The organism is Bradyrhizobium sp. U531, from assembly GCF_051710265.1.
In the GTDB taxonomy this organism is placed as follows: domain Bacteria; phylum Pseudomonadota; class Alphaproteobacteria; order Rhizobiales; family Xanthobacteraceae; genus Bradyrhizobium.
Window position 1 is genome coordinate 227577 of sequence record NZ_JASVEN010000006.1, and the last position, 230686, is coordinate 458262.

The 230686-nt window shown below is 61.2% G+C and carries 189 protein-coding genes, 1 tRNA gene, 31 pseudogenes and 1 other annotated feature (2 of these 222 only partly in view); of the genes and pseudogenes, 92 read left to right on the top strand and 129 right to left on the bottom strand.

The window, feature by feature from the left end:
• The 3 genes from QRQ56_RS26110 to QRQ56_RS26120 form a co-directional block, all read right to left on the bottom strand.
• Positions 1 to 913 carry the 5' portion of a DUF6492 family protein gene (locus QRQ56_RS26110; RefSeq protein ID WP_438744003.1) on the bottom strand. Its footprint begins 38 nt before the window's first position, so 913 of the gene's 951 nt are visible here — the first part of the coding sequence; the start codon lies at positions 911 to 913; its stop codon lies off the left edge, out of view.
• A 95-nt stretch (positions 914 to 1008) separates the two neighbouring features.
• Positions 1009 to 1815: a protein-L-isoaspartate O-methyltransferase family protein gene (locus QRQ56_RS26115; protein ID WP_438744004.1), complete on the bottom strand. Its 807-nt coding sequence runs from the start codon at positions 1813 to 1815 to the stop codon at positions 1009 to 1011.
• The gene (locus QRQ56_RS26120; RefSeq protein ID WP_438744006.1) at positions 1812 to 5282 is read right to left on the bottom strand and encodes an ATP-binding protein; all 3471 of its coding nucleotides are present in this window, start codon (positions 5280 to 5282) and stop codon (positions 1812 to 1814) included. The genes QRQ56_RS26115 and QRQ56_RS26120 overlap by 4 nt, the downstream gene beginning before the upstream one ends.
• Before the next feature lie 137 nt (positions 5283 to 5419).
• Here QRQ56_RS26120 and QRQ56_RS26125 point away from each other — a divergent pair, with 137 nt between their 5' ends.
• From QRQ56_RS26125 to QRQ56_RS26140, 4 genes are all read left to right on the top strand, one after another.
• Positions 5420 to 11878, top strand: coding sequence for an amino acid adenylation domain-containing protein (locus tag QRQ56_RS26125; RefSeq protein WP_438744007.1), 6459 nt, complete (start codon positions 5420 to 5422; stop codon positions 11876 to 11878).
• 141 nt (positions 11879 to 12019) lie between these two features.
• Positions 12020 to 12187 (top strand): hypothetical protein, encoded by a 168-nt coding sequence (locus QRQ56_RS26130; RefSeq protein ID WP_198172667.1) that lies wholly within the window; start codon positions 12020 to 12022, stop codon positions 12185 to 12187.
• A 231-nt stretch (positions 12188 to 12418) separates the two neighbouring features.
• Positions 12419 to 13150, top strand: coding sequence for a 4'-phosphopantetheinyl transferase family protein (locus QRQ56_RS26135; RefSeq protein ID WP_438744009.1), 732 nt, complete (start codon positions 12419 to 12421; stop codon positions 13148 to 13150).
• Positions 13147 to 14127 (top strand): LLM class flavin-dependent oxidoreductase, encoded by a 981-nt coding sequence (locus QRQ56_RS26140; protein ID WP_438744011.1) that lies wholly within the window; start codon positions 13147 to 13149, stop codon positions 14125 to 14127. Before QRQ56_RS26135 ends, QRQ56_RS26140 begins: the two co-directional genes overlap by 4 nt.
• A gap of 135 nt (positions 14128 to 14262) precedes the next feature.
• On the opposite strand, the gene QRQ56_RS26145 is transcribed toward QRQ56_RS26140, so the two are convergent.
• From QRQ56_RS26145 to QRQ56_RS26155, 3 genes are all read right to left on the bottom strand, one after another.
• On the bottom strand, positions 14263 to 15288 hold the full coding sequence (locus QRQ56_RS26145; RefSeq protein ID WP_438744012.1) for a histone deacetylase family protein: 1026 nt from the start codon (positions 15286 to 15288) through the stop codon (positions 14263 to 14265).
• Positions 15289 to 15416: 128 nt separating this feature from the next.
• Complete coding sequence (locus QRQ56_RS26150; RefSeq protein WP_438744013.1) at positions 15417 to 16358, bottom strand: SMP-30/gluconolactonase/LRE family protein; 942 nt, start codon at positions 16356 to 16358, stop codon at positions 15417 to 15419.
• Positions 16315 to 18309 carry a PQQ-dependent sugar dehydrogenase gene (locus QRQ56_RS26155; RefSeq protein ID WP_438744278.1) on the bottom strand — a complete coding sequence of 665 codons (1995 nt, stop codon included), beginning with the start codon at positions 18307 to 18309 and terminating at the stop codon, positions 16315 to 16317. The genes QRQ56_RS26150 and QRQ56_RS26155 overlap by 44 nt, the downstream gene beginning before the upstream one ends.
• Before the next feature lie 285 nt (positions 18310 to 18594).
• Here QRQ56_RS26155 and QRQ56_RS26160 point away from each other — a divergent pair, with 285 nt between their 5' ends.
• Together QRQ56_RS26160 and QRQ56_RS26165 are read left to right on the top strand one after the other, a co-directional pair.
• Positions 18595 to 18828 carry a DUF6894 family protein gene (locus QRQ56_RS26160; protein ID WP_438744015.1) on the top strand — a complete coding sequence of 78 codons (234 nt, stop codon included), beginning with the start codon at positions 18595 to 18597 and terminating at the stop codon, positions 18826 to 18828.
• Between the two features lie 9 nt (positions 18829 to 18837).
• Complete coding sequence (locus QRQ56_RS26165) at positions 18838 to 19014, top strand: hypothetical protein (protein ID WP_438744017.1); 177 nt, start codon at positions 18838 to 18840, stop codon at positions 19012 to 19014.
• 80 nt (positions 19015 to 19094) lie between these two features.
• Here QRQ56_RS26165 and QRQ56_RS26170 read toward each other — a convergent pair whose 3' ends face one another.
• Positions 19095 to 19868: an enoyl-CoA hydratase-related protein gene (locus tag QRQ56_RS26170; RefSeq protein WP_438744019.1), complete on the bottom strand. Its 774-nt coding sequence runs from the start codon at positions 19866 to 19868 to the stop codon at positions 19095 to 19097.
• Positions 19869 to 20037: 169 nt separating this feature from the next.
• Between QRQ56_RS26170 and QRQ56_RS26175 the strand changes: the two genes are divergently transcribed.
• A complete protein-coding gene (locus QRQ56_RS26175; protein ID WP_438744021.1) occupies positions 20038 to 21627 on the top strand; it encodes a gamma-glutamyltransferase family protein in 1590 nt (529 codons plus the stop codon).
• Positions 21628 to 21780: 153 nt separating this feature from the next.
• The gene (locus tag QRQ56_RS26180; protein WP_438744023.1) at positions 21781 to 22014 is read left to right on the top strand and encodes a hypothetical protein; all 234 of its coding nucleotides are present in this window, start codon (positions 21781 to 21783) and stop codon (positions 22012 to 22014) included.
• Positions 22015 to 22070: 56 nt separating this feature from the next.
• Here the strand turns inward: QRQ56_RS26180 and QRQ56_RS26185 are convergent, their stop codons facing one another.
• The 4 genes from QRQ56_RS26185 to QRQ56_RS26200 are packed head-to-tail and all read right to left on the bottom strand — an operon-like array spanning position 22071 to position 25534.
• The gene (locus tag QRQ56_RS26185) at positions 22071 to 23354 is read right to left on the bottom strand and encodes an FAD-dependent oxidoreductase (protein ID WP_438744025.1); all 1284 of its coding nucleotides are present in this window, start codon (positions 23352 to 23354) and stop codon (positions 22071 to 22073) included.
• Between the two features lie 12 nt (positions 23355 to 23366).
• Positions 23367 to 24098 carry an amino acid ABC transporter ATP-binding protein gene (locus QRQ56_RS26190; protein WP_438744027.1) on the bottom strand — a complete coding sequence of 244 codons (732 nt, stop codon included), beginning with the start codon at positions 24096 to 24098 and terminating at the stop codon, positions 23367 to 23369.
• Complete coding sequence (locus tag QRQ56_RS26195; RefSeq protein ID WP_438744028.1) at positions 24095 to 24748, bottom strand: amino acid ABC transporter permease; 654 nt, start codon at positions 24746 to 24748, stop codon at positions 24095 to 24097. The genes QRQ56_RS26190 and QRQ56_RS26195 overlap by 4 nt, the downstream gene beginning before the upstream one ends.
• Positions 24749 to 24775: 27 nt before the next feature.
• The gene (locus QRQ56_RS26200; protein ID WP_438744029.1) at positions 24776 to 25534 is read right to left on the bottom strand and encodes an ABC transporter substrate-binding protein; all 759 of its coding nucleotides are present in this window, start codon (positions 25532 to 25534) and stop codon (positions 24776 to 24778) included.
• 193 nt (positions 25535 to 25727) lie between these two features.
• Between QRQ56_RS26200 and QRQ56_RS26205 the strand changes: the two genes are divergently transcribed.
• Entirely contained in the window at positions 25728 to 26384 is a 657-nt protein-coding gene (locus QRQ56_RS26205; protein ID WP_438744031.1) for a helix-turn-helix domain-containing protein, read from the top strand.
• Between the two features lie 98 nt (positions 26385 to 26482).
• Here QRQ56_RS26205 and QRQ56_RS26210 read toward each other — a convergent pair whose 3' ends face one another.
• The gene (locus QRQ56_RS26210; protein ID WP_438744033.1) at positions 26483 to 27748 is read right to left on the bottom strand and encodes a D-amino acid dehydrogenase; all 1266 of its coding nucleotides are present in this window, start codon (positions 27746 to 27748) and stop codon (positions 26483 to 26485) included.
• A gap of 71 nt (positions 27749 to 27819) precedes the next feature.
• Positions 27820 to 29148 carry an aspartate aminotransferase family protein gene (locus tag QRQ56_RS26215; protein ID WP_438744035.1) on the bottom strand — a complete coding sequence of 443 codons (1329 nt, stop codon included), beginning with the start codon at positions 29146 to 29148 and terminating at the stop codon, positions 27820 to 27822.
• A 148-nt stretch (positions 29149 to 29296) separates the two neighbouring features.
• Here QRQ56_RS26215 and QRQ56_RS26220 point away from each other — a divergent pair, with 148 nt between their 5' ends.
• The 3 genes from QRQ56_RS26220 to QRQ56_RS26230 all read left to right on the top strand — a co-directional run bounded on the left by QRQ56_RS26220 (position 29297) and on the right by QRQ56_RS26230 (position 31815).
• On the top strand, positions 29297 to 29845 hold the full coding sequence (locus tag QRQ56_RS26220; protein WP_438744036.1) for a cupin domain-containing protein: 549 nt from the start codon (positions 29297 to 29299) through the stop codon (positions 29843 to 29845).
• Positions 29846 to 30036: 191 nt separating this feature from the next.
• Positions 30037 to 30195: a hypothetical protein gene (locus QRQ56_RS26225; protein WP_438744038.1), complete on the top strand. Its 159-nt coding sequence runs from the start codon at positions 30037 to 30039 to the stop codon at positions 30193 to 30195.
• 105 nt (positions 30196 to 30300) lie between these two features.
• Positions 30301 to 31815, top strand: a complete 1515-nt coding sequence (locus tag QRQ56_RS26230; protein WP_438744039.1) for a lysozyme inhibitor LprI family protein — start codon at positions 30301 to 30303, stop codon at positions 31813 to 31815.
• A 229-nt stretch (positions 31816 to 32044) separates the two neighbouring features.
• On the opposite strand, the gene QRQ56_RS26235 is transcribed toward QRQ56_RS26230, so the two are convergent.
• From QRQ56_RS26235 to QRQ56_RS26245, 3 genes are read right to left on the bottom strand one after another with little or no spacing between them, the layout of a single operon-like run.
• Positions 32045 to 34306 carry a xanthine dehydrogenase family protein molybdopterin-binding subunit gene (locus QRQ56_RS26235; RefSeq protein WP_438744041.1) on the bottom strand — a complete coding sequence of 754 codons (2262 nt, stop codon included), beginning with the start codon at positions 34304 to 34306 and terminating at the stop codon, positions 32045 to 32047.
• Entirely contained in the window at positions 34299 to 35354 is a 1056-nt protein-coding gene (locus tag QRQ56_RS26240; protein ID WP_438744042.1) for an FAD binding domain-containing protein, read from the bottom strand. The genes QRQ56_RS26235 and QRQ56_RS26240 overlap by 8 nt, the downstream gene beginning before the upstream one ends.
• The gene (locus QRQ56_RS26245; protein WP_438744044.1) at positions 35351 to 35848 is read right to left on the bottom strand and encodes a (2Fe-2S)-binding protein; all 498 of its coding nucleotides are present in this window, start codon (positions 35846 to 35848) and stop codon (positions 35351 to 35353) included. Before QRQ56_RS26245 ends, QRQ56_RS26240 begins: the two co-directional genes overlap by 4 nt.
• 253 nt (positions 35849 to 36101) lie before the next feature.
• Between QRQ56_RS26245 and QRQ56_RS26250 the strand changes: the two genes are divergently transcribed.
• Both QRQ56_RS26250 and QRQ56_RS26255 read left to right on the top strand, forming a co-directional pair.
• Positions 36102 to 36740 (top strand): TetR/AcrR family transcriptional regulator, encoded by a 639-nt coding sequence (locus QRQ56_RS26250; protein ID WP_438744046.1) that lies wholly within the window; start codon positions 36102 to 36104, stop codon positions 36738 to 36740.
• Positions 36741 to 36806: 66 nt separating this feature from the next.
• Positions 36807 to 37214 carry a DUF4864 domain-containing protein gene (locus tag QRQ56_RS26255; RefSeq protein WP_438744047.1) on the top strand — a complete coding sequence of 136 codons (408 nt, stop codon included), beginning with the start codon at positions 36807 to 36809 and terminating at the stop codon, positions 37212 to 37214.
• 3 nt (positions 37215 to 37217) lie between these two features.
• Here QRQ56_RS26255 and QRQ56_RS26260 read toward each other — a convergent pair whose 3' ends face one another.
• On the bottom strand, positions 37218 to 38108 hold the full coding sequence (locus tag QRQ56_RS26260) for a LysR family transcriptional regulator (RefSeq protein ID WP_438744048.1): 891 nt from the start codon (positions 38106 to 38108) through the stop codon (positions 37218 to 37220).
• 104 nt (positions 38109 to 38212) lie between these two features.
• On the opposite strand from QRQ56_RS26260, the gene QRQ56_RS26265 reads away from it, so the two are divergent.
• Complete coding sequence (locus QRQ56_RS26265) at positions 38213 to 38629, top strand: cupin domain-containing protein (protein WP_438744050.1); 417 nt, start codon at positions 38213 to 38215, stop codon at positions 38627 to 38629.
• Between the two features lie 6 nt (positions 38630 to 38635).
• Here QRQ56_RS26265 and QRQ56_RS26270 read toward each other — a convergent pair whose 3' ends face one another.
• Positions 38636 to 39901, bottom strand: coding sequence for an MFS transporter (locus QRQ56_RS26270; protein WP_438744052.1), 1266 nt, complete (start codon positions 39899 to 39901; stop codon positions 38636 to 38638).
• Positions 39902 to 40041: 140 nt separating this feature from the next.
• Between QRQ56_RS26270 and QRQ56_RS26275 the strand changes: the two genes are divergently transcribed.
• From QRQ56_RS26275 to QRQ56_RS26310, 8 genes are all read left to right on the top strand, one after another.
• Complete coding sequence (locus QRQ56_RS26275) at positions 40042 to 40494, top strand: hypothetical protein (RefSeq protein WP_438744054.1); 453 nt, start codon at positions 40042 to 40044, stop codon at positions 40492 to 40494.
• Between the two features lie 74 nt (positions 40495 to 40568).
• On the top strand, positions 40569 to 40859 hold the full coding sequence (locus QRQ56_RS26280; RefSeq protein WP_438744055.1) for a hypothetical protein: 291 nt from the start codon (positions 40569 to 40571) through the stop codon (positions 40857 to 40859).
• A gap of 9 nt (positions 40860 to 40868) precedes the next feature.
• The gene (locus tag QRQ56_RS26285) at positions 40869 to 42293 is read left to right on the top strand and encodes a TolC family protein (RefSeq protein ID WP_438744056.1); all 1425 of its coding nucleotides are present in this window, start codon (positions 40869 to 40871) and stop codon (positions 42291 to 42293) included.
• 13 nt (positions 42294 to 42306) lie between these two features.
• Positions 42307 to 43638 carry a multicopper oxidase family protein gene (locus tag QRQ56_RS26290; RefSeq protein WP_438744058.1) on the top strand — a complete coding sequence of 444 codons (1332 nt, stop codon included), beginning with the start codon at positions 42307 to 42309 and terminating at the stop codon, positions 43636 to 43638.
• A gap of 8 nt (positions 43639 to 43646) precedes the next feature.
• On the top strand, positions 43647 to 44123 hold the full coding sequence (locus tag QRQ56_RS26295; RefSeq protein ID WP_438744059.1) for a cupredoxin domain-containing protein: 477 nt from the start codon (positions 43647 to 43649) through the stop codon (positions 44121 to 44123).
• An 11-nt stretch (positions 44124 to 44134) separates the two neighbouring features.
• On the top strand, positions 44135 to 44434 hold the full coding sequence (locus QRQ56_RS26300; protein ID WP_438744060.1) for a copper-binding protein: 300 nt from the start codon (positions 44135 to 44137) through the stop codon (positions 44432 to 44434).
• 344 nt (positions 44435 to 44778) lie between these two features.
• Positions 44779 to 46920, top strand: coding sequence for a flagellar biosynthesis protein FlhA (gene flhA / locus QRQ56_RS26305; RefSeq protein WP_438744061.1), 2142 nt, complete (start codon positions 44779 to 44781; stop codon positions 46918 to 46920).
• A 294-nt stretch (positions 46921 to 47214) separates the two neighbouring features.
• Complete coding sequence (locus QRQ56_RS26310; protein ID WP_438744062.1) at positions 47215 to 47418, top strand: hypothetical protein; 204 nt, start codon at positions 47215 to 47217, stop codon at positions 47416 to 47418.
• 598 nt (positions 47419 to 48016) lie between these two features.
• On the opposite strand, the gene QRQ56_RS26315 is transcribed toward QRQ56_RS26310, so the two are convergent.
• From QRQ56_RS26315 to fliI, 6 genes are all read right to left on the bottom strand, one after another.
• Complete coding sequence (locus QRQ56_RS26315) at positions 48017 to 49234, bottom strand: NAD(P)/FAD-dependent oxidoreductase (protein ID WP_438744064.1); 1218 nt, start codon at positions 49232 to 49234, stop codon at positions 48017 to 48019.
• Positions 49235 to 49361: 127 nt separating this feature from the next.
• On the bottom strand, positions 49362 to 50321 hold the full coding sequence (locus tag QRQ56_RS26320) for an AraC family transcriptional regulator (protein ID WP_438744065.1): 960 nt from the start codon (positions 50319 to 50321) through the stop codon (positions 49362 to 49364).
• Between the two features lie 388 nt (positions 50322 to 50709).
• Positions 50710 to 51759, bottom strand: coding sequence for an anti-sigma factor domain-containing protein (locus QRQ56_RS26325; RefSeq protein ID WP_438744066.1), 1050 nt, complete (start codon positions 51757 to 51759; stop codon positions 50710 to 50712).
• Between the two features lie 37 nt (positions 51760 to 51796).
• On the bottom strand, positions 51797 to 52342 hold the full coding sequence (locus tag QRQ56_RS26330; RefSeq protein ID WP_438744067.1) for a sigma-70 family RNA polymerase sigma factor: 546 nt from the start codon (positions 52340 to 52342) through the stop codon (positions 51797 to 51799).
• 179 nt (positions 52343 to 52521) lie between these two features.
• Positions 52522 to 52941 carry a flagellar export protein FliJ gene (gene fliJ / locus QRQ56_RS26335; RefSeq protein ID WP_008138882.1) on the bottom strand — a complete coding sequence of 140 codons (420 nt, stop codon included), beginning with the start codon at positions 52939 to 52941 and terminating at the stop codon, positions 52522 to 52524.
• 121 nt (positions 52942 to 53062) lie between these two features.
• Positions 53063 to 54388 (bottom strand): flagellar protein export ATPase FliI, encoded by a 1326-nt coding sequence (gene fliI / locus QRQ56_RS26340; protein ID WP_438744068.1) that lies wholly within the window; start codon positions 54386 to 54388, stop codon positions 53063 to 53065.
• 437 nt (positions 54389 to 54825) lie between these two features.
• Between fliI and ctrA the strand changes: the two genes are divergently transcribed.
• The 4 genes from ctrA to QRQ56_RS26360 all read left to right on the top strand — a co-directional run bounded on the left by ctrA (position 54826) and on the right by QRQ56_RS26360 (position 57668).
• Positions 54826 to 55527 carry a response regulator transcription factor CtrA gene (ctrA, locus tag QRQ56_RS26345; RefSeq protein WP_008138878.1) on the top strand — a complete coding sequence of 234 codons (702 nt, stop codon included), beginning with the start codon at positions 54826 to 54828 and terminating at the stop codon, positions 55525 to 55527.
• Positions 55528 to 55705: 178 nt separating this feature from the next.
• Entirely contained in the window at positions 55706 to 56110 is a 405-nt protein-coding gene (locus QRQ56_RS26350; protein WP_438744069.1) for a DUF350 domain-containing protein, read from the top strand.
• Between the two features lies 1 nt (position 56111).
• Positions 56112 to 56501, top strand: a complete 390-nt coding sequence (locus QRQ56_RS26355; protein WP_438744070.1) for a hypothetical protein — start codon at positions 56112 to 56114, stop codon at positions 56499 to 56501.
• A gap of 6 nt (positions 56502 to 56507) precedes the next feature.
• The gene (locus QRQ56_RS26360) at positions 56508 to 57668 is read left to right on the top strand and encodes a glutathionylspermidine synthase family protein (RefSeq protein ID WP_438744072.1); all 1161 of its coding nucleotides are present in this window, start codon (positions 56508 to 56510) and stop codon (positions 57666 to 57668) included.
• A gap of 169 nt (positions 57669 to 57837) precedes the next feature.
• Here the strand turns inward: QRQ56_RS26360 and QRQ56_RS26365 are convergent, their stop codons facing one another.
• The 6 genes from QRQ56_RS26365 to chpT form a co-directional block, all read right to left on the bottom strand.
• Positions 57838 to 58710 (bottom strand): CheR family methyltransferase, encoded by an 873-nt coding sequence (locus QRQ56_RS26365; RefSeq protein WP_438744073.1) that lies wholly within the window; start codon positions 58708 to 58710, stop codon positions 57838 to 57840.
• Complete coding sequence (locus QRQ56_RS26370) at positions 58707 to 59903, bottom strand: protein-glutamate methylesterase/protein-glutamine glutaminase (protein ID WP_438744075.1); 1197 nt, start codon at positions 59901 to 59903, stop codon at positions 58707 to 58709. Before QRQ56_RS26370 ends, QRQ56_RS26365 begins: the two co-directional genes overlap by 4 nt.
• Before the next feature lie 63 nt (positions 59904 to 59966).
• The gene (locus QRQ56_RS26375) at positions 59967 to 60332 is read right to left on the bottom strand and encodes a response regulator (RefSeq protein WP_007600538.1); all 366 of its coding nucleotides are present in this window, start codon (positions 60330 to 60332) and stop codon (positions 59967 to 59969) included.
• A 73-nt stretch (positions 60333 to 60405) separates the two neighbouring features.
• Positions 60406 to 60879 carry a chemotaxis protein CheW gene (locus tag QRQ56_RS26380; RefSeq protein ID WP_438744076.1) on the bottom strand — a complete coding sequence of 158 codons (474 nt, stop codon included), beginning with the start codon at positions 60877 to 60879 and terminating at the stop codon, positions 60406 to 60408.
• Between the two features lie 27 nt (positions 60880 to 60906).
• Positions 60907 to 63675 carry a hybrid sensor histidine kinase/response regulator gene (locus tag QRQ56_RS26385; protein ID WP_438744077.1) on the bottom strand — a complete coding sequence of 923 codons (2769 nt, stop codon included), beginning with the start codon at positions 63673 to 63675 and terminating at the stop codon, positions 60907 to 60909.
• Positions 63676 to 63871: 196 nt separating this feature from the next.
• Positions 63872 to 64525, bottom strand: coding sequence for a histidine phosphotransferase ChpT (gene chpT / locus QRQ56_RS26390; RefSeq protein WP_438744079.1), 654 nt, complete (start codon positions 64523 to 64525; stop codon positions 63872 to 63874).
• A gap of 228 nt (positions 64526 to 64753) precedes the next feature.
• On the opposite strand from chpT, the gene QRQ56_RS26395 reads away from it, so the two are divergent.
• A complete protein-coding gene (locus QRQ56_RS26395; RefSeq protein WP_438744279.1) occupies positions 64754 to 65536 on the top strand; it encodes a 3'(2'),5'-bisphosphate nucleotidase CysQ family protein in 783 nt (260 codons plus the stop codon).
• A 12-nt stretch (positions 65537 to 65548) separates the two neighbouring features.
• Here QRQ56_RS26395 and QRQ56_RS26400 read toward each other — a convergent pair whose 3' ends face one another.
• Positions 65549 to 66034 carry a YHS domain-containing (seleno)protein gene (locus QRQ56_RS26400; RefSeq protein ID WP_438744080.1) on the bottom strand — a complete coding sequence of 162 codons (486 nt, stop codon included), beginning with the start codon at positions 66032 to 66034 and terminating at the stop codon, positions 65549 to 65551.
• 139 nt (positions 66035 to 66173) lie between these two features.
• Between QRQ56_RS26400 and QRQ56_RS26405 the strand changes: the two genes are divergently transcribed.
• The 3 genes from QRQ56_RS26405 to QRQ56_RS26415 all read left to right on the top strand — a co-directional run bounded on the left by QRQ56_RS26405 (position 66174) and on the right by QRQ56_RS26415 (position 68451).
• Positions 66174 to 66779 carry a DUF1134 domain-containing protein gene (locus tag QRQ56_RS26405; RefSeq protein WP_438744081.1) on the top strand — a complete coding sequence of 202 codons (606 nt, stop codon included), beginning with the start codon at positions 66174 to 66176 and terminating at the stop codon, positions 66777 to 66779.
• A gap of 143 nt (positions 66780 to 66922) precedes the next feature.
• Positions 66923 to 68215, top strand: a complete 1293-nt coding sequence (locus QRQ56_RS26410; RefSeq protein WP_438744082.1) for a hypothetical protein — start codon at positions 66923 to 66925, stop codon at positions 68213 to 68215.
• A gap of 161 nt (positions 68216 to 68376) precedes the next feature.
• Positions 68377 to 68451: transfer RNA gene (locus QRQ56_RS26415), tRNA-Val, on the top strand.
• A 1001-nt stretch (positions 68452 to 69452) separates the two neighbouring features.
• On the opposite strand, the gene QRQ56_RS26420 is transcribed toward QRQ56_RS26415, so the two are convergent.
• Positions 69453 to 69686 (bottom strand): hypothetical protein, encoded by a 234-nt coding sequence (locus tag QRQ56_RS26420; protein ID WP_438744083.1) that lies wholly within the window; start codon positions 69684 to 69686, stop codon positions 69453 to 69455.
• A 436-nt stretch (positions 69687 to 70122) separates the two neighbouring features.
• Between QRQ56_RS26420 and QRQ56_RS26425 the strand changes: the two genes are divergently transcribed.
• The 5 genes from QRQ56_RS26425 (at position 70123) to QRQ56_RS26445 (ending at position 74370) form a co-directional block, all read left to right on the top strand.
• Positions 70123 to 70353: a hypothetical protein gene (locus QRQ56_RS26425; RefSeq protein ID WP_438744084.1), complete on the top strand. Its 231-nt coding sequence runs from the start codon at positions 70123 to 70125 to the stop codon at positions 70351 to 70353.
• Between the two features lie 199 nt (positions 70354 to 70552).
• Complete coding sequence (locus QRQ56_RS26430) at positions 70553 to 71623, top strand: ComEC/Rec2 family competence protein (RefSeq protein ID WP_085394464.1); 1071 nt, start codon at positions 70553 to 70555, stop codon at positions 71621 to 71623.
• A gap of 3 nt (positions 71624 to 71626) precedes the next feature.
• The gene (locus QRQ56_RS26435; RefSeq protein ID WP_085394463.1) at positions 71627 to 72385 is read left to right on the top strand and encodes a hypothetical protein; all 759 of its coding nucleotides are present in this window, start codon (positions 71627 to 71629) and stop codon (positions 72383 to 72385) included.
• Positions 72386 to 72411: 26 nt separating this feature from the next.
• Positions 72412 to 73356 (top strand): ComEC/Rec2 family competence protein, encoded by a 945-nt coding sequence (locus QRQ56_RS26440; protein WP_438744086.1) that lies wholly within the window; start codon positions 72412 to 72414, stop codon positions 73354 to 73356.
• A 3-nt stretch (positions 73357 to 73359) separates the two neighbouring features.
• The gene (locus QRQ56_RS26445; RefSeq protein WP_438744087.1) at positions 73360 to 74370 is read left to right on the top strand and encodes a hypothetical protein; all 1011 of its coding nucleotides are present in this window, start codon (positions 73360 to 73362) and stop codon (positions 74368 to 74370) included.
• Between the two features lie 434 nt (positions 74371 to 74804).
• Here QRQ56_RS26445 and QRQ56_RS26450 read toward each other — a convergent pair whose 3' ends face one another.
• Positions 74805 to 75113 (bottom strand): PilZ domain-containing protein, encoded by a 309-nt coding sequence (locus QRQ56_RS26450; protein WP_438744088.1) that lies wholly within the window; start codon positions 75111 to 75113, stop codon positions 74805 to 74807.
• Between the two features lie 190 nt (positions 75114 to 75303).
• Between QRQ56_RS26450 and QRQ56_RS26455 the strand changes: the two genes are divergently transcribed.
• Complete coding sequence (locus QRQ56_RS26455) at positions 75304 to 75612, top strand: hypothetical protein (protein ID WP_438744090.1); 309 nt, start codon at positions 75304 to 75306, stop codon at positions 75610 to 75612.
• Positions 75605 to 75832, top strand: coding sequence for a hypothetical protein (locus QRQ56_RS26460; RefSeq protein ID WP_438744091.1), 228 nt, complete (start codon positions 75605 to 75607; stop codon positions 75830 to 75832). Before QRQ56_RS26455 ends, QRQ56_RS26460 begins: the two co-directional genes overlap by 8 nt.
• On the opposite strand, the gene QRQ56_RS26465 is transcribed toward QRQ56_RS26460, so the two are convergent.
• A complete protein-coding gene (locus tag QRQ56_RS26465; RefSeq protein WP_438744093.1) occupies positions 75829 to 76023 on the bottom strand; it encodes a hypothetical protein in 195 nt (64 codons plus the stop codon). The genes QRQ56_RS26460 and QRQ56_RS26465 overlap by 4 nt on opposite strands.
• Before the next feature lie 84 nt (positions 76024 to 76107).
• Here QRQ56_RS26465 and QRQ56_RS26470 point away from each other — a divergent pair, with 84 nt between their 5' ends.
• Positions 76108 to 76722, top strand: a complete 615-nt coding sequence (locus tag QRQ56_RS26470; RefSeq protein WP_438744094.1) for a hypothetical protein — start codon at positions 76108 to 76110, stop codon at positions 76720 to 76722.
• 903 nt (positions 76723 to 77625) lie between these two features.
• Here the strand turns inward: QRQ56_RS26470 and QRQ56_RS26475 are convergent.
• Entirely contained in the window at positions 77626 to 77997 is a 372-nt protein-coding gene (locus QRQ56_RS26475; RefSeq protein WP_438744095.1) for a hypothetical protein, read from the bottom strand.
• Between the two features lie 188 nt (positions 77998 to 78185).
• Complete coding sequence (locus QRQ56_RS26480) at positions 78186 to 78380, bottom strand: hypothetical protein (RefSeq protein WP_438744097.1); 195 nt, start codon at positions 78378 to 78380, stop codon at positions 78186 to 78188.
• A 648-nt stretch (positions 78381 to 79028) separates the two neighbouring features.
• Here QRQ56_RS26480 and QRQ56_RS26485 point away from each other — a divergent pair.
• The 4 genes and pseudogenes from QRQ56_RS26485 (at position 79029) to QRQ56_RS26500 (ending at position 81163) form a co-directional block, all read left to right on the top strand.
• The gene (locus QRQ56_RS26485) at positions 79029 to 79226 is read left to right on the top strand and encodes a type II toxin-antitoxin system HicB family antitoxin (RefSeq protein WP_438744098.1); all 198 of its coding nucleotides are present in this window, start codon (positions 79029 to 79031) and stop codon (positions 79224 to 79226) included.
• Between the two features lie 203 nt (positions 79227 to 79429).
• Positions 79430 to 79701: pseudogene (locus QRQ56_RS26490) on the top strand (hypothetical protein).
• 11 nt (positions 79702 to 79712) lie between these two features.
• The gene (locus tag QRQ56_RS26495; RefSeq protein ID WP_438744100.1) at positions 79713 to 79928 is read left to right on the top strand and encodes a hypothetical protein; all 216 of its coding nucleotides are present in this window, start codon (positions 79713 to 79715) and stop codon (positions 79926 to 79928) included.
• Positions 79929 to 80710: 782 nt separating this feature from the next.
• Positions 80711 to 81163: a hypothetical protein gene (locus QRQ56_RS26500; protein WP_438744101.1), complete on the top strand. Its 453-nt coding sequence runs from the start codon at positions 80711 to 80713 to the stop codon at positions 81161 to 81163.
• Between the two features lie 64 nt (positions 81164 to 81227).
• Here QRQ56_RS26500 and QRQ56_RS26505 read toward each other — a convergent pair whose 3' ends face one another.
• Both QRQ56_RS26505 and QRQ56_RS26510 read right to left on the bottom strand, forming a co-directional pair.
• Positions 81228 to 81635: a hypothetical protein gene (locus QRQ56_RS26505; protein WP_438744102.1), complete on the bottom strand. Its 408-nt coding sequence runs from the start codon at positions 81633 to 81635 to the stop codon at positions 81228 to 81230.
• Between the two features lie 742 nt (positions 81636 to 82377).
• Positions 82378 to 82731 carry a hypothetical protein gene (locus QRQ56_RS26510; RefSeq protein WP_438744104.1) on the bottom strand — a complete coding sequence of 118 codons (354 nt, stop codon included), beginning with the start codon at positions 82729 to 82731 and terminating at the stop codon, positions 82378 to 82380.
• 1538 nt (positions 82732 to 84269) lie between these two features.
• On the opposite strand from QRQ56_RS26510, the gene QRQ56_RS26515 reads away from it, so the two are divergent.
• Complete coding sequence (locus QRQ56_RS26515) at positions 84270 to 84485, top strand: hypothetical protein (RefSeq protein WP_438744105.1); 216 nt, start codon at positions 84270 to 84272, stop codon at positions 84483 to 84485.
• A 59-nt stretch (positions 84486 to 84544) separates the two neighbouring features.
• Here the strand turns inward: QRQ56_RS26515 and QRQ56_RS26520 are convergent, their stop codons facing one another.
• The 5 genes from QRQ56_RS26520 to QRQ56_RS26540 form a co-directional block, all read right to left on the bottom strand.
• Positions 84545 to 84886 (bottom strand): hypothetical protein, encoded by a 342-nt coding sequence (locus QRQ56_RS26520; protein WP_438744106.1) that lies wholly within the window; start codon positions 84884 to 84886, stop codon positions 84545 to 84547.
• The gene (locus QRQ56_RS26525; protein ID WP_438744107.1) at positions 84883 to 85470 is read right to left on the bottom strand and encodes a hypothetical protein; all 588 of its coding nucleotides are present in this window, start codon (positions 85468 to 85470) and stop codon (positions 84883 to 84885) included. Before QRQ56_RS26525 ends, QRQ56_RS26520 begins: the two co-directional genes overlap by 4 nt.
• Positions 85471 to 85544: 74 nt before the next feature.
• Positions 85545 to 86048, bottom strand: coding sequence for a hypothetical protein (locus QRQ56_RS26530; RefSeq protein ID WP_438744108.1), 504 nt, complete (start codon positions 86046 to 86048; stop codon positions 85545 to 85547).
• Positions 86049 to 86303: 255 nt separating this feature from the next.
• Entirely contained in the window at positions 86304 to 86900 is a 597-nt protein-coding gene (locus QRQ56_RS26535; RefSeq protein WP_438744109.1) for a hypothetical protein, read from the bottom strand.
• Between the two features lie 11 nt (positions 86901 to 86911).
• The gene (locus QRQ56_RS26540) at positions 86912 to 87283 is read right to left on the bottom strand and encodes a hypothetical protein (RefSeq protein ID WP_438744110.1); all 372 of its coding nucleotides are present in this window, start codon (positions 87281 to 87283) and stop codon (positions 86912 to 86914) included.
• A gap of 73 nt (positions 87284 to 87356) precedes the next feature.
• Between QRQ56_RS26540 and QRQ56_RS26545 the strand changes: the two genes are divergently transcribed.
• Positions 87357 to 87593: a helix-turn-helix domain-containing protein gene (locus QRQ56_RS26545; RefSeq protein WP_438744280.1), complete on the top strand. Its 237-nt coding sequence runs from the start codon at positions 87357 to 87359 to the stop codon at positions 87591 to 87593.
• A gap of 69 nt (positions 87594 to 87662) precedes the next feature.
• The gene (locus tag QRQ56_RS26550; RefSeq protein ID WP_438744111.1) at positions 87663 to 88385 is read left to right on the top strand and encodes a hypothetical protein; all 723 of its coding nucleotides are present in this window, start codon (positions 87663 to 87665) and stop codon (positions 88383 to 88385) included.
• Between the two features lie 497 nt (positions 88386 to 88882).
• On the opposite strand, the gene QRQ56_RS26555 is transcribed toward QRQ56_RS26550, so the two are convergent.
• Both QRQ56_RS26555 and QRQ56_RS26560 read right to left on the bottom strand, forming a co-directional pair.
• Positions 88883 to 90439, bottom strand: coding sequence for an ISL3 family transposase (locus QRQ56_RS26555; RefSeq protein ID WP_438744112.1), 1557 nt, complete (start codon positions 90437 to 90439; stop codon positions 88883 to 88885).
• Positions 90440 to 90820: 381 nt separating this feature from the next.
• Entirely contained in the window at positions 90821 to 91852 is a 1032-nt protein-coding gene (locus tag QRQ56_RS26560; protein WP_231188901.1) for an IS110 family transposase, read from the bottom strand.
• Between the two features lie 141 nt (positions 91853 to 91993).
• Here QRQ56_RS26560 and QRQ56_RS26565 point away from each other — a divergent pair.
• Positions 91994 to 93549, top strand: a pseudogene (locus QRQ56_RS26565) (ISL3 family transposase).
• A gap of 267 nt (positions 93550 to 93816) precedes the next feature.
• Here the strand turns inward: QRQ56_RS26565 and QRQ56_RS26570 are convergent.
• Positions 93817 to 94113: a hypothetical protein gene (locus QRQ56_RS26570; RefSeq protein ID WP_438744114.1), complete on the bottom strand. Its 297-nt coding sequence runs from the start codon at positions 94111 to 94113 to the stop codon at positions 93817 to 93819.
• A 36-nt stretch (positions 94114 to 94149) separates the two neighbouring features.
• Entirely contained in the window at positions 94150 to 96522 is a 2373-nt protein-coding gene (locus QRQ56_RS26575; RefSeq protein WP_438744116.1) for a DUF2235 domain-containing protein, read from the bottom strand.
• A gap of 681 nt (positions 96523 to 97203) precedes the next feature.
• Here QRQ56_RS26575 and QRQ56_RS26580 point away from each other — a divergent pair.
• From QRQ56_RS26580 to QRQ56_RS26590, 3 genes and pseudogenes are all read left to right on the top strand, one after another.
• Complete coding sequence (locus QRQ56_RS26580; protein ID WP_438744117.1) at positions 97204 to 97398, top strand: hypothetical protein; 195 nt, start codon at positions 97204 to 97206, stop codon at positions 97396 to 97398.
• Positions 97399 to 97918: 520 nt separating this feature from the next.
• The gene (locus tag QRQ56_RS26585; protein WP_231188907.1) at positions 97919 to 98083 is read left to right on the top strand and encodes a hypothetical protein; all 165 of its coding nucleotides are present in this window, start codon (positions 97919 to 97921) and stop codon (positions 98081 to 98083) included.
• 281 nt (positions 98084 to 98364) lie between these two features.
• Positions 98365 to 99144 (top strand): annotated as a pseudogene (locus QRQ56_RS26590) (MobA/MobL family protein); the annotation flags it as partial.
• Here QRQ56_RS26590 and QRQ56_RS26595 read toward each other — a convergent pair.
• The 10 genes and pseudogenes from QRQ56_RS26595 to QRQ56_RS26640 form a co-directional block, all read right to left on the bottom strand.
• A complete protein-coding gene (locus QRQ56_RS26595; protein ID WP_438744119.1) occupies positions 99119 to 100231 on the bottom strand; it encodes a hypothetical protein in 1113 nt (370 codons plus the stop codon). The pseudogene QRQ56_RS26590 and the gene QRQ56_RS26595 overlap by 26 nt on opposite strands.
• Before the next feature lie 35 nt (positions 100232 to 100266).
• A pseudogene (locus QRQ56_RS26600) lies at positions 100267 to 101868 on the bottom strand (type IV secretory system conjugative DNA transfer family protein).
• Between the two features lie 350 nt (positions 101869 to 102218).
• Complete coding sequence (locus QRQ56_RS26605; protein WP_438744281.1) at positions 102219 to 102803, bottom strand: AAA family ATPase; 585 nt, start codon at positions 102801 to 102803, stop codon at positions 102219 to 102221.
• The gene (locus QRQ56_RS26610) at positions 102767 to 103165 is read right to left on the bottom strand and encodes a hypothetical protein (protein WP_438744120.1); all 399 of its coding nucleotides are present in this window, start codon (positions 103163 to 103165) and stop codon (positions 102767 to 102769) included. Before QRQ56_RS26610 ends, QRQ56_RS26605 begins: the two co-directional genes overlap by 37 nt.
• Positions 103162 to 103437, bottom strand: coding sequence for a hypothetical protein (locus QRQ56_RS26615; protein ID WP_438744122.1), 276 nt, complete (start codon positions 103435 to 103437; stop codon positions 103162 to 103164). Before QRQ56_RS26615 ends, QRQ56_RS26610 begins: the two co-directional genes overlap by 4 nt.
• Positions 103438 to 103486: 49 nt before the next feature.
• Entirely contained in the window at positions 103487 to 103666 is a 180-nt protein-coding gene (locus tag QRQ56_RS26620) for a hypothetical protein (RefSeq protein WP_268738918.1), read from the bottom strand.
• Positions 103663 to 104034, bottom strand: a complete 372-nt coding sequence (locus tag QRQ56_RS26625) for a hypothetical protein (RefSeq protein WP_438744125.1) — start codon at positions 104032 to 104034, stop codon at positions 103663 to 103665. Before QRQ56_RS26625 ends, QRQ56_RS26620 begins: the two co-directional genes overlap by 4 nt.
• A gap of 728 nt (positions 104035 to 104762) precedes the next feature.
• Positions 104763 to 106090: pseudogene (locus QRQ56_RS26630) on the bottom strand (tyrosine-type recombinase/integrase).
• Positions 106091 to 106413: 323 nt separating this feature from the next.
• A pseudogene (locus QRQ56_RS26635) lies at positions 106414 to 106707 on the bottom strand (transposase); the annotation flags it as partial.
• A 228-nt stretch (positions 106708 to 106935) separates the two neighbouring features.
• Positions 106936 to 107208, bottom strand: coding sequence for a hypothetical protein (locus QRQ56_RS26640; RefSeq protein WP_231188926.1), 273 nt, complete (start codon positions 107206 to 107208; stop codon positions 106936 to 106938).
• Here QRQ56_RS26640 and QRQ56_RS26645 point away from each other — a divergent pair.
• Positions 107191 to 109947, top strand: coding sequence for a caspase family protein (locus tag QRQ56_RS26645; RefSeq protein ID WP_438744127.1), 2757 nt, complete (start codon positions 107191 to 107193; stop codon positions 109945 to 109947). The genes QRQ56_RS26640 and QRQ56_RS26645 overlap by 18 nt on opposite strands.
• A 112-nt stretch (positions 109948 to 110059) precedes the next feature.
• On the top strand, positions 110060 to 110335 hold the full coding sequence (locus QRQ56_RS26650; RefSeq protein ID WP_438744128.1) for a hypothetical protein: 276 nt from the start codon (positions 110060 to 110062) through the stop codon (positions 110333 to 110335).
• On the opposite strand, the gene tnpC is transcribed toward QRQ56_RS26650, so the two are convergent.
• From tnpC to tnpA, 3 genes are all read right to left on the bottom strand, one after another.
• Positions 110311 to 111789 carry an IS66 family transposase gene (gene tnpC, locus QRQ56_RS26655; RefSeq protein WP_438744282.1) on the bottom strand — a complete coding sequence of 493 codons (1479 nt, stop codon included), beginning with the start codon at positions 111787 to 111789 and terminating at the stop codon, positions 110311 to 110313. The genes QRQ56_RS26650 and tnpC overlap by 25 nt on opposite strands.
• Before the next feature lie 123 nt (positions 111790 to 111912).
• On the bottom strand, positions 111913 to 112269 hold the full coding sequence (tnpB, locus tag QRQ56_RS26660; RefSeq protein ID WP_438744130.1) for an IS66 family insertion sequence element accessory protein TnpB: 357 nt from the start codon (positions 112267 to 112269) through the stop codon (positions 111913 to 111915).
• A complete protein-coding gene (tnpA, locus tag QRQ56_RS26665; protein WP_438744132.1) occupies positions 112266 to 112697 on the bottom strand; it encodes an IS66-like element accessory protein TnpA in 432 nt (143 codons plus the stop codon). Before tnpA ends, tnpB begins: the two co-directional genes overlap by 4 nt.
• A gap of 356 nt (positions 112698 to 113053) precedes the next feature.
• Between tnpA and QRQ56_RS26670 the strand changes: the two genes are divergently transcribed.
• Both QRQ56_RS26670 and QRQ56_RS26675 read left to right on the top strand, forming a co-directional pair.
• A complete protein-coding gene (locus QRQ56_RS26670; RefSeq protein WP_438744133.1) occupies positions 113054 to 113686 on the top strand; it encodes a hypothetical protein in 633 nt (210 codons plus the stop codon).
• 412 nt (positions 113687 to 114098) lie between these two features.
• A complete protein-coding gene (locus tag QRQ56_RS26675) occupies positions 114099 to 114272 on the top strand; it encodes a hypothetical protein (RefSeq protein WP_438744135.1) in 174 nt (57 codons plus the stop codon).
• A 406-nt stretch (positions 114273 to 114678) separates the two neighbouring features.
• Here the strand turns inward: QRQ56_RS26675 and QRQ56_RS26680 are convergent, their stop codons facing one another.
• The 6 genes and pseudogenes from QRQ56_RS26680 to QRQ56_RS26705 all read right to left on the bottom strand — a co-directional run bounded on the left by QRQ56_RS26680 (position 114679) and on the right by QRQ56_RS26705 (position 118003).
• The gene (locus QRQ56_RS26680) at positions 114679 to 115077 is read right to left on the bottom strand and encodes a helix-turn-helix domain-containing protein (RefSeq protein WP_438744137.1); all 399 of its coding nucleotides are present in this window, start codon (positions 115075 to 115077) and stop codon (positions 114679 to 114681) included.
• 15 nt (positions 115078 to 115092) lie between these two features.
• Positions 115093 to 115458: a hypothetical protein gene (locus QRQ56_RS26685; protein ID WP_354112417.1), complete on the bottom strand. Its 366-nt coding sequence runs from the start codon at positions 115456 to 115458 to the stop codon at positions 115093 to 115095.
• 510 nt (positions 115459 to 115968) lie between these two features.
• Positions 115969 to 116252: pseudogene (locus tag QRQ56_RS26690) on the bottom strand (IS30 family transposase); the annotation flags it as partial.
• A 114-nt stretch (positions 116253 to 116366) separates the two neighbouring features.
• Positions 116367 to 116657, bottom strand: a pseudogene (locus QRQ56_RS26695) (FAD-binding protein); the annotation flags it as partial.
• Between the two features lie 58 nt (positions 116658 to 116715).
• Positions 116716 to 117412, bottom strand: a pseudogene (locus QRQ56_RS26700) (ISAzo13-like element transposase-related protein); the annotation flags it as partial.
• Between the two features lie 306 nt (positions 117413 to 117718).
• Positions 117719 to 118003, bottom strand: coding sequence for a HipA N-terminal domain-containing protein (locus QRQ56_RS26705; RefSeq protein ID WP_438744139.1), 285 nt, complete (start codon positions 118001 to 118003; stop codon positions 117719 to 117721).
• Between the two features lie 99 nt (positions 118004 to 118102).
• Here QRQ56_RS26705 and QRQ56_RS26710 point away from each other — a divergent pair, with 99 nt between their 5' ends.
• The gene (locus QRQ56_RS26710; RefSeq protein WP_438744141.1) at positions 118103 to 118291 is read left to right on the top strand and encodes a hypothetical protein; all 189 of its coding nucleotides are present in this window, start codon (positions 118103 to 118105) and stop codon (positions 118289 to 118291) included.
• Positions 118292 to 118863: 572 nt separating this feature from the next.
• Here QRQ56_RS26710 and QRQ56_RS26715 read toward each other — a convergent pair.
• The 5 genes from QRQ56_RS26715 to QRQ56_RS26735 form a co-directional block, all read right to left on the bottom strand.
• Positions 118864 to 119196 (bottom strand): HipA N-terminal domain-containing protein, encoded by a 333-nt coding sequence (locus tag QRQ56_RS26715; RefSeq protein ID WP_438744143.1) that lies wholly within the window; start codon positions 119194 to 119196, stop codon positions 118864 to 118866.
• On the bottom strand, positions 119193 to 119480 hold the full coding sequence (locus QRQ56_RS26720) for a helix-turn-helix domain-containing protein (RefSeq protein WP_231188961.1): 288 nt from the start codon (positions 119478 to 119480) through the stop codon (positions 119193 to 119195). The genes QRQ56_RS26715 and QRQ56_RS26720 overlap by 4 nt, the downstream gene beginning before the upstream one ends.
• Before the next feature lie 404 nt (positions 119481 to 119884).
• A complete protein-coding gene (locus QRQ56_RS26725) occupies positions 119885 to 120226 on the bottom strand; it encodes a PilZ domain-containing protein (RefSeq protein ID WP_438744146.1) in 342 nt (113 codons plus the stop codon).
• A 1382-nt stretch (positions 120227 to 121608) separates the two neighbouring features.
• Positions 121609 to 122412 carry a phospholipase effector Tle1 domain-containing protein gene (locus QRQ56_RS26730; RefSeq protein ID WP_438744148.1) on the bottom strand — a complete coding sequence of 268 codons (804 nt, stop codon included), beginning with the start codon at positions 122410 to 122412 and terminating at the stop codon, positions 121609 to 121611.
• Positions 122336 to 122932, bottom strand: coding sequence for a phospholipase effector Tle1 domain-containing protein (locus tag QRQ56_RS26735; RefSeq protein WP_438744150.1), 597 nt, complete (start codon positions 122930 to 122932; stop codon positions 122336 to 122338). The genes QRQ56_RS26730 and QRQ56_RS26735 overlap by 77 nt, the downstream gene beginning before the upstream one ends.
• A 55-nt stretch (positions 122933 to 122987) precedes the next feature.
• Here QRQ56_RS26735 and QRQ56_RS26740 point away from each other — a divergent pair, with 55 nt between their 5' ends.
• The 3 genes and pseudogenes from QRQ56_RS26740 to QRQ56_RS26750 form a co-directional block, all read left to right on the top strand.
• The gene (locus QRQ56_RS26740) at positions 122988 to 123314 is read left to right on the top strand and encodes a MarR family transcriptional regulator (RefSeq protein ID WP_438744152.1); all 327 of its coding nucleotides are present in this window, start codon (positions 122988 to 122990) and stop codon (positions 123312 to 123314) included.
• Positions 123315 to 123760: 446 nt separating this feature from the next.
• A pseudogene (locus tag QRQ56_RS26745) lies at positions 123761 to 124963 on the top strand (diaminopropionate ammonia-lyase).
• 178 nt (positions 124964 to 125141) lie between these two features.
• Positions 125142 to 125267: pseudogene (locus QRQ56_RS26750) on the top strand (ATP-binding cassette domain-containing protein); the annotation flags it as partial.
• On the opposite strand, the gene QRQ56_RS26755 reads toward QRQ56_RS26750, so the two are convergent.
• From QRQ56_RS26755 to QRQ56_RS26790, 8 genes and pseudogenes are all read right to left on the bottom strand, one after another.
• Positions 125212 to 125784 (bottom strand): GNAT family N-acetyltransferase, encoded by a 573-nt coding sequence (locus tag QRQ56_RS26755; RefSeq protein ID WP_438744154.1) that lies wholly within the window; start codon positions 125782 to 125784, stop codon positions 125212 to 125214. The pseudogene QRQ56_RS26750 and the gene QRQ56_RS26755 sit on opposite strands and share 56 nt — an antisense overlap.
• Before the next feature lie 611 nt (positions 125785 to 126395).
• A complete protein-coding gene (locus QRQ56_RS26760; protein WP_317245078.1) occupies positions 126396 to 126581 on the bottom strand; it encodes a hypothetical protein in 186 nt (61 codons plus the stop codon).
• A gap of 576 nt (positions 126582 to 127157) precedes the next feature.
• Positions 127158 to 127438: pseudogene (locus QRQ56_RS26765) on the bottom strand (aminotransferase class III-fold pyridoxal phosphate-dependent enzyme); the annotation flags it as partial.
• Positions 127435 to 128067, bottom strand: coding sequence for a dethiobiotin synthase (gene bioD, locus QRQ56_RS26770; RefSeq protein WP_438744156.1), 633 nt, complete (start codon positions 128065 to 128067; stop codon positions 127435 to 127437). The gene bioD (QRQ56_RS26770) and the pseudogene QRQ56_RS26765, both read right to left, overlap by 4 nt.
• A gap of 396 nt (positions 128068 to 128463) precedes the next feature.
• Positions 128464 to 129587: pseudogene (locus tag QRQ56_RS26775) on the bottom strand (8-amino-7-oxononanoate synthase); the annotation flags it as partial.
• A gap of 3 nt (positions 129588 to 129590) precedes the next feature.
• Positions 129591 to 130015, bottom strand: a pseudogene (locus QRQ56_RS26780) (aspartate 1-decarboxylase).
• 44 nt (positions 130016 to 130059) lie between these two features.
• Positions 130060 to 130197 (bottom strand): annotated as a pseudogene (locus tag QRQ56_RS26785) (biotin synthase BioB); the annotation flags it as partial.
• A pseudogene (locus QRQ56_RS26790) lies at positions 130196 to 130461 on the bottom strand (chorismate-binding protein); the annotation flags it as partial. The pseudogenes QRQ56_RS26785 and QRQ56_RS26790, both read right to left, overlap by 2 nt.
• A gap of 257 nt (positions 130462 to 130718) precedes the next feature.
• On the opposite strand from QRQ56_RS26790, the pseudogene QRQ56_RS26795 reads away from it, so the two are divergent.
• The 4 genes and pseudogenes from QRQ56_RS26795 to QRQ56_RS26810 form a co-directional block, all read left to right on the top strand.
• Positions 130719 to 131075 (top strand): annotated as a pseudogene (locus tag QRQ56_RS26795) (chorismate-binding protein); the annotation flags it as partial.
• A 41-nt stretch (positions 131076 to 131116) separates the two neighbouring features.
• Positions 131117 to 131682 (top strand): annotated as a pseudogene (locus QRQ56_RS26800) (anthranilate synthase component II).
• Between the two features lie 319 nt (positions 131683 to 132001).
• Positions 132002 to 132202, top strand: a complete 201-nt coding sequence (locus tag QRQ56_RS26805; protein ID WP_438744157.1) for a hypothetical protein — start codon at positions 132002 to 132004, stop codon at positions 132200 to 132202.
• 20 nt (positions 132203 to 132222) lie between these two features.
• A pseudogene (locus QRQ56_RS26810) lies at positions 132223 to 132632 on the top strand (hypothetical protein).
• 2875 nt (positions 132633 to 135507) lie between these two features.
• Here the strand turns inward: QRQ56_RS26810 and QRQ56_RS26815 are convergent.
• The 5 genes and pseudogenes from QRQ56_RS26815 to QRQ56_RS26835 form a co-directional block, all read right to left on the bottom strand.
• Positions 135508 to 136290: a YggS family pyridoxal phosphate-dependent enzyme gene (locus QRQ56_RS26815; protein WP_438744159.1), complete on the bottom strand. Its 783-nt coding sequence runs from the start codon at positions 136288 to 136290 to the stop codon at positions 135508 to 135510.
• Positions 136291 to 136860: 570 nt separating this feature from the next.
• Positions 136861 to 137717: pseudogene (gene panC / locus QRQ56_RS26820) on the bottom strand (pantoate--beta-alanine ligase).
• A 14-nt stretch (positions 137718 to 137731) separates the two neighbouring features.
• Positions 137732 to 138604 carry a 3-methyl-2-oxobutanoate hydroxymethyltransferase gene (gene panB / locus QRQ56_RS26825; RefSeq protein ID WP_438744161.1) on the bottom strand — a complete coding sequence of 291 codons (873 nt, stop codon included), beginning with the start codon at positions 138602 to 138604 and terminating at the stop codon, positions 137732 to 137734.
• A gap of 449 nt (positions 138605 to 139053) precedes the next feature.
• Positions 139054 to 139203, bottom strand: coding sequence for a hypothetical protein (locus QRQ56_RS26830; protein ID WP_438744163.1), 150 nt, complete (start codon positions 139201 to 139203; stop codon positions 139054 to 139056).
• A gap of 36 nt (positions 139204 to 139239) precedes the next feature.
• A complete protein-coding gene (locus QRQ56_RS26835) occupies positions 139240 to 139377 on the bottom strand; it encodes a hypothetical protein (protein ID WP_438744164.1) in 138 nt (45 codons plus the stop codon).
• A 434-nt stretch (positions 139378 to 139811) separates the two neighbouring features.
• Here QRQ56_RS26835 and QRQ56_RS26840 point away from each other — a divergent pair.
• A pseudogene (locus tag QRQ56_RS26840) lies at positions 139812 to 140402 on the top strand (IS5 family transposase); the annotation flags it as partial.
• A 207-nt stretch (positions 140403 to 140609) separates the two neighbouring features.
• On the opposite strand, the gene QRQ56_RS26845 reads toward QRQ56_RS26840, so the two are convergent.
• On the bottom strand, positions 140610 to 140951 hold the full coding sequence (locus tag QRQ56_RS26845) for a transposase DNA-binding-containing protein (RefSeq protein ID WP_438744166.1): 342 nt from the start codon (positions 140949 to 140951) through the stop codon (positions 140610 to 140612).
• Between the two features lie 837 nt (positions 140952 to 141788).
• Here QRQ56_RS26845 and sbmA point away from each other — a divergent pair.
• Positions 141789 to 143025, top strand: a pseudogene (gene sbmA, locus QRQ56_RS26850) (peptide antibiotic transporter SbmA).
• A gap of 443 nt (positions 143026 to 143468) precedes the next feature.
• On the opposite strand, the gene QRQ56_RS26855 reads toward sbmA, so the two are convergent.
• Entirely contained in the window at positions 143469 to 144056 is a 588-nt protein-coding gene (locus QRQ56_RS26855; RefSeq protein WP_094183269.1) for a GNAT family N-acetyltransferase, read from the bottom strand.
• Between the two features lie 437 nt (positions 144057 to 144493).
• On the opposite strand from QRQ56_RS26855, the gene QRQ56_RS26860 reads away from it, so the two are divergent.
• Complete coding sequence (locus tag QRQ56_RS26860) at positions 144494 to 144880, top strand: aldehyde dehydrogenase family protein (RefSeq protein WP_438744168.1); 387 nt, start codon at positions 144494 to 144496, stop codon at positions 144878 to 144880.
• A gap of 30 nt (positions 144881 to 144910) precedes the next feature.
• On the opposite strand, the gene QRQ56_RS26865 is transcribed toward QRQ56_RS26860, so the two are convergent.
• Together QRQ56_RS26865 and QRQ56_RS26870 are read right to left on the bottom strand one after the other, a co-directional pair.
• A complete protein-coding gene (locus QRQ56_RS26865; protein ID WP_438744170.1) occupies positions 144911 to 146413 on the bottom strand; it encodes an SGNH/GDSL hydrolase family protein in 1503 nt (500 codons plus the stop codon).
• Positions 146414 to 146467: 54 nt separating this feature from the next.
• Positions 146468 to 147226 (bottom strand): annotated as a pseudogene (locus tag QRQ56_RS26870) (IS5 family transposase).
• 135 nt (positions 147227 to 147361) lie between these two features.
• Here QRQ56_RS26870 and QRQ56_RS26875 point away from each other — a divergent pair.
• A pseudogene (locus QRQ56_RS26875) lies at positions 147362 to 147599 on the top strand (MFS transporter); the annotation flags it as partial.
• Positions 147600 to 147603: 4 nt separating this feature from the next.
• On the opposite strand, the pseudogene QRQ56_RS26880 reads toward QRQ56_RS26875, so the two are convergent.
• The 9 genes and pseudogenes from QRQ56_RS26880 to QRQ56_RS26920 form a co-directional block, all read right to left on the bottom strand.
• Positions 147604 to 147870 (bottom strand): annotated as a pseudogene (locus QRQ56_RS26880) (type 2 isopentenyl-diphosphate Delta-isomerase); the annotation flags it as partial.
• Positions 147857 to 148759, bottom strand: coding sequence for a terpene synthase family protein (locus QRQ56_RS26885; RefSeq protein WP_438744172.1), 903 nt, complete (start codon positions 148757 to 148759; stop codon positions 147857 to 147859). The pseudogene QRQ56_RS26880 and the gene QRQ56_RS26885, both read right to left, overlap by 14 nt.
• Complete coding sequence (locus tag QRQ56_RS26890; protein WP_438744174.1) at positions 148756 to 150306, bottom strand: hypothetical protein; 1551 nt, start codon at positions 150304 to 150306, stop codon at positions 148756 to 148758. Before QRQ56_RS26890 ends, QRQ56_RS26885 begins: the two co-directional genes overlap by 4 nt.
• Before the next feature lie 299 nt (positions 150307 to 150605).
• Positions 150606 to 151604, bottom strand: a complete 999-nt coding sequence (locus QRQ56_RS26895) for a polyprenyl synthetase family protein (protein ID WP_438744283.1) — start codon at positions 151602 to 151604, stop codon at positions 150606 to 150608.
• A gap of 99 nt (positions 151605 to 151703) precedes the next feature.
• Positions 151704 to 153047 carry a cytochrome P450 gene (locus QRQ56_RS26900; RefSeq protein WP_438744176.1) on the bottom strand — a complete coding sequence of 448 codons (1344 nt, stop codon included), beginning with the start codon at positions 153045 to 153047 and terminating at the stop codon, positions 151704 to 151706.
• A complete protein-coding gene (locus tag QRQ56_RS26905) occupies positions 153047 to 153892 on the bottom strand; it encodes an SDR family oxidoreductase (protein WP_438744284.1) in 846 nt (281 codons plus the stop codon). Before QRQ56_RS26905 ends, QRQ56_RS26900 begins: the two co-directional genes overlap by 1 nt.
• Positions 153879 to 154187, bottom strand: coding sequence for a ferredoxin (locus tag QRQ56_RS26910; RefSeq protein WP_438744178.1), 309 nt, complete (start codon positions 154185 to 154187; stop codon positions 153879 to 153881). Before QRQ56_RS26910 ends, QRQ56_RS26905 begins: the two co-directional genes overlap by 14 nt.
• Position 154188: 1 nt before the next feature.
• Positions 154189 to 155478 carry a cytochrome P450 gene (locus QRQ56_RS26915; protein ID WP_438744180.1) on the bottom strand — a complete coding sequence of 430 codons (1290 nt, stop codon included), beginning with the start codon at positions 155476 to 155478 and terminating at the stop codon, positions 154189 to 154191.
• 94 nt (positions 155479 to 155572) lie between these two features.
• Complete coding sequence (locus QRQ56_RS26920) at positions 155573 to 156775, bottom strand: cytochrome P450 (RefSeq protein WP_317245096.1); 1203 nt, start codon at positions 156773 to 156775, stop codon at positions 155573 to 155575.
• A gap of 288 nt (positions 156776 to 157063) precedes the next feature.
• Here QRQ56_RS26920 and QRQ56_RS26925 point away from each other — a divergent pair, with 288 nt between their 5' ends.
• Positions 157064 to 157204 carry a hypothetical protein gene (locus QRQ56_RS26925; RefSeq protein ID WP_231189001.1) on the top strand — a complete coding sequence of 47 codons (141 nt, stop codon included), beginning with the start codon at positions 157064 to 157066 and terminating at the stop codon, positions 157202 to 157204.
• A 249-nt stretch (positions 157205 to 157453) separates the two neighbouring features.
• Here QRQ56_RS26925 and QRQ56_RS26930 read toward each other — a convergent pair whose 3' ends face one another.
• On the bottom strand, positions 157454 to 158653 hold the full coding sequence (locus QRQ56_RS26930) for a cytochrome P450 (protein WP_007600177.1): 1200 nt from the start codon (positions 158651 to 158653) through the stop codon (positions 157454 to 157456).
• Between the two features lie 147 nt (positions 158654 to 158800).
• Between QRQ56_RS26930 and QRQ56_RS26935 the strand changes: the two genes are divergently transcribed.
• Positions 158801 to 159529: a TetR/AcrR family transcriptional regulator gene (locus QRQ56_RS26935; RefSeq protein ID WP_007600176.1), complete on the top strand. Its 729-nt coding sequence runs from the start codon at positions 158801 to 158803 to the stop codon at positions 159527 to 159529.
• Between the two features lie 811 nt (positions 159530 to 160340).
• Here the strand turns inward: QRQ56_RS26935 and QRQ56_RS26940 are convergent.
• Together QRQ56_RS26940 and QRQ56_RS26945 are read right to left on the bottom strand one after the other, a co-directional pair.
• Positions 160341 to 160697, bottom strand: a complete 357-nt coding sequence (locus QRQ56_RS26940) for an aminotransferase class I/II-fold pyridoxal phosphate-dependent enzyme (protein ID WP_245285983.1) — start codon at positions 160695 to 160697, stop codon at positions 160341 to 160343.
• 8 nt (positions 160698 to 160705) lie between these two features.
• Positions 160706 to 160942 carry a GntR family transcriptional regulator gene (locus QRQ56_RS26945; RefSeq protein ID WP_438744286.1) on the bottom strand — a complete coding sequence of 79 codons (237 nt, stop codon included), beginning with the start codon at positions 160940 to 160942 and terminating at the stop codon, positions 160706 to 160708.
• Between the two features lie 482 nt (positions 160943 to 161424).
• Here QRQ56_RS26945 and QRQ56_RS26950 point away from each other — a divergent pair, with 482 nt between their 5' ends.
• The 3 genes from QRQ56_RS26950 to QRQ56_RS26960 all read left to right on the top strand — a co-directional run bounded on the left by QRQ56_RS26950 (position 161425) and on the right by QRQ56_RS26960 (position 162389).
• On the top strand, positions 161425 to 161604 hold the full coding sequence (locus QRQ56_RS26950) for a hypothetical protein (protein ID WP_438744287.1): 180 nt from the start codon (positions 161425 to 161427) through the stop codon (positions 161602 to 161604).
• A 139-nt stretch (positions 161605 to 161743) separates the two neighbouring features.
• On the top strand, positions 161744 to 161944 hold the full coding sequence (locus QRQ56_RS26955; RefSeq protein ID WP_317245100.1) for a hypothetical protein: 201 nt from the start codon (positions 161744 to 161746) through the stop codon (positions 161942 to 161944).
• A gap of 16 nt (positions 161945 to 161960) precedes the next feature.
• Positions 161961 to 162389, top strand: coding sequence for a hypothetical protein (locus tag QRQ56_RS26960; protein WP_007600175.1), 429 nt, complete (start codon positions 161961 to 161963; stop codon positions 162387 to 162389).
• Positions 162390 to 163159: 770 nt separating this feature from the next.
• Here QRQ56_RS26960 and QRQ56_RS26965 read toward each other — a convergent pair.
• From QRQ56_RS26965 to QRQ56_RS26975, 3 genes are read right to left on the bottom strand one after another with little or no spacing between them, the layout of a single operon-like run.
• Positions 163160 to 164206 (bottom strand): transketolase family protein, encoded by a 1047-nt coding sequence (locus tag QRQ56_RS26965; protein WP_317245101.1) that lies wholly within the window; start codon positions 164204 to 164206, stop codon positions 163160 to 163162.
• Positions 164203 to 165054, bottom strand: a complete 852-nt coding sequence (locus QRQ56_RS26970; protein WP_317245102.1) for a transketolase — start codon at positions 165052 to 165054, stop codon at positions 164203 to 164205. Before QRQ56_RS26970 ends, QRQ56_RS26965 begins: the two co-directional genes overlap by 4 nt.
• Positions 165055 to 165078: 24 nt before the next feature.
• Positions 165079 to 165828, bottom strand: coding sequence for an SDR family NAD(P)-dependent oxidoreductase (locus QRQ56_RS26975; RefSeq protein ID WP_317246468.1), 750 nt, complete (start codon positions 165826 to 165828; stop codon positions 165079 to 165081).
• Positions 165829 to 165938: 110 nt separating this feature from the next.
• On the opposite strand from QRQ56_RS26975, the gene QRQ56_RS26980 reads away from it, so the two are divergent.
• Both QRQ56_RS26980 and QRQ56_RS26985 read left to right on the top strand, forming a co-directional pair.
• A complete protein-coding gene (locus QRQ56_RS26980) occupies positions 165939 to 166835 on the top strand; it encodes a LysR substrate-binding domain-containing protein (protein WP_007600164.1) in 897 nt (298 codons plus the stop codon).
• An 809-nt stretch (positions 166836 to 167644) separates the two neighbouring features.
• Positions 167645 to 169177, top strand: coding sequence for a PLP-dependent aminotransferase family protein (locus tag QRQ56_RS26985; RefSeq protein WP_438744186.1), 1533 nt, complete (start codon positions 167645 to 167647; stop codon positions 169175 to 169177).
• Positions 169178 to 169458: 281 nt separating this feature from the next.
• Here the strand turns inward: QRQ56_RS26985 and QRQ56_RS26990 are convergent, their stop codons facing one another.
• Positions 169459 to 170103: an FMN-binding negative transcriptional regulator gene (locus tag QRQ56_RS26990; protein ID WP_007600163.1), complete on the bottom strand. Its 645-nt coding sequence runs from the start codon at positions 170101 to 170103 to the stop codon at positions 169459 to 169461.
• 62 nt (positions 170104 to 170165) lie between these two features.
• Positions 170166 to 170384: a rubredoxin gene (locus QRQ56_RS26995; protein ID WP_085357752.1), complete on the bottom strand. Its 219-nt coding sequence runs from the start codon at positions 170382 to 170384 to the stop codon at positions 170166 to 170168.
• 492 nt (positions 170385 to 170876) lie between these two features.
• On the opposite strand from QRQ56_RS26995, the gene QRQ56_RS27000 reads away from it, so the two are divergent.
• Complete coding sequence (locus QRQ56_RS27000; protein ID WP_317245104.1) at positions 170877 to 171356, top strand: LysE family translocator; 480 nt, start codon at positions 170877 to 170879, stop codon at positions 171354 to 171356.
• Positions 171357 to 172035: 679 nt separating this feature from the next.
• Positions 172036 to 173228: pseudogene (locus QRQ56_RS27005) on the top strand (diaminopropionate ammonia-lyase).
• A 524-nt stretch (positions 173229 to 173752) separates the two neighbouring features.
• On the opposite strand, the gene QRQ56_RS27010 reads toward QRQ56_RS27005, so the two are convergent.
• The 4 genes and pseudogenes from QRQ56_RS27010 to QRQ56_RS27025 form a co-directional block, all read right to left on the bottom strand.
• Positions 173753 to 173968: a hypothetical protein gene (locus QRQ56_RS27010; RefSeq protein WP_085348737.1), complete on the bottom strand. Its 216-nt coding sequence runs from the start codon at positions 173966 to 173968 to the stop codon at positions 173753 to 173755.
• A gap of 318 nt (positions 173969 to 174286) precedes the next feature.
• A pseudogene (locus QRQ56_RS27015) lies at positions 174287 to 174499 on the bottom strand (helix-turn-helix domain-containing protein); the annotation flags it as partial.
• A gap of 3 nt (positions 174500 to 174502) precedes the next feature.
• Positions 174503 to 174921: pseudogene (locus QRQ56_RS27020) on the bottom strand (IS3 family transposase); the annotation flags it as partial.
• Positions 174512 to 174624: a sequence feature (AL1L pseudoknot), on the bottom strand. It overlaps the preceding pseudogene by 113 nt.
• A gap of 725 nt (positions 174922 to 175646) precedes the next feature.
• A complete protein-coding gene (locus QRQ56_RS27025; RefSeq protein WP_438744189.1) occupies positions 175647 to 176885 on the bottom strand; it encodes a cytochrome P450 in 1239 nt (412 codons plus the stop codon).
• Between the two features lie 408 nt (positions 176886 to 177293).
• Here QRQ56_RS27025 and QRQ56_RS27030 point away from each other — a divergent pair, with 408 nt between their 5' ends.
• From QRQ56_RS27030 to QRQ56_RS27045, 4 genes are all read left to right on the top strand, one after another.
• The gene (locus QRQ56_RS27030) at positions 177294 to 177542 is read left to right on the top strand and encodes a GcrA family cell cycle regulator (RefSeq protein ID WP_231190940.1); all 249 of its coding nucleotides are present in this window, start codon (positions 177294 to 177296) and stop codon (positions 177540 to 177542) included.
• Between the two features lie 1508 nt (positions 177543 to 179050).
• Entirely contained in the window at positions 179051 to 180406 is a 1356-nt protein-coding gene (gene hemN, locus QRQ56_RS27035) for an oxygen-independent coproporphyrinogen III oxidase (protein ID WP_317245106.1), read from the top strand.
• Between the two features lie 100 nt (positions 180407 to 180506).
• Positions 180507 to 180737 carry a hypothetical protein gene (locus QRQ56_RS27040; RefSeq protein WP_157158633.1) on the top strand — a complete coding sequence of 77 codons (231 nt, stop codon included), beginning with the start codon at positions 180507 to 180509 and terminating at the stop codon, positions 180735 to 180737.
• Positions 180738 to 182127: 1390 nt separating this feature from the next.
• Entirely contained in the window at positions 182128 to 183387 is a 1260-nt protein-coding gene (locus QRQ56_RS27045) for a carbohydrate porin (RefSeq protein WP_317245107.1), read from the top strand.
• Between the two features lie 663 nt (positions 183388 to 184050).
• Here QRQ56_RS27045 and QRQ56_RS27050 read toward each other — a convergent pair.
• A complete protein-coding gene (locus QRQ56_RS27050; RefSeq protein WP_438744192.1) occupies positions 184051 to 184980 on the bottom strand; it encodes a TauD/TfdA dioxygenase family protein in 930 nt (309 codons plus the stop codon).
• A 530-nt stretch (positions 184981 to 185510) separates the two neighbouring features.
• Between QRQ56_RS27050 and QRQ56_RS27055 the strand changes: the two genes are divergently transcribed.
• Both QRQ56_RS27055 and QRQ56_RS27060 read left to right on the top strand, forming a co-directional pair.
• Positions 185511 to 186110: a hypothetical protein gene (locus QRQ56_RS27055; RefSeq protein ID WP_317245109.1), complete on the top strand. Its 600-nt coding sequence runs from the start codon at positions 185511 to 185513 to the stop codon at positions 186108 to 186110.
• Positions 186111 to 187087: 977 nt separating this feature from the next.
• Positions 187088 to 187714: an FMN-binding negative transcriptional regulator gene (locus tag QRQ56_RS27060; protein ID WP_438744195.1), complete on the top strand. Its 627-nt coding sequence runs from the start codon at positions 187088 to 187090 to the stop codon at positions 187712 to 187714.
• 430 nt (positions 187715 to 188144) lie between these two features.
• Here the strand turns inward: QRQ56_RS27060 and QRQ56_RS27065 are convergent, their stop codons facing one another.
• The 4 genes from QRQ56_RS27065 to QRQ56_RS27080 form a co-directional block, all read right to left on the bottom strand.
• On the bottom strand, positions 188145 to 193700 hold the full coding sequence (locus QRQ56_RS27065; protein WP_438744197.1) for a trifunctional serine/threonine-protein kinase/ATP-binding protein/sensor histidine kinase: 5556 nt from the start codon (positions 193698 to 193700) through the stop codon (positions 188145 to 188147).
• Between the two features lie 146 nt (positions 193701 to 193846).
• Positions 193847 to 194212: a hypothetical protein gene (locus QRQ56_RS27070; RefSeq protein WP_438744199.1), complete on the bottom strand. Its 366-nt coding sequence runs from the start codon at positions 194210 to 194212 to the stop codon at positions 193847 to 193849.
• A complete protein-coding gene (locus tag QRQ56_RS27075) occupies positions 194209 to 194511 on the bottom strand; it encodes a HipA domain-containing protein (protein ID WP_438744201.1) in 303 nt (100 codons plus the stop codon). The genes QRQ56_RS27070 and QRQ56_RS27075 overlap by 4 nt, the downstream gene beginning before the upstream one ends.
• Before the next feature lie 60 nt (positions 194512 to 194571).
• The gene (locus QRQ56_RS27080) at positions 194572 to 194877 is read right to left on the bottom strand and encodes a HipA N-terminal domain-containing protein (RefSeq protein WP_438744203.1); all 306 of its coding nucleotides are present in this window, start codon (positions 194875 to 194877) and stop codon (positions 194572 to 194574) included.
• A 1694-nt stretch (positions 194878 to 196571) separates the two neighbouring features.
• Between QRQ56_RS27080 and QRQ56_RS27085 the strand changes: the two genes are divergently transcribed.
• The 6 genes from QRQ56_RS27085 to nolL all read left to right on the top strand — a co-directional run bounded on the left by QRQ56_RS27085 (position 196572) and on the right by nolL (position 202452).
• Positions 196572 to 197252 carry a response regulator transcription factor gene (locus QRQ56_RS27085; protein ID WP_438744205.1) on the top strand — a complete coding sequence of 227 codons (681 nt, stop codon included), beginning with the start codon at positions 196572 to 196574 and terminating at the stop codon, positions 197250 to 197252.
• A gap of 84 nt (positions 197253 to 197336) precedes the next feature.
• Entirely contained in the window at positions 197337 to 197726 is a 390-nt protein-coding gene (locus QRQ56_RS27090; protein ID WP_438744207.1) for a response regulator transcription factor, read from the top strand.
• Positions 197727 to 197984: 258 nt separating this feature from the next.
• The gene (locus QRQ56_RS27095) at positions 197985 to 198188 is read left to right on the top strand and encodes a hypothetical protein (RefSeq protein ID WP_438744209.1); all 204 of its coding nucleotides are present in this window, start codon (positions 197985 to 197987) and stop codon (positions 198186 to 198188) included.
• 61 nt (positions 198189 to 198249) lie between these two features.
• On the top strand, positions 198250 to 198390 hold the full coding sequence (locus tag QRQ56_RS27100) for a hypothetical protein (RefSeq protein ID WP_231189053.1): 141 nt from the start codon (positions 198250 to 198252) through the stop codon (positions 198388 to 198390).
• A 366-nt stretch (positions 198391 to 198756) separates the two neighbouring features.
• Positions 198757 to 200019: a diaminobutyrate--2-oxoglutarate transaminase gene (gene ectB, locus QRQ56_RS27105; protein WP_438744211.1), complete on the top strand. Its 1263-nt coding sequence runs from the start codon at positions 198757 to 198759 to the stop codon at positions 200017 to 200019.
• A 1311-nt stretch (positions 200020 to 201330) separates the two neighbouring features.
• On the top strand, positions 201331 to 202452 hold the full coding sequence (nolL, locus tag QRQ56_RS27110) for a nodulation factor fucose acetyltransferase NolL (protein ID WP_438744213.1): 1122 nt from the start codon (positions 201331 to 201333) through the stop codon (positions 202450 to 202452).
• Positions 202453 to 202699: 247 nt separating this feature from the next.
• On the opposite strand, the pseudogene QRQ56_RS27115 reads toward nolL, so the two are convergent.
• The 6 genes and pseudogenes from QRQ56_RS27115 to QRQ56_RS27140 all read right to left on the bottom strand — a co-directional run bounded on the left by QRQ56_RS27115 (position 202700) and on the right by QRQ56_RS27140 (position 207310).
• A pseudogene (locus tag QRQ56_RS27115) lies at positions 202700 to 203955 on the bottom strand (adenosylmethionine--8-amino-7-oxononanoate transaminase).
• A pseudogene (gene bioD, locus QRQ56_RS27120) lies at positions 203952 to 204468 on the bottom strand (ATP-dependent dethiobiotin synthetase BioD); the annotation flags it as partial. The pseudogenes QRQ56_RS27115 and bioD (QRQ56_RS27120), both read right to left, overlap by 4 nt.
• On the bottom strand, positions 204467 to 205048 hold the full coding sequence (locus QRQ56_RS27125) for an aminotransferase class I/II-fold pyridoxal phosphate-dependent enzyme (protein WP_438744215.1): 582 nt from the start codon (positions 205046 to 205048) through the stop codon (positions 204467 to 204469). The pseudogene bioD (QRQ56_RS27120) and the gene QRQ56_RS27125, both read right to left, overlap by 2 nt.
• Positions 205049 to 205223: 175 nt before the next feature.
• Positions 205224 to 205561, bottom strand: a pseudogene (locus tag QRQ56_RS27130) (aspartate 1-decarboxylase).
• 20 nt (positions 205562 to 205581) lie between these two features.
• On the bottom strand, positions 205582 to 206400 hold the full coding sequence (bioB, locus tag QRQ56_RS27135; RefSeq protein ID WP_438744217.1) for a biotin synthase BioB: 819 nt from the start codon (positions 206398 to 206400) through the stop codon (positions 205582 to 205584).
• Between the two features lie 490 nt (positions 206401 to 206890).
• On the bottom strand, positions 206891 to 207310 hold the full coding sequence (locus QRQ56_RS27140) for a DUF7694 domain-containing protein (RefSeq protein WP_438744218.1): 420 nt from the start codon (positions 207308 to 207310) through the stop codon (positions 206891 to 206893).
• A 1572-nt stretch (positions 207311 to 208882) separates the two neighbouring features.
• Here QRQ56_RS27140 and QRQ56_RS27145 point away from each other — a divergent pair.
• The 4 genes from QRQ56_RS27145 (at position 208883) to glmS (ending at position 218000) form a co-directional block, all read left to right on the top strand.
• Positions 208883 to 210769, top strand: coding sequence for a hypothetical protein (locus tag QRQ56_RS27145; protein WP_438744220.1), 1887 nt, complete (start codon positions 208883 to 208885; stop codon positions 210767 to 210769).
• 3146 nt (positions 210770 to 213915) lie between these two features.
• A complete protein-coding gene (gene gmd / locus QRQ56_RS27150) occupies positions 213916 to 215001 on the top strand; it encodes a GDP-mannose 4,6-dehydratase (protein WP_438744221.1) in 1086 nt (361 codons plus the stop codon).
• Entirely contained in the window at positions 214982 to 215965 is a 984-nt protein-coding gene (gene fcl / locus QRQ56_RS27155; RefSeq protein WP_438744223.1) for a GDP-L-fucose synthase, read from the top strand. The genes gmd and fcl overlap by 20 nt, the downstream gene beginning before the upstream one ends.
• 208 nt (positions 215966 to 216173) lie before the next feature.
• Positions 216174 to 218000, top strand: coding sequence for a glutamine--fructose-6-phosphate transaminase (isomerizing) (gene glmS, locus QRQ56_RS27160; RefSeq protein ID WP_438744224.1), 1827 nt, complete (start codon positions 216174 to 216176; stop codon positions 217998 to 218000).
• 436 nt (positions 218001 to 218436) lie between these two features.
• Here the strand turns inward: glmS and QRQ56_RS27165 are convergent, their stop codons facing one another.
• Positions 218437 to 218718: a hypothetical protein gene (locus tag QRQ56_RS27165; RefSeq protein WP_438744226.1), complete on the bottom strand. Its 282-nt coding sequence runs from the start codon at positions 218716 to 218718 to the stop codon at positions 218437 to 218439.
• Between the two features lie 24 nt (positions 218719 to 218742).
• Between QRQ56_RS27165 and QRQ56_RS27170 the strand changes: the two genes are divergently transcribed.
• Positions 218743 to 220059 (top strand): MFS transporter, encoded by a 1317-nt coding sequence (locus tag QRQ56_RS27170; RefSeq protein ID WP_438744228.1) that lies wholly within the window; start codon positions 218743 to 218745, stop codon positions 220057 to 220059.
• A gap of 618 nt (positions 220060 to 220677) precedes the next feature.
• Here QRQ56_RS27170 and QRQ56_RS27175 read toward each other — a convergent pair.
• The 8 genes from QRQ56_RS27175 to nodU all read right to left on the bottom strand — a co-directional run.
• Positions 220678 to 221535, bottom strand: coding sequence for an electron transfer flavoprotein subunit beta/FixA family protein (locus QRQ56_RS27175; RefSeq protein WP_438744230.1), 858 nt, complete (start codon positions 221533 to 221535; stop codon positions 220678 to 220680).
• 416 nt (positions 221536 to 221951) lie between these two features.
• Positions 221952 to 223706 carry a nif-specific transcriptional activator NifA gene (gene nifA, locus QRQ56_RS27180; protein WP_438744232.1) on the bottom strand — a complete coding sequence of 585 codons (1755 nt, stop codon included), beginning with the start codon at positions 223704 to 223706 and terminating at the stop codon, positions 221952 to 221954.
• A gap of 246 nt (positions 223707 to 223952) precedes the next feature.
• On the bottom strand, positions 223953 to 224789 hold the full coding sequence (locus QRQ56_RS27185) for an SDR family oxidoreductase (RefSeq protein ID WP_198959219.1): 837 nt from the start codon (positions 224787 to 224789) through the stop codon (positions 223953 to 223955).
• A gap of 820 nt (positions 224790 to 225609) precedes the next feature.
• The gene (locus QRQ56_RS27190; RefSeq protein WP_438744288.1) at positions 225610 to 226629 is read right to left on the bottom strand and encodes a nodulation protein NodZ; all 1020 of its coding nucleotides are present in this window, start codon (positions 226627 to 226629) and stop codon (positions 225610 to 225612) included.
• 120 nt (positions 226630 to 226749) lie between these two features.
• Positions 226750 to 228762: a carbamoyltransferase family protein gene (locus QRQ56_RS27195; RefSeq protein ID WP_438744234.1), complete on the bottom strand. Its 2013-nt coding sequence runs from the start codon at positions 228760 to 228762 to the stop codon at positions 226750 to 226752.
• Positions 228763 to 228959: 197 nt separating this feature from the next.
• Positions 228960 to 229748, bottom strand: a complete 789-nt coding sequence (locus tag QRQ56_RS27200) for an ABC transporter permease (protein WP_438744235.1) — start codon at positions 229746 to 229748, stop codon at positions 228960 to 228962.
• 3 nt (positions 229749 to 229751) lie between these two features.
• A complete protein-coding gene (gene nodI / locus QRQ56_RS27205; protein WP_231189077.1) occupies positions 229752 to 230666 on the bottom strand; it encodes a nodulation factor ABC transporter ATP-binding protein NodI in 915 nt (304 codons plus the stop codon).
• Positions 230667 to 230670: 4 nt separating this feature from the next.
• Positions 230671 to 230686 carry the 3' portion of a nodulation protein NodU gene (gene nodU, locus QRQ56_RS27210; protein ID WP_438744236.1) on the bottom strand. Its footprint extends 1697 nt past the window's final position, so only the last 16 of its 1713 coding nucleotides appear in the window; its start codon lies off the right edge, out of view — the gene reads right to left on this strand; it ends in the stop codon at positions 230671 to 230673.

Genomic DNA, 230686 nt, shown 5'->3' on the forward strand with positions numbered 1-230686 from the left:
CCGCATGGTCGGGGACAAGGCCCGGCGCCCGGCGATCGCGCGACGAGAGGCGGAACACGTCGCGGATGTCGTCGACCGAGGTCGAGGAATAGGACTGGATGCAGAGCGCGACCTGCTCGGGCGAGGCGGCGCGCATCATCGCTTCGATGGCCGGACGATCGAGCGGCGTGTCATCCCAATGCGAGACCGCGATGCTGTCTTCCGTGATCCGGTGGGTGGCCAGATGCGCGGGCGAGTTCGCGACGAAATGGCCGTACATCAGATATTCCGAGAACTTCCTCTTCCGGCACAGCGCCAGGACCCAGTTCAATCCCGTCGCCGACCTGATGGCATCGGTCATCGCACGCGCGGTGTCCTTGTCCCAGACCAGCGCATTGCCGACATAATCGTCGGCGGGAAAGGTGCGGTCCTTGATACCGAGCAGCTGATCGACGGTGCGCAGCCAGAGCCCGTGCAGCGGGTGGTCGGCGCCGATGTCCTTCGGCGTGACGAACAGGGGCGTCTTCTCGGCGCCTGCATATTGGCCGACGTCGAATTCGCGGAAGAACAGATTGTCCGAATCCAGAATGCAGACGCGCTGCTCGGGCGCGTTGAGCACGCCGGCGATCTTCAGGATCTGCTGGATGTGCCAGCCGTGGACGGGCGACGACAGCAGCGACAGCCAGACACGCCGCTTGCTGATGAACTGAAGCGCCGGCGGCAGCGCAAACAGCCATTTCGGCAGGTACCGCGAGGCCGGAACGATGACGCGCTTGTCGGACGCGAAGCGCTCGAACAGCGGCACGTCCTCATCGTTAACGAGAACATAATGCCGCGTGTATCCCGTCAGCCACGTGTCGATGCTCTCGCTGAGCAGCGAAAAGCGTTCGATATCCTTGGCGTAGCTGGCAGTCAGCAGGGCAACGGAATGCATGGAGCGCGCTCGAATGGCCATCAGGCCGCACTCATAGCCGCGCTGCGAGACCGGGGAAACTCACAAACGGAATCAAGGTAAAATGAAACGAAGCGTTAGCCATCCGACGGCAGCCCCTGCTCGATCCCGCGGAAGCGCAGCGGCGCGAGCGCGGAGGCGCGTTGCCACCAGTCGGCGACGCGGTCGTCGAGCGCGGTCGTGCCGCGCCCCTGGCCGGGATAGATGCGGATTTGCTGCACCGCCTCGGCTTCAAACGCCTTGCGCTTGTCCTTGCCTTTGCGCGTGATCTTGAGCGCGGCGCCTTCGCGGTCCCGCTGCGTGAGCGGCACCAGGAGGCGGCCGCGCGGGCGCAGTGCCTCGAGCCAGAGCGGGTGCGGATGCGGGAAGCCGGCATGGACGATGATCACGTCGGCGGGACCGCCGAGCTTTTCGCACCCGTCGCCGTGGACGATTTCGACGTTGCCATAGGCGCGAAGATAATTCGCGGCGCGCGCAGCCAGGCGCTCGTCGCACTCGATGGCATGCACCCTGCCCTTCGGTCCCACCATCTTCGACAGCACCGCGGAGAAATAGCCGAGCCCGCAGCCGATCTGGACCACGCGCTCTCCCGGCTTGATACCGAGCACGTCGATGAAGTGCACCCACAGGCTCGGCAGGCCGGTGTCGAGCTTGCGGCGCGCGTCGATCGCGACCAGCACATTGTCATAGAGATGGACGGGATCGCCATTCGGCGTCCGCCGGTAGCTGCGCGCCGCTTCGCTCTTGATGCGCCAGGGCCCCCTCGGCAAGAAGTCCTCGCGCGGGACGGCGGCGAGCGCTTCGAGCAGGCGCGGCGAGGAAATCCGCTCGCGCTTTGCAATCCGCTCGACGTAACGCGCACGCGCGGCGGCCAGATCGCTCATCTCACGGCATCGGCCTGCTCGCGGACCGGTGCGTCCGCGCCGAGCTCGTCGACGAGCTGCATCGCCTGCTTCAAGTCCGGCGTAGAAAAGCCCTCGCTGAACTTGCCGACCACAGGCACCAGCAGCAGACTAGCCTGATCCCGCCTGCCCGTCTTGTGCAACAGGCGGGCCAGGCTGACGGCGGTGCGAAGCTCCCAGGACAGCGCGCCCTGCTTGTGCGCGGTCTCCAGCGACAGGGCGAACAGGTCCTCGGCTTCCTGCACCGACGCAGGGTCGTCGTCCGACATCATGATCTCGCCCTGCAGGCGATAGACTTCAGCGAGATAAGAGTGATCGCCAGTGCGCCTCGCGGTCGCGAGCGCACCGTCGAGTGCGCGCAGAGCGGCCTCGCGCATGCCGACCTTGGCATAGGCTTCCGCGAGCAGACAGCGGAACCAGCAGCCGGCGAGCCAGGAATCCATCGCCTCGTACTCGTCGAGGCCGAAGCGCATCTGGCTGAGACCCTCATCCGCCTCGCCGAGCTGGGCGAGCGCCCAGCCGCGCAGGATCGCCGCCTGCTGCTTCCAGTGCAGGAAATTGTGCTCGGTGGCGATGATCATGGCCCGGTTGGCGTGATCGCGCGTGCCCTCGACGTCGCGCAAATGCTGGCAGAGATAGGCGCCGAACACGAGGGCGAAGGCGAGCGTGAAGGGATGGCGCATCTTCTCGGCATTCGCGATCGCCTGCTCGCTGTGCTGGCGCGCGGCGTCAGGCCGGCCGAGGAACCAGAGCAAATAGCCGAGATAGGACAGCGAGACGACACCGGGGTCGGTGCCGTGCCGCTCCATCAGATCGGAATGCAGATCGGGACTGTAGAGATTGATGCAGCGGTGCAGATGGTGCTGGGAAGCGGCAAAGCGTCCGCGATAGAGCATCGTCATCGCGATCGAGCGGTGTGCCTCGATCAGATAACCAGTCTGCTGCGCCGGCTGCGTCCGCTCGTTGAGCCGCTCGCGCTTGGCAAATTTCAGCAGCTCGACGCTGAGATCGTGCGCGCGGGTGAGATCGGCGCGGATGAAATGGCAGACCCAGAGGCCGCGCGTGGCGGCAAAGGCCTTTTCGTCGTCGTCGAGCTGCCGGCCGAGCTCGAGCGCCCTTGTGTAGTTTTCCTCGACCTCCTGGACCGCGTAACCCTTGGCGGCGATCAGCGCATTGCCGAGCGCGATGCGGAGCTCGAGCTCGATCTCGTCGGCGCCCTGCATGCGCGCATTGGCCTGCACGACGCTGAGGCCCCGGCGCAGATGACCGATCGCCTCCAAATTGGCACCGCTCTTGGCCGCCTGCTTGCCCGCCTTGAGCCAAAAGCTGGCGGCGCCTTCGCTCTGGCCGGACTCGGTCAGATGATGGGCGAGCAGCTCCGGTTCGCGCTCGGTCTTCTCCGGATACATCTCCGCCAGCACCTGGGCGATCCGCGAATGCAGCTTGCGCCGCTCGCTGTGCAAGAGGCTCGCATGCGCGGCGTTCTGGATCATCACGTGCTTGAAGGAGTAGAGCGCATCAGGCGGATGGCCGCGGCGTATGATCAGTCCGGCCTGCTCCAGATGATTGAGCGCGGCTTCGATCTGCTCCGCCGGCGTGTTGGCGACGGCGTGCAGCGTCTCGTAGGAGAACTCGCGGCCGATGGTGGCACCGATCTGGGCGATCCGCTTGAACGGACCCATCCGGTCCAGCCGCGCCATCAGCGAGTCGGTCAGGGTTGCCGGAATTGCGAGCTGCCGCCACGGGCCCGACAGCACGTAGCGCCCGTGCCGCTCGGTCAGGAGGTTGGATTCGAGGACCGTCTTCGTGAGCTCCTCCAGGAACAGCGGCACGCCATCGGTCTTGACGATGATCTCCTCGACGACCTCCTTGGGGAGCTCGCGTCCGGCGACGCGCTCGACCAGCGTCGTGCGCAGCTGCCGGCTCAGGCGGTTCAGCACCAGCGTCGTGATGTGCGAATGCGCGTTCCAGCTCGGCTGGAATTCGGACCGCGCGGTGATGATGACGAGGACCGGCCGGTTCTGCACCCGGTCGACCAGAAGGTCGATCACCTCGCGGGAGGTCGGATCGATCCAGTGCAGATCCTCGAACGCGATGACGAGCGGCATCTCGCGCGCAAGGCCCAGGAAATGATTGACCAATGCCGCGACGGTCGCATCCTTCTGCTGCTGTGGCGACAATTCGAGCGGCGGATAGCGGTCGCCGGTCGGTATCGACAGCAGCGCGGCGAACAGCGGCGTAATCTGCTCGATGTCGCCATGAGCGGCGGCGATCGCGGTCTCGAGGCTCGCCAACGACAGCGCGGACGAGTCCTCGCGGTCGAGGCCGAGGGAGAATTTGAGCTGCTCGGCGAACGGATAGAATGCCGTGGACGTGTAATAAGGCGAGCACTGAAACGAGACCTGGCCGTGGCGGTCGCCCGAGATGCGCTCGAAGATCTCCTGGATGATGCGCGACTTGCCGATGCCGGGTTCGCCGAACTTGACCACGACCTGGCCGTCGCCTTCCTTGGTCTGCTGCCAGCGGCCCATCAACAGTGCGATTTCCTCCTCGCGGTTGACGAGCGGGGTCAGGCGCGAGCCCATGGCGGCGGCGAACCGTGTCTCCACGCGCGAGGCACGCATGACGTGCCAGGCCTGCGTCTTCTCGGAGATGCCCTTCAGGGCGTGCGTCCCGAGATCGCGATAGTCGAACTTCCCCTTCAGCAGGGACTGCGTCGAGGTGGAGATCACGACGCCGTTCGGCGGCGAGAGGGCTTGCAGGCGGGCAGCGAGATTGACGGTTTCGCCGACCGCGGAGTCGCGCTCTTCGGTGCCCTGCCCGACGAGGTCACCGACCACGACGAGGCCGGTCGCGATCCCGATCCGGACCGCGGGCGAGTGGCTGAGCGCACCGCGCGGCTCGATCGCGCGTGCGGTCGACAGGACCCGCACGATCTCGAGCCCGGCGCGCACCGCGCGCTCGGCATCGTCCTCATGCGCGGTCGGATAGCCGAAATAGACGAGGATGCCGTCGCCGACGAAACGGGCGGCAAAGCCCTCGTAGTGCTTGACGACGCGGACGCAGGTCTCGCGAAAGCTCGCGATCATGTCGCGGACGTCTTCCGGATCGAACTGCACGGAGAGCGAGGTGGAATCCACCATGTCGCAGAACATGGTGGTGAGCTGGCGGCGCTCGGCCCCGACCTCGGTCCGCGGTTGCGGAGGCGTCACTGTGGCCGGCGCCACGGTCGTTTCGGCCTGGAACAGGGCGGTCATGGCACGCTGGAGCCGTTTGCGATCGCCGAGCGGCAATCCAAGCTCGACCAGATCGGACTCCGTCAGGTCACCCATGACATCGAGATCGAGGCGGTGCTGGGCAAACAGATCGGCGTAATGACCAAGGCCGGCGCCTTCAAGCCAGCGCTTCAGCCCGCCTTCCGCCTCCGTGCCCGGCTCGTTCTCCAGCATGGTGATTCTGCCCGACCATTATTCCGTCGAAGGGCTTTTAGGCCCCCTCAACCACAGATTTTGGGGCCCGAACTTCACCTCAGACTGGACGCGTTCCCAAACTCTTGGGAAGAATAGCCCAATTAGATCAAAAGGGAATGGCATTGTCGGACATTGCATCCGGAGCGGGAGAGGGATCGGGCGGCTCGAGCGCCGAAACCAGGGTCTTTGCCTCCATCGGCGGCCTTCTCGATTTTTACGCGCGCAAGACGCCGTCGGCCCCCGCGCTGCTCGCTCCCGGCCGGCCGATCCTCAACTACGGCGCGCTCGGCGAGCTGACCGTCGGGCTCGTCCGCACGCTCCGGGGGCTCGGCATCACCCCTGCCGACCGGATTGCTGTGGCGCTGCCGCGCGGCGCCGACAGCGCGCTGGCGCTGATCGCGGTCGCCGCGAGCGGCGCCTGCGTCCCGGTCAACCCCGACCTGACGGCTGACGAGCTGCAACGCTATTTCAGCGAACTCGAGCTGACCGCCCTCGTGACGCGGGCCGACATGAATTCGGCCAGCCGCGACGTCGCCAGGACGCTCGGCATCGCGGTGATCGATTTCGTGCCGGGGCCGAAGGACAATCTCGGCGGCTGCGCATTCGTCGGGCCTGCGGTTGGACCGGCAGCCAGCGGCGGTGCATCCGGCGGCGACGACGATGCGTTCATCCTGCTGACGTCGGGCACGGCGGCGCGGCCGAAAATGGTGCCGCTCACGCACCGCAATGTGGGCCTGTCCGCCTATAACGCGGGCCGCGTGCTACAGCTTTCGTCGCACGATCGCCTGCTCAACGTCCTGCCGCTGTTTCACGCCCATGGCCTGATCTCGGGATTGCTGACGGCGCTCGCCGCCGGCTCCAGCGTGATCTGCACCGACGGCTTCGATGCCGCGTCCTTCTTCGGCTGGATGCGGGAGCTGCAACCGACCTGGTACACGGCGGTGCCGACCATTCACCGCGCGCTGCTGACAGCGGCGGAGGCCGATCCGGACCGCGCCCGATCGTCGTCGCTGCGCGTGATCCGCTCGGCCTCCGCCTCGCTCGCGCCCACGATCCTCCAGGGGCTGGAGGCGACGTTCGGCGTTCCCGTGCTCGAGACCTATGGCATGACGGAGGCGGCCTCGCAGATCGCGGCCAACCCGTTCGAGCTGCGCAAGGTCGGATCGGTCGGACGCGCCGCCGGTCCCGAGATCGCGATCATGGACGAGACGGGCCGCGCGCTTGCGAGCGGCGAGAACGGCGAGATCATGCTGCGCGGGCCGAACATGGCGCGCGGCTATTACAATGACGAGGCGGCAACAGAGGCCGCCTTCCGCGACGGCTGGTTCCGGACCGGGGATCTCGGCTATCTCGATGCCGACGGCTATCTCTTCATCGTCGGGCGCATCAAGGACGTCATCAACCGCGGCGGTCAGAAGATCTCGCCGCTCGAAGTCGAAGAGGTCCTGCTCAGCCATCCGGCCGTGCTGGAGGCCGGCGTCTTCGCCGTCCCGCACCCAAAGCTCGGCGAGAACGTCGCCGCCGTCGTGGTGCTGCGGCCGAACGCCGAGGCGAACTCGGACGAGCTGCGCCAGTTCGCGCGCAAGCGCCTTGCCGCCTACAAGGTGCCGAGCCTGATCCGCGGCGTGACCAGCTTGCCGAAAGGCGCCAGCGGCAAGGTCAAGCGCAACGCGCTGGCCGGGCTGATCGTCAAGGTGGGCGATGGTGATGACGCCCAACTGCCGCGCAATGCGCTGGAGACCCAGCTTGCCGAGATCTGGGCCGCGCTGCTGGAGCTGCCGCTGATCGGCGTCGACCAGGACGTCTTCGCGCTCGGCGCGGACTCGCTCTCGGTGACGCAGATGCGCTCGCGCCTGCGCGAACGCTTCAACGTCGACTTCTCGTTCGAGGACATCTTCGATTGCGCCACAGTGTCAGCGCTCGCGGCCCGGATCGAGGGCGCCGCGGGCCGCCGGGAGGCAGCACTGCCGGTCTGGCGGCAAGCGCCGGAAGCAGCAGCGCCGCTCTCGTTCCAGCAGCAGCGGATGTATGTGCTCTCGCGGCTCGATCCGACGCGCTATAATTACAATGTCGTCGAAGTCGCCGTGCTCAAAGGCCAGATCGACGTCACCGCGCTTCAGGCCAGTCTTGCCGCTATCTGCGCGCGTCACGAGGTGCTGCTCTCGGCCGCCGTCGAACGCCAGGGCGAGCCGGCGCTGACCGTACTGCAAGCGCCGCCGCGGTTCGCGCGGGTCAAGCTCAAGCCCTGCCCTTCGGACAAGCGGACCGCGATGATCAGGCGCGAAGCGCTCAAGCTGGCGCAATATCCCTTCGACCTCGCGCGCGAGGCGCCGCTGCAGGTCACGCTGCTGTCGTTCGACAAGACGAACCACGCGCTTGTGGTCAACGTTCATCACCTCGTCACCGACGGCTGGTCGCAACGGCTGTTCTGGGAGGAGCTCGCCGCCCATTACGCCGCCGCACGGAAGAAGAGCGTGGCGGCACTGCCCTCGCCGGCTTTCCAGTATCGCGACTTCGCGCTCTGGCAGCAGGGCTGGGCACAGACGCCGGCGGCGAAGGAGCAGCTCGATTACTGGCGAAGCCAGCTCGATGGCGTCACCACGCTGCCGCTGCGGACCGATCGGCCGAGGCCGGAGCTTTGGAGAGGTCACGGCGCCCGCCATTATATCGAATTCTCCAAGCCGCTGTCGGCCGAGCTGCGCGCACTGAGCCAGAACCAGGGCGTCACGCCCTTCATGACGCTGCTCGCGGCGTTCCAATGCCTGCTGTTTCGCCACACCGGGCATGAGGACGTCGCAACGGGATCGCTGATCGCCAACCGCAACCAGATCGAGAGCGAGCGCCTGATCGGGCTGTTCGCCAACACGCTGATCCTGCGCAACGATTTTGGCGGCGACCCCGGCTTCAGCGAGATGCTGCGGCGGGTCCGGCAGGTCACGCTCGATGCCTACCGCAACCAGGACCTTGCGATCGAGGAGGTGTTGCGCGCCTTGCAGATCGCACGAAGGGCGGACGGAAATCCGCTGTTCCGGATCATGTTCATCCTCCAGAACGCCTCGATCGAGGCGGCGCGCTTTCCCGGCCTCACCACGCGGCGGCTTGAGATCGACCCGAAAGTGGCGCGCTTCGACATCACGCTCGAGCTGGTCGAGGCCGACGGGCGCTTCACGGGCTTCTTCGAATACGCCACGGATCTGTTCGACGCCGCGACGATCGAAGGCATGGCCGCGCAGTTCAAGACCCTGCTCAGGGCCGTCATCGCCAATCCGGAGCAGCGCATCTCGCGCCTGCCGCTGCTGACCGAGGCCGAACGCCGGCAGTTGCTGGCGACGGGCCGGGGCATGCCGGCCAACTTCACCACCAACGGCAATGTCAGCGAACGCTTCGATCGCCAGGCCCGGACGACACCGAACGCCATTGCAGTCACGGATGGATGCATCTCCTTGAGCTATCGCGAGCTGGCACACCGGAGCCAGGCTATCGCGCGCTGGCTGGCGCGGGAGGGTGTCGGCGCCGAGAGCGTGGTCGCCCTGCTGGCCGATCGCGGCCCCGACCTGCTTGCCGCGATGATCGGCGTGCAGCGCGCCGGCGCGGCCTTCCTCAATCTCGATCCCGATCAGCCGCCGGCGCGGCTCACGACCATTCTCGGGTCGAGCTGCGCCCGCATGCTGCTGACGACCCGCGCGCGCTCACCCCAGGTCGGCGCGCTGCTCGAACCGCTGGTCGAGCCCATGGCGGTGGCCGAGCTCGAGGACGCGCTCGCGTCTGGCTCGAACGAGCCGGCCCGCGCCGTCAGGCGCGCGGCCGAAAGCCTCGCCTATCTCATCTACACGTCCGGCTCATCCGGCGCGCCGAAAGGGGTCATGATCGAGCAGCGTGGCCTTGCAAACCACCTGGCCTCGCTCATCTCCGAGCTTGGCCTCTCCGCCAGGGACGTGATCGCGCAAACCGCGCCGCAGAGCTTTGTCATATCGGTCTGGCAGTTCCTGGCCGGGCCGATGGTCGGCGCGCGCGTCCATGTCTGCAGCAATGCAATCGTTCAGGACCCGATCCTGCTCGCGCAGGAGATCACGCGCGAAGGCATCACGGTGCTCGAGATCGTGCCGTCGCTGCTCCGTGTGATCCTCGATCGCATGGACGAGCCCGTGATCCAGCGCGCCTTCTCGAAACTGCGCCTGCTGATCTCGACGGGCGAGCCGCTGCCCGTCGACCTCTGTCGCGCCTGGTTCGCCCGCTGCCCGAAAGCGCCGCTGATCAACGCCTATGGCGCGTCGGAATGTTCCGACGACGTCTCGCTGCATCGCCTGACCAAGGCGCCGGCGACCGCGACCAGCAACGTCCCGGTCGGCGCGCCACTGCCGAACACCCAACTCTACGTGCTCGACCCCCAGCTTCAGCCGCAGCCCGTCGGCGTCACCGGCGAGCTCTGCATCGGCGGCGCCGGCGTCGGCCGTGGCTATGTCAACGATCCCGCGCAGAGCCGGCAGCGCTTCCTGCCCGATCCGTTCTCGCGCCATGCCGACGCCCGGCTTTACCGCACCGGCGACCTTGCCCGCCGCCGCGCCGACGGCACCATCGAATGCCTCGGCCGTGCCGACCAGCAGGTCAAGGTCCGCGGCTACCGCATCGAGCTCAAGGAGATCGAGACCGCGCTCGCGAGCCATCCCGGCGTGCGGACCGGCATCGTCGAGGCGCGCAGCGAGGCCGGCGGCGATGTCAGGCTGATCGCCCATATCGTCGCGACGCCCGACAGCCGGAGCAGCGCCAGCGAGCTGCGCGAATTCCTCAAGAGCCGGCTGCCCGGCCACGCCATCCCCTCCGCATTCCTGTTCCTGGATCACGTTCCGCTCAACGCCCATGGCAAGATCGACCGCTCCGCGCTGCTCATCCCGCCGCAGCAGGAAACGCTCGGGCCGGACGCAACCGTGCCGGCGCGGCGCTTCACCGAAAAGGTGCTGTCCGACATCTGGACCGACCTGCTCAGGGTCGAGAGCATTGGCGTGACCGACAATTTCTTCGACCTCGGCGGCCATTCGCTGCTGGCAGGACAGGCGATGGCGCGCATCGCGCGCGCGCTCGGCGTGTCGCTGCCGATCAAGACCATCTTCGAGGCACCGACGATCGACGAGCTCGCCCGGCGGGTCGACGAGGCCATGGCGACGAAGCCGCGCAAGCCTGCCGCAAGCCAGCCGAAGCTGGCAGAAGTGCGGCTCGCCAGCGCCGGACCTCCGCCGCTCGCGATGGCGCAGGACCAGATGCTGCGGATCGAGCAGAACCTGCCGGACCTGCCACTGTTCAACCTGCCCTTCGCCTTCCGTCTCCACGGCCCGCTCGATACGGCGGCGCTCGCCCGGGCGATCGACGACGCCGTGAACCGGCACGAATCGCTGCGGACCGCGTTCGGCTGGAGCGATGGCGAGCCCGTCAGCCGCATCCTCGCGCCCCGCTCCCTCAGGCAGGTCCTGACCGTCGAGACGATCGGCGACGGTCAGCCCCACGGCAACAAGCGGCGCAAGGCGCTGGAGGCCCGGAAGATCGATCTCCTGATCCAGCAGGAGACTTACGCCCCGATCGACGTCACGCACGCGCCGCTGCTGCGCGCCCGGCTGCTGCGGCTCCACGACGAGGATCACGTGCTGCTGCTGACGCTGCATCACGGTGTTGTCGACGGCTGGTCGATCGGCGTGCTGTTCGAGGAATTGTCGAGCCGCTATGCCGCGCTGGCGGGATATCCGTCGGCCCCGCTGCCAAGCCCGCCGCCGGCCTTCTCGGGCGTCGCGCGCTGGCAGCGCTGGTGGTGCGGCACGGACGCCGCGCGGCGCCAGGCCGCCGACTGGACGGAGACGCTGCGCGGCGCGATGCCCCTCTTCGCCGGCGAATCAAGCCCGGGCCCGTCCAGCGGACATCATCCGGTCAATCTCGAAGGCAAGTTGATCGGCCCGCTCAGGACGCTCGCCGGCCAGCACAATTGTACGCTGTTCATGGGCCTGCTCACCGGCCTGAAGGCACTGCTGCTGGCGCGGACCGGCCGCACCGACATCGTGGTCGCCACCGCGATGGCCAATCGCGCCCAGCCCGACACCGAGCGAATCGTCGGCCCGTTCGAGAACACGGTGATCGTGCGGACCAGGATCACGCCGGAGCTGTCATTCGCGCAAGCCATGGCGCGGGTCCGCCAGAGCGTGCTCGACGCGCATGCGCGGCAGGAGCTGCCGTTCAACATCCTGGCCGACCATCTGGAGCACGAGGGAATCGATCCGGCCTCGCTCCTTCAGGTCTATTTCACGCTGCAAAATCCGCTGCGCCAGCCGCTCGATCTGCCTGACATCACCACCGAATCGATCGGTAACGTCGCGCGCGAAGGGCAGCCGGTGCTGCCGATCGACCAGACCTTCTTGTCGCTGATGCTGAAAGAGCGCCCGACCGGGATCACCGGCTCGTGCAATTACAAGCGCGAGATGCTCGACGGCCGTCTGGTCGGCGCGTGGATGGAGGATCTGGTCGCGTTGCTGCGGGCAGCCATCGCCCGGCCCGGTGCGCCCCTCGGCCGGTTGCTCGGTCGCAGGGCGGCATGACCGGCTGCCGGGACGGGACGACTACGGGTTCACCCGCCAAAGCTGTGAATGAGCAAGTTGCAGCTTGATTATTTGGCGCCGCCGCGCAAGATTATTCCTGCGTTTTGATTTGGACGATTAATTTTCAACCGGGGGAGTGTTATGGGTTTCATCAAATTTACCAAGGGTACCTCGTTGAGCGACAAGGACCGCAAGGCCCTTCAGAAGCTGCTGGGTGCCGAGAAGAAGAAGCTCCAGTCCGCGCTGAAGGACGTCGACGCCAGCCTTTCGGTGTTGGGCGGCGGGAAGAAAGCCAAGAAGAAGAAGTAAGATTCGTCGGTCGGGGACGCCGTACGAATCTCAGGCTTCACTTTTCGGAGATGGGCCGCTCGCATGTCGAGCTGGGGTCTCGCACAAGCTTGCGTCTGTAAACCGGCCTGCAAATCGACAAGAATTCGCCCGGGTGGATCGCTATGAGCGGTCTGCTTGGCTGATTCTTGCTCAGTTGTTTCTTCCGTCGGGACCGGGATTTGCCCGTTCCTGACGCAAAAGGCCCAATTGATGCCGCACGACAGAATTGAACTCTTTGTCGGACTGATCGAGTCCATTGACGCGCCGGGTACGGTCGAAGCGTGCCGCCGGCTGCTTTCGGTCGACGAACGGGTGCGAGCCGACCGCTTCATGTTCGAGCGGCATCGGCGGCAGTATATTTTCGCGCACGCCATGCTGCGCCTCGCACTGTCGCGCGCCGCGCCCAACGTCGCACCGTCCGACTGGTCCTTTGGAGCCGGCCGCTACGGTCGGCCGTTCGTGGCGGCACCCACGACTTCGACCGCGCTGCATTTCAGCCTGTCCCACGCCGACGGCTGCGTCGCCTGCGTCGTGTCGAAGCACGAGACGGTCGGCATCGACGTCGAGGTGGTGTCGCGACGGGTCGCGCCGCTCTCCACCGCGCTTCGCTTCTTTGCGCCGGAGGAGGTCGAAACGCTGCGCGGACTGCCGGAGCCCGCCGCGATCGAACGCTTCTTCGACTATTGGACGCTCAAGGAGGCCTATCTGAAGGCCAGGGGCTTTGGGCTCAATCTGCCGCTCGACGCGTTTGCGATGCAGGTGTCGCGCGAGGCTATCGAGATCAGCTTCAAGCCCGATATCGCCGACGATCCCGACGGCTGGCGATTCTCGCTGTGTTCGCCGTCGCCCTCGCACCGCCTCGCGATCGCCGACGGCTCCCGCGCGAACGGCGGCCTTCCGATCAGCCGCAATGCCTGGCCGCTCCAGGAAGCGGCTGAATGACGCTCCCGCGGCTGCGCGTCTTTCCGGCGATTTCGCGCAACCGCGACCCCAGGACATACGTCGGCGAGCTGATGCGGGTGGCGCAGTTCGCCGACGGCAACGGTTTCGAAGGCATCCTGCTGTTCGAAGGCAACGACGTGTTCGTCGAGCCGTGGGCGATGGCCCAGCACATCATGGCGGAAACGACGCGATCCTCGCCGCTGATCGCCGTCAATCCGGTCTACATGCATCCGTTCACGGCGGCGAAATTCGTCTCGTCCTTCGCTCAGCTCTACGGCCGCAAGGTCTATCTCAACATGATCACGGGGACCGCGGTCAGCGACCTGCAGGGCCTCGGCGACGACCAGTCGCATGCCGACCGCTACGTCAGGCTCGGCGAATTCGTGGCGCTGATGCGCCAATTGCTGACGAGCCCGCGGCCGGTGAACTTCGAGGGCCGGTTCTATCGCGCGCATCATCTGCAGCTTCGCCCGCGCCTGCCCGCGGAGCTGATGCCCGAATTCCTGATCGCGGGACAATCCGAGGCGGCCCAGCGCGTGGCAAAGGAAACGGGCTGCATCAAGATGCAGATGCTGCCGCCCGATCTCGATCGCGGGCTCGATGCGCCAGGCGTCAACTTCGGCATCTTCGCACGCGCTACCCGCGACGAGGCGCGGCAGGCGGCGAAGCTGCGTTTCCGCGACAATCCCGACGATCGCGAGCTTCTCGTGCTCACCATGGAGAACACCGATTCCGTGTGGAAGCGGCATCTCTATGCCGGCCAGAGCGGCGAGCTCGGCGACAACGGCTATTGGCTGCTGCCGTTCCTGACCTTCCAGGCCGACTGCCCCTATCTCGTCGGCAGCTATGACGAGATCGGCGCGAAGCTGAAGGCGTTCGCAGCCAAGGGCCTCACCACCGTCATGCTCGACATGGTCGCGGACGAGACCGAGATGCAGCACGTCTGCAAGGCGCTGTCGGCAAGCGGGACGTTCTAGCTGGCAACCCGTGCTCTCTCCACGTCATGGCCGGGCTTGTCCCGGCCATCCACGATCACCGTGCAGCACAAAGAACGTGGATGCCCGGGACAAGCCCGGGCATGACGAGCTACGCAAGGTGAGGCGCAGACGAAATCACCGCGCCTCTTCGAACCCTGCCAGCACCGAGGTCAGGTTCGCACCCAGAATATCCGAGAGATAGCCGCCCTCCTGCACGAGCACGGTCGGCAGGCCGAGTCTCGCGAGGGCCTGGCCGATGCGGCGGAAGCCGGGCGTGGTGACGGCGAGCCCCTTCAGCGGATCATGTTCTGACGCATCGAGGCCGAGCGCGATGACGAGCGCGCCGGGGGCGAAGGATTCGATGGCCTTGCGCGCGATCTCCATCGCCTGCATGTAGCCGTCGTCGCCCGTGCCGATCGCCAAGGGAATGTTGAGATTGGTGCCGAGGCCCGGACCTTCGCCCCGCTCATGCGCATAGCCCCACACATAGGGATAGTATGCGACGGGATCGGCGTGGATCGAGATCGTATAGACGTCGGGCCGCGCGTAGAAGATGCCCTGCGTGCCGTTGCCGTGATGGACGTCGACGTCGAGGATGACGACGCGCTCGTGCTTCTGCCGCAGATGCGCCGCCGCGATCGCGCTGTTGTTGAGGAAGCAGAAGCCGCCGGCCATGTCGCGATAGGCGTGATGCCCCGGCGGACGGCAGAGCGCATAAACCGCATCCTCGCCGTCCATCACCATCTGCGCGGCGGTGGCCGCGACATCGGTGGCGGCACAAGCCGCGGCCCAGGTGCCGGGACCGATCGGTGCCGCAGTGTCGGCGGTGTGCCAACCGAGCTTGCCGACGATGTGGGTCGGATAGGTCGCGGCATGACGAACGGGGTGGATGTTGCCGATCATCTCCGGACCGGAATCGCCGAGCGCGGTCCAGGCGTCCCAGGCCTCGCTCAGGAACGACAGATATTCCGGACTGTGGATGCGGGCGCGAGGCCCCTGCCCGAACCCGGTCGGCTCGACCAGCTGGTGCTTGCCGTCCTTCAACCCCTTGAGCAGGCGATCGGCGCGCTCCGGCTGCTCGGTGGTGCGCTTGACGACGCCGCGCACCAGGAAGAATTGCGGATCGTGGCCGCGATGCAGTTCGGTATGGACGGCTTTCACTCAAACACTCCGTGCTCGCATGCTCTTGAGGCTTCGCCGCAGAGTCTTGATCGCTGCGGCGACCCGATGCAAGCAAGAAGAATGCCGTCCCGACTGCCCTGCGCCGGAAGCAGAGCGCCTGCGGCCGTTCAGCAGCGGCCGCGCTGGAGGCAATGCTCGCGACCAGGCTGGTCGGTGCGGAAGGACTCGATGAAGCCGCCCTGACGCTGGGTGACGAAGACGGTCTTGCCGTCGCTGCCGCCGAAGGCGAGGTTGGTCGGCTCCTTGGCCTTCAACGCGATCTCGCGCTCGACCGCGCCATTGGGCTTCATCAGCGCGACCGTGCCCTTGAGAATGCGTGCGACGTAGAGGCGGCCGGCAATGTCGGTGCGCAGCCCGTCGACGGTGTCGGGCTGGAATGTCTTGACCAGCTTTGCAGCCGTCAGCTCGTTGCCGTTGATCGCGTAGGACCAGATCTGGCCGCTGCTGGATTCACCGACATAGAGCGTCTTGCCGTCGGGGCTGAGATCGATGCCGTTGGTGGTGCCCATCGCGCGCGGCGACGCCATCACCTGCCCCTGCACCGATCCGTCGGCAGCCTTCGCAATGCGCCAGATGTAACCCTGCCTGCCCTTCCAGTTCGGATCGCTCGCATAGATCGTGCCGTCCTGGGCGATCGTGATGTCGTTGGGCTGGTTCATCTCGTCGGAGTGAAACCAGAGGTCCGGCTCGGTCGCCCCCTTCGGTATCGCGAAGATGTTGTGCTTCTTGTAGTCGGCGACGAACATGGTGCCGCTCCGATCGAAGCGGATGGCGTTGCCGACACTGCCCTCGGGCAGCGCGGTGAATGGCTCCGACGCCGCCCCGCCCGCAGGCAGCCTGCCGATGGTGCCGGGCTTGCCGAGATTGACCACGAACAGATTGCCGTCGAGGTCGGCTGCGGGGCCTTCGATGCCGAACGTGTATTCGCCGGCGGGCGTCACCTGCGCGCTTTCGAACAGCTTCGTCTCCGCGTGCGCGGACGCCGTCGAAACGACGAGGAGGACGCTACTGCACAGGCACCAGAAATTCCTGCCGGATGTAATAGCCATCGCCGTCGCTGCACTCGCCATTCAGAAAGGGATCGGCCGGCCGAAAGAATCGGCTGAAGCCGGGTTTGTCTACAGCGCTCCTTTGTGTCACGACAACGACCTTCGCAGCCGGTATTTCGCCGCATTCCTTGTTGGTCTTGCCGAAGAACTTGCGCTGTGGCGGCCCAGGCTTGATCCGCATCCGCGTGCCCGGCACCATTTTCGCAACGAGCAGATCCGCGGTGTCGAGCAGGCGTGCATAGCCGGGCTCGGTCTTTGCCAGGTTTTCGTTGCCCGGCGGCATCGACCTCTCGGCGCCAATGCCGCGCAGGCGCGTGCGCAGCTTTCCGGAAAAGGGATCGCCCGGATAGGCCCAGCCGTCCTGCGCGAGCATGAAGCGGAGCACCGCCTTGTCTTTCTCCGCGTCCGATTGTCCGCTCTTCAGGCCGAAATCGGAATGGCAACCGACGCAGTGCGGCTCGACGAGGCCCTTGCGCAGCACGGTCAGCCGGGCGCTGCTTTGCGCCTCCGCAGCGACGAAGGCCGCGAGCTGGTCGATCATCGCCTGGCTGCGCGTGTCGCAGGGCAGCGGCGGCGGCGGATCGCCCGCGGCGCGATCGATGCGGATCACCGTCTGGTTCTTGTCCTCGACCAGCCAGATCGCGCCATCCTCCGCCACCGTCATGCCGACCGGCGAGCCTTGCGGCCGCGCGCCGTTGACGCGATGCCAGCCCGCAATCAGCTCGTCGAACGGCGCGGCCGCGACCTCGCCGGCATCGGTCTGAAAGCTGCGCGTCGGCTCGGCCGCGCAGCTGACGTGATAGCGCACCGGCGCCGGGCTCGGCTTCGGGAAGCCGTGGTCATCGACGTCGTAGACGAGTAGGCGGCTGCCGGTCGGACGGTAGCCGTGCAAGCCGACCAGCAGCTTGCCTTCCAGCTCCGGGAATTTGTCGCCGTGATAATACAGCATCGCCAGCGGCGCGCCGTGCGGCGGCATCAGCGACAGCGGCGGCTTGTAGAGCGCGCTCCCCGAGCACAGCGACTTGTAGACCCCGCTCTGCAGCACGGTCCTGAATTCGGGGCTCGGCGTCGACAGATCGTAGCAATAGGGCCAGCCGTAATGCCGGCCCTGCAGAATCGCGTTGATCTCTTCGTTCGGCTTGAAGATGTCGGGCAGGTCGCGGCCGTTCTCGCCCTGCAGGAAGGCGTAGCCGGCTTCGGGAAACTTCGGGTGCAGCGCCAGCGCCATCGAGTTGCGCAAGCCCCGCGCATAGACTGTGTGCGGCGGATCGGTATCGCCGGGCTTCAGCGCCGGAAAGACGCCGCCCGCAGGCGGCGTGAACAGCCAGATCGCTGCCATGGCGGATGCGCCTTCCGCCGCCGCGCAGGGCTTCGTGATCGGCGGCGGCGTTATGCAGTCGTCGCTGTGCGAGCCGATATTGACGAGCAGCCGACCGTTCCGGTCGAAGACGAACGGCTTGAACGGGTGCGCGCTTTCGTCGAGCCTTGTGCCATCCGGCAGCGTGATCCGGCGGCCCGGCATGTGGCGGATGATGGTCTCGACCGTGGCGCGCGGATCAGTGGCGAGCGGATCGAACCGGAAGACCGTCTCGGCGGTCGAGGCGTAGAGCTTCCTGTCCGGACCGATCGCAAGGCCGAACGGATATTCGACGCCGGTCAAAACCTCCTTGAGCCGCCCGCCCTGCGGCGCGCGCGGATCGAGCAGCAGCAGCCGACCGTCGGCGTGCCCCCAGCCGCCCATGTCGGCCACCACGAACAATTCGCGCCCCGGCAACTGGACGATCGACCGCGGAAATTTGAGGTGATCCTCTTCGCTGGCGACGAGCCCGGCGCAAAATCCCGCCTTCATGTCTATCTGCAGCCTGGGAAAGGACAGGTCCCCGCTGCCGCAGCCGTCCGCGTCGATCGCATAGCCGCTGCGGCGAAGCGGCTCCGATGACGCGACCGACATCAGCCCGAGCACGACCGCCAAAGCCCCCGCACATGCGCGCAGCCTTCGGCGTTCGCGCCCGGATGTGAAGTAGCTCACAGCGGCCTCCCCGACTTCCCACGAAAAAGGTGTTCCACGCCGCCTAAACGCAGTCCAGTTCAACATCACCCGCCTGTGATTAAACCTGTAACGACCTTCGCTCCGACCAATCTCCGTAGATTCCCTTACCGGGATCGACCCGAATGTTTCACGAATGCTTCGGGTGGTATCGGTTTGCCATCCAAGTTGCTCCGCCAGGAGGCGCATATGGTCCAGGTCTATTTTCACTGCTCGAACACCGAGGGCACGCTGATCGACCGTTACGGTGCCGCCGTCTCCAATCTCACCGAGGCGCGCGACCGTGCGGCCGGGATCATGCGGTCGATGATCCTGACGCCCAGCAGCGAAGACTGGCGCGACTGGGTGATCCATGTCAGCGACGACGATGGCGAGGAGATTTTCGACCTCCCCTTCACCGCCATGCTCGGCAAGCCGCATTGAGGTGATGTCATGTTGATCGCGTCCCTGAGCCTCCTCCGCCAACCCCTCAGCTTCGTCGCCAGCAGATGGCAGACGCTGATCCGGGTCGCCGGCAACCCCTACCGGCCCGAGTTGCATTACATGCGCGGCCCCGGGCCGAAATGGCGCGCCAAGTATCAGGCCAGCCGGCTCGACCGCTCGCTCTGAGAGAGGCAGTCCCGCTCCGCAAGTCGCTCCCCCAAGACCTCGGCCCGGGTTCGTCCCGGGCCTTTTTTCGTCCTCCGACGCTACCGCCCGGTGAACCTCGCCTTGCGCTTCTCGACGAAGGCATTGCGGCCCTCGGTGGCGTCGGCGCTCTTGCGGATCGTGGCCTGAAGCTCGATCTCGCGGCGGAATTGCGCCTCGTAGGTGGCGTGCTCGCTCTCCTCGACCAGCAGGCGCGTCGCCACCAGTGCGCGCGTCGGGCCGTCGGCAAGGCGCCGCGCCAGCGTCAGCGCCTCCTCCATCAGCTTGGCGTCGTCGACGACTTGCCGCACCAGGCCGATCTCCTGGGCGCGTTCCGCCGTCAGCGGCTCGTTCAGCAGCATCAGCTCAAGCGCACGCTGCCGGCCGATCAGCCGCGGCAGCAGCCAGGTCGAGCCGAGATCCGGCACCAGCGCGATGCGGCTGAACACCTGGATGAAGCTTGCCGACCGCGCCGCGACGATCATGTCGCCGGCCATGGCGAGGCTGAAACCGCCGCCGGCCGCGACCCCGTTCACGGCGACGACCACCGGCACGCGGCATGCGCGCAATGCCTCGAAGGCTGGCCAGTAGAAGCGCATCACGCCGGCCGCGATGTCCTCGCCGAGCGCTTCCGACGCCTTCAAATTCTGTCCTGAGCAAAATCCGCGCCCGGCGCCGGTGAGGATCAGCGCGCGGATACCATCGTCGCTCGTCATCTCGGCGATGGCGACGGCAAGGGCACCGAGCAGGTCCGGCGTCATCGCGTTGAGGCTTGCGGGCTCGTCCAGCGTCAGGATCCCGACCGCGCCATCCCGCGCCTGTTTCACACCAGCCATGCCGCGCCTCCCTTTCGATGTTCTCGTTGGCCGCAATGTGCCATTGTCCGCGCGTACCGCCAATCGCGCAGCCGCGCATTCAACGCTGCCAGGCAAGACGCCTGACGCAAGACAGCTGGCATAAGGCGGCTGTCACAAGACAATAGAATCCAGAGATCAAGACGACATCATGCCTCATCAGTTCAGCCTCAACCAAACCGTCCGCAAACCCGCCGTCACGTCCAAGGGCGGCATCGTCGCCTCGCAATCGCGGCGGGCGGCCGAAGTGGGGGCGGAGGTGCTGGCCGCGGGAGGCGACTGCGTCGACGCGATCGTCGCGACCACGTTTGCGCTGAATGTGCTGGAGCCCTGGAATAGCGGCATCGGCGGCGGCGGCGCGATGGTGCTGTACCGCGCCAAGGAAAATCGCACCGAAGTGATCGACTACGGCATGTGCGCCCCGCAGAGCCTGCGTACTGCCGACTATCCGCTCAGCGGCGAAGGCGCCGCCTCCGACCTGTTTCCCTGGCCGCGCGTGAAGGATGATCGCAACATCCATGGCCCCGGCTCGATTGCCGTGCCCGGCGTCGTCGCCGGAATGGAAGAGGCGCATCGCCGCTACGCCAGGATGCCCTGGAAGGACCTGGTCGCGCCGGCGGCGAAACTCGCGGGCGAAGGCCTGCTGGTCGATTGGTGGACGACGGGGACGATCGCGGGCTCCGCCGCCGATCTCCGGCGCTATCCCGCGAGCGCGGCAGCGTACCTGAAGGACGGCCTGCCGCCGAGCGCGCCGTGGGGCATCAAGGCCGAGACGCGGATGCCGCAGGACGGCCTGAAGGCGACGCTGTCGCATCTTGCCGAGGCCGGACCGCGCGACTTCTACCAGGGCGATCTCGCCAGGAGCATTGCTTCCGACATCAAGGCCGACGGCGGTACGCTGTCAGTGGAGGATCTCGCCGCCTTCCGCGCCCATCTGCGCGCGCCGCTGGCGATCCCCTATCGCGGGGGCAAGGTGTATGCGACGCCGGAGCTCACGGCGGGGCCGACGATGGCGCACGCGCTGCGCCTGTTGCAGGAGAGCTGGGCGCCCGCAGGCGCGCCCGATGCCGGCGCTTATGTCGAATATGCGCTCGCCTTGCAGGCAGCCTTCCGCGAGCGGCTCAAGGATATGGGCGATGCCGACGGCAAGCGCTCGCTCGGCGCCGAATATCTCGCGCCCGCCTGCACGACGCATTTCTCGGTGGTCGACCGTCACGGCAACATCGCGGCGGTGACGCAGACGCTGCTCTCGTCGTTCGGTTCGCGCTACGTGACGCCGCACACCGGCATCACCATGAACAACGGCATCATGTGGTTCGACCCGACACCGGGCACCACCAACTCGCTGGCACCCGGCAAGCGCTGCCTCTGCAACTACACGCCTGTGATCGCCGAGACGAAGGACGGCAAGCGCCTCGCCGTCGGCGCATCCGGCGGACGGCGCATCCTGCCCTCCGTCATGCAGCTCGTCTCCTTCGCGATGGATTTCGGCATGGATCTCGATGCCGCCATCCATCAGCCGCGCATCGACGCCAGCGAAGGCGCGGTGGTGATCGGCGACGCCCGCCTGCCGGAGGACGTGCGTAAGGTCCTGGCCGCACGCTTCGACTTTGAAGAGAGCCGGTTGCAGACCTTGCCGCAGAAGTTCGCCTGTCCGAGCGTCGTCATGCGCGAGGGCGACGTCAATTCCGGCGCAGTCGAGATCTTCCAGCCCTGGGCCGACGCGGTGGCGGAAGGCTGAACACAGCGATCCCTACGCGTTTCTGCCAGCGCGCGTTGTACTTGCGCGCGACTGCGCATCAACGCGAGCATCACGACTCCTCCACATTCGCGGAACTTAGCTGCGCACAGTTCGTTCGCTAAACGGACAAATGCGCTCGCTCCCGTGGAGGACATGATGAAGAAACTTGCGCTCGCCGCGTCGCTGATCATTGCGGCCGGCTTCACGTTGACCGGCCCTGCACTGGCCAAGGGTGGCCATGGCGGTGGTCACGGCCATGGCCATGGTCACGGCCATTCGATGGGCCACCATCACCATGGCACGCCGCACGGATGGTCGCGGGGACGCAAGGTCGGCTGGCGCCATCACGGCTGCCCGCCCGGCCTGTGGAAGCAAGGCCGCTGCTGACACGCAATTTCTGCCGACGATGCAAGGCGTCGCTACCGACCGGAGCGGCGCCTTCTTCAAATGCCGAGCCGGTCCCGGACGCGGCCCGCGATCACGGCCGTCGTCACGCCGACCGGCCAGAACGCGTGCATCGGGATCGGCTTGATGCCCGTGATGGGCATGTCGATCTCGGCCTTGGCGCCGCCGATCAGCCGGCGCGCGAGCTGGGCTCCCATCGCGGTCGCGAGCGCAACGCCGCGACCATTGCAGCCGAGCGAGATCAGGACGCTGTCCGCGGGCTCGTGCACATGTGGGTAGTGGTCGCTCGTGATGGCGAGGCGGCTGTTCCAGCCATGGGTCCAGGCGACGCCCTTGAGCTGCGGCCACAGCCGCTCGGCATAGCGAATGAGATAGGCGACGTCGTCGGGCGACTTGATCCAGCGCATCGGCCCGCGTCCGCCCATCAACAGACGGTTGTTCTGGTCGATACGGTAATAGACCGTGATGTGGCCGCTCTCGTAGAGCACCGGCCGCGTCGGCATGATCGAACGCGCGACCGCATCCGACAGCGGCGCGGTGGCGGCGATCGACGAGAACACCGGCACGATGGTGCGGCGGAGCGCCGGCCAGAGATCCCCGGTAAAGCCGTTGGTGGCGAGCAGGACCTTGTCGGCATGCACCACCGCGCGCGGCGTCTCGATGCGCCAGCGGTTGCCGTCGCGGCGCAGCGACAGCGCAGGCGTCTCGCCATGGACCTTCGCGCCTGCCGAGATCGCGGCGCGCGCGAGGCCGCGGGCGTAGCTGAGCGGGTGCAGATCGCCGCCGCGCGTGTCCAGCATGGCGCCGATGTAGCGATCGGTGCCAGTCATCTGGCGGAGCTGGTCGCGGTTCAGGTACGACACCGGCATGCCGCGGCGAATGCATTGCTGCGCCGTCTTCTCGATCGCGGCGGCGCTGGCCTCGTGATAGGCCGCGCGCAGCGTGCCGTTCTGCCGTGCCTCGCAGGGGATCTGGTAGCGGCGGATCAGGTTGTGCGTGAAGTCAGTCGTGCCGTAGGCGAAGTCGATCATGCGGCGGCCGAGTTCGGCGCCGAAATCCGCTTCGATCTGATCAGGGTCGTGCTTCAGACCGGGATTGGTGTGGCCGCCATTGTTGCCCGAAGCGCCCCAGCCCGGTTCCTGCGCTTCCAGCACCAACGCCTCGACGCCCTGCTCCGCCAGATGCAGCGCCGTGGAGAGGCCCGTATAGCCGCCACCGATGATCGCGACGGACACGTTCTTGTCCGTATCGAGCGGCGGCGTCGCCGCCGGCGCGACGGCGGTGTCGGCATAGAGGGAGGGCGGCAGAGGCAGACGCGTCATGTCGAAGTCCGGTCAGAGCGGATGCAGCACACGGCGCAGGAAGTCCTGCGTGCGCGGATGCTGGGGTTGGTTGAGCAGTGCCTTGGCCGGCCCCTGCTCGACGATCACACCGCCGTCGATGAACAGCACGCGGTCGGCGACATCGCGCGCGAAGCCCATCTCGTGGGTGACGACGACCATGGTCATGCCGTCGTCGGCGAGCTTGCGCATCACGCCGAGCACGTCGCCGACCAGTTCAGGATCGAGCGCCGAGGTCGGCTCGTCGAACAGGATCGCCTTGGGCTGCATCGCCAGCGCCCGCGCGATGGCGACGCGCTGCTGCTGGCCGCCGGAGAGCTGCGGCGGATGCACGTCGGCCTTCTCCGCGAGCCCGACACGCGCAAGCAGCGTGCGGCCGCGCTCATACGCCTGGGCTCGCGGCTCCTTCTTCACATAGAGCGGCCCTTCGATCACGTTCTCCAGCGCCGTGCGATGCGGGAACAGGTTGAAGCGCTGGAACACCATCGAGACCTGGGTGCGGATGTTGACGATCGACGGGGCGTCGCGATCGACCTTCAGGCCCTCGATGCTGATCTCGCCGCGGTCGTAGCTTTCCAGCCCGTTGATACAGCGCAGGATGGTGGATTTTCCGGAGCCGGAGGGGCCGACGATGCAGACCACCTCGCCCTTCTGCACGGAGGCCGTGATGCCCTTGAGCACCTCGACCTTGCCAAAGCTCTTGTGGACGTCGCTCAGCTCGATCATCGTTTGCCGGCCCGCTTCTCGAAGTGACGGACCAGCAGGATCAGCGGGATGCTCATGGTGAGATACATCAGCGCAACCAGCGTGAACACGTTGGTGTTCTTGAAGGTCGAGGACGCGATCAGCTTGCCCTGCAGCGCGAGCTCGGCGACCGTGATGGTCGAGGCCTGCGAGGAATCCTTCAGCATCATGATCATGACGTTGCCGTAGGGCGGCAGCACGATGCGAACCGCCTGCGGCAGCACCACGCGGCGCATGGTCAGCCACCAGCCCATGCCGATCGACTGCGCCGCCTCGATCTGGCCCTTGTCGATCGCCTCGATTCCGGCGCGGAAGTTCTCGGCCTGATAGGCCGAATAGGCAATGCCGAGCCCGAGGATCGCTGCCTGCAGAGCACTGAGCGTGACGCCGAGATCGGGCATCACGAAGTAGAGATAGAACAGCAGCACGATGATCGGGATGCCGCGGATCACATTGATCAGGCTGGCGCTGAGCATCGACAGGGCCTTGATGCCGGAGACCCGCATCATCGCCCAGATCAGGCCGAGCACCGTCGAGAGCAGCAGCGAGCCGATGGTGACAACGATCGTCAGCGCGACGCCGCTCATCAGTATCGGGAAGAACTCGGCGGCGTCGTGCCAGAAGCCTTTCATCGGGCAGCCTGCATCGATCAGACCTTATCAGCCCTGGGCCTTCAGGCCCCATTTGTCGAGGATCTTGGCGATGGTGCCGTTGGCCTTCAGCTTGGTCAGCGAGGCGTTGATCTTGCCGAGCAGCGCGGTCTCGCCCTTGCGCACGCCGATGCCGACCGAGCCGACGGTGACGGGCTTGTAGCCTTCGACGAGGCGCACTTCGGGGAAGCCGCCCTGCTTCAGATTGTAGGCGAGGATCGGATAGTCGGCATAGCCGGCCTTGAGGCGGCCGGTGTTCACGTCGCGCAGGATGTCCGGAATGGTGTCGTAGGCCTTCACGTCGGCGAACAGGCCGGTCTTCTTCAGCGCGTCGACGAAGGCGGTGCCTACTTGCGCGCCGACGGTCTCACCCTTCAGATCGTCCTGGGTGGCATAGGCCTTGGTGTCGCCCTTCGGCACGACGAGGCCCTCACCATAGGTGTAGATCGGATCGGAGAAGTCGACGACCTCCTTGCGCGGCGGCGTGATGAACATCGCGGCGGCAATGATGTCGATCTTGCTTGAGGTCAGCGAGGGGATCAGCGCCGAGAACTGCATCGGCTCGATCTGGACATTGAAGCCGGCGTCCTTGCCGACCTCGGTGATGAGATCGACCATGATACCCTGGATGGTGTTGGTCTTGGTGTCGAGGAAAGTGAAGGGAATGCCCGTCGGCGTCGATCCCACCTTCAGCACCTGTTGCGCCGAGGCCGGCATCGCTGCCGCAATCGCGAGCGCCGCCATTGCGGCCTGAACAATACGCTTCATCGCATCCCCCTTTGGGTCTGCCGATGTCGGCGCTTGCGCTGTCTTGATCAGACGTTGTTCTGATCAGACGTTGCGGGACGCGCCGTTTCGGCCTATTTTCACCAATATGAAAATTTGGTCACACTTTCGCGGACGATGCAAGCGGTTTTCATGCACATGAAGGAAGCGGTTTGACGTGAGCGGTGGCAAAAGAATGCGCAAACCGGCCGCCGCAAAGCCGGCGAAGCGAGCGAAATCCAAAGCGGGCACGAGGGCAAGTGCCAAGCCGGCGGAGCCCGCGATGGACGTCGCGGTCGGCCGCCGCATTCGCGATCTCCGGCGCGTCAGGCAATTTTCGCTGGAGACGGTCGCTTCGCGCACGGAATTGTCGATCGGCTTCCTCAGCCAGATCGAGCGCGGCCTGTCCTCCCCCTCGCTGCGCGTGCTGGCCACGCTCGCCGACGTGCTCGGCGTCGGCATCGCCGCATTGTTCGGCGCAAGCCCGAGCGCTGACGGCGCCTCGGATCAGGTGGTGACGCGCGGACTGCAGCGCCCGGAGTTGAAGCTCTGGCGCACCGGTGTGTCGAAACAATTGCTGAGCCCGGCCAGCGCCGACAACAAGCTCAATTTGTTCCTGGTGCATCTGGAGCCCGGCGGCTCCACCGGCGACGAGCTCTACACCCATGACGGCGAGGAAGCCGGCCTCGTGCTCGAAGGCGAGATGATGCTGACGGTGGACAGCGAGACCTGGTCGCTGAAAACCGGCGACAGTTTTAGGTTTGCGAGCCGCAGGCCGCACCGGTTCTCGAACCCGGCGAATGATGCGAAGGCCGTCGTGCTGTGGGTGAATTGCGTGACGGGAGCGGACTGACTTCGCTGCCGTCATTCCGGGGCGCCTCGAAGAGGCGAACCCGGAATCTCGAGATTCCGGGTTCGATGCTTCGCATCGCCCCGGAATGACGACATCAATCAACCAAACCGGTGATTATACCGGTCCACCGTCAGCGCGCTGACGTCGATGTCCGGCTTCTTGCCCGACAGCATGTCGGCGAGGACGCGCCCCGAGCCGCAGGACATGGTCCACCCGAGCGTGCCGTGGCCGGTGTTGAGGTGGAGGTTGGCGTATTGCGTCGGGCCAATCACGGGCGGACCGTCCGGCGTCATCGGACGCAGGCCGCTCCAGAACGTCGCCCTGGACAGATCGCCGCCGCGCGGGAACAGGTCGGTCAGCGAATGATCGAGCGTGGCGCGGCGCGCGTCGTAGAGCTTGTCCGAATAGCCGGAGATTTCCGCGGTGCCGCCGACGCGGATGCGATCGCCGAGACGGGTGATCGCGACCTTGTAACTCTCGTCCATCACGGTGGATTCCGGCGCGCCGGAGGCGTCCTTGATCGGCACCGTGATCGAATAGCCCTTCACCGGATATACCGGCAGCGAGATGCCGAGCGGCGCGGCCAACCGAGACGAATAGCTGCCGAGCGCGAGCACGTAGGCGTCCGCCTGCAGCATACCGGCACTGGTGGCGACACCGCTGACGCGCGCGCCGTCGGTGACGATGCGATCGATCGAGGTGTTGAACATGAAGCGCACGCCGAGCGCCTCGGCATGCCTGGCCAGCGCCTGCGTGAACATGTGGCAGTCGCCGGTCTCGTCCTGCGGCAGGCGAAGCCCGCCGACGAACTTCTCCTTCACGCCCGACAGCGCCGGCTCGACCGCGATGCAGCCCTCGCGGCTCAGCACCTCGAACGGCACGCCATATTGCTTGAGCACGGCGATGTCTTCGCCGGTGCCGTCGAGCTGCGCCTGGTAGCGAAACAGCTGCAGCGTACCTTGCGCGCGCTCGTCATACTGGATGCCGATGTCGCGGCGCAGATCGCGCAAGGAATCGCGGCTGTACTCCGCGATCGGAATCATCCGGCTCTTGTTGACCGCGTAGCGCGCGCTGGTGCAGTTGCGCAGCATCTTGAGCAGCCAGACCCACATCACGGGATCGAGCTTCGGCCGGACCACCAGCGGGCCATGCTTCATCAGAAGCCACTTCACCGCCTTCACCGGCACGCCGGGGCCGGCCCAGGGCGAGGAATAGCCGGGCGACACCTCGCCGGCATTGGCGAACGAAGTCTCGAGCGCAGGTTCGGGCTGACGGTCGACGACCGTCACCTCGTGGCCCGCACGGGCGAGGTAGTAGGCAGAGGTGACACCGATGACACCGCTGCCGAGGATCAGGACTTTCACGCTTCGTCAAACTCCCGCGGCATCGCTTCTCGCCGCTGCAAGGACACAACTCGCAACGGCGAGAGCAATTATCAAGCCACCTTCTTGATGGCGTCGCCGAGGATCGAGACCATCTGGTCGATCTGGCTCTTCTCGACGATGAGCGGAGGCGACATCGCGAAGCTGTCGCCGCTCATGCGCAAATAAAGCCCGGTGTTGAAGCAGTCGACCATCACGTCATAGCCGCGCGCACCGACGACGCCATCGCGCGGCGCCAGCTCGACCGCACCCATCAGGCCGCAATTGCGGATGTCGACGACGTTCGGCAGACCCTTGAGCGAATGCAGCGCATCGCGCCAATATTCGGCGATTGACGCACCGCGCGTCAGCAGGCCTTCGTCCTTGTAGATGTCGAGCGTCGCGATGCCGGCGGCGCAGGCGGTCGGATGCGCGGAGTAGGTGTAGCCGTGGAACAGCTCCATCGCGTTCTCCGGGCCGACCATCATGCCGTCATGCACCTTGCGGCTCGCGAACACCGCGCCGCAGGGAATGGTGCCGTTGGTGATGCCCTTGGCCGTCGTCATCAGGTCCGGCGTGACGCCGAAGAACTGGGCGGCGAACGGGGTGCCGAGGCGGCCGAAGCCGGTGATGACCTCGTCGAAGATCAGGAGGATGCCGTGCTTGTCGCAGATCGCGCGCAGGCGTTGCAGATAGCCCTTCGGCGGCGGCAGCACCGCGGTCGAACCGGGCACCGGCTCGACGATGACGGCCGCGATGGTCTCGGCGCCGTGCAGGGCAACCAGACGCTCGAGATCGTCGGCGAGCTCGGCGCCATGCTCGGGCTGGTCCTTGGCGAAGGCATTGCGGGAGAGATCGTGGGTGTGGCGGATGTGATCGACGCCCGGCAGCAGCGTGGTGAAGGCGCGGCGGTTCGCGACCATGCCACCGACCGAGGTGCCGCCGAAGCCGACGCCGTGATAGCCGCGCTCACGGCCGATCAGCCGGGTGCGGCTGGCCTGGCCGGTGGCGCGGTGATAGGCGAGCGCGATCTTCAGCGCGGTGTCGACCGACTCCGAGCCGGAATTGGTGAAGAAGATGCGGTCGAGGCCATCAGGCGCGATCGCGGCGAGGCGCTCGGCGAAGTCGAAGGCCAGCGGATGGCCCATCTGGAACGACGGCGCGAAATCCAGCGTCATCAGCTGGCGCTCGACGGCAGCGGCGATCTGCTTGCGGCCGTGGCCGGCGTTGACGCACCAAAGGCCGGCGGAGCCGTCGATCACCTTGCGACCGTCGACGGTGGTGTAGTGCATGCCCTCGGCCGAGGAGAACAGGCGCGGCGCCTTCTTGAACTGCCGGTTGGCCGTGAACGGCATCCAGAACGAGTCGGTCTTGATAGTGTTCGGAATCTGATGAAGGGTCACGGCCGCGCTCCTTTGCTGACCTCCTAGCTGAGCCACGGCTTGGAATGCGCAACAAGTCCTTTTCTGCTCTGCCGCAACCCATTGATTTGTCTGGGGCTGCCGGTCCATATTTGCGCGATCCGCAACACCTGCAACACGGGACCTGGACATGAGCGTCGACATCGGTGGACGGCTGCGATTCATCCGGGCGCGCCACAAGCTGTCGCAGCGCGAGCTCGCCAAGCGGGCCGGGGTCACCAATTCGACGATCTCGCTGATCGAATCCAACCAGATGAACCCTTCGGTGGGCGCGCTCAAGCGCATCCTCGACGGCATCCCGATGGGGCTCGCCGAGTTCTTCGCGCTGGAGCCTGAGACCCGGCGCAAGATCTTCTACCGCGCCGAGGAGCTGACCGAGGTCGGCAAGAAGCCGATCTCGTACCGGCAGATCGGCGACAATCTGTTCGGCCGCAGCCTGCAGATCCTGAAGGAGCGCTACGAGCCTGGCAGCGACACCGGCCGCGTCCACCTCGTCCATGAGGGCGAGGAAGGCGGTATCGTGATCTCCGGCAAGTTGGAGGTCACCGTCGAGGACGAGCGCCGCATCCTCAATCCCGGCGATGCCTATTATTTCGAAAGCCGCCGTCCACACCGCTTCCGCTGCGTCGGCGGCAAGCCGTGCGAGGTGATTTCCGCCTGCACGCCGCCGACGTTCTGAGACCCGGTTGGTCAAATCCCGCAAGGTTACGGAACCGGCCTTTATCTTGCGCGGCTTGAGCCATCTCAATTTTTGAGGGTCAAACCGCCCTATATTACGAGACGTAGCCGAGCAGCCTGGCTTAGAGGTGCTGAGGTTACGGCCCCGGACTCCTAGGCACTCCGGGGCCGCTTCGTAACGGAGCCCTGCGGATGAAGACCACCATCGCCAAGACCGAAGCCAAAATTGTACCCGACATCGCCTTGTGCGATGCCGACAAGCTTCATTCGCACGAGTTGCGCAAGGCGATCGCCGAATACATCGAACTGCAGAAAGAGGCGGTGAAGGTTCTCCGCGGGAAGCTGAACTGACCCGATCGGTGTGGCCGTCGGTATCGCCGGCACTTGCCTGAACCTCGGCGAGGCCGCCCACGACCAACGTGGCAGGCACGATTCCGCTCCAGCCAAGGGCCGCCAATGTTCGCCCCCTTCCGCCTCGCGCTCGTCACCGCGACGGCCCTGCTCGCTCCCCTCAGTTGCTACGCCATGGACGACTACCTCCGCGCCGCCAGCAGCGCGCCGGTGAAGATCACGCTGTGCGGCGAGACCAACAGCAACGGCACGGGAATCAAGACCGCCATCTGCGAGGAAAAGGGTTACGACAAGCTCGTCGCCGCGATCGATAAATCGTTCGACGCGGCACTCCAGAAAGGCCCCGCCAACGTCCGGCCTATTCTCAAGCGCGACGAAGCCTGGTTCAACGAGATGATCGGGCTGGCCGCTGATACCGTGCAGGAGGTCAATGAGGCCGAGCTTAACGACAATTTCGTCGCGACGTTGCGCCGGCGCCAGGCCGCGCTCGACGAGATCGCCGGTGGCTTCGGCCGCAGCGGGCTCTCCGGCAAATGGGCTAACGCGTTCGGAAGCCTCACCGTCTCACCGGATGCGAACGGCGCGCGACAACTGACCATCGACATGAACGCCTATTACGGCAGCGACAAGCATCGGCAATGCAAGCTGAGCACGTCCGTGACGAAGGCCGGCAGCTGGCTGAGCGGGTCGATCCAGCTGCCGCCGAATGCCGCTCCGCCGGCAGGCGAGCAACGCGCGAAGCCGGCGAAACTCCCGACCATCAAGCTCCGCCGTCAGGGCGAGACCCTTCGCGTCGTCATGACCGATGGCGACGATACGATCGGGGATCGTGATGATTGCGATGATCGCTCGCAGATCACCGGCACGTATTTCGCGAGCGGCAGCTCCGACGGCGCCGACAAGGCCGAGACGTCTTTCGTCGCACCGACCTTCGACTGCACGCGTCCAGAGACCGCGACCGACGAGGAGATTTGCTCCGACCCCGATCTTGCCGAGAACGACCAGCGCCTGAACCGCGCCTGGAAGGCGCTGCTGCCGCGGCTCGACGATGCGACGCGGCGCGCGCTGACGGAGGACCAGCGCAACTGGGTGCGCACGCAGACCGAAGAATTCCCGGAATTTCTCCATCCGGCCTGGAATAAGCGGACCTCGGAGATGCACTTCACGGCCGACGCGCGCGATCACGTCGATGCCCTCCAGCGCGAGCGGATCGCACTTCTCGAAGGCTTCGACGACAAGCGCGCAGGCCTCGCCGGCATCTGGCTCGCCTATAACGCGATTCTGAAGGTCACCATCGACAAGGACAACAAGCTGAGCGCGCAGGGCTGGAAATGGGAACAGGGCGACTGGAAGGCCGGCTGCGACTACGAGATGACGGGCAAGATCGTCGGTGGCACCTTCCGCGCCGACGAAAGGCGCAAGAATCCCGACACGCTGGAGCGCGACCACGCCATGCTGATCGTCAACCGTCTCGACGATTCGTTTGCAACCAAGCGCACCGGCGAGGAGACCAACGACGAGGCGAAGTGCAAGCGCAGGCTCGACAACTCCTCGACCGCACGGCTGTTTCCGGCGCGCGCCTCGCCCGACATCGACAATTTCTCCGGCTCGATCCGGTAAGCAGAGGCAATCGCTTATGCTTCGCCGCGACATCGGAGCAAGCGCCTCGCCCTTCGAGACGACCGCTTCGCGGTCTCCTCAGGGTGAGGCTAAACGTGATCGGCGTGCCCTAAAACTGCAGCCGCGCACTCCGCCCTCATCCTGAGGGCCCGCCAACGGCGGGCGTCCCGAAGGATGCGCTGCGGGGAAGCTGCTGCCAAATGCGACCACCCTGCCCGCGCACCGCGCCTCAAAGCCGCGTCAGCAGCTCCTCGATCCGGATCGGGAAACTGCGGACACGTACGCCGGTCGCATGCCAGACCGCGTTCGCGACCGCGCCGGCACTGCCGGTGATGCCGATCTCGCCGACGCCCTTGATACCGAGCGCGTTGACGTGAGGGTCGTACTCGTCGACCGTGATCACGTCGAGCGGCGGCACGTCGGCATTCACGGGGACGTGGTACTCGCCGAGATTGGCGTTCATGATCCGCCCGGTGCGGCGGTCGGTGATGGCCTCCTCGTGCAGCGCAAAGGACATGCCCCAGATCATGCCGCCGAACAGCTGGCTCTTCACCAGGTGCGGATTGACGATCCGTCCCGCTGCAAACGCGCCGACCATGCGGCTGACGCGGACCTGGCCGAGCTCGGGATCGACCTTCACTTCCGCGAACACCGCGCCGTGGGCATGCATGGCATACTCTTCCATCGCAGCCGGGTTCGGCGCGCCGGTGCCGCGCGCCTCGACCTCGGCGACGCCGGCCCGCGCGAGGATCTCGGCATAGCTCTCGCCGCGGCTCTCGTCGTCGCGACGGACCAGCCGTCCCTCGCGCGCGATCACGCCGGTATTGCCGGCGCCGAACAGCGGCGAGCGCTCGTCGCCCGTGGCGAGATCGGCGAGCTTGGCGATCACGGCAGCACCCGCGCTGTGGATCGCAGCACCCGCCGTTGCCGTGTGCGCCGAGCCGCCGGCAATGCCCGCATCCGGCAAGTCGGACGAGCCGGCCTTGAACTCGACGCGGTCGATATCGAGACCGAGTTCGTCGGCCGCGATCTGCGCCAGCGCCGTCCATGCGCCCTGCCCCATATCGTGCGCGCCGATCTCCATCGCGCCGGAACCGTCACGGCGGATCACGGCGCGCGCTTCGGCCTGAAACATCAGCGCGGGGAACGTCGCGGTGCCCATCCCCCAGCCGACCAGAAGTCCGGCATCATCGCGCATCTGTCGCGGCTGGAGCGAGCGCTTCGCCCAGCCGAAACGCGCCGCGCCCTGATCGTAACAGGCGCGCAGCGCTTTCGAGGAAAACGGTTTTCCGGTGATCGGCTCGACCTCGGCATAGTTCTTCAGGCGGAAGGCCAGCGGATCCATGCCGCAGGCCCACGCCATCTCGTCGATCGCGCTCTCCAGCGCGATCGAGCCGGTCGCCTCGCCGGGCGCGCGCATGAACAGCGGCGTTCCCGTGTTGACGCGCACGGCATCATGCGTGGTGCGGATCGCGGGCGCCGCATAGAGCGTGTGCGAGGCGTCGGCCGCCGGCTCGTAGAAATCGTCGAACGTACTCGACACCGTCCGCGCATGATGATCGAGCGCGGTCAGACGTCCCTCAGCGTCGGCACCGAGGCGCAGGCGCTGGCGGGTCGGCGCGCGATGGCCGACCGGGCCGTACATCTGCTCACGGCGGAGGACGAGCTTGATCGGCCTTCCCGCCAGCTTGGCGGCCATGATGCCGAGGACCGGCGGGCCGCCCATGAGGCCCTTGGAGCCGAAGCCGCCGCCGAGGAAGGGACTGCGGATGTGAATCTTGTCGTGCGCGATGCCGAACAGCTCGGCGATGCGCGCCAGCGACAGCTTCAAACCCTGGGTCGGCATGTCCACGGAGAGGCTGTCGCCGTCCCATTGAACCACGATCGCATGCGGCTCCATCGCGTTGTGATATTGCGGCGGCGTCTCGTAAGTCGCGTCAATCTGCTTTTCGGCCGAGGCAAGACCCGCCTCGACATCACCGCGATGATTTTCGGTGGGATTGCCGACGCCAACGACGGGCGGCACGAAGCTCTCGCCGGCGTCGAGGCCGACCAGCGGGGGCAACGTCTCGTAGCGCGGCGCCAGCAGCACCGCGCCTTCCGTCGCCGCTTCAAGCGTTTCCGCGATCACGACCGCGATGGGCTGGTTGGCATAACGCACTTCGTTGCTCTGCAACGCCTCCATCCGGAACACGAACGGATTGGTCTTGATCTCCGGGTCGATCGCGAGCTGCGGCTTGTGCTCCGGCGTCATGACGTCGACGACGCCGGGATGCCGCTTGGCGGCGCCGACATCGAGGAAGGTCACGCGGCCATGCGCGATGGTGGACACGGCGATCACCGCGAACAGCATACCGGGCGGATGATTGTCGGCGGCGTAGGTCGCCCGCCCCGTGACTTTGAGCACGCCGTCACGGCGGGTCAGGGGCTGGCCGATATTCGAGCCGTGCCGCAGATGGGCGGGGGCGCTGGTGGGGTTGAGCTCAGGCATGAATGGCTCCGGACGTCGAGGCAAAGGGAGACGCGGGCAGCGCGGGGATGCGTGCGGGCGTCCCGGCGGCAGCGAGGGTCAGCGCGCGCACGACGATGCGGCGCGCGAGCTCGATCTTGAAGGCGTTGTCACCGGACGGCTTTGCGTCGGTAAGGGCTCGCCAGGCGGCTTCCTGGAACGCGTCCGCCGTGGGCGCGACACCCCTCAATACGTCCTCGGCAGCGCGGGCGCGCCACGGCTTTGCGGCGACGCCGCCGAGCGCGATCCGCGCCTCCGAGACCTTGCCGTTCTCGATCCGCAACGCCGCGGCGGCCGAGACGATCGCGAAAGCATAGGAGGTGCGTTCGCGGACCTTCAGGTAGCGCGCATGCGTGGCAAAGCCGCGCGCCGCGGGCGGCAGGCGCACCGCGACGACGAGATCGCCGGGCTCGAGCACCGATTCACGCTCGGGCGCATCACCCGGCAGGCGATGCAGCTCGTCGAGCGCGATCTCGCGACGCCCGCCCTTGCCTTCGATCTCGACCACGGCGTCGAGCGCGACCAGGGGCACGCAGAAGTCGGAGGGATGCGTGGCGATGCAGCTCTCGCTCCAGCCGAGCACGGCATGGCCGCGGTTCTCGCCGTCCCTGGCATCGCATCCACTGCCGGCCTCGCGCTTGTTGCAACGGCTGGCGGGGTCGTAAAAATATGCGCAACGTGTCCGTTGCAGCAGATTGCCGCCGACCGTCGCGGCATTGCGCAATTGCGCGGACGCACCTGACAGCAGCGCCTCGGCGACGGCCGGATAGGACTTTGCGAAGCTTGCGTCATGCGCGAGATCGGCGTTGCTGACCAACGCGCCGATGCGCAGCGATCCGTCGGCAAGGGTTTCGATTCCGTCGAGCCCGTCGAGATGGGTGACGTCAACCAGACGATCCGGCCGGCTGACGCCGCCTTTCATGAGATCGAGCAGATTGGTTCCTGCGGCGAGATACACCGCGCCCGGTTGTGCGGCTGCGGCGACGGCTTCGGTGACCGTGGCCGGCCTGACATAATCAAACTGTTTCATGCCGAGCGCCTCTGGTTGGTCTCATCCATCTGTCCCTGCGCATCGAGCACGGCATCGACGATGCCGGCATAGGCGCCACAGCGGCACAGATTGCCGCTCATGCACTCGCGGATACGCTCGGGATCGTTGCCGGCCTGCGCTTCCTGCATCATGCCGATCGCGCTCATGATCTGGCCGGGCGTGCAGAAGCCGCACTGAAAACCGTCATGGGCGATGAAGGCCGCCTGCACGGGATGAAGCTGGTCGCCGCGCGCCACGCCCTCGATGGTGAGGATTTCTGCGCCGTCATGGCTGATGGCGAGTGCAAGGCAGGAGTTGATGCGCTTGCCGTCGACCAGAATGGTGCAGGCTCCGCACTGGCCGCGGTCGCATCCCTTCTTGGTTCCGGTGAGATGGAGGCGCTCACGCAGGAGATCGAGCAGCGTGACGCGCGGATCGTCGAGGACGAAGTCGCGCCGCGCACCGTTCACGGTGAGGCTGATGGAGTGGTTCATACAAGGCTCCGATCAGAAATGGACATGGCTCATCGCTCGGCGCGCCACCGCCGTGGCCGCCGTCGATACGCGCCGCCCGGACACAATCCGGGCGGGCACATGGACGAAGATACGGAGGCACCCTCCGCTTAACAAGGGCTACCGGAAAATATTTGGAATTCGTCGAAAGCCCGTGGGCGTACAACGCGATGCAGCCCTGCAAAGGTTCTCGCGAGGGTTCAATCTAACCAATTCGTGATCTACATTGTCTGACATGGACGACCATACCGACCCCATTCGAAAGCCTCGTGCCGACGCCGTGCGCAATCGCGAGCGCGTGCTCGAGGCTGCCAAGGTCGTGTTCAACGCAGGCGGCCCGGAGGCAAGTCTCGAAGCCGTCGCCAAGCGCGCCGGCGTCGGGATCGGCACGCTCTATCGGCATTTTCCGACGCGCGAGGATCTGTTCGAGGCGGTGTACCGGCGCGAGGTCGAGCAGCTCAGCGAGCTGGCCGAACAGTTGAAGAACGCCAAGGACCCGGTCGACGCCCTGCGGCGCTGGCTGCAATCCGCCGTGGAATTCGTGGCCACGAAAAAAGGCATGCTGGCCGCGCTGGCGCTGGCGTATCAAAGCTCGTCGGAACTCGCCGCTTACTCAATGGACCGGCTGACCAAGGCAATCGGTTCGCTGCATGGGCGCGCGGTCGCGGCGGGCCAGATGCGCGGCGATATCAGCCCGGAGGACCTACTGCGGGCGTTTTTCGGGATGTGCTACATGCACGATCAACGGGGATGGCAATCCTCGGTGCTTCGCCTGCTCGACGTGTTCGTCGACGGATTGCGGGTGCAGCCCCCCGCCAAGGCCAAGGCGCGCACGGCCGAGCCCGCGAAGCCCCCGGTGAAACGGAAGCGATAGCCCACCCGTATTTCCCTGAGGTCATGCTAGAATTGGCATCGCCGGGATTTCAACGCGGAGCCTGTCATGCGCATTGCCGCCTTGCTCGTCGCCATCAGCCTCGTCTTCAGCTCCTCTGCAGCCCAAGCCGACGATGTTGGCGCGGCCCAGGACGTCATCCGCGCCCAGGAGCAGGCCTTTGCGCGTGACGATGCAGCCACGGCCTATTCCCACGCCGCACCGGCGATCAAGGAGATCTTCCCCGCGCCCGGCGCCTTCATGTCGATGGTGCAAAGCGGTTACCCGCCGGTCTACCGCCACAAGAGCTTCGAGTTCGGCGAGGGCAAGATCGAGGGCAACTGGATCGCGCAGCGCGTCCACATCATCGACGCCAATGGCGAAGCGTGGGAAGCCCTCTACACGCTCGAGCAGCAGCCGGACGGCAGCTACAAGATCACGGGTTGTTCGTTGCTGAAGGCGGGACAGGCGGTTTAGGTATCATCCCGTCAGGATGGGCTTCAGCGCCTCGCGCTGGAGCACGATGAAGTCGAAGAATGCAGCAATCCGCGGCACGCGCCTGAGATCAGGATGCGTCAAGATGCGCCAGTTCCGCGTCAATTCCGGTATGGGGCCGAGCACACGCACGAGGTCGGGCTCGGCGTCGCCGAGCGCAACCGGGAGCGGCCCGATGCCGACGCCTGACTTGATTGCAGAGACGAGGCCGAGCACGCTGTTGATACGCGCCGACATCCGGGCATCCGGCGCGACCTCCTTGAGCCATTTGACGGCGCGATGATTGGCCAGCGAGTCGTCCAGGCCGACGAGGAGATGGCGGGCGAGATCCTCGATACGCTCCGGCTTGCCTTGCCGTTCGACGTAGTCGCGGCTGGCGTACACGGCCCAGATCGACTCGGCAATCTTGCGTCCCAAGAGTTCATCATCGGTGTCACCGGAGCGAAAGGCGACGTCGACCTCGCCCTTGGAGAGGTCGAGATAGCGGTCGCTCATCACGAACTCGACGCGGAGCGAGGGATGCTGCATGTGAAAAACGTCGATCAGGCCGGATCGGATCAGCCGGGCAACGATCGGCTCCGGGCAGGTGACACGGATCACGCCCATCATATCCTGCTCGACGTCGTTGGCTCGCCGCGTGAAGTCCACGATCGTAGCTTCGACACGCTCGGCATACGGCAAGATGGCCTGGCCGAATTCAGTCAGGCGGTAACCGCTCTGTTGACGCGTCACCAATGTGCGGCCGAGCCGCCGTTCTAGTTCGTCCAGCCGGCGATGCACGGTCGACTGGCTGAGACCGAGCGCCTTGCCGGCGGCAATGGTGCTGCCGTGGCGCGCCACCGCCAGGAAATATTTGAGATCGTTCCAGTCGAACATGGGCGGATTATGCACTTGTGCGGCCGCCACCCGCAATGTTGCGGCTCCCACGCCGGAACGACCGCTCCTAGGCTGCATCCGCGACCTTGCAATGGAGGTTCAAGATGCGCCCTCACCTCGCCCTCGGCACCGCGATCATGCTGGGCTGCACTGCCCCGGCCGTAGCCCAGAGCCACGATGCGCATGGCATCGCCAAACCAAATCTGGTGCTGCAGCAAATAGTTGAGGGACTGCCGAAGGACGACAAGCAATCAGTGCGGGTGATGACCGCGTCATTCAGCCCCGGCGACAAGACCGTCTATCATACTCACCGCTACCCCGTGACCGTGTACGTGCTCGAAGGCGCCTTCACGCTGGAGCTGGCTGGCAAGCCGCCTCTCACAGTCAAGGCCGGCGAGGCGCTGATCGAACCGCCGGGCGTGCCGATGACGGGTTACAATCGCACGAACGGAGAGACCAGGGTCGTCATCTTCTATGTCAGCGCGGTCGATACGCCCTTCCTCGATCCACTCTCGCATTGAGACGCGCTAGGTCGCAAAACCCGGCCCGGTCTTGACCGAGCCCATCCGCGAGCGGATGAGCAGCAGCACGACGATGCTGATGTTGAGCGCGTTCCAGGCGACGCCGTTGGCGAACGCCGCCCCGTAGGAGCCGGTGGCGTCGAAGATCAGGCCCGACACCCAGCCGCCGAACGACATGCCGAACACCGAGGCGAAGATCACGATGCCGACGCGCGTTGCGGCTTCGCTCGCCGGCATCGCCTCGCGCACGATGATGGCGTAGCTCGGCACGATACCGCCTTGGAACAGGCCGAACATCGCGGAGATGAAATAGAGCGAGGCGAGGCTGTCGAAGAACAAATAGAACACCAGCGCAAAGCCCTGCGCCAGCGATCCCACCAGCAGCGTGCGGATGCCGCCGATCTTGTCGGCGAGATAGCCCGAGCCGATCCGGCTGACGATGCCGCAGGCCATCATCAAAGACAGCATCTCTGCGCCGCGCGCCACGCCGTAGCCGAGATCGCCGCAATAGGCGACGATATGCACCTGCGGCATCGCCATGGCGACGCAGCAGGCGATGCTGGCGATCGAGAGCAGTACCGTCAGCGTGTTGGTCGAGAGCTTGAGATCGACGCGCGGCGGCGGTGCATTGGCATGATCGCGGATATGGTCGTCGCCCATCTGCCCGCGCAGCACGAGGACGAGCACCGCCATCGAGCTGGCACAGACGATGCCGATGCCGATATGGGTGTAGCGCCAGCCGATCGTCTCGGTGCCCCAGCTCACGATCGGCGGCCACATCGTTCCCGCCACGTAATTGCCGCTGGCGACGATGGTCACCGCAAGGCCGCGATAGCGTTCGAACCAGTGCGAAGCCTCCGCCATCAGCGGCGCGAAGGTCGCGGACGTGCCGAGGCCGATCAGGAAATAGGCCGCCACGAATTGCCAGAGCTGGGTCGACATCCCCGCGAGCACATTGGCGACGCCGAGGAAGGCGATGCTGATCGCCATCGCCGACACGATGCCGAACCGGTCGGTGATCTTGCCCGCGATCACGCCGCCAAGCCCGAAGCCGAACATCATCAACGTGAAGGCCAGCGACACCGCGCCGCGCGTGGCGCCGAATTCGACCTGCACGACGGGAATCACGACCACGACCGCCCACATGCCGACGGCGCCGATCGAGCCGATCACGAGCGCAAGCACGAGGCGCACCCAGGCCTGACGCGAATCAGGGGTGAAGGCAGCGGGTGTTTGTCCTGGATGACTGGGTGCGTGCACGGGCCGGACCATGGCCCGCGGATCGTCGCACGGTCAAGCATTGTGGCGCGATATTGGGCATGCGCGGTGCACTGCGGTAAGAAGGTGCTTGGCGATCCCGCGATTTGCCACTAATTTGCAATCAGCGTGTGCACCCTGGCCGCGCGAACAGCATGTCGGCGGGAATGTTGCTGCAATTGACACGATCGATGCGGATCAAGGTGGGGCGATTGATCGCGCTCGCCTATCTGTTCTGCGTGCTCGCGCCGGCGGCAAGCCTCGCATGGGGCGGTCCCGCGCCATGCTTTGAAGAGCCGGCGCTCGCGGCTGCCATGCCTATGCATCACCAGATGGCGGCGGGTCACGCGCATGACGGCGCCATGCACGACCATGCGGCCGCACACGCCCATCACCAGATCGCCGCGCAGGACGCGCCCGCGCCGCATCATCATGATGGCAAGGGAACCGTCGGTCCCTGCTGCGCGATGATGTGTGTGAGCGCATTGCCGGCCGATCTTCCCAACGTCGCCAAGCCGCTCCTGCCCGTCTCCACCTGCGCGCCCGAGAGCGTGACCAGCCTGCTCAGCACGGCCGCGCCCCTGCACTACCGCCCTCCCATCGCCTGATCTGACACGACGATTTCGGGCCGTTGCGCGCTTTTGCGCGCGCGGACCTGTGGTCTTGAGATCAGGGATGAATCATGCCGACGCTTTCCAGGGCGACGTTCGCCGCCGCATCCGCGGTGCGTGGACGACACATCTACATTTCACGTCATTGGGCCTTGCTGGCCGTGCTTGCGCTGGCGCTGTCCGGCTGCATGCCGGCCACCACGCAGATCGCGGCCGCCGACCCCGCCGATCCCGCGGCGAAGGTCGCGCCGGTCCGTTATCGGTCGACCATCGCGCCCTACAGCAGTCTGCGGCCTGCAACGCCTGAGCCATGGCGCGACCGCAACGGCGCTGTCACACCGCAACCGAAGCAGGAACGGTAGGAGCGCGCCATGACACGCCATTTCGCGCGAGGCTTGCTCCTGCTCACCGCGTTGAGCGTCTCCGGCTGTGCCGCGTTTTCGCCGGACAGCGGCATGAATACGGTCTCCGAGCTGACCAGCCAGACCATCAACAAGGACGTCGCCTTCGTGAGGACGGCCGACGGCGCGGACGCGGTCGATGCGCGCGTTCGACAGTTGCTGGCTCGGACGCTCAGTGTGGACGCCGCCGTGCAGATCGCACTGCTCAACAACAGGGGACTGCAGGCCGCCTATAACGAGCTGGCGCTGGCCGAGACCGACCTGGTCGAGCAGAGCCTGCCGCCCAACCCGGTGTTCTCGATCTCGCGAATCACAGGCAATGGCGCCAGCGAGATCGAGCGTCAGGTGGTCGGCGACATCCTGGCGCTCGCCACCCTGCCGTTCCGCTCCGACATCGCCCGCGAACGCTTTCGTCAGGCGCAGCTGCGCGCGGCATTGGCGACCTTGCGGCTCGCCGCCGACGTCCGCCGCGCCTATGTGCGCGCCGTCTCCGGCAACGAGACGGTGGTGCTGCTGACGGAGGCGAAGGCGACCGCGGAATCGACCGCGCAGCTCGCCGTTAAGCTCGGCGAGACCGGCTCCCTCAACAAGCTCGACCAGGCCCGCGAGCAGGTGTTTTACGCGGAGACCACCGCCGATCTCGCCACCGCACGGCAGGCCGCAACGAGCGCGCGCGAAAGGCTGGCGCGCCTGATGGGCCTGTGGGACGGCGGCCTCGACTTCCGTCTGCCCAACCAGTTGCCGCCGCTGCCGCGCCGGCCGCAGGCCCTGCCTGGAATCGAAGCCGATGCGGTCGCTCATCGTATCGACCTGCAGATCGCGCGGCTGGAGCTCAATGCGCTCGCGAAATCGCTGAACCTCACGGAAGCAACGCGCTTCGTGACGCTGCTCGATCTCGCCGGCATCTCCCGCCGCACCCAGGACCCGGAGGGCACGCCGTTCCGCGAGCGCGGCTTCGACGTCCAGTTCCAGATCCCGATCTTCGACGGCGGCGAGGTGCGGGTGCGGCAGGCGGCGGAGACCTACAACCTCGCCTTCAACCGCCTGACCGAGCGCGCCGTCAATGTGCGCTCCGAAGCGCGCGATGCCTACCGCACCTACCGATCCGCTTACGATATCGCGAGCCACTATCAGCGCGAGATCATCCCGCTGCGAAAGATCATCACCGAGGAGATGCAGTTGCGCTTCTCCAGCATGCAGGTCGACATCTTCGCGCTGCTCACCGAGGCACGGCAGCGCCTCGCCTCCCTGCGCGGCGCGATCGACGCCCGGCAGAGATTCTTCCTCGCCCAGTCGGACTTGCAGACCGCCGTCAATGGCGGCGGCACGCCTGCTTCCGGCGGCGACAATTCAACCACCATCGCCGCGGCAGCGCCTGCCGATGCCGGCCACTGAGATGGAGACCAGCATGTATTCCCGTCGAGGATTTTTGGGCACCGCCGCGCTCGCCAGCGCCTCAGCCATCAGCGGCCGCGTGCAGGCCGCGTCGATCCCGGAAGCTCCGCACATGGACAAGGTGGTGATGCAGCCGCCGCTGCATCCCGTCGGCGGGCCCGACTATCGTCCCGTGGTCACGCTGAACGGCTGGTCGCTGCCGTTCCGCATGAACGGCGACTGGAAGGAATTCCATCTCGTCGCCGAGCCCGTCGTGCGCGAGTTCGCCGAGGGCATGAAGGTGAATCTGTGGGGCTATAACGGCCAGTCTCCGGGGCCGACGATCGAGGCCGTCGAGGGCGACAAGGTCCGCATCTTCGTCACCAACAGACTGCCCGAATACACCACCGTGCACTGGCACGGCATGATCATCCCGAGCGGCATGGACGGCGTCGGCGGGCTGACGCAGCCGCACATCCAGCCCGGCAAGACCTTCGTCTACGAGTTCGAGATGAGGAAGAGCGGGACCTTCATGTACCACCCGCATTCCGACGAGATGGTGCAGATGGCGATGGGCATGATGGGCATGGTCGTCGTGCATCCGCGCGACCAGGGCTTCCGTCCCGTCGATCGCGACTTCGTCTTCGTGATGAGCACCTATCGCGTCGATCCCGGCACCTATTTGCCGCGGGTCAACGAGATGACCGACTTCAACATGTGGACCTGGAATGCGCGGGTGTTTCCCGGCATCGATCCCCTGGCCGTGCGGCTCGGCGACAGGGTGCGCGTGCGCATCGGCAATCTCACCATGACCAACCACCCGATCCATCTGCACGGCCACAGTTTTGCGGTGACCTGCACCGACGGCGGCTGGGTGCCGGAGAGCGCGCAATATCCGGAGACGACGACCGACGTGCCGGTCGGCGCGGTGCGCGTGTTCGACGTGCTCGCCGACAATCCCGGCGACTGGGCGTTCCACTGCCACAAATCGCATCACACCATGAATGCGATGGGCCACGACGTGCGCAACCTGATCGGCGTGTCGCGCAAGGATCTCGCCAAGGCGGTCGGCAAGCTCGCGCCGGACGCGATGGCGATGGGCTCGACCGGCATGGCGATGGGCAACATGGAGATGCCCGCGCCCGACAACACGCTGCCGATGATGACCGGCACCGGCCAGTTCGGCCCGATCGAGATGGGCGGCATGTTCACCGTGATGAAGATCCGCGAGGACCTCGCGCGCGACGACTACCGCGATCCCGGCCCCTACAAATTCCCGCAAGGCACCGTCGCCTACGAGGTCGAGGCGCCCGATGCGGCACCTGTGCGGCAACCCGGCAAGCCGCCCCACAAGATGAAGATGTGAAGGTTTCGATGACCCACCAACTGGAGATGACGATGAAGACCATCAAGCTCGGCCTCGCGCTGGCCGCGCTGTCGCTCGCGCCGGCGCTTGCGCACGACAAGCATGCTCACACGACTTTTTCGGCCGGCGAGCCCGGCGATCCCAACAAGCCCGCGCGCACGATCGAGATCCTTCTCAACGAGATGGACTACGCGCCGTCGAAAATCGAGGTCAAGCGCGGCGAGCAGATCCGCTTCGTACTGCGCAACGTCGGCAAGGAGGACCACGAATTCCTGCTCGCCACACCTAAGGAGAATCTCGCCCATGCGGTGGAGATGAAGAAGCATCCGCATATGGAGCACGACGATCCCAACGGCGTGCGCCTCGCACCCAGCAAGACCGCCGAGATCCTCTGGAAGTTCAGCAAGCCCGGCACGTTCGAGTTTTCCTGCCTGATCCCCGATCACCGCGACTACGGCATGGTCGGCCACGTCACCGTCAAATGAAGGAGCTTCCCATGAACCGCATCATCCGCATCGCCGCCGCGCTGGCACTGACGCTGGGCGCTGCCACCGCGACCCTTGCGGCCGGGGCCTCGATCAGCGGCGAGGTCAAAAAGATCGACGAGGGCGCCGGCAAGATCACCCTCAAGCACGGACCGGCCAAGAGCCTCGGCATGGACGACCCCATGACCATGGTCTACCGGGTCAAGGACCCCGCCATGCTCAAGCAGGTCAAGGTCGGCGACAAGGTCACCTTCGAGGCCGAGGAGGCGGCATCGGGGTACACGGTGACGAGGATGGAGAGGGCGAAATAGCCTCCCCTGTCATTCCGGGGCGCGCCCCTTGGCGCGAGCCCGGAATCCACCTCTCCACCAACTCTGCCGCCCCATGGATTCCGGGCTCGCCCTTCGGGCGCCCCGGAATGACGGCCAGAGGGCCCCGAAACACCCCGGTCCGCCCCCTTCCCACCCCTTCGTTAACCCTTTGCTAACCATACACCCGGCAAGAATTGCCGGGTGAAGTCGAGTGTCGTCAGCCGCGTAAAACGGGAGCTCCCGTGGACGCCAGTGCGGTGCCTCACTTTCGGAATGGCGGCCCCTCGGCCGCCGCGCAGACATTTGGGGCGCGCGGACGGCAGTCGCGCGGGGAGGCAGCTACCATGGTCGACGTCACCGCGGGACAGGGCGTAGGCAGCGCAAGGCCAGGCATCCCCTCGCTCAACGAGATCATCACCATCCTCAAGCGCGGCGACATCGCGCTGGCGCTGGGCATCCTCACCATCCTCGTGGTGCTGATCCTGCCGCTGCCCGCGATCGTGCTGGACCTGTTCCTGGCGATCTCGATCACGCTCTCGATCCTGATCCTGATGACGTCGCTGTTCATCCAGACGCCGCTGGAATTCTCCGCTTTCCCGACCGTGCTGCTGATCTCGACCATGCTGCGCCTGTCGCTCAACATGGCCTCGACCCGCCTGATCCTGTCGCATGGGCACGAGGGCACGGCTGCCGCCGGTCACGTCATCGAAGCCTTCGGCAACTTCGTGATGGGCGGCAATTTCGTCATCGGCATCATCGTCTTCGCCATCCTGATCATCGTCAACTTCGTCGTCATCACCAAGGGTTCGGGCCGCATCGCCGAAGTCGCCGCGCGCTTCCACCTCGACGCCATGCCTGGCAAGCAGATGGCGATCGACGCCGATTTGTCCGCTGGCCTGATCGACGAGAAGGTCGCCAAGCACCGGCGCAAGGAGCTGGAGGACGAAAGCGGCTTCTTCGGCGCCATGGACGGTGCCTCCAAATTCGTCCGCGGCGACGCCATCGCCGGCCTTTTGATCGTCTTCATCAACGTCGTCGGCGGCATGATCATCGGCGTGGCGCAGCAGGGCCTGTCCTTCGCCGACGCCGGCCGCAGCTACACGCTGCTGACGGTCGGCGACGGCCTCGTCACCCAGGTGCCGGCGCTGATCGTCTCGACCGCGGCCGGCCTGCTGGTCTCCAAGGCCGGCGTCTCCGGCGCTGCCGACAAGGCACTGATGAAGCAGTTCTCCGGCTATCCGCAGGCGCTGGCGATGTCCGCGGCGGTGATGCTGGTGCTGGCGGCGCTGCCGGGCATTCCGACCATCCCGTTCCTCGCGCTCGGCGCCGGCGCCGGCGCGCTCGCCTGGAACGCCCGCAACCGCAACCGCGTCACCGCCAAGGCCGAGGAAGCCGCTATGGCCGCGCCTGCCGCCGGTCAGCCCGGCGCGCCGGGCGCTGCGGCCGCCGAGGAGCCGATCTCGGCCGCGCTCAAGATCGACGACCTCAAGATCGAGCTCGGCTATGCCTTGCTGCCGCTCGTCAACGGCCCCGACGGCACCGACCGCCTCACCGAGCAGATCAAGGCGCTGCGCCGTTCGCTCGCGATCGAGATGGGCTTCGTGATGCCGGCGGTGCGCATCCTCGACAACGTCCAGCTCGAGGCCAACACCTACATCATCAAGATCAAGGAGGTCGACGCCGGCACCGGCAAGATCTGGCCGAACCAGTTCATGGTCATGGACCCCGGCGGCAGCCAGGTGCAGGTGCCCGGCATCCACACCACCGAGCCGACCTTCGGCCTGCCCGCGACTTGGGTCGACGCCAGCCTCAAGGAGGAGGCTTCGCTCAAGGGCTACACTGTCGTCGACGCCGCCACCGTGCTCTCGACCCACCTCACCGAGCTGCTCAAGGCCAACATGTCGGACCTGCTCTCCTATGGCGAGGTGCAGAAACTGCTCAAGGAGCTGCCGAAGGAGCAGAGCGAGCTGGTCAAGGACATCGTCCCCGGCCAGGTCACGGTCTCCGGCATCCAGCGCGTGCTGCAGCTGTTGCTGGCCGAGCGCATCTCGATCCGCGACCTCTCGACCATCCTCGAGGGCATCGCGGACTCGCTCGCCTTCTCGCGCAATCCCGCGACCATGGTCGAGCACGTCCGCGCCCGCCTCGCCCGGCAGATCTGTGCGCAGAACACCTCCTATGCCGGCTACCTGCCGCTGATCGCGCTGTCGGCGAAATGGGAGCAGGCCTTTGCCGAATCCATCATCGGCCAGGGCGAGGAGCGCAGCCTTGCGATGCAGCCCTCGAAACTGTCGGAGTTCATGACCGCCGTGCGCGAGGCCTTCGAGCGCGCCGCCCGCGAGGGCGAGGCGCCGGTGCTGGTCACCTCTGCGGCAATTCGTCCCTTCGTCCGCTCCCTGGTGGAGCGGTTCCGGGCCCAGACCACCGTGCTGTCGCAGGCGGAGATCCACCCCAGGGCGAGGCTGAAGACGGTCGGAAGCATCTGATTTGCCTTAAGAAGCCGTGTGTTTTTCGGCCACAGGCAAATGGTTTTTGAGTTCCTGGCGCCTTGTCGACCAAATGCGGATAAGGCGCCAGAGAAGCACATTACGACATTGAAATAATTGCAAAATTGCACGATCAGGCCTCGCTATTGATCGCGACTTTTCACGACCATTCACGCTCTTGTGATGGCCTCTTGGGAACGAATCCCCCCAATACTAGGTTGTTGGGCACCGGAAGCATGAACCTGCCCAAACAAGCAGGCGACTACTTCGGGTAGATGGCGGCAGGAGCCTTCCATGAACCACTCGATTTACAGCGCAGATCGCTCGACCCATTTGAAAGTCGTGGTCGTTGCCCTCGTCGCAGGGATCACAGTTGCGGGCTTCGGCATCACGGCACGCACCACAGGTTCGGATGAAGGCCTGACCCAGACCGCGCGCGTGCTCAAGGCCGGCAAGCCGGTCACCATCACCAGCTCGAACGCGTCCCTGGTTCGCTGAGTTCCTGGTTCGCTAAGGAGATCACACGAGTTTTTTGAATTCACGCGGCTCTTTACCAGCCCCCCAAAGTCGCCACGTGGATATGTAGACGACCCCAACCCCAAGTCGACTACAGAAAGCGCCCGCCCCCCACGGGCGCTTTCTCATGTCTGGGGTGTGCCTCGTTGCGAGCGTGGCGAGTTGTCCGCCGAGGCCTTTGGCGAAGGCAGAAGCAATCCAGAATCCCTCCTCTGAGACAACCTGGATTGCCTCGTCGCAAGGGCTCCTCGCAATGACGGAGAGTGTAGGAGCAGCGGACGTCTCTCTCGTGTCCCGGACGCGCTGCAACGCCCTTCGCGTTGCTGCGCAGAGCCGGGACCCAGAGGCTACGACACTCGCTGCATGGGCCCCGGCTCTGCAGCGCACCGCTGAAGAAGCGCTGCGCTGCGTCCGGGGCACGAGACCGTCGTTTGACGCGCGCCGTCCCAACATCGTCATTGCGAACGCAGCGAAGCAATCCAGGCTGTCACCGCGGAAAGACTTCTGGATTGCTTCGCTGCGCTCGCAATGACGGGAGCAAGACGCAGCACCGCCCCCCCCCGACCAATCATCCAGATCGCTACCGCGCCCCATAGCTCGGCGGCGGTGCCTGCACCGTCGGTGCGGCTGCGGCAAACAACTCTTCCTTGCTGCCAGTGAGCGGCGGATAGATGCGCTTGCGGTTGATGGTCTGCTTGGTGGCCTTCGCGGCCTGGCCGGTGGTCCTGACCTCGCGGTCCCAGCCTTCGGTATAGAGCGCGCCCCAGCCGCCGAGATCGAGCACCGTGACGTACCAGTCGACCCGCAGCGGCAGCATCGGCAGGCCGACGAGATCCGCAACGACGTTGTGACCGGCAAAGCGGCCCATGGGGCGCGCGAACTGGCACGACATCACCGTCGGATGCAGCCCGTCGACCACGCTCGAGGCAACGTCGCCGGCCGCGAACACGCCGCCGACATCCGCAACGCGCATGAAGGGATCGACCAGGAGGCGCCCGAGCCGGTCGCGCGCGTCCGGAAAGCTCGCCGCCAGAGGGCTCGCGCGCATCCCGGCACACCAGATCACCGTCTGCGTCGCGACGAATTCGCCCGAGCTCAGGTGCACGCCGGCCGCCTCGACGGAGGCGACACGCACGCCAAGCCGTGTCTCGACCTCCAGTGACGCCAATGCCGTCTCGATGACGGGACGCGCCTGCGCACCGATGGTCGCGCCCACCGCCGGATTGGAATCCACCAGAACGACGCGCCGGCTGCCGGTGATGCCGGCCCGCGCCAGCCTGTCCGCCATCTCGGCCGCGACCTCGATGCCGGTAAAGCCGGCGCCGACCACCACGACCGTCGAACGCCCCGCCGACGGCGCGCTGCGTCCGAGCGAGGCGAGATGGTCCTCGAGCCGAAGCGCCGCAGCATAGGTATCGACGTCGAAAGCGTGCGCGGCAAGACCGGGAATGTCGGGACGCATCACCTCGCTGCCGAGCGCGAGCACGAGGCGGTCATAGGCCAGCGTCTCCTCGCCGCCGCTCGTGACGAGCGATATCCGGCGATGCAAGGGATCGATCGCCTCGACCTCGCCGAGGCCGTGGCTGACACCGATCGGATCGAGCAATCGACCCAGCGGAAGCGCGACCTCGCCGAGGTCGGCCTCGTAATTGCGCACGCGGATGTTGTGATAGGGATTGCGGTCGAGAACGTGGATCTCGATCTCGCCGTTCGCGCCGATCTCGTCGCGCTTGCGCGCCGCGCCGATGGCCGCCCACAGACCTGCAAACCCTGCGCCGAGCACGACGATACGCGCCATGTCCGTGACTGCATTTCCCAAGACTGAAACAGGCGATCGATCGGCCTGCCCGCATCAGGGAATATAGCCGATCCGCGCGGCCAGACCAACCGCGACGGCTATGACGGCCGGGCGAATTCGCACACGCTCACGCCTCGCGCAGTTCCGACGGAGTCGCGCCAAAGCGCTTGCGGAAGGCGCGGTTGAAATAGGACAGATCGGAAAAGCCCGAGGAATGCGCGATGTCGCTGATCTTGCGCGCCCTGGCGCGGGGATCGCCGAGCAGTTTTCGCGCGTTGAGCAGGCGCTGCTCGAGCACGAATTCTGTGAACGTCGTGCCGGCCTGCTCGAACAGGCGTTGTGCCTGGCGCGGGCTGAGGCCCGAGCGCGTCGCGATCTCGGACAGGCAGAGATCGTTGCGGCCGAGCGCGGCCATCACGTCGGCGCGCATGAGGTCGAGGCGCGCCGCCGCATGGCCGCGGCCGCGTGCAAGGCTCGCATGCTCGGCATCGGTGCCGAGCAGAAGGCCGACGAGATCGACCATGTGCTGCGCGGTGAGACGCTGGCCGACCGCATCGAGATGCGGCGCATGATTGGCGGCGAGCCCGTGGTAGCGGAAGATGGTCTCGGCGACCGCGCCGTCGGAGAGCACTTGCGACAGCTTGTCCTCGGCGCGCGGATTGATGTCGAGCAGCGCCCGGCGCGGCATGCGGATGGTGGTGAAACGATCGTCGTCGGTGTGGCCGACGGTGCCGGTGACGGCCATGTCGACCAGCACCATCTGCGCGGGCGCGAGCTCCATGGTATGGCCGTTCTGCCCGACGCGGACGAGGCCTGCGCGCCCCGCGATCAGGACGAGGTCGTCGCTGCCGTCGGCGAGATGGCTCTGAGTGCGGGAATATTGCGCGGAGGCGCCTTCGGGAATGGCGAGCGTGATGTTGTCGACCACGCTGATCTGGAGGCGGCAATCGATGCTGTCGCCACGGCTCGGGGCGATATCGAGGCCGCAGGCCCCGAAGGCCCGCTCGCGCCAATGCTCGAAGGCCGGACCTTGCGGTAGTCCCGTATATTGGTGGACGAAGATGCCCGGCGTTTTCGCTGCATCCATCTGATGTCTAGCCCCTCTTTCGGCTCCGCGATCGGCGGCGCCGACTGCAATTTCCGGGAATTTGACGCCCGGGATTGCGGCGAGGTTCAAATCCGGGGCGGATTCAGGGAGACTTGTCGGGAGGCGACGGCGAAACGGACCCAGGCGACAATTGGGGGCCCGTAGCCCGGATGGTGCGCAGCGCAATCCGGGGCTCCTGCCTAACGGCGCGAAGGTCCCGGATTACGCTTGCGCTCCATCCGGGCTACGGCGCCTGTTTCTTCGCAGGCGCCTGGGGCTGGTACGACGGAACGGTCGCGGTCGGTGCGGTCCTGTAGCCCGCATGAGCGCAGCGACATGCGGGAACGGACGTCCCCGGATATCGCTAACGCTCATCCGGGCTACGGCCCTACTTCTTGGCGGGTGTCTGGGGCTGGGAGGGCGGAACGGTCTCGATCAACTTGCCGGAGAACACCGGGGCCGAGGTCGGCTGGCCGTTGGGCGAGCCGCCGGGCTGCTCGACGGTGACGGCGTAGGTCGCGCCGTTGACGACTTCGGAATCGTAGGAGGCGAGCAGCGGACGCGCGGTGAAATCGCCCGTGCCGATCACGCCGAGCGAGCGCGGACGCGGCAGCTTGTCGGAGATCAGCCAGAGCTCGAAACTCTTGCCGGCCTCCGGCGTCGCACCGACCTTGCGCAGCGTGAAGTTCTTGGTCGCGCCGTCGACCGTGAGGATGAAGGCCGGGCCGCCCGCCTGGCCCTGCAGCAGAGCGACATATTGCGCGGCTGCCGTCAGCGGCGCGGCCGGCAACTTCACCTCGACCGTCTGGATACGCGGCGCGGGACGCAAGGCGCCCGGCAACGCGTCGGGCAGGAAGATCTGCAGCGACAACGTAACGAGCAGCGCCGCGGCGAGCGCACCGGCAACGGATGCGATTCCGCGCCAGCGCTTCACGCGCCCCTCGAGACGAATGACATTGCCGTCGTCGGCAATCGGCACTTGCGGCGCCCGCACGACCTGAGGATCGGGCGCGTGGACCTGCGGCATGAAGACCGGCGCGATGTCGGGAATCGCATCGGATCCTGCACGCACCGGCTCGGGCTGTTCTGCCTCGGCGGGCTGCGGCTCCGATGGCGGCATCAGTTCCGGCGGTACCTCGGGCGGCGCAGCTTCGAGCGGCGGGACCGGCGGCGGTGCGATGTCAGTCAGCACGGGCGGCTGCTGCGCCAGTGCCGTGCGCGCGATCTCCGCTTTGATGTTCTCCCACACGATCGGACGCGGCTCGACCGAGCCGACCATCTGGTTGAGGACGCCGAGCCGGTAGGCCCAGGCCTGCACGATCGCGGCGAACGCCTCGTCCACCGCCATCATGGTCTCGACCTGCGCGCGCTCGTCGGCGCTCAGCGTACCGAGCGCATATTCCGCGGCGAGCGCGATATGGTCCTCCGTATAGGCCATCACATGCAGTCCAGAACTATCCTCACAAGAGACGCCCTCATAATCCCAGGCATTCGCGAATATCCAACATGCTGCGCCGGAGCCACGTCTTCACCGTGTTGACGGGCGCGGCGAATTTCTCCGCCAATTGCTCGCGGCTCCAGCCGTTGTAATAGGCGAGAAGCACGAGCCGCTGACGGTCCGGCTCGAGCCGGCCGACGCATTCGAGCAGCCGCTTCAATTCCTCGGTCATCTCCCGGCGCGCCAGCGGATCGGGGCTGTCGGCCGCCACCTCCATCGCCTGGGGCTCCTCCTCGATCGAGACCTCCGACTTCTTGCGCACGATGTCGATCGCGCGGTTGCGCGCAATCGAGGCCATCCACGTGATCGGCGAGGACAGTGCCGGATTGAACTGGCCCGCGCTGTTCCAGATCTTGACGTAGGCCTCCTGAATGACCTCCTCTGCGAGATCCTGTCGGCGCAAGATACGGAGCACGACGCCAAAGAGTTTCGCGCGCGTGGCGGCGTAGAGGCGCTCGAAAGCGGCCTGATCGCCCTTCGCCACCGCCTCAATCAACCCGACCAGCTCGGCTGGCGTCAGCATTCAGCCCCCCAACGCGGGCTCAAGCGCGTTCCGCGCAGGCCCTGGACTCCGCCACCATAGCGCGCGGCAAAGCCGACCACCAAGGGGCGCGGCGCGACACTGTGGACAGCACATGCGAAAAACCCGGACCTTGCGGTCCGGGTTTGACAAATTCCGACGCGATATGGCGGCTAGCCGCTTTAGGCGACGGCGCCGATGCGGGCGCGCATCAGGCCGATGCTGTCGAGGTCGGCCTGCTCGCGGGCGTTCTCTTCGGCGCGCTCGCGGGCCTGGTCGCGCTCGTCGAGCAGCTCGACCTTCTTCAGCTCCTCGAAGGCCTCGGCCAGAGCGGCCTTGGCTTCGTCGAGCTGGCCCTTGAGCTCGTCGGCCGAGCGGGTCAGGTTCTCACGGCGCTGGATCGCGGCCTTGGCATAGGTCGGGTAGGCGAAGTGCGAGGGATCGTTGATCCCGGCGCGCTCCTGCTCGGTCGTGATCTCGCGCTCAAGATCGGTCGACATCCGCTGGAAGTCGGCGATCATGGTCTCGATCTGGGTGACCCGGCGGCGCTTCTCGTCGACCTGAAACTTCTTCAGGCGAATGAGGGTATCTCGTGACTTCATCGACTCATACTCCCCAGAAGTCCCCCCGCTGCACGTGGGACGATACCGGTCACCCCAAGGGCCCGATGGGGGCCCAGACCGGCTCTGCTACTCTGTGGGGTGGGATGATGACCGGACAAAGTTAGCGTTCCGTTTCCAAATTACCGAGGATTTGCGCCAACTGGTGGTAGCCGTCCGCGAGTGATGCATTTTCGTCCTTGCGCTGGCGCAGGAAGGCCTCCAGCGGCTCGTGCAGGCGGATCGCCTCGTCGACCTCGGGGCTGGAGCCGGCCCGGTAGGCGCCAAGACGGATCAATTCCTCCATGTCGGCATAGGTCGCCATCACCGCCCGCGCCTTCTGGATCACGGGCCAGAACTGCGGGTCGGCCGATTTCGGCATGGTGCGGGAAACGGATTTGAGGATGTTGATCGCGGGATAGCGGCCGCGCTCGGCGATCGAACGCTGCATCACGATGTGACCGTCCAGGATGCCGCGGACCGCGTCCGCGATCGGCTCGTTATGATCGTCGCCGTCGACCAGCACCGTGAAGATCGCGGTGATGGCGCCCTCCCCGAGGCCCGGTCCGGCGCGCTCCAGAAGTTTCGGCAGCTCGGTGAAGACGGTCGGCGTGTAGCCCTTGGCGGTCGGCGGCTCGCCGGCGGACAGGCCGATCTCGCGCTGGGCCATGGCAAAGCGCGTGACGGAGTCCATCAGGCAGAGCACGTCCTGGTTCTCGTCGCGGAAATACTCGGCGACCGCGAGCGTCAGATACGCCGCCTGGCGGCGCATCAGCGCCGGCTCGTCGGAGGTGGCGACCACGACGACCGAGCGCGCCAGGCCCTCCTCGCCGAGATCGTCCTGCAGGAATTCCTGAACCTCGCGGCCGCGTTCGCCGATCAGCCCGATGACGCTGACGGCGGCATCGACGTTGCGCGCGAGCATCGACAGCAGCACCGACTTGCCAACGCCGGAGCCTGCGAAGATGCCCATGCGCTGGCCGCGGCAGCAGGTGAGGAAGGTGTTCATCGCGCGCACGCCGAGATCCAGCGGCGCGCCGACGCGCTTGCGCGAATGCGCCGGCGGCGGCGTATTGCGGAACGGCATCGGCGAGGAACCTTGCGGCAACGGCCCCTTGCCGTCGATCGGCTCGCCCAGGGCGTTGACGACGCGGCCGAGCCAGGCCGACGACGGACGCACCTGGTTGGCGGCATTGGCGATCACGGCCTTGCAGCCGCGGCGCACGCCATCGAGTCCGGCGAACGGCATCACGACGGCATTGTTGCCGGAGAAGCCGATCACCTCGCAGGGGATCGAACGGCTCGCGCCGGTCTCGATCACCAGCCGCGCGCCGACCGACATCGCATGGATGGGACCAGCCACCTCGACCATCAGACCGCGCACGCCGACCACACGGCCGTAAATATTGACGCCGTCGATGTCGCCGATCTGTTCGGCAAGTGCCTTCATGGGAGGGCTCTCATGGCTGGCCGCCTCAGTAAACCGAAGGGCTCGCCGCCGCGATCCCGGGACATCACGGTGAAAACCTTAAGTTTCGCCATATTTCTGAACGGCGCTTAACTTCGTGTTTACCCGCATCGTTAATCATTGCGTCACTGTCTTTGTGACTGAGCGTGACTCCCCTTCAGAAGAAGGCTGAGTCGCGGGAGTCGGTTAGGCCCGTCTCTTAAAGTGGAACTTGAACGGAGCTGGATAACGAAAGCTGCTTCACGCGCAAGACCTTAGGGCGATTCGAGAAAAATTGCACCGGGGGGACTTGCGTTCCAGAATCAGGATTTGTTAACCATCTGTTGTCAGGATCCGAATCAGTTGTTCAAAGGCGTTTTGTTGAGTGCCGCGAATGCGGCCGACCTGACGCCCAGGAGCGGCGACTATGGGGAACTGGCATGCGCGTTTTGCTGATTGAAGATGACAGCGCCGTCGCGCAGTCGATCGAGCTGATGCTGAAGTCTGAGAGCTTCAACGTCTACACGACCGATTTGGGGGAAGAGGGCGTCGATCTCGGTAAATTATACGATTACGACATCATTCTTCTCGACCTCAACCTGCCCGACATGTCCGGTTACGACGTGCTCAAGCAGCTCCGGGTCTCCAAGATCAAGACACCGATTCTGATCCTCTCCGGCCTCGCCGGCATCGAGGACAAGGTCAAGGGTCTCGGCGTCGGCGCCGACGACTACATGACCAAGCCCTTCCACAAGGACGAGCTGGTTGCCCGCATCCACGCGATCGTGCGCCGCTCCAAGGGTCACGCCCAGTCGGTCATCCAGACCGGCGACCTCGTCGTCAACCTCGACACCAAGACGGTGGAAGTCGGCGGCCAGCGCGTGCATCTGACCGGCAAGGAATACCAGATGCTGGAGCTGCTCTCGCTCCGCAAGGGCACGACCCTCACCAAGGAAATGTTCCTCAACCACCTCTATGGCGGCATGGACGAGCCCGAGCTGAAGATCATCGACGTCTTCATCTGCAAGCTCCGCAAGAAGCTGGCCAACGCTTCCGAGGGACGCAACTTCATCGAGACCGTGTGGGGCCGTGGCTACGTGCTGCGCGAGCCGCACGAGCACGAAGAGCGCATCCCCGCCTGATCTCTGGGTTTACGTCGCGAGCCTTCGTGGGCTCGCTCCTCCCAGCCTGGACCCCGCCGCAAATGGCGGGGTTTTGTTTTTTGGGGCGTATTCTCTCCCGCTTGCGGCTCCTCTCTCTTAACGTTTGAACCGCTAACCTCCCCCCGCCGACGAATGGTCGCTGCACGATGGGGGAACGATGATCCTGCAATCACTGGCCGGCCTGCCCGCCTTCCTGGTCTATTTCTGCACCGGGCTGATCGCGATCGTGGCCTATCTGCTGGTCTACACCCGCATCACCGCGCATAACGAGTTCCAGCTGATCCGCGACAACGAGCCGGCCGCGGCGATCGCGCTCGGCCTCAGCCTGCTCGGCTTCGTGGCACCGCTGGTCAGCGCCATCGCGCATTCGGCCAACGTGCTGGACTGCCTGATCTGGGCGATCATCGCTCTGATCGTGCAAATCATCGTGTTCTTCCTCGTCAAGGTCCCGGTGCCGAACCTGTCGGGGCGGATCTCCGCCGGCGAGCTCGCCCCCGCCATCTGGCTCGGCCTGGCCTCGCTCGCCGCGGGCCTCCTCAACGCCGCCTGCATGATCTACTGACATGGCCGACAAACCCTCCAAGAAGGAGTTCGGCAAGCGCCGGCCGGTAAGTGAGCCGACACCTCCGCGCTCGCCGATGAAACGCTCCGGCCATGTCGCCCTGCTGGTGATGGGCACCCTCGCCGTCGGCACCACCGCCTACACGTTGATGCCGCGAAGTTGCGAGCCGCCTCCTCCGGGCGCGGAAGGCTCGGCTCTGACCAGCACCGCCTGCAGCAGCAGGAGCAGCTCCTCGAGCAGCGGCAGCTCGCGCTGGTCGTCGCGATCGAGCTTCTTCAGCAGCGATTCCTCCAGCCATTCCGGATCCGGCACGTCGTCCGATTCCGGCCACAGCAGCGTCAGCCGCGGCGGCTTCGGCTCGTTCGGCCACGGCTTTTCGGGCGGCGGCTGAAATAACATGCAGCGCATCACCTGCCTGGAGCGCGATGACTGGCGAGAGACGGCGGCGCAATGCGGCTTCGTCTTCCACACCATCGACGGCGAACGCTATTGGGACGAGCGCGCCTATTACGGCTTCACGCTCGACGAGATCGAGCGCGGCATCGAGACGCCGACGGGCGAGATCGAGGCGATGTGCCTGGAGCTGGCCGGCCGCGTGATCGACGACGAGCAACGCCTGCGGCGCCTGCAGATCCCGGAAGCGGTCTGGGGCCTGATCGCCGAAAGCTGGGAGCGCGACGACCGCAGCCTCTACGGCCGGCTCGACCTGAAATACGACGGCAAGTCGCCGGCGAAGCTGCTCGAATACAATGCGGACACGCCGACCTCGATCTTCGAGGCCGCGGTGTTTCAATGGACCTGGCTCGAGCAGGCGATCGAGCGCCGCATCGTCCCGGTGCGCGCCGATCAGTTCAACTCCATCCACGAGCGACTGATCGCGGCGTGGAAGGAGATTGGCGCAGGCCGGCATCTCCATCTCACCGGCACGCTGGACAATGCCGAAGACGCCGGCACGCTGGCCTATCTCGAAGACACCGCGCGCCAGGCCGGGCTGTCGACTAGGCTGCTCGACATCGCGGAGATCGGCTGGCGCGACGAGAGCGGCGGCTTCGTCGACCTCGACGAGACCGACATTGCGCTCGCCTTCAAGCTCTATCCCTGGGAATGGATGTTCCACGACGCCTTCGGCGCAAAGCTGAAGGACGCGCCGACGCGCTGGCTCGAGCCGCCGTGGAAGGCCGTGCTCTCCAACAAGGGCATATTGCCGCTGCTCTGGGAGATGTTTCCGAACCATCCCCATCTGCTGCCGGCGTTCTTCGAGGACGATCCGCGCGCCGCCGAGCTCGGCACGTTCTATGTGCGCAAGCCGCTGCTGTCACGCGAAGGCGCCAACGTCACGATCGTGTCCGGCGGCATGGCGCTCGACGAGCAGGCGGGCCCTTACGGCGCTGAGGGATTCGTGCGGCAGGCGCTGGCACCGCTGCCGAATTTCTCCGGCTTCTACCCGGTGATCGGAAGCTGGCTGGTGAACCACGAGCCGTGCGGACTATCGATCCGCGAAGACGAGAGCCCGATCACGGGCAACCATTCGCGATTCCTGCCGCATGCGATTTTGTGAGCAATGAGTTCTTCCCTTCTCCCCTTGTGGGAGAAGGTGGCGCGAAGCGCCGGATGAGGGGTTCTCTCCACTCGCAGGACTGATCGTGAGGAGAGGACCCCTCACCCGTCTCGCCGCTATCGCGGCGAGCCACCCTCTCCCACAAGGGGAGAGGGGAAGAAGAAGCATCTCACTTCGCCGCGGCGAGCTTCAGCGGCTGCGGCATCAATCCGCCCATGGGACGGCCGGAGCGCGCCGGGTTGAGCTGGTAGAGACCGCGGCGCTCGGTGATGGGACGGAACGCATCGGTGATGCCGACGACGGATTCGGCGGCGCCGAGCAGCAAGGTGCCGTCGGCCTCCATCGTCTTCGCCATCCGCTCGAAGATCACCGCCTTGGTGTCCTGATCGAAATAGATCAGCACGTTGCGGCAGAAGATCACGTCGAACGTGCCGAGATGCGAGAAGTCCTGCAGCAGGTTGAGCTGGCGGAACTGCACCATGGCGCGGATGTCGGCATTGAGCTGCCACAGCTCGCCGTTCTGCGTGAAATACTTCATCAGATGCTGGATCGGCAGGCCGCGCTGCACCTCGAACTGGCTGTAGACGCCGGCCTTGGATTTCTCCAGCACCTCCTGCGACAGGTCGGTGGCAACGATCTCGATGCGCCAGCCGGCCAGCGCCGCGCCCATCTCCTTCACGCACATCGCGATCGAATAGGGCTCCTGCCCGGTCGACGACGCCGCCGACCAGATCCGCAGGCTCTTGCGCGCCGCGCGCGCCTTGACGAGACTCGGCAGGATGGTTTCGCGTAAGTGATCGAACGGGATCTTGTCGCGATAGAAGAAGGTCTCGTTGGTGGTCATCGCCTCGACCACGTCGGTGGCAAGCCGGCCGTCGCCGTTCCGGATCTTCAGCACGAGATCGGGAATGCCGGGAAGGCTCGCCTTGCGCGCCAGCGGCAGCAGCCTGCTCTCGACCAGGTACTGCTTGTCGGGCGACAGATCGAGGCCGGAGCGCTCTTTCAGGAACTTGCGCAGATAATCGTAATCGGTGGGCGTCACGAGCGGTCTCCCGCGAACAGGCGGTTGACCTTGGCGCCGATCTGGTTGAGCGGCAGGATCGCCGAGCAGATGCCGGCATTGGCCGCCGCGCCCGGCATGCCCCAGACCACGCTGGTGGCTTCGTCCTGCGCGATCACGCTGCCGCCGGCGGCGACGATGTCCTTGCCGCCGCGCATGCCGTCCGAGCCCATGCCCGTCAGGATCACGGAGAGGATGTTGCCGTGCCAGATGTCGATGGCCGAGGTGAAGAGCGGATCGACCGCGGGCTTGCAGAAATTGACGGCGGGGCCGTCGTCGAGCGCGATCACGATGTCGGCGCCGTTGCGGGCGACGCGCATGTGCTTGCCGCCGGGCGCGAGATAGATCCGTCCCGGCTTCACCGGCTCGCCGTCGACCGCCTCGGCGGCCGGCTTGCGGCTCGAGCGCGCCAGATGCTCGGCAAGAATGGTCGTGAAGGTCGGCGGCATGTGCTGGGTGATCAGCACGGGGAAGCGGTCGATGACGGGGCCGAGCTCGGTGACCAGCGCCATCAGCGCCTGTGGTCCGCCGGTCGAGGAGCCGATCAGCAGCACCTTCGGGGCCTGCGACGAGAACGGACGCGTGCTCATCCCCGCCGCCGATTGCGGGTAGAGCGATGCGGCCGGCGCGGGCGCGGCAGGCCGCGCAACGGGACTGCGCGGGGCCGGAGCCGGGGTCGCGGGCGCCAGGGGCGGGCTCGCAACCGCGGGCTTGCGCCGCAGCCGCGCGCCGAGATGGCGGATCTTCTGGATCAGGTCGTGGTGAAAGACGTCCGCAGCCGACGCCTCGCGCGTCGATTCCGGCTTCGGAATGTAATCGGCCGCGCCGAGCGACAGCGCCTTGAAGCTGATCTCCGCGTTGCGGCGGGTCAGCGTCGAGGCCATGATGATGACGAGGTCGCGCTTCTTCGCCAGCAGTTGCGGCAGCGCCGAGATGCCGTCGAGCTCGGGCATTTCGATGTCGAGCACGGCGACATCGGGATTGATGCGTTCGATCTGGTTGACCGCCTCGAGCCCGGTGCGCAGGGAGGCGGCGACCTCCATGTCGTGTTCCGCACCGACCCAGCGCGAGATCAGACCGCGGATGACGACGGAGTCGTCGACGATCATCACGCGCAGCGGCCCCGCTTCGCGCGACGCCGTCGTAGCCGAATTCCCTGCGAACGCAACACTCATTACTCACCAACTCAGACTGAAAGGGAACGGTTGAAAACAGCGCCGAACGATCCGGCGGGTCGCTCAGATAAGGCCGACTTCCTGGAATTTCGCCGTCACGATGTCCTTGTCGAACGGCTTCATGATGTATTCGTTGGCGCCGGCGTGCAGCGCCCGTGCGATATGCGCGACGTCGTTCTCGGTGGTGCAGAACACGACCTTGGGCTGATCGCCTCCGGGCATGCGGCGGAGATGGCCGAGAAATTCGTAGCCGTCCATCACGGGCATGTTCCAGTCGAGCAGCACCGCGTCGGGCAGGCCGCGCTTGCAGGCTTCCAGCGCCTTCTCACCATCCTCTGCTTCGAGGATCTGGAAGTCGAGACCTTCCAGGATCCGGCGCGCAACCTTGCGGATGACGCTGGAATCATCAACGACGAGACAAGTTCGCATGTGAACCTCTGCTTCCTCCCCCTTTGCGGGGGGTACTTCCAATTGCAAGTCCGGCGGCGGCGAAGCCGCCGTATCAGGCCGCCATCATCTCGGGCGCGAGCTCGAGCACGCGATCGACGTCGAGGACGACCATGAGCTGTCCGTCGAGGCGATGGACACCGCCGGCGAGCTTGGCCATGCGGGGATCGAGGTTGACGGGATTCTCTTCCATGCCGGCTTCGGGCAGACGCAGCACTTCGCCGATCTGGTCGATCAGAAGGCCATAGGATTCACCGCGCAGGTCGACGCCGACCGCCATCGGCACCTTGCCGTCCTCGGGCTGCGGCAGGCCGAGACGGGCGCGCATGTCGACCACGGTGACGATGCGGCCGCGCAGGTTCAGCACGCCCGCGATCTCGCGCGAGGACAAGGGCACGCGGGTGACGCGCTCGGGCATGAACACGTCCTGGACGCGGGAGATCGGCAGGCCGAACAGCTGGCCGCCGATCATCGCGGTGACGTATTCGACCATGGCGCCTTCGCCTACTTGCGTCTTCTTGTTGCTCATATCGGTATCTCCTGATCCCTGTCCTGCTTACGCCGCTGCCCGGTTCAGCTCGGAGGCGCCGGCGGCACCCGCGGTCTGTTCCTTCAGCGCCGCGATCAGACCGGGACGGTCGAACTTGGCGACATAGTCGTGGAAGCCGGCCTGGCGGCCGCGCTCGATCGCCGCCGGCGACACCAGGGCGGAGAGGCCGATGATCGGCATCGAGCCCAGATTGTTGTCGGAGCGGATGGTCTCGGCGAACTCGAACCCGTTCATGTCGGGCATCTCGATGTCGGTCAGGACCACGTCGAAGGTCTGCGCACGGAGCGCAGCGAGGCCCTCCTGCGCGGTCGGCGCGGTGCGGACGCGGTAGCCGGCGGCCTTGAGCACGGGCGCGAGCATGTTCCGGAAGAACGCGGAGTCGTCGACCAGCAGCACCGACTGCGAGTGCAGCGAGGGCTTCATCTCCTTGCGGGTGAACCAGTCGGAGAACGCCATGGGGAGGAAGTGGCCGACGTCGATCACTTCGGTGGCCTGGCCCTTGATCACGGCCGAGCCGAGGATGCCGCTGGCGGAGCCGCCGACCTCGATGTTGAGGCGTTCCTCGACGATGTCGATGATCTCGTCGACGACGAGGCCCATGGAGCGGCCGTCGTCGGCGAACACCAGGATCGGCTGGGCGCCCTGGCTGGCGATGGTGACGCCTTCCATGGCCACGAGCGGCATCAGCTGCTCGCGGTACTGCACCATGTAGCGGCCGTTGGAGAACTCGATCTTGTCGGCGGGCAGCTCTTCCAGGCGCGTGACGAGCCCGAGCGGAACTGCCTTGGGCTGGCTGGAGCCGGCGCGGAACACCAGCAGCGAGGTGGTCTGCTCGCCCGAGCCGATATGGTGCGCGCCGTTCTCGTCGCCCATGTCGTGGGCCGAGGAGCCGGCGGCGCCGAGCGCCTTGGCAATGCCGTTGGGGTCGATGATCATGATGACCGCGCCATCGCCCAGAATGGTGTTGCCGGAGAACATGTCGATGTGACGAAGCTTCGTCGACATCGGCTTGACCACGATTTCTTCGGTGTGGAAGACGCCGTCGACGACGATGCCGAAGGTCTGGCTGCCCACTTGAGTGACCACGATGAAGCCGTTCTCGGGATCGCTAGCCGCGCCGTCGTCGATCTTCAGGAGCTTCTTCAGGTGGATCAGCGGCAGGAGCTTGTTGCGCAACCTGAGGACCGCGGTGTCCTTGATGCGCTCAATGCGGTGCTCGCTGTTGGCGCGGGCGCGGACCAGCTCGACGACCGAGAGCTGCGGGATCGCAAAGCGGTCACCTGCGGCTTCGACGATCAGCGCCGAGACGATCGCGAGCGTCAGCGGGATCTTGATGGTGACCGAGGAGCCTTCGCCGGCCACCGACTTGATGTCGATGGTGCCGCCGATCTGGTCGATATTGGTGCGCACCACGTCCATGCCGACGCCGCGGCCGGAGACCGAGGTGATGGCGGCGGCGGTCGAGAAGCCCGGCGCGAAGATGAACTTGTGGATCTGGGCTTCCGACATCTTCTCCAGCTCAGCCTCGGTGGCGAGCCCGCTAGAGATGGCCTTGGCCTTGATCTTGTCGGTGTTGAGGCCGCGGCCGTTGTCGGCGATGCAGATGATGATGTGGCCGCCCTCGTGATAGGCGGACAGGCGAATGGTGCCCTGCTCGCCCTTGCCCGAGGCGAGGCGCTCGGCGGGGGTCTCGAGGCCGTGATCGGCGGAGTTGCGCACCATGTGGGTGAGCGGGTCCTTGATCAAATCGAGCACCTGGCGGTCGAGCTCGGTGTCGGCACCGTGCATCTCCAGCTCGATCTGCTTGCCGAGTTCGCCCGAGAGATCGCGGACGATGCGGGGCAGCTTCTGCCAGGCATTGCCGATCGGCTGCATGCGCGTCTTCATGACGCCTTCCTGCAGCTCGGCGGTGACGTTGGAGAGGCGCTGCAACGGCACCTTGAACTCGGTGTCCTCGTTGCGGCGGGAGATCTCCAGGAGCTGGTTGCGGGTCAGCACCAGCTCGGAGACCATGGTCATCAGATGCTCCAGCGTATCCACGTTGACGCGGATCGACTGGTTGGCGATGCGGTCGCCGTCGGATGCGCCCTCGTCGGCCATCGACTTCTTCGGCGCGGCCTTTTCCTTGGCGGGCTTGGCTTCCTTGGCAACAGGCGCGGGCGCTTCAGCGGCCGGCGCGGGCTCGGCTTTGGCAACAGGCGCGGGCGCCGGCGCTTCGATCGAGGTCTCGCGGAAGGCGCGCTCGAGCTCGTCGAGCGAGACCTCGCCCGGACGCAAGGGGCGCTCCAGGGTCTGGTCGATCAGCGTGCCGGAGGTCGCGGGTGCGGCAGCCGGGGCTTCCGGCACGAGCGGCGGCGCTTCGGCAACGGGAGCAGCGCTACCTGCCGCCATAGCGGCCATGCCCTGCTCGACCATCGCTTCCAGCTTGTCGATGAGATCGCGGTCGTTGCCCTCGGGCTCGGCTTCGGTGGCCTCGAGGCCGGCCAGGATTTCCTTGATGCGGTCGATCGACGCCAGAATCAGCGACACCGCGTCGGCCGTTACCGGCATGCCGTCGCGGAATTTGCTCATCAGCGTCTCGCCGGCATGGGCCAGCGCTTCGAGCCGGGGCAAGCCGAGGAAGCCGCAAGTGCCCTTGATGGTGTGAACGAGGCGGAAGATGTTGTCCAAAATCTTGGCGTTGTTCGGCTCCTGCTCGAACTTCACCAATTGATTGTCGACGGTGTCCAGGCTCTCGCTGGTCTCCGTCAGAAACTCCCGCAACAGATCATCCATGAAAACAGGCCTTCATACAGGAAGGGCGCGCACGATTTGTGATGCGCCTATTCGGAATGGGGCCAGCTTCACCGCAAAGCGTTTAATATTGGTTGAGTATGTGCAAAAGAACGGAACCAACAAAGAGATAAGGCGCTCCGGACAAGCCGAAGCGCCCCGTAAAGATTGGATTAACGAGCTAAGCGCGCCGCGCCGTTTACGAAGCGGTAACGATGATGGCCTCGCCTTCCGGCGCGAGCGTCACGGTGAGACCGCAGGCCTGCGCCAGCAGACGCGTATAATAGGGCTGGATCGCGTGTGCGTCCGCAGCGGGTCCCCGCTCGCCGCTGAGCAGCTCGGAGATGTTCTGCGGCAGGCGCGCGTTGTGTCCGGTCGCGGTGATGCGGAAGCTCATCGTCTCGCCCTCGCCGATCGGATCGATCTTCAACATGCCGCCGCGCGGGATCGTGTGCTGCGCGACGACCAGCATGTTGAGCAGCAGCTTGACGCGGTTCTTCGGCAACAGCAGCCGCGGCAGATTCCAGGTGATCGAGCACTTGCCGTCCTCGATGTGGCCCTTCGCCATGGTCTGGGCATCGCCGAGATCGATCTGCGCGCCGGAGGAGCCGGCCGCGCCGAAGGCGAGACGGCAGAACTGGAGGCGGGCGGAGGCGGTCTTGGCGCTCTTGCGAATCAGGTCGAGCGCGAACTCGCGGTCTTCGGGCTTGGGATCGTCGTCGAGCACTTCGAGCCCGTTGACGATGGCGCCGACAGGGCTGATGAGATCGTGGCAGACCCGCGAGCACAACAGTGCTGCGAGTTCGAGCATATCGGGAGCAGTAGCGGTCGCGGGCGACGAGGCGTCAGACATATAATGGGGTCCTGGAGGGTTCCTGGAATTGCACGGCGCTGACGCCGCGAATCACGCATGCTTGACGGATGCTGCGGGTTCTAACATTCGCCAGCCCGTGGCAGCTAGCTTGCGATAGGTTCGAAGCAGCCATAAAGGCCTGCGGGCGAATCAATTGAGGGGGCGAGACTTGCTGACGAATGAGGCACACAGGTGAGGATCATCGACGCCGAGGCCGCGTCCCGATTGATGGAGCCGCTCACCGCCCTGGTCGTGAAGGCCGGCGAGGCGATCCTTGCCGTCAACCGCGCCGCGATGCGGGTCGACGGCAAGCAGGATGGCTCGCCGGTGACCGAGGCCGACCTCGCCGCCGACGGCATCATCGCTGAAGGCCTGGCAGCGCTCGCAGGCGATGTCCCGACACTCTCGGAAGAGCGGGCCCAGCTCGCCTCCCCGCGGTTCGAGGGCAGCTTCTTCCTGATCGATCCGCTCGACGGCACCAAGGAGTTCGTCGCCGGCCGCGACGAGTTCACCGTCAACCTCGCCCTCGTGACATCGGGCGTGCCGTTGCTCGGCATCGTCAGTGCGCCCGCGCTCGGCCTGCTCTGGCGCGGCATCGTCGGCCGCGGCGCCGAGCGCGTGACATTTGACGGCGCAACCATCGGCGCTGCAGAGCCGATCCACACCCGCAAGCTTCCGGCGCAGGGCGAGCCCTGGATCGCCGCCGTGAGCCGCTCGCATGGCGATGCCAGGAGCGAGGCGTTCATCGATGACAGGCCCAATGCCGTGCGAAAGACCTGCGGCTCGGCGGTGAAGTTCGGCCGGATCGCCGAAGGCAGCGCCGACATCTACCCCCGCTTCGGGCCCACCTGCGAATGGGACGTCGGCGCCGGCTCGGCGGTGGTGACCGCGGCCGGCGGCAAGGTGACCGACGGCAAAGGCGGCGAGATTCGCTTCGGGGAGCGGCACGCCAGCGGCTTCATCATTCCGGAGTTCGTCGCCTGGGGCGACCCGCAGGCGGCCCGCCTGTAAGACGGTAGGCCGTTACTGACCGAGCTGCTCCAGAAGCGCCGGCCAGCGCTTGCCGACCTCATAGAGGAACTTGTCGGGATCGGCCGCGAAGGCATCACGGTTGGCTTCCCGGCTGAACAGATAGAGCCGCTGTGCCACGATCGCGAAGAAACGAGGATTGCCAGCGACGGTGACGCCGCGGGCGATATCGGCGGGATCGTAGCCGCCGTACTGCGGACCGTAGACCTCGGGATGGGCCAGGAAGGAGGCCCGGTTGCCCTCGTTGCGGAAGCGCCAGACCGCGCCCCAGAGGTTCGCCTCGAACTCCGACGTGCCCAGCATCGGCCCGCCATCGACGAAATAGGCGACGGGGTCGAACCCTTCGATGGCGACGCCGCTGAAGCGATTGATGACGATCCGCTCGGTGGTGGCAGCCTCCGCCGGCCGCCCCGCACCGCCCAGCCATATGCCCGAGAGCAGGCACAGAACGAGGCCGATCAAGGCAATTCCGGGGCGCAAAGGGCTATCTTCCTGCCGTTGTGCCGTCATAGTTGCTACGGATAACATCCGAGTCGAGGGGACATCCGGCGCAACCTAGAGCCATGCCTGTTGGCGTCAGGTTAAGGAAGCGACCGGATTTGGTACCAGGGGTTCTTTGATGACTTTCGCAACACGCCTTGCTGCGCTCGCGCTTGCCGCGATGATCGGCTGGATCGTGCCGGCTTCGGCCCAGACGGCGCCGCCGCCGGACCTGCCGCCGCCGCAGCGGACCCCGACACCCAGCACCTACGGGCCGGATGAACTCGTCGGCGCCGGGCACCGTTTCTTCGGCAACGTCTCGCGCGGGCTCGCCTCGATCATCGAGAAGGCGATCAGCCAATGGGGCCTGCCCAACGGCTACATCCTGGGTGAAGAAGGTTCCGGCGCGTTCGTCGCCGGCCTGCGCTATGGCGAAGGCACGCTCTACACCAAGAACGCCGGCGACCTCAGGGTCTACTGGCAGGGCCCCTCGCTCGGCTTCGACTGGGGCGGCGACGGCGCGCGCACCATGACGCTGGTCTACAACCTGCCCGCCACCAACGCGATCTACCAGCGCTTCGCCGGTCTCGACGGCTCGGCCTACATCATCGGCGGCTTCGGCATGACCGCGCTCACCGCCAACAACATCGTGCTGGTGCCGATCCGCTCGGGCTTGGGCTTACGGCTGGGCGCCAATATCGGCTATCTCAAATACACGCCGCGAGCGACCTGGAACCCGTTCTAGAGCGCCGCCTGATCCAGACCCACGTCAGGGTTTTCCTCTCCCGTTACGGATCAAGGTTAACGACAGGCCGGGGCTGGCTTTTTGCCGGCACGCCATGGCATGGTCGTTGGTGAATTTTTCCTTAAGCTTGGGAGTTCTGGCCCATGGTCGAACCGATCATGTACCTGGCGATCGGTTTCCTGATTTCGATGCTGTGCGGGCTCGCGATCGTGCCGCTGGTACATAGCCGCGCCGTGCGCCTGACCACGCGCCGGCTGGAGGCCGCAACGCCGCTGTCGATGGCGGAGATCCAGGCCGACAAGGACCAGCTCCGCGCCGAGTTCGCGATGTCGGCACGGCGGCTCGAGATGAGCGTCGACCAGCTCAAGAACAAGACCACGAGCCAGCTCGCCGAGCTCGGCAAGAAGAGCGACGCCATCAACCGCATGAAGATCGAGCTCGGCGAGAAGAACGCCACGATCTTCGCGCTCGAAGCGCGCGAGAAGGCGGTGAAGGAGCAGCTCCGCGCCACCGAAGAGGAATTCAACACCAAGACGGAAGCCCTGCGCGCCGCCGAGAACGCGCTGACCGACAAGCAGAACGAGCTCGCCAAGATCAACACCGAGCTGTCCGACCGCTCGATGATGGCGGAGAGCCGCCAGGTCGAGCTGGTCGCCGTGCGCGCGCAGATCGATGAATTGAAGAACCGCGTCGGCGACGCCGAGAAGGAATTCACGGCGACCCAGGCGCGCCTCGCGCAGGAGCGCACCGAATCCGAAACCGCCTCGCGCGAGCTCGGCGATGCCCGCGGCCGTGTCGAGAATCTCAGCCAGCGCGTCACCGATCTCGATCGCCAGCTGCTGCTGCAGGTCAAGGAAGCCGAGATGCTGTCCGGCCGTGTCGTCGATCTCGAGGGACGGCTCGCGACGCAGGGCAAGCTGCTCGCCGAACGTGACTACGAGAACAACCAGCTGCGCCAAGCCAATGAAGGAGCCGAGCGCACCGTCAAGGAGCTGCGCGTCGAGATCGCAGGCCTCAGCGGCGGCAAATCGTCGGCCGCGATGGAGCAGCTGCGCGCGGAAAAGACCGCGCTGGAGGAGCAGCTCCGCACCGCCCGCGACGAGCGCGCCAAGCTGCAACGCGACATCAACGCGATCCAGCAGCAGGCCGAAAGCTCCTGGGCGACCGAGCGCATGGAGAACGCGCTCTTGCGCGAGCGCATCAACGACATCGCTGCCGAAGTGGCCAAGCTCGCGATGCAGCTCGAAGGCCCGAACTCGCCGATCGAGGCGCTGCTCGCGGCCGAAGCCGGCCAACCGCCGAAACCGGCGCCGCGCCCCGCCAACGACGCCGCGACCACGGCCACGCCGAGCCTGCCGGAAGGCGGCGGAACGCTGGCCGAGCGGATCCGGGCGCTGCAGGCCCACGCCTCCCGCGCCCGCCAGCAGGGCGCGTAAGCGGCCCAAAACCGGCCTTTCCGTCGCGTGCGGCGTGGTTGCCGCAAGCTTTTCCAGCTTCGAGCCACCTGGAAACTTGACACCTCAAGCCCGCACTTCTAAATCGCGGGCTCCAATGCACCGGCCGGCCGAACAGGTCCGGCCGTCTGCATGATGGTCCCGGGCGCATAGCTCAGCGGGAGAGCGTTCCCTTCACACGGGAGAGGTCCAAGGTTCGATCCCTTGTGCGCCCACCATTTGTCCAGCATTTTTAGTGACTTAGCGACTTGCTTCCCCTACATTGTGCCCCGAAAAGTCTGGGGCACAACCCGGGCACGCTGCAAAAAAGATCATCCCTCTACCTTCGCCCGCCGCTCCCGGCCCGACGACAAACAAGAAAGCTCGTCGATCTTTCACCACGAGACGCGTCGTCGCGCGACCTTTGGGCACGGGTTTCGTTGGCGCTCGATAGGCGCGAGCACGTTGTGCTCGAGGCAACCTTCGCCGAGGTACCACGGAGGAAGGTATAGTGGTCCCGCCGAGTCCTTTGAGGCTCCGCTCTTGCCGCTCATTGGCTGGGTTGTCCACTAACGCCATGAGTTGCCGCCGCGTCGGCTCGGCAATGTCGCTCGAAGTGGTTCTCGAGACCACGTCGCCAGAGCAGATAGTGCTGGTTTCCAGTGACGACCTGCCGTCCGGTGAGGGACACCACATAGGGCCGCCTTCAATCATCAGGTTGCCAGCTCATGCACTGCTTCTCCGCCAGCTGATGCCGTAAGCCTCGCGCCCGACTTAGTTCGGACGGCTGGCGCTGGTGACGACTACGACGAGAGCCCTGTGGCAATATTGTAAGCGATAAGGACCAACGGAGCCGGGAGTTCGCTTTCGGCATCCCCTACCTCGGGGCCGGCTTATGGTCATCGCTCTTCCAGATCGTGGTGCTACTCGGGCGTATTGACCGGTTGCCGTGCCGTAGTGCTCGCATGGCTCGCAACGAAGGGCCCAGTTCGCCCCTTCCTGGATCACGACCGATTATCAAGCCTGCATCGAGCATTGGCGGATCGGGTCTCACCAGCTCCGTGGTGCTCACACCCGCATTCAGATCAACTGCCGTGTCGGAGTCTGGTTCAAGCAGTTCTCGCAGGCGCTCGATGCGTGCGAACCGGAATGGATGGACTGGTTTGATCATCGGGCTAGGCCCCTCGGGTCGAATGCGAGCAATCGGATGATGAAAACGATGAGCCGCGACAGGTGATGCTCATGAGTCGAGCTGTCGGTTCTCCGCCGAATGCCAGTCCGCGCCATGGAGGCGGATCATCTCCCGACGGGACCGCTCGATGAAGATGCGCTCAACGCAAAAGCCGGCTGCAACTGAAGCCGCCAGCGCAAGGCCATAGGCCATATAGTCGTTCATGAAATTCCAAAACATGTTGCAGCCGGCAACTCCCACAAAAGTAAGTGCCATGATCAAATTCCGAAATGCCTTAACCATCCTGCCCCCAGTAAGTCGGCGAAGGAACTTTTACCATTGCAACCACGGCGATTGGCAGCGTTTGACCCTTGTGATGAGCCGTCTTTCTGCTCGATCAGCCTGGGTCCGGCCGCGCTGCCGACCGGCGTGGGGCTCGCTCCTATTACTTAAGAGGGCACCCGGGAACGGAGCAGTGATAGCGACGCCGGCATACTTCATCACGGCGGGCCCTTTCTCGAGTGCCCCCGGTGAGGAGCTCCGAATCCCTTCCCGCGAGGGTCTACGCCGCATGGCGTGCGCCGTTGTGGCGTGGAGAAGAAGGGCGCATTCGAACTATGGAGCCTGCTGGTTACACGATAGCCCGTACGTCTTCCCGTCCACTCGGGGCAAGGGCGACAAGCCGATTGACCGACATGCCCTGTCGCAAGCTGTGCGCCGTCTCCGGCTGAAGTTGAAAATGGCCGAATGGTCTCCGCATGACGCGCGCCGGTCAGCCACGACCTGGGCGCGGACGATGGGAATCCCGCGCGACACGACGGAGGCGCTCACGCATCATGCCATTGTCGGCAGCGGAAAGACCTATGACCGTTACGACATGCAGGCTGAGAAGCGGCAAGCAGTGGATGCCATTGCGGACTATATTTCGCGCACACGACGCAGCGATGCAGCCACCAAAGAAGCGGCTTAGTGCAGCATGCGTCAGGTCTGCTGACGTATATAAACCAAGTGTCAGTGGAAAACTGCGCGATTCCTCCTTTCTTACTATTGCTTCAAAAGGCAGACGCACCACATAGCTGCACCTAGGGGCCTACACAACTTTCCGATTTTTGCCCAGATCGCCTCAGCTCACGACCGTCCGAGACGACGGCCGTGCATAGGAGCGTGCATTGCCGTACGAAATCGATTTCCTCCGGGCTGGTGACAGCAATGGCGACGCTATTGTCGTCCGATGGGGCGATACCAAAGACAGCGCATTTTACATCAACATTGTGGATGGCGGCTTTACCGACACTGGCGAGCAGATCATTTCCCACGTCGAGCGGTACTACGCGAAGCCCGCCAACATCGCCAATGTCGTCTTGTCCCACGCAGACAATGATCACGCGTGCGGCCTGATAAAGGTGCTCCAACATGAGGGCTTTACCATCCACACGCTCTGGATGAACCGCCCCTGGGACTACGTGGACGAAGTGCTCGATAAGTTTCACGGCGCCTACACTCGTGAGGGCCTCGTCAAGCGAATGCGGGAAATGCATCCCTATCTGGTGGAGATGGAAACAATTGCGGCCGAGCGAGGCATCCAAATCCGTGCACCTCTGCAAGGTGCTCAGATAGGTGCTTTCAAAGTCTTGGCTCCTAGTCGTGAACGCTACGTTCGTCTCATTCCTGATCTCGACAAGACCCCCACAGCTTACCGGAGTGACACGGCCGGACTCGGATCGGTCTTCGGAAGCGCTTTGCGCAACGTGGTCGAAAAAATAAAGGAGCGTCTCGACCTCGAAACGCTGGACAACAACCCTCCAAGCACCTCCGCTTCGAACGAGACTTCGGTAGTTCAGATGGGGACATTCGGTACTAAGAGCATCCTGCTGACCGCCGATGTTGGTCCAGACGGGCTTAACGAAGCAGCCGACTACGCTGAGAACAATTTTCCCAGTCTTCAGCCAACTCTCGTTCAGATTCCTCATCATGGCAGCCGACGCAACGTCACCCCGGCAGTCCTCAACCGGTGGCTCGGCGCGTTCCCAGCTCAAGGTCGCGGCAACGCAATCGCATCTGTAGGCAAAAACGAAGATATCTACCCGCGCAAGAAGGTAGCGAATGCGTTCACCCGTCGCGGATACATCGTGCACTCAACACATGATTCGTGGATCAACTTCCGTAGTGACTACGACCGTAGAGCTGGCACGGTCGATGCCAGCACAATCGCCTTTTCATCTGACGTTGAGGACGACTAACCCTTGCCCAAGTTCGATAAGTACACCTTTTTCGCTCGACTCGTCCCGGCCATCATCGCCGCAGCACCGGCCCTCACTTTGGCGTGGGTGCTTATCTCGTGGAAGTCACTAGGCGTGACACATGCAATTGCCGGAACCGCACTCACGGTTCTGTTGATGGTGTTTGCTGATGTCGCAAGGCGCCGAGGCAAACACATCGAGCCAGGGATCAATGAGCGCATGGGAGGTCTCCCCAGCACAACAATACTGCGCCATCGCGATCCTACTTTCGATGAGCCGACCAGGATGCGGATGCACGCGGCGCTAGCTACTAGACTTAACGAACAGGCTCCCACCGCAGCCCAAGAGGCTGCTGATCCTGCGGCCGCGGACAGCTTCTATACGCGCGCAGCGACATGGCTACGCGAAAACACCCGCGACAAAAAGCACTTCGAAATCCTATTCAATGAAAACGTGACATACGGCTACCGACGCAATCTATATGCGCTGAAGTGGCCCGCTCTTGCTTTGAATGTCGCCATCGTTTTCGGCTGCATAACTGCCTATCGGTATAAATTGATTCCGCACGACCTTACGGGACTGGCGCCGGTTTTTGTCATTGCCTTCCTGCACGCCTCCTATCTTGCACTTTTTTCATCGGAAGAGGCGGTGCGAGAGGCATCCCGGACCTATGCCCGGCAACTTTTGCTTAGTACCGAGTCCCCTCATCTCCCAAAGACGGGCACGGCTCCCAGATCGCGAACAAAAAAGGCAAGCGGTTGAAGCTTGTCGTCCGGTGATAGGTAATCATGCTGAAGGTCCATTTTCTCAATGTAGGTCACGGCGATGCGACTCTAATAGAGCATCCGTCCGGCAACCTCACCCTGATCGATATCAACAATTCGCAGGACCCGGACAAAGAGACGGTCGAGGAATATGCTCAAGCACGAGCAGCTTCACAGAGCAACGCACTTGGCAGCACGGCGCTTTTAGTGGAGGCACGCGCCGATGCTGTCAGCGATCTGACTGATCCCATTGCCTATATCAAGCAGAACTATCCAAAGAGGTCGCTTTTCCGGTTCATTTTAACCCACCCCGACCTAGATCACATGCGGGGAATAAAGCGTCTGCACGAAGAGATCGGTTTCACGAACTTTTGGGACATTGCTCATACGAAACCCACACCCAGCTTCCAAAGCGATGCCGACAAAGAAGATTGGGAATACTACCAAGCTCTTCGCAGCGGCAAGCTGGGACTGACCGCAAAGAACTATCATCGCGGTGACCGCCATTACGCCTTTGGCTGCGACGAGGCAGGGAACGGCACAGGCGACGCGATTCAACTGCTGTCACCAACTTCCGACTTAGTTAATTGGTGCAACAGCACAGAGAAATCGAACGACCTTAGCTATGCTATTCGGGTAACACACCGCGGCACATCGATCTTGCTCCCCGGTGATGCGGAGCAGACCGCTTGGGATGGCATGTTGAAATATTACGGGACCGCGCTCGGCGCGGCCGTATTGAAGGCGGCCCATCATGGCCGGGATAGCGGCTTCCACCTTGACGCCCTGAAGGCGATCAAACCCTCTGTGGTGATCGTTTCCGTGGGCAAGAAGCCGCCGACAGATGCAAGCCCCCAGTATCGCACTCACGCAAATTCAGTTTTCTCAACGCGCTACTACGGAAACATTGAACTACAAGTAGACGACAATGGCACGCGCAAATGGTTGGTCCAAAGGAATGGCGACTGACTAATGGTAAGTGAAACAACGGACAACGCTTCCGAGATTCCGTCTAGTCTTCCCGCTCCTCTCCCTATGACTCTTGGCGGCTTCGAAAGCCCGGAAGCAGCACGCAAATTTGCCGATACTCTGCATTTTTATTTGCAGGTGCTCGGGCAATATTTGAACCTAGAACGGCTGGACGCAGTGAGTGTTGCGTATGATTACGCAGGCGCATTAGCGAGCGTTGATAGGGGGATCGAAGGAACTACGCCACTTACGGCAACAGCGGAAACTTACGGTCAGGGCGTTGCAATGACACCGGCCGTATTACGGGATGGAGTGGTCAAAGCTCATATGGTCTACGATGCCACCATTCTACGAGGAATTGAGGGCGTCGAATTCAATCGTGAGCTTCTCTATCTCATCGCGCATGAGTGCGGCCACGTTCACGATTTGAAAGCTCGCGATGAAGCGTTCCCGAACGTCTTGATGCAGGCTCGATATTCAAACCTTCGACGGAATGTGCTCGGCGGCACTTCTGTTTCATGTTGGGAAGAATACGCAGCCTGTTACTTTAGCGCGCAATTCTCTACGAACGGAACGGCAGACAATCTAGCGCAAATCTTTATGGGTGCAGCTAGCAATGCGCGCGGGCGCGCGAACGAATCCATAAAACGGTATCGGCTGCACGGTGATATTCCCACGGTTGTCCGCGAAGTCGGAGCAGAATACGGAAACACCTTGAAATTCGCAGCGTACCTTTTGGGTCAGCTTCACGGCCTTGGAATGACACTCGCTGACCACAGAGCAGCTAGCGAATTCATCTCGGATCACTGGTGCGCTGAATCTATCCATCGTTTGGACTCTGCACTCGCAACCCTTATGGCTCGCTATAGTCACTGGTCCGACATCGCGGAATTTTCAATTTTGGACACCGTTGTCGACAATCTTTTGCAAGACGGTGGGATAACCATCACGGAAGTATCGGAGGAGGAAGTCTTCGTCCGGATACCGTTCACGCCAGACACAACGCCTGCATAGCGCTCACCGGCAACCCCAGACGCTCTGGCCGTCATCGATTGACATCACGGCCGTGCAGTCCTTGGTGATTTCCCCAAGGTCGTCGACCTTGAGCTTCACGAACCCGAGTAGCGATTGCTCGACTAACCGATTTCTGGCTGCGCGCCACGTCATGCGCGAATGGCCGGACATGCCCGTGCCTACGCTCTCTTTGTTCTTCTCGCAATGGGAGGGGGCAGGCGAGCATAGCGACGATAAACCGCGGTCCGGTCAATACGATGATCGCCAAGTAGCGCGAGAATGGATCAAAAATCAGGGACTGACGCGTCAATCGAAGCCTTCTGATAGTTCGGCCTTCGAACCGGTGCATGACGAACAGGACGAAGAAGCCGAATTGTCTGCGCGGCAGACGGCGAAGGCCGATACCCACCAGAGGGCTTGCCCGACCAAAGGCGTTATTCAACCGCCAGGATTGCGAGTGGTTCACTGGAGTCGTTTGCGAATTCCGACGAGCGGCGATGCAGAAGGAATGAAACGCCGCAGAGCGTTCCTTTTCGCCACATGACGCGGCAGATGAAGATCGCAGAATGTCCGTCGAACGACAGCACAAGCTCGTTCGCAAACACGTAGTATGGCGTGGAGATGCAGGCGCCCAGGGCATTGATGTCGCGCACCATACACGGATGGGTCCCGCGAATTTCACCAAATGACAACCGCGCCGCCCGGTTCACCGGCGTGCGCGCCATTGCCCGACGTTCGATCATGGCGAGATGCTCCAAAATGCAGAGGTGACTTTGCGAAGTCAATTTCCCGGTCCCGCCGATAGCCGGAAAATGGCAATGCCCCGCATGTTGAGCCGCGCGGGCTCGCACCACAAGCAGCGTTGTTGTCTTATTAAAATTGGATCGAAGTTAGTGGTTAACTTCAAACCCGGTAACCCGAAAGAAAGACCGAATGACCAATCAACCTGAGCAGACCATCGGACTGACCGATCTACTCGCGCTGTCGGAAGACGCGCGGCTGGGACGGGCCGCCGACGCGCTCGAAAAGATCGCTGCCGCTGCGCCCCAGCTCGAACGGGTGGCCGATGCCGTGGAGACGCTGACCGCATTGCTCGCAAGCTGCATCGGTGTGGGCTCTGCTCGGTGCTATGCCGAAGGCGAGCGGCTTGGCAAAGAAGTGCCGCTCAACTATCTGCGCACTGGCAACGGCGCCAAGCCGTTTGCGTGCGACGCGGACAATGCGGAGAGCGGCGATGAATGATCGCGCCATGATAATAGCGCTGAACGAGCTTGCCGATACGCTCAATGAAGCAGCGGCGAAACTGGATGCAATCAGCCGCAGCGCTATCGCGAAGAGGCTTGTGCCGAGCATCACGCCGGGTTCGCAGCTCGCTCGCATGGTCGAGCAGTGCGACCGCGCGGCCGCCATGATGCCAGAGCCGCGCGAGCCGACGAAGTGGGACCCGACTGAAAGCTGTTAGCGCTGATGTCCCAAGCCGATGCCCAAGACAAGCGCTTTCTGACGAAGGGCACCAACAGTGCGCTTCATCTGCTTCGAAATCTTCACCACGGGTGTCCGTTGCTTGGAATGGCTCTTAAGCGCTTTCAGATCAACCGCAGTCCATTCGCGACGAGCGGGCGTCTTGGTCTTCTTCGTCTTCGCTGTTCTCACTGATCGCTTCCATGATTGTGGTTGGAGCGGCGCAAAAAGCACACCGCGTGGACCCGTCCAACTAACTAAAAGGCAAGCGATACGATGCAGATCAATGTGACCGTTGACGCGAGCAAGCTGGAACAGTGGGCTCGCGAGTTATCTGTTCGCGGAATGCGCAATGCAATTAGAAGAGCAGTCGACAAGAGCGCGACGGCGGCGCGAAAGATCGCTCTCGAGATCATCGCCAAAGACATTGGCGTGTCTAAGGCACGTATCAAAGACGGCGTGACGAAGGTAAAGCGGACGACGCAGACCAGCCTCTCAGCATCGTTCACAGCGAATAAAATGCGCATCAACCTGCTCGCGACTGGCGCGAGTGTTAGCCGTCCTGGCGGCATGACGGGAAGCACGTACCGGCTTACGGCCGGGGGCTCGGCGAACCTCAACATCCGCGACGCCTTCCTAGTATCGGCAAACGGCGGCACGTTCATTGCGATCAGGCGCAGCAAGTCGAGACTTCCCATCAAAGGCGTGTTTGCGGAGACACCCAGCACAGCGCTAGGACAGGATGGCGCATCCGCCCGCAAGGCGTGGGACAAGGCAGCCAACAGCGAGCTGGCGACGCGCCTGCCGCACGAGATACAGAAGCAGCTCTTGGCCGAAGGGCTCGCGAAGAGCGCCGGTCACGTTAGCCGTGCGCCGTCGTTCGGCCGTTAGGCAGAAGGTCTCACAGCTCGGTTCTGGCGGTCAATTAAAGGGGCATGCAGCCTGAGACAGACCCGAACGGCTCAAGCCGTCCCCGGCCTTCGAAGGACCCTAAGTAGGCTGCGCGCGCGTTTCGTAAAGAAAAAATTTTCTCAGAGGCCTCCCCCTCCCGTTCTGCCGTCCCGTGGCTCCGCATCGAACGAAACGGTTTCCCGACGGTTTCCCGCGCCAGAAAATGCCGAGGGTAAAGGGCTCCTAAGTCATTGATTTTGTTGGCGCGCTCGGAGAGATTTGAACTCCCGACCCTCGGAATTGAAATCCGACCGCGCCTTAGTCATTGCAATGAGGTAGCGTGACTGTGTTGCGGTGGTGTTGCGGCAATGCCTGCTCGAGCAGACGGCGATCTTCATTCAGCGTCGGCCAAGGTGACGCGTCATATTGATGACGAAGCCGATCGGGGCGCCGAGCAGAGCTCCAATCAGGCCGTAGCAGGCCGCGCTATTGCGCGGGCTGTCGTCGCGCCCATATTGACACTGCTGATTTGCCGCTTCAGAGAGGCTAATTCGATGTCGAATTCGAAGATATGCGTTTATTCAGCCACCGCCCTAACGATTACCGTCGCCGGGGCGCTTGGCACCGGTCACGGCGCCCTTGCCGGTCGGAGCAGCCAACACTCTGCACGCTGTTGCGACCCGAGTTGGCCGACGCCCCAGAACGCGGTGTAAGCGCGAGCCAGCGCCCCACGACCAAGGCAGCCGTCTCAGGTGGGTCCGCCGTTAGTCTTCGTGCCAGTAATTTTACCCCGGGCTCGCCGGACATTGGTAGTTCGAGTTTGACCCTAAACCTGCGGTGAATGCGCTGTCCTCTAAGCGATGAAGAAGGGCTCGCGGCTCAGTTCAGAATTTCAGGCGAGGTTTATTCTTGAGGGTGCGGATTTGTTTTTCGCCATATGCCCCCGTAGCCGTAGACGGTTTCCCAAAGCAGAAGCCGCTCGCCCGCAAGAGAATTTATTTCGGCCTCAAGCTCGCGTAATCGCGCCGTGGCGGAAATCGTGTTCTTCTCGTTCCACGCAAATAGCGCTACGAAGTAAACAAGCGTCAACATTCCGAGGATGATCGTCAATGCGAGATAGTCCTTGCCCGCAGAATATCCAAACGCAATGTTGGCCATGAGGGCGGCGGCAAATATGCCAGCGCCTTGGCCCATATAGCTTCGCGCCGCCAAAACCTCGGCTCTAAGCGTGTTGTATTCGGCCAAGAGAATCCAAATCTTGTCCATGGGATTCATTGATATTCCCTCCCTTGCGAAGCTTACCGCTAAGCATTCGGATGCGCAGCATTCCATGACTCTCGACGGGTACGCCGATGCCGGCCAGAGCGCCCGCCTTCGCCTTCGCTTTGTACCTCCCAGCCCACCCAGGGGTCATCCCTTGCTTTGCAGCAAGGGAAGGCCCACCGGGTGAACCGGCCTTTGCTTCAGTTTCCGGTTTTGAGCGAAACGACCGTCGCGGAAGGATCGGTGCGTATCGATCCGTTCGCCTGCGGCTCCATCAGGTAGCCCCTGACGAGACGCTCAGCCGCTCGCAAGACGATCAGCGCGTCTTCCTGATCGTCAGGGAGTGCGCAGACCATCTGAATGGCGTGCTGCCTGTGCCATGGCTGCTCGCTCATGCCATCAACCGAAGCGTCAGGTCGATGCATTGAACAATGGCCAAGTCGGAAACTGCGCGGCAAGCGGTCAAGCTGCACTCGTTGTAAACGGCAACAAACTCGATTTGATAAATGCATATGGGATCACTGAGAGCGGTGACCTGACGATTGCCTGCACTCCCGAGCTCTATAGTGGTGTTTCGATGCGGTCCCTCACGCCGACGTCGGGGCAGTTCGCAGCATTCGGAATCGACTATGGAGCCGGTGTGACGCGACGGTATTGCTTTAGCCGCACGGGACAATGGACGCGCTCGCAGGAAGGTCACAGCGCGCTTTATCCAGCATGCTCCGAGTCAGTCCTCACACGCAAGCCGGCTGCTGGATCGACAGAATGCAACGTCATCGTGATCACCAAACAACGATCAAAGCGGCATTGAGAAGGGTTGCCGAACCGCGCGAGCCGAACCGCGCGAGCGGAGCGACCGATTTGCCCTGAATTTGTTATGTAGGCCTTGGTTAATCCGCACACGGCGCAACCCTTAGCCCTCCTCGTGGAGGCAGTTCCCGTCAAATCATCAAGCGGGAAAAGAAATCCCGACGATCCCTTTCAGGCGCTCCATTAAGCCGATATATCAAGAAGCCTGGTAGCCTTCCTGCGAGACTGAGAGCATGGGCGAGAAACCGGAATATGCCATCAAGCTAGCGCCGCTTTCCGAACAGGATGGCGGTGGCTTTCTTGCGACCGTTCCTGATCTGCCGGGCTGTATGTCGGATGGCGAGACCGAGGCCGAGGCAATCGAGAATGCTCAAGACGCCATCCAGTGTTGGCTTGAAGCAGCGCGGGAGCATAAGAAGGTTATTCCGTGAGCCTCGGACGTCGGTGCCTTGCATCCGGTGGCTTGCTTCCGGCCTAGCCCCGCGGAATCGGCTGCGACACCCACCAAACGGTTGCCCTCGACATCGTCGGTCCAAAGATTACGCTGATCCACAACGCGCAGTAGCCTGCGCGCTCTCCGGGGACCGAGGGATTGATAATCTGACTCCTGCCGGCGCCGCGCTTGGATGGAGGCATGCCCCGCCCTGCCCGACACCACTCGCCCACGCACCCCGACGGCCGACCGCTCAAGATCACCTTCGGCGAGATGCGGCAGATGGGTGTGCGCGGCGTCCTCGTCTATTGCCCTTGCGGTCATCACATTGCTCTGGACGCCGACCCTGGCCTGACAGTGTAAGGCTCTCCGATCTCGAGCCGCGGTTCGTCTGCCATGGTTGCGGTGGGCGCGGCGCCGATATTCGGCCTGACTTTGAGCGGGGTAACTTGCGACTTGCAATCAGGGGGTAGCGAAGCACGAAATGATCAACGGCTGGGGGCGGCCTTTCGAGGAGCCGATCGAGGTCAACGGCCGCAAGCTGGTGACGCTGATGGATGCCGGCGAGTACATTGCCGCGCTGCCGAAGAAGGAGCATAGCGCGCAAGAATTGGCAAGCTGCCATGGAGGCGCTGATCCTCGTGGCGGAAGGCGGCGGCCGGACGATCTTTGCCCGTATCGGCATCATGCGGGGCTCTGAACCGACACTACGTTCCCGAGTTAAACCCGAAAGGGAAAGAACCACATTGGGGTCCGTCTGCAGGCGGCTCGGCGTTTATTCCGATCTAATGCTTGAATGAGCACACGTGGTCACGAGCAGTATGGTCCGGCTGCATTGCCAATCGGATCCCAACATCGGTTCATAGACTCCACGAGGAGTACCGATGGCCATCGTAGTACCAGCCGCCACCAAGACGACGGCGATCAGCGCGAGCATTCGAGAGGTTGTCAACTTCCACTTCATTGCGCTTCCCTCCAGTGGAAGCGCGCACGCTAAGCTGGCGGTACCTGCCGCTTATGAACTACTTCACACAATGCGTGTCACACTCACGTGCAGGAGGCCCGCCAGCGTAGACCCGCGGGCCTTGTCGTCCGCGTCTCAGGGCGCCCCCTCATTGAGGCGCCGACGGAGCTTCCTGATGATCTCCCGCAGATCGTTCAGGTACTCCTCGATGACGCGTCGAGCCTCCTCCGATCGCGTGGGCTTGGGCTCAGGTGGCTCTTGAGCCGGGCGAGGCTCGTGAGGCAGGTTCATGGCCGGATGGTTCGGGGAACACAAAGGCGTCGCTTGACCTAGATCAACGTGCGCGGGCTACCCGCATCTTTTTCTGCGGCTGCGACTTCTCACGGCCACGACACGCACTTTGCTCTCGCGCGCCGCAGCTTTCGGGTGCATACTCCACATTCAGCGCTCCTCGCGAGCGATGAAGACTTTATGAACGCAGCCTCGATTTGGCCGGGGCGTGCCGCGAGGTCATTCCCATGATCGCGGATTCATTCTCCAATCCCTTCGTTCAATTCGACGCGACGGTTGCTATGCTGGTTTTCTTTCGGACCACAGCACTCGTGATCGGCGCGTTTCTTTTGTACCTTGGTTACAGCCTATTCAAGCTTGGATACTTTGAGAAAGCGGGTGAACTGCAGGCAGCATGGGGTCAGCGACGGCTCGTGTTGAAGCAGGTTGCTCCGGGTATATTTTTTGCACTGTTCGGGACCGCTATTGTATGTCTCGGAATCTGGAAGCCAATCGCGATCCAATCGGCCGATCCCACACCAGAACCAATTGTACAGGTGATGGAAAAGATCGCCTCTAATCAGCAGGTCTCCGAGGCCGATCGCACAGCTATAGGCGTGTGGCTCCAGCGCCGACGAGGAGAAACGCGGTTTTTAGCGCTTGATCCATTCGGCTTCCGTAGACCCGAGGGAAACATCTGAGAACAGCGTTTGTAAGAGGAGCCCGCCGGCGTGAACCGGCGGGCCTGCCCTCCGACGGTTGAGTTCACAACCAGAGGCTCTCCGAAACAATCTCGGCGCGCGACATGGTCCCGTCAAGATAGGCTGGCGCGTCGAGAGGCAGCGGCGTGCGAATGTCGCCGTAAGTCTTCATCGGATTTTCTTTGTTGTAGGCCGCGATTATACGCTTCGCACAGGCCGGGACACCGGCACGATCCACCCGGCGCTCGGAAAGTTCGATCCAAAGATCACCTACGATATCTTCGCGAGCGCTTTTTTGGAGATAGCGCGGCGTAAGGCTGAACAACCACTCGTAATCACCATCTTGCGGCACATAGAGCGGAATATCATTGCGCATGAAGTCAGATGGGATTTCGACCGGCAACCCACGGATAGGCGCTATTGAATGGACGCTACTGAAGCTTCGGACGGTGCCTGGATTGCGTGCCGCCATGGCCCAGCGCCTATTAATGTCTGGCCGTGTCAACCTAAGTGTCCGCACTTGCAAGAAAGAGAGCGTCGACCGATGACCAGCAGCCGGAGTTGTGAGTTGCTTAAAGCTCATTCCGGTTAAGAGACCGCACTCGACGGTTCTAATGGCCTCCTCCGTCACTGGGGCTCCGATAAAGGCTCGCGGCAAGTAATACAGGCACGTGTACCATTCCTCGAGTCGACTTTGACATTGTCGTCTGTGAGGGCGTGTCCGTATTTGCAACGGGATTGATATCCTCGAGATCCCGCCGCCGTTGCGAGCCTAGAATTTCTCGTGATGACCGGTTTGAACTTTGCCTCCCATGCTGGATTGCTCTTTCGATACAGCCTCAACCTAATCGTGTCATACTCACTGAGCAGTTTTCTCAACGAGGCACCCAGGTTGAGCCACTTTTCGATCAGGGCCAAGTCATCGGGCGTTAGGTGCACTGCCCCCTTGGAGAGTTTTAGACGCGCCTCGATTTTGGGACGCTCGGTGATAGTCGTATCCTCCGCCAGATATCGGCCGACGCCGTTCCAGCTGCGTACGCATGTATCGCACCATTTATGATCCCATTTCCGCTCAGTATGCATTCTTGCGGCGACTTCGACGGACAATGGGTGCCCTCGATTGCAGGCGGTGCGGCTCGCCACGGTGCGATTGTACACTCCTTCAAGAATCCGAGACTTGCCATTCGTCTTCACAAGAGCGCAGGCTTCTCACCCTATTCAGGATGCAATTCGCAATGCCTGCGAAATGCATCCGCCGAGCAAATCGGCGGTTCGTCGGCGCCGCCTGTAAGCATCCGAAGCGAGTGGCCGGCTTCTAGCCTCACCATGAACGTGCCAGCTTCTGTCGAGTTCATGGTGAACACTTCACCATTCACTATTGCAGAAAAGCAGCCGTGACAAAACTTGCGAGCACGAGAGCGTCCTCCATAACCGAAGCTCGACAGCGGTAGGTTCTGCTCGCATCGACGACACTGCTGCATCATGACTCTCTCCTTTGAGGAAGCGCGGAAATGCGCAGCACAGAGCCGAATCCTGAATCGCGGCAGCGCGTAGACGCGCTCAGCCATCAGGATTTCTCATTCAACGTGGACAGCATTTGAGTCGGTCTTACGCCAATCCAGGCCGGATCGTTGCCCTAGATGCGATGCAGCAATGGTCGCGAGATGCCAGATCAACACCTATCGCTGGCCGAACGATGTTCGCTTGTCTGATGTAAGAGTCGCGGTTGGTGTGCGCCGGATGCCGGAACCGAGGGGCTCAGGTCAGGCCGGACTTCAGCAGCGGCAAGCCGCCGCAATTTGGGAGCTCGAGCCGCGCCTTAGAGGAGTGAACGCGCGGAGAAAGGCTTGGAGGCTTGCTGGCGCGCTCTGAGCCAGCGGAGCGGCCCGGCCCATCCTCCAGCCCCACTGAAGCCGGGGCCGCCAATCGCTGTTCCTCCGCAGAATGTCGGCCCGTGCATGGAGGTCCGCACCTATCCGAGCACGGGGTCGGGCGTCGGCGCCCGCCGCCCACAGCGAGCTTACAAAGCACCCGCCTTGGCGCGCGAAGCGATTAAATACGTGAAGCGAGCCGTTTCGTTTGGCATGAGATCTAAAGGGAGATCGGATATCTGCGGGATCTTCAGCATGAGCCAGTGAAAGATGCCGCCCCTGAGGCGGGCCTTACTTTGCGGCCACAGGTTCAGCCGCCTCGCGTTTCGCCAGAGCCTCAGCGGCCACAGCCTGCTTTAGCCACTCGTCAGCGAACAGAAGCCACTGCGCTTGGGAGCACGGGTTTTTCGTTATGCCGGCTTGCTTTCGGCATTCCTCATACTCTTGCCAGAACTTAGCAGCATCGTCGAACATGACGCCCAGCCGGGATCGCTAGACCGAGTAGACATAATCCAAGTTACAATCATAGCGAGAGAAAGCATGATGTCTAGTACTGCTAGATCAAATCAGGCCACCTCGCTCGGAGCGGCTAGAAACGGAAACGGAGCCGCCTCTGTGGGGCGGTGACGTAGTTGCTTCATGATGCGCTGATCTTCGGCGTATTGCTGGCCCTCGGACGCGAAACTGCGGGGACACCTGTTTGTCAGGCGGGACGCGTATCGCCTTGAACTTTGTATCGCTGCGCTGAGCCCGTTTGCAGTTTGGGCAGACGAAAAGGTGCGCGATGATCCGTTCCGGGGTATCTCGCACCTGCTCCGAGCGGACCCAGCTCATAGTGATGCGGCAATTCGGAAATTCCGGGGGCTCTAGTTGCCTCAGTGCTTTCTTTAGCTGATCCATGTGCCCCTACCGTTGGGAAACCGTAGCAAACCACAACCGGGCGGAAAGTATCAACAGATACACAAGGGCTATCAGGACACCGAAAACTTCCGACTCCAGCATAACAATTGTTTTGGCTGGAACATTAGGTGACCGGGAAAACTGGCAATTGTGAAATAGATCATATTGCGAGCCAGAGAGGCTGCGATACGATAATCACGCCGGGGCTGGCTGAATATTTAACTTAGACCTTTTCACCCGGCTTTTTTGACAACAAGGCCGCAGCAGTCCCCTGCTGCGGCCTTCGTCTACGGCGGTTAGCGCTATCATTCTGGCCGGCCATTGGAGAAGGTATTATGTCCAAAGAGAGGAATTGCTTGATCGTTCGTGCTGCGGGAAGACAACTGGACCTGTTACGCGGCGAAGCATCCCGCATTGCGAAAGGCAGTAACGTCGATTGGTGGATCGATCAGGCGGAGGTCGGCACTCGCTTCTGCTTCGAGGATGTAAAAGCAAAAGAGTCATTCGCTCTCGCTTGTGACAACTTCGGTATTCCCTGCCAAGACGCCTAGCCCGCGCTTTGGAATCAGACGAGCAGACCCGCCAGTGTGAACCGGCGGGCCGAGCGACATCAACGGCAATTCCGTGCAGCCTCTACCGCTTCGTTGAACAGCCGGTACCACTCTTGTTCAAGCTCTCGCACTTTTTCGGTCAAGAGAGAGACCGCGAACATGGCAAGACCAACGCTCTCCGTGTCCGGAACTTCGACACAGGTCCCGTCTTCATATTTTAGCTCGCCAATTGCTTCGTGCACCTGCAGCTGAGCAAGCCTGGCCATCCGGGTGAGGTCGCAGACGTTCGATTCAAGGTTGCAGAACGCCCGCGCAAACCCTGGCCGTTCATGTGTTTTCAGACTTTCCAGTTGATCACTCTCGTATGGGGCCGGCGGCTTGAGGGTTGCCGGATGACTCACTTGAAAAAGCTATTGGCCTTCGCCAGCACGGCAACTTCCCACGCTTCTAGGCTTTTGAACTCTTCGACGTTTTCCCGGATGACATCCAACAAGGATAGTGCCACTTCTGCGGTGGACGGTGACAACGCCTTGAGTGCATCTTGAGAGGCGGCAAGCTCTTTGCGGGCATCCTCTGCTCGCCGATTGAGCAGCTCTAGCCCGGCTCGCTTATCCCACTCCTTGCCTGCCTGCACGGCAGCGCGATAGCGCCTGCGCGCCGCCTTGTATTCCTTCTCCACGGTCTGGGCGTCATCGCCTGCCGCCAGAAGCCGCTCACGCATCGCCTGAATCTCGCCGCAGCCTATCGCCGAGTAGTCCCGCCAAGCGATCAGCGCGAACGGTCTGTGACCATGCGCCGCCTCCGCTCTCTCTTGCGCGTCGTCAAGCTCAGTAGCCACTTGCTCCACCGCTGCTTTGGCGCGTCGATAGCGTTCAACAATGTTCATCCCCGCGGTTGCGGAGGTCGACAGAGACGGCGCGGCGGTTGGCGCGGCAGTCGCGGTCGAAATAGCGGTCATCATGTTCATGGTCGCGTTCTCCTTCATTGAGGATTCCTGGCAATCACAGGCTTGGCTTGAGGTCGTTTGGCGGACGGCGAGAGCCGTCGCCCGCTCCAAGATCACGATAAAGCGGGTTCATCGAATCCCATTGTCAGGGCAACCGTGACGTTTTCGATCAGGAAGTGGTGCCAGCTCCTGGTGATATTTCGGGTGTCGCCGCTTTCCAACGCACTGGGCCAGCTGTGCCCGTCCTTGTCGTGTGTGAGCGCATAGTTGAGGAGTGTGAGGAGCCCTTGCCGCGTGGTGGGACGGACATCGCAGAGAGCGCACGCTGCATCCTTCTCCGCATCAAAAGCCGTGAATAGCGCACGTTCACTCGCGATCCAGCGGGGATCATCGGTCTCGACAATGAACTCGTCTTCCCAAGGGTTAACTTCCGACTGGCGCTTCTCAAGTGGAATTTCTGACTCCAGCGCAGAGTGGCGATCAACTTCCTTGGCGAGCTGTTCGTAAACTTGCCTATGGGTCTCGATCGCAGCGAGGATGGGATCCGGTCCCGCAGCACTGACAACCGCCTGCGGGATTGCTGTGCCGACAACCGCGGCGCTAACTAACATGTTCATGACTGATCTCCTGCTGAGCTGGGCCCCGGGCTCAGGAATGTTTGAGCAGGCGGATTGTTCTGGTCCTGCCAGTCCGGGCTTGCATGCACCGCGCCGGCTTTCCTGCTTGGGGGAAGATGATGAAAATAGTCCGGCGCCCGTGGCGCCCTTAGCTACCGCGCTGCTCATGTTGTTCTCTCAAGTTTGGGATTTGATGATTGACCGAGCGTTGGTCCGCCCTTGCTCAGTCGGCCGCGAATGCAGGTTGGCCCGCGGTTACTTCACCTCCTTTCGCGCTTGCCAGCCAAACAGCTGGGGCCAAAGGGGGTCAAAGTGTTCGCAGAGCGCTTCAAATGCGGCGCGCGCTGCGCTTTCGACCAGATCGATTTGCAGGCGCGGCCACACCGCTGTGGCTTGAACCTGTGGCGTCCAATGGCTCGAAGAAAAACCTTCGCGGACGCCTTCAATGGTCTCGTGAAAATAGCCCTCGCACTGGCCGACCGTACCGAACCTGAGAGCGAGCACACCGATTGCGCGCCGCTGCTCGGGTGAGAGCCGGTCCCAAGCCTTACCGGCATCAAACGCGGCGAGCTCGTGAAATGTCGGCAGGCGATCCGAGAGGGGGATTTCCGTGGGCCCTGCGACTTCGACCGGAGGCGTGCCGCCGCGGCGAACACCGATGATTGTGCGCGCGTTCCAGATGGCCGCGCGCTTTCGCTCGCCCTTCTGCAAAAGGACGTCGACCATGCCGCGGTGCGTCTTGGCGCCCGTGCTTACGCTGAGCACGACTTCCCAGGAGCCGGTCACGTCACCACGCAAAAGGTGGCGCGCAGGGACCTTGACGAAGGTGCCTTGATTGGACGGTGCGAGCATGTGTGCGCCCCTTATGCCCAACGCTGCGCAGGCAGCTCAAATGCGGGCGCCATGCCAGTGCGCGCGACGCGGGCCTCGGCGAAGCCGCTGCGCATCTGGAGCCCGAGGTAATAGCTGTAAGAGCGGTTGACGTGGTGAGCGCGAGCGCGGCACGAAAGCTCGTTGGCATAATCCGCCTTCGCGCGGGCATGAGCCTCAATCATGATTTTCGAGAGGAGAGCGGCCCGCGGGTGGCGCGGCTTACCGTTGGCCGAGGTGCGCAAGACCCCATGGCAGACCAAGGCCGTGTCGCGGTTTAGCTGCCCGAAGTCGGTGAAGTTCACATTGGTGATGATGGTTGCGGGCATGGCTCCGCCGTTCACCGGGAAAGTGGTCTTGCTCATCGGGGTTGCTTTCGAAATTCAGCCTTGATACAAAAGGATCACACACGATGATCTAAAAGGATCAATAGCCTTGGTGGATTTTTCTCAATTGAGAGCCGCGCGTGCGCTGACCGGCCTCTCTCAGCCCGAGGTCGCGGAGGCTGCAGGCGTATCTGTGGCTACATTGAAACGTGCAGAAGCTGGCGGCCCGATCAAGGTCGCAGACGAGACTATCGACGTGATAGCCAAAGCCCTGGAAAGAGCTGGCGTCGAGTTTATCCCCGAGAACGGGGGCGGAGCGGGGGTGAGGATGAAGAAGCGAAAACGCTGACTCTTATCTGACTAGCGTCCCACCACTTAGGGCACTCAGGGAGAGTGCAGCCAGAACTAGGATACCGGAATGGTCTCGCAGACAGCCGCAGAATGGATTATTCGAGCAGCTCAATTAGTCTGGTTGCTGCTTGCTCTGTGGACTGTCTGGCTATGCATAAAAACAATGAACCGGAGAGGTCACCAAACTCAGATCAATGTCATTTGGTACGCGTTTTCCTTGGTTTTCGTGATCCGCATTACGATATCGGTCGCGGCCTACCTTGATGGCTATTCATCTCTAAGTCTGTTCCTCGAACAGGAGATGCACATCCCGAGCGCATATACTTTGTGGCTTCATGACTGGCTGACTAATATTCGTGATGAACTCGTTTTGGTCATCTCGATCATAGTCGTTGCGGTTGTGCCACAGCTGCTCACCTACGGATTGGCGGGGATATTCGGATGCGCCAAGCCGCCCGCTCTTGTTTGGTATTTCGAAGAGCTTGCGGCTTGGATCTTGATCAAGTTTCTAGCCGCGCTCAGCGCCATCGTGTTCGAAGAAGCTGTATCGCCGATCGGCTTCCAGGCAGAAGCGATAGGTGCCACTCCAGTAAGTCAAATAGTACAAGCCGCGCTCATCCTGATGACTGCGTTTGGACTGGGGGTCTTACAAACGCAGCTAGTAGACATCGTGGAAGGTCGCTCCAAGGCGTCATTTTCATTCGCCTGGGCAGCTTGGGTCCGTGACCAAGCAACCAGGAACCTTCCAAAGCTTCCTGAGCCGGTAAGCAACGATCCCGGCCAGCACTAGGGACAAGTCACCAGAAGCTCCGTTCGGCCGGGAATGGAAGCTGACCCCGGAACCTGAGCGCCGTCCAGGAGCGGCCCCATCTCTTTGGAGACATCGGTCCCCGTGGCCGCAGCCGGGGTCAAGTCGGGATTTTGCTCGCCGTCCTTTTTTAAAGTGACTGATGGATTCCCTCGTGGCTACATCTAGACCGCGCACATCGCCAAACAACACCATTCCCAGTTGTTGGTTAGCAATGCACACGTTGTGCCGAATGAAAGCGGCCCGATCGTTCCTGCGATCATTGGCCCGTCGCTGCCGTTGACTCAACAGCCTGTGAGGAGCAATCTTTGAAAACCAGTTCACCTCGCCGGAGGAGGTGATGATGAGAGTAGCGTTCTGCTTGGCTGCGGCAGTGGTTTCGACCGCAGCCGCTGATGCGAAAACAATATGCGAGATACCTGCATGTCAATCGGCGTTCGACTGGGGCTCTGACGCATATTCGATGATCGTGTTTGTTTTTATGGCGCGCCAATCAGCCTAGCCTGAAGGAGATCGAGCTTAGCGCGCCCGTACATCTGCCGCTTGACCAGCTTGAGCTTGGTGATCTGAGCTTCCACTTGGCCATTGGACCACGGTTGCGTGATAGCCGCGTGCACCGCGCCCTTGTCGTTGGCGATCCCATTCGCGAACGAGCCAATGAGGCTCCGCTTGGATTCATCTATCCAAGGTTCGAGCTCGATCTCGGCCCTCTTTCGGATCATCGCGTGGAAGCGGCCAACGAGAGCGTTGGCATCGGCCAGCATAGGGACGCTTTGTTCAATAGCGGCAACCGTGACGGTCTCGGCCTTGGTTAGGTGGTCCCGCTTCATCGTCATCAACTGCGCTATCGTCCGGGCGGCGGGGACCCTCTGCAATTGTTGACGGCTGATGGTCTCGGCGCGTCGCCGTCGCGTGGCCCATTCCGCCACCACGCGCAGCGATCCCTTAAAGCCTTGCCCTCTCAAACGGCGCCAGAGTTCGGCACCGTTACGACAGCCGCCTGACCACTGCGCGTCCAGGAACGGCAGGTGCCCATCCAGGGTGCTTTGACGGGTGCGGAAGATATCCGTACCGCCGCCGCGACTAATCTGGCGAACCAGATTGCGACTATGTCCTGTGCGGCGGACGATCTCCTTGAGCGGCACACCGTCGCCGACAAGAGCCGCGATTGCGGCATGGCTGTCCTGGCGCCGCAGATAACCCTGATAGCGAAGCTTTTCCGCGCAGGTCAGCAGTTTAAGATCGATCGTCGTCGCCCCGATTGCGGCTCGGATTTTGCTCATCGAGCGGCGCACCGCTTCAAGGAAGGCCGCGCTCGCGTTTTCCATCAGATGCCAGCGATCGGCGACCTGGATGGCGTTCGGCAGCGCCTTGGCTGCTGCCTCGCCATATCCACCACCGCGATCTCGCGACACCATGTTGATGCCCGGGTGCTTCGACAGCCACGCCTGAACGGTCGCCATTTCCCGGTCGGGTAGCAAGGCAACGATCCGCCGACGCTCCAAATCGCACACGATGGTCCCGTACCGACGATTTCTCCGGAACGCCCAGTCATCAATACCCACAACAAGCAAGGGATCCATCGGCATCGCCGCCCGCCGGCGGACCACCCGCAGCAAGGTATCGTTGCTGACAGGCAGCATGAGCCGCTTGGCGAAGCTTGCTGCCGGCCGGCCGCCGAGCGCCAACCCCAGGTGATGGACGATGTGTTCGAGCCGTGCCGTCCGACGCCGTCGAAGCGGAACGACGTCTTCTCCGAACCGCTCCGCGAAGATCCGCCGGCGGCAATGCGGCACCTCGCATGTGAAGCGCCGCGTGAGTAATCGGAGGCGCACCTTTCTGCCCGCTGATGGCAAATCGGCCACGTGCCGGATGTAGCGGCTATGGACTCGGCGCGATAGTGTCGCGCACAAAGGGCACTGGGCCTCCGCAGCCTCTGACCGAACAGCCAGAATAACCGAATCCTCTGAATCACTTACGCCATCAAAGACCAAACCACTCGGTACTAGCGATGAAATTCGAAAGCCTGTCCGCATGGCGCCGATTCTCCGTTGAAGAACCACAGTCGCCGGCGAACTTCATCAGAAATGAGTCAGAGCCCCGATTGGATGCCGATCACCCCGAAAACGGGGTCCTTATTCGGCTCTGACTCATATGTGGAACGGCCCGGGCTGCAAGATCTTTCTCTGGTTGAACAAGGGATGACGGTGCGGTCATATGTTCGGCCTGTGAACGCGGCGCCTGGCCGCTGGCCACGATGATATCCGCGGAAGCAATCGCCCAATCAATTTCTCGCGCTCGAAGCGCAGTGAGTCAGGCGGTCTGATTGCTACCGGGAATGACGTCATTCGGGGTTCATCCAGATTTGCACCTTGCCTCCTCGGCAGCGTTCTTCTTCCGCCGGAGAGCTCTTGAGATTAGGATTTCAGCATTGCGGCCGGCGCCTGATAGTTGCCGCCTCTGACCAGCAAGGCCCAGATCGTGCGCGCAATCTTATTAGCGAGCGCGACCGATACGACCTTGACCGGCCGTCTTTGCAGCATGGTCCGAATCCAGAGTGGGACTTTCAAGCCTCGTTTAGCAAGCTTGATGATAGAGGTCGCACCAACGATCAGGAGCGTCCGTAGTTGCCGATTTCCGCGCTTTGATATCGCGCCGAGCCTTTCTTTCCCGCCGCTCGACTGTGCCCTCGGTGTGAGCCCCGTCCAAGCCGCAAAATCTCGTGCAGTCGCAAAATCGCGAGCATCCACGACGGATGTCCGAACGGTAGCGGCGATGAGAGGACCGACACCCGGAATGCTCATCAGACGCCTTGCATCAGGGTCCTTTCTGACGGCAACCAAAATCTCTCTGTCGAGCTTCTCTATGCGGGTTGTAAGCAGCTCAATCTGTTCAGCGAATAGGATCAGGGCAAAGCGGGCGGCGCCGGGAATCCTATTGTCTTTTTCGTCCCGGAGAAGCACCAGGAGTTTTGCGATGCTTGCCATGCCTGTGCCAGCGATAATGCCCAATTCGGCCATATGGGCACGCAGGGCATTTGCAGTCTGGCTGCGCTGCTTCATCAGCATCTCTCGCGTTCGCAAAATCATGCTGGCTGCTTGTTGTTCGGCAGTCTTCACGGGCACGAACCGCATTGTCGGGCGGTTGACCGCCTCACAAATGGCTTCAGCATCCGCCGCGTCGGTCTTGTTTCGTTTGACGTAAGGCTTCACGTAGGCTGGCGGCATCATGCGGACAGAGTGGCCCAACGCCGCTATCTCGCGTGCCCAGTGATGGGCACTCGCACAGGCCTCCATACCTACCACGCAAGCTGGAAGGCTCCGAAAGAAGGGCAGAACCTGCGATCGCCGCAATGTGCGACGAACCAAGACTTTCCCGTTTTCGGCGATGCCGTGAACTTGAAAGATCGACTTGGCCAAATCCAAACCCACTGTGATAATCTTCTCCATGGAACGGTCCTTCGTTTGTGGCGCCTCTCTACGCGACCACGTTAGGCACTTTTGATGCCGGTTCGAAGGGCCGTTCCACACCATCACTTTTGATGAAGTTCAAGCGTCGGCTCGCGTTGGTTTCACAAAGGAATCAATATGATGCAGCGAGCCCTACGTCCGTCGGCCTTGGTCCCTCGCGGATTTGACGTGGAAAGCGCCTTTTGTGATGGCGCTACGACCGTGATCACCATACGCGCCACGAGGGGGACGAGTCTCTGTCCCAGCTGCGGGACCAGTTCTGGGCGGATCCATAGCCGATATCAGAGGCGCCTAAATGATCTGCCGCTGGCGGGGCGGCAGGTTCGCCTGGTGGTCGTGGCGCGCCGCTTCCGCTGCGTTACTGTTCTGTGCGGTCGGCGTATTTTCACTGAGCGCTTCGACGACGGCGCTCTGGCACCGTGGGCGCGGCGAACGACCCGGCTCGATCTGATCGTCCATCACCTTGGCCTTGCCTTGGGTGGCCGCCCGGCGGCGAGTTTTGCCCGTCGACTTATGCTGCCCGTGAGCAACGACACATTGCTTCGGGTGGTTAGAAAGCGCGGGTGTCCGCCCTTTGCTGCGCCGAGCGTTATCGGCATCGACGATTGGGCCTGGCGGCGCAATCAGCGGTACGGAACGATTATCTGTGACCTCGAGCGGCGACGACCGATCACTCTCTTACCCGACAGAGAGCCAGCCACTGCGCAGGCCTGGCTCGCGGGCAGCCACAAATCGCTGTGGTCGCGCGCGACCGCGGCGGTGGCTATGCCCTTGCTGTGGCCAAGGCACTCCCGCACGCCACCCGGGTGGCCGACCGTTGGCACCTCATGGAGAACGCCAGCCACGCCTTCCTCGATGCGGTTCGCAAATCCATGCGCCAGGTCCGGATCGCGGTCGGCTCCGCCACCATAAATCCCAACTTGTTGACCGCCGCCGAGCGCATTCAATATGAGGGCTATCTTCGGCGAGAAGACACCAACGCGGCAATTCTCAAACAGGCTGAGACGGGCGTCTCCATAAAGGAGATCGTACGGCTCACCGGCCATAGCCGGGGCCTCATCCGCAGGGTATTGCGAGGTCAGCGATCCGACGTGTTCAGGGTGCGCGAGAGCTCGCTCGAGCACTACCTGCCATGGCTCGAAGTTCAGTGGGCCGCTGGCCATTGTAATGGCGCCGACCTTTGGCGTCGCCTCAAGGCGCAGGGATTTAGAGGCTCGGTGCGAGTCGTTGCCGAATGGGCGACACGCCGTCGGCGTGCCGAAACGCCCGATGCTCAGAGCCTGCAGCGGGTACCATCCGCGAGAACGATCGCCCGCCTGATGACCAATGGCCGCGATACGCTATCAAAGTCAGAGACCGTCACCATTGCGGCGATTGAGCAAGGCGTTCCTCTCCTGGTGGAAGCTCGAGAGATCATAGCCACTTTCCATGCGATGATCCGCAAGAAGGCGCACGGAGAGCTTGAACCATGGTTGAAACGAGCATGCGCAAGCCTCGTCATGTCTTTCGCCAATGGCGTCATCAAGGACAAGGCCGCCGTCAGCGCAGCGATCACGACGTCCTGGTCCAACGGCCAGACCGAAGGCCAGATCACCAAGCTCAAACTGGTCAAGCGCCAAATGTACGGACGCGCTAAGCTCGACTTGCTGCAGGCTCGGCTAATCGGCGCCACATGACCAGTGCTGCACCAAAATTGCGTCAGAGCCCTTATTCCATGCCGAAACACAGCAAACCGCCGATATGCGGACCTGCACGAAGGCCGCAATCCGGTCGCAGAGGCCCAGCGCGAGGCAGCCGAGGCCTCGGTGGGAGCCGACGAGCTGACCTTCAATCGGCTGGCTGACCGCTACATCAACGAATACGCGAAGCCCCGCAAGAAATCGTGGAAGGATGACGAGTGGGTCCTAAAGCGGGCCAAGACGGAGTTCGGTCCCCGAATCGTATCAACGATCACCCGCAAAGAGCTGGTCGTCTTTCTTCGGGGTCTCGCCGCAACCTCCGTGCGCAATGCCAATAAGACCCAGGCGTCCATCTGCACCATGTACAATTGGGCCAACCTCGAAGACGAAACGATCATTACCCCCCTCGCCCGTATCCCTAAAGTCGGTGGAAAGGAGCGTGAGGAAGACCGCGTTCTGAGCGACGACGAACTGAGGGCCCTTTGGCCTGCCTTCGAAGAAGACGATTGTCGCTACGCCAGACACGACCAGCCCGGCAATATAGGTCCCATTGAAATCCATCAGATCCCCATACGCTCACGTCGGCCCACGCCATCGTTATTTGGACGGCTTGATGAAGAACGAAACGCACCCCCCGTTATCGCCATAAAGCCACTGGTATTTGCGTGGGAGAACAAGAACGGCATCGTTCAAGTAAAAGAACAACTCGCCCGCCACCTTCGGCGTCACATATTCAGATATTTTCTTCACCCGTCGGTCGGGGTCAGGTTCGAGGAAGTCCACTTCACTACCTAGCGCGCCATAGCGCGCCACCGGTTGGAACCAGGGCTGGAAGTAGTAACGCCGCAAAGGTGATGCGAGCATATGGACAACGGTCTCGGTCCAGGACAGCTGTGTTCCGTCATCCGGATTATGGAAAGTCGAATAGCCACGTGCATCCGTGACGACGCTGCCATTGTGCAAGTCTCCCGCCCCTACCTGACATGTTGCGCGGCTGGTAGTGTAGTCCTTGTACTGCCTGGCCAGGGCAATCGGGTCCGGGTTGGTCCAGACGAGGTATCGCTCTAGGCGTCCCACTTTATAACCGGTCGAAAAGCAAAGGTCGGACGCATCGAACGAGACCAGCGCGCCGGCGTCGGGGACAAATTCAAGCCTGTCCGTTGGCTTGCAAACCAGCCCCGCTTGATCAACCGCGGTGAACGCAAGTCGATTACCGACCGTGACTGCCAGATAGACGATGACAACCGCGGAAAGTACCGGAGCGAGATAGTAGCGCCATGCCTTGCGCACACCGACAAGAAATAGCTCGCGCCCATGAGGGCTGGCGCTGGGAGCCGCTGATGGCGCGATAAGCTCGCCTGCGAACGCATCTCGCCAAAGTGCGGTCATCCGGTCGTCGATCGCAGATGCGACCCGTTTGCCGCCGAAGAGCAAAGCGACGATGACACCCCCCAGGATCAGGAACGTCACCGGATATTGGGCGTAGGACACCAACCACTGCGAGACCCAGGACGGCAGGAAGCCGGACAGGGTTCGGATGATGTCTGACACCCACTTGAGCGCATTGACCCGCTCGCCCAGAGGATCGCTGCGCCCCGTGAAGGGAAACAGCACGAAGACGATGGTCGCCGCCAGCGTGAGGAAATACAGCCCCGCGCGCAGGTAGACCAATGGCCAGATGAACTGCCGCTCCGCGACGACGCGGCCTTGGGCCTGATCGGAGGTTTCAGGGGTGCTGATTGTCGGCCCCGATGCCCTCTCTGGAAGGCTGTCAATTCGGAAGCGGACGCAGCCGTCTGGAGCGATCTCAGGCGACACGACATCATAGTTGTGTGGGATTCCGATGGGCGCATAGACGTGTGCGTTGTTCTTAATGCGCCGCAAAACCGTCTCGTGAATCTTGGGCCTCTCGACGTAGACCTCATCTCCTGTGGTCCACGAGAAGCTTTGGCGGGTCAGTCGGGAGATCCGACTGGGGCCGTATCGGTAGTAGCTGCCCGAGCCAGCGCGAGAGTCGTACAGTCGACCATCCTTGTCCTGCGCTTGTTTGGTTTCGCCCAGGGCCGCAGGATCGGACGTTTTGAAGGAGAGGCCGCAGGCCCGCGCCTCTTCCATAATCCAGTAAAGCGGAATGTGCGCCAGTGAATCGTCCGGGTAGCCGCCCCCGACATTGGCATGGACGCCGGCAAACCAGACCTGCGTAAGCCTTTCATTGGATGTGTACCGGGTGGCTCCCGTCGGCTGCGGCGGCTCGCGACGCTCATTCCAGAGAACCGGGTGGAAGGTCGTTCGCTCATCATCCAAAGACAAAGCGTGGCAAGCACGTTTCACGTCGGGATGAAGCGTGTGGCCTGGGAGTTCAAGCGGCCATATCCATTGGCTCACTCCCTGGGTCATCTCGTCAACCGGAAGTCCGTACGCGGCGACGGTGTCCCAAAGCCCCAGAAAGCGAATGATTGGCGTGTGCCTTCCTGCGGTGGCTCCCGCAGAGGGCGCAGACATCTCCCGTCCCAGCAGCTTCTTGAGCCCCTGAATCATCAGGTACCAGTTCGTATGGAAATGTCTTTTATGGTAGGCGCGATAAGTCGCCTTGGCCTGCCGGTCGAGTTCGCTATCCGAAATGTCCTTCGCAGGAATCAGACCCTGATCCAGGATCAAACCTATGGTCACGCGAATTGTGAATGCGCCGCGGCTGAATCCGAATGCGTATATCTCATCTCCCGCAGCTCGGTAGTTGCGGCAGGCAAACTTGTAGAGCGTGATGACGTTGCGGCGAAGGCCTATGCCGAAGGCTCCGCCAAGCATCGCCAATGGCTTGAACGACGACGTCCCCACGCCATCGTCGTAACAGGCAACCTGGTCGTCCTTGGTGAGATCGAGCGCACTGAACATGCGCCAAACATTGGTCCGCCAAACCTTTGCCGATGAATTGCCAGTGCCATCGGAGAGGAGCACGATCCGTCTTGGCATGGTCTTCCCTCAATCAAAAATGAGATCAGCGTTTGCGCCGAAAGCGCGGAAATCGCCCACAACAAACGGTTGCAATATCCGTTAGTTGAACGTCCCGCCCCGCACTAGTCAAGGCTGATCTGCCGTGGCTCACAGCAATTGCAGCGCGGCAAGACGTGCTTAGCCCGACGTCCCGAAAGATTCGGAGCGCTCCTCCCTTAGTCCGCATGTTCAGCCTTTCTCTCACCCACAGCCAGAAACCCCTGCAGGCGCGGTCCTATTACGTCTCAAGCCCCTCCCATGGTGCGTCTAACCCCAATGCATCGGCCAGCAGGACGGGGAAACTGGCGCCGAGGCGTGTCGGCGCAACGCATCCAACCGTATCCCGCAAGCGGGTCCCTCGGCCGGACCCTCCGTTGCGCCGCCGCTAAATCCTCGTCTCCCAAAAATCTCCCGTCCGGCCGCGATTGGCGCAGCCGGCAAAAACCAAACGGGAGATCGTCAAATGAAACGCAACGAAAAGAACCAGCGCCCACATGGAGTTTATGTGGTCGAAGGACAGGGCGACAACGCCTTCTGAACCAAGATCGGCGCCGCATGGCCGCACGAGGACGGCAAGGGCTTCAACCTCCAGCTCAGCTGCCTGCCTCTGGATGGCCGCCTGGTCGTCCGCGAACCGAAGGCCGACAAGGAGACGGGGCGATGAGCCCCGTTTCCCTTCCCCGCTTGCTGGTCAAATGCTTTGACTACGAAGAATGGGCGATCGTCGTCGAGGCTGCCAGCCGCGAGGACGCGATCCGCAAGGCCGAGGCCATCTATCTCACCGACAGTCTCGGCACCATGGACGGCTTCGAGCTGGTCCGCAGCGACTTCGGCTGGGACGCAAGGCCCCCCTAGGGAGGTGCATTCATGAGCGCCCTACCCGTCCAGGATATCTGCAACACCGTGCTTGCCGGTGATTGCGTCAAGGTCATGCCGCGTGGGCACCGCGTGTGTGGATTTCATTCTCACTGACCCACCATATCTCTGCCACTACCGGTCGCGCACCGGTCAGACCATCGCGATGACTGGCTGGAGCCGGCGTTTGCCGAGATGTACCGATGATTGAAGACGGACTTCTTCTGCAGCCTTCTACAGCTGAACGCATTCTCAGGGCCGGCGACCTGTTGCCTCAGGGAACGCCGCTGCTCGAAGCCAGGCGCCAATTTGCAGTTGGCATCTTGCATGAGCTTGGAGTTGGGACACGCGCGGCTGCTCGGGCTGAGCATCCGGATGATAGCGAGCTACACAAAGTGATTGATCATCTCACAAGGGACGGCGCTCTGACAAAATCATCGAACGTTTTTCGGATGTGCACGACCCCGTCTCCAGACTGATAGCGCGGCTGAAGGCCCCCACATCCAAAGAGATTGAGACTATGAGCGACTTTCTTGAAAATTTTTTCAAGAAAGTAAGCAAGCCAGTCGAGGCTTTTGTGCGCGACACCGGCTACGGCCCGCCGAGGATAACGCTTTCATTTCTCCGGATCGCCGCTCTGATAGCGCAGCGCAATTACATCAATAAGCCCAAGACGCGCCACTAGGCCAAAGCCAATCTGAACAATCTAGTCGTCTCTTCCCGTGAATTGGCTCAATTCTCTGCGCAGGTCGTGCCGCGCGAGAATCGGGGCTTTGTCTCACGCGGATTAATATTACCACCGACATCGGGCAGCCCCGCGAAATAAAACGCAATTTCGCGCCTGAGTGCGACGTTTTCTTGCAACTGTTCTAGCTAGGAAACCAAGAAGCTAGGCTAAGTGAATGGCGCACTTACACTGCGCAGCTTGCCCCCGTCCGCGAGAAGGGGGACGACCCGCGCAATTTCCATGCTCATCTGCTGCTGACGCTCAGGCAGGCCACGCCCTTGGGCTTAAGGCGCGTCAAGACGCGGGCATGGAATAGCGAAGCCATGCTCATCAAATGGCGGGAGGCCTGGGCCCGCCGCCAGAACAACGCCCTGCGGGGAAGGGGTCACAATGCGCGCGGTGACCACCGCAGCCTTGCCGCCCAAAAAGTGTCGGCGTTGTCGCGGGGCGACCACGTGCGGGCGGTTGCGCTTGAACGTCTTCCGGAGTTGCACGTCGGCCCCAAAGTCAGAAAGGCCGTGCGCGAACGCCCGCCCCTCAGTAAGGACAAGATCGCCGGGCCGGTTCGGCGCAGGCCCGCCGGCAACAAGGAACGCCGCAAGGTCGTCTACACCGAGCTCGATGAGGGCAGCCGCGCCGACTTCAACGTCAGCCGTATTCAGCAGAACGCTGGGAGGTTTGGCTTCGCCGCGGCGAAGGCGCAACGACACATCACGCGCTTGAAGACGCGGCAGGTCTACTACGCAAGCCGCATCCGCGACTCGGAAGCGATTGGTGCGGCACGAGAGGATCGTGCCTCGGCATGGGAGCGTACCCTGCATGCCCGCAAGCGGGCGGCACAAGTCCAGTGGCTCATCGCGCAGCTCGACCGGTTGTTCTTTGAGTTGCTGAGTTTGCGTGAGAACCAGCTTGTTCGTTTCACGGTCTGGTCGAACCGCCCGCGGTCACTCCGCAAGGGTACCTCTCGCCAGCACGGCAGAAGCCGCCTGGCTTTCAGTGCTTTTGATGATCAAGGATGAACTTCGCAACCGCAGTCGCCGGTCCGATCACCGGGATGAGCAGGCTGAAGCCAATCGCAAGCGCACTTTTGTAACCCCCTGACGTTGCCAGTCTGCTGTAGATCGCCGACAAACCATTCACGCGCATCAGGTCCGCCTCGCCTAGGTCCTTATATCTGGCAAAGAGGGGCCCGACCTGTTGCTCGACCGACAACTTTGTCGTTCGAAGCGTCCTCGTTACGACCTTGCGAATTGCCTTCTCGCTGTTCAGATAGACAAGAGTCCCGAACGGGATTGAAAACAGGCTCGTGACCGGCACCACGAGCCATACAAAGGCGGAGTGCAGGTGCGCATACCATTGTGGAGATGTGAGTTCCTGGTCCCCAAGGCTCGCAAATGGAATAAGCAGCGTGATGGACAGCAAGATGCCAAACCAAAACACAAGCATCGCCTGACCAAGCGCGGCTACGCCTTGCACCAGTATGGACTGTGCCGGATCGAGAGCGTATATCTCTTCTTCATCCAGCTGCTTCGCGAAGCAGGAGTAGAACCTTCCTACGAAGGTGGTCCGTGCGGCCGTGAGAAACAGCATCAGCCAGCCCAAAGACCACCAGAAGATCTGCAGCGGAAAGAAACCGACATCGCGGTAAATCGCCCATGCAGCGGCACCCGTTCCCAAGAGCGCCCATGCCCAGGAGACGGTGCCGATGCGCCACTCATTGAAGCGCTCTTCGAGTTCGGTATGGACTTGCGTCGCTCCTTTCGGTGAAAGAGTCGGAACGATCTGGTTTCTGACAATTTCAAGCAGTCGGATCGACGTAAGTCGCGCGATGATCGTGGCCCAGGCGAAGTACAAGCTTCCGTAGACTGAGAATAAGAACAGGTGACGCTCGGGCCGAGCTTCAAAGAACTGCAAGCACACGACCGGTATCAGACAGAAAAGGAACGCGTAGCTTAAACCCGCAATAAGACCTTGCGCCAACGGAGAGTCGGGTAGCAGACTTCGATCGGGTCTTCCCGGCAGCGGATTTGCGCCGATGCATCCGTTCAAAAGGCTCTCGACACGCTTTTCGAGATTGCCGCCAACACTCGCGTCAGATCTAGCCATACTGGAAACCCCATCATGAGCGAGGCTTGCCGAGATTAACTTGTCATGGTTTGGTTCGCAACTTCACGTTGCCGCGAGTTAACCGCAGCTGGCCACCGGTCGTAAACGCCCCACCAGAGCCAGTGGCGCCATGAACGGTAGTTGACCTTGGAGGCGAGCACCGGATACCGCACGATGTCGCTGCGATAAAGGACCAGGGAGCGCCTGCCCGGCAGGCGCAGCACCTCGGACGGGTCCAGCAGCCAGCGGCCGGTCTCCGAGAGACCCATGGACTGCTGCTCGCGCACCATGTCCATGTTGGACCGCGAGGTGCCCTGGTTTTTTGAAAATGAAGTCGCCTGGCCGATGATCTCGGAGACGAACCTTGCGGCTTCCAGGTCGGCGACGTTGAAGAAGCCCTTACAGGTCGCGTTCGCCAGGAATGAGCCGGAGCGGCGATAGAGCTCGCGCAGCTGGCTCATGTCCTGGAAGACGAGAAGGGGCGTGCAGTAGGCGCGCAAGTACCCTACTCCACGCTCGAGCGGCTCAAGGCTGCCGAGGGCAGCCGCCTCATCAAGCAGCAGCAGAACCTTTTTCTTGGGCCGCGGCAGGTTCTTACCGCGCGTCAGCGCGTTGATGACGCAGCCCACCATCACGCGCAGGAATCCCGCGTAAACCGAGAGCTTCTCCTCGTCGACGACGAGGTAGATGGTGGATACCTCGCTCACCAGCTCGCTGAGCTGGAAGGTGGATGAAGTGCTGATTTCGCCGGCAGGGCTTGCGGAAGACTAGACCCGGGTGGCCCTCTCCGCGTTGGACAGCACGCTGCGGTACTCCTCGCTCCCTTCCATCGCGAGGAAGCTTCCTGCCAATTCGCGGGCCGCCCGCGTACCCTCGCTGGCGATCGCGTGCAGCAGTTCCTTGAGACTTTCCGGGGGAAGTGTTGAGAGCGTGCGCAGTTGAGCCATGGTGCGCAGATGCGGCTCAAGCCGCACCACGTGCAGGATAAGGCAGGTCAGCAGGCCTTCGGCCTTGCTGTCCCAGTGCGACTCCTTGGCGTCGGGGATCACCATCAGTCGCGCCAACGCCTCGGCGTCGTCCTTCTCGTGGAGCCCATCCGTGCGGATCATGTCCAGCGGGTTGAAACGATCGGACGCGTGGGGATTGGTGGTATCGAGAATCCGCACCTTGCCGAATTTCATGCGGCGACGGCGCGTGATGGCGCTGTTCTCGCCCTTGATATCGGTGCAGACGATGAGCCGCGGTAGTCGAGAAGATTTGGGATGACCACCCCAACACCTTTGCCGGCACCCATCGGCGCGAACACCGCAATCATCCCGTCCCTGTTGAAGCGCAAAAAAGAGCGGCCTCTTCGGCCGACAACGGCCTTGCCCGCGTCGCACGCCGGACCAGAACAGTTCCCGTCGGTTGGCGAACCGTGCCGAGCCGAGGGCGCGGCCCGGATTAAGGCCGCCCCAGCGCCGGAGCGCGATGGCAATGGATGTGAGCAGGATGAGTATGCGGACGCCAAGCCGGATGGCGAGTGAGGTTATCCGCAGCAGCACCCAAACGACTTGCATCGCCGGTAAGGTGACATGTTCTTGCCAGGAGAACCAAGCCGTTGCAGGCGATGTGCGAGAATAAGCGCGTGCAAGCATCTGTTTCTGCGAAGCTCGGCTACGGCTTTGTCATACGTGAACAAACGAGTGTATGCGGTGCCGCCGCGGCCGCGCGGACATCAAGGGTTGCACGAGCGGAAAAGAGCCCGCCCTTGACGCCGCTTGCCGCGACTGCGGAGGGCTCGCCGTTGCCGACGCTCCGGAATGGGCGTCTGCCCGTCGTTCAACGGGTCATATTCCGCAAGACTGCACCGCCCCATTCTCTTACGACTGGAGGCACATTCCGAAGGCCATTAGGAACGGCTGGCCGCTGGGCTACCTCGGCTTGCGCGCCTTTATGGCCGAGACTTGCAGCCCTGTCGTAGAGCTGGAAGTCCTCACCCGGCCATTTAGCGGCTAACTTGGCGCCTCGAATTGCATCCGCGAGAGAAATCATGGAGTCGGGGTCGTCCATGGCCACGCCCCCTACGAAACAGCTGCTCCGCCTCCTGCCATCTTCCTTTCCGCGCGTAATACTGCCCCGCATTGTCATATACATCCGGATAAAGGCGGGTGCGAATATCCGAGTACGTCCAGGACGGCTGCCCATTCTTTGCTTCAGTCGTGGCTACCCGTTGCGCGATTTGACTTTCTGGTAGGCCAAGGGCTGCCAAATCGAGCTTGAATAGCTGCCTGCGTTCTTCAGCCGTCGGCCTCTTGAACTCCTCGACGATGGCCGCGCGCCTCTGCAGAGCGGGATCAAGGATCGAAAGCCTGTTTGTGCAAAGGAAGGTGACGACACGGCCACCAAACCTGCGCAGATCGTCGATACCTTCTATCAGCGTGTTGACGGCTACTTTATCTTCGTGGTGGCTATGGTCCTGAGACCGAGAAGTCGCCAGCGAATCGCCCTCATCGATAATAAGGATGGCACGCCGCCCGCGGCCCGTGGAGTGGGTCACGCGATGGAACGCCTCCGAAAGGTGCGTGCCCATCTCTCCGACCTTGCCGCTACCGCGAACGCGGTTGCTGAGCTTGAACAAGATCGAATCGTCCGCACGAGCCTCTGCAACAATGCGGTTGGCCAGGCATTCGGCGTTGGCCGTGCTGTGCCGATGTCGCCGTGAAAGATGGCGAGGGGATACTGTTCGGCGACCAGTCCGGACAGCCGCAACTTACCGCCGTGGTGCTTCTTGTTCCAGACGCCGATTTCATCGAGGCTCAAAAGGAGGCGAAGCTGATTGTGAACGCGCTTGTACCGCTCCTCAAATCCGAGCAGCGTCTTCGCCTTGGCGGTTTGCGCAGGGTCCGGAAGCGGAGTTTCGCTGTCGAAGACTTTGGGAGCCGGCTGGTTCATGAGGCAAAGTCCTTTCGCTGCATACCGAATGCGTTGCTGGCATAGTCGCGGTTGCCCGCCGACTTCAGCGTCGCATGGCTGGTGTCGTCGCTTGTTGGACTCCAGTTGATCTTCAGCTTGGAGCTCATCGCGGCGCGCTCGGGGAACGTGTAATCGTCGGTGTGGAACAGAACGATACGCAAGTACGGATTGGCGACCTTGGGCCGCCACATGACCCCGCCGGGGCGGCTCATGGTGAGATCGCCCGAGGCAGTGTTGACGGTGTATTGCACCGCGCACACCTCCTCCGTGAAGTCGCGGGGCAAGGTGATGTCAACCTTTTCAGGAACCCCTTCTTGGCGAGGGCCTCGCATCGTGGGCATACTCGCGCGCCTTGGCTTCGGTGATGGCGCCGGAGCTCTGGGCGATCATGACGAGATCGGCCGTAAACCTCCGCGCCACCGCCTCGACGTCGGCGTTGGTGTAAGAATACGTCTGACTGGCAGTTGCAGAGTGGGTCATGCAGGTTCCTCGATCTTGAAGCGGGGTCCAAAGATTTCCTTCCACAACTCGGTGTCATCCTCTGCCGAAGCAAAGTTCAGGCTGTAGACCGGATCGATAATCACGACAGGGTCGTTGAACGTGCCGAACGGCGGCGTGTTCTCGGCGAACTGGATGCGCTCCGTCAGCCCGGATTGCGCGATGTAGAGAAGGATGCGCCGGAACCGCTGCTCAATCAATCCGGTGTTGCCCTCCGTGTCGAGCAGGTTCGCGACGAGCAGCTCGATGATGAACGATTTGAGCGGTTTCAGCTCGGCGTGATTGCGCCACTTCTTCGTCAAGCGGACCAACGTGCGAAAGTCCTTGTCCTTGTTCTTCCGGTCGCGCACGAACTTGATCCGCAGGGAGCGCAGGTCTGGAGCTTCGAGCCGTCCTGCAAATCGAACTGCCAGCCGTAACCTGCGCGCTGCGAGTCTTCAATGACGGGGACGATGTCCACGCTCAGGCCCGTGCCGACGAACGAGACCGTGTGGAAATCCCTTACCCCACATGAAAAAACCCGCCGAAGGCGGGATAATCCATTGATTTTATTCAGAAGAAACTTCGTTTCAGGGGAGGATTTTGAACCTATGCGCTCGGGATGAAGCGAAGGGGCTCCCGGGCGCGTCCCAGACGAATCGAAGCGGTTCGTCCTATTTGTACGCCAGAGCGACCCAGCAGCCGCACCTGCGAACTTGATTTCTTTCCTGTTAGAGCAGCGTACGATCTTATCGGCTCGGACCGATCGCGGTTCGGGACTGAGGCATGAGCGGCAAGGACGCAAAGGTTCCGAACGAGGCGTTAGAGCTACTAAATAGTCGGAAGATGCCACACGCCACGAAGCGCCGTCGTAAGAACCGTGGCATGCCGCCGCCCGCGACCTTCGATATCGATACGCTGCCGGGCAGCTCTAATTTAACGGCATTAGAGGCGGCCGCGGTCATCCGGCGCACGCCCGGAGCGCTGGAGCAGTGGCGGCGCGATCCGAACCACCCGCTGAAATGGCGCTACGTCGATGGCCGACCCCTTTATCGTGTCGATGCGGTGCGGGACTATCTGGCCAAGTGCGATAAGACGACTAGGTCGCCTCGGCCGCATAGTGCTCACGGAGACGGCCGAGTAGCTCGGCCTTGATCGGGTCAAGCGGATTCGTCCGCTGCAGGCGCACGATCTTCCCGATGCGTTTCGCGCCAACCAGCTCTGCAATGTAGTCGTGAGCCGCCTCGAACGCCATCTTGCGGATGATCCACTGTTCGTCGTGATTGTAGACTTGATCGATTCCGCTTGGCTTCTGCCCAACACACAACCGCTGGATTTCGTTGTCGTAGCCACAGCGCGACATGATGGTGCGCAAGCTGCGCCTGAAGTCATGCATGGTGAACTTGGCAACGCCCGCTTCCTTGACCAGGCGGTTGACCATCTTGGTGAAGCCCGACATCTGCCCACCGGTCTTCGGTGACGGGAAGACATAGTCGGACGTCGCGCGCTGGAAATGTTTCGCGGCCGTGAGCACCTCGTCAACCAGATGAGTGCGCGGCACGTCGTGGTGCAGCCCCATCTTGGTCCACGCCGCATCGAACGTGATCCGGTCGTCCATGATGTGCTTTCGCCACTCGATCATGGTAGGCTCACTGCGCCGCGGGCCGCCGAGCAGGCACATGCGTGCCAGGAAACCGAAAGCCCCGAGCTTGCCGGACGCATCCCAGACCTTGATGATTTCCTCATCCGTCAGCGCGCGACCCTTCGTTCGGCGTCCGACCCTTTGCGCGCGGGTTTCCTTGGGCGCGCGATAGCCGGCGAGCACGTTGTGCTCAACATAGCCCTCGCCGACGCACCATTCGAGCAAGGTATGCACGTGCTTGCGCAGGTCCTTGGCTGCACCGCGTTTGCCGGTCTTGGCAATCTTGTCGACCGCGGCCATGATCTGCCGCCGCGTCAGGTCCCCCACGCCGCTCTCGGCGTGATCCTTGAGCCCGCGCCGCAGGGCCGACATTGCTGGCTTCCAGTTGACGACTTGGCGTTCGGTCAAGGACGTCTGGTAGGGACCATCTTCAATGAGGGCCGCGAGCGTGGTGCGCTGCTTATCGGCTGCCTGTTGCCGCCTCGCCTCGCGCTTCGCATCGTTCGGGTCAAGCCCTTGACGACCTCGCCTGCCGCGATAGTGGCGGCCTTGCGCGCGGCCTTTTCATTATATTTGGGCCACGCGCCGAGGGTCTTGCGCTGGGTCCCCCTCACCCCCGGCTTAGTGAAGAGGTAGACCCAGGTTCGGCCGCCGGTGGCGCGCATGCGCAAGGCAAGGCCGGGCAGCTTGTCGTCGTGGAGATAATGCTGCGCCTTACCCGGCGGCAGCGTTGCGTCGCGGATCACCGCATCGGTGAGTGTCAGCTGGTTGGCCGGCTCCGTCATGATCCATTCCCTCTCTCAGTGCCCTGATGTGCCCCGCAAGAAGAGCGGTCAGCCCTCGAACAGAACCGGGCCTCAGACCTTCCCCTTGCTGTGTGCCCGCGCAGGGAGGATCCACAGACCCAAACAGAACGGGGTCTCAGACCTCCCCCCGTTTTTGTGCCCGAAGGGAAAATCCACGGCGGGCACAACGGGGGCATACAAAATGTTGCAAGGTCAGCTATGGGCGCTTATGGGCAAATAAGGTCATAACCCTCGTCAATCACAGATATTTTTACATCTAACTACGGCCGGATTTGGTTGGCTCGGGTCTACGGATTGTGGTTCAAGGCGATGGCTTCTCGACGAAGATCCTTCACCTCGCCGGAGGTCGCGGCACGGGCCGTGTTGCTTGCCAAGCGGCGCTTGCCGGCCTCGAGGAACTCCTTCGACCAGCCGTAGTACATCGAAGCCGCGATGCCCTCGCGGCGGCACAGCTCGGAGATGTTCTCCTCACCGCGCATGCCCTCCAGTACGATGCGGATATTCTCCTCCGCCGAATACTGCCGGCGCGTCTGACGCCGAATGTCCTTCAGCACTTGCTCTGCCGGCGCTTTGCTCGGTCCGGATTTCTGTTTCATCTTCGCTCCTTGCGGCTACGATGAACCAGAAATCCTCCCTCCGTGAAGACCCTCAATTTGTCTCATGGGTGCTGACGGGGGGACAGCTGGTAGTAGCTTCGACAACCATCCCCTGCGTGGCCTTATTCGGCATGGACCCTATAACCTGACGCTTGGAATCCCGGCGCGCGTCCGTCTGGCCTTGCTGGCGGGGCTGGGTCGTGGCGATGGGGAGAAGTGCGGCGAAGCTCACCCGCGCAGGAAGTCGGTGACATTCGCACGCGGTGATCGTGCGGTCTCGCCTCCGGCGGCGCTCGCGATTGCTTTTTGAAGAATTAGCGGTGTAAGCAATCCAATCTGAAATGCCGTGAGGGCCTGTGCTTGGCTCCCGAAATTCAGCCAGGTGAAAATACCGGCGACAAGGATCATCGCGACGGTGATGGTCCAGTACTTAATGCTGCTCCAGTACTCGGGAAATCGTGGATTGGTGCGCAAACCGTACCAATGAACGAGCTCTGCCACGGCACCACCGAACAAGCCAACCAGAAAAACGGCCAAAGCGCTAGCCAAGACAACCCCGCCGGTCATATGTCCCTCCCTCCCGATTGCGCATCAATCCTGATCATTCTCGCAGCCGATCGCTTCTCCGATCCCCTCTACATGGGATCACGTGTGCGACTTCAGTTTGCAGTCGAAGGCGCACTCGGCCTTGGCTCTGCGCTCGTAAAACTCGCCTCCTGCGACCGACGGACCGACGTTACAGATGAAGCACTTACGCGCGAGAACCTTGCGCAAGTGTTTGCCGATATCGCCGCCACAAGAGACTCCAAGCAAGACGCCGCCCTCAACCTGTGCTTGATCTTGTCAGGTCACGGTGACGAAGCCAATGGCCAATCATGGTTTTGCACCTTCCAGGCCCGCCCGGGGGCCGTCGACCTCACAGGTGCAGATCTCGCCGATCTGATCCGGATGGCCGGCGCGCGCCGCGTGACGGCCATCCTGGATTTCTGTCACGCCGGCGGGGTCGCGGCAGACCTGCATCGCGCTCTTGAGGCCGATCTCGATGCAGGCGCCGTGCTGGTGATGGCCGGTGCAGCAGCCGCGGAGCTTGCCTACGAGCACCCCGCGCTTGGACGCGGGCTGTTCACGATCGCGCTGCACGAAGCGGTCACCGAGCGTGCATTCTACACGCTCGCTGCCGCACCGTCCGAAGCGGGAGGGCCACGTACGGACCTCGCCAGCCTGTTCGTGTTCGCTCGCGAGCGAACCGAGCAACTGGCGTATGTCTATGCCGGGGGAAAGCGCCAGGCCCCAGAGATTTACGGAGCAGGAAGGGTCGGATTGACATGGACCGCGGACGCAATCGCGCCACCCAAGGCACCGGAGCCGCGCCGGGCGTTTGCGTCTCGGCTGCGCCGAATCGTAGGATGGAGCGCGACCCTCGCGCTGCTGACCGGCGGCCTGCTATTTTTGCTGCAATATCATCTGACCGTCGGCCCCGAAGGGTGGGTCGAGATGCGGGCCGGGCCGCCCTGGATGGCCTCGCTCGTGCCGCAAGGGATCAACGTCGGCGTGCAATTCCCGCTCGCGGTGACGGATCTCGCCACCCCCTCCCCCCGCTGGGACGAACGGCGCATCGCGCAACGCGCCGAGTTGCTCGCCGGTCAGATCGGTGGACTTGCGACGCACACGATCGAGGGAAGAGAGAACTGGGAGTTCAAGCTGTGGCCGGAGCTGTCGCGGGAAGCGCAGCGCAGAGTAGATTTCGCGCTTGCGCGCGACGGGCTGGGCTCGGTATGCGCCGCGAACGAGCCGCGTCGCGACCGTGCACGTGACTATCAGTTCGCGGTCGAGGCCGCACTCATCGATCGCAAGCGCGCCTGCGCGCCCGTCTTCTTCCTTGAGCAGGGGCCAGAGGTCGAGGCGCTCTATACGGTGACGAATCCAGCCACCCATCTCGACTTTGGTTTGAGCGAGCTCTCCGATCAGGCAATCCGTATATATCTCGTCGGCCTCGCGTTCGCTTATCGCGAGCTCACTGACCCGGATCTGCGGCGACGTGCGCTAGAGGCGGCTATACTTTTGGTCTCGATCCGCGCCGAGAAAGGTGTGGTGCGCGAGGCGGACTGGCTCGCGTATATGCGCTTTCTCGAGGATGTGGCGAAGGGCCCGCGCCTCGACGTCGCGGCAGATACCGCGACGTTTCCGCGGCTGAACGCCTGCGCGCGGAGTTGGTGTGAGCTTGCCGAAAAGCTCGCGGCCTTTTTTGCCGCCGGGGCCGGTGCCGCGGGCGTCGGCAACGGCCCCGGAATGCTGACGTGGCTGATCGCGCGCGTAACCGATCGACGTGATGCCGAGGGCGACGGTGCGCGCAGCTGGGCGCTCCCGGCCCTGTTGTTGCTCGCGCGCCACGGCGATCTCGGCCAGGCCGAGTTCGATTGGATCATCCGCTTTTTCCGATTCATCGCTATAGGGGAGCCGATCTGGATCGATCCGATCTGGCTGCCACGCTTTGCCCGCGTGCTCAAGTTTCGATCATCGTGGAAGGGTGGGCTCGAACGCTGCGCGTTTCACATTACTGGTAGTCACGTTGCCTGCTCAGACCTGGATGCGGACATGGCCGCCAATATCCTGAGCGCGCAGGGGGGCTTTCTCGAGCCGTCGGAGCAATCGATGCTGCTGAAACGGCTCGATGAGCGCATGCAGCAGGACCGCATCGCGCTCTACGGCTCGCAGATCAGGGACGTTGGATGCTGGAGTAAGCTGCCGGACCGCTGGGTCAAGGCGTTGGAGAGCAGTCTTGACTACCAGCTGCGCATTATGCCGGCGCGCGCGACCGATCCGCTGACCGGAGTGAGCGTGATCGAGGTCACGGATATCGCGGCCGCGCATGCACTAGCGGCGTCGATTTTGGGCCGCGCGGATGAGAAGACTAGATCGACGGTTGTGCTTGCGCGCTATGCGGCAAACCATTGGTCGTACGAAGGGCTGCAGCCGCTGTTCCGCGCGCTCGCGGTCGCATTGGCGGCCCAGGATGCATTCACGGTGGATCGTCTGCTCGCATCGCAACAGAACGATGCGTTGGTACGCAGCGCTGTGTTGGAAGCGTTGACCCTTCGGGCGAGCGAGGGGCTGCTGCACGATCCTGTTTTTTCAAGCGCGCCATCCTATCTGCGGCTGGACGCTATGCTGGTCGCGAAGCATCTGATTGCCCAATACACATTCGAGCTCGACAATTTATGTGAAGGACCGACGCGCTGAAGCGCGTCAGTGGCCCCCGTAATCCCCGGCTCGGGTGCGCCGGCGAAGTTACCAAATACTGGCACACCCTTACGATCGCAATCGATGCGAGAAAGACGCCGGGGGGAAGTCCATGGCAGAACCAACGTTGGTCGGGCTGATCGGATACGTCGATCGGGATCGAAAGACCAAAGAGCAGACCCACATCATCACGATGGCGGGTCGCAGACTTTCCATTCCAAACGCGTCGCTTACATCGCAACATCCAATCGAGCCAGGCGCTGGCGGCACGGTGCGCTTCTTTCTCGCAAACGACGCCATCGTTTTGGCGGAGATGCTCGCCAACGACTTGCCCGAGGGCGAGACGCACGGTAAGCGTCGTTCTCAGGCCACGGCTTTGAGGGCTTGATCGCGGTAGGCCCAGGGCAGTAGCAGGTCGATGTCTCGGTTTGGATGTCCGTTGACGATCCTGGTCAGGACGTCGGTGAGGTAGGCGAGCGGATCGACGTCGTTGATCTTGCAGGTCTCGACCAGGGACGCGACGACGGCCCAATGCTCGGCGCCGCCGTCGGATCCTGCAAATAGTGCATTCTTACGGCAAAGTTTGATACCGCGGATCGATCGTTCGACGGTGTTGTTGTCGAGCTCGATCCGGCCGTCGTCAATGAAGCGCGTCAGTCCTTGCCAGCGCGAGAGGGCGTAGCGGATGGCATCGGCGAGCTTGATCTTCTGGCTGATGAGAGCCAGCTTGGCGCGCAACCAGGCCTCGAAGGCGTCGGCCAGAGGCCGGCTCTTCTGCTGCCGCACGAGGCGACGTTCCTCGGCGCTGCAGCCGCGGATCTCCTTCTCGATCGCATAGAATGCGGCGATGTGCTTGAGCGCCTCGCTCGCGATCGGAGCGGGGCCGGCTGTCGCGAGTTCGTAGAAGTTGCGCCGCATGTGCACCCAGCAGAAGGCGAGCTCCACCTCGCCACGTTCGGCAAGCTTTGGGTAGGCGTTGTAGCCATCGACCTGCAGGACGCCCTTGAAGCCGGCGAGATGGCTGAACAGCCGCTCGGCTTTGCGGTCGAGTGCATAGACGTAGGCGATGCCGGGCGGACCGAGGCCGCCCCAGGGCCTGTCGTCGGCGGCATAAGCCCAGAGCTGGCCGGTCTTGGTGCGCCCTCGACCGGGATCGAGCACCGGCACCGTCGTCTCGTCGGCGAACAGCTTGGATCTCGCGCGAAGCACAGTGAGAAGGCGCTCATGCAGCGGGCGCAGATGGAAGGCGGCATGCCCAACCCAGTCCGCCAGTGTCGATCGATCGAGAGCGATGCCCTGGCGGGCATAGATCTGGGTCTGCCGGTACAGCGGCAGGTGATCGGCATATTTGGACACCAGAACCTGGGCGACGGTTGCCTCCGTCGGCAGGCCGCCCTCGATCAGCCGGGCCGGAGCCTCGGCCTGCAGGACGCCATCTTCGCAGGCTCGACAGGCGTATTTGGGACGTCGGGTGACGACAACGCGGAACTGCGCCGGCACCATGTCCAGCCGCTCGCTCTTGTCTTCGCCGATCTGGTGCAGGTCGCCCTTGCAGCAGGGACAGGTTTTGGCGTCGAGGTCGACCACGACCTCGATCCGCGGCAGATGCGCCGGTAGTGCTCCGCGATTGACGCGGCGCTTGCGCGCCCGTTCGGTGCGACCTTCCGGAGCTGTCTCGTCCTGGCTGGCTTCCGTACAGGCTGCGACCTGTTGGACGTCCTCGAGGCCCAGCAGCATCTGCTCTTCCGGAAGCGACTCTGCCTTCCGGCCAAAGCGATGACGCTGCAGCTCCTTGATGATCTGGCGCAGCCGCTCGCTCTCATGCCGCTCGGCAAGCAGCATCGCCTTCAGCGTCTCTGGATCATCAGGAAGATTATCGCTCACAGGCAAATCACAGCATATTCGCGCCCGCCTGACGACGTGCTCGATGCCCCCTGATTCACTTCGCCGCAGCGCGGGCCACAATTATCCAGCTTGCGTCGGGACGATCGTTTCCCGTGCCGCGTGGACACGCCGCCAATCAAGCCCTTCGATCAGCGCCGAGAATTCCGCCGCCGACAAACGCATCACGCCATCCTCGATCTTCGGCCAGCGGAAGACGCCTTCCTCGAGCCGCTTGGCGAACAGGCACAAGCCCGTACCATCCCAGAAGATCAGCTTGATCCGGTCTGCCCGCTTGGCACGGAACACATAAACAGCACCCGAGAACGGATCGGCTTTCATGTGCTCGCGTACCAACATGGCAAGCCCCTCCATTCCCTTGCGGAAGTCGACCGGCTTGGTTGCCACCATCACCCGGACATTGCCGGACGGGCCGATCATCGGCTTGCCTTCAGCGCATGGACGATGGCCGCAATCAGCGCCACGTCCGCGCCTCGGCCGACCCGGATAGTGACGCCTTTGGCTTCGATCTCGATGCCCCCGACACCAGGCTTGGCCTTACGTCGCGCTGTCTTGCGCTCACGGCTAACAGCCGCGGCCGGTACCATGGCCTCTACCACCGCCGGTACAAACGGCGGATCGTCAGCCATCGACGTCGGCAACCGGCGTGCTTGCCGACGCCAGGTGAACACTTGTTGTGGGGCAAGCCCGTGTCGCCGGGCAACATCGGAAACGACGGCGCCTGGTACCAGCGTCTCCTCGACGATCCGCGCCTTGTCGTCCTTGGAGAACCAACGACGGCGTCCCGTCTCCGTGATCACTTCCAGCCGGCGCGCCGTCGCGTCCGACTTAAGCGTATGGTCAAGCATAGACACAAGCCGATCCCTTCAAAGAGATCGTGAAACTCACCTATCCAATGCGCCGCGAGAAGGTGGGAGCAGAACGACGCTTACGACGCACGGGTCATCCGATACGGCGCACGCGGCGGCTTGAGCTGCGTTCGGAGGTGGCGGCACTTGACGGCAACACGAGCGTCTCGACCGATACCGCATAGTTGGGCCGCTGTTGCGTCCGACCGTTGCCATTGTCGGGAGCATGGCCGACCCCCACGTTGGGACGGCGTGCGCAGCTTGTGGCCGCGTCGCGACCGGTTGTCATCGACTACTCTGCCTATCTGACAAGATACGCGGCGAGCATTAGACTTGAGCCTTCGGGCAATGTGCGCTTGGCGCTTGATGATCCGAACATCGACGCTTTGGATCAGGTTTGGACAGTCTGGTGCGACGGCCGCTGGCATTTGCGCACCGCGAGACGGAAGACCACGAGCGTCGACGGTATCTCGACATTCCAATGCGAATTCTTCTGGACGGGCTTCCTGGCGCTCTTACCGCCGAACACAGTCTGGTACAACGACTGGCGCGCCGACGATGCGGCCGACCACAATCTGTTGCAGCTGCGCGTCGCAACCGAGCTGGGGTTCGCCATTCTCGACACGCTGGTCTCCTCCTCGGCCGAGGAGGTCGCCGCCTTCGCGCCACTGCACGGCAAGTTGCCTTCAAGAGCTTCGGCGGCTCGCGCCGATACTGGCGTCCGACTGCCATCTACTCCTCGAATGCGATCGCGGCGCTATGGAAAGACGGCAGCTATGCTGGCAGGTACGCAGACCCTGGTCACCATCAACGATGACAATTTCTCGCTGCAGGGCAAAGGGTTTCACGAGTTGCTCCGTCGAATGGGCGATGAAGGATATGAGGCGATCTCGTTCACGGAGATGCGGATGGAGATGCCCGCAAGCCGCGACACATCGCAGGTGGTCATGCGACCGATACGCCGAGGCGTACCATGTCCACGCGACTAAGTTTTGGCGTGTTCGGGCGACGCGCATGCCGCCGCGTGTCGAAAAACAAAGCTCAGGTCGCCTCGATCTTGGGCGCTGACCTGCGGACGGCAGGCCCTGGCTAGATTGCGTGAAGAGCGTCCACAAACAGGCGGACATTAGTTTTAAATACATTGTCGAGGACGCGTTTGAGGCGCCTTGCAAAGCCTTGGTGGACCATCATGGCCTGATGGAAGCGTATGAGCGTATGTTTCGCGGAATTTCGTGCAGTGCAGGTACGACGCACCGCAACGATCACGGTCATGAGTTTGAGGAAGAGATGGGATGTCACAACCACCTATCATTTTGATAACGTCGCGATCCAGCGAGGCCGTTTCGACCGTAAGGCACCAACGAGCATGACATCGTAGCCGCAATTGATGCTGCGGTCGCCGTGCTGTTGAAACGCCCCTCCCCGTCGGCCTTCAATGTCGCCACCAAAGCTGAAGCGCTGTTGTTGCTGGCGCATCTGATTGGCGATCTACACCACGCGGCCTTCTGGTTGCAGGTTCGCGTCAGCCTGGCCCGCGGAGCTATCATCGGCTTAGCGCAGTTCTGGCTTTGGTGAGAAACATGCCGCAACAACTACCGCGCGCAGATGCCGACCAGTGTTCTGAACGCACGCTTCATTGGGGGAACGCTGCATTAAGTTCCGCCCAAGAGATCAGCGAGGCCTCGAATGATGGCAATCAAGAAGCTTATGAACATTAGCACTAGCCCAAGTGTGGTCCACACTATGTCGGCCAGCTTGGGGGACTCAATTTTCTGACGGATTGAACCTTCGACAGACGCCTTCAGCCTGCCAAGCCGTCCTGTTGCCTCGACTCGCTCGAGTTTCGATCTGTGAGCGCGCAGCCAAAAATCTCTGAACCACGGCACGGCGATACATACTGGACTCGCGGCGCCGAGCACGTCTTTGAAAGCGTCCCACCAAGAGTACGCCATGTATCTCAGGCTCTCATCGACGGATCAGACTAAACAGCCATTGGCATGTGCGCCGCGAGTTCTAGGTCATCGCTAGAGGCAGCAACGCCAAGCGTCTTGCCGCATGCAACCGAAATTCGTTCCATCAGATCCCAAGTTGGCCCCTGGGTCCCGACTCCCGATTCGATTTCGCTAATTCGAGCCTGGCTAATACCCAACTTATCCGCCAATTGTGACTGAGAGAATCTGGCATCCTTGCGCATGGCCCGAACTAGTTGCCCAGCACGCATTGCCGCACTCGACAGTTCCTTTTCAGCTGCAAGGCTTGCATCAGCTCTTTCGATTCTTTCGACCAGATCAGCAAGCGAACGACCACGCCCCTTACTGCTAACCTCAGCAACGGCTCGCACTCTACGTTTGTGACTTTTGTCGATTTTGAGTTTGACCATTGCGGCCTCCACTCTTCATACGAACCAAACTGAAGCTCGCGCATTCAGTATTCCGGTCTTCAAAGCGTTATAATCGCCGCCATTCCAGGAAGACCCTCCAGCGTACATCGGCACGCCATGCTCAGCCGCGAGCATTAGCGTTACCGTCACATCGCCATCATCATCAATTTCGACAGCAAAGATCGCAAACTTAGCCGCCGCGGAAGCATGGAACATCTCCACGCCTCTATACGTATAGAAGGGCAGCAGATCCCTGCTATCCACCGATCCGCTGTGGACTTTCTGAAGGTAGAGCAGGATCTCGCAAGCGAAATTGTGCCCAAGTTGCTCCAACTCATCGGCCGCGTCTCCCAATCCGGGATCCTCGAACGAAACAAGCATATAGGGAATTCCTTATATTCTGTCAACCCCGAATCAACGGTGAATGTTGGAAAAAAGAAGCTATAGATGCAGTCGACGCCATGATGCAACTATAACGCGCAAACTGGAACTGTGAAGACCGGGAAGCCTCAGAAATAAGGGATTTTACCGGGCGAACGAAGACACTTCCGGCGCTCATGACCGTTGGGTCGCAGTCCTGCCGGGACTTTACCAATGGTCATATATTTACAGCAGAATCGGAACCCTAACGTTCGCTTCGCTTCTAACACCAGACCTTCAACAGCCGGCGCGGCATGATCGAAAGACCAAGAACGGGCAAAAGAGAGCCCATGAATTGAGAAGACCCGTAGAAGAAGAGCATGAGTCGCTTCTCGGCACTGCAGACACAATCGGCGGAGCCAATAACGACTCGCACGCCCTGGCGGGCGCGGCGGCCTGGCTTGATCGGATGCATTTTTGCTGCCCAGAAGATTCGCCGAGGCGGCCGATGACGGCCGAACCGTTAGGCGGGATACCCGCATCGATCATGAGACGATCGTGCTGAGCCATTTCGGCTCCCTGATCCCAGGTTACCGAGCGACGCAGCTCTTGGGGCAAGGTGATGACGGTGCGCCGTGATAGCGTCGCGCACGGCTTCGGCCCCGTGTCCAGCGAGCGCAGGTCCGTTTTCACCCGCGGAGCTTCGCCATGCGCGCCAACCGGGGAAGGTGCAATAGCATCGTGAAGCGCGTCGTGCGCTCGACTAGCATGGTACAGCCCTCCGCGGTCGGGATGTAGGTGATATCAGCGAGCCAGACGCGGTTCGGAGCATCCGCCGTGACGTCGCGTGCGATCAGGTTTCGGTGCGATCACCGGCGCGGCGGCGCCATCGTGGCGCGGATACCGTGTCATTGCATCATCCGCTCGACCTGCGCTGCCATCAGATAGCCATCGCCGGTCAGAACATTCGATCCCAGGATCTTGCTAAGGAGCGCACAGCCGCCGGTCGCAATTACGACCGCCTCGGCGCGCACGGTCCAGCAATCATGCTTCTGCCGGCGCAGGCCGCTGGCGCCAGCAACGGCGCCATTGTCGTCCACGAGCAGTTCGAGCGCAGGACTATGATCTAAAATGGTGACGCTAGCCTGCTTGGTCCTCTTGCGCATCAGGCGCATGTATTCCGGCCCTTGCAGCGACCTACGCCGCGACTTGCCCAGGTCATCGTGAGAGACCCCCAATCGGCGAGATATCTCCTTTTGTCCAGCTCGGCGCACACCTGAGGCCGGCATCTGTTGTCGTCGAGGCGATCAGCTGGACGATCGTGCGATAGCTACGCGGTGGCTTTCCCCGCCAGTGATGGTGATGAAGGAGAAGAGACGATGCTCGATCTTGTTCCACTTGATGGTGCCGCGCGGCAGGTGGCAAACCGTGATCGGCAACTTGAGCTCTCCGCCAGTTTGAAGCTCGACCTGCCACAGGCGCACACAAGATCCCGTTGCTGCCGCCGGCCTCAGCCGTGATCATCGGGCGTTTGACTGTCGGATGACACTTCTATCGTTCGCCACCATCGGCGGATCGCATTGACCGCGAAGCTGGCGGTGTCGTGGTCCGTGCCGACTCTGACCCAGCCGACATTATTGATAATGCCGTACATGCGGTACGGCACGGCGCGGTTTAGCTTGGGACCGATAAAGTCTTGAATGTTGACGAGCTCAGGCCTGCCCTGGCGACGCCATTCCCGGCCGTTGTTCTTGAAATTGCGTACCAGTTCCTTCTTCTTCGTGTCGACCCATATGACCGGTTCGTTCGCCGCAAGGAACGTCCTGGCCTGCGTGTTGATGAATTGAAACTGCGCGTCGCGATCGATGTGTTGGCCGCCTTCTCGGGTCTTGTTGTTCGCTTGCAGGCTGTAGCCGATGCCGCGCAGAAGCTCGCTGACAACAGTCGGGCGAACCTTATGACCCTCCTTCGCCAGCTCGTCACGAGGTTACGCAGGCTGCGGGTCGTCGACGATAATGGCTGCATTGTATTGCCCCGCGTCACCGTTCGACCAGACGCTTGAGATTGGCCGCGAGGGTTGGATCCCGGGATGACTTCTTCTTGTGCCCGCCGCCCGCCTTACGGACGCGTCCAGCCGGAACCGCCACGTTGTCGCGAATGTCAGAAAGTCCATGATAAATCGCTCGACCGCGCCAATCCGCTGATCCGGAGATCAAGCTGACCCCGCCGTGTCCCAGCGCTTTCGCCTCCAGGGCGACAAAGCGCCGGAGGCTCTGTTCATTCAGAACAGGGACCATCTCCCGATAGCGCTTCCGCGCGGCGCGCGCCTGAACGGCTCGACGTGGGTTTGCTTGTCGCGAAGCCAGCCCTCGGGGCCGAGATGCTGAAAGATGGGGTGCAACCCTTGCTTCCATTCATGCTCGCGGCGACTGACGGGAAAGCAGCAGGCGATGTCGGTGTTCCAGTCGGCCTTATAGGTGAAGCGCGAACCTCCGGTGGCGGTTTCTCCACGGCCGGCGACCTGATTGTAAGGATCTTGTCCTCGGCGGAGAAGGTTTTGATCCATTTGCCGATAGGGCTGTGTCGATATTTTCAACGATCTTGGGTTGCAATTGGATGAGGTCCGGTTAGGGTTGAGAAGGTCAGGCGACCCCGGAGATGCGAAATGTCCGATGCCCCTCAGCAGACCATGCCGGGCCACGAACAGGTCCTTCAGTTCGCGCGCTGCGAGCTCGAGTACCGCCGCAAGAAGCAGTGGGACATCTTTTCCTGGGTGGTCACGATCCTGGTGTCGGTAATCGGCGGGATTGCCGCCTTGACCTGGAAAGGGGAAATCAAGCCTAATCCTATCTAGCGCTACATGATGGCTGCCGCGCTCGCCGTCCTCACGGTGTACGCGATTGTCTGGATACGCGAGAACCATGAAGCAGAGAAGCACGCGGACAAAGCCGTCAGAGCATTGCTTCGTGACAAAGGGATTGAGGTGGATGTGTTCAGAAAGTCCAGCTCATTTCCCTTGGGTTACGTTGGGGTCGTATTGCTAATCGGCAGCGCAGCAGTGATTACGGTTCTGTTTGTAAGCAAGTCAGCGTAGTCAGCCGCGACAGGTTATCTTTGTCCAGCCTTAGACGAGCCGTCAGCGCGGGAGGCAGACCTACATGTGGCCGGGGGCGTGTGTGCCGGCCGAACTTGAGTGGCTGCGAACGAAGACACCGCTACGGCCGCTCCCCATGAGGGCATACGCGACAAGCCGGGCCATTCGTCCGTGCAAGGCAAAGCTTACCGCGCAAAGCTGTATTCAGCAGCTGCGTGCGTTTTGTGACGCCAGCGGCGTGGCGGTGCGGCCACGTGTTTAGGGGCGTTGTAGGAAAGATACCGGTGGCGCCGGGGTGGAGCTAGTCTTTCTTCTCGGACTGCTTTTCTTTTTCAGGCTGCTTCTTGAGCTTTTCCCGGAACGGCACCCGCGCAGTCCTCGCTGACATGGGAAATAAGGGCAAACACGTTGCGCGCGGACACCTGAAATCTTCGGGCCCACCGTTCCAGCACGCGCTCGTTGTCGGGCAGTAGTCCCCAGAGGAAGGCCTGCACGGCGGAAGGACCGTGCTCTTCGGCCGCGAGCGGCATGGACAGCGATAGCGGATAGGCTCCCTCGGCCCGGCGCCAGTCCTTGTCATAGACAAGGCTGAGCCGGCCGCGGGCGTCATTGCGCACGCGGCCGATTTTCCGATCATCGAGCAGAGCAACAGGTTCGCCCGTCATGCCCTTTTTTTCCTGGCCTTGGCCACGATGGCGTTGATATCGACGGCTGGCCTGGTGGTCCCGCGGGCTGGCGTTTGTTCGGTGCCCGCATCCAGGCGGATGTCCAGGGCGTCGAGAGCGCGAAGGATCAGCCCGAGCTCAGCGCGCGGGTGACCGTGCTCAACCTCGATCACCCATTGGCGGCTGACGCCAATGCTCTTGGCAAACGTCGATTGATCGAGTTTGAGCTTCTTGCGCCGGTCGCGAAGGATGGCGCCGAGTTCGGCCGGTGTGCGTATGAGCATGGGACATCCAAATGTCTACGTTCGCTTACTTTAGCATAAGTCGGCGTTCGTTGACAATTTGTGAATGTCAGCGATCGATGACAAAGTTAAATGTCATCAAATGCTGACTCAGTGCCCAACTGTTCGAAGCAGGTAGTCCGCATTTGCGGCGATGTGGCGTGTTCCGGAACGATTATACCGCTGCAGCGCTACGGGGAGCACTACGTCCTGAGACCGCTGCACGGCATGTTCTCGGGCGCCGTTCAGGCAATCGCATAAGGGTTCGATACCCGGGATGGACCGCCCTACAATGAGAACGCAGATGAGGGGCATCGCTGCTGCCAGGTAGCGTCGATTCAGGAGTGAGTTGGGAGGACGACCCTCCTCATTGAATCAATTCGAACCGGATTTGGTTTCTCTGGCAATTAGCCCGGGCGAATATTCCGGTTGGTTACAAATTGGACCCCGATTTCCGAGCCGTCCAGTCGAATCAACTTGCATCGCCGTAATCCGACGGTTGAAAGCAGCAGGAAGAACTGGCGAGCTTTGAGCACGTCTGTCGATCCATGCATTCGAAGGCGTGCTCCGGTGTCGGAAACGTCGATGAGAATGCAATCGCGCCGCCACGTGCCGTCTAGACCTAAAAGGGTTGCCCGGTACTCGTGCTCGAAGTGAACGCGCTTTGATTTTCGCTTATCCCACATCCAATGGCTTTCAGTCCAGACCGGGCGAAGCGGAGTCAAATTGCTCCTCATCTGGCCTCGCATCTGCAATCAAATGAAAATGACAACTACCAAGAGGCAAAATATCTGTCGGCTTGAAAGGATAGCAAAGATACTGAAAGCGGACGCAGCTCTCGCCACCACTTTCCGAAGATGGTTCGTGCGGGTTTGAGCGACGTAGTTGGAGAAGCTCCGGGACAACAGCGATTGACGTCTACAAAGATGGCAACACGACCGACCAACTCACTTTACGTGAAGACGAGCGGAAGCAGAGTTGCGCAACTCCAGGTGCCGTCGGCACCAGAAGCTGCTGCTGACAAGATCAACAATGCCCATGACCGAGCTCAATTTTGGCGAGGAGTAGAGATCAGGTAATCCTCGGTTCGCCGGCTCATCATGAAAGATTATTCAAATACGGCGCATAATTCCTGCTGGTCTCCCAATGGGCCGCTGGTTTCCAGCACGATCAGCGAGCAGTGCGCCGCATTCCCGCACCGTTCAACCCTGTGGCGCGTACGGGGAAGCGATCGCTATCGGCAGTAGAGTAGAGCACCTGCGTTCAGATGCAGAGCAGGACTGTCGAACGCGGCGACGTCTTGGGCGCGGCACAATCGCGACGCGAAGCCCATCTGGCTTCGTAAACAACTAGGCTGATGCCGTCCAATTTGAGCGCCGATTGCTACTACTCACTTTCGATCGCCCTCTGCGCGCAATGGACGCCTCTACAGTAGTCTTGGCACGGGCGAAAGATCATAGGTCTGAAATCGTTTTTGACTTCACAAGTGGCGAGTCCGGCTTTTGATTCTGGCGGTCCCCAAGTAAGGGCTTTTATCTCGAACAGGGTTTGAGGTAACTTCAAGAGGCCGCTGTCCCCCGCCAGCAGTGTCGTCGGGAGAGTTCGTTCGATGCCAATCCAAGTATGGGCTCTCGCCACGTCAATCGGTTGGACATTGGTCGTGGCGGCGATCCTGCTCTGCTTGATCTTCAGCCCTGGCTAATCCGGCGCCTTACGAGGGGCGAGACGCCTAACCGTCGTGATTGCGCAGCCGTGTCCACCGGAGCGCCGGGTGAATGGGGTGGGCAAGAGTATGGTATGCGCGACTTGGCACTCTCATGAACATCGCCAATGGATGAAAGTTCGGCAGGTCAATGACCTTGCGAGCAAACCAACGACCGTCAGCAATCCTATTCAACGCAACCATTCGTAACGCCATTTGTGCAGCCTTTTGTATTTAGGCCGCGCAAATCCTCGTGGTGTATCAATAAGATGCTGAGAACGCGCGGAGTTATCCGCAGCCTTGGTACAGTTGGGTGGGCTCAAACCACCTACATCCTGTTCCACAGATTTAGGCCCTTCATTTTCAAATAGGCGACTGCCGATTCGAATTCGGCTGCCAGTATTAGTTTTGGACCAAATTAGGCGAACCCTATTGGTCGGGCACCGATATGCGAGGATCGTCAGCCCGTACGGAAGTCTGCAGCTGAGCAGGATCAACGTTCCTGCGCCGTGACCACTCGACGAGGTTCTGTGGACGATATTTTGGGTCGGCGCGCCACCTTTGAAAGACACTGACATCGATCGTCTCGTTGACATTGGTGTGAGTGCCATTATCACGGACCTCGGGCTCTGGGCCGATAGGCCTGTAAAGAGCAGGTGTGACACGCGCGTAGAACCCCTCGGCGAATGAGTGATACGAATCCATGACCGGCGCCTTCAGGGCATCTCCATCGAGCGTGACTTCTGAACGGAACGAAAGCCCGGGCAATTCCGCCTTCTGCATCAACCAGCGCAGCGGAGCCTGATTGAGCAGATCGTCTTCATAGCCGCCTCCGACATTGGCATGGGCACCCACAAACCATCGTTGTTCAACGGCGGCAAGCGGGCGCATCGGCGGCCCTTTTCCATCTTTGGTGTGATGAATGGTCCACAGCGTGGGAGCGAAGTCGTTACGGTGCTCATCGATAGCGAGTGCGTGGTACCCGTTTTGGATTGGCAGGAACAATCCCGTTTGCAGATAGCCAAATTGTGAGCGGCTAATGTGCGGAATATCCCGCGCGGCCAAACCAACCGATCCGACCGTATCCCACACGCCGACCACCTTAACTTTGGCGGGTTGTGAATATCTGAGTAGGGAATGTTCCTCGGGTGTTAGCTTACTTGCGTCTCCCGCCGCTTCTTTGTCCTTCAGTGTCCAGATGCTCTCTTCGTTGCCCTTCTGGTAGCGAGCCAAACAGTTGACCAAGGCCGACAGGTGAGCCCGCTTTCAGGACGCCTTCGAGCGCGACAAGTCCAGCCAGACTTCTGGCGGTAAAGGCACCGCGGCTGAATCCGAAAATGTAGATTTCGTCGCCATCATTATAGTTTTCGACAAGCCACTCGTAAGCCAGTCGGATATTTTCATCCAGCCCCTGGCCGAACACGCCGCCAAGAAAACCATTCACCCCGGTCTCGTAATAGACCATCTGGGGTTTGTCATCTTTGCCTTTACCTGCGCACAGCGCCCGCATGCGCCAAACGTTCGTGTTGCTGTCAATGCTATTCCATGTGCCGTCGAGGAAAATCACGAGGCGCTTTTGTTGCTGTTCTGCGCCTGCAAAGGTCGGCTGACCGCAACTTTTCTCGGCAGGGCGCACCCAGATCCAGCCGATGGCCGCGATGGCAAGCAAGCCGGCGAGCCAGTGCGCTCCTCTCTCGATCAACCGCCAGAGTCTAGAGTGAAAGAACCCGACAATCGCAGAGCGGATAGCCATGATGTGACTCCGAGTTTCATTCAGCCCGCGTCCGTGGGAGATCAGATCGATCCATTTGTGTCTGGAGGAACTTCGCCAGTTCCGCGGCGATGTACTTGGGATTACTGGGCCACGGTGGATGATCTTGATGGCCTTAACGGAGTTGGACAGAGAAGGCGGTGTCCCGGTCAACGTCGTGGCCAAATTGATGCACGTTGAGCCTTCGTTCGTTACGAGCCAATCAAAGCTGCTCGAGAAAAACGGCTTCCTGCGGCGCAAGCCCTGCGCACGCGATGGCCGGGTCGCAAAGATGTCGCTGACTGACAAGACTTTCAAGCATCTCGCGAGCGTCGCGGCACAACAGGAAGCACTCGATGAATTTGTTTTTGGATATCGGCAGTAGCGAATTGACCGAGTTCGCTGATAGGCTCACAGCACCCAGGAATCGCCTAAAGAAAACTCGCTTGAAAGTCGCTCTGGAGTTCTTAGGACCAAAAACAAAAAACTTTCGAAAATTGTGCCTTGCTCATGTCTAATCAATTTCCCATGTTCAAGATTTTCTTAAAGAACAGTGGGGAAGGTGGTTGTGGTCGGTCTTCACGACCGAAGGCCCGCTGGTTGTGACAGGTTCACGAAGCAGCCGATCCGCTGCCAAGTATGACGCCAATAGAGCGATTTTTCTATGCTGCAGAACGCGCCGTATCGTTTGCGACTTTCGGCTCGAGGGTCCAAGCTGATCAAGGAGCTCTCCCTCGGGTATGAATCTTGCAAAAAATGATTCCAGAAGGCGGAACTTTATTTTCCTAACTGAAGTATTCCATGCAAAGCGCTCCCGAGAAAAGCCAAACCATGTTTCTCCTCAAACAGCCCATCGACCATCGCACGCCCCTCGATGCCTCGGACGCCGACACGTTGAGCCTCGAAGCAGCTCAGGAGGTCGAGCGGCTTCTCAACCATCGCGATGGTCACAAGGAAACCCTCTTATTTCTTTGCCAGGCTCTGCCCGCGAGATTGGAGTGGGTTCGATCCATCTAAAGGACGAAGGCCAACGTCTCGGGCTTGGGAGTTTCAAAGCCTAAAGGCGGTTCTATGCAGTGAAGGCCCTGGTGCTCGAGGAAGCAACTCGGCAGCTCGGTCGCCATCTTGACGCGTCCGAGCTGCACACAGCTGAAGTAAAGACCGTGGCAAGACGTATGACGGTCTCTTGCGCCACGGATGGCAACCATGGCAGATCAGTTGCCCAAGGTGCCCAGCTCGTTGGCGCAAAATGCGTCATCTTCGTTCATTCAGGCGTGAGCAACGAGCGCATCGCCGCCATCGCCCGCTTTGGCGCGCAGATGATCCGTGTCGACGGCAACTATGACGATTCTGTCGTCCAAGCATCGCGAGTTGCGGCACAAGAAGGTTGGATCACAGTGTCTGACACGTCCTGGCCCGGCTATGAGCGGATCCCACGTTTTGTAATGCGGGGATATACCGCACTTGTGAGCGAAGCACTACGCCAGTTGCCGGAGCCGCCGACGCACGTCTTCCTCCAGGCAGGCGTCGGTGGCATCGCCGCAGCCGTTGCTGGACATCTATCAATTCTGTTGGGCGACACCGCCCCTTCTTCAAAGTTGTCGATCCCTCGCGGGCAGCATGCCTCTTCGAAAGCGCGCGCGCCGGTCATCCTGTCAAGGTAGATCATGGGCAAGCGACCGTGATGGCGATGCTCGAATGCTACGAGCCTTCGCTTGTCGCTTGGCGCATCCTTTCGCACGGCGGATGCTTTTATGACTGTCGACGACGAGGACGCAATCAGCGTGATGAAACGACTGGCAAACCCGAGGATGGCGATCCCGTTGTCGTTGCAGGCGAAAATGGTGTGTTGGCCTCGCAGCATTACTGAAGGCTGCTTCTGACCTGACCTTGCGTGGCAAGGTCGGTCTTGGACCCAATGCACGGGTCTTTCTGATCAACACCGAGGGCGCGACAGATCCTCTCCTGTACGAACAGCTCATCGGTGCGACGCCAGCGCAAGTGACCTCGAAGAATATTAAACCGGTCAACTGATGGGGCGAGCTCGTGAGCCTTTCGTAAGCCCGTCCCATCCGTACGCCTTGGGACACTGGCCAGCGTTCCGCCCTTACAGAAGGCTCATCGCCGCGCAGGGGTTCATGTCCCTTCGAGCTGGGCACGCGGATTGGCTCACTCACAATGAGGGGTTTGAGATGCGCCGGTTCTCTCTGACTTGTCGGTCGGACTCAAACCCGGCACTACAAACTTCATCGCGGGTCAATCGGGCGCCGGCAAATCGACGCTCACGCAAATCTCGCAGAAGTCGAATCCGAGCGAAAGCGGCTCAGTGCGCGTTGCTGCCGAGGATCTAACCGCGAGCTGCCCGCAGCATCACGTTTCGCACGTTGACCAGGTAAGCCGTGTAACGGCAACTTGAGGCGTGGGCCGATCTCTGCAAAACCGGCCTTCAGGTATAATGCTGAGTTGGGGCTACGGCTCCACATTGGTTGCCTCGGCGCCCCCACTTCGAGCTGGCCCCAGCCTTTTACCGTCCCTAGGCCCACCGCAGCCTCAATGAGACGCATCGCGACCCCAGACGACCGCTGATCCGGCACCACGTAGAGTTCGGTGATAATACCGTAGGTTCCGCCCGCAAAAAGGGCGGCGCTTTCCGACAACATAATGAGGCCGACCGGGCGTGACTCCGTGAAGGCCAAAAACCCATGGACGCGCTCTTTCATGGCCAAGAGGTCGACAACGAGCTGGGTATCTGGTCCGCCCTGCTTTTGTCCGCCCTCAAGTTCGGCACGTAGGGCGGCAACCATGTGAGTCACCGTTGTAGCGTCGCCGTTAGAGACTTCACGCGTGGTCACCATGTCACATCCTCCGTCAAGTTTTACCAATGTACGACCTGGTCCAGCGGCGGCATCGGGGCAGGAGCCTGCCGCAGCACCGGATCCAAAACAGATATGCCGCAGGGTTGAAGGTCAGATGACGTTTAGTTCACACCGCGGTGATAGCGTCTTTGTGTCGCTCCTAGCTAAGCTAAAATATCTGGGAAACTCGAAAGATAACTTGCCGAACATCGTGATGATCGCACGGAGCAGTCTCTTCTTCTTTGGACTTGCGTGTCGCCCAACATCGGGCGGATCGTGTTCATGCGCGGACGTTACAGGAGCGAGGCTAACCGCTTGCGAACAGGCTCACGGATTAGGGTCTACTCTCCCCCCTCGTAGAAAGCTCGAACGGCAGGCCGACCAGCGATTTGCCGGATCCAGTCTCGATCAATCACATTTGACGGTCCCATGACGTGGTTGCGCGCGTGGCGGAAAACACGCTCATCCGTCCGCGGGAATAATTGAATTACTCGCCTTGTCGAAGCTGTTGTTGGGGATCATGAGCGTCCCTACCGCCGTCATTGCTGGCATCTATGCTCTCAGAGAATCGTGGAACACGCGAGTCCATGGCACACTGTTTTCGGTAGTGTTTAGATAATCAGTTTTTCTAATTTCTCATCAGACGCGCCATTTGTTGCCGCGCCGATGAAGAACATCACGGACGCCCGACGAACGCGTGCAACTTGGTCGTTGAGCTCGCGATTGAGGCCGGCTTCTCTCGTGTTCTTCGAATAGACAACATCCCGTCCTGATGAGCCAGGTTCACCGCCTGCCATCGCATTGCCGTTAAATGCTTTGAGAGCATCGTCGGGCCGTATCGCGCGAGACGTTTCTATCGTTCACTTGGATCACTTTACGATCTGTTTGTTGAAAGACTGTTCTATGCTTGCCGACACGCGCTACTCCGTGAGAACGTCGCGGAAGATCGCTCAGGCATAAGCGGCAGGCTTCTGCCATCCCAAAATCAGGAAGTGCTGCACGAGGACGCTTCGTAGCGGCTATGCGCGCCTACCACTCCTGTCGGCGCGTAAACGGCACGGATGAGGCAGACGTCTGAAGTGACTTACGTCACTTTCCTACATTCCTATGACGGGAGCTTGCCGGCTCAGGCGCGATTCCGCCTTCATCATTGCACCGGCCAGCATGAAGGACGGCTTAGTTGGTTCGGGATTATATCCAATCTGCGCCATCGTGACATTCCGCCATCAAGGCGTATCGGCATTCCTCTGCAGCGGCGCCGTCGGAACGATGTTGAACGACGTGATAGCCATTGTCATGCAGGTACCGTAGGAAGGCGGGCTTCATCGCGGCGGTATGTGCCTTGGCGTCGTGAAGCAGAATGATCCCCCTGCGAGCTTCAAGAGTTGCGCAGCAAGCTCCTCCGCCGGTTCGTGGGTGTAGCCTGCGAAGATGATCTGGTTGAGCTTGCCTGCCTGTTCCTGGTTGGCGCTGACGATATGTGGAATGCAGTGACCGTAGGTCACCACCCACCAGGATGATATACATCGATAATTCGGCGACCGTCAGCGGCGCGGAGATAAGCGCCATCTCCCCGCACAACTTTTGTCATCTCCTCTTGGAGCGCGTGTTGTGTGAACGGGTGCCAGATCGGCGACTTCGGCTTCGTCGTCATTGCTTGAATTGATCAGCATGAAAAGCGGTTTTGAACGGGGCCTGCAGCGTGTCTGCCGCGAGGGGAGACAGCCAGGGCAATCGCCCTAGCCAACGCGCCCGCCCAATCTCGCGAATCGCGATCTGGGTCTCAGGATTGGGTTCCCCAATGAAGGCTATCCCAAGAATGGGGATCTGGCGTTTTCGCAGAGCCTCTATCGACAGCAACGAATGATTAATGGTGCCAAGTGCCGTGCTCGCGCAAAGCACGATTGGAAGTCGCCATCGCTCGAACACATCAATGTAGAGTGTATCGCCCCTGAGCGGCACCATCAGGCCGCCAGCGCCCTCAATCATCAACGGTCGCTCCCCGGTGTCTGGCACATTGAGCGAATCTGGCTCAATGCGAACTCCGTCAATTTCAGCGGACTGACGTGGCGAAACGGGAGTGCGAAGTCGGTAAAGCTCCGGCATGATGCGATCGGGCGAGAGACCGCCGAGCCGCGCGACAAGTTCGGCATCAGTCTCTCCTTCGAGACCGGCCTGAATCGGTCTCCAATAGTTGGCGCCAAGGAGATCGGCGAGCCCCGCGGAAAACACCGTTTTTCCGATTCCGGTGTCTGTGCCTGTCACCACGATCCGCTGACTCATCGAGCTTCACCTCTCGTCTCTTCAATAAACGCGCCGAGCCCTGAACGCACCTTGTCCGCTCCGACCTTGGTCGGCCGGAAGTTTTCATCTTTGCGTCCTATGTTGCCCGGACTCTGAGCCGAATTTCCGCAATGCTGGGCAGCTCGTTGCCGAATTCCGCAGCTAATCAGGAGATTGCAAAGCTTTCATCTCACAAGCCTCGAGGCTTCTGGGTCTGCCTGAGCAAAGCACGAGAGGCGTCTAAGTTCTGGAGCCCCTTCACTGCCTATTGCCACGCCGGCCTGAATCGGTTCGCAGCAGGATTGCACCGAAGAGATGGGTGAGCCCGGCCGCAAAAACGTCTATCTCATCCGGTACTCCGCATCGGTCACCACGACCTGTTGCTCGAGCTCCATCTCTTCTCTCCTCGAACATAGCATCGAGCATTGCACGCACTTCAGCCTCCGCAAGCGTCAGTGAAATTCGCAGACGAGCCGTGCCCGCCGGCACAGTCGGCGGCCGGATTGCGCGAATATCGAAACCGCGCGCCTGCAGTCTCGATGCGAGCCGCATCGCACGCGCGTTGTCGCCCAGGATAGGGCACGATCTGCGACTCCGAGGAACTTCGCCCACTGGGCGCGCCAATCTCTCGATGCGTGAACGCGATCAGCTTGGCCAGCCGCTGCTGTCGCTTTGGTTCCTCCCGCAGGATGAAGAGTGCCTCCCGCACGGCGACGGCCATCAATGGTGAGGGCGGGGTGGCGAAGATGAATGGATGGCAACGATTGACCATGAAGTCGCGCAGCACGCCCGAGGCCACGACAAGCGCCCCGGCCGCTCCCAGTTCTTTGCCGCAGGTATGGACAACCAAGAGGTTCTCGCGCCTTTCATAAGGCGCTGTGAGCCCTCGACCCTGCTCCCCGTAAACGCGCGTGGCATGGGCCTCATCCACTACGACAAACGCATCATATCGATCCGCGATCGCGATCAGCTCTTTGAGCGGGGCAAAATCGCCATCCATGCTGGAGACACTTTCAACCACGATCCAGACGCGGCCCATTCCACCCGTGGCCCGCCAGTCACAAATTGTGCTTTCGACCGATTGAGTATCATTGTGGGCGGTTAGAGGAAACTCGGCCCGGCCAGCACGCGCCCCTTTCATGAACACCTGCGTGCACAAGAGAATCGAGAACAAGCAGATCACCCCGCTGAGGCAGCGTTGTCAGGCTGCAAGATTTGCGAGATAGCCCGCGGGAAAAAAAGCGCGCCTCCGCCCCAAAGAACCGAGCTGCTTCCGCCTCGGCTGTTCTTCGCAATTGCCACGCAGGAGCCGCGACCCGCCGGCCCGACCGGGGTGCCCGCCTCGAGCGTGGCCGTGACAGCCTTTTTCATGCGCGGCGCGCTCGCCAGCGCCAGATAATCATTCTCGATGTGAAATCTGCCCCACTGCGCGGCTTGAGGCAGCGAAGACGGTCGTCTTCGTTCAGGGCATGCAACTGCGCGACATAGTCGGCAACTTTGACCGCAAGGCTTAACGTCACTCTTCAACTCCCAGGATCGCGCAAGAAAGTCTGTTGGCCGCCTAGAGCAAGCTCAAATATCGGCCTCTCTTGGCTTCGACCTGGCAGAATGCGAGTTTCTCGATCGACGAACACAACGTGCGGCTTGAAAGGTCTTGCCTCCGTCTCGTCAAGCGACTCGTATGCCACGACGATAACCTTGCCTCTGGGCATCGCGAGTCGCGCAGCCGCACCGTTCAAATCTATGGAGCCCGATCCGCGGGGGGCTTCCACCACATAGGTCGCGAAGCGCCCCGGCTTCCAATCTTGTAGATCTCGACGCGTTCGTGGATCAGGAGTCCTGCCGCATCCAGCAGCGCACGATCATTCGAAACCGAGCCATCGCTGTCCAGATCGGCTCCAGTCACCCAGACACGATGGATTTTGCCTTTCATCGAGATAATCTGCATTGTCACTTTCACTCAAGTTACGGCACAGCTGCGCGCTGCCTCTTTCATTTAGTAGGCCCGGACGAGATGCCGAGCCGGTCCAGCAAGTTGGCATCACGGTCGCGCTGCGGGTTCTTAGTCGTCAACAGCACATCGCCGATGAAGATTGAGTTTGCGCCGGCTAGAAAGCATAGGGCCTGCACACAAGGAAGGAACGTCGATCGAATCCACAGTGCAAACGCGAGATAGTCGTTCCGCAAGAGGTCGACGATCATAGTGTTCTCTGCCGGGTCCTTTTCGGATGCGACCAGCCTATCAGCGCGGCGCTGGTCTTCCTTGGAATCAGCGGATCGCGCGATCGTACCTTTGATGGGTCGCGTTTCGACCTGTCGTCCGCCAAGCTTCAGTAACGGTTCCGGCGAGCTCGACGCAATGGTGAGCTTGCCGTAGCGCAGCAGGGCTGTAAACTAGCGACATCGCTCCTGCGGCACCCATGATTCGTCACATCGTCCTATTTGGCGCCAAGAATCAGGCTCAACTTGCCTTAGCATTCCATCATAGATAATCAGAGAAATTATCTATGAACTGTCGGTTTGGAGTCAGACTAGACGATGCGACCTACTCATGCCCTGATTTTGCGGTAGATAATCTATGATTGGCCCTGACCAAAACGCGACGACTGCGGGGCGCATTGCTGAGGCCATCGGTGAGCGCATTATGAGCGGCGAACTGCAAGCTCGAAACCTATGCCTCAGTGCACCACCTCGTGTCAGTCGTCACGGGTGAACTTGCAGAAGTCCAAGACGCCGTTTCCTTACTTCGGGCTTGCTTTCCCGGCGGTTCCATCACAGGGGCACCGAAGGTCCGCGCGATGAAAATTATTACGAACATCGAGGCTATGGCGCGAGAGGTCTGTTGCGGGGCGATCGGCTTCATCGGTTTCAACGGGCACATGGATACGAGTAATGTGATCCGCACTGTCACGATCAATGACTAACAAGCGGTGTTTCACGCCGGTAACGGTATAACCGCGATGTCAGAGCCAGAGGCCGAATACCAGGAGACGCTCGCGAAGGCGTAGCGCATCTTTGATGCATTTGGCGCTAAAACACCCGGTGGATTTTGATCGTCATCATCGACAACTACGACTCCTTCCTCTTCAACATTGCGCGCTATTTCCGCAGGTTAGGTCAAGCAACTGAGGTGTTCCGGAACGACGTGGTCGGCTCAGCGAACTTGTTCGCCTCAAGCCGCGCGCAATCGTTATCTCCCCGGTCCATGCACGCCAACGGAAGCCGGAATATCTACCGCCGTCGTCCGCGAACTTTCTGGGCGGCTCCCGATTCTCGGCATCTGCCTCGGACACCAGTGTATTGGCAGCGTTTTCGGCGGACGTGTCGCGCGTGCACGTCGCCCTATGCACGGCCGGTCCTCGTACGTAACGCATGATGGCCTTGGGTTGTTCAAGGACCTCCCCTTTCCACTTTGCGTCGGGCGCCACCATTCTCTCGTTGTCGAGCTCGATTAGGCCTGCGCGCCGCACCTCACGGTCACCGCGCGTTCGGACGAAGGCGCGATCATGGCCATTGCACATCGCCATCAACCAACCTATGGCGTGCAGTTCCCCAGAGTCGATACTTACGCCGAACGATCCTTCCTGGCTCGTGGCGAGGTCGTCACTCGGATGAGGCGGCACAAAATGGAGGAAGCCGCTGGCCCATTGCAGGGAGCCACCGCGTAGCGGCACCGTCATCAGAAAGAAGCATCGGGCATGGCGCAATTAGGGTGACAAGGAGAACTTACGCGGATTCCTGGAGCGAGGCCCGGCAGCAACGATGTAGGCGTCCTGCCAGCGCGAGCCGCAGACGAGTTCTCGAAAAAGCGTGCAGTGCCCCATGGGTTACGCTCGCGTCAGTGAGAAAACTCAAATTTTCGAGCGACCTAGGAACACTATTCCGGGCTGCAAGGTTCTTCGCCTCAGGGGCAAGAATTGCGGAGTTCTCTTTCATGGCTACGGGCGACACTCGACATATGTTTGAGCAAACCGACCCGAACGGGCTGGCCGAGGCTGAACAGCGCTTCAGGGAGCTGACCGGCCAAGGATTTACCGCCGCCACCCGGACCTCGTCCGGCGAGCTCAAGGTCACACGGTCATTCGACTGGACTGCGGATGAGACGCTATTCTATCCGCGCCTCGTCGGTGGTTAGCTATCTTCACGGAACGGCAAATGTTTCTGTTCAGGCGCAATGGGGCCGGCAGTCGTGCGCGTTTGGTCTATTGGAGCTTCATTAAGCAAAACGGCCCGGAAGCGCGTGCGCGGCGTCTTCTGTGGGATTGGCTGTCCCCAGAGCAGCGTGCGCAATTTGATGCCGAGGCTATTTCGAAGTCACGGGCTCTCACACGGGTCGACGATATTGAATTCACCAGGGCAGCGTGAGCAATGTTGTGGAGATCGACGAAAACGGCCAGCCAAAAATCGGGTGGTGCTTTGTTCCCGAACGCCCCCTGGTGACCGGCGACATCATGCTCGCTCAAAAGATCGCGCTCGAAACCGATGAAATGGCAGTGCTCGCGGTTGCGAATAAATTCTATCCGAATCCTATTCGACTCCCTCGACTGGTGCGCCGCGCCTACTAGCGTTGCTCATGGGTGGGCCGCTTGGTGCGGGCCGGCGAAAAGCGCCTGTACGTGAAACGACGGCTCTTTCGCGACAGCAGGTAAGCCTCGCCAGACTGGCGTTTTGTTGCAATGCGATCCGGCTATTAGCCGTTGGCGAGATGCCCTGCGCGCATTTCGCGCCAGGCATTTCTCAACCTCTGCATGGCATTTTCGAAGGCTCCGCGCAGCCATTGCGCGTGAGCGGTGCTGACGCTATTGGGGAGATAGCGTTGCGGGCCCGATGCGCTACGCTACGAGATCGCGCACTTGTAAAACGAACTCGGCGGCAGGGGTGGACCATCGCTACGTTCCGTAAGTTGGGTGTAGTTTCACGAGCGATCTCTCTGCGGTGATCAGCCGGATGCATAAAGAGTTGAAGTCATGCCTCGACATCAACGCTCCAGGGCTTGGCGGCGCTCTTTCCTTCAGCTCTATGACGGCGCCTCGCCTGTATTCGAGAAGCGAGCGCATTTTCCTGCAGTTCTTATACCTCAATCCAGCAAGTGAGATCGTTTCATGCACGACCTCCGCGCAAAGCGAATGGCGTCCACGCAGTCATATACTTAAACTTGTTCGGGGGCTTGATGATCAGGCGCTTTCTTGCTGCATGGCGAAAATTGGTCTCAGACATGGTCCACCTTGCGCAGTAGCAGCCGAAGGAAATTCAGCTAAACACCTGGCAGTGCGATCGTGCAGGGCGCCTACCGTGCGGTGGCCACTGGACGGCTGCCCGAGTCCTGCATGACTTGGCTAGGACGCTTCGCTTTCCACGAAATCAAACCGCAACTGTTCGGGATTACCGACGGCCAACTATGATTTGACACGTCGTATTCTTCACCGCAAAAGACAAGGCATACATCGACAAAGTAATCGAAGCCCTTTCCGTTCTCGCCAAAATCCCGTACGCACGCCGGCTTGAAGTCGCTCGCAACCGGCAAGAGTGACCGGCCAAACGAAATTGACGTGATCGTCTACGGTGAGTTCGACGACGAAGGCGCCTCGAAGCCTATAAAGCGCCGAGCTTTACCACCAATCGATCCGGCAGGTAAGCCGCTGCGAGAGCTACGTCTCGCGGCCGCCTACAGCTTGTCTGCAGATGCGGAGCCAGTATGTTCGGCAGGCCCTCGCTACGCGCGTGGTTAAGCTGACAGGCAGCAGGGGTTTTGGGGTGATATAACGCTCGCCTTCGGCGGGCCGAATTACGATCTTACATATATCGCTGAGCGACAGAGTCATGCAGTAGTGGAACTGCAGTGGATCGAGCCCGTCACAGCCGTGCGAGGCCTCTCGCATCGGAGGCACCTAACGTGCCTGGATAGCGCATCGAGAGACGCGGTACTCGGGCAGCATTCGCATATGACGTGCGATCCCTTCTGGGCTTATATGATCGCGGACGGGAAAGGTATTTGCAACGGAGAGACCATTGTGGGTGATCCGAGGGTGGCACTTCGCCCTCTGCTAGTGACAGCACTCTGGGATGATAGGGCGATCATGCTCTTGCCCATCGGAATCAAGCGACATACGACGTGTAGTTCCATCCGGAGTCGATACTCGCACCGCAAGGGGACGCAGTATTCGCAATCTTCCTACGGCTTGCAGAGCTTCCTTAAACGCGGTCGTATAGATCGGTTTCACAAATGCGCAGCTCGATAACATACCGGTCAACGCGAAAAGAGCAGTATTGCGGAAATATGGGTCGAGTTCATTTGATGCGGGCAGCACACAGACCGCTAGGCCGGTTGAACTTATCAATACCTTTCAGGTGCTCGGATCAATAGAACTCTATCACGTTTGAAATTTCCGGATGCCGTTCTAGAATTCTCAGGATAAGCGGCATCTGCTCGCGCGTTTTCGGGCTCTGCTTCTGCCGTGCCGATCTTGTAATTATTGGATGCGACCATCGCGTGGCACCGCCCATGATCAGAGTAGCCCGACCTGGTTTAGCCGCGGACGCTTAAATCGGGCGAGCGTCCGTAGAGTTCGCTCACGCGCGCCAGCGGTCTCGCTTCCCTCCGCTCTGGTTCAAAACGAGCGAAACGCCGTGGGCGGCACTTCGCGTAGAGCTTCTCCAGGCGCTCTCGCAGTCCATCTCTTGCACGTCCAGTGTCATGTCCAATCCTCTAGCGATAAGATCCGGCAAACCATGAATTTTGATCGGTGGGGCGCGGAGGCTGAAAAGCAGAAGGTTCCTGCTCGCTTGCACGCTCGAATCTCGGTTCCAGAATTAACCTCGACCCAGGGCATCAATTAATTTGGGGTTTTGATTGCGGCAACGCATCGTAGCGTTGCGTTCACGCACCGGACATTGCCCCGTCCGGGTTCACCCAATGCGAAGCCGGCGCGCCATTATATTCGGCGCGGCGGCTTCGTTGCCCGGCCACGCGCGTGCGCTCGATTTTGATGCGGGCGTCAAGAGATGGAGCGCTCGAGCTCATCGATATGGGATGGCAAATCCCTGCTTCTGCGAAGCCAGCACCCCTAACGTATCTTTAGGGCAGGCTAACAATCGAATATCTCAGTGACCCACCGAGCCCTGCTCACGCAGACAGTTGCGCGAGGCGTTCACCATGGAAGAGAACTCCGCAAGCCCTATCCCTGACGCAGAAGAACCTCGCGGCGCACCTTAGTGTTCCTGGTCGCGGAGAAATTTGCCGTGTTTTCCGTTGGGCGGCCCGCCTGCAATCGGCGAGGCTCCGGCGTATCGACTTAGAGTGGGTCCGCCATCGAGCCTGGTCAGCTCACAAGGGGCGTCATGCCGATCGTGACGGGGCGACTTGCTAGCATTGGTGTGGTGATTTTACTCTGCTGTTGGCAGGCGACGGACGAAACAGAACTCGCGGCAGGTCCCGCGGCCTCACTCGGATAGCGCGCTGGTGGGGAGAGGAAGCCCTGGCCAATACTGTCCGTCCTTGGTCGGCCGAGGTCCGAATATCGCCTGACCAACTCTTATGACATCGGCACCTTCCTCGATTGCTATCTCGAAGTCGCTTGTCATCCCCATTGAGAGGAGATCAAGTCGCGTCGATGTTCTATCGCGGAGTGCGTCTCGAAGCCCGCGCAGCAACTTGAAACATTCGCGAACCTTGTCCGCCTCTCCGCTCAGGACGGCGAGAGTCATCAAGCCGCGAGGGACAAGGGCTGGATAGTCGGACAGCCGAAGAACAAAATCCTCTACCTCGTGGGGCAGCAGACCGTATTTGCTCACCTCACCCGAGGTGTTGACTTGGACGAACACGTCGAGATGCCGGCCTTCGGCGCTCAGGCGGGCCTGGAGCGCTTCGGCCAATCTCAAGGTATCCAACGCATGAAACTCGTTCGCGAACTTGACCATCGATTTCACTTTGTTCGTCTGGAGGTGACCGATGACACTCCAGTTCAACGACAGGTCGGCCAAATCGCGGACCTTGCTCTCCGCCTCTTGGACCTTGTTCTCGCCGAACTCGCAAAGGCCGAGTTCGGATGCGATACGGATAATCGCGGCGGGTACGGTCTTGCTGACAGGCAAAACACGAACTTCTGAACGGCTGCGGCGAGCCCGCATACAAGCCCGATTTATGCGCTGCTCAAGCTCATCAAGGTTGGAGCGCAATAACGAGCGCGGATCGTCCGTGAATCGGGCGCTATTCATCTGCGACATCGCGAATTCCTCGCTTCCACGTCCATGGTGTTTGACATGGCAAAGGCCAATGATTTCGGTAGCACATAAAGCAGGGCCGAGTCCGGCTAGTTCGTCAGAACCTCTCACATCGACGCATAATCCAGGCCGTATCCCCCTCATAGGGACGATCTAATCCCAGACAAGGTGCTCCGGATCTCGCGATCCGCCATCGCCCAACTCGCCGCTCTGGCTCAGGGAGGACAGCACGGAAAGTTCTGTGCTGCTCGGGAGAGACAATTCACGCCCCTCCACTCACGAGTAAGGTTCATATTCGTTCAAAATCGGGGCAGTTCTGGTCTGACGACGCTGAGCGGCTTGAACTTTGCGCACCCAGCCCTTCATCGCTAAATCCATGTCCGACCCACATCCAGATGCTAAGGTTTGCGCTGCGTCGGCGGAACAAGGGTCGCGGAGTGCCCGACGCTCAAATCCCGGACCTGCACCGTCTCAAATCGCTGGGTTGGGCCCACGGCCTGAACAGGTGAATCGGTCGGCCGATCCGTGGATTATGACGAGAAGATAGGTTTATCGATTTGGTTCTGAATTGCGCTACGGAGTTGGTAGTCCCAGTAGAACGTTGTCAATCAGTCGGGTCGAACCAACGTAGGCTGCGACACAGAGCGCCGCCGGAAACCGCAGGGGACTCTCGGCGCGCTTGAGCGTATCACCGTCGACAAGTTCAAGATGTTGCAGCCGATCAACTGTCTCAAGTTGCCGCTCGGCGATCGCAATCAGCTTCTCCACCTCGCGCACTCCTGCGCGGAATTCTTCCGCCGCGGCGAACAGTCCACGACTGATGGCAACGGCTCGCCGACGTTCTTCCTTGCTGAGATACCGATTGCGGCTGCTCATCGCGAGCCCGTCCGGTTCCCGAACGGTTGGCACGGTGACGATCTTGATGGGAAGATTGAGATCTGTCGCCATGCGACGCACGACCGCGCATTGCTGAAAATCCTTTTGCCCGAAAAACACGACGGCCGGATGCACCATGTTGAACAGCTTGCACACGACGGTCGCCACGCCCCGAAAATGCCCAGGCCTGAAAGCCCCGCAGAGTGGTTTCGCCAGTTCGCCCGGCTCGACGAAGGTCTCGAATTGAGCCGGATAGACTTCCTGTGCACCCGGCGCGAACACAATCTCAACACCGGCATCGCGGCACAATTTTTCATCGCGCACGAAATCGCGAGGATAGCTGCTGAGATCCTCGTTTGGTCCGAACTGAGCCGGATTGACGAAAATGCTAACGACGGTGACATCGCATTGCGCTCGGCTCGCGTCGACCAGGGCCAGATGGCCATCGTGCAAATACCCCATTGTAGGTACTATACTAACCCGACGCGTTTGCCCGCGCTGCAAGCCTTCGCTAGCTCACGACGAAGCTCAGCGACCGTGGTAATCGTCTGCATCGTTGCACCTTACATCAGGTTGGGTTGGGAGGAGCCCAGGTTGCGATAATGTCACTCAGGCTTTCAGGAAGCCTATAGCACTCCTGCGGCGCCGGGAACGCACCGGTGCGGACATCGGCAGCCCAGCGCGAGAGCGCCTCTTGTAACATCTGAAAACCATCTGCATAGGCGCGAACGAATTTGGGCCGATGACCTATGGTTAGCCCCAGCACGTCATGGAATACGAGCACTTGGCCCGAGCAGTCGGGACCCGCGCCGATTCCGATGGTTGGTATCGATAGCGATTCGGTCGCTCGCTGGGCTAGCTCGGCCGGAATGCCTTCAAGCACCAACGCGAAGCATCCGGCCTCCTGCAGACGGTGAGCGTCATCGAGCAGCCGTAAAGCGTCATCGGCGTTCCGGCCCTGCACCTTGAATCCGCCCATGACATTGACGCTTTGCGGGGTGAGGCCGAGATGGCCCATGACAGGAATTTCGCAATCGACCAAGGCACGCACCATTTCCACGCGCTTGGCCCCGCCCTCGAGTTTCACAGCATCTGCGCCTCGCTGCAGGAACCCTCCAGCGTTGCGTATCGTCTCCTCCGGACCAAGGTGAAAGCTAAGAAACGGCAGATCGGCCACGAGCAGGGCGCGGTGCCTTGTGCGTGCAACAGCCTCCAGATGATGGTTCATCATTGCCATGCTGACCGGCAACGTGTTGTCGAATCCGAGACAGACATTGCCAACGCTGTCGCCCACAAGAATGATGTCGACGATGGGGTCGGCGATGCCTGCCGTAACCGCATCGTAGGCGGTGGTCATGGTGACACGCCGCCGCTCCTGCTTCCACCGCTGCAAGATTGGGATCGTGACCCGCTCAACTGACACTTCCGAAGCGTGGCTCATTTTCGATACGTTCCATCAACTAGGCGAAGGGAAATCCGATTGCGACGCGGCCGAGTATTACGCGCAAACTGGGACCATGCTTTCGTATGGAGGACAAGAGAAAACTGTCAACCGTGAAAGAAAGAAAGAAACATACGTCTCCAAGGTCGCGACCGAGTACACAAACATTCCAATGGTCGCGCGACCACCAAGCAAGAACTTCCAAAATTCAAATTGTCATGTGGAAGCACCTTGTGTCACGCCGCGCCTCAGGGCGCGCTGGGGCGGTCGGAGCCATTCCAGATGAGAGCGCACGGGACGACGCAGGGTGCGCTGATCTAGTCGTGCCGAAGCGCTGCGATTAGCTTATGGTCTTCCAGTGGCGGAAAGGTGAAGCTGTGGTCAGTCGGGGTCCGGGTCAGTGGTCCCGCCGACTCACGTCATGCTGTCGACACCGCCTTGACGCTTCACTAGGAGTTCGTCCGTTTCCCTGGTGTTGGCTCACGCCATTGCAGGCTGCCCGCGGCACAGATGATCTCTTGGTCGAGCCGCATCAGCGCTTGGCGAGCGATGTCGGCGATGTCAGAGCGCAGGGTGCTGGCCAGCTTGGTTGCCGCCACCCTGCAAAGCAGGTCGAGGTCCGACCAACCCGCAAGTCAATGACCGCGATCGCGTTCTTCTTCCGCCGATTCGTCAGCGCTGGCATCTACCGGATGTTGTAGCAGACGTGCGATCTGCATGGCACCCGCGACTAATGCACGCGGAGACTTCATCTGGCTTGTGATTTTTTGCATTTGTCGGCGCCTGGATAATGCTCTGGTGCTGCAGGTCGGCTGCGGCGCGCAAGCGGTGACATCGATTGTGTAAGAACCGACACAGCTGCGTGGCCGGCGCTGTTCGCCTGGCCGCTCAAGGCCAGTCGTCGAACATTTTGAGGCTCCTGCCTAAACTGAGATAGATCGGGACTTAGCGGCACGTCGCGGATATTTCACAGGACCGTGCAGCGTCGTGCTTGGCGTATTTGAACGTTCGACGGACTGCTGAATTTCCTTCAGGGCGGACTAGGCTTGCAACATACTATACCCCACCAACCCTAACCCTGTTGCAGCGAAAGCAACGGCCCGATGAACCTGCGGCCGATCAAACCGCCTCCTCGCCGCTCCGCCGATCGGTTGACGCAGCCAACCATATTCACACTTGCTGTTTTCTATTTTCCTTCCACAGCAATGGCCCTTACACGACGATCTACGAATCGCTTCATCGCTGGGCCAAGCGAGGCCGATGGTGCGCAATCTTCGAACCGCTGGCCAAGCCTGGCGAAGATGGTGTTGTGCTGTAGCTCGATTGGACCTCGGTTAAAGCTCACCGGTGTGCGTCCGACGGAAAAGGGGGGAGCACAATCAAGCAATCGGCCGCTCGCGCGCAGGCCGCACGACGAAACTCCATACGCTGAGCAATCCCTTTGCCGGCCGGTCGTCCTGCATCTGATGGCAGGCCAGGATGTCGATATCGCAGCGGCTCCCGATGTCCTGGCGCTCGCGCCACCTATCAGTGCGCTCCTCGCCGACAAAGGGCATGACGGCGACAAGCTTCGCGGCGAAATCGTTCGTCGCGGCGCGAAACCCGTAATCCCCAATAAATGTAACCGTGTTGTCGTCCAGCGCATCAACAAATGCGCCTACAAAGGCCGAAACGTCTCGAACACTGCTTTTGCAGGCTCAAGGACTTCCGGCGCATCGCCCCGCGGTGCGACAAGCTCGGCCGGAATTTCTTGGCCGCTGCGCATCTTGCCGCTCTCGTCGCATATTGGCTCAATTGAATCTGGATCCTAGTCTTCTTGAGCGCGGCGGCCCCTTGAATTTCTTCTGGGTCCGGAATTTGACGGCGGCCAGCCCAGGCGGAGCCCTTCAGTCGTCACCGCCAGGCTCGAGTGCATCAGGATGCCGCAAACCGTGTGCGAGCTCAGGCAGCCCGCCTTGTCCCCGGCCGCTGTTTATGCTCTTCGTGATTCCGATCGGTCGGAGTTCTATCTTTGATAGCTGAACTGGGTCGTATCATCGAGCACTAGAACCGGACCGCCGGCGGCAATCGTGCGCTCACGCGCCGATTGAAAGTGGCCCGCCAGAATGTCCGCTTCGCTGACCTGGTCATTAGAGAAGAAGCGATAAGCTGCCTTGGTATTCGCCCAATTGGCAGACGAGCGGAATACTTTGTCCGATGGCGCTTCCAATCTGCGTGAGCAGCGGAATCTGTCGCCGAGCCGCGCGTCCCTAGACTGGCATCCACTAGTCTCTCGATCAATCCAACATTCACCGCCTACAAATCGCAAACGGCCTTTTGCCGATCGATCCCTCAATGTGAGCCCCATAGAGCACCCCCTCGCGCATCAGGTGCTCAGCAAGGAATCACAAGTGATTCTTCAAGATTTTGCTGATCGGCGGATCAGCTCAAGCGGAGAAAGTTATGGACAATTGAAAGCCGGTCAACCGCGCCAGTCGCGGCGCTCCGCGCCGTGCCTGGCGCACCAAAATAGGCCCCGGCCCATGGGCCAAGGCCTTATCTACCTTTTGAACGATAGATCAATATTTGAGAAGAATCGGGCCGCCAAACTTATAGTTGAGCCGTGCAGTCAGAAGATCCAAATCTTGGCGGACGCGGTCGATCCCACCAGCGGGCTCGGTGAAGCTGACCATGGCACTCATCTCCAACAGCGTCGCAATCCACCTTCGGGTGCGAGCATAGATTGCGACCGCTGATTTCAGCGGAGTAAGCGCACGCAAGTCAGATCGTCGCAAGCCACACCGCAAGTGAGAAGAATGAAGCGGTTTGCAAAACTCTTGCTCTTGTCCCGTGCCGCCACTAAAGACCCCGTTACGACCATGCTCGTGTTGCACCCACTGGCTCCGAGAGATCAGATGACTATTCGATTGAATCAATGTCCTGCAGATGCTGACCCGTTCGTCGCAGATGCCGCTGTGTCCCGCGGTCGACAGAGCATGCGAAACACAACCTCCGCCCTCGGCGGATGCAGGATGCGGCCCGAAGGATTTTGCTTATTGGTTGAGCGAGCCGTTCTCCACCCGAGGCTTCCTACCACACCGCCAATGCCGAGATCGCCGATAACGCTTGCCGACCGGTGGTGGCCAGCGGCCGCGGTGTGTTCATCTTCTGAGCTGAAGTTCTGAGTCGATAAAGGACAGCGAGTATGTTCGTTTCATTCTTCCCTCGACCAAAGTTGTTCTTTGCGTCGTCAATTCTTTGGACGGCATTGGCGATGGCGTTTTGGTATGTATTTGCCGGCAATCTCTTTCAAGCCCCGGAGAAGCCGGTCGGGCTTGCGACGTTCTGGTCGGCCTCGGCGCTGTGGTTTGATCTCTATTTTGCGCCTGGCCGTTACGGTGTTCGCGGCTGCATGGATGTTATTTGCCCCGCATCCCTGGGCGACGTGGTCCATTCTTGGTTCGGCGCTGATCCTGTTCACCTCTTACTTTCAGGTCCAGGTCTCGGTCGCGATCAACAGCTGGTATGGACCGTTCTACGACCTGGTCCAGGCTGCGCTTTCAAAATCGGCGCCGGTCACGGTTGAGCAGTTCTACAACGAATTGTCGACCTTTGCCGGTATCGCGCTCGTGGCCGTCGTGGTCGGCGTGATGACGCGATTCTTCGTCAGCCACTACATCTTCCGCTGGCGCACGGCGATGAACGATTTTTATGTCGCCAACTGGCCACGGCTGCGCACGATCGAAGGCGCCTCCCAGCGCATCCAGGAAGACACCATGCGTTTCGCCAGCACCATGGAAGGTCTAGGCGTTAATCTCATCAGCGCCGTGCTGACACTGTTGGCCTTCCTGCCGGTTCTGGTGAGGCTGTCCAGCAACGTCACGGAGTTGCCTCTGTTCGGCTCGATTCCCTATCCGCTGGTGTTCGCCGCGGTGATCTGGTCAATCCTGGGCACCGGCGTTCTCGCGCTTATCGGCATCCGCCTGCCCGGAATTGAATTTTTCAACCAGCGGGTCGAAGCGGCCTATCGCAAGGAGCTCGTGCTCGGCGAGGATGATACGGCGCGTGCCAATGCGCCGACATTGAGCGTGCTGTTTAGAGACATTCGCAGGAATTACTTCCGGCTCTATCTGAACTTCATGTACTTCAATATCGGCCGGATCGTCTATCTCCAGACTGACGTCATCTTTCCTTATCTGCTGCTTGCGCCCACAATCATCGCGGGCAAGATCACCCTCGGCGCGATGAACCAGATCCTCAACGCGTTCACGCAAGTACGAACCTCGTTTCAGTATCTCGTCAACTCCTGGAGCACGATCGTCGAACTGATCTCGATCTATCAGCGGCTGCGGAGCTTTGAGGCAAAGATCCATGGTGGGCCACTGCCGTCGATCGAGACACAAAAGGAGCGGCCTCATGATTGGCGTAGCTGCAGGAGTTGACGAAACCCGGCCCTTGAGCCGCTTGCCGCAGACCCGATCCGACGCCCCACACTGCGGTCATCGCGTCCCTTGATCGTAGCCCCATATCAACGCTTGTGCTCTCGCGGTGCCTAGACCGGCCTCGGTCCAACTGTTGCGCGTTCCCGAATTGCACGCACCGCATACTTGCGATGCCAGCCGGTCGTCGCGCATATCGCATCGAGATGCGCCTCTTTTCGCCCCGGTGGCCGACCGGCAACGATCCCTTTCGGCCGACACCACCTGCCGCCCCGCGCCCATGCTGATCTTTCCCGCCATAGACGCCACCGGACCAATTCGATGGCAGCCACCCAATCACCGGCGAGAAGTTGTTCAGTAACAATCCGGATGGGGCAATGCGCCTCAGTTCGGCGTCTCAAGGACGCTTCGGGAGCCGCAGCATGCGAAGCGTCTCCGAATTCCGCTCACCGCGTCTTTCGCAACATCGGCGTAAGTGGAGGTGAGCAACCGTGCTGTATCTCTCCAATAATCTTGAACCCGTGGCGTTGGTAAAAGGGAATGTTTTCAGGATTCGAACTTTCGAGGTAGGCAGCGAGGCCCTGCTCATCACAGCGTTGAAGAGCGTACTTCATCAGCAATGTGCCAAGCCCTTGTCCGGCCCAGTTCGGATCGACAGCGATCAGGGGCAAATACCAATGTGGCTCGGAGGGATGATGTTCGGCCATTCCCTGGCGCAGGTGTGCCATATGTTCGCTGATTTCAGGGCGCAGGGACAGCGCCATGATTGCGTCCAGCGCATCCTCATCCTGCTGCACGCCCGGAGGCAGCCACAGGGCCGCCGCGCGAGTCTCTCCCGTGACGTATGCTGTGCCATGCTCGAATGCTCGTCCGCCACAGGCCTTGATGAACTGAGTCATGCTGCCAAGATATTGCCCAGGGTCCGGCCAACTCCAACGCATCAAAGGATCGGCGGCAAAGCCGAGGACAATCGTCCAGACGATTCTTGCCCGGATACTTGCGTTCGCCGAGGTGACGCCCGGCTCTCTTGTCATGCTTCACCGCTTTTGGATCGCAGAGTTGAAGGTTGGAGCACAGGACCGATACCTTGGACGTGAGCGGAATGGATGTGCCCCCGAACATTCATCGGATCCCTTTAGTTTCCGTCTCCCGCTCTCATCCTGCCTCAGAAGACCGCCTTCGACGGCCGCTTCGGACGGAGGTTCCTCGCTGGAGGCCCTGACCCTTGGGGCTGGATCTGGATCTGGCGAGGACTTGTGTTTTTCGCCATGAGAGCGTCATTTGGATCCAGCGCTTTCCGAAGGAAGGGTCCGTTTTATCGGCGTCGACAACTCTGCCAGCCTTCCGAAAGCAGCGAAAAGACGATTTGAGCTACAAGGTGATCTTGTTTCGCCAAATGTTGCGAGTTGCATTCGCTCGACGAGTCTAAGCACCGCAGTATAATTTGGAACCTGCCAACCCAGGTAGGTGCTTGGCATTCGCCCTAAGGATTGCCAACGACTTCCCCTTCGGCCTTGCTGCAGCGATCCGCACCCGTGACGTCGCCCGCGCGCATCGAGTTGCCCCTTCGTCGGCCGGCGTCGTCTGGGTCAACGATCATCACCGGTGCTCGACCCCGCCTCGCCTTGGGGGGCCTCGGCTATTCCGCCACCGTCCGCGAATACGCACCGAAACCTTCGACAACCACTTCAACACTAAGAGCGTGATGATCGCCACGCACGAGCAGCCGTTCGACTGGTATCGCGACACGGCCAACCAGAAGCGGCTGAACAGTGTTGCTCCAGGTGCGAACTGCGTTTGCCACGCCCACAGCCTCCGGCCCAAACCGATGCGATTGTCCCCGAAGCGGCCCCACTGAGCGAAACCTGCGGGCCAAAACGTCAGCGCCTCACCTTTGGCTGCGATTCTTTTTCTGCTTTAGCATTGGCGCCGGCGCAGATACCGGGATGCGATCATCGGGCGAAGCCGAAGCCATTGGAGTATCCTTAGACTGTTCGCGTCCGACTTCGCGGCGTGGCCAGACAAAATCGTCGGCGCGACCGGCCGGTGCCGACAAGGGCTCACCTTTGACCAAGACACGCGCTGCTAGCGCATCCATTGCCATCGGCGCCCCTGGACCGCCGAGCAATTGATCGGCGCCGAAAGAGGGGGCCACCAAGGGAAAGATCGGTCCGGCGAACGGGCGCAGGTCCGGTTGACCCGGCAGCGCATTGACGTCGAGCTTTGCCGGTTCCGTCGGCAGCGCGATCGGCGCGGAACGAGTAGCCAACAACCGGTTGATTTCGCGTTCGACATAATGCGCAAGCTTGCGGGCGCCGGGCTTGGTGAAATACACGCCATCGGAGGAGCGCAGCTGACGGATCTGGCCTTCGAAGTCGGGACCCCGCTGCATAAAATGGCCGGCTTCATCGACAAAGCTGTCCCAGACATCGACATAAGTGATGCCGGCCTTGCCAGCCGCCTCGCGATAGAGCGAATCCAGAAACAGGGTGTCGGCTGTTGCCTTAGGGCCACGTACCACCGGCAGGCCAACCCACAGCACCGGCACCCCCTTAGATTTGAGCACGCCGATCATCTGTTCGATCTTGTTTTTGTAGAGCTCGATCCAGCGTTTCTCGCGATACTCATAGAGGCCGTTCGGCGAGCGCGTGCTACTCTCCGGCTCGATAGCCGGCGCGTCGGCGGCGTCATTTGGCGACAATTCCGTATCGACCAGTCTGCCATCCGGCTTCGCGTCGACGTTCGTACCGCCCTCCGGCTTGACGCCCGGTTTGCCTCTGGCTTCCTTCTTGTCTGCGTTTTTGTCCGATGGCTTGATATCGGATTTCTCAGCCGGCGGCTCGCGCATCCCGACTCGGTCATCGAGTCCGAGCATGACGACGATGACGTCCGCTTTTTCGGTCGCGAGAATGCCTTTGGCAGCGGCGGCCCAATCGGCCGGATTGCCCTTCGGCTGATATTTGATAAGGCCTGAGACGGTCTTATGTCTGCGGATCACGCCCATGTCAGGCTGTTCGGCATAGGCGTCTTCAAGACCATAGGCGAGCCAGTCCGCCATGGCATCACCGAGCACAAGAACATGGCGCTCCGGTACAGTATCGCGCTTTCCGGCCGCGGGCGCCCTCGAAAAATCCTCGCGCGCGGGCGGCAAGGTTTGCCGCCGATCCCAACGAGGCTGGGGAGCAGACGGCTCAAACATGTCGTTACCAAACCAGCCGCCGCCGAATCCGCCACCGCGTTGCGGCTGCGGCCGTTGCTGATATCCACCGAAATTGAAGAACTGCGCCGACGTCGGGCCGACAACGCCGACCACCATCCCCCCAGCGATGGTTAGCGCAATCAGGGGACCTCTGTCGGTAAAGATACGCAATTTTCTTAGTTTGTTTGACATGCTCTTGGACCGCACAAGACGAAGAACTGCCGCGACAGAGACTAGGGTTCAGACTCAATTGATCCAATAGGCGACGACGGCGGCGAGGTGGACGGCGGCCAAGAAGTTTCTAGCAAGTTCGTCGTAGCGAGTAGAGACACGCCTGAAATCCTTGAGCCGGCAGAAGCAGCGCTCGATAACGTTGCGTCCTTTATAGGCGCGTTTGCTGAAGCTGTGGAGGGGCACCCTGTTGGACTTGTTCGGAATGACGAGTCTCGCGCCGCGATTGACGATTTCGGTGCGAAAGCCGTCGCCATCGTAGCCTTTGTCCCCAATGAGGGAAGACATGGGCGCCGCGAGTTTCAAAAGGGCCGGCCCTGCGGCAAGATCTGCGTCTTGTCCCGGAGTGAGATGAAATGCGCAAGGTTTGCAATCGGGGTCGCTCAGCGCGTGGATTTTCGTGCTCCGCCCGCCGCGTGAGCGGCCGACGGCCTGTTCATGCTCCCCCTTTTCCGCCGCTCGCGGAGCGATGCGCTTTGATCGAGGTGGAGTCGATCGACAAAGTCAGGCCGTCCTTGCCGCAGCGGGCGAGCGCTTCAAAGATAGCCTGCCAATGTCCGCGCTTAGCCCAGCGATTGAACCGATTGTAGATTGTCGTGTAAGGGCCATAGTCGGGCGGGCAATCGCGCGAGCGTGCGCCGCACTGGAGCATGTGAACGATACCGCTGATGATGCGTCGATCGTCTTCGCGCGCCGGCGCGGTCTGGTTCATTGGCAGCTGCGGTCTATCTGAGCCCACTGCTTGTCGTTGAGCCAGAACAGTCCTTTGCGCATCGAAGCCCCCATGCCGAATCAACTTGGCAAGAGCGAATCAGAAGCAGTTAATTAGGTACAGACCCTAACAGAAGACAAGCGGCAGACGTTCGAAGAAGGCGGTCCGCATCAAGGGAGAGCGTCAAACTCGAATCCGTGAACGCAGGCACTCGTCTTGATCGACTGCTGGTCGGGCCATTCCATGGCCGCCTCATGCTGCTGATCGGCATCGGAATGTTTTTCATCTACATTGCCGGTACCGTGCTGAGCGTGATGCCGAAGACCAGGTTTGGACCCTCGCCCAGAATGCGGTGTTCATCTCCGCGACCTTCGTCGGCATGATCTGGGATCGTTGCGTACCGGGTTTCTCGGTGATCGCTATGGACGCCGCTTCGCGCCATGATCTTGCCCACCAGCCAGGCGCAGCGCTCGATCTGCGTCAGGTCCAAGTCGCATGCGCAGTGTTCGAAACCTATATACTTCCAGCCGTCGGCGATCGGGGCCGGTGCCGTTCGCCGATCCAGCACGACGTCCAGATAGTCGTCCTTGCACGGGCTCATGGCGGTGTCGCTCATGCTCGCTCCATCGGGCGACGGCGTTGCGTCCGATCTGACCGAGGGGAGCGGGCGCTCGCCTCCGCCTCCCGCGCGTTCAGCCCGGCGCACGCTGGCCTGCCCCCGCGGCGTCGCTGCGATAGCGGCTGGTCGAGGTCTGATAGTACTGCGCGCAGATGTCGGCCATGGCCTCGATCAACGCTCCCCACGGCGCGGGAAAGCATTCTTCCGCCATCAGGCGGTGCAGCATGCGCGTATGGCCGGCCAGCTCGTCCTTGAGGAACTCCATCACAGGCATAGCCGGATAGCGCTGCAGCAGCAGGATCGCCGCGTTGTCGGCCTCGCCCGCCGTCCTGTCCTTGTCGCGTCCATGCAGATCGTTCTGCAGACGCCCTATCGCGGAGATGAGCCGCAGGATTTGGCGAAATGCCGGACGCTCGCGCAAGGTCGCCATGTCCAACCCCCACAGCAATGACAGGCAACAGAACACATTCGCGTAGGCGATCGAATCGACGCCATTGTGCAGGTACTCGGCGTAGGACCAGCGTTCCGCCCCTGCCGCCTGCGCGGGTCCGTCGCGCAGCGCTGCGCAGTAGCGCCGGGTATCGTCGAGAAGCTGAGCATAGTCGCGACGATCGTAGGCGAGTGCGGCCAGCGAGGCGCGCAGCACCGCGCAGCCCTCGAATCCGGGGAGCGCGCACGGCAGGCCCTGCCCCAGCGCCTGCTCCACCGCGGCGAGCTGCTCCGGCGCGATCAGGCCAACGTCGTTGCAATCGTCGAGCCAGAACAGCAGCGCCAGTTCGCGATAGAACGCCACGATCAGCGTTTCGTCCTGCGGATCGCGGCCGGTGCGGGCGCTGGCGTCGCGCAGGCTCGGATGGATGCGCTGCAGGATGTACTGGCCGCCCCTGACTGCTTCCACGGCATGCTCATCGGCGAACCCGGTCAGGGAATGCCCCCACTCCAGCACCTGCTGCAGCGCGCGTTGGGTCTGGATCATGGCGCCGCTCCTGCTCCCTTGGCCAGGGCGCGCCGCCCCCAATGAAGTGCCAGCCACAACCCGGCGAGTTCAGCCACGCGCACGACCCGCGTGGGGCAATATAGTTCTTTGCCGATCCACAGCGGCGTCTGCGGCAATGGATGCGCCGCATGGCGGGCGAGCATCCACTCCAGCGCACGCGCCACCGCCTGCGCGATGCGCCGGCGCCCTGTCGGCTCTTCGTTCCCGTCCATCACGTGCAACGCGAACAGCGCATAGGCGGTTTCCTCGAATGTGGACGCGCGACCGGCGCCCCAGCCGCCGTCGTCGCGCTGCGCGCGCAGCAGCGCCGCCAGCGCGCGCTCGTCGCGCCACTGGGAGTTGCCTTGCGCCAGCGCAGCGATGGCATGCGCGGTGGGATACAGCCATGAAACGTGCCATTTTTCGTTGTCCCATACACCGTCCGGGTTGCGATTGGCTTCGACATAGGCGCTGGCGGCGGCGGTAGGCTTTCCAAACAGTCGCAACGCATGCAGGGCATGGACGTTGGTCGACATCGAGGCATTGCGCTCGCCGGGGAAGGTGACAAACAGCTCGCCGCTTTCGAATTGGCGCAACGCATCGACCGCCGGGTCGCGGCCTGCAAGGCGCAGGACACACAACGCAATGGCGGTGTCATCCGCATCGGCCGCGAAGTGCAAGGCCGGGCCGAGACCGCGCACGCTAAGGCGGGCATCGAGCTGCGCGACGATCACGCGCATCACCTCAGTGAGCGCGGGATGCGCGAACAACCCGGCCAGATGCAGGGTGTACAGCGACCAGCATGGTTCGAACACGTTGATCGGCCAGACGTTGGGAACGACACCTTCGATGCCGCTGCGCGTCGCCTTCGATGCCGCCTTCAGATACGCGTCCGCGCGCCCGACCTGCGGCGTGCTCCCCTGTGTCAGGACGTGCGCACGCCACGCGGCGGTGGCCGCCGGACTGATGCCGATGCTGCCGTCGTCGTCCGGGCATGCGGTGGTCGGCGAGGTCCCCCAGGCTTCCCAGGAGTGCAGCAACGGATGGCCGCTCGGCAACGTCGCCACCGCCGCCAGCTTGACCAGGCACGCTTGCCGCAACGGCAACAGCGCCGGGTGGCGCGGAAACGCCACGCCGCCCAGCAAGGATGCGGCCTCGCCGCAAAATTGCGGCAAGATCAGCTCCGCGCCGATCGGCGCGTCTTCCGGCACCGCATGCGCGTAGGGATCGGGCTGGCGTTCGAGGAACCGGGTTGCAGCCTGGACCGCGTCGGCAGCGCCGGGAAGAGGATCGGCACGTTGCAATGCCAGCAACGCCGCCCACGTGGGCGCATGACGGAACAGCGGGAAGTCCGCGCTTCCCCATCCGCCATCGGCCTGTTGCTGCGAGATGAGCCACGCGTAGGCGTCCTGCCGACCGGTGACGTTGCCGTGGAATTGCAGAGCTCGCGCCGTGTCGTAGACGGACGGACCGACGCTGCCGCCGTCGCTCATCTCGCTCAGCAGGTGGCGCAATTCGGAAAGGATCTGTTCGGACTGCGCGTTCACGCGGGATGTTCCTTCTGCAGACGGTTGACGAGAACCAGGATCGGGCAGACGCCGCACACGTCGCCGCAGGTCCGTCGCGGCCCGGCCGATGGGCAGCGCCGGACGGCCGCACTGCTCTGGCGCGGCGACTTGCCACCGACGCTGGCGCCGGTCCGCCGCATAGGCTTGGCGGCAGCGCGCCGCGGCCGTGCAGGGCAACCGCTGCGATGGGCGCCGCGGACTCGGACACGGTGCAGCATGCACCGCTACCGCCGGCTGATCGCAGCGGCACAAGGGCGACTCCATGCGCACGGGCGCGCTCATGCGCATGGCGCGTGCTTGAACAGGTGCGCGTTGGCCCGCTGCAGCATCTGCCCCAACCGTTCCGCACGCGGCCCCAGCGGGACGATGGCCTCTCCGGCGTCGCGCAATAGATCGAGCGCGAACTGGCGCGCAGCCTGCAGCCCCATGATCGACGCGCAGGTCGGCTTCTGCGCCGCCGCGTCCTTGCCGGGGGTCTTGCCCAGCGCCGCGGTATCCGCCGTCGCATCGAGAATGTCATCGACCACCTGCAACGCCAGGCCGAAACAGGCGCTGTAGCGATCGAGCGCACAGTACAGCGCAGCGTGCGCGGCATCCTCCGCGATGGCGAATAGCGCGCCCATGCGAACGGACGCGCGCACTAGCGCTCCGCTCTTCATCCGGTGCATCGCGACGATCCTGTCCAGCTCGACGTGCTTTCCGACCAGCGACAGATCGATGGCCTGCCCGCCTGCGGCACCCTCGGCGGACACCGCCTGCGCCAGTTCGCGCACGAGCGCGATAGGATTGTCGCCCGGCGCATCCAGGCTCGCCAGGGTCAGGAAGGCGTGCGCCTGCAGCGCGTCGCCGACCAGGATCGCGGTGGCTTCGCCGAACTTGACATGCACGGTCGGAAGGCCGCGGCGAAGCACGTCGTTGTCCATCGCGGGCAGGTCGTCGTGGACCAGGGTACAGGCGTGCATCATCTCGATCGCGGCGCCGACGTCGTCGAGCATGTGCACCGGCGTGTCGGCCAGTGTGCCGGCAGCCAGACAGAGCAAGGCGCGGGTGCGCTTCCCGCCATGCAAGGTGGCGTAGCGCATTGCCGCGATCAGCTCGGTCTCACCCTTGTCTTCGACGCAGAGACGACGCGCGAGCGCTTGTTCGACCCCTTTTGCGCCGTCCTCCATCCAGATCTCAGGCATCAGCCTGCCGGAAGCGCCGCGCGCCTGCGCGCCCAATCCGCCGAGCGCGGAAACGCCAGTTCGGTCGTCGTGTAGCGTGGAACCGGTCTGCATGCTGTTCATGTCCTTGTACCTGACAGGAGACGGCCAGAGCGGGCCGCCGCGGTGTTGCCGGCGTCGCTGCCTCGCCACACAGGCGCAAGCGATGCCAGCTCATGAGAATCCGATGCGGATTTTCATGGACGGATGTGCGGTCGGGTAATAACGCCGGCCTTTTTCGACGCCGCTCAGCAACCGCGGCCGCACCCCGGCCTTGTGCATGGTCAGCGCCAAAGCGATGCAGAACTGCACCAGTTCGAGCCACACCAAGTGGTAGCCCATGCAGACGTGTGGGCCGGTACCGAACTGCAGCATGTCCACCGGCCGGATCGGCTCCGTGCGTTGCAGCCACCGCGCCAGGCGGAACTGATCAGGCGCCTCGTGCAGCAGCGCCGAGGTCGAGAAATGCAGCAGCGGGATGCACAGATGGGTGCCCGCGGGAATGCGCCGTTGGCCGAGTTGCAATTCCTGCAGCGCCCGACGCGGCAGGAGCGTGGTCGTCGGATGCACGCGCAGCGTCTCGCGGAACAGGGCCTCAGCGACCGGACACTGCGCCAGGTCCGCGTGCCGGGTCGGCACCGCGCCCACGCGTTGCGCCTCCTCGACCAGGGCGTCCCACAGCACAGGCTGCCGCGCCAGCTCGATCACCATCCAGGCCATCGTCGAGGCGGTGGTGTCGTGACCGGCAAGCAGCAGCAAGCGGATATTGGCGACCAGGACGTCATCGGAGAGCGCATCGTCGCTGCGATCGAAGGCGCTTACCATGTCGTTGATCAACCCGGTGCGCGCGGCATGCGCGCGCGCGTCGCGGACGAACTGGCGCAACTGCGCGTCGATCCAGTCGCGGGCGGCGCGGCCCCGCCGCAAGGGCAGCCCGGGCAGGTCGACCGGGGGCGCGACGATCAACTGCAGCAGTTGCCGGTACTTGCGATGCCATCCTGGCAAGTCCTGCGCGGGGATACCCATGAGGCTGAAGATGAGTTTGAGCATCAGGTCGCCGGTTTCGCGCAGGATGGTTACGTCGCCGCGGTCACGCCACGCCTGCACCCGCGCCCAGATGACGGGCGCGAACAGGTCGCCGATGCCGGCCTGAGTCAGCCCTTTGGGCAGGAACGCCGCCTTGATCGCATCGCGCGCCTGCCGGTGCGCGCCGCCGTCCTGGGCGACCAACGTTCCGCCAAGTAATTCGGGCGCGATCTCTTCGATCAGCACCGAGGACACGTCCTTGTGCCGGAGCAGCGCGAACGCGTCCGGATGCACGCAGGTCATCAGGTGTCCGGCAGGGCCGAAATCCAGCCAGAAGTGGCTGCCCAGCATCCGTTCCGCGCGCCGCAGCAGGCGCGGCAGGTCGCAGACGATGGCGGGAAGATGCCCGACCAGGGGGAAAGCGCCGGGCACGATCGGGATGTCGTACCGCAGCCGGTGCCGACGCGCCAGCGGGTTGAGCAGCATGTCCATCAGCAGCGCGGCGCCGCAGCCGCTTCGGCGGTGTTGCCGGCAGGCCGCGCGGCGCGGCTGTTGCCACCGTCGGCGTACGTCGGCACATGCGCCAGCATGCCGCCGTCAATGCACACGACCTGGCCGGTGATGAACGCAGCATCCTCGGAAAGCAGGAACGCCACCAGCGCGGCGACGTCCTCGGGACGGCCGACGCGCGGCAGGAGCTGGTGCCGGCGCAGATGCCGTTGCATGCCCTCGTCCAGCTTGGCGAGGAGACGCTCGGTCATGATGAGACCCGGCGCAACCGCGTTGCAGCGGATCCGCGCATGACCGTATTGGGTGGCGAGCGAGGCCGACAGCATGTTCATCGCCGCCTTCGACGCGGCGTAGGACGTCTGCGCGGTGTCACCGCTGAGCCCCTGGCATGACGACATGTTGACGATCGCGCCACCGCCGCGGGCGATCATCGGTGGGATGGCCTGCCGGCAGCAGAGCAGGGTGCCGCGCAGATTGGTCGCCATGGTCTGGTCCCAGACCGCCAGATCCAGGTCGAGGATCGCGCGGTCGCGCGGGGTCAGATGCATGGCGCTCGCGTTGTTCACCAGCAGGTCGACCCCACCGAAGTGCCGCTCCGCCGTCTCGAACAGCGCTGCCACCGCCTGCGCATCGGCGATGTCCATCGCCAGGGCCAGCGCGTGGCCCGCTTCGGCCGCGATCTGCGCGGTGCAGGCGATGGCCGCCGCGCCGTCAATGTCGGCCACCACCACTCTGCCGCCCTCGCGCGCGATAGCGAGGGCGCATGCCTTGCCGATACCGGCGCCGGCGCCGGTTACCACGGCCACCTTGCCTTCAAACCGTCCCATCGTGTCCTCGTCGATTGCGTTGGTCTTTCGCGGCATGCCGCTCGGCCTCGGCCGGAGAAGGCGCAGGGTCGGCGCTGGCGCGCTCGTCATCGCCAGCGTCGCTTTCGATGACCCTAATGGCGGCGACCGGGCATTGGCTGGCCGCGAGCCGCACGGCGGCGTGCAGCGCCTGCGGGACCGTCGCCACGCACACTTCGGCCACGCCGTCCGGTTCGCGCTGGCGAAAGGTGCCCGGCAGCGTCAGCACGCACTGCCCGGTGGTTCCGCACATATCCTGGTCGACCACGACGCGCATCTCAGTCCCCGTGCTCATGCAGCCGCACCGGCAACGCGCGGAACGTCCTAAGGAACGCGGAGGGCTCCCGGCTCGGCTGCTCGGCCAATGCCAGCGTGGGGAAGCGCGCCTGGATCCGCTGCAGGCTCTCGGCCAACTGCACCCGGGCCAGTTGCGCACCGAGGCAGAAGTGGATGCCGTGGCCGAAGCTCAGCATGATCTTCCCGTCGGTCGACATGCCAGGACTGGTGCCGTAGAACCGCGCGGGATCGAAGCGGTCGGGGTCGGCGAAGGCGTCCGGGTCGCGATTGCCGGCCGCGATCAGCACGCGCACGTCCGCGTTCTTCGGGATCACCACGCCGCCTAGTTCGATGTCGCGCTGGGCGATACGCGGAATGGAGCTGAACATGGCGGGCGCGTCGCAGCGCAGGACCTCTTCGACGAATGCCTTCACCCCCACGACGTCTCCCTGCAGCCAGTGCCGCTGTTCGGGATACGCCAGCATCGCCAGGACCGCATGGTCGATGGTCGCGGCAGTGGTGGCGAAGCCGCCCAGCAGCATGCCCCACAGCATGCTGATCAACTCCGCATCCGACAGCGTGTCGGCATCGTCCTCGTGTGCGCCGACCAGCATCGACACGATGTCGTGGCGGGGATCGGTGCGCCTGCGCTCTATGAGGTCGCCGAAGTAGGCCTGCACCCTGGCGCTGGCCGCGTCCGCCGCGGCAAGCTGGGGATCGCTGGCGTGCGGGCTTAGGCCTTCCAGAATGGCGCCGATGCCGGCGGCGAGCCCGAACATGTCGTCTTGGGGCATGCCGAACAGTTCGGCGAAGATTAGCATGGGCAAGGCCAGCGCGAATTCCCGATGCAGGTCCACCGTCTCCCCGCGCTCCAGCGCGGGCGCCATGCCGTCCAGGCGCGCTGCGACGATGCGCGCGATGCTCGGCCGCAGGTCATCGATCTGGCGCATGGTGAAATCGCGCGAGATCAGCCGGCGCAGACGCGTATGCGTCGGTGGGTCCTTCATCGCCAGCGTGGACGCCAGCAGATTGAGCGACAGGCTGGTCGCTGCACGCGGGAAATAGCGCGCCAGTTCGCCCGGCGCCGGCCCCCTAAACGCATCGCCCGTGGCCTTGAGCGCCCAGTAGATGTCGCCGTGGCGGCTCAACAGAAAGAGGCCCGACGCCGCGCGATGCACCGGATCGTGCTCGCGCAACCACCGCATGAACGGATACGGGTCGTGGATGCACGCTGGCGACGCCAGTTCGGCGAAGGCGTCCCGGCATGCTGCCGTGGTTTCTTGCACGTCCATCTTGGTTAACTGTTGGCTTGCTGATCGGAACGGCGCGCGCCAGGCGCGCCGGCAAATTGCGGAGAAGATCGCGATTCCCGGCGGTGTCCGCGCATCACCAGAGCACCGGCAACTCTTCGAACCCGCCAGTGATGATCTCCTTGCGCAACTTCAGTTCTTCCGGCGCCACGGCCAGGCGCAGCGCGGGAAAGTGCTGGAAGATCGAACCGAACACCACTTTGAGTTCCAGCCTGGCCAGCGCCATGCCGAGGCAGTAGTGCGGACCGTAGGAGAACGCCAGGTGCGGGTTTTCGGCGCGCCCGATATCGAAGATTTGCGGGTCGTCGAAATGGCGCGGATCGAACGACGTCGCAGGCAGTCCGACCAGCACCTTGCTCTCCGCGGGAATATGCACGCCCGCGATGGTCACGTCGGTCCTCGGATAGCGCATGATGCCGTCCCAGCCCACGCCCGCCGGGTACATGCGTAGGATTTCCTCCACCGCCGTGTCCACCAGGGATGGATCGCCGACCAGGCGTTCGCGCTGTTGCGGATGGCGGAACATGGCCAGAAGGCCGAATTCGATCTGCGCGACGGTGCTCTCGTGCCCCGCCACCAGCATGCCCGCGGCCAGACCGATCGCCTCTTCCTCGGTCGCCTTGCCCTGGTCGACCGCCGCGAGCAAATCCGTCAGCAGGTTGTCGCCCGGATCCTGGCGCTTGTCCCGCATCTTGCTGCGAATGTAGGCGCGCAGTTCTTCCCAAGCCAGGCGCGACGCGCTGCGCGGGCCGCTTTCATGCTGGTGCGTCATTACCTCGTCGGACAGGCCGGCGAAAAACGCGTGATCCTCGTAGAGCACGCCCATCAGCGCGCTGATGACCATGGCCGGAAGCGGAAAGGAGAGGTGGCGCCGCAGGTCGGCGGGCTGGGGCTGGGCCGCCAGCGTCTCGAACAACTGCGCGGCGATCGCCTCGACCTGCTGCGCGAGCAGCTTCACCCTGCGGTCGTTGAAGGCTGGCGCCACGATCGTGCGCAACCGGGCATGCTCGCCCCCCTCGTGCGAGACCAGCCACCCCGGCGAACCGAGAATTACCGAATCCGGGGTGAATGCCGCCGGCGGCATTCCCGCGGGCCGGAACGCCGCGTCGGACAGCACCGCCTTGGCCTCGTCGTAGCCTGTCACCCACCAGCCTTCGTGCCCGGACGGGAAGCGCACGCGGTGGATCGGACCGTTGGCGCGTAGCGCCAACATCTTGGGCGAGGGCTCGATGTGATCGACGCGCCACATCGGCAGCGTCGGCAAGGGTTGTTCGGACATGGTGACACTTCAGTCTCTACGCGATGGAAGGGCGGAAGGTGACCGGCAGACGGTGCGGGCTTCACGTGCGCTTGCGTTCGCTTCTGTTCGTCGATGATGATGATCGGCGGGGACGGCGGCCGGAACCTAGGGCCTCAAAGTGGCTTTAGCCAACTACCGAATCTTGTAGTAGCGTCCTAAATTAAACGCTTGGTGGCGCAAAAAATATGCGGAAAACTCTGCCGCCACGCGCTGCAATACGGAAACCTATTTCCGATGCGTATCCGCCTATGTTGGTTGGCTACATGCGTGTCGTCGGACTCCGACGGCGAGAGCACGGACTTGCAGCGCGATGCGCTGCTCGCCGCCGGCATTGATCTGGTGACCTGCCTGGGGTTCGCCACGATGACGATGGCGTATTTCGCAAGGCTGATAGAGGGCCCGCGTTGATTCTCGATGCAAACGTTATCAAGGCGATCGTTGATCCTTCGGGCCCTTGGGAGCTCCTTTTCAAGAACAAGATCCCTTCTCGGCTCAACGAACTTCCATGCGAAAGGCGTGCTGAACTATAGCAACTACGTCGAAGAAGCAGCGGCGCTTGCACGACAACACCTTTCGGGCAATAAGCTCGCAAAGGAAGCAGGTCCGCCAGCCGTCCTGGCGGGCAATGACAGCCGCCGCAAAGAGCCCGGGCTGGCGCTATTTCGTCGTAACGCGTACCGGCAGTGAGCTGAGGGCCCGCAATCCACTGCTGTCGCGGTATACCGGCTCGCCCGTTATCTCGATTGATGCGACGCTCGCCGCCAAGGCGGCCAGAACGGCTTCGCCTTCGAGCCGCGCGACCATTTGCCCCACGCAGCCATGGATCCCGGTGCCGAAGCCGATATGGCCCGAGACGCGCCGGGTGATGTCGAACTGGTCGGGCTGCTCCCACCGCGTTTCGTCGCGATTTGCAGAACCAATCAGCAGCAATACTTTCTCGTGCTTACCGATCGGCACCCCTGCGATCTCGGTTTCATGCGGTGTGGTCCGAAAGACGTAAGGTGCGGCGGAATCATAGCGCAGGCTCTCATCGAACGCGCCGCGCGCCAGCGAAGGATTGGCGGCCAGAATGGCCCACTGCTCCGGATGACGGACTAAACTAAAGAGGGCCATGCCTGTTGCACTGATAGTCGTATCCAGTCCCGCCGAAAGAAAGGACCGGACGAGCAGAGGCGCTTCGTCATGGGTAATTTCGCCGCTATCGGCGGCCTCGTAGACCTGTGCGCCAAAACTGCCGGGAGCCAAGGCGTCCCGTTGGCATTTCGCGGCAACCCAAGGCAAAACCTCAGGTGCCTTGGCCATCAGAGTTCGGAAATAATCGTTCTCCGGCCCCATGCCGGCAAACACCATTGCGCCGTAGGTCAGAAAATTTTCACGGCCCTCATTGTCGATGCCCAGGGCATCCGGAAATACAGTCACCGGAAATATTTCGGCAAGATCGCGGACGGCGTCGAATGATCTCTTTTCAATGAGTTCGTCGACCAGCGCGGCGGCCTTGGCCTTGAAACCGTTCTCGAGGCCCCGCATGGCACCCGGCGACATGATCCGAGCTAGCACCTTTCGGGTGCGTGTATGTAGCGGTGGGTCAGCTTCGAGGACGATGCTCGGCGGACGCCACGGCTTCTCCTTGAAATAATTGACGATGCCAGCACCACCGCCATTGCTGAAGTTCACATGGTCAGCAAAGACCGCCTTGATCTCGGCAAAACGCGGCACGGCGAAGATGCCGTATTTCTCGAGCCTGACGACGGGTGCCTTCGCACGAAGCTCGGCATAGGCCGGATAGGGGTCGATGCGAGTGTCCCAGTCGAACGGATCGAAATCGCTGCAGGCATACTCGCGTGCCGAAGTTGCCACTGTTTGCCTCCGTTTGGTCGCTTCTACTTAATTGACTATAGTCATTTATTTCAGAAGATGGCAAGCTAGGAATGGAGTGGCGTTTTTTGCTCGTGATAACAGCCATGTAGCTGCAGGACAGACCAGGACAGACCGGGCGGAGATTGGATGTCGGCCGAGAGATCAGGAAACTCCAAGGGGATGCGACGCTTTCAGAAGCGCGCACGCCAAGAAGCTGACAAGCGCGCGTTGCAGGCTCGAATCCTGGAAACAGCGCGAAAGGAGTTCGCGAGCGGCACACTCGAAACCGTTTCGATCCAGAAGATCGCCGATGCGCTCGGTTACTCGAAGGGTACGGTTCTCAAATACTTTCCGACCAAGATCCTGCTGCTGCTGGCAGTGAAGGAGAGGAATCTCGAGGAAATGGCGGATCGGCTCGACCAAGTCCGCGCGCTTCATTCCAGCGGTGAGGTCCGGCTGCGGCGTGTCATGGAGGCCTATATCGAGTATTGGGTGAACAACCCCGATCATTTTCGATCGCTCTATTCGATGGCCGGCACAGTCGAGGACAGGCGTTTTCCCGACGGGGTTTATTTCGGTGAAACTGAGATCGCACGAAAGGGCTACGGGCTATTTGTGACCTCGATGGCGGAGTATCTTTCCGAATTAGGGGTGGAGGCGACGCCAAGGCTGACGGAGCGCCTCGCGACCGCCCTGCTATCGGCGGCGCATGGGGTGATCTCGCTGCCACTGGGAACACCAACGATGAAATGGCCGGATACTCGTGGCAACGGACGATTGGTCCTCGACAGTCTCATCGACGCTTGGTCGGCGAAGATTAAAGCCGCTCGGCAGACCGAGACCTGGCCGAGAATTTCCATCGGTGATCTTCTTTAGTTCGGCAGCACCGGCTTGATGGCAGCCGATCTATCGTCGCAGCCAAGAAAAGGGGCTGTCGTGCGAAGGGATTCGCCACGCGTACCGAAACGAAGACGGACACCTACGCGTGAGAAGCGACGTTTACTGGCCGGCGAGCCATAATGTCCCGAAGTATCTGAAATATATCGGACAGTTCTTTAGGATCGCTGGGGGCGCCAAAACAGATGCGAATGGCGCCAGGATCCCCCTTTCCCACCGCTGAGGCGATGCGGGGGGGGACAAGTATGCCTCGTCCTGGCGCAGCGGCCGTAAACCGATCTGCGGACCACTCTTGCGGCAACTGCAACTATCCGTAGAAGGCTGAGAACTGAAGTTTGCGGCATTGGGAAAAAGTCTAGGAGCACCCCGTAACGTTCGTGCGCCTGACGCCGCCGCTCACGCAGAAGTTCTTCCAGCTTTCCGCTCTCAATCAACCGCACCACAGTCTCGCCTAACACCTGAGCAACAAACCAGGCACAGGCGTGCAGGAGGAGCTGAGTTTGAGCGATGTAGGCCGGCGGGACTGTCACTGTCCCGAGCCTGAAGGCTGGCGCAAGGTATTTGGAGTAGGACGTGATTTAGAAGGAGAGGGCCGGCACCAATGAGGCGATCGGCACAGGACGCTCGGGGAAGAAAAAGCGGTAAACGTCATCTCTATGATGGCGAGATCGAGCTCCTCGGCGAATTCACCGATGCGCCCCCGCGGTCAAGACTCAGCGTACGAGCCGTGGGGCTCTGCAACGTCGGCAGGCAATAGAGCACTCGCGCTCGGGACGCCCGGCAGGCTTTTTCAGCGCCTCAGGGTCGATTCGGTCCTCATCCATGTCCACGGGCACCAAATTAAGGTGGCTGGCGCGGCGATGGCTTTGAAGCAGGGATAAGTGAAAGCACCCACCAAGACACTGTCGCCGGGTTTTGCCACGAAGCGCAGGGCGACATCGATCGCGTGCTGGGCGTCGTTGCACAGAATCAGCTGTGCCGGCGCGACCGTAAAGGCGTTGTCAGAGAGCGAGGCTGCGATGATTTCACGTTCCTGGGAAAGGCCAGCGTGAGGATGGTAGCCCAACAACAGTGCAAGATCAGGTTCGCGCACCACCTCGCCAAACAACGCGGACAGGACCTGCGTTTCGCTTCCGTGGCCGGGCACGCTCAGCGCTAAATTGACCGGTTCATGTCATGCCGTGGCCACCTCGGCCTGCGCGGCGAATGACGCCGGACGAAGCTGCCCTGCCCGACATGTCCGCTGATACCGCGTTGTTCGGCCTTCTGATAGGCTTTGCTGACGGTGCCGACGGACAGGCCGAGCTCTCGTGCCAGTTCAAGGTGCGGCGGAAGGCAGTCTCCATCGGACAGCCGACCGTCAGCGATGTCCCGCTCCAGAGCACTGACCAGGGCGAGCTAGCGCGCCCCCTCGGACGCGAGTTTCCGCGGCCGGCGCGTATCTGCAGAAAGCCTGGCGCGGCAAACGGCCAGTACGTCATCACGCCGGAGATGAGCCCCGGCTTCGTGGAGGCACTCCCTGTCAGCAAATCCCACGGCATCGGTCCGGCGACTTGCGCCAAGATGAATGCTATCGGGCGGTACACTGCCTCGACGTCCGCAATCAGTCGCTCGACTCTGCAAGCCAATTTCGGCAAGGCCGGCGCGTAATACTACCGGATATCGAGGGGCATCGATCACCGCGAGGTCCGCGCGAACCGGATCCGGAAGTCGGTTGGTGCGGAGAATACGTCCTCAACCGATCTTTAGCGCTTTCGACGCAATGGCCACCGAGTTGGGCCCGCTGATCGAGAAGGTCTGGCGGCACTGGGAGGACAAGGACCGCGCGGGCCCGGAAAGTCACGCTGAAGGCTCAAGTCAACGATTTTGACATCATCACGCGCAGCAGGTCCATGCCGATCGCGAAGTCGAACCACAGCGAGCTCGAACACTTCTCGATCGCGCTGCTTCAAAACGAGATGCCTGCTCCAAAGCCGGTTCGGCTTCTCGGAGTATCGTTGTCCTCGCCCCACGGTGAGGGGCAGGTGAGCCGCAACTCGGCCTGGCCGATTTGACAGGCGCAGTTTCGAGCAGGATTTCAGGAGGGGCGCAGGCGCAGGTCGTGTGCAGTGCGGCAGAGTTCATTAGTTCACATTCGTGAATCCCAAAATGGAAAGACTTGCGGTAGGATCGGGCTTTCCAAGGGGCGCACCCATGTTTGAACAAGCTACAACCGCTCTATTGCGAGCGGTACTTGACGAGGTCTGCGAAAAGCTAGCCCGCGACGAGACGGGCGCTCGCACCCATGTGGCCTGCAAGATCCTCGAAACCGCAAAGACCGGCGAAACGACACCGGACGAGCTGCGGCAGATTGGCCGGAAAGCCCTGACACAAGCGCCGAGGATGTGGCGTTGATCAGGCGAGGTGCGCAGTGAATTTCCAGGTCACGGTCTTGAAGATCCTGGTGAGTTATCCGGATGGATTCGCCGTGATGGCGGACCTCAAGCGCGACATGGCCATCCTGGCGACCAGCGGCCCGGAATGGGCCGAGCGCACCAAGCGGATGGCAACGCGCGTACCCGAGCTCGACATTTTTTCGGACGGCCTCGTCGAGCGTCAAAACGGCGGCTGGAGGATTACTGTGAAGGGACGAGCCGTGCTCGAATCCATGGAGGCGCGCCGGACCGAACACGAGCCGGTCGAGAAGGTGCCAGTCGAAACGGCCGGGCCACCAGTGCCATCCTTGCCGCTGCCGGCAGAGCGAGCGAAGCGCCGACGCGAACGGCGCCAGCGTCGCCGCGAAGCCCGCGAACGCATGCATCTTAAGTGGGCAGGGCGCGGCGGCAGCCCAACTCATTGACCAAAAAGTAGATAGCTCCTGTCGATGCCGCGCCGACCCCGCGTCTCATGGGTCCAGCCGACAGCTCGGCGATAGCTGCCGATCGCCGCGGTCCGCTTGAGTGTCTTGACGACGACGGGCTGGTTCTCATCCGCGAAAGGGGAGACCCAAAGCGCATCCTCGGGACAATAAAGCTCGCAAAAGGAAGCATGTCGTCGTGACGGGCAATGACCGGAATTCCTTAGGTGCCGAGTTTGCCGTCCATCGCCTTCCACACGCTGTCGTAATCGGCGAATGCGAAGACGGTGCATGCCCGCGCTCGGCACCAGGGTGGCAAGGATCGAGGACGGTTGGTTGAAGAACTCACGCCGCTGCGTACCTGGTCAGGAGTTCGGTGTCGGAGCCGAGCTGATTGGCCGGAAACAGCCTGATCTCCAGCCCTCGCTCGTCGCTTCGCGGATCGGTCGATCGCCTCTTGGGCCCGGATATTCACGGGGTGGGTCGGATCCTGCCCGGTCGCAAACTTGTAAACGAACTCGGCTGCGGAAGCCGGACGAGTAAGAATCCCGCAGAGAGGTACGGCCGTGGCTGCCATCAAAAGCGTACGGCGGCTCATCCTTCCGGGCTTCGAGACAATCATGTTTCCTCCTGATCCTGCATTGACGTTGGTGCCGACAGCATCAGCCTGCGCTGGCGTGCAGCTTTCGCGTCTCTTGGTTCCCCGCTCTCGACCGCCGGCATGTAGGCAAGAGTCATCGCTCGCCGCCGCAACATGCGACGGGTGTAGCTCCTCACAAGGACTTGGCTGGATTGGCGCTTAGCGCCGGTGCAAGCCACTGCTTGATCTGCCTTGCGACCTCTGCGGTAGAAATCCCGTAGCGGTCGTGCAGTGTCGGAAGTGCGCCAGCGTCAAGAAATTCGTCCGGCAATGCGATCTGGCGGAAACGCGGATGAACGCCTGAACGCATTAGAACCGCGGCAATTGCCTCGCCAAGGCCGCCAATCGACGTGTGGTTCTCGGCAACGACGACAAGACGGCCCGATTTGCCGGCTTCACGCAAGATCGTCTCAGTGTCGAGCGGCTTGATGGTTGGAACATGCAGCACCGCAGTGTCGATGCTGTCGCCCTTCAAGGTTTGCGCCGCCTCGAGCGCACGCATGGTCATGATGCCGGATGAGATGACCAGGGCGTCCTTCCCGTCACGAATCAGCTTGGCCCTGCCGAGCTCGAATTTGTAATCATATTCGTCCAGCACGAGCGGCACCTGGCCGCGCAGCAGGCGGGTGTAGACAGGCCCGTGATGGGCCGCGATGGCGGGCACCAGCTGCTCGATTTCGTGAGCATCGCAGGGATCGATGACCGTCATATTCGGCATCGCGCGAAACAGGGCGACATCTTCTGCGGCCTGATGGCTCGGGCCATAGCCCGAGGTCAGCCCCGGCAGCGCGCAGACGATCTTCACGTTGCGATCTTCCTCCGCGATCGTCTGGTGTATGAAGTCGTAAGCCCGTCGCGATGCGAACACGGCGTAAGTGGTCGCGAACGGCATGAAGCCTTCGGCGGCAAGGCCCGACGCAGCGCCGAACAGAAGCTGCTCGGCCATGCCCATCTGATAATAACGGTCCGGAAATTCCTTCGCGAAGATGTGCAGATCGGTGTATTTGCCCAGATCGGCCGTCATGCCGACAACCTCAAGGCGGCTGCGGGCGAGCTCGACGAGCGCATGTCCAAACGGCGCCGGTTTCGTCTTCTGTCTTTCAGAAGCGATCGATGCGATCATGGCGGAGGTGGTCAGGCGCGGCTTGCGCGGCTGCGGTGCTGATCTGATGGTCCTCATGCCTGCCTCCCAGCTTCCAGCGCGGCAAGCGCGAGCTGCCATTCGTGCTGCTCGACGCGGATGAAATGATTCTTCTCGCGCTGCTCCAGGAAAGGAACGCCCTTCCCCATCAGAGTGTCGGCGACGATCATCCTCGGCTTGGGCTCGGGATGGGACTTGGCGGCGTCGAACGCGGTAAGTACGGCATCGAGATCGTTGCCGTCGATCCGCTGCACGAACCAGCCGAAGGCCTGAAGCTTGTCGACCAGCGGCTCGAAGGCCATAACCTGCGTGGAAGGACCATCCGCCTGCTGATTGTTGACGTCGACGATGCCGATCAGATTGTCGAGCTTGTAGTGGCCTGCCGACTGGATCGCTTCCCAGACGGAGCCTTCGTCGAGTTCGCCATCGGAAAACAACGTGTATACCTGTGCCTCGGATCTCTTGCGCTTGAGTCCTAGGCTCATGCCGACGGCAATGCTCAGCCCAAGTCCGAGCGATCCGCCCGACATTTCCATTCCGGGCGTGTAGGAGGCCATGCCCGACATCGGCAGGCGGCTCTCGTCGCTGCCATAGGTTTCGAGTTCTTCCTCCGGGACAATTCCCGCCTCGATCAAAGCTGCGTAGAGTGCGATGGCATAATGTCCGTTGGAGAGCAGAAAGCGGTCCCGGCCCTCCCATGACGGGTCTTCAGGCCGGTAACGCATGGCGTGGAAATAGGCCACGGCGAGAACATCGGAGATGTCGAGCGCCTGCGCGATATAACCCTGCCCCTGGACTTCGCCCATGCGCAGCGCATTGCGGCGGATGTTGTAGGCGCGGTCCGCTAGCTTGGGCGCGTTGATAAGCGCATTGGTGGGCGTTTCCATCGATCTGGACCTTATCTCGCTGGCTCAGTGGATAAGCATGCCGCCGTTGACGTCGATCACGGCACCCGTGACGTAGGCAGATAGGTCCGAGGCCAGGAAGGTGTAGATACCGGCGACATCTTCTGCCGTGCCGAGGCGATTGAGCGGAATGCCTTCCAGAATTTTCGCTCTCATTTCATCATTCAGCTTGCCTGCCGTAATATCCGTGCCGATCAGGCCGGGCGTAACGCAGTTGACGCGAATCCCGTCAGGGCCGAACTCCCGCGCCATCGCCTTGGCGAGGCCAAGGACCCCTGCTTTCGCAGCCGAGTAGTGTGGCCCGCCAAAAATTCCACCACCGCGCTGGGCCGAGACGGACGACATGCACGCGATCGACCCGGACTTCCGTGCGCGCATATGCGGGATCACCGCCTGGGACAGAAACAGGATACCCTTGAGATTGACGTCCTGAATTCGATCCCAATCGGCCGGCGAAATGTCCAGGAACTTGACGGGCTGGGTGATCCCGGCATTGTTGATCAGGATATCGATGCCTGCGAAGGTTTCGATCACACGGGTGACTGCCTGTTCGCAGAACGATTTGTCGGCGACGTTGCACGCCAGTCCAATGTGGGACTTTCCAAGCGATGCCGCAGCTTCCGCCGCGGCGCCCGCGTCGATATCCAGAATGGCCACCCGAGCGCCCTCGGCGGCGAACCGCCGGGCGGTTGCGAGCCCGATGCCCCGCGGCGAGGCCGCGCCCGAAATGATTGCCGTCTTACCGCTGAGCAGCATCAATTCCTCCCGCAAATTGTTCTTCCTTGCTGGATTTAGGAATGACCTGCGGAGGCCGGCCCTACAAACGCGCAGTTGTCACGGATCGATGAACCTGGTTCACTTATCGAATGCTCTCGAAGATCCCGATATCCTCAATTCGTGCCTTTGAAGCCGCAGCCCGGACCGGATCGTTTCGCGATGCGGCGAATGAGCTTCACCTGACGCCGAGCGCCGTCAGTCACGCGATTCGCAAGCTGGAGGCCACGCTTCGGACCGTTCTGTTCGAGCGCAGCGCGCGATCTGTGCGGCTCACGCCAGCCGGCGAAAATCTGATGCGTCACACCGGGGCGGCGTTCGATCAGCTCCGCCGCGGGCTTGAAGAAGTCGCCGCCCGCGGCCCACAACTGGTGCGCGTCCATTCCGCCCCAAGTTTTGCTGCGCAATGGCTGGCGCCACGGCTTGCGCAGTTTCTCGCTGCTTACCCGAAGCTCGAGGTTCGACTGGCCGCAAGCACGGATTATGCGCGCTTCAGCAACGATGATTTCGATATCGACATCGTCTACGGTCCGCCGCGCGCGGAAGGCGTCGAGATTGTTCCACTACCAGAGGAGACGGTCACGCCGCTCTGCTCTCCCTCGCTCGCAAAATCGATAAGGAAGGCCGCTGATCTCCTCGATCAGACGCTCATCCGCTCAGACGTGAAGCAGGTGCAGTGGCATCAATGGTTCGCTGCCAACGGATTGGAAGCCCCCGCGCTCCACGGCATGAGGTTCGATCGGAGCTTTCTTGCAATTGCGACCGCTGCGGAGGGATTGGGAGTGGCGTTGGAATCAACCCTCCTGGCCCAGCTTGAACTGGCCAATGGGCGATTGGTTGCCCCATTGGCGGGACGTGCGACCGATATCAGTTACGTCGGTCACCGTCTCATCTATCCGCGCGCCAGCCGACAAAGATCGGCCGTACGAGCGTTTGCAGACTGGCTGCTGGCTCAGCTCGACGGTGAAGACGCCCGCTCCTCGCAATGAACTGCAGGTCTGGCTGGAGCTTGGTTCAGGGCAAACCTCTGCTTGGCGCCGAACAGCAACCCTCGCCGCGGGGGCGTCCGCGCCTGCGGAGAACCTCAGATCATGCATTCTTCATTGGTCTGGTAGGGAGCTATCGCTGATGCTCGCCGATCCATCTGTACAAGGCGATCATCGATGTAGCGCCTGAGCGCCGCAGCCGCCTTCAACATATAGACACGCATTGAGATCACTTCCCGCACGTCACGGCTCGCGCGCGCCCGCAAACCCTTGCAAGAGGCGCTCGCCGCCAGCAGGCGCGAGGCCGATCGAAAGCCAGCGGATTCTGATCGCAGGAGGCGACGGCGAGCGCATCTTCTCCGCAAGCGATGCAACAGTGAAGCTCACTTTGCAGCTCGCGCGCCTCATCGAGCGGTCGGGACCCCGGAGGCCCTGGCAGAGCTGAGGGCCAGCAGGGTGCTTGGACCTCGATCCGGGACATGCGCTCGCCGAATTGATGCAGGCTTTCCTTCCGGACGTCCGCTGCTACGCGGCCGATGGATTTCACACTCTCGACGGGCTTCGAAACTGGATAGCCTCTCAACAACGAAGATGCTCAGCCCGTCGATTCAACGAGGCGATCTTCCACGGCCTCGGGCCGAGCTACCTACGTCGTGGGGAAATGGTCGTTGACCCGCAAGGCCATCGCTGCTCGGCGGGTTGGATGTCGAAACCGAGCGGTAGAGCGGTATGTGACGATTTCTTTCAATGACTCACAGAGTTGGTCTATTCTGGACTTCAAAGTACGAGCGGACAGGTAGACCAGAACGGCAATGGCAAGGCGCCGAAACATCATCGCAATTCCCTCGCTGGGCTCTCTCGACAAGGCCGCAGGCCGGGTCGGACAACAACTTACACAGGCACTTCGCGAGGCGATATCAAACGGGATGTTGAAGCCGGGCGAACGGCTGCCGTCCACCCGCGCCCTCGCGGCATCGCTTCAACTCGCGAGGGGTACGGTCATCGAGGCGTTCGGTCAGCTACATGCGGAAGGCTACCTCGAGGCGCGCGCCAGAGGCGGCACGATCGTCGCCAACGTCAACGGCGGTCGCGAACTCGTCAGCCCACCGCAGGCATTCATTGCGCCGCCGCGGATCGGCCCTGTGTTGCGGGAGAACGTCGCCCGTCTTGCAGAGGTCGCGCAAGCTCTTCGGCCGCAAGGGACGGCGCCATTTGCAATCGCTCATCCGGCAGGCGCGGTCGCCCCGGATGACAAGTGGCGCCGTCTCGGTAATCGCGTCCGAGCGCTGCGCGTGGCTGCCCCGTCGGGATACATCGACCCGAAAGGATTGCCTGATTTGCGGCTCGCGATTACTGACTACGTTCGTAAAGCCCGTGGAGTGAAATGCGAGGCGGGCCAGGTCGTGATCACGGCGGGTACGCAGCAGGGTCTTTTTCTGGCTGCAACCGTTCTTCTTGCGGACGGAGACGCAGTATGGGCGGAAGACCCCGCCTATCCCGGTATTGTCGCGGTTCTCGGAAACTTCAACGTCCAGACCTCTCGCATTCCCGTCGACGCGCAGGGCATCGACGTCCACGGAGGTCTCGTCCGATGCCCGAAGGCTCGAGTCGCGTTCGTTACGCCATCGCATCAATATCCGCTCGGCATGCCGATGAGCATGGGGAGACGCACGGCTCTGCTGTCCTGGGCCCGTCAAAACAATGCCTGGATTGTCGAGGACGATTACGACAGCGAACTTCGCTACGCGGGACATCCATTTCCGTCCCTGCAGGGACTCGATCCTACACGTGTCGTCTATCTCGGGACGATGAGCAAAGTGCTGTTTTCATCCATGCGGATCGGATACGCCATCGTTCCCATTCCGCTGGTGGATGCGTTCGCGGGCGCCCGTGCTCTTATTGACCGCCATTCTCCGACAGCCGATCAATATGTGCTCGCGCAATATATGCGCGAGGGCTATTTCGAAGCTCACATACGGCGCATCCGGGGCGCTTACGCAGAACGGCGCGTGGCCCTGATCTCCGCCATTGAGACGGAGCTGCCGTCCTGGACAGCGCTCCAACCCAGCGACCAAGGTATGCACCTGGTGCTTTGGCTTCCTGCCGGCCTCGACGACGTCAAGCTTGCCGAGCAAGCACACAAGGCCGGGCTGGTTGTGCGACCGATCTCGCCCATGTACCAAAATGCGCCTGCTCGGTTCGGTCTAATGCTCGGCTTCGGCGGCTTTTCCGTCGCGGAATTGCAGGCGGCCGCAGTCCGCCTGAAAGGTGTCCTTGAGGCATCGGTCCGCGCGAACAGAAAGGCCAAACTGTCCAAGCGCCCACGGATGGAAACTGCCAGATAATATTTGGATGGCCGCGCTCAGGTCTCTTTCGCGGCAATCGGCGCTCGCCGCGAACTTGAACATTGGGTTGGGTGCTCCGCAGCGCGCCGGGAAGAACGCGCACTGATCTCCAGTTTTTGAGTCCAACTACAGCTTTCGCCAGCGGCAGACGATCGTAGGGCGAATGAGATTATCCATGCTTGCGCAGGGCCGCCGATGGGTTTGGCCCCGTCATACCCGAGGATCACAAGTAGGTCGTTGCGCCACGATTTCTCCGAGCATGTCGCTCCGTCGGATATGAGTCAGGCCTGCTCCGCTTTGGCCACAGCGGCGGCCAGCATTGCATCGCCGATCACATCCTTGCCCTGGGCCTTGAGCGCGTTCCCTGCACCGAGAATGTCCCGGACCTCTTTATTCTGACTAAGCTTCGACTTGCCAACGAGTCGTGTGATCTCGATCTCGATTCCGACGATCATCTTGAGCATCATATCGATGTAGTCCTTGGGGCTGTCAGTCATCTTCCAAGGATCGGCCTGCTTCGCCTCATGGATGCGCGTCAGCCGCGCGACCATGCCACGAACGTAACGCTCATCGTCGCGGATTGTCACGCGTCCGTACACATGAGCCACCATATAGTTCCAGGACGGGACCTGCTTCTTGAACTCGACCTTGCTCGGATACCAGTTCGGCGCGATGTAGGCATCCCCGGCGCGGAATACGATCAGCACCTCGTTTCCCGTCGCGATATCCTGCCAAATGGGATTTGCGCGAGCCACATGTGAATGAAGCACGCCCTGTTGCCCTTCCTTCGCATGCAACTCGAAAGGCAGGTGATTTGCGTCGAGCCCGCTCTTCCCGTTAGTAAAGAGGATGCCGAGAGGATTTTTGTTGATGAGATCGTGAAGCGCCTCAGGGCGCGACTCGGCGAAATGTGGGGGGACGTACATGCTAGCTCCCTGGCAATTGATGAATGCCGCGCACGCTGCTCGCAGCATCAACGGGATTTCGTTCAGACCTCAGTCATCTGGAATTCACTCTTGTCTGCGCCGCAATCGGGGCAGATCCACTCGTCGGGGACGTCTTCCCAGCGAGTGCCCGGCGGAATGCCCTCGTCCGGCCATCCCTCCCGCTCGCTGTAAACAACCCCGCAGAGCGCGCACATCCAGGTCTTGTAAACCGGTGCGCCGATCGCTGTTTCAGAGTGCAGGTGAGCGCTTTCATTGCTCATCTCGGTGGCCTATGCTGTGGAGCATTCATGACACCGATGTAGGCTAGAACTGGTTCCTTCCATAGAGCCAGTCTGCGGCATTCTTGCTGTACCAGATTGACGTCCTCTGGTTCTGGTCAAGGCCGTCTACGCGGCAGTAGGAATATCTCTCAGAGAAGACGTGCATTCCTTCTTCGAGCAGCCGAAACTGGTCATCCGACTGTTGGACAACCATGACCGCGAAGCCTTGGGTCGCTCAGTCACGCGCCGCCGCTTTCGTCGGCGCAAAGGCCTGCGAGGCGTCGGCTGTGCATTCCGTCTTCCGACAAGAGCGCAAATGAGCCAGAACCGTCCAGCGGCCGGCCGGCGGCGTTACAAATGGCTTTGTAGCGAGCCAAACGGCCGCTGCAGTCCTGAGCTTTCTGCAATTGCGCTCGGGCGTGAAACGGGTCTAGCCATCATGCAAGAAGATTGGCGCCGCTAACGCCAGTTGAAACGATAATGGGTAGAGCGATGTTCAACTCGCATACGTTCTTTTTGTTCCTGGTGGTGGCATTGTTTGTGGTGGTCACGCCGGGCCAGGGTCTCTTCTATATTGTGGCCCGCACGCTTGCTGGCGGCAGAAGTGAAGGGCTCGCATCGAGCGTTGGCCTGGGTACCGGAGGGCTTGTCCACGTTTTCGGCGGCACCGTCGGTCTGTCTGCCCGTGTTGTCGCAAGCGCAGAAGCGTTCACCTTCCTAAAGATCGCCAGAGGCCTATATCTCATCTGGCTCGGGATTAAGGCGTGGCGCGAGACAAGCGTCGATCCGATAGAATTGCAGACGACAGATGCGCATTCTGCTTTTCGCCAGGGCATCGTCATAGAGGCGCTCAACCCCAAGACAGCCGCATGCTTTCTCGTGTTCATCCCGCAACTCGTCGACCCATCTGGGAGTGTCAGCATGCAGTTCACCGTCCTGGGCTCATTTCGCTCGCACTCAACACGAGCGTAGACCTGATTGTGACCTATTGGGAGGGATGGCTTTGCAAAAAAGGCCCTCATTCTTCGTTCAGGCGCGACAGGCATCAGGCGCCATCATCTGCGGGCTGGGGCCAACGCTACTCTTCGCACGGCGCACGAGTTCACGCTGCCGAATTTCCGCGCTCGAATAGCGCGCAGAGTCTCCATTCGGCTACGAAGGACACCTTGCCATCGGAGGTCCTTGCTTCACCGTGCAACGGGATCACGACCAGCGTCGATGCTGGTTCGACTTCGGCCGCGCTTTGGCCGTCCGGGCCGGCAGAACATGAAGGCACGCATCAACCGGCTGGGAGCAAGGCCCGCCACTGCAATCCAACGCGCTTGCCTCTGCTGCCTTTTGCTCTCGTGCTGCTGGATCTGGGTACGTGATGAGGACCGAGTTCGTGTCCACGGCCTAGAAATCGTCATCCTTCCTCGTGCTCAAAACGAGGAGTGCAGCCGGGAACGGGTGAGCGATGGCCGCAACGCCCTCCTGCCGGATCTTCAAACATCAGCATCACCCGCCCGAGCCCGAGCACCGTCGGGGGTCGTCATCGAGAGCGGCCTCCCATTTCTTGCGGATTAGCGAGAAGGCGTGACATCGCTGGGATTGCCGCTAGTGTTTCGGCAAGCGCATCGCCGCGATGCTTAGATCGGCGCCAACTCGAACCATGTTGCTTCCTAACCATCGCACTGACCACCGGGCGCCTTTGGATAGTGCGGATGCCAACATGCTGAGTCGCGAAGCTGCGTGCGAGGTGGAACGGTTTCTTAATATCGCAATGGCCACAAGGAAACAGCGCTGATTTCCTTGCCGGGCCTCGCCCACGAGATTGGCGTGGGCTCGGTCCAAGTCAACGACGAGGGTCACCGGCTCGGGCTTGGCAGTTTCAAGGCTTTGGGCGGCTCCTATGCCGTCATCCGGCTCGTCTTAGAAGCAGCAACTCCGCGCCTCGGCAGGGCTGTTAACATCTCGGAGCTTCACGCACCTGAGGTGAAGGCCGTAGCACGGGGGATGACGGTATCCTGCGCCGACGGACGGCAATCATGGCAGGTCCGTAGCGCACGGCGCTCAGCTCGTGGGGGCGAACTGCGCTATATTCATTCACTCGGGCGTCAGCGATGAGCGTAGCGCAGCAATCGTCCCACATGGCGCGCAGATGATCCGCGTCAGCGGCAACTACGATGACTCCGTTGCCGAAGCATCCCGAGTTGCCGCAGAGAACGGCTGAATCACGGTGTCTGACAGGTCTTGGCCGGGCTATCCCATGGTCTGGTAATGCAGGGATCTCCGCGCTCCTGACTGAAGCACTACGACAGTTGCCCGAACCTCCGACCCACGTCTTCGTCCAGTCAGAAGTCGGTGGACTTGCCGCAGCGGTCTTGGACATTTTTCGGTGTCGTTAGGTGATAGTCGCCCGTCCTTCACGGTTGTCGATCCATCGCGCGCAGCGTGCCTGTTTGAAAGCGCTCGAACCGGGCATTGCGTCAAGGTAGCTCATGGGCAGCCGACAGTGATGGCGATGCTAGAGTGCTACGAACCTTCGCTCGTCGCTTGGCGCATCCTTTCGCGCGCAGCCGACGCTTTTATGATTGTCGATGACGAGGAGGCCGTCGGGGTTATGAACCGTTTGGCCAATCCCCGGGACGGTGATCCGGCTATCGTTGCAGGCGAAAGTGGCGGGGTTGGTCTGGCAGGGTTGCTGAAAGTTGCGGCCGATTCGACCTCGCGCGCTTGACTGGTCTTGAACCTGACGCACGGGTCTTCCTCATCAATACCGAGGGCGCGACGGATCCTGGCGCTTACGAACAGCTCGTGGGTCAGTCTCTGTCGCAAGTGGTCAGGAGAAGCTTGGAGGCCTAGACGCTCATGATCCGCGGCCCGTTCGGTGAACTCGTGACGGGGACGAAAGCCCAAGAGAAGGCCAAGAACGAAGGCATCCAGCGATTGATCCTACGATTGAAATCCGCCGCAGATTTCTGCTTCCAACGAGGCCCGTACGCACGTTTTCGGCACAAAAGGCATGACTTTGCCGTCTTGCCGCAAGACCAAGCGTTATGACTTTGGCGCTTTGCAGTCCAACCGCGTTCGCCTCATCGAATGATACAACAGCTTCGTTTTCTTGTTGATTCGGCACACCCGGCTATGAGCCGTTTCATAATTGCGATACAGCTCTCCGAGTAATCTGTCGATATGCGTGGACTCCTGATCGTTCTCACGGCTTTCGCGATCATATTGGCGGCACGCGGCCACCACCAAAGCGCGTTCATGCCGCGCCCGACGGCGCCCATGCCATCCGTCAATGTGCCCTAACACCACGAGGTCTGTCGGGTATGCGGTTGCCTGCGAGCGAACGCAGGGCAGATCGGGCCGGCAACAAGGGACTGCTAGGCTGATTTCGGCGCATTCTTCAGATAGACGACAGCGCGACGTCCCGCAGAGGTCAGCTCCCCCAGAGTCGTTTTTCCCGCCCGTACCGCTTGGATCAGTTGCTCAGCGACATACCGGCGGCTCTCGTGGTCACCGCCATTCGGCAGCCCCGCACAGACCTGATCCAAGACCAGGCCCATGTTCGCTTGAACCTCTCCCGTAAATTCGCTCACGCTCCATCTCTCCTTTCGAGGGATAATGCGATAAGGCTAGTGCCCTCTTTGCACTCGGTATAGCGCACATTTGCCGAGCGGTTAAAAGCCTCTCGCGTGCAGAAGTGAATTCATGGTTTGACGCGGCTTGGTATCCTCGCAATTCGCGCGGCGCTTGCGTTTGAAACGATCGCGCCGCGTTCGAAACGTCTCGTTGCGAGGAGGACGGAATCGTCCCGTACGGCTCGGATTTCCGGGCTCTCGCATTTCCCTGAGCGCCGGGCCGGCCTCATGCGGGCGCTATGGTCCTCACATGGGCGGCCATGGCCCTCTGGTTCGGCGCGGGCGGCCGTTGCGCCGCAGTTCACGCGAGACTGTCGAATCAGCCCGCCCCAGGCGACGTCCAATCTGTTGGATCGATTGGCCCTGCACCTTGAGAGGCGCGATCTCTTCGTGGCCTACCAGTGAGAGCTATTGCCCCGAGATCGCCTTTGCCGAAGATCTGAACATCGCTGGTGGCATGTCGCCCGCCTTTGGGAATAATCTGCTTCCGCGGTAGGTCGAGGGGGCGATCGGCAACATCTTGCAGATCGGCTCAACCCCACGCGCCGCACGATCATCGTCGATGCGATCATGGCTTGGACCGGCGGTCGAGCTCCGCCGTCGCAAAATAAGCGCTTGCCTTGCGCAGGATCTCGTTGGCTGGCGAAGCTCGCGGTTCTTCCGTTCCAGAGCCTTGGGCTTCTCGGCCAGCTCGGTCGGAACGCCGGCCCGCTGCCCACTGTCGATCTCGACCTACTTGACTCAGTCATGCAAGGTCTGCGCGTGCAGCCAATCTTGGCCGCAATGGAAGTCACCGTCGTCCAGCGCGACCTGTGCTCGTTGGCCTGATACAGAGCTATACGACCCCCTCGGGCTCGGGCCTCGGGTGAACATTTCTCGTCGTCTTGCTTGTCATGGCTCCACCTTCTCAAGACTTGGAGCCTCCGCCAAATCCGCGGCGGCGGTTCAGATGGGCGCTCAATCCTGCAAGCGCTCAAACGCGGACGGCACGATTGAGTGAGTTTTGCTGTCAAGATGCTCTGGTCTACTCAGCTTCTGGCGGAGCGATCCGTTTGCAACCACGAGAGCACTAACGAGGATGCCCGCCGGAACGCGGCGAACTGTCGCTCGATCTTGCTGGAAAAGTGCGCTCTGCCACGAGACCGGCAGGAATTATGCGGCTCATTTGAACAACAATGCCGAGATTGGCCAGAAAGGGAAGCGGAGCGGCGATTGCCGATCTCTATTCCTCGCCGCAGAGGTCGTTCATGGGCAGTCATGATCTTGTCTCCAGCAGTTTCCTCGGGCTGACCGCAGCCGGATTTGCGCTACTCTGCTCGAGCCTGCTTGTCCTCGTCTTCACATGAAGTAAGCCCCCTCGTATGGCCAGTCTCTGGTCATTCAGTTCATCGACTGGACGGACTGCTTCCCTAGACTTTGAACGCTGGCACGGCTCCAGCAGGCCGTGATGAGTATCGTAGCCGCCCGGCCAAAATCCTCGACGCGATAGCGGCCCCTGCCCGCAACCTTCGAAACAACCGTAAGCCCGTCACGCAACGCCGGTGAACTTACCCAGAAAACTGGTCTCCAGAAAGTCATTGTCCTAACCGCCGGCTCTGAACGGCATGACAGTGTTGAAGGTCGGCCGCAGCCGAGACTAACCTGGGATCTGCACCGGCAGTGCGGAATAACCGTGCACAAAATTCGATTGAACTCGCTCCGGTTCGCCGACCACATTTACCTCCAAACATCGATTCAGCATCTCCTCCCACAGGATTTTCAGCTGCAGCTCGGCAAGGCGCCTACCCACGCAGCGATGAATCCCAAATCCGAAAGAGAGATGTTGCCGTACATTTTCCCGATCGATGATGAAGCTGTTGGCTCTCGCAATGACCTCGTCATCTCGGTTGCCAGAGATGTACCACATCACAACTTTGTCGCCTTGCCTGATTCGCTTGTGGCCTATCATGAAATCGTCCACAGCGGTCCGGCGCATGTGTGCAATGGGGGTTTGGTATCGTATAATCTCGGATACCGCGCCGGACACCAGCGAAGCATCATCCCGGAGTTTTCGCATTTCGGATGGATTTTGACTCATGAACAAGACGCCCCCGGTAATTGAGTTGCGCGTAGTATCGTTACCTCCAACAATCAGCAGAATGAGGTTGCCCAGGAACTCGCGGGGCTCCATGTTTCGGGTCGCCGGTGAATGCGCCATCATCGAGATCAGGTCACCGCGCGGCTCACAATTGACCCGTTCGCTCCAAAGCCGCGTAAAATAGTCCAGGCACTCCGACAGCACGACCTTTCGCTTTTCCCAGCTGTCGATCTGGTCGCCCATTTGTGGAGTCAAGGCAGCTACGTCCGACCAGTGGGTCAGCAACCACCGATCCTGAAATGGAAAATCGAACAGCGTGGCCAGCATTTGGGTCGTCAACTCGATCGAGACCCTGTCGACCCAGTTGAAGGTATCGTTGCGCGGCAAACCGTCCAAAATCTTCTGAACCCGCGAGCGGATCAAGCCTTCAAGATTTGCCAAGTTCTCCGATGCCGCTATCGGACTGATAGTCTTACGTTGCTGAGCATGGAGAGGAGGATTCATTTTGATAAAACTGGGGGTCCAATACTCCTCCGGCGGGTCGACTATTGTGACGCTTCGCTCTGATGAGAATGTTGTGTGATTTGAGTCCACGGCTATGATGTCGCGGTATTTTGTTATCGACCAATATGGTCCGTATGGGCTGTTTTCGCAATAATGAACGGGATCTTCCCTTCGCAGCCGCTCGAAATAAGGCCAAACGGTATCATCCTCGAAGCGCTTGGGTTCGCTTACATCAAGGCGGCTCAGCGGGATATCAGTGCTCTCGCAGGCGCTTTCTGTCGATAACGCTGTCATGATTGTCTCGCTGACATTGGCTTGCACTTTTGCTGGATCAGCTGAGTGCGCTGTCTAGAGTTCGGGGGAAGCGCGCTCGAAACACGACGAGCTTGGGCGGTGCACTAACGATGTGTCACGCATGATCATGGCTGGACTTCGCGCGAGGTCCGAAATCTGAAATCATGTTACGGACTTTCGTTTGGTCCCCGTCAACGAAGAATAATGGAAAGGCGAGCGAAGCTCCCCTATCAGGATTGGGAGGCGCGCGAACGCGCCCTTTGTGGTAGTCAACATCAAGCCGCAAGCACTCGCAGCTGTGGCACCCAGCCGGTTATCGTCATTTTCTCGGGCAGGCAGCCCCTTTGCCACTCGACCACTTACATTGCTGAGGCGACGGACGTCCGAACTGGCAACAAAGTATTTTCCATGCGCTGGAATAGAAGAGAATTGGCACAGCTGAAACAGCTCTGGTCCGAGGGACAGAGTGCCGCGCAGATCGCGGGTCATCTCGAGTGCAGTCGCAACGCCGTTTGCGGCAGGCCGACTCGGTTGGGTCTCACTCGAGGTCACAAGCCACCAACAGCACAAAACCCAAGATTAGATCGGTGCCCAAGCGGAGGGCCGACGTTGATGGCTGCCCGCCGCGATCGCGTCCGAAAGAAGCTGCTGCAATAGGCGCTAAAAACGCGGCCTCAGGAAATGAGCAAGCGGCAGCTTTACGCAATCCTAGCTGAGGCGGTCAGGAATACCGTCTAGAGCTATCGGCGCCGCGATCTCCCGGGTCTAGGCCGCCGTAGTCGGTTCATTCGGGCTATTTGGTTTCGCGATTTGTGCCTATCCGACGAACAGTGGCGACCAGTAGAACGTTCGCGGCAGGAGGGCTCGATCGTACATCAAGCCATCCAATCTCAAGAGGCCGGATGCGCTGAATTGGAGAGAAGAGAGCGTTCTGCTTATTGAGTTTTCCGGGTATGCGTTTTGGGGAAGCGCCCGCCGTCCTAGTTTGCGCGGTGTTCGGAACTTTCGGCACACCGCGCCCAACGAACTACACGAGACCGGGTGAAGCCGCTTGATCCTCAACCACTTTCGATATCTGCGACAGGCGTGTGGAGAGCTGGACTGGGACTGAACACTCGGCAAATCATCGAGGTACGACGTTTCCGGGGGTGAGCCCGGTGGCCCTCCGACTGTGATCGGACCTTCTGGTTTTAGACGAAGGCGCGAGTTTCCTCGCCGGCTTCGATAGGTTTGAGCTGACGGCGGAGATGAAACGGAAGAAGGTGAAGCGGTGAGTACCAGATAGCTCCACTATTCGATCTTCGCCTGTTCTCCCGAAAGAACCTCCGATAGAATCGCCTGTCGTCGGGCGGCGCTATGCTTAGCGTTGGAGCGGCTTGACGAGCTGCCCTCGCGGGATATTGCCTGACGTCGTTTAAAAGGTCGGCTCCTGCGGTGCGCAGACACACGAAAACGGCTACCACCAACGTAGGTGCCTTGACGTCTGCGCAAAACCGGCGGCGCCTCTGAGGCGGCCGGCTGTTCAATTGCACCCATCCGTTCTCGCTCACCTACCCGGCTCATTTCGTCACGCCAGCTGCGCGAGAGCCGCCGATAGGAGAGTTTCGCTCGTAGCGATATTGCCGCCGAGTAACGGACGCATGAAAGGACTTCTTCTGCGAGGGATCCATGAAGACGCCCACCGACAATCCCTTCATTGGCGAATTTCACTACATACCGGGACGGAGCCAAGCGGACCCATTATTCCTGGAGCGATGGGGAATACGCCACGCAGAATCAACTACCAACCTTGTCAGTTGACGGAGAATACGGGACCGCATCAATGTTGGTCATTGAACCTCGCACGAGTCAAATCGTGGAGCAGTTCGAGGTCTAGCAGCTTAAACGGCCCTGGTGGGTGTCTCGTTGCCGAAGATCAAAGATTATCAAGGCGGACGAATTGGGGACCCCGCCGTGGCTGTGTTGATTCGAGTATCTCGCTTGCAGAACTTGTTCTCTGTGTCCGAGGGGAGCGGATCGTCATCCGACAGCGCGTTTCTTCCGCAGATCGGCCGTCACGCAAGCTCCCAATTGCCTAGCGACAGTCCCGATCGCCCTTGGCAAGCAAAGGGATGCAGGACAATTCGCTTGCGACGTAAAACTTCGTAAACATGGGATAACAATCCTTGCAGACCTCGATCTTAAGCACGTATTACGATGCTCGCCTTCCTTGGTACACCATCTATCCAACTGTAACCCAGTTCTCCAAAGCAGTCGGCGGCGACGCCTGTGAGAGATGGCTGCAGCAGCTGCCGCTTGACCAATCGGTGTCGCTCTATTTCCACATTCCGTTCTGTCGATCGATTTGCTGGTATTGTGGCTTCGCTCGAAGCATCACTCGCCGGCATGCTCCTATCCTCGACTTTTTGGGGGTTCTTCGTAAGGAGATCGATTTGGTCGCGGCGCAGGTTGCGCAACCGCTGCCTGTGAGCGATGTCCACTTCGGCGGTGGAACGCCGACCCTCCTCGAGCCAACGGAATTCCGGCGGTTGATGGAGCTTCTGCGCCGCCGCTTTGCGATTTCGAACACGGCCGCCATTGCTGTTGAGATCGACCCGCGCACGTTCACGCTCGCCACATGCGAAGGATTGGCGGCTGCCGGCGTGAACCGCGCGAGCCTCGGCGTCCAGAGCTTCGATCCAATTGTCCAAAAAGCCATCAACCGGGTCCAGAGTGAGGCACAAACAGAGCGCGTTGTCCAGTCGCTGCGGCAGCATGGAATAATGCGCGTCAACTTCGACCTCATCTACGGGCTGCCAAATCAGACGGTGCAGTCCTGCGTTCAGACCGCGACAACGGCGCTGGCAATGCGACCAGACCGGCTTGCGGTGTTCGGCTACGCGCACGTTCCTTCCTTCAAGAAGAATCAGCGCCTGATCGACGAGGCAGCGCTGCCAGACAGCCATGCCCGTGCAGAACAAGCAGCCGCGATGGCCAATACACTGACTGCAGCGGGCTACCGCCAGATCGGACTCGACCATTTCGCCTTGCCGCACGATGAGCTCGCGCTGGCGCAGAAAGCCGGTCGCCTGCGGCGGAATTCACTCGGTTACTCGGCCGACACCTGCAATAAAGTGATCGGCTTCGGACCGTCGGCGATCGGCCGGCTTGGCGAGGGCTACGTCCAGAACGAAGTTACAGCGGGTTCCTACAGCGGCCAAATCAACGCCGGCCGTCTGGCGACGTCAAAGGGCTACTGTCTCAGCCTTGAAGACCGCGTCCGGGCCGCGATCATTGAGCGGCTAATGTGCGATTTCGAGGTGGACGTGCCGGCAATTTGCGTTGCTCATGGATTTGACCCGGTCGGTTTGCTCGGTTCAGGCGAACGCTTGGCAATGCTGGCTGAGGATGGGATCGTCGAAATGGAAAAGGGATTCGTCCGCGTGAGGCCGGAGCATCGTTTTCTCACCCGGGCTGTGGCAGCCGCATTCGATTGTTTCTTCGCGCCCCCCTCTGTTCAGACCAGCCAACGCAATGATTGAATGAAATGAATCACGTTTTGCTGCACGCGCCAGGAAGCCTGAGGAATGCGTTCGCTCATCTGGCACACTCACAACCAGCTCCAAATCGATCAACGACGCCGTGCGAAGCTGTGCGGCGGAGAGTCGCCCTGACCCGCGCCGCGAAGACAAGCTGGACGCACTGCTGCCGGGAATTGGACGCCCCGACAACAACGCTCCTCGCTCAAGCAGCGTGACCCTACATCTCGACAAGTTTCATCCCATCACCGCCATTAGCCGTGTAGCCAAGGATCTCGATGGGGACGACGACTGGTTGCGCGACGCCGCCAACCAACTGGAGATCGAGAACTGATCATCTTATGTCGTCGAGATGATGACATCTCGACGTTTAGGGACTTCCGGATCGAAAACCCTGATCGAGCTCGTCCGGATGGACAAGGACATCTGACCCTTGGCTCCGGCGGTGGCAGCCGAAATCATGCGTGATACGGCGCAAAGGATATTCGAGCGCAACAACTACAACCAGATCCGGCGGGATCACGGTCTTCGAAAAGATCGTTCCCTGTAAGAGCTTCGCGCGACGTGGATCGAAGCGAACTCCTAGAATTCGCCCGCCGACGCTGCGATACCGATCGGCCGTGAACGCCGGGGTTGTGGAGTCGAGCGGCACATTAGCTACGATTCACGCATCGACAGCCGACCTCCCGCTCAGTCAACTACCAAACCTAGCAATTGATGGAGACGATGGACACATGCCAGTCAGTGGCTGTGAAATTCGCTCGGGCCACATAAGAAGTCGTCGCGCGATATAGATTTCATCGATCAATGGAGCTGATGGATGTTTTGCCTCGTCGTCCCCAGGTATCAAACTGTCTCCAATCGTGCCTTCCATCTTTCCATGAGAGCCACTCGAGGGTTTGTGGCGGCGAGCTTACGGCCCGCCAAGGATGTTAGCCCCTTCTGCCTGCCTGTGCTTCATCCCATCGACCGAGCTGCGAGCGGCGTTTCTTGGATCGGGCGTGTTGTTCTGCGAGCTCCGCTATTGCCGCTGCTCTCTGTTGAAAACAGTTTTCCTTCGTTTTGGCAGAGGGTTTGTCGCAAGGTCGCTGGCCTCCGTGTATCGGCCACCAATCTCTTGCTAGCGAACGCGCACACCGAGCAGCCCGCTAATGTCGGCACCCTCCAGCAGAAGCTCGCCTTGATTAGCGATCGAGCGACTAGGTTGTTTGCGCTGTGTACCCACACGTAGGCCAAGCGGCGCCGCTGTGGTGATAGCGCGCAAGGTTGAGCGGTCTCGCTGACATAGAGAGGCCGCCTGGTGTCAAGCGTCTCCCACCGCATTGAGGGACAAGATTTGACATCCGCTCTAGGCCGTCAGGTGGAAGTGCACTTTATTCAAATCGACGGGCGCGAAAATCACCATGCATCGTTGCGTTATAACGCCGCTATCCACGCAAGCATATCTGGCTGGCGTCGTTGCTTTCATGTCTGGACCAACGGCGAAGCCACGAGGTCGTATTGTCCTTTGTCTGATAGCTAGTCTCGCCAGCAGTTCGGCGGCGCCGAGTCGCGAGATCTCCGGCCCAAGAAGCCCCAGCCCCGATGAGCTCGATGAGGCAACAAGCAGAACAATTTCGGATTCGGCCATGACATTCCGAAGCGGGCGACCCAAGGGAGCAGCCCGCCTTCCTAGGAGCTCCTTGCCAAAAACAGCTACGACCACAATAAAGCGAGATGTTGCCATGGCGACGGCCAAGAGCAGAATTGAAAATCAGATCGACCCATTCGCAAAATTCGAGAAGCTTCGCGAAAGAGGTGGCGCTTTCACTGCTCCTGGTCCTGCGGACACGATAGATCAGGATACAGCTTCTGTCAGATCCCAATTTTCGGATCTCGGGATTGGATTTGCTGGCTGGACGCTAAACACGCTTGTCGACAATGAACTCGGCAACGCCGCCAGAAGCACCATCGCCAATCAGCAATATGTCGGCCAGAATCCGACATTTAGTACGGTCAACTCTATGATCGTGACTTATGACCTCGCTCGGTGTGGAATTCCCGATGGTCAGATCGTGGTCGGAGCCGAGCATCAACACTGGACATGGCAGAGCGCTGGGCCAGATCGGCTGGGCCTCAATGCAGTTTCTTACTATCAAACGTTATTCGACAGAAGGATCGAACTCAAAGTGGGCTACCTCAGGAACCAACATGAGTTTGCGGGCGCTGGAGACAAAGTGTTTGGACCCTCATCGAGAATGCTGTTCCAAGCCGGCATGAGCAACAATTGGGCGCCAACGCCGGCTCTTAATCTGAAGTACAATTTTGATGATCGCCTATATAACAAATTCTCAATCCAGCGCTCGGTCAGTCCAGCAGGACAATATGCGCATGTAAGCGAGAATCCCACTGGCTTGAACTGGAGCACGCGCGACGCAGGCATTCTTTTGCTTGATGAGCTTTCCTACAGGAACAAGCCTACTCCGGGTGTAATGGAGACTTGGCTGCGGGCTGGCGCGGGCTTCAACAACAGCAGCTACACGGACCTGCAGCATCCGACAGAAGCGACGACCAAGGCCAACAGCGTCTACTATGTAGGTGCGGACAGGCAATTCTGGCAGTCTGCCGTCCACGGCTCGGCATCTCGCGGAGTCTATGGCGGGCTCTCTGCAATGTATGCTCCGCCTGACCTAAATAGAGCTAGTCAATACTACGAGATTCGCCTTTATGCGAAGGGCCTATTGGACAGCCGGCCCACAGATCAGATGAGTCTTGTTGTCAGCAATACCATCTGGAGCCATGTCGCGGTGGACGCTGCACTGGCAAAAGAGCAGCTGGCGCACCGCGACAGTACAGCAATTTCGGGACTGTACACGGCGCATCTGGCGCCCGGGATATATACAACCGTAGGACTGACCTACATCAATCACCCAACAAGCATTACCTACACACCGCAAACCGGACACGCCCTGAATATATTAGTATCTACGTCGGTATTCTTCTAAAGGCTCAGGACTGGGCGTGAATTCACCGGCATGTAGTCGAAATCACAATCGTTCCCTTTCAACGGCTTGGGCCGGTCATCGCGGCGTTTTGCTATCTCTGTGCTCCTGGCGCGAGGCCGGGTACCGCGTGAATTTAGGCATGTCCAAGGTAGCCTGCTGTTGGGAATGGTAGCTTGGAGCCTTTGCTGGTGGTCTAGAGCGATAGACCGGCGCCGTATCGCGCAAAAGTCGGGTCCTCTTGCGGCAGTGACATTGCTTCTCGTTAGCTGCTCCTGCAACTCGTCAGACTCGCGTCCGAGCCCATGACAACCCCGAAATCGTGCCCTCGGAGATTCCCGCGAAGAGACTTAGAAGTGGAACCGCGACACAGATGCCAAAATTCAGCCAGCTCCGGCAATCGCGCTCTGTCTGTCCGCCGGTCGTGCCGTCGTCCGAAGGGCGATGCGCAAGGTTGGCGGAAACGCACCGTCGTCCGTGGAAAGTCAACCGGACGCGGCCGGATGACTTGCGCCACTCGGCGCTGAATCATTTTCGGCGGACGAGATAAGCTTGAGCATCTTACTTCAGCGAGGAGGTCGCCTCCCGGGTCTGCGCGCGCGTTAGCTCCTCCTCGCGCGAACATGCGACAAGGCCAGTGCAACCATGTGAATTTGCCGCGCACTGCTAGGCAACTTTCGTGGACGGGTGCTTCGTCATCTTGAGGCGCGTCACACTGCATCGACCATCGACACTGACGGGCGCGTCGCCATCGAGTGTGGCACGATGAACGACGCGATGCTGGTCACCGTAATCGTTAACGGCATAATGCTGTGTTGCGCGGTTGTCCCAAATCGCGACATCGCCTTCTTTCCAGGTCCAGCGCACGGTATTTTCGGGCGCCGTGATATAGGACTGGAATAGTTGAAACAGCTTCTGGCTGTCGCGTTTTGGAATATCAATAAACCTTTGCACCAGATCGCCGAGCACCAGCGCGCGCTCGCCGGTCTCGGGATGTACACGGACCACCGGATGCTCCGTCTCATAGATTGTTTTAGTAAAGACCTCATCAAAATGCTTCTGATCGATTTCGCGCACACGGCAGGTCCCGGCGTAGTCGAAGGCGTTGCTGTGAACGGTCCAGAGTTCGTCGGCAAGCCCTTGGAGCGGCCGCGGCAGATCCAGGTACGCCGCCACAGCATTCGACCAAATCGTATCGCCGCCGGACGATGGGATCACAATAGCTCGCAGCACCGCAGCTTTGGGATAAGCCGCTAGAAAGGTTCCATCGGTGTGCCATACATCGGCTCGGCTACCTCCACGCGCGGAATCAAGCTCGATGATCGAGGTCGTTCCATTGATCGTACCGAGTGTCGGATGCGGCACCAGCTTTCCCAAACAAGCGGCAAAGCGCTCCTGCTCCGCGTCATCAAGATGCCCCTGATCGCGGAAGAAGATCACTTTATGTTTGAGCAGCAGGTTATTGATTGCAGCGACGGTTTGGCTCGGCAAATCACCCGAAAGTTTGATATTTCTGATTTCAACACCGATGCGCGCGGCGCGCTTGACGACGTCGGTCGCTGGAATGACACGCTCGGTCGAAGCTGTTTCTTTCATTGCAATTTTTCCAGGTTTTGCGGATTGTTCGAGCAGTCGAGGGCACATCTCACTCGCTTTCGATGACGAACCTCGCGCTGCGGGTACTCTTGAGCAAGCACCATGCCAGTCGGACACGAGCTGTGAACGTCGGGTTGATGATCCGAACAGTTTGCCAGGAGCGCGATGGCACCTCCGATCCTCTTGCAATCCGAACCCGCAAAAACACCAGAGGTGAAAACTCTGAGGCAAGCGCCCCGGTCCGGGCGAAAGGCACGCAACACCGAGAGGAATTGTACCGCTCGGCACCCGAACAGAAACGCGCCAGACGGCCTTCGTGCAACTTTGAGCAGCGAGCCGTGCGTGCCGTTCTAGTCCAGTATGGCACCTTCCCAACTGTTTGCACAATCGGCCAAACACGGGCCGCGTCTGCGAACGAGCCATCACCGGCTCTGAAGGTGTCCGGGACCTGCCCTGGCCGCGATCACTGCCGTAACTTCATCCGCCGGAAATGGAAGAGGAATAGATGACCTTGGAAGAGCCCCAAACGATTGAATTACGGTTTCATCCAGGCGAAAGCCATTGATCCGCGGCACTGGGATCGCGATGTTCTCGATGCACCGACGTCCGAGGGCAGTGAGGCAGATGCTCGGCATATCCCGGTGGACGGCAAAGATATGCCCACTACCGATCGTTATAGGTGTTTCAATGTTGTCGAAGTAGTTACCCTCGACGAGTGCTTGCACAGACGATCCAGCATCCACTGCATGGAAAAATCCGCCGCTGTGTTGCGCATTCGTGTTGTGGAAGTAATTGTTAGCGAACGATGGAAACGACGCGCATTGCGATGGCAAGGAGAAGACGTCGGTCGTCTTCGACAGGGCCGGCAAGCGCCGCTGGAAATTGGCTCAAACATTGATATCACTGATGGTCAGGTTGCGAATAACGACGTTGCTGACCCCATTCAGGCGCAGCCCCTTCCCTTTGATTGTAGCGGTCGAGCCAATGCCGATCACCGTTTTGAAGGCGTGATATTTGCCGGCGATGCTATTGCAATTGCACGAGCCGACCTGGTGTGGATCGATCACAACCGATTCACAATATCGGGCGTCAGAGATTGCCGGCGGCTTTGGCCCCACGACAAATATTAGGGTATCCTGGAACGACTTCGATGGCAGCGATATCTATTCCTCTTATTGTAACGGGGAGCACTATTGGAACCTCCTGTTTCTTGGTGTCCCGCAGACGATCACTATCGCAAATAACTATTTTCGCGATAAGAAGAGGGACTCACGCTTGTAAGGTGCCGAACAGGCACGGCCGTGTTGGCATCCCTGCCCTTCGCCTCGCCCTCCGTACCGGTAAAGTCTATGGTTCCAATTACCTGGATCTCGCGCGGAGTGTGGTCATTGCACTGGCCGAAGCTGTACGACCGACATAACTCATAATTCAGAGCTTTGGTTGATCTGACCTGAACTATCTCGCCTCCCAGCCCGCCCGTCGCTGCAGAGTCAAAGCCCTTGATGGGCTCGCATCGCACATCGTTGGGTCCGAGCACGGACAAGACGCCGAGGACGGCAGCAAGTCCGCCGAGCACGCGCAACGAACGCTTGATGTGCTCCGCCGTGTGTTTCATAGGCATATGCTCTCTCTTACCTTCGCAATTCCGCACGACAACTTGACTTTTCGAGCCGAAATGCTGAACTAGACGGGGCCATCAGCATGCGGCGTTAACGCCATTAGATCGTCGTCAATAAGGCAGGCTGGTAACATCGGAAGCATGCTAAACAACAGTCGAGGTGTGCAGCCGCAGGCAGTGTGCCAGGTGGAATCGACCTGGGTAGCCATTGAGCGGCTCACGGCCGATCGAGCGCGGTCAGAATGAAAGCAAGATCTTATCCCACGTTTCACCGTAACGCGCACGGCTCGAAAGCAACGGCTGGACCAGCTTGCAACCGCGCTTTTTGATTTGCGCCTTCGACGCTTGATGGGCTAGCTGCCCTCAGGGACCAGCACGCCCCGGAATGAAACTACCAAACCTGGCTGTTCCTGCGATCCCGAATGAGGCGTACCGCAGTTCAAATCATGAGTCGTCCGGTCTCCGTCGGGCTGCCTGGGAGCTTCACTGATGTACACGCCGTCCTGCTTCCAACTTCTCGATATCGCCGACCTTCAACGGACAATGCGCGAGGCACGGACAGCGACACTGGTCACCGCCACTCACGAGGGGCTTGTTGGAACGATGCTGCCCGTAGTACTCGACGAGAGCGCGGGCTCGATGGGCACGATTTACGCGCACGTGGCGCGTGCTAATCCGCAGTGGAAGCTGACACCAACCGGCGAGGCGATGGCAATTTTCGGTGGGGCGGAGGCCTATATCAGCCCTTCATGGTACGTGACCAAACACGAGAGAGGCGAGGCCGTACCAACGTGGAACTATGTCGCTGTGCATGCCTACGGACCAGTTGAGTTCTTCGAGGATTCCGATCGGCTCCGCGAGGTAGTCACGCGGCTGACTGATGTACATGAGCGCTCAAGCAAAGACCGCTGGGCGGTCTCGGACGCACCTGCCGATTTCATCAAAGCGGAGCTCGAGGGGATTATCGGCCTGCGATTGCAAATTACACGGCTAGATGGCACACGGAAGATGAGCCAGAACCGCAATGCCGCGGATCGCGCCGGCGTCATCGAGGGCTTATCCAAGAGCGACCGTGAGGAAGACCGTCGTGCAGCTCACCTCATTCCGAAAGGATGACGAACCCGATCGACGTATTGTAAACGACCCGGTGTCACGTGGATTTCCTCCACTTCCTCGGCTGCTCTCCTTCTGCAAAACCACGCGCGGGCGGCGGGTTTCTGCTCCCGGCAGGTGCTTTACACAGCACAAGAACGCGCGGCGTCCGCGAGCGGAAACCGCGGACGCCCAAGCCGCTAGGCCAACTCCAGCTTTTATGGCGTGCAAGTCTCGAGAGATTTACAAAGAGCCCTCCAGGCGTCTGGAATCTGACATTGCGGTCAGATTGCAGATTCTCTGACAGTTCACGACAATCTGCGGTCGCGCACACTCCCGATGGGCAGCAAGAAACGCGAATGTCTCACATTTGCAAGGTCGCGCAGCTCACTTCTGTCACAATGATAGGGACTCCCGGACCACCCTGCTCGACCTCGAATTCGGCCTAAGACGTTCAAGAGACCTGTTTCGCCTGATCGACGCCCTCCGGCGCAACGGGAATACTGAACTGAAAGACGGCCCCGTGAGGATCATTGGCGCCCGCCCACATCCGGCCCCCATGCGCCTCAATAATGGAATGGCAAATGGCCAGCCCCATGCCCATGCCTTCTGACTTGGTGGTGTAGAACGCCTCGAACATTCGGTCTGCGCTGTTTGGATCGAGTCCTGGACCTGTATCCCGAAAGCTGACCAATACATTATTCGAGCCATCTGTGCGCGTCGTGATCAGTAATTCGCGTTCGCCTTCGTTGATCTCGCTCATAGCCTCGATGGCATTCGTGATCAGATTGAGAATCACCTGCCGTACCTGAACGCGATCTGCCCTAACGAGCGGCAAAGCCTCAGGCCGTCGGGTTTGCACCCACACGTCATTTTGCGCAAGTTCCGCGCGGACTAGGGCCAACACCTCTAAGATCAATTCGTCAATTGCAAGAAGCTCGGTTTGCATGGGCGCTTTGTTCATAAGAGCGCGGATCCGACGGATCACGTTTCCTGCGCGCATACTGTCACGAACAATCAAACCGAAGGTCTGCCGAACCTCTTCCAGATTTGGCGGTTGAGCACCGAGCCAATTTAGCCCCGCCCCCGCATTACTGCTGATCGCGGCAATCGGCTGGTTCACCTCATGCGCGATCGAGGCGGCCAGATGTCCCATTGTCGTGATCCGATTGGCATGTGCAAGGCCCATCAGAGTCTCGCGATAGCGCCGTTCGCTTTCGCGGGCCTCCGCTTCCGCTCTCTTTCGTTCTGTCAGGTCCAGGACGAAGCCAACACCTTGGTCCTCTCGCGCATCGAACACGGCGAGGCCAATGAGCACTGGCACGCGACTGCCATCCTTCCGAACATACTCTTTCTCGAACTGCTGAACAGCTCCGGTCCTTTTTGCTTCTGTGTGAGCATCCATTGTGCGCTCGTGCCATTCTGGAGGCGTCAGATCGAGACCGTTCACTCGGCCTGCGAGGAGATCTTCTTGCTCGTATCCAACCATCGTGAGGAAGGCTTGATTTGCTTCGATGATCTCGCCCCCTTCGTGAATGATAAAGATTCCGATGATGTTAGCGTCGAGCAAGCGCCGGATTTTCGCCTCCCGTTGCTGAACTTCGCTGTACAACCGGCTGTTTTCGAGCGCTGTTGCAGCTTGAGAGGCAAGCATTTTCTGCATTGATGTTCGGGCAGCCGAGAATATGCGCGGGGCGAGATTATTCTCCAGATAAAGTACGCCGATCAGCTTGCCCTGCGTGATGAGTGGCAGGCAAAGAATAGAACGCGCTTTGCGCTCGCGGATATAAGGATCTTCGGCAAATGAAGGCTGGACGACAGCGTCTTCGAGAACCACGTTTTCGCGGACACGTAGCACGAAATGCAGCACGGATTCGGGAAGAGCCATCGGAGTTACGGGCTGTTCATCCACCTTTATAACGAGCGCATCTGCTACCGTTTTGCCTTCCGCTTCGATCCGTGGCTCGTCGCCATGCAGCAGAATCAACACACCTCTTTCGGCGCCGGCCTGCTCAATGGTAGTCCGCATAAGCTTGTCAATTAGCTTCTGAAGCACAATCTCGCCGGAAATCGCCTGCGACACTTTGATCACCGTCGCCAGATCAAGTTGCTCAACCGGAGCTCCGATCGTCATGCCATTCACGGCAAGCGGGGGCTCCTGATGCATGAGATGCGGATGCAGCTCCTCGAGTTGACGCACCTTACCATCCGCTCCCCAACGAAGGTAGCCGCGCCGCGCGTCCTGCAGGTAAACCCGGGAGATCCTGGCAAAACCGCGTGCAGCATAAAAGCGCGCTGCAAGTTCACAAGCGATCCCCTCGTGGTGGGGGAAACCGTTACGTCCTGCGGTTTGGATTGAGTCTTCGTACAGTCGCATTGCGTCTGCATCCCGGCATTCTAACCTCGCAATTTCAGCGCCGACCAAGGCAGCCCGATTCTCGAAGTTGTCGGGGCAATTCGTCGCCCATGTCTGCAGTTGCCTGTAATGAGCATCAATGACATCTCGGTGTGGCTGTTGTTCGCCTTCGCCCAGCCTGTCGCAATAACACGAGTGAGACAGCGCACCATAAAAGTGAAACTCCGCCGTCAAGGGCTCTGTTGGTATGGTCCATAGTTTGGGCTCGGCCTTCGAGCGAGCCTCAACAGCCGCAGCATAATCGCCGGATAGGAAGCGCGCCTGAAGTTTGCGGATCCAGTAAACGGTTTCGCTAGGTGACTCCGGACTTCCTGCCAACGATCGTTCAACGTCTAGCTCGTCAAATTGTTGGTCGTCGAAGCAACCGAGCGAGCGCGTGAGGCCGCGCATGGTTCTGACGATTGCGAGCTGAGCGGCTACCGCCTCAGCAGCAAATTGTACCTTTCTGTTCCGGATCGTAGCAGCGCTTTTCTCTAACTCGTTCTGTACCTCTTTCAGGTGATCTCCGGCCATCATCATACTTCCGGTTAGATGGACCGAACTGTACGCCTCATAGATGACATCACCGCTACTGACCGCGGCTTCGAGGGCTCGCCGGATCAAAACTCGGCCGTCTCTAAGCGGCTTCGTCCACGGGATCACGGTGGCTCCGACGGCCAAATAGACGTGAGCCCGAAAACGAGAGAACTCGCCGCGATCAGCCAGATCGCAAGCAAGACGACCAAATTTATCGGCCGCTTGGTAGTTACCGAAGCGTCCGGCCGAGATTCGGCCTAACCATGCGTAATGGGCGCAGGAAGCATCAGTGTTGCCGTGTTCGAGGCTGATGCTGACCGCTCGGCAGATCACTAAAGCGGATAAATTGGCGTCCGTGAAACCTGCAGCCGGAAGAATCCGCGTCAACACGGCGAGCGTGGCAAGCGTGACCTGGTCTGTCATTCGAGGCAAACCAGCAAGATCCTCGATTGCGTCGGGCAGCTGTGACCACATCCGCTGATATTCGGCCAGCATTTCCTGGTCCGTCGGACGCTGCGACCACTCGATCCCGACGTCGCGAAGATATTCGAGACCTATGAGCACTGCCCGGCCGTGCTGACCTAGCGTCAAGTAAAGATCGACCCGCAAACATGCGACCGTTGCTCGTTGTGGCCCGTTCAAAGCTCGCTTCGACAGTGCGGACAAGAGACGCTCTGCAATCTCCAGCTGGCCTACCAAGAATTCGCATTCGGCCCGGCTGGTCTCGAGTGCGAACGCGAGCTCGCGGCGCCTTTGCCAAAAATTGGGCGCGAGCAGCGCAGCACCGACGGTGAAATATGTTAGCGCCGAGGCGTAGGCCGCCGAGGCCTTGGCACGCTGCCCTGCGATCAAGTTCAACTCGGCGAGCTGCTCTCGCTCCTGACCGGAAGCGATGAGCGCGACGCCTCGATTGAGCTGACTGACAATGTCGAAGATGGCCTCTTCGCGTTTGTGCGCAGGGATGTGTGCCGCGAGCATCCGACCGATCCGCAGATGGGAAGGAGCGCGCGAGGATTCCGGCATCAGCAAGTAGGCCGCCTCTTGAACGCGATCGTGGACAAAGCGGTAGGCTGTCCCATGCCGCACGATCAGTTCCTGCCGGATTGCCGGCCAAACGGTCGCGTGCACTTGCTCCTCTGGAATTTCGAGCACAATCGCAAGCTCCGCCGTCCCGGCGATGTTGCCGAAACAGGCCAGCTGTTGCAGCGCTTCCTGCGTTTCCTTGGGCAGCCGGATGAGCTTGCCGAGCATCAGATCGACGACGTTCTCGGTGTACGCTTTTGCGTGAATTCGCTGCAGATCCCAACGCCAGCGCGCCGACACGTGATCGAACGTCAACAGCTGCTCTCCGGCTAGTTCAGACAAGAATTGAACGGCGAAGAACGGATTGCCCATCGTCTTCTGATGCACCAACTTCGCAAGCGGGGCAGCGCGTTTTGGTCCGCAGCGAAGGGTATGCGCGACCAACTGCCCGACGTCGTCTGCGCTGAGCGGCGATAGCGTGATCTCCTGTAGATTTAGGCCGGCTCTCCCGATGGACTCGAGCTTGCGTTTGAGCGGATGATCTGCATCAACTTCGTTGCTGCGGTAAGCTCCAATAAGCAGCAGGTGCAGATCCGGCTGGGTCAGCAGATCCTCGATCAGGTCGAGTGTTGCGGCGTCATACCACTGCAAATCATCGAGGAAGAGCACCAATGGATGGGTTCGCCGGGCGAACACGCCAATAAAGCGACGAAACACGAGCTGGAAACGGATTTGCGCTTGGCGGGCTGGAAGCTCAGCAACCGCGGGCTGCTCGCCGATAACAAGGCTCAAATCGGGGATCAATTCGACCATCAGCCGTCCATTCCCACCGAGCGCCTCCCGGAACGCCTGCCGCCAAGTCGCGAGTTCGCCCTCACTTTTGCTGAGAAGAGGACGCACAAGGCTCTGAAAGGTCTGCACTAGTGTCGCATATGGCACATCGCGCTTCACTTGGTCGAATTTGCCTGATGCCAAGAGCCCGCGGTAGGGCACGAGTACTTTGTGTAGCTCCTGGACGAGCGAAGACTTACCGATGCCGGAATAACCGGCAACCAGCACCAACCTCGGCGCGCCGCTCTTCACCGCTCGATCGAAAGAGCCAAGCAAGGTCTCGATCTCGCGGGCTCTCCCATAGAGCTTCTCGGGGACGATCAACCGATCAGGTGTGTCGTCTGCACCAAGTTCAAAAGGCTCGATGCGACCATGGTTGGTCCATGCTGCCAGACAGTGTTGCAGATCGTGTTCAAGGCCAGCGGCAGTCTGGTAGCGTTCCTCGGCGGTTTTCGCGAGGAGTTTCATCGTAATGTGAGAGATTGGCTCCGGGACATTTTGCGATTTCTCGAGGGGCGGTGTTGCTTTTCTTGCAATATGACAATGAATCCACTCCAACGGGTCTGAGCCCGTGAACGGCAGCGCGCCGGTCAGCATCTGGTAGAATATCACGCCAAGGGAATAGAGATCACTGCGAGAGTCGACCGAGCGATTCATTCGTCCGGTCTGCTCGGGCGCCATGTAGGGCAGCGAGCCGGCGATGAACTCGGCAGGCTCAAGCGGCACCCGCTCGCGGGAAAGCCGGGACGCCAGCCCGAATCCGGTGAGTCGCACTTGTTCGTCAGGACAATTGACCAGAATGTGACCGGGTTTCAGGTCCTTGTGGATTAAGCCGCGGCGGTGGAGCTTGCCCACGGACCTCGTGACACCAATAGCAAGGCGCAGGAAGCGCTGAGGCTCCATGCCGACTCCAACTAAGTTTAGCAGCGGCTCGCCGCATGGATCCTCCAGGACCAGCATGGTACGACCAGCTTCCCGGATGAGTTCCAGAGGCCGCACCGCCCATGCCTCATCTAGCTCCTCTCTCAGCTCATACTCGTGGGCGAGGCACTCGATCGTGGCGGGGTGTTCCGCGGTGGGCCGCACGAGAAGCACGACAGCCTTGCTGCCGTTGATTTGCCGCCACGCACGGCAGAACACACGACCTCCGTCGCTCCACAGGGGCTGGATGTCGTTGTCGAGATTTGAGCCGAACACAGTTCGGCTGGGAGGGTCGCGCGGCATTTGCCTGACCAGACTAAGAAGACGCGCGCCAAATCTGACACATAAGAGGCGCCATTGTGAAGGAACTTCGCAAAATTCGCTGCAGGGTCCGGATCATGGCCGCCAAAGAGAGCCCGCAGCAAGCACAAACGGACGCACGCTGTATGTTAGAGCCCGATCGTGTCGATCGAGCGCAGCCCTGCGCGCAGCTCGAGCCCGGGCGGCGGCTCCGGACTACGCAGCGCGCCGGCGCGGAAGGAGTCCTTCGCGATAGAGCGACTCAAGCCGAAGGCTTCCCACGCCAAGGACAGCGGCTCGATTGACGTGTGGCCGAAAATGCCGCTACTAACAATGAAGCTGTTTGGCACGTCTACTTTGAAGAGGAACAACTCGCCCGGCTGGAGCGCCCGAAACTGCGTGGTGCCGCTGGGTTGCCACGAAAACGTCCTTTGATCTGCTTCCGCTTCATCTCTTCCCTTTGGCAGGTTAAAGATACCTGGAATACCGGGCCGCCCTCTGATTTCGTATTTCAAGGCGGCGGCACGGACAAAGCATGGCAGCAATCCTCTTGAGGCAAATGTAGGGGACGGTTGTCGCCGGTCCAGCGGCGATCGAACCTCTCAACCACGAGCACACGGTTGCCTTCAAACTCCTCGATCGCGATGGCGGCGCTCGGAAGTCCGAGAGCTGCTGTCAGCTTGAGGCAGAAGAACTCATTCTCGACGCTGTAGGAAAGATTGAGGCCGTTCGGCAGTCGGTCAAGCTGCGGTTTGAGAATGTGCGTCGTGGCTGTAGTCGCCAGCGGCTTGTACCAACGCCCTTTCCAGAACAAGAGCGCGGTCTTTTCCTGGGCGCCGGCGATCGAGATCCGAAAGTCCTCGTCCCACCAAGCTCAAGGAGAGCCGATGCAAAGGTTGCCGAGAAGCCGGGCGATTTCCTCGTCGTCAACGGGTCTGTCGTCAACAGCCCCGGCAGCGCCGGGTTCGATGCCGTCCGGCAGGAATTGCAATGGGCCGACGCAGTCCCGTCCGACACCAGTGAGTAGGTCGTAAGCGTCGATGCCCTGAGCGTGGACTCGCTCCGCCATACGACGGCGGATGGGCATGCTGTCGGGCAGGAGATTGTCCGAAACGGCGACGACGGCGGCACCGATATAGCGGTCCCTCACGCAGAGCAGAGATAGCGACAGGGGCAGCATGCTCCCAGGCAAGCCAGGACGGATCGTACTGAAAGTCGATTGCGCCGACGAATGGTGTCCTGCAATGCGCGTTCACCGGCTTCGGATCGAGGAGAGCACAAGGTTCGCTTTGTGGGCAACCTCGGATCGGCACATACTTTGATCCGTCATCTCCTCGACGAAGATGGGTGCGCTGCCAAAAACCCAGTGAGGCTCCTTACAAGCTCGGTTGCAGCGAACCCGTCTTCGGTAGCCCTTTCGAATGGAGACGGCTGCGATCCTGAACAACGTGTTCCTTGCCCTAACCAAGGCCGGCCACCAGCCTTGGATTGGCGAACAACCCCGCAATGTCAGCATGACAGTGGGCCGTTAAGACGATCTCGTTCACGCTCGACCACCCGGGGCCAGGACGCAGGCCAACGGACGACTCCAAACACCGCATGAAGCTTCCGAAACCCTCCGACTGGAGATCCCAGCCACTGGAGAACAGCGGAACGCCTTCTCGTCCCAGTCGCGCTGCGACAGATCTAACTTGCCAACTACGAACTCCACCTAGTCGGCTCGAGAGATGCTAACTCGATCAATCTACAAGACATGTACAACGTGACCCTACGTACGATTCAAGCCTTTCCCGTCTGTGTGAAGTAGCAGGGAGTCACCATCTACTTTGGCTGCTAAACGAGTCTCAGTTTTGCCACGCGGGTCACATCATCTGGGACACCATCACCACGGATGTACTGGCGATGTGGGGCGAACCCGGCACACTTCTTCTCAAAGGAGTGCGCCGGGCCGCCTTAATGAGTTGCGTCGGAAGATTGATGAGCTAGTGGGCGGTTGGCGGCTGCTCCAAGCGGACCGCTCGAGCCAGTTTCAGCCCTATACTGCGGCATTGAGGAGCTAAGCTTCGAATCAGCGTGCTCGATACGCACCTATGGTGCCCGCCAATCCCGCGAATGCGCCCTCTCCATTTGAATTACACACATCATCTTCGGATACGAGCAGCGAAGCAATCGGCAGGACGCACGAACGTGGGCGCCCCCGCAGCTCGAGATGATTACATTTCCTACAAAGCACGACCGAAAGGACTTGAATCGCACCATGCGTCAGGTTGTACGAAACCGATGCAAGGTGCTTTCCCAAGCTCGCTAAAGACGCAACTCACAGGCGCTCTGGCGACGCAAAAAAGAATTTATGTGCTGATGCCGCTGCTACTCGTTCTGATGTCCATTTTCTTTACTGCGGGTGCGATAGTCTACGCCTCATGCCGATCTCAACAACGCCGGCGGGATCGGCGCATGCACAGGCACATTGGCCCCAATTCGCTCAGCTCGCGCCCCCGCGTGCAGCTACCGAGGCGGCGGGCATTTTGATCCGGCCGCTTAACGAGAGTCCGCCGACGCCTCATGCGCCCTGCCAAGCGGCATCCGCCGCCAGCTAGAGCGAGCGCCTCAACTTGGCTGCTGATTGATTTGATCAATGCCGCCGGGCCGTTCCAACGGGACGGCGGACAGACGGAAGCCAGTTCTCGACCACTCGGGCCCTTTTTGCTAGACTTTCGTGATAATGTCTTACGCACGCAAACGGCTGGCCGTTCGCATACCTGGAAGATCTCAGAGATTTGCACTGCGCGAAAGCTCCTGAGAAGGCCGCCACGAGCAACCTTTGGTCGTGGCTCCACGGAACTTCTACCACGATTGCAAAGTGAGGCTTTTATCGTGACCAAGCGCTCTGAACCGCGGAAGCAAGCCGCAACTGTCGAAGGGCCGGAGAGACCGAGCGTGTTGGTCGTCGACGACGACCTCTCAATGCGCGAATCGCTCGTCAACCTGTTTCGTTCGATCGGTCTAGACGTTGTTGCTTTCGGATCGGCCCAAGAACTGCTCCAGAGCGAGCTTCCTGATGTTCCCAGCTGCCTTGTGCTTGATATCAGACTGCCGGGCTTGAGCGGGCTGGAGCTCCAGATTGAATTAGCCAAACTGAAGGTTCACATTCCCATTATTTTCATCACCGCTCATGGCGATATTCCGATGACCGTCAAAGCGATGAAGAATGGAGCAATCGATTTTCTCGGCAAGCCGTTTCGCGATCAGGAACTGCTCGATGGAGTGGTCGCAGCGATCGAACAGGATCGCAAGAGACGAGCTATAGACAAGGTTGTCACGAAGCTGCAGTCCTTGTTCGAGGCTCTAAGTCCACGAGAGCAGGATGTCTTGAGACTGGTCGCCACGGGCCTCTTGAACAAACAGGTAGCCGCGGAACTCGGGCTTGCCGAGATTACAGTCAAAATCTACCGGGGGCACGTGATGAAGAAGATGGGTGCTCGATCACTAGCCGATTTGATTAGAATGGCGGAGAGGCTGGGAATTGGGACCGACCGTTTCAGAGTACAAACCTAAGTATGATTTTACAATTTCTTCGTACACGCGCACCCTTCAGCTGGCCGCCATGCTTCGGCCAGTGCCTTCGCCCAACCAGGACGGGTGGTCTTGTCTAACACTATTTCCGTTGTCGACGATGATCCTTCAATTCGTGTCGCGCTGAACAACCTCTTGAAATCACAGGGCCACATCGTTCATACGTTTGCTTCGGCCGAGGAATTCCTGGAGTCGTCTCAATTGAACAGCACGTCCTGTGTAATTGCAGACGTGCAGATGCCCACGATGAGCGGCTTTGAACTTTTAGAACAGATGCGGGCCCAAGGCCACGCTGCGCCATTCATTTTGATTACTGCCTTCGCGGATGATCGCACGCAAGCCCGCGCTTTGAGCGCCGGCGTGACCGGCTTTTTCGCTAAACCGTTTCCCGCTCTGGAGTTGATGGCCTGCGTCGATGAAGTACTCCGCGAGCACCGTCCCGGAACAAACGCCTGAAAGCGGGGCAAGCAATCTGGACCAAGCCGCGCCCGCGCGGCGCTCACGATGTCGATCAACGCGCGATTGCTCGTGCTTACCCCGCGCCAGTGGCGACCATCACCTTTTGATGTAGCCGCACTCCTGTCGCTGTTGTCGCACTTTCGACGTCTGGTTGAAGCACTTGCTAGTCCGGGCCCCTGACAACATGCCTCCCGTATGATCGCGTAATTCGACGAGGCCGAAGCGCTCGTCGCGTTAACGCAGGAGCGCGCGATCTTGAGTGCGACAACCATTGCTGAGTTCGGCGCGAAAGTGCCACGGATCCGGCCGCCGAGTTTGGGGGAAAAGGAGGCGGCGATCGCGGCCAACATCACGGAGTTTGTCAAGACGTTCGCTGCGGAATTCCGAGAAGCCGCAAAGACGTATGTTGGCAGATCGAATGTTGGCGGATCGAACGGTTTGCACCGCCAGATCCGCTAAATTCGGTTCGATCCCAGCAACTCTTCGGACTGAAGCACCGGAAGCTTACGCATCCGTTGGAATGGCAACACAAGTGCCGCTGGCAGATTCGATCTCAAGCCATGCCTTTGCTGCCGAATCCATTCACGCCGACGACTGCCCGGCGATTGTGTCGACCAAGCGCAAGGCCAAAACCGGTCGGGCGGCGGGCGTGTCCTTCTAGTCCCTGAGACCGTGGCCTGAGCATGTCGCTTCCGGCTCGCGGTATCCTGACGCAAGGTACCGCACGCATGCGCAACGTCTTCCCGCGCGGCTAGGTAAACCTGTTCGCGAAAGATGACTTAACACGGGGGCCGTCGCTGGATGGGGACGAAGCTACTAGAGATGGTAGCTTTGTTCCGCCTGGTTGTCAGGTAACCCGTTGGAGCTGATTTTTAGATGCGCTACGCGCAACCCAAACGATGCCGAGAGGCGCGGAACCCGCGGTCATGGCCTGCCAGTCCTGCACGATGTTGGCCCGCGTTGTTTCATCGGGCAGATTGTCTGGTCGACGCGACGACCGCATGGTTGGAGTACACAGGGGAGCCGAATGAAGACAATTGAAACGCTAGAGTCCAATGTGCGTGCGTACTCACGTTCCTTTCCTGCTGTCTTCAATGGGGCGCGCGGTTCAATTATGTTCACAGAGGGCGGCCGAAAGGTCATAGACTTTCTGTCTGGCGCTGGAACGCTAAACTATGGCCACAACAATCAGCAGATCAAAGCAGCAATCAGCGACTATCTGGAGTCGGACGGGGTCGTCCACGGCTTGGACATGGCCACTCCAGCAAAAGTCGAATTCATGGAGACCTTTAGCTCTGTTATTCTTCGGGAACGGAATCTTTCCTACCGCTTTCAATTCACCGGGCCTACAGGAGCTAACGCCGTTGAAGCAGCTCTAAAGCTCTCGCGTAAAATCACAGGGCGTCACAACGTCATTTCTTTCACGAACGGATATCACGGCCAAAGCTTGGGAGCCACAGCCGCGAGCGGTAACCGCTTTTACCGTAAAGCCAGCGGGATTCCCTTATCCGGCACAACTTTCATGCCTTATGATGGGTATCTTGGCTCCTCGTACAGTCCGGCGGATTACGTTCGAAAGGTGTTAATGGACCAGAGCAGTGGTACTGATCTTCCAGCCGCCATTCTCGTCGAAACCGTGCAAGGAGAGGGAGGCATTAACGTCGCCGGCAAGGAATGGCTGCAGTCAATGCAGGCTTTGGCAAAAGAGGTCGGAGCTATTTTCATAGTTGACGATATCCAAATGGGCTGTGGTCGCACAGGTGAGTTCTTCAGCTTCGAGTTCGCTGCGTTGTCGCCAGACATTGTCGTGATGTCGAAATCGCTGAGTGGTTACGGCTTGCCATTGTCGATGCTCTTGATCAAGGAAGCGATCGACGCATGGGAACCAGGCGAGCATACGGGAACATTTCGCGGAAACAACCTTGCACTCGTTTCTGGCAAGGCGGCATTGGATCTGTATTGGCGCAACCAGACGTTCTCGCAACAGATCCAACGCTTGGGTGCATTTATGCGGCGTCGACTCGATGCTATCGCGCATCAGCACGGAAACGAGTTTGCCGTTCGTGGACGCGGCATGGTATGCGGCTTCGATTGCAAAACGAGCGAGATCGCAGAGGCGACGTCACGGAGAGCATTTGTGAAGGGATTGATTATCGAGCGATGCGGACCGACGGATCAGGTTGTCAAGTTCCTGCCTGCACTTACGATCGCCGAAGAAACGTTGGAACAAGGGCTCGATATATTCGAGGAGTCATTGACTGAAACCTTGAAGTTGACCCGACCAAGCTAACCTGCCGGCACACGAGAGACACTGGTCCTAGCGACAGCATCGCCGCCAACGACACTGGCGTCGGCCCTTGCTTCGCGTCGAAACGGTCAGGGGTTGTGAGGCAATAATGTGGAGCTAACGCCTGAACGCCAGCGCTGTTTGTGATCCGCTGAGTCGCTGGTGGCGAAGAACGCCTTGCTCCCTGCTTGGTCCGCAACACGTGAGTGTGGAGCCCCCTAGGTCCGCCGAAGGCGACCTCGTTGGCGGAGCGGAGTCGAATGGTGTAGTAGGCCCTCAAAGTGCTGCGCGAAGAATTATTGAATGACGATCGCATCTAAGCCAGTCCACAAGTGAGGAGAGTCCGCCCGCCGCTGCGATCTACCGCCTCATCCCCACGCCAAGCTCAGCTGATATTGATCGAGAAGCCTGCCTCGGCGACGTCGCGCACGCGCATCTGACCGTGCTCTTTCACGCACTCCTGCGTTAGATCTGGCGCCTCCTTGGAGCATTAGGTCATGTTGCTCGAACGCAGTTGGTCATCCGCCCAAGTACGATCAACCAGGCCTCCCCCGGATGCACATAAGCGACGAGCTTCAGCTAGAGATGGTACTCCACACGCGCAGCCCGTTTCACGCCTGGCCTTCATGAGCACGTGTCCATCACACGGGTGCGGACTTTGTCAGGACCGTAGACATTCCGCAGCTGCGATCCAGCCGAGCCGTTTACACCATAAATGCGGCAGCAATGACTGCGGCGGCGGCTTTACGACAAAAGTCGTCACGGCAACCGCGGTTCAGGCGTGAGTTGCACGAAGCCGAACGAGCAGCTCAATTCAAAAAGCGTTGGTCGTCGGCTTTTGCTCCACAACTCGGAGCACCGATATCCGTCTGCCCCCAGCCCGATGCCATGGCCCCAAGTTGGCGTGATCGAGTTCAGCTATCAGACGCCCCGTTAGCTTGATCACCCCGGCGTCGACGGGACCAAATGTCGACTATGCTGGGCGAACCGAAGAAGCCCGACGCATCTGCCGGGTCCGAGATGCGTCGGGCTGAGTGGGAGACTGAGTGCGACAGTCTTCCTCCCAGAGCCGCGTCTGCAACTAGCATGCCGTGCCCGCACTGCTAGCCCAGCGTCTCAAACCAAATATCGGCTCTCTACCGCACAGTTTGCTGAGGCGTACAGAGATGCTCGGCCCACGGCTAGTTCCTCAAGGCCTAACCAGTTGAGCTTGTTGCCCTTCCAAAAACTCCCACCATCACCTTTCGTCCAAACCAAAAATGAGGCAGAAGAAGCGGACAACGGGCCGCCGGCTCAGCAACAACAGATATCTAGATGTTTGATAGATTGCAACGCGTGACTGGAATAATGGCCCCGAGCTCGCGCACGACCGGGGCAAGCGATCGAGATCTGAGCTTAGATTTCGCGAAAGGTGCGCTCATTGTCTTGGTAATCGTTGGGCACCTGATCCAGTATGTCATCTATCGAGACGGCGGCTTTTGGTATTCGCCGTACTACAAAGCAATCTATATGTTTCACATGCCGCTCTTTATGGCGATAAGCGGCTATCTTTCTTCTCGATCGTTGCTGCAGAAGTCGTTCACTCAGGCCGCCATCGCCCGTGCGACGCAGCTCTTACTGCCCATGCTGTTTTGGTGGGCGCTCATGGAGACAGCTAAGTCAGCGGCATTGTGGCGCGCGACCAGCCTAACTACCGGCCTTTTGGAATTTGTAGACGATCTTGCCGGCACATACTGGTTCATCTGGGCCACGTTTGTTTCTTACCTTCTCATCAAGATACTCACCAGGCTGAGCCACCGATCGTTGGTCATATCTGGCTCAGCGATACTGATTGCACTCGTTCCTCTGACGTTCTCCATATCGCCCTTGATCAGGTTCACTTACCCGTTCTTCTGCTTGGGATTCTTGTTTGCTCAATCGAACGAACGATGGACGACTACATCGCGATCTCACAAGCCGCTCTTGATTTTATTTCTCTCGGTCTTGACTTGCGTATGTTTTGTAGCCTGGGGCAAGGACACTTATGTCTACAATAATCTTGGACTAATTCACGATTTTCGGTCGGCCAAAGACGTGCTTCTGATGTTTGTTGGCGCTGCAGCTGCCTCAGCAATCGCCATCGAACTCTTGCTGCAATGCTGGCGCTTTAGCCACTCAACCCGAATCGCCCGCTTTATAGCTATGGAGTTGGGCCAGACCACGCTGCTGCTCTACCTTGTCCAGGGTACCGTGTTCCGTCTAATGGATTTCATACAGCTCGGAGAACTTTGGGATCTCACGACCCAGTTGATCATCGCGGGTCTGCTCGGGGCGGCAATTGTTGCGATCGCGCTAGTGGTCCGCTCGACTGTTCGCGGCGTTCCATATCTGTCTCAGCTCGTCCTTGGAATGCCACCGCGGTCAGGTCTCCCGCGAGCCAAACCCGCAATGAACTAGCTGTATGCATTTGATCGTCCGAGTACGGCAGGATGTTGCGATGGCATCGCCTTGTGCTGCCGCCGGAATAGCGTTCGAAGCCCGATCGGGCGGCGTCGGCGTCCACCGGCCGAGCCGGTCGGCATAGAGTAACGTAACATGCGAGTAACCATCGTCCATTTCGGCACCCTATGGCAAGGCACTCTCAACTCGTTCCGGAAGCCGACGACAACTCAGACTCCTTAGTCTTGCGGAGCCGCGCGCGTCTTCAGGCCAGCGCATCGGCAGCGTCATAGACGCCCGCATATATTTCGTGCAGGTCTCCTGGTGTTACACAATATGGCGGCATCACATAGATCGTATTACCGAGTGGGCGCAGCAAGAGATTGCGCACTTTAAAGAAGGCGTGAAGCTTCGGGCCGACGCCTGCGAATGGCCGGTATCTTTCGTCTTCAGATCGAGTGCACTGTGACGGTGCCGCTACGGCGAACGTTTGCAAAGCGCGGATCGCCGCGGAATGGTTCAATTGCCTGCTCTTGCATGGTTGCGAGCGCAGCAATGCGTCTGACTTGTCTTTCCACAATTCCAGGTTAGCCTTGGCGGCGGCACAGGCCAGCGGATTTGCCGTGGACGAACTCGAGTGAAGGAATGTGCGTGTACGGTCTTTCGAGTAATGAGCATCGAAAAATTCCTGGCCAGCACAGTGTCACAGCGAGCGGCAGCGCCCCTCCCGTGAGGCCCTTGAATAGCACGCTCGATCTGGCACAACATTGGCCTGCTCACAGGCGAAGATTGTTCCGGTGCGGGCTCCAGCCCGTCATGACCTCATCGGCAATGACAGGACGTCCGACGCCTCGCAGATCCGCTTCATCTCACTTAGCACCCAAGTTGGGTACCTCAGCATTCCGCCTGCCTCAACACCAGGCTCGACAATAAGGGCTGCGCGATTTTCGTGTCGACATGCTGATTCAAGCGCATCAAGCGTTGCCTGCTCACGACCGCTCGCAGGGAATGGCATTGAGGTCAGGTCGAACAGGAGCGGTCCGTACGCCGCGTTGAAGACACCGCGGGCACCAATCGACATCGCGCCGAACGTGTCGCCGTGATAGGGGTGCTGCATGACAACGATGCGTGTTCCCTGTTTGCCTCTATTGTGCCAATAGCCGAGTGCCATGTTCAAGGGCGACTTCAAACGGCTGAGCCACTGTCCGAGTAGAACACATGGTCCAAGCCTTGGGGTATGAGTTTCAAAAGGAGCCGAGCGACCTCCTCGGCCGGATCATGCGTGTAGCCGGCGAAAATGACTCGCTTCAATTTGCCGGCCTATTCGTGAATCGCGCTCACGATCTGCGGATGGCAATGGCCGTGAGTGACGACCCCACCAGGATGCGACTGCATCTATGATTCGATGATCATCCGCAGTGTGGAGATAAGCACCGTCGCTACGCACAACCTTGGTCATCTCTTGTGAAGCGCATGCTGCGCGAATGGGTGCCAGATTGGCCACCTGTTGTTTGGCTTCATGGCTGGAAGTCGCTGGAAATGAACGAGTCTTTGAAGACGACCCGTAGGCTGTCTGCCGTCAGAGGAGAAATCCAGGGCAGCCGGCCTAACCAACGCACCCGCGCGATGTCACAAATTGCGCTTTCAGTTTCAGCATTTCTTTCCCCCGATAATGCGATCCCAAGAATGTCGATCTGGCGCTTTCGCAAGGCCACAACCGGCAGCAGGGAGTGATTGATGGTCCCGAGTAGCGTGCGGGCGCGGAGCACGACGGGAAGCCGCCACCGCTCGAAGATGTCGATGTAGAGTGGGCTACGGTTCAGCGGCACCATCAGCCCGCCGGCGCCTTCGATGACGAGCGGTCGCTCCCCGGCCTGCGGCCCGATGAGCGAATCCGGGGTCGATGCGAATTCCGTCTATCTCGGCCGAATGATGCGGGGAAGCGGGTATTTTAAGGCGGTAACGCTCCGGAACGATCCGATCGGCCGGAAGACCGCTCAGCCGTGCAACCAGCTGGCTATCGGTCTCCGCTTCAAAACGATTCTCGCCAACGATATAGGGCAGGATCTGCGAATTCGAAGGACTTCTCTCGCCTCGCACAGCCATCTCCCGATGCAAGAACGCGACCAGCTTCGTCAACCGTTCTTCGCTCCGGCTCCTCCTGCAGGATCAAGAGAGACTCCCGCACGGCCACCGCCATCAACAGCGACCGAGCGGTCGCGAAGATGAACGGGCGACAGCGATTGATCGTGCGCAGCACGCCAGTGGCGGTGACAAGCGCGCCGGAAGCTCCCAGCGCCTTACCGCAGGTATGAACAACGAGGAGATTCTCGCGTCCTTCATAGGCCGCCGTGAGCCCTCGCCATTGCTCGCCGTAAACGCCCGTTGCATGAGCTTCGTCGACAACCATGAACGCGTCGTGCAGGTGCGCGATCCCGAGCAGGTCTCCAAGCGGTGCGACTTCGCCATCCATGCTGTAGAGGCTCTCGACTACGATCCAGACCCGCCCGGCTCCTGCGGCCGGGCGCCAGTCGCAAATCGCCGCTTTCGATAGCCTGCGGATTGTTATGGGCACTGATTCGAAACGCTGCTCGGCCCGTTCGCGCTCCTTCATGAATACTGGCGTGAACCGGCGAATCAAGGACGAGCAGGTCGTCTTGTTGCGACAGCCTTGTCAGCACAGCAACATACCCGCAATGACGGAACTCATTCATCACTCGGTGAGCAACGATGGACGCCGCAAAACTCCCAAGTGGCCGGACAGGGTCTTCCCGCGTTGGCTTGTGGATTCAAACTTGCAGGATGGGATTTTCTCGATCAGCCGGCACAATGCGCGGCCTGAAGATGCTCGCATCCTCCTCGTCAAGTGACGCGTATGCAACAATACTTATCTTATCTGCGGGCATCGCCAGTCGCGCCGCCGCACCGTTTACGTCTACGGTGCCGGACCCTTGTGGCGCTTCGGTCACAAACGTTGCAAAGAGTGTTCCCGTCTCGAGGTTGTACAGTTCGACGCGAACGTTAATCGGATACCGGCCGCGTCCAGCAGCGCGCGATCAATCGAGATCGAGCCTTCATAGTGCAGGTCGGATTCAGTGACCGAGGTGCAATGAATCGTTCCCTTCAATCAGGACAATCTGCATTTCTTTACCTACGCTGATGGCTTGCGCGCGCCACGCCCATTGTTCTGGATGACTTAAGCGGGTCAGACATAATACCGAGCCGGGCTAGCACACTTGCATCCCGGTCAACTTGCGGATTTTTGGTCGTCAGCAACACATCGCCGACAAAGATGGAATTCGCACCAGCCAAGAAGCATAGGGCCTGGAGTTCATCAGTCATGTACTCACGCCCGGCGGCCAACCGTATGACGCTGTTGGGCATCATGATCCGCGCGGTCGCCACCAGGCGCACCAGTGCAATCGGATCGGGACGCTCCGCCGTGAACCTCACCGGCACGCCATTCACCTCGTTCCAGAGCTTGATCCGGATGCTTTCCGGATGGTTCGGAAGATTGGCGAGCAGTAGCAGCATGCCGAGACGGTCCTCGGCGTCGTCACCGATGCCAATAATTCCGCCGCAGCAGATTTTGATGCCCGCCTGGCGCACGGGCGTAAGAGTGTCGATTGGCTCTTGCAAGGTCCGGGTCGTGATGATGCTGCGGTAGAACTCAGGCGAGGTGTCCACGTTGTGATTGTAGAAATCGAGGCCGGCGTCGGCGAGCCGTGCGGCGTGCTTTGGCGTGAGCATGCCGAGCATTACGCACGTCTCCATGCCAAAATCTTTAACGGCGGCAATCATATCGCAGACCTGATCGAGGTCGCGGTCCTTTGGATTGCGCCAGGCCGCGGCCACGCAGAAGCGGGTCGCCCCGGCGGCCTTGGCCCGTTGCGCGGCGGAGACCACGTCAGACCGATCCATCAAGCGAGCCGCCTTCAGTCCACTGGATACAGGCAACACCCACATGCGCAGCTCCGGAAACGCACTCTTGCCCGGTATTGAAGGAGAAATATCGCCGAGTTGCGCGGGCCATCGCGCGCATATCAGGCTAATAGCCGGCCCGCCTTCCAGGATTTGATCGCAGCATCGAGGCACGCACAACAACGCTGCCCGACGCGCCTCACCCAGGTCACTAGCCGATGCGTACGTAGTTGCGCCCCGTAGGTCCTTTACTGATGCGAGGATTTGGCCGCCCGCAATGTGTACCGGATCGACCGATCCGCTCTAATTCGTCACCTGGCCGATTCCTCGCTGGCGTTGTTATGCGCGTCATATTGCGCACAATAGACGAGCCGATTCTGCGGCGTGCCTTGCCGCTTTGAGAAGCGCAGCGGCCTTTGGTGCGCAGAGTGGTGCCCGCGGGCCCTTGGCGGGCCTGTGGCCGCCTAGGCTCCAGCGCCACTGCGCTCTCGATTACGTGCCGCCGCTCGACTTGGCATCGATGCGGCCGGGTCCGTTAAGACATGGCACTCATCTGCGCAAACAGAATTGCCGCTTCAGACGGCCCCAGCCCGACGATGCCCACGAAGGCTGACGGAGGCATCGGAATGACCTGACGGGTCGGCCTCCAGAGATGCAGGCAATAGCGACTGTTGTTCACATACTGTGACTGAGGAGGATGCAGCTGCATCACGCATTCCTCCTGATGCCAAAACAGATCTTTGGCGAGACACATCTCCTCCCAATTTGGAGATCGCCGAGGCGTCGACACAGAGACATGCTCCCATCCCGGACGAACGAAGCCGATGATCTTGAGCTGGCAGCCACAAGGCCCCTGCACGAAGAAGAGACCGGAAGGACCAGATCCGGGTGCGGTGGCGAACCGGCCATCGCGTACGCGTCCCGCTTCGAGCCTATCTACAATTTGCTTCCTCACACCTCCTCCCTCTTTTGACCGATAGGGTCGAATCCGGCACCACTCGTGTTGTCCAACTCATACATTGACCGGCCGCCGCGCCGGCATGGGCAATCCCAACTACTGCGGACCATCTGCACCAAACTTAGTTGGAAGACGAACATCGGCTTTGTCCGGATCGTCCAGCGGAGAGTTTCTCCTGCAGTTTATCTTTCGACATCTGAATCTTTCCTTGGGTTTTTCTCGTCATTCGTGCCTTCGTTGCGAACTTGCCTCATGCAGACAATCGGCACAGACATCTACGATGGTTGTCGCGGCAAGCCGGGCCTGCAGGAGCTGCTGCCGCCCCTTCGCCTAAACAAGTCCGCAAGGTATGGCGTTGGGCTAACCGTGCTTGATGCCAGAACCGACTGAAATGCCTTAGAGCAACAATGGCGGCGGAGGCCATTTGGCGCGGCATGATCCGGCGAACCGGCTAGTTTGGCACCAAACAAACGTCATCGGCTTCAGCACATGATGCAAAGCGACGCCAATGTATCGCCAGCTCGTCAACGAGAGGCTTTGCTCTTGCGACGATCTGACGGTGGGCTTTCATCTCAGTCCTTTTCATGTCGAGCGGTTAGCCGGTTACCGCCTGAGACACCGTCAATGCGTCATCTATGTGGCCGGTCACAATGGATCCACGGCCAGGGAACACGTGACGAAGTTTCGCAGTTCAGCCCTAGAGGGCCTCGAGCTCCAACACGGCGAGACTTCGGTGGCCGCAGTCACAGTTCGCTCCGGTAGCGATCAGAACTGCCCGTCAAGCTCGCTTCTTTGCCGCCCCTCCGCGAGGCGAGCCAGCTTGTCATATTCCTCAGCGACCTTGAGGAGCCTGCATCTAGATGTGTCGTCGTCGATCGACTCCGCTTTTAGTCGGGTCGCTTCCGCACGGCCTCGCCAATGTTTGGCGTCTGAGAATAGATTTTTCTGCTTCATGCAAAAGAGGATGCAATGTTTAGATCAAGAAAATGCGACACGGGCCCTACGTAAGATCCCGTAGGCTGGCTTTCACAAAAGCACCTCATTTGCCGTTAGCGCTGTCACTCGCTTTGTTAATGTCCGACATGCGACAAGCCGCTGGGCGAAACGTAAGCGCGGCGAGTACGCTTCACTGCAATCCCTCGGTTGAGAAGGCCGATTGGAAGGGCCACGCGGCATGATGGAGGAGATTTGGCTTCACCGGCCGTTCACGCAGAATTCTGCGCGAAATGCGCGGCTCTCGACATAAATGGCTTGAATCGGACGCAGCGTCAGATTGTAGGGTCTTCTTGCGGGCGAGCGTCCACGATCGCCTGCCGATGGCTTGGGAGCGACGGCTTGCAGACGGAACGCACTTGGCCTGTGCAGCAGACATTACGGGGTGAGGGCGCCAGCGCTACCTGTCCGAACTCGAGTCAGCTTGCGTGAGCAATGTCGCGATCCGATTTCAGTTCGAGATCCTGGCCAGGGAAGGGTCGACAGATGACGCGCCCTGGACAAGCAGTCTCACTCGACCGGCTCCGCTTCGAGCAGCACGTTCGCGCGGAGCACTCAGAGCCACCAAATCGAACGATGGCCACACTCGATGAGCTTCTCGCAACAATCAGCCACGCTTGCCGTTGTCAGGACGTGCGCGCATTCTCAGGTTCACTATTCGACGATTCCAAGCAACTCACGAGATCAAATCGCGCACGCTTCCTGCGAAAGGCCGCGACCGCGTTCAGGATCGCATTTGTTCCACGATTTGAGGAAGACATCCGCCTCAAGCTAGCATCGAAATACGCCACAATATGTGATGCGCTCAGCCGGCAGTCTGGCGGTCAGGCAGGTACCGATCTTTCCAAAGCTCTGGCGGCTCAGCTCTCCCGTCTTAGTGATGCACTGATGGAACAAGTCGACTTCACATCACTTTCGCTCTTTGCGTGTTCATTTGGCCGCCATCCTGCGTCTTCCGACTGCCGCGATGGCCTGATCAGAATTGCTGAAGTTTGCCGCGACAAGAGCGAGCCGCTCCAGGACCTAACCGGCCAGCACCTATCATTGCTGATAAGCGGCTTTAGCAAGTGGCCGGATCAACCGGCGGTTCGTGAAGCCGCTCTCAGGATCGCGACTGAGATTTCTTGCCGTACGCGTTCGGATGATCGCCTCTCAGCGCTCACCCCGCGGCATCTATCATTGCTCGTGAACGGCGTCGGAAAATGGCTAGCAGAGGAACGCTTTCACACGGCAGTTGTGATCGTCGCAGATGAGCTTGTGCGCCGAAGCGATCGACTCTCCGATTTTACCCAGGAACAGCTGGCGAATCTGGTCAGCGTCTTTAGCAAGCGGCCGGAAGATTCGAGTTGTCGCAAGGCAGCGATCGCGATCAGCAACGAACTTCTCCGCCGCTCCGATCAGCTCTCCGATTTCAGTCAGCAGCGCCTGGCTAAGCTCGTAAACGGATTCAGCAGGTGGCCGGGCGAGCTCGCGCCTCGGCAAGCCACCGCCAAGATTGCAGGAGAACTCGTTCGTCGCGGGCTTTCCGTCGATCACCATGAGTTGGCGAGTCTGGTAAACGGCTTCAGCAAATGGACGGCGGAGGTTGCCTGTCTCGCGGCGAGCGTCGCGATCGCGGATCAAGTCATCCGTCACGCTCGCGGTGCCGAGCGCCTCTCTTATTTTCGTTACCAGGAACTCGGAGTGCTGGTAAACGGTTTTAGCAAATGGCGGCAGCACCCGAGCTGCCGCCAAGCCACAATTGAAATTGCCGGTGAAGTGCTCGCCCGCTGTGACCGCGCCGACGGCGTCTCCTGCATTACTGAACAGGCACTGGCGAACCTCGTAAATGGGTTCAGCAAGTGGCCACAACAGCTGTCTCTTCGCGACGCGACGGCTGCGCTCGCCCGGGAGGTCGTTTACCGCGCCCGACGGGCCGGTCAGCTCTGTGATTTTACGCAGCAAGGACTGGCTATTCTGTTGAACGGCTTCAGCAAATGGCCAACGGAAGTTCCGCTGCGCGAAGCTAAGACTGCGATCGCGCACGAGGTCCTTTCTCGGGCCTGCCGTTCCGACCGGCTTTCTCATTTTACGCGTCGAGCACTGGCGATCCTCGCCAACGGCTTCAGCAAATGGCGACAAGAGGAGATCTCTCGCCATGCGACGGTAGCCATCGCGCAGGAGATTCTTCGCCGCACTTTCCAGGTTTGTGATTTTAGCGAGCAGGAGCTTGCTCAGCTCATGCGTGCGTTCAGTCACTGGCCGAAAGAGGTCACCTGTCGCGAAGTCGCCGTCGTAATCTCCCAGGAGGTCCTGCGCCGCCTCACCGGGACTGCGCGTTTCACCGAGCAAGAGCTCGCATACTTGGCGAATGGGTTAGCCAAGTGGCCCGAAGTGGCGATCTGTCATCGAGCCGCTGCGGCTATCGGCAATTGGACAGCGCTAGGTGACCGACGACGAACACCATGTCATGCGGCGTTTTGAAGCAAACGGAACACGGCTGCACACCGCTCGTAAGGCACGAAGGGCAACGCTGCTCCAAAGGACGATAACTCAATGCAGGATGACGCGAGCAAGCGGCGCGACCAACGGCACCACACTTTTAGGCGCGAGGTGATCGAGATAGGCGACGACATGGGCTCGCAAGCTCGTTCAGCGGAGCGGATTTCTGGTCGTACTTTCAGCCATCAAAGGCAATGATCCACGCGTAGTGAGTAGTGAGGTTTTGACGGGCGGCACTATGTCGAATGGTGCATTGAACGGCCGCGGCAGATCTCTGCAGGTGCTCGGCGCTCTGCGTTCAACGGATTTTCCAGAAGAGCACGGAGGCGCGTCATCGCCGCCGCTCTCGGCAGAGATGCATCAAGTGTTCGCTCACGCCGCAGCCCTTTCGGGCGGATTGCTCCGGAGCCCGCGTACATCGTGTTTTTCAGGACGGCAACAGCGCCTCCAGAGTGCAGTGGCTTCTGCAGCTTTGGATGCCAAGCAGTCGTTCAACAGACGACCACGTAGCGCGAGCTCAAACCACAAGGAACTCTCTAATTATGCTCTGCCAGAAATGTCACGGAGATAACTGGTGCGAGATCGCAATGCACGACCCCTGGGCCGGCCGACCAGTGATCACCTGCAACATTTGCGGCGAGTATGCCGAGTACGACAGCCTCCAGCGCAAAACGGCTCACGCGATCATGGCAGCTACCTTGGCCTGTAGCGTGAGCATAGAGGACCAGCGCGATCCCCGGGTGGTTGCTGATAGGATCTTGGATGCACTGGAGAATGCCGGCTTAACAGTCGCTCGCGCCTCAAGATGAATGGGGAGGAGCGCCGATCGGCGCCTACGAGGCCCTGCTTGGCGATCCGAGAGCATGGGCTGCGCCGCTCGTTCCAACAGCCGTTTGATTGCCGTCAGACTTTCCGCCTTTTCCGTGGCCGCTCTGGAGTTGCACGCGCCCATAGCAACTGTTGGAGACCAGCCACGATTGTAGCAAACGCACCAATCCGGACTTAAACCGCGATGCTCTGAACGGGACCAGGGCTGAGCACCGCTTGGGCGCCGTCTTCCAACGCATGACGGCCCCCACATGGATCGAACCCGCAATCATCGCTGACCTGACGCGGCCTGCACCTGACGTCGCCTTTCGAGGTCCATCGTCCAAGTCGTCTGGAACGGCAAAGTCACTGCTCAGTGCCTTGACGGGAATTGCACTCATTACCAGAATAACCGCTGCCGATGGATCTCGTTTCCCATTCTGCCCAGCGGCACCAGCCCCGAGAAATCCCGGGAAACAGCCCCATCCAGACAGTGTAGCGGGAGAGCTCGGCCGGATAGACGAGGCGCCAATTCGCACAGATGCCACAGAGCATCCTCGCCATGGACGCTTGATTCGGCCGGCGAGCGCGCTCCTATTCCATGGACCTTACAAGAACTTCATTGACACGCGTGATCGCTCATTGCCACGACCAGCAGCCTCACCGCCGCGGCGTGGCTATGCCGGCACACTTGAGCAGACCCTGGCTGCGCAATTCCGCGGAGGACGAATAGCGAAGGCCAGCCGCTTTGGCGCAGCGCCTCCCGCCCTCCTCCCGTCGCGGCTGGCTCCTGGCGTGACATATTCCCGCGATAACCCCCGCAGGGGATTGAATCGTACGTAGCGTCAGATTGTAAAGTGCCCCTGCTAGTTGGCTCCAATCTTCAGTCGCCCTAGAATTCCTGTGGACAAAAGCGGAGCAAGCCGATCGCGTGTCATGAGAGGTGTTCTGCCAAAGCGGCTGAGGATCGCGCTGAGTGCGAAGGACGCTGTTCCTCTTTTGTCTACGCAAATCGCCAAGTCGCATGAGGTCACGATTGCCCAGATGTAAGAAGGACCAATCCAGCATTGGAGACTTCGAAACACGGTTGCGAGCGCCAAGTGCCAACGAGCGGCCGCGAGACTGATGCGCTATCCTGGAGCGGTGATGTGAGAAGACCCGATGGATCCAACACGGTGTTGCTCGTCGACCATTGTGAGGGCCAATGTCGGGCAATTGTTGGCTTCAAGAATGGCGATCCTGGAAGAGCGTATATGTGCGGGGAACCAATTGTGACGGGACTGCGCCAAAAGCCGTCATCATGGTGCGCTTATCACCATGTCCGAATGCACGTCATGCCATGGTCGGACGGACGCGCCCGTCCTTAAACGAAAAGCAGACTAGATGACAACGAGTAGTCCGGGACGAGCGCGCGGCATGGTAAGCGGCTGATTGCGGCAGCAAGAGAGCTGCCGCTAGCTCCGCGAGCTGGGCCTGCTCGAGATGCAGGCCTGACGATTGCCCCAGGGCCGAACGCCGATGCAGGCAACGAGCCCCTCAACACCCGACGAACGACCATTGGAAACCTCATGTGATCGCCTTGGAACGGAAATGATGTGGAAGTTTAGACACGCGAGCGATCGAAGATTGATCTCGGCGGCGTTCAAACCCGATAAGGCAGCGATCCATTTCGATGGCGCGCCTCTAAGCTCACGCCCCTTTTGGCGCATTCGAGCAGGCGGCGCGTGCTTAAACAGCCCGAGTCGGCTCCCTCCACGATCAGCTCATCCCGCGTGTTTCTGCCGTGGGACTGCAATATGCGCGCCTTCACCTATGCTTATCCGATCACCAACACGATCGTCCCGAGATTGATCGATGATACGGACTGCGCGACAGAGAACAACTTTCAAGGCTTTGTTTGCCGGGCTTGCTCGCAGTTGCACTGGATGAACAGCAAGACTCGAAATTTCTAGGCAAGGACAAGAAATGAGGGACACTCCTTGGCTCGACGCGCGAGCTGAGCATGGAGAGACTGCAGAACGCTTCTCGGCCGAACGGCCTGCTTACCTTTTGACTGCGCCGCAATTCATTGAGCGCACTCAAGCAATAGAGAAGCGCCTGACGAAGGCCGAACGAAATCTGCCGGACTACAAACTTTCGTATAGTCCTTCAAAACTCTTTCGAGGTGGGAGGTTTACCTCCGTACAGTTGAGCAATCGACGCAATACCTGTAGAGGTCTACACTTCGGCAGTTCGAGAGCGTGACGCTTCCGCATTTCGAAGAGCCAGCCGCGATTGACGTCGTCGATCGGGGACGACATTAGCCTGCGCAGAGGAATCATTTGTTAAGCCAAGAGAGCAAACGGCGGGTCGCTCTAATCACCGGCGTGACCGGCCAGGACGGCGCCTATCTTTCCGAACATCTGCTGTCGCTCGGCTATGTCGTGCACGGCATAAAGCGGCGCTCGTCCTCGTTCAACACCGCGCGCGTTGATCATCTCTACCAGGATCCGCATGTCGGCGACGTGCCGTTCCTGATGCACTACGGCGATATGACGGATTCGAGCAATCTGATCCGCCTGGTGCAGCAGATCCGGCCGACCGAGATCTACAATCTCGCCGCCCAGAGCCACGTCGCCGTCAGCTTCGAGAGCCCGGAATACACGGCCAATGCCGACGGCATCGGCGTACTCCGCCTGCTGGAAGCGATCCGCATCCTCGGCATAGAGAAGGAGACGCGGTTCTACCAGGCGTCGACTTCGGAGCTCTACGGCCTCGTCCAGGAGATCCCGCAGAAGGAGACCACGCCGTTCTATCCGCGCTCGCCTTACGGCGTCGCAAAGCTCTACGGCTACTGGATCACGGTGAATTACCGCGAAGCCTATGGCATGTTCGCGAGCAACGGTATCCTGTTCAATCACGAGAGCCCGATCCGCGGCGAGACGTTTGTGACCCGCAAGATCACGCGCGCTGTTGCCCGTATCGAGGTCGGGCTGGAGGAGACGCTCTATCTCGGCAATCTCGAAGCCAAGCGCGACTGGGGCCATGCGCGCGACTACGTCGAGGGCATGCACAAGATCCTGCAAGCCGACAAGCCCGACGATTTCGTGCTCGCCACCGGCGAGATGCACTCGGTGCGAGAGATGGTCGAGCTGTCGTTCGCGCAAGTCGGCCGCCGCATCGCATGGCGTGGTGAGGGCGTCGAAGAGACCGGCGTCGACACCAAGACCGGCAAGACGGTGGTGAAGGTCGATCCGACCTATTTCCGCCCCACCGAGGTCGAACTCCTCGTCGGCGACGCCGGCAAGGCGCGCGAGGTGCTTGGCTGGACGCCGAAGCGGAGCTTTGCAGAGCTCGTCGCGGAGATGATGGCAAGCGATCTGGCAGACGCAAAACGGGACGCGGCGAGTGGCAAACGCACCGTTTGAGCTGAAAGGCAAAAGCGTCTACGTCGCCGGCCATCGCGGCATGGTCGGCAGCGCGCTTGCGCGCCGGCTGGCGCGGGAGGACGTCAAGCTCGTCACCGTGGACCGGCGCGAGGTTGATCTGTGCAACCAGGCGGCGGTGTTCGACTGGTTCGCAAGAACGCGGCCGCAGGTGATCTTCCTCGCCGCGGCAAAGGTCGGCGGCATCGCCGCCAACAACACACTGCGTGCAGAATTCATCTACGAGAACATTGCGATCGCGGCTAACGTGATCCAGGCCGCGCACCAGAACGGCGCCGAGAAGCTAATGTTTCTGGGCTCGTCCTGCATCTATCCGAAACTGGCGCCGCAGCCGTTGCAAGAAGATGCGGTCCTGAAGGGCCCGCTGGAAGCGACCAACGAGCCCTATGCAATTGCAAAAATCGCCGGGGTCAAGATGGTGGAGGCCTATCGCAGCCAGTATGGCAGCGACTTCATCAGCGTAATGCCGACCAATCTCTACGGCCCCGGCGACAATTATCATCCCGAACTGAGCCATGTCGTCGCGGCGCTGATCCGGCGCTTCCACGAGGCGAAGGTCGCGGGTGCCAGGAGCGTTGCCGTGTGGGGCACCGGCACGCCACGGCGCGAATTCCTCTATGTCGACGACATGGCAGACGCCTGCGTGTACCTGATGAAGACCTATTCGGGAGCAGAGCTGATCAACATCGGCACCGGCGAGGACCTCACCATCGCCGAGTTCGCGCGCGTCGTCGCAGAGATCGTCGGCTACAGCGGCGAGATCGCCTTCGACACCTCGCGCCCCGACGGCACGCCGCGCAAGCTGCTCGACGTCAGCCGCCTCGCAAAGCTCGGCTGGCGCGCGAGGACATGGCTTACAGATGGAATGCGGCAGGCCTATCAGGACTTCTTAGCGGTATCGGCCAAATCGGACAAAGGAGAGAATCATGCAGCTGTTAATTGCTGACGGCGCTCATTGTCCGATTCCCAGAAAGTTGCTTCGGATCGTCTGGCGACTTCGATTGGGTTTCGGTGTTGCTTTGAGCTCGCGCACGCCGAGTGACGCGTGCGCGATGGAAGGCCGGCACGACTACACCGGTCGATAAATAGCGAGCGAATTGGTCAGGCGCGTCTTGCGAGACGCTCTGTTTTGAAGTTGAGGTAAACTGGTTACCATGTGCGGAATTGTAGGCATCTTGGGGCGCGGTCCGGTCGCGGATCGCCTCATCGATTCACTTAAACGACTGGAATATCGCGGCTACGACTCAGCTGGCATCGGAACGCTCAAAGGAAATCATATCGAGCTTCGACGCGCCGAGGGAAAGCTGAAAAACCTTGAGACACGTGTTCGCTGCCATCCGCTTTCAGGCCATGTCGGGATTGGGCACACGCGCTGGGCTACTCATGGCAAGCCAACCGAACACAACGCTCATCCGCATGCAACGGACAATGTTGCAGTCGTCCATAACGGCATAATCGAGAATTTCCGGGAGCTGCGCGCGGAGCTGAAACAGCATGGCGCCTGTTTCGCCTCTGAAACAGACACGGAGGTGGTGGCACATCTCATCGACTCTTATCTGAAGAATGGCTGCTCGCCGCAGGAGGCAGTAAAAGCGTCGCTGCCGCGGCTAGTGGGCGCGTTTGCGCTTGCAATCCTGTTCAAGGGCCAACACGACCTCATGATCGGTGCGCGCAAGGGCTCACCTCTGGCGATCGGGCATGGCGAAGGCGAAATGTATCTCGGATCGGATGCTATCGCGCTCGCGCCGCTTACCGACTTGATCACCTACCTTGAGGATGGCGATTGGGCTGTGCTCAACCGCAACTTCAGCGTGGTCTACGACGCACAAGGCACAGTCGTCCGCCGGGATGTGGTGAACTCTGGCGCGTCGTCGGCACTCGTCGATAAAGCGAACTACCGCCACTTCATGGCGAAGGAAATCCACGAACAGCCAGAGGTGATCGGGCATACGCTTGCCCATTACGTCGATATTGCCACCGAGAGCGTGGTACTGCCGCAGGAGCTTCCGTTCGACTTCAATGAGATCGGACATATCTTGGTCACAGCTTGCGGTACGGCCGGCTACGCCGGCCACATCGCCAAATACTGGTTCGAGCGGCTGGCTCGTATTCCGGTCGAGCTCGATGTCGCCTCCGAATTTCGGTATCGTGAGGCACCGATGCGCAAGGGAGACCTTGCTATCTTCATCTCGCAGTCAGGCGAGACCGCCGATACGCTGGCCGCGCTCCGCTACGCCAAATCGCAAGGCCTGCATACGCTCTCGATCGTGAACGTACCCAGTTCGACCATTGCGCGCGAAAGCGGGACAGCATTGCCGACACTCGCAGGGCCCGAAATCGGTGTTGCCTCGACCAAGGCGTTCACATGCCAGCTGGTCGTCCTGGCGGCGCTGGCGGTCGCTGCCGGCAACGCCCGCGGTGAATTGTCGGAGAGCGACAGCATCGATCTGGTACGCGAGCTGATCGAAATTCCCGGGCTAGTTTCAAGAGCGCTTGCCAGCGAGCCGCAGATCGAGAAGCTCGCGCGCGACATCGCCAAATCGCGTGACGTGCTATATCTTGGTCGCGGCGTGTCGTTTCCACTGGCACTAGAAGGGGCACTGAAGCTGAAGGAGATTTCCTATATTCACGCCGAGGGCTATGCGGCCGGGGAGCTCAAGCACGGCCCGATCGCCTTGGTCGACGAGAGTGTTCCCGTAATCGTCATCGCTCCTTCCGACCGGGTGTTCGAAAAGACCATCTCGAACATGCAGGAGGTCGCTGCACGCGGTGGCAAGATTATCTTGATAACGGACGCCAGGGGAGCCGCAGACGTGTCCATGGATTTACTCGCGACGATTGTGTTGCCGGAGATGGGTGCGACATTCACCTCGATTGCCTATGCGATTCCGGTGCAGCTCCTAGCCTACCACACGGCCATCCTCATGGGCACGGACGTCGACCAACCCCGAAATCTCGCGAAATCGGTAACCGTCGAATAAGGCAAAGTGATGCGACCTCGGTTATCGTGGTCAGATTCCGAATGCGCAAGCCGCGGTCAGATCGACTCACGATGTGCCGCCCATTTCCAGGCCCCTATGCCACCGAGGCTTGTGCCTGTTCTTGCCCTGTTTACGGAGACGCCGGGTTTGGATCGCATACGAACCGGAGCGCCACTTGAAGTACGAGGCGCGCCTCGCTCGACGACAACGGGGCTGTTTACAAGCATGGCCATCGGCGCCGCGCTTGATCGCCGGCGCGCTCACAAAATCCTAGTCGGCGAACCTCCGGTTAACTTTGAGCATATCGACATCGCTGGAGATCGGGCGGGATAATAGCGCAGTTCGGCCCAATCGCAGGCTCCCGAGCTGTTCTAGCACGACATCTCACGGAGCTCCTCGCTGCGGCTTGTATGCCACCGATCTCGTCCTTCCCCTTTCACTGCATATCGGTACGCTTGATGAGAATTTCGGCCACGCCAAAGACAACAACCTTGTCGCCGACCTTGGCGCCGAGAATTGCCCGAGGGCTCAGTAGCTTGAGAGCCACTCCTGCTGCACGAGCGGAATAACGAGCGAAAATTGTGAGGGTTTGCGGCAATTGCCGAAAATATGCCGGAAACGTCAGGCGCTTACGGCTTGGTCGACAGTGCCCTGATGACCGATTCGCGGCCATGAAACTGCACGCGGCTGCGGTGAGATTTTCTCCGGAAGCGGCCATTTCAAAATCGAGAGGAAACTCGCCATGTCACCAGCGCCCATTGCGCACGCCTCAAATGCCAAATCGCGCATTGGCGCCATCTTACGTGCCACGAGCGGCAACTTCCTCGAGCAGTTCGACTTCTTCTTGTTCGGGTTCTACGCCAGTGCCATCGGAAACGCGTTCTTTCCATCAGGAAGCGAAACCGCTTCACTGCTTAACACCTTCGGTGTGTTCTGGCTGGGTGCCTTGATGCGACCTGTTGGTGCGATCGTGCTTGGAGCCTATATTGACCAGATTGGCCGTCGGCAAGGCCTGATCATCACGCTTTCGATCATGGCCATTGGCACCATCATCATCGCCTTTTGTCCGGGCTATGCGACGATCGGCATTGCCGCACCTGCGATCGTGCTGTTCGGACGGCTGTTGCAGGGCTTTTCTGCCGGCGTTGAGGTTGGTGGTGTTTCCGTTTACCTCTCCGAGATTGCCACTCCGGGCAACCGCGGCTTTTACACATCTTTCCAGTCCTCGAGCCAGCAGGTTGCGATCTTTGTCGCGGCTCTTATCGGATATTTTTTGAGCGAAGCACTTCCGGCCGAAATGGTTGCCGCTTGGGGCTGGCGGATCCCGTTCTTCCTTGGCTGCTTGATCGTACCGCTTATCTTCTTCCTGCGCCGGACGCTGGAGGAAACTCCGGAGTTTCTGGTCATGAAGAACCACCCAACGGCCCGCGAGGTCTTTGCCTCCACACTTGCGAACTGGCGCATCGTCATTCTCGGCATGATGATCGCGATGCTGACGACCACGACATTCTATTTCGTGACGGTGTACACGCCTACGTTCGGCAGGCACGTATTGCAGTTGTCCTCGCAGAACACGCTCTTGGTGACGCTTTTGGTCGCGGTGACGAACTTCATGTGGAACCCAATTGGCGGCGCGATTTCCGACAGAATCGGCCGGAAACCGGTCCTGCTGACCATTGCCGGCCTAGCCTTGGTGACTGCATATCCAGCGTTGTCTTGGCTTGTAACGGACCCAAGCTTTGGCAAGATGCTGATCGTGGAGATGATGTTCTCGTTTTACTTTGGCACCTATAGCGGCGCCATGTTGGGCGCTCTGGTCGAAATCGTGCCGAAGCACATTCGCACAACTTGCTTTTCTTTGGCGTTCGCACTCGCCGCGGCTCTGTTTGGCACGTTTACGCCGCTTGCATCGACTTGGCTGATCGACCGGACAGATGACAAGGCGTCGCCCGGTTTCTGGTTGATGTTTGCGGCTTTGCTCGGCATTATCGCCGCGCTCACGATTTATCCAGGAAACACCAAGAGAGTTGCGAAAGCCGTTGCGACCCGAGCGGCCTAACCCGGCGGTAAGCGCGCAATTTACCACGCGTTAGCACGCGCGCCCGCGGGACGTTGGGGGCCCAAGGCTGAACTGAAGTTGGTGCGCGACTATCCCTGCGTTGATTTTCACGATGGTGCGCGGCCGTTCTGCCGATCACGGTTCTTCCTATGTGATCTGGGGGGTATAGGGACGAGCTGGCGGTGATGTTGACCGGGAAAGGCTGAGCTTATCAGCCAACCTCGATTCCGTCCGGTGGTCGGACGGTGCGCTGCCCGCACTTGCAGTCGCGTGAAACACGGCGGATTTCCCGCGAGGACCGGCATCCCTCGCGCGAGCTCCACGCTCTAATATTCTGTGCGGCCGCCACAAAAGTCGAAGGCGCACATCGTCGGGTGCGTGAATTCCCCAGCGGACTGGTCGTCTCGCAGGTAGCGACAAACGTTAGCGTAGCGGGCCGTCTTGTATCCTGGTCCGATACCGACCTCTCGGCGCTCGGATACGCAGGTTGAAGGCTCACCTTCTTGTCGCATCTGACGGGGAGTGGTCGAGAAGTTTGGTCGTGCCTGTACAACGAGCGATGGGCCAATGCGTAACCAGACCCAGGCTGTTGCTCGCTGCGCTCGATCAGCCGTGACTTCACGCACCGCGAGCTTGCGCAGCTGAGGCGAGCTGTGCGAGCTCCGTTTCGAGCATAGGGTTGCGCTTGAACATAGCGTCGATCAATGCTTGGGCCGGCTGCTCGGCCGCCTCCACCCACGTCGCCTTCTCCGCTCGCGCGGAGGGCGCGAACACACGCTTGACCACGGTCGGCGATCCCCTCAGACCGCAATTGGCCATGTCATCCACGCCAGCACTTTGGGCGCTCCATTTTACGATTGTGGTGCGGGCGGCACGCAACGCATCTATCATTGCGCCGCGGCGAATTTGATTTGTTGCCTCTAACATGCTGACGAGACACGGCAGCTTGGAACCCAACACCTGGACGCCCCCTTCGCAGCGCCGTTCGGCCTCGATGGTCCGTAGCTTGAGGTCCAACGCTTTGATCGTGGAAACATAAGTGAGCTGCTGGACCCCGAGCCGCCTTGCAATGCCAGGTCCCACCTGCGCCGTATCGCCGTCGATCGTCTGCTTGCCGGTGAATATGACGTCCGGTGGGCCATATTCCTTGCCGATGTTGCGAATCGCGCTCGCCAACGCGTAACTCGTCGCCAGCGTATCCGAGCCCGCGAAGCTACGGTCGGTGAGCAGGACAGCGCGATCGGCACCAAATGTCAGTGCCTTTCGGAGAGATTCTTCGGCCGACGGCGGTCCCATTGTCAGGACGGTGACTTCGCCGCCGAATTGATCTCTTAGCTCGAGCGCAGCTTCCAATGCGAAGAGATCATAGGGGTTGATGATTGTCGGCACGCCCTGGCGCATGATCGTATTCGTAACAGGGTGCACGCGGATTTGCGCGGAGTCGGGGACTTGTTTGATGCAGACGATGCTGTGCATGTACTTCTCCTAAGATGCCGAGCCGACTCCCGACGCAGCAAATGTCATACCATCCAAGGCATTTCGCCAACGAGGAATGAATGCAGGCTGACGACGAGCCGGTTGTCGCAACTGCGATGGTTTACGCACCGGCGTGATCTCAAGCTGATCGGAGTCAGGGGCGGCAACGGAGCCGCAGCGATCACGCGCCGCTTCGACGCCAAAGCCATTTTCAGGTCGCGTACGTTGCAAACAGACGATGACAAGACTGGCCGAAGCGAAGACGCCCTACGCGTCGCCGGCGAGTAAATCCCAACCCAAGGCACAACGCTAGCATCCCCGTCATGCATCCGAGCTGGCGACCGCCTCTTTTCCACGCTCTCCTATGCCAGTCGACCGAGCGAGAGAGAGAGAGAGGAGCGAGCTCGACGCTTGGCTCAGAAGCGTTTGATCTCGATGCCGTGTCTTCGCAAGGCGTAGCCAATCTGGCGCGGGGTCAGTCCAAGCAGGCGCGCCGCCTTCGCCTGTACCCACCCGGATCTTTCCATGGCTGCGATGACGCGCTCGCGATCGGTGACTTTCGCGGCACCTACCACGGGGCGCCCAGGCGGCCCTAGCGGCGTCAGCTCGCTGCTCACCGGCCGAACGGGTGTCGCGGCTTCCGTTGCCGGCATGCTCAGCCTCGCGGGCGGTGCGATTGTCGGGCTCGGCTGTCGCGCCACTTCCGCCGGTCCACCCTTCCATAGCAAGGCCGACAGGCATTGCCCATGGCAGCACGCAAAATCATCTCTTACGATCGACGATCCTAGCGCTAGCGTCGCGGTCCGCTGCACGCAGTTTTCGAGCTCACGGACGTTGCCGGGAAATCCGCAATTCATGAGGACCTCAATCGCACTTGAATCGAATACCAGGGCACGGCCGTTCTCATCGTTGAAGTTCTTCAAAAAACGAGCGGCGAGAAGCGGAATATCAGTGCGTCTTTCGCGCAGCGGCGGCAATAGCAGAGGAACCACGCTGATGCGGTAATAGAGATCGGCACGAAACTCGTTCCTGGCCACCGCCTCTTCAAGATTCTTGTTCGTGGCCGCAATCACGCGGACGTCGACTTTGATCGTCTGATTGCCGCCCACCCGCTCGAATTCCTGCTCCTGAAGCACGCGCAGGAGCTTCGCCTGGAACGAGCCCGAGATCTCTCCAATCTCATCCAGAAACAACGTTCCCTTGTCGGCGATCTCGAAGCGCCCCTTGCGCGCGTTGAATGCGCCCGTAAACGCCCCCTTCTCGTGTCCGAACAATTCGGATTCCAGCACCGTCTCTGTGAGGGCTGCGCAATTCAGCTTGATAAAGGGGCGTTTGGCGCGCGCTGAACGCTCGTGAATAGCCTTCGCGACCAGCTCTTTGCCGGTACCCGATTCGCCACGCAACAAAACCGTGCTATTTGATTTTGAGATCACCTCGATCTTGTCAAGTAGCGCGCGCAGCGCCGGGCTGTCGCCGATAATTCCCTCGACTTGGACCTTCTTACGGTCCCGCCCATGAGGCTTGAGCTCGGAAAGTTGCTTCTGCAGCCGAAACTCCTCGTCCATAAGACGTCCGCGATCGCGCACAAACGAGCAATGCAGCTTCGTCGTCTGGCCCAGCAGGCTGGCGACCATCGTCAGAAGACCGAGGTCGTCCTCGAGCTGCGCACGCGTTCCATTGTCCGCGATGCGGTCGATGCTCAGCGTACCCACAACTTTGCCGTCAACATCTATGGGAACGCCGATGAACGCAACACGCGTATGACCGCCGGCATTTAGCATATCGATCTCCGAAGAACTGAAGGCCGAATGCAGCGCTACATTCTCCACGACGAGCGGCTGCCCCGACGCGACGATTTGATCGATTGCTCCTTGCGGCAAGCGCACCCGGCAGCGCGCATCGCGGTCTTCGCTCCTGCCGTCCTCTACGATGATCTCCGGCCCGCCGTCATGCTCGAACAGACATACGATGCCGCGCCGCATCCGCACGAGCGATCCCAGGCGCTCGATGACGCTCGCCAGCTTAGCCTCGAGCCGACATAGGCCAGTGAGCGTGTGCGCTATTTGAACAATCGTGCTTAGCGATTTCTCTTGGGACCGCACAATACAAGCGGAAGCGTCCGCGTCGGAGGTTGAGTTTGGCTTTTCGCGCAGGGAAATGCTGTCTAGCATGACGACTTCTCCGTTCCTTTCTCGATCCTCCCCATCGGACTTGTTGGATTCGTGTTGCATGCCCGATCTGACATCCAGTTCTCAGGGCGGGACGAGAGATTACCCCTCTTCATGGCACGTCGGCAGCACTTAGAGTAACTCGCTTTGCCGCCTTGTTTTCCAACTCGCTGCGCGGATTCACCCCGGCCAACATGACTTCCATCGAAGACGCTCAGAACAGCCGGGGCTCTTTAGGGGCTGATTGAATTATAAGTGTTGCCCGCCATTGATCGGCACTTCGGCGCCGGTGACATAACTTGCCGCATCTGAACATAGGAAGAAAATGACCTTGGCGACCTCTTCGGGTGTACCCACTCGGCGGAGTGGGATCTTTGGCACAAGATGCGCTTCCGTGTCAGGCGACAAAATGTCCGTCTTGATTTCGCCGGGCGCGATCGCATTGACGCGAATGCCATGCGCGGCGTAATCGTGGGCCATTTCGCGCGTGAGACAAGCGAGCGCAGCTTTCGAAGTCGCATATGCCGAGCCAGCAAATGGATGCACCCGCGAGCCGGCGATCGACGTCACGTTGACGATCGAGCCTGACGCCCTTTTCAATTCGTCGAACAGGCCTTGAGCGAGTAGGATCGGTGCCACCAGATTGAGGTGGAACACGCTCATCCAAGTGTCGACTGAGGTCGCCAGCGATGTCAGCCTGGTACCGTTTGCCGCTTTTGGTGAGTTGCCGGCATTGTTTACCAGTCCGTGCAACGGTGCGCCAGCAAGGCGCTCCTTGATCTCGGCAATCACGCGCGGCAGCATCCGATGATCGCCCAGGTCGACTTCGATATAGCTGTCGCCCTCTGAGTCTGATGGGCGACGCGCCGCGTCCAATGGTTGGCGCGCGCAAGAAATGATGCGCCAACCGGCTTTCAAAAACAATTTTCCGGTGGCGCGACCGATACCGCGCGATGCCCCGGTCAATACCAGCGTCTTTCGCTCACGCAGCGGACGGCCCGCTCGATCGGCGTGAATTGGACCGCTAGGGTCCGTTTCCGACGATTGAGGTACGACCGCTTTGTCATCTGGTAGATCTAGATTCACACGCGGCTCCCTTCCGCTCCCATCGGCTGTGCACCTGGTGCAGGATCCGGGCCAAAGCGGCGCAGGGCATAAGGGGCGCACTTGTGCGACAAATGGCAGGTTCTGAACATCTGGCCTGTTTGCTTTTCGACAACAGCAACGCCGCGTCAAGCGCCCCGGGCGCGTTGACTGGGTCGCACTCCAGGGGTGGTCTGTGGCTCATTCGAATTGGCGGAGATAGTTTAGCTGCCTTGTGCGGAGATCAGGATCGATGGCCAGTTCGTTCAATTTCCTCGGTTGGACGCGCCGCCGCAGATGCGGCTCTGGTTCGACATCGATGGGCTGGGGCTCGTGCCGTTGATCAGCTGCGGTCGAAAGTATTTCGCAACCAGCGCATGAACAAGGCCGTCGTCCAGAAGACGAGCTGACCGCGAAGGGATTAACGCAGAAACGGCGATACGTCTATCTGACGCGCGTCCTTGCTGCTGGGACATTCTGACGTGACCGTCTGCTACGTCAGATTCCTCGGCGGCCCGGGCCACCATTACCGTGCTCTTCACCGCGTGGCCACCGATGGCGGTTTCGGCCCGGCGATGCCGGGACCCTAACCTTTTCTCCGGCCAGTCGACTTACACGTCGCGGTCCGACGTATCCCGGGACAAGGCCGCCGAGCTCGCCGGCATTGGCCTACGCTTCGCCGGGCATTCGCTGTACCACTGCATCCCGGCAGTGCGTCGGTCAGCCCTCAGCTGCGGACGTTGCGAAACCCGATGCTGTGGAAGCCACCAGTATCAGGCCGACGATCTAGGCGACGATTGCTCAGGTTCAGATTCGCGGCACCTCATGAAGCCGCGAAATGCTCGTATGGATTATCGACCAGGATCAACTGCTCCGGATTGCTCAGATCGAATTCAATAATGCGTGGCACGAGCAGACGGGCATAGCGCGTAAAGGCGCTGGTGGGGGGAAAGCGGATCACGGTGGCGCATCGCGCAAGCAGATACATGTCGATGAGCGCGGAAGCTCCACCTTCAGTTCCCATTTCCGCACTATGCAACGGCCCTGCCAGATCGGCCTGGAACCGTTTTGGTACGGCGAAGATATCGGGAAACAGACCCGATATGTGATCGAGCACCTGTGCGCTATCCGTGCACAGGAAGATCTTAATAGGCTTTGGATATGGCAAAGCCATGGCTTTACGGATTGCCATGCAGACCTGACGAAGAGCGAGCTCCGAATCGGCCCAGTACGGAGCATGCCCCATGATATCTTCGCCATTGCCGTGCCGAACATGAACGCCGATGATACTATGGCCGCTAAAGTGTTGCTCATACAAGTCCTCGATCCGCGCTCGAATCTCAGACCTGAGTTTGATGTTTCGGAAGATCAGTCGTTCGGCTTCCTCACCACAACGCCACATCAGGCAAGCGTCACAGACAATGGTGTTGGCCTCGTTATCGTCTCCTGCTTGGAACAGCTCAGTCAGTTCGTCACGTTCTCGGAAGATCTGCTCGTCCGGACGATTGATACAGTCGATCGATGGCCTATTCCACCACGGCGGGAAGAACGGGCCGGGAAGCGAGAGCTGGTTGAGCCTGTCATCGCAAATCACCGGCACGCCAGCGATCTCCTCAACCGGCTCGAAGAACACCGGAAAGGCATTGCTGAACGGTTGGTCGACATAACAGGAACCGCGCCAGTCAATAACGAGCGTTCGCCCGGTCCGCTGCGCGTACGACCAGGCTGATGCCAACGACCAGAGGCAATCACCAAAGCCGGTGCGCCTCCGAGAAACAACAAAGCGTTCCTTCGTCACGTTATCAAACCCTTCTCGTTGCGCGAGTGTGGCGCACCAACTCATCCGCGATGCCGATCTACGCCGGGCGCTGGTCACCTGGACGCAAGTCACCCAACCCGCAAACTCATCCTGCACGGCACTGCGATTGGCAGGTCATGCTAGAGGTGTCACATTAGGCACCTTTTACGACGGCCCAGTCTGTGACGGATGCAGCCGAATACGACGCTGATCCCACAGCCCGCGCAGTTCGTTCAGGAGAGCTTCGCGCCTGGTCCTGTCAGAGGTGACCCTGGCGAGAAGATCGGCCAGAACAGCTTCCTTCTCGATTTGCATCAGCATGTCGAATAGGTCATGCGAGACGCGTACGCTGTCATGGCTGGAGTGACCCATGCGGATCTCGCAGATTGTCTCCTGGCGGTCTCGGCCCGCATGAGCGCGAACCCGGTAAAGAGATACATGGGGCGGCAGTGATACAGCGAGTGCGGTCCAATTTTCGAGCGTTGTTGCCCGCTTTTTGATGAGGAATGACCCGACCACAAGGCCATCCAGCTCGGTCGACAAAAACGCCGTAATCGCATCGGCAACGGAATCTACGATCGGTTCGGCATTGTTGTTGAACGACGTATTAAGCAGAATCGGGACGCCCGTTCGAGCTTTGAACGCGCTGATAAGTTCCCAATAGGCGGCATTGCTCGTGCGGGACACCGTTTGCAGCCGAGCCGTACCATCGATATGCGTGATCGCGCCCAGCAATGCACGCATGGATTCGCGCACGCGCACGACGAAATTCATGAAGGGATATTCTGCGCGACCATCCGGCAATTCAAAGAACGCGCCCGCATCCTCCTCGAGAACCGATGGCGCGAACGGTCGATAACTCTCGCGCTTCTTGACCATCGCATTGATCCGGTCCTTGTTTGCCGCGGGCCTGGGGTCCGCAAGAATGCTGCGGTTGCCGAGCGCACGAGGGCCGAACTCGGACCGGCCCTGTACCCACCCGATCACAGCGCCATCAGCGATCCACTCGGCTGCTCTAGCTGCGACGTCAGCGGTCCGTTCAATCTCGAGGTGTCCGGCCCATCCCTTCAGTTCCTGTTCAATGCTGTCGTCGCTGCCGACATCGGGCCCCCAATAAACCGCCTGTAGTCGCTCGCGGGGCGGAGCCTGCCCGGCCTCGTTCGATACCATCATCGCCGCACCCAATGCGCATCCGGCATCATGCGAGGCCGGCTGCACAAAAATCTCTTCGAACAGCCCTGAGTACAGCAGTTTTCCGTTTAGCGTGCAGTTGTGGGCTACCCCGCCAGCCAGGCACAACCGTTTCATTCCGGTCTGCTCACGATAATGCCGAAGAATGTGAAAGACGATCCGCTCCAGCGCCTCCTGCAATGAAGCGCTCACATCTCGGTGTTGTTGCGTGAACGGCATTCCCTTTCGCCGGACCTCGATATTGCGCAGCAATGCCGGGCCGATACGGTCGAGGTGAACGCGGTAGGCACCGTTGGGGGAGAGCTCATAAAATTGGGAGAAAAGCTCGCGATAGCGAGCGGGATCTCCATAAGGAGCCAATCCCATGACCTTATATTCGTCGAACAGGCCGTAGCCGAGGTATCGGATCGTTTCCAGATAGAACAGTCCGAGAGAGTTGGTCTCTGGAAACGTCATGAGCTCGGTCATTTCGGTGCCCGACCCCACCGCCAACAGACCCGAGAGGAAGTCGCCACAGCCGTCGATCGCGAGAACCAGGCTTTCTTCAAAACCGGACATTGCCAAAGCGCTTACGGCATGGGCCTGATGATGGCCTACGAATGACACCCGCGAAGGGTCAACTTGGGTACCGAACTCTGCCGCGAGAAGGTGCCGCAACAGGAGATTCGCATCCAGCGGAATTGAGATCTCAGGTTGTGAGATGAACAACCGTTCGAGCATCGAATTGCAGTAGGCTTCAGTCGCGTAGAACGCAATACGATCGACGTCGCGAAGCTCCACACCCGCGGCTGCTAGACAGTATTCAATCGCACTGCTCGGGAGCTTGTTCGAATGTTTGATGCGGTTGAGGCGCTCCTCTTCAACGGCGGCGATCACGCGACCGTCCTTGACGAGCACCGCGGCGCCGTCGTGCAGAAACGTGTTCGGTAGTTGCAGCGGGTTTTCATAGACCCTGTCAAGCCCGCCACTCAATCCTAGACACAGCATCTTGTTCTCCGTTCATTTTGAGAGGCCTGTTGGCCTATTTCATCTCGCTTGCTTGGCGAGTAGGCTGCACGTCGCCGCGGGGCCGCAGGCATCGCCAACGAAACGAGGCTCGTATAAGCGTCGGCCGCGAACCGAAAGTTCGTTACGTTCGTGTCTGATCTCGCACGCGCGACGCTTCGCTTTAGGTCTTGTTCCTCTCACCGCATCAGGCGTTGCCGAAGCAGCGCAGCTGAGACGATGAAGGGAATGGCTGCGTAGATGCACAGTGTGCCCACATGCAAACCGACGCTGTCGACCGGCCGACCGAGCATTGCTGGACGAATGAGATCGACCGAATGTGTCAGGGGCAACAAAGCCGCGATGCGTTGAAATGAACCTGGCAGCTGGTTGATTGGGAAGATCGCCCCGCTCAAATACATCATGGGCGTGAGGATAAGGGACTGGTAGAAGATGAAATAGTCGTGGCTCGGTGCAAGAGCGGAAACGACCATTGCGAGGCTCGCGAAAGCAACGCCAGTGAGGGCGATGGCTGGTAACGCATAGGGAATGGACGACCACTCTGCATACCCCAGCGCGACGGCAACAATCGTGATCGCGGTCCCGGCGAGCAAGGCCTTGCTTGCTGCCCATGCCACTTCACCTAGAACAATGTCGCCGAGCGTGAGAGGCGTACAGAGCACCGCCTCCCACGTGCAACCTGTCTGCATGCGAGCGTAAGCCCCATAGATGGTTTCAAAGGTTGAGGAGACCATTGCGCTTGTGGCGACCATGCCAGCCGCCAGAAACGCAATGTATGAAGTTCCCTCAACGCCACCTACGATCATTCCGAGGCCAAAGCCAAGACCGAACAGAGAGCTCATCGGCTCGGCCAGATTCCCAAGAATCGATGCCAGAGCGACTTTCCGCCAGACCAGAAAGTTGCGGCGCCATACCGCGATCCAGTTCCATGGATTAGCAGGGAGCGCGGGCGCAAAACGTTGCCACATCGTTCAGTCCTTCATCTCTCGCCCGGTTAGCCGCAAGAAGACATCCTCCAGATTTGGAGGTCGCTGCAGAAGACGGAGATCCGGACGGTTGGCAAGCCGGCGACGCACCTGCTCGGGATCCGCGGCATAGCAAAACAGCGTCTCCCCGCTCACCTCAGCGTGCTGCACTTGGGTTCTGACCAGCGGCAGCAACTCATGCGGGTTACCACCGTAAATCTCGATCACCTGACACCCGATCTGCTGCTCGATCAGAGCATGAGGCTGCCCTTCGGCGATCTTGCCGCCGTGCTCAAGCACGCACAGGCGGTCGCACAATCGCTCCGCCTCTTCCATGAAATGGGTGGTGAGAAGAATCGTTTTGCCGCGCGCTAATAGCCAGCGCAAGCGTTCCCAGATGAGGTGCCGGCCGTGCGGATCGAGGCCAGTCGTCGGCTCGTCAAGCACCAAGAGCTGCGGGTCGTTAATGAGGGCACGTGCCAGCGTCAGTCGCCGCTTCATGCCGCCGGACAGTTCGGCGACGCGCGCGTCCGCCTTGTTCTCCAAGCGAGCGAATTCGAGCAGTGACGGCGTCACCGCTTTGACCTCGGTCGCGCTCATGCCGAAGTAGCGACCGAATACGAGCAAGTTTTCGCGCACGGTGAGCTGAAGATCGAGGTTATCGAACTGTGGGACAACCCCGATGCCCCGACGCGCCAACGGCGCACGTGCCGGCACCGGCTCGCCAAGCACGTAGATCTTACCTGCGTCGGGCGATGCAACACCGAGGATCAATCGCGCAAGCGTGCTTTTACCCGCGCCGTTTGGTCCCAGCAGACCGAAGCACTCTCCTGGCGAGACCGTAAACGAAAGAGCGTCCACGACGGTCCGGTCCTTGTAGGACTTACTCACCTCGAAAAGGTCGATTGCCGGGCTTGACATTTGCTTACGCGATCGCGACG

Bases quoted from the DNA above. Each gene is read 5' to 3' on its own strand.
- QRQ56_RS26115 (WP_438744004.1), bottom strand. From the start codon at position 1,815: ATGAGCGATCTGGCCGCCGCGCGTGCGCGTTACGTCGAGCGGATTGCA.
- QRQ56_RS26120 (WP_438744006.1), bottom strand. From the start codon at position 5,282: ATGCTGGAGAACGAGCCGGGCACGGAGGCGGAAGGCGGGCTGAAGCGC.
- QRQ56_RS26125 (WP_438744007.1), top strand. From the start codon at position 5,420: ATGGCATTGTCGGACATTGCATCCGGAGCGGGAGAGGGATCGGGCGGC.
- QRQ56_RS26130 (WP_198172667.1), top strand. From the start codon at position 12,020: ATGGGTTTCATCAAATTTACCAAGGGTACCTCGTTGAGCGACAAGGAC.
- QRQ56_RS26135 (WP_438744009.1), top strand. From the start codon at position 12,419: ATGCCGCACGACAGAATTGAACTCTTTGTCGGACTGATCGAGTCCATT.
- QRQ56_RS26140 (WP_438744011.1), top strand. From the start codon at position 13,147: ATGACGCTCCCGCGGCTGCGCGTCTTTCCGGCGATTTCGCGCAACCGC.
- QRQ56_RS26150 (WP_438744013.1), bottom strand. From the start codon at position 16,358: ATGGCTATTACATCCGGCAGGAATTTCTGGTGCCTGTGCAGTAGCGTC.
- QRQ56_RS26155 (WP_438744278.1), bottom strand. From the start codon at position 18,309: ATGTCGGTCGCGTCATCGGAGCCGCTTCGCCGCAGCGGCTATGCGATC.
- QRQ56_RS26160 (WP_438744015.1), top strand. From the start codon at position 18,595: ATGGTCCAGGTCTATTTTCACTGCTCGAACACCGAGGGCACGCTGATC.
- QRQ56_RS26165 (WP_438744017.1), top strand. From the start codon at position 18,838: ATGTTGATCGCGTCCCTGAGCCTCCTCCGCCAACCCCTCAGCTTCGTC.
- QRQ56_RS26170 (WP_438744019.1), bottom strand. From the start codon at position 19,868: ATGGCTGGTGTGAAACAGGCGCGGGATGGCGCGGTCGGGATCCTGACG.
- QRQ56_RS26175 (WP_438744021.1), top strand. From the start codon at position 20,038: ATGCCTCATCAGTTCAGCCTCAACCAAACCGTCCGCAAACCCGCCGTC.
- QRQ56_RS26180 (WP_438744023.1), top strand. From the start codon at position 21,781: ATGATGAAGAAACTTGCGCTCGCCGCGTCGCTGATCATTGCGGCCGGC.
- QRQ56_RS26185 (WP_438744025.1), bottom strand. From the start codon at position 23,354: ATGACGCGTCTGCCTCTGCCGCCCTCCCTCTATGCCGACACCGCCGTC.
- QRQ56_RS26190 (WP_438744027.1), bottom strand. From the start codon at position 24,098: ATGATCGAGCTGAGCGACGTCCACAAGAGCTTTGGCAAGGTCGAGGTG.
- QRQ56_RS26195 (WP_438744028.1), bottom strand. From the start codon at position 24,748: ATGAAAGGCTTCTGGCACGACGCCGCCGAGTTCTTCCCGATACTGATG.
- QRQ56_RS26200 (WP_438744029.1), bottom strand. From the start codon at position 25,534: ATGAAGCGTATTGTTCAGGCCGCAATGGCGGCGCTCGCGATTGCGGCA.
- QRQ56_RS26205 (WP_438744031.1), top strand. From the start codon at position 25,728: ATGCGCAAACCGGCCGCCGCAAAGCCGGCGAAGCGAGCGAAATCCAAA.
- QRQ56_RS26220 (WP_438744036.1), top strand. From the start codon at position 29,297: ATGAGCGTCGACATCGGTGGACGGCTGCGATTCATCCGGGCGCGCCAC.
- QRQ56_RS26225 (WP_438744038.1), top strand. From the start codon at position 30,037: ATGAAGACCACCATCGCCAAGACCGAAGCCAAAATTGTACCCGACATC.
- QRQ56_RS26230 (WP_438744039.1), top strand. From the start codon at position 30,301: ATGTTCGCCCCCTTCCGCCTCGCGCTCGTCACCGCGACGGCCCTGCTC.
- QRQ56_RS26235 (WP_438744041.1), bottom strand. From the start codon at position 34,306: ATGCCTGAGCTCAACCCCACCAGCGCCCCCGCCCATCTGCGGCACGGC.
- QRQ56_RS26240 (WP_438744042.1), bottom strand. From the start codon at position 35,354: ATGAAACAGTTTGATTATGTCAGGCCGGCCACGGTCACCGAAGCCGTC.
- QRQ56_RS26245 (WP_438744044.1), bottom strand. From the start codon at position 35,848: ATGAACCACTCCATCAGCCTCACCGTGAACGGTGCGCGGCGCGACTTC.
- QRQ56_RS26250 (WP_438744046.1), top strand. From the start codon at position 36,102: ATGGACGACCATACCGACCCCATTCGAAAGCCTCGTGCCGACGCCGTG.
- QRQ56_RS26255 (WP_438744047.1), top strand. From the start codon at position 36,807: ATGCGCATTGCCGCCTTGCTCGTCGCCATCAGCCTCGTCTTCAGCTCC.
- QRQ56_RS26260 (WP_438744048.1), bottom strand. From the start codon at position 38,108: ATGTTCGACTGGAACGATCTCAAATATTTCCTGGCGGTGGCGCGCCAC.
- QRQ56_RS26265 (WP_438744050.1), top strand. From the start codon at position 38,213: ATGCGCCCTCACCTCGCCCTCGGCACCGCGATCATGCTGGGCTGCACT.
- QRQ56_RS26270 (WP_438744052.1), bottom strand. From the start codon at position 39,901: ATGGTCCGGCCCGTGCACGCACCCAGTCATCCAGGACAAACACCCGCT.
- QRQ56_RS26275 (WP_438744054.1), top strand. From the start codon at position 40,042: ATGTCGGCGGGAATGTTGCTGCAATTGACACGATCGATGCGGATCAAG.
- QRQ56_RS26280 (WP_438744055.1), top strand. From the start codon at position 40,569: ATGCCGACGCTTTCCAGGGCGACGTTCGCCGCCGCATCCGCGGTGCGT.
- QRQ56_RS26285 (WP_438744056.1), top strand. From the start codon at position 40,869: ATGACACGCCATTTCGCGCGAGGCTTGCTCCTGCTCACCGCGTTGAGC.
- QRQ56_RS26290 (WP_438744058.1), top strand. From the start codon at position 42,307: ATGTATTCCCGTCGAGGATTTTTGGGCACCGCCGCGCTCGCCAGCGCC.
- QRQ56_RS26295 (WP_438744059.1), top strand. From the start codon at position 43,647: ATGACCCACCAACTGGAGATGACGATGAAGACCATCAAGCTCGGCCTC.
- QRQ56_RS26300 (WP_438744060.1), top strand. From the start codon at position 44,135: ATGAACCGCATCATCCGCATCGCCGCCGCGCTGGCACTGACGCTGGGC.
- flhA (WP_438744061.1), top strand. From the start codon at position 44,779: ATGGTCGACGTCACCGCGGGACAGGGCGTAGGCAGCGCAAGGCCAGGC.
- QRQ56_RS26310 (WP_438744062.1), top strand. From the start codon at position 47,215: ATGAACCACTCGATTTACAGCGCAGATCGCTCGACCCATTTGAAAGTC.
- QRQ56_RS26315 (WP_438744064.1), bottom strand. From the start codon at position 49,234: ATGGCGCGTATCGTCGTGCTCGGCGCAGGGTTTGCAGGTCTGTGGGCG.
- QRQ56_RS26320 (WP_438744065.1), bottom strand. From the start codon at position 50,321: ATGGATGCAGCGAAAACGCCGGGCATCTTCGTCCACCAATATACGGGA.
- QRQ56_RS26325 (WP_438744066.1), bottom strand. From the start codon at position 51,759: ATGGCCTATACGGAGGACCATATCGCGCTCGCCGCGGAATATGCGCTC.
- QRQ56_RS26330 (WP_438744067.1), bottom strand. From the start codon at position 52,342: ATGCTGACGCCAGCCGAGCTGGTCGGGTTGATTGAGGCGGTGGCGAAG.
- fliJ (WP_008138882.1), bottom strand. From the start codon at position 52,941: ATGAAGTCACGAGATACCCTCATTCGCCTGAAGAAGTTTCAGGTCGAC.
- fliI (WP_438744068.1), bottom strand. From the start codon at position 54,388: ATGAAGGCACTTGCCGAACAGATCGGCGACATCGACGGCGTCAATATT.
- ctrA (WP_008138878.1), top strand. From the start codon at position 54,826: ATGCGCGTTTTGCTGATTGAAGATGACAGCGCCGTCGCGCAGTCGATC.
- QRQ56_RS26350 (WP_438744069.1), top strand. From the start codon at position 55,706: ATGATCCTGCAATCACTGGCCGGCCTGCCCGCCTTCCTGGTCTATTTC.
- QRQ56_RS26355 (WP_438744070.1), top strand. From the start codon at position 56,112: ATGGCCGACAAACCCTCCAAGAAGGAGTTCGGCAAGCGCCGGCCGGTA.
- QRQ56_RS26360 (WP_438744072.1), top strand. From the start codon at position 56,508: ATGCAGCGCATCACCTGCCTGGAGCGCGATGACTGGCGAGAGACGGCG.
- QRQ56_RS26370 (WP_438744075.1), bottom strand. From the start codon at position 59,903: ATGAGTGTTGCGTTCGCAGGGAATTCGGCTACGACGGCGTCGCGCGAA.
- QRQ56_RS26375 (WP_007600538.1), bottom strand. From the start codon at position 60,332: ATGCGAACTTGTCTCGTCGTTGATGATTCCAGCGTCATCCGCAAGGTT.
- QRQ56_RS26380 (WP_438744076.1), bottom strand. From the start codon at position 60,879: ATGAGCAACAAGAAGACGCAAGTAGGCGAAGGCGCCATGGTCGAATAC.
- QRQ56_RS26385 (WP_438744077.1), bottom strand. From the start codon at position 63,675: ATGGATGATCTGTTGCGGGAGTTTCTGACGGAGACCAGCGAGAGCCTG.
- chpT (WP_438744079.1), bottom strand. From the start codon at position 64,525: ATGTCTGACGCCTCGTCGCCCGCGACCGCTACTGCTCCCGATATGCTC.
- QRQ56_RS26395 (WP_438744279.1), top strand. From the start codon at position 64,754: ATGGAGCCGCTCACCGCCCTGGTCGTGAAGGCCGGCGAGGCGATCCTT.
- QRQ56_RS26405 (WP_438744081.1), top strand. From the start codon at position 66,174: ATGACTTTCGCAACACGCCTTGCTGCGCTCGCGCTTGCCGCGATGATC.
- QRQ56_RS26410 (WP_438744082.1), top strand. From the start codon at position 66,923: ATGGTCGAACCGATCATGTACCTGGCGATCGGTTTCCTGATTTCGATG.
- QRQ56_RS26420 (WP_438744083.1), bottom strand. From the start codon at position 69,686: ATGGTTAAGGCATTTCGGAATTTGATCATGGCACTTACTTTTGTGGGA.
- QRQ56_RS26425 (WP_438744084.1), top strand. From the start codon at position 70,123: ATGGCCGAATGGTCTCCGCATGACGCGCGCCGGTCAGCCACGACCTGG.
- QRQ56_RS26440 (WP_438744086.1), top strand. From the start codon at position 72,412: ATGCTGAAGGTCCATTTTCTCAATGTAGGTCACGGCGATGCGACTCTA.
- QRQ56_RS26445 (WP_438744087.1), top strand. From the start codon at position 73,360: ATGGTAAGTGAAACAACGGACAACGCTTCCGAGATTCCGTCTAGTCTT.
- QRQ56_RS26450 (WP_438744088.1), bottom strand. From the start codon at position 75,113: ATGATCGAACGTCGGGCAATGGCGCGCACGCCGGTGAACCGGGCGGCG.
- QRQ56_RS26455 (WP_438744090.1), top strand. From the start codon at position 75,304: ATGACCAATCAACCTGAGCAGACCATCGGACTGACCGATCTACTCGCG.
- QRQ56_RS26460 (WP_438744091.1), top strand. From the start codon at position 75,605: ATGAATGATCGCGCCATGATAATAGCGCTGAACGAGCTTGCCGATACG.
- QRQ56_RS26470 (WP_438744094.1), top strand. From the start codon at position 76,108: ATGCAGATCAATGTGACCGTTGACGCGAGCAAGCTGGAACAGTGGGCT.
- QRQ56_RS26475 (WP_438744095.1), bottom strand. From the start codon at position 77,997: ATGAATCCCATGGACAAGATTTGGATTCTCTTGGCCGAATACAACACG.
- QRQ56_RS26480 (WP_438744097.1), bottom strand. From the start codon at position 78,380: ATGAGCGAGCAGCCATGGCACAGGCAGCACGCCATTCAGATGGTCTGC.
- QRQ56_RS26485 (WP_438744098.1), top strand. From the start codon at position 79,029: ATGGGCGAGAAACCGGAATATGCCATCAAGCTAGCGCCGCTTTCCGAA.
- QRQ56_RS26495 (WP_438744100.1), top strand. From the start codon at position 79,713: ATGATCAACGGCTGGGGGCGGCCTTTCGAGGAGCCGATCGAGGTCAAC.
- QRQ56_RS26500 (WP_438744101.1), top strand. From the start codon at position 80,711: ATGATCGCGGATTCATTCTCCAATCCCTTCGTTCAATTCGACGCGACG.
- QRQ56_RS26505 (WP_438744102.1), bottom strand. From the start codon at position 81,635: ATGGCGGCACGCAATCCAGGCACCGTCCGAAGCTTCAGTAGCGTCCAT.
- QRQ56_RS26510 (WP_438744104.1), bottom strand. From the start codon at position 82,731: ATGGCTGAGCGCGTCTACGCGCTGCCGCGATTCAGGATTCGGCTCTGT.
- QRQ56_RS26515 (WP_438744105.1), top strand. From the start codon at position 84,270: ATGTCCAAAGAGAGGAATTGCTTGATCGTTCGTGCTGCGGGAAGACAA.
- QRQ56_RS26525 (WP_438744107.1), bottom strand. From the start codon at position 85,470: ATGAAGGAGAACGCGACCATGAACATGATGACCGCTATTTCGACCGCG.
- QRQ56_RS26530 (WP_438744108.1), bottom strand. From the start codon at position 86,048: ATGAACATGTTAGTTAGCGCCGCGGTTGTCGGCACAGCAATCCCGCAG.
- QRQ56_RS26535 (WP_438744109.1), bottom strand. From the start codon at position 86,900: ATGCTCGCACCGTCCAATCAAGGCACCTTCGTCAAGGTCCCTGCGCGC.
- QRQ56_RS26540 (WP_438744110.1), bottom strand. From the start codon at position 87,283: ATGAGCAAGACCACTTTCCCGGTGAACGGCGGAGCCATGCCCGCAACC.
- QRQ56_RS26550 (WP_438744111.1), top strand. From the start codon at position 87,663: ATGGTCTCGCAGACAGCCGCAGAATGGATTATTCGAGCAGCTCAATTA.
- QRQ56_RS26555 (WP_438744112.1), bottom strand. From the start codon at position 90,439: ATGCGGACAGGCTTTCGAATTTCATCGCTAGTACCGAGTGGTTTGGTC.
- QRQ56_RS26560 (WP_231188901.1), bottom strand. From the start codon at position 91,852: ATGGAGAAGATTATCACAGTGGGTTTGGATTTGGCCAAGTCGATCTTT.
- QRQ56_RS26570 (WP_438744114.1), bottom strand. From the start codon at position 94,113: ATGGATTTCAATGGGACCTATATTGCCGGGCTGGTCGTGTCTGGCGTA.
- QRQ56_RS26575 (WP_438744116.1), bottom strand. From the start codon at position 96,522: ATGCCAAGACGGATCGTGCTCCTCTCCGATGGCACTGGCAATTCATCG.
- QRQ56_RS26580 (WP_438744117.1), top strand. From the start codon at position 97,204: ATGAGCCCCGTTTCCCTTCCCCGCTTGCTGGTCAAATGCTTTGACTAC.
- QRQ56_RS26585 (WP_231188907.1), top strand. From the start codon at position 97,919: ATGAGCGACTTTCTTGAAAATTTTTTCAAGAAAGTAAGCAAGCCAGTC.
- QRQ56_RS26595 (WP_438744119.1), bottom strand. From the start codon at position 100,231: ATGGCTAGATCTGACGCGAGTGTTGGCGGCAATCTCGAAAAGCGTGTC.
- QRQ56_RS26605 (WP_438744281.1), bottom strand. From the start codon at position 102,803: ATGGGCACGCACCTTTCGGAGGCGTTCCATCGCGTGACCCACTCCACG.
- QRQ56_RS26610 (WP_438744120.1), bottom strand. From the start codon at position 103,165: ATGAACCAGCCGGCTCCCAAAGTCTTCGACAGCGAAACTCCGCTTCCG.
- QRQ56_RS26620 (WP_268738918.1), bottom strand. From the start codon at position 103,666: ATGACCCACTCTGCAACTGCCAGTCAGACGTATTCTTACACCAACGCC.
- QRQ56_RS26645 (WP_438744127.1), top strand. From the start codon at position 107,191: ATGAACGAGCTCTGCCACGGCACCACCGAACAAGCCAACCAGAAAAAC.
- QRQ56_RS26650 (WP_438744128.1), top strand. From the start codon at position 110,060: ATGGCAGAACCAACGTTGGTCGGGCTGATCGGATACGTCGATCGGGAT.
- tnpC (WP_438744282.1), bottom strand. From the start codon at position 111,789: ATGCTGCTTGCCGAGCGGCATGAGAGCGAGCGGCTGCGCCAGATCATC.
- tnpB (WP_438744130.1), bottom strand. From the start codon at position 112,269: ATGATCGGCCCGTCCGGCAATGTCCGGGTGATGGTGGCAACCAAGCCG.
- tnpA (WP_438744132.1), bottom strand. From the start codon at position 112,697: ATGCTTGACCATACGCTTAAGTCGGACGCGACGGCGCGCCGGCTGGAA.
- QRQ56_RS26680 (WP_438744137.1), bottom strand. From the start codon at position 115,077: ATGGTCAAACTCAAAATCGACAAAAGTCACAAACGTAGAGTGCGAGCC.
- QRQ56_RS26685 (WP_354112417.1), bottom strand. From the start codon at position 115,458: ATGCTTGTTTCGTTCGAGGATCCCGGATTGGGAGACGCGGCCGATGAG.
- QRQ56_RS26705 (WP_438744139.1), bottom strand. From the start codon at position 118,003: ATGGATCAAAACCTTCTCCGCCGAGGACAAGATCCTTACAATCAGGTC.
- QRQ56_RS26710 (WP_438744141.1), top strand. From the start codon at position 118,103: ATGTCCGATGCCCCTCAGCAGACCATGCCGGGCCACGAACAGGTCCTT.
- QRQ56_RS26715 (WP_438744143.1), bottom strand. From the start codon at position 119,196: ATGACGGGCGAACCTGTTGCTCTGCTCGATGATCGGAAAATCGGCCGC.
- QRQ56_RS26720 (WP_231188961.1), bottom strand. From the start codon at position 119,480: ATGCTCATACGCACACCGGCCGAACTCGGCGCCATCCTTCGCGACCGG.
- QRQ56_RS26725 (WP_438744146.1), bottom strand. From the start codon at position 120,226: ATGCGAGGCCAGATGAGGAGCAATTTGACTCCGCTTCGCCCGGTCTGG.
- QRQ56_RS26735 (WP_438744150.1), bottom strand. From the start codon at position 122,932: ATGGCTATCCGCTCTGCGATTGTCGGGTTCTTTCACTCTAGACTCTGG.
- QRQ56_RS26755 (WP_438744154.1), bottom strand. From the start codon at position 125,784: ATGGTGACCACGCGTGAAGTCTCTAACGGCGACGCTACAACGGTGACT.
- QRQ56_RS26760 (WP_317245078.1), bottom strand. From the start codon at position 126,581: ATGGCAGGCGGTGAACCTGGCTCATCAGGACGGGATGTTGTCTATTCG.
- bioD (WP_438744156.1), bottom strand. From the start codon at position 128,067: ATGAGTCAGCGGATCGTGGTGACAGGCACAGACACCGGAATCGGAAAA.
- QRQ56_RS26805 (WP_438744157.1), top strand. From the start codon at position 132,002: ATGGCTACGGGCGACACTCGACATATGTTTGAGCAAACCGACCCGAAC.
- QRQ56_RS26815 (WP_438744159.1), bottom strand. From the start codon at position 136,290: ATGTCGCAGATGAATAGCGCCCGATTCACGGACGATCCGCGCTCGTTA.
- panB (WP_438744161.1), bottom strand. From the start codon at position 138,604: ATGAGCCACGCTTCGGAAGTGTCAGTTGAGCGGGTCACGATCCCAATC.
- QRQ56_RS26835 (WP_438744164.1), bottom strand. From the start codon at position 139,377: ATGCAAAAAATCACAAGCCAGATGAAGTCTCCGCGTGCATTAGTCGCG.
- QRQ56_RS26845 (WP_438744166.1), bottom strand. From the start codon at position 140,951: ATGGGGCTCACATTGAGGGATCGATCGGCAAAAGGCCGTTTGCGATTT.
- QRQ56_RS26855 (WP_094183269.1), bottom strand. From the start codon at position 144,056: ATGACAAGAGAGCCGGGCGTCACCTCGGCGAACGCAAGTATCCGGGCA.
- QRQ56_RS26865 (WP_438744170.1), bottom strand. From the start codon at position 146,413: ATGTCAAACAAACTAAGAAAATTGCGTATCTTTACCGACAGAGGTCCC.
- QRQ56_RS26885 (WP_438744172.1), bottom strand. From the start codon at position 148,759: ATGATCCAGACCCAACGCGCGCTGCAGCAGGTGCTGGAGTGGGGGCAT.
- QRQ56_RS26895 (WP_438744283.1), bottom strand. From the start codon at position 151,604: ATGCAGACCGGTTCCACGCTACACGACGACCGAACTGGCGTTTCCGCG.
- QRQ56_RS26900 (WP_438744176.1), bottom strand. From the start codon at position 153,047: ATGGACATGCTGCTCAACCCGCTGGCGCGTCGGCACCGGCTGCGGTAC.
- QRQ56_RS26905 (WP_438744284.1), bottom strand. From the start codon at position 153,892: ATGGGACGGTTTGAAGGCAAGGTGGCCGTGGTAACCGGCGCCGGCGCC.
- QRQ56_RS26910 (WP_438744178.1), bottom strand. From the start codon at position 154,187: ATGCGCGTCGTGGTCGACCAGGATATGTGCGGAACCACCGGGCAGTGC.
- QRQ56_RS26915 (WP_438744180.1), bottom strand. From the start codon at position 155,478: ATGGACGTGCAAGAAACCACGGCAGCATGCCGGGACGCCTTCGCCGAA.
- QRQ56_RS26920 (WP_317245096.1), bottom strand. From the start codon at position 156,775: ATGTCCGAACAACCCTTGCCGACGCTGCCGATGTGGCGCGTCGATCAC.
- QRQ56_RS26935 (WP_007600176.1), top strand. From the start codon at position 158,801: ATGTCGGCCGAGAGATCAGGAAACTCCAAGGGGATGCGACGCTTTCAG.
- QRQ56_RS26955 (WP_317245100.1), top strand. From the start codon at position 161,744: ATGTTTGAACAAGCTACAACCGCTCTATTGCGAGCGGTACTTGACGAG.
- QRQ56_RS26965 (WP_317245101.1), bottom strand. From the start codon at position 164,206: ATGAGGACCATCAGATCAGCACCGCAGCCGCGCAAGCCGCGCCTGACC.
- QRQ56_RS26970 (WP_317245102.1), bottom strand. From the start codon at position 165,054: ATGGAAACGCCCACCAATGCGCTTATCAACGCGCCCAAGCTAGCGGAC.
- QRQ56_RS26975 (WP_317246468.1), bottom strand. From the start codon at position 165,828: ATGCTGCTCAGCGGTAAGACGGCAATCATTTCGGGCGCGGCCTCGCCG.
- QRQ56_RS26980 (WP_007600164.1), top strand. From the start codon at position 165,939: ATGCTCTCGAAGATCCCGATATCCTCAATTCGTGCCTTTGAAGCCGCA.
- QRQ56_RS26985 (WP_438744186.1), top strand. From the start codon at position 167,645: ATGGCAAGGCGCCGAAACATCATCGCAATTCCCTCGCTGGGCTCTCTC.
- QRQ56_RS26990 (WP_007600163.1), bottom strand. From the start codon at position 170,103: ATGTACGTCCCCCCACATTTCGCCGAGTCGCGCCCTGAGGCGCTTCAC.
- QRQ56_RS26995 (WP_085357752.1), bottom strand. From the start codon at position 170,384: ATGAGCAATGAAAGCGCTCACCTGCACTCTGAAACAGCGATCGGCGCA.
- QRQ56_RS27000 (WP_317245104.1), top strand. From the start codon at position 170,877: ATGTTCAACTCGCATACGTTCTTTTTGTTCCTGGTGGTGGCATTGTTT.
- QRQ56_RS27025 (WP_438744189.1), bottom strand. From the start codon at position 176,885: ATGACAGCGTTATCGACAGAAAGCGCCTGCGAGAGCACTGATATCCCG.
- QRQ56_RS27030 (WP_231190940.1), top strand. From the start codon at position 177,294: ATGCGCTGGAATAGAAGAGAATTGGCACAGCTGAAACAGCTCTGGTCC.
- QRQ56_RS27045 (WP_317245107.1), top strand. From the start codon at position 182,128: ATGGCGACGGCCAAGAGCAGAATTGAAAATCAGATCGACCCATTCGCA.
- QRQ56_RS27050 (WP_438744192.1), bottom strand. From the start codon at position 184,980: ATGAAAGAAACAGCTTCGACCGAGCGTGTCATTCCAGCGACCGACGTC.
- QRQ56_RS27060 (WP_438744195.1), top strand. From the start codon at position 187,088: ATGTACACGCCGTCCTGCTTCCAACTTCTCGATATCGCCGACCTTCAA.
- QRQ56_RS27065 (WP_438744197.1), bottom strand. From the start codon at position 193,700: ATGCCGCGCGACCCTCCCAGCCGAACTGTGTTCGGCTCAAATCTCGAC.
- QRQ56_RS27080 (WP_438744203.1), bottom strand. From the start codon at position 194,877: ATGCTGCCCCTGTCGCTATCTCTGCTCTGCGTGAGGGACCGCTATATC.
- QRQ56_RS27100 (WP_231189053.1), top strand. From the start codon at position 198,250: ATGGCAACACAAGTGCCGCTGGCAGATTCGATCTCAAGCCATGCCTTT.
- ectB (WP_438744211.1), top strand. From the start codon at position 198,757: ATGAAGACAATTGAAACGCTAGAGTCCAATGTGCGTGCGTACTCACGT.
- nolL (WP_438744213.1), top strand. From the start codon at position 201,331: ATGTTTGATAGATTGCAACGCGTGACTGGAATAATGGCCCCGAGCTCG.
- QRQ56_RS27125 (WP_438744215.1), bottom strand. From the start codon at position 205,048: ATGAAGGAGCGCGAACGGGCCGAGCAGCGTTTCGAATCAGTGCCCATA.
- bioB (WP_438744217.1), bottom strand. From the start codon at position 206,400: ATGTGGGTGTTGCCTGTATCCAGTGGACTGAAGGCGGCTCGCTTGATG.
- QRQ56_RS27145 (WP_438744220.1), top strand. From the start codon at position 208,883: ATGGCCACACTCGATGAGCTTCTCGCAACAATCAGCCACGCTTGCCGT.
- glmS (WP_438744224.1), top strand. From the start codon at position 216,174: ATGTGCGGAATTGTAGGCATCTTGGGGCGCGGTCCGGTCGCGGATCGC.
- QRQ56_RS27165 (WP_438744226.1), bottom strand. From the start codon at position 218,718: ATGGCCGCTTCCGGAGAAAATCTCACCGCAGCCGCGTGCAGTTTCATG.
- QRQ56_RS27170 (WP_438744228.1), top strand. From the start codon at position 218,743: ATGTCACCAGCGCCCATTGCGCACGCCTCAAATGCCAAATCGCGCATT.
- QRQ56_RS27175 (WP_438744230.1), bottom strand. From the start codon at position 221,535: ATGCACAGCATCGTCTGCATCAAACAAGTCCCCGACTCCGCGCAAATC.
- nifA (WP_438744232.1), bottom strand. From the start codon at position 223,706: ATGCTAGACAGCATTTCCCTGCGCGAAAAGCCAAACTCAACCTCCGAC.
- QRQ56_RS27190 (WP_438744288.1), bottom strand. From the start codon at position 226,629: ATGAGTTGGTGCGCCACACTCGCGCAACGAGAAGGGTTTGATAACGTG.
- QRQ56_RS27195 (WP_438744234.1), bottom strand. From the start codon at position 228,762: ATGCTGTGTCTAGGATTGAGTGGCGGGCTTGACAGGGTCTATGAAAAC.
- QRQ56_RS27200 (WP_438744235.1), bottom strand. From the start codon at position 229,748: ATGTGGCAACGTTTTGCGCCCGCGCTCCCTGCTAATCCATGGAACTGG.
- nodI (WP_231189077.1), bottom strand. From the start codon at position 230,666: ATGTCAAGCCCGGCAATCGACCTTTTCGAGGTGAGTAAGTCCTACAAG.